At 71.8% G+C, this 226,028-nt stretch carries 208 protein-coding genes, 3 tRNA genes, 1 pseudogene and 2 riboswitches; of the genes and pseudogenes, 158 read left to right on the forward strand and 54 right to left on the reverse strand.

Annotated features, from left to right (window positions below; genetic code table 11):
* Nucleotides 1–485 precede the first annotated feature (485 nt).
* Genes IEZ20_RS13660 through nuoN form a run of 14 tightly spaced genes read left to right on the forward strand, consistent with a single transcriptional unit; the run spans nt 486 to nt 16,577 of the window.
* Nucleotides 486–845: an NADH-quinone oxidoreductase subunit A gene (locus IEZ20_RS13660; protein ID WP_003967084.1), complete on the forward strand. Its 360-nt coding sequence runs from the start codon at nt 486–488 to the stop codon at nt 843–845.
* A gap of 15 nt (nt 846–860) precedes the next feature.
* Complete coding sequence (locus IEZ20_RS13665) at nt 861–1,415, forward strand: NuoB/complex I 20 kDa subunit family protein (protein ID WP_007383964.1); 555 nt, start codon at nt 861–863, stop codon at nt 1,413–1,415.
* Nucleotides 1,412–2,224 (forward strand): NADH-quinone oxidoreductase subunit C, encoded by an 813-nt coding sequence (locus IEZ20_RS13670; protein WP_373303928.1) that lies wholly within the window; start codon nt 1,412–1,414, stop codon nt 2,222–2,224. Before IEZ20_RS13665 ends, IEZ20_RS13670 begins: the two co-directional genes overlap by 4 nt.
* Nucleotides 2,221–3,543: an NADH-quinone oxidoreductase subunit D gene (locus IEZ20_RS13675; protein WP_189298029.1), complete on the forward strand. Its 1,323-nt coding sequence runs from the start codon at nt 2,221–2,223 to the stop codon at nt 3,541–3,543. The genes IEZ20_RS13670 and IEZ20_RS13675 overlap by 4 nt, the downstream gene beginning before the upstream one ends.
* Nucleotides 3,540–4,406, forward strand: a complete 867-nt coding sequence (nuoE, locus tag IEZ20_RS13680) for an NADH-quinone oxidoreductase subunit NuoE (protein WP_189298031.1) — start codon at nt 3,540–3,542, stop codon at nt 4,404–4,406. The genes IEZ20_RS13675 and nuoE overlap by 4 nt, the downstream gene beginning before the upstream one ends.
* Entirely contained in the window at nt 4,403–5,752 is a 1,350-nt protein-coding gene (nuoF, locus tag IEZ20_RS13685) for an NADH-quinone oxidoreductase subunit NuoF (protein WP_189298033.1), read from the forward strand. Before nuoE ends, nuoF begins: the two co-directional genes overlap by 4 nt.
* Nucleotides 5,749–8,253, forward strand: coding sequence for an NADH-quinone oxidoreductase subunit G (locus tag IEZ20_RS13690; protein ID WP_189298035.1), 2,505 nt, complete (start codon nt 5,749–5,751; stop codon nt 8,251–8,253). The genes nuoF and IEZ20_RS13690 overlap by 4 nt, the downstream gene beginning before the upstream one ends.
* The gene (nuoH, locus tag IEZ20_RS13695) at nt 8,250–9,611 is read left to right on the forward strand and encodes an NADH-quinone oxidoreductase subunit NuoH (protein ID WP_189298037.1); all 1,362 of its coding nucleotides are present in this window, start codon (nt 8,250–8,252) and stop codon (nt 9,609–9,611) included. Before IEZ20_RS13690 ends, nuoH begins: the two co-directional genes overlap by 4 nt.
* Nucleotides 9,604–10,254 (forward strand): NADH-quinone oxidoreductase subunit NuoI, encoded by a 651-nt coding sequence (gene nuoI, locus IEZ20_RS13700; protein WP_189298039.1) that lies wholly within the window; start codon nt 9,604–9,606, stop codon nt 10,252–10,254. The genes nuoH and nuoI overlap by 8 nt, the downstream gene beginning before the upstream one ends.
* A complete protein-coding gene (locus IEZ20_RS13705) occupies nt 10,251–11,096 on the forward strand; it encodes an NADH-quinone oxidoreductase subunit J (RefSeq protein WP_189298041.1) in 846 nt (281 codons plus the stop codon). Before nuoI ends, IEZ20_RS13705 begins: the two co-directional genes overlap by 4 nt.
* The gene (gene nuoK / locus IEZ20_RS13710; RefSeq protein WP_023547474.1) at nt 11,093–11,392 is read left to right on the forward strand and encodes an NADH-quinone oxidoreductase subunit NuoK; all 300 of its coding nucleotides are present in this window, start codon (nt 11,093–11,095) and stop codon (nt 11,390–11,392) included. Before IEZ20_RS13705 ends, nuoK (IEZ20_RS13710) begins: the two co-directional genes overlap by 4 nt.
* Nucleotides 11,393–11,407: 15 nt before the next feature.
* Entirely contained in the window at nt 11,408–13,354 is a 1,947-nt protein-coding gene (gene nuoL, locus IEZ20_RS13715) for an NADH-quinone oxidoreductase subunit L (RefSeq protein WP_189298043.1), read from the forward strand.
* 5 nt (nt 13,355–13,359) lie between these two features.
* Nucleotides 13,360–14,931 carry an NADH-quinone oxidoreductase subunit M gene (locus IEZ20_RS13720; RefSeq protein ID WP_189298045.1) on the forward strand — a complete coding sequence of 524 codons (1,572 nt, stop codon included), beginning with the start codon at nt 13,360–13,362 and terminating at the stop codon, nt 14,929–14,931.
* Entirely contained in the window at nt 14,928–16,577 is a 1,650-nt protein-coding gene (nuoN, locus tag IEZ20_RS13725; RefSeq protein WP_189298047.1) for an NADH-quinone oxidoreductase subunit NuoN, read from the forward strand. Before IEZ20_RS13720 ends, nuoN begins: the two co-directional genes overlap by 4 nt.
* 75 nt (nt 16,578–16,652) lie before the next feature.
* On the opposite strand, the gene IEZ20_RS13730 is transcribed toward nuoN, so the two are convergent.
* Nucleotides 16,653–17,255 (reverse strand): Uma2 family endonuclease, encoded by a 603-nt coding sequence (locus tag IEZ20_RS13730; protein ID WP_189298527.1) that lies wholly within the window; start codon nt 17,253–17,255, stop codon nt 16,653–16,655.
* A gap of 213 nt (nt 17,256–17,468) precedes the next feature.
* Here IEZ20_RS13730 and recQ point away from each other — a divergent pair, with 213 nt between their 5' ends.
* Nucleotides 17,469–19,469 carry a DNA helicase RecQ gene (gene recQ / locus IEZ20_RS13735; RefSeq protein WP_189298049.1) on the forward strand — a complete coding sequence of 667 codons (2,001 nt, stop codon included), beginning with the start codon at nt 17,469–17,471 and terminating at the stop codon, nt 19,467–19,469.
* A gap of 28 nt (nt 19,470–19,497) precedes the next feature.
* Here the strand turns inward: recQ and IEZ20_RS13740 are convergent, their stop codons facing one another.
* The 8 genes from IEZ20_RS13740 to fahA form a co-directional block, all read right to left on the reverse strand.
* Complete coding sequence (locus IEZ20_RS13740) at nt 19,498–22,245, reverse strand: fumarate reductase/succinate dehydrogenase flavoprotein subunit (RefSeq protein WP_189298529.1); 2,748 nt, start codon at nt 22,243–22,245, stop codon at nt 19,498–19,500.
* A 35-nt stretch (nt 22,246–22,280) separates the two neighbouring features.
* The gene (locus IEZ20_RS13745; RefSeq protein WP_189298051.1) at nt 22,281–23,069 is read right to left on the reverse strand and encodes an ABC transporter ATP-binding protein; all 789 of its coding nucleotides are present in this window, start codon (nt 23,067–23,069) and stop codon (nt 22,281–22,283) included.
* Nucleotides 23,053–23,949, reverse strand: a complete 897-nt coding sequence (locus tag IEZ20_RS13750; RefSeq protein WP_229896073.1) for an ABC transporter permease — start codon at nt 23,947–23,949, stop codon at nt 23,053–23,055. The genes IEZ20_RS13745 and IEZ20_RS13750 overlap by 17 nt, the downstream gene beginning before the upstream one ends.
* An 11-nt stretch (nt 23,950–23,960) precedes the next feature.
* Nucleotides 23,961–25,304, reverse strand: a complete 1,344-nt coding sequence (locus IEZ20_RS13755) for an ABC transporter substrate-binding protein (protein WP_189298053.1) — start codon at nt 25,302–25,304, stop codon at nt 23,961–23,963.
* 14 nt (nt 25,305–25,318) lie between these two features.
* Nucleotides 25,319–25,546: a 4Fe-4S dicluster domain-containing protein gene (locus IEZ20_RS13760; RefSeq protein ID WP_030347217.1), complete on the reverse strand. Its 228-nt coding sequence runs from the start codon at nt 25,544–25,546 to the stop codon at nt 25,319–25,321.
* Nucleotides 25,547–25,578: 32 nt separating this feature from the next.
* Nucleotides 25,579–26,367, reverse strand: coding sequence for a GntR family transcriptional regulator (locus tag IEZ20_RS13765; protein WP_189298055.1), 789 nt, complete (start codon nt 26,365–26,367; stop codon nt 25,579–25,581).
* 133 nt (nt 26,368–26,500) lie between these two features.
* The gene (locus tag IEZ20_RS13770; protein WP_189298058.1) at nt 26,501–27,439 is read right to left on the reverse strand and encodes a M56 family metallopeptidase; all 939 of its coding nucleotides are present in this window, start codon (nt 27,437–27,439) and stop codon (nt 26,501–26,503) included.
* Between the two features lie 254 nt (nt 27,440–27,693).
* Entirely contained in the window at nt 27,694–28,911 is a 1,218-nt protein-coding gene (fahA, locus tag IEZ20_RS13775; protein ID WP_189298060.1) for a fumarylacetoacetase, read from the reverse strand.
* Between the two features lie 273 nt (nt 28,912–29,184).
* On the opposite strand from fahA, the gene IEZ20_RS13780 reads away from it, so the two are divergent.
* A complete protein-coding gene (locus IEZ20_RS13780; protein WP_189298061.1) occupies nt 29,185–30,003 on the forward strand; it encodes an HAD family hydrolase in 819 nt (272 codons plus the stop codon).
* 90 nt (nt 30,004–30,093) lie between these two features.
* Here the strand turns inward: IEZ20_RS13780 and IEZ20_RS13785 are convergent, their stop codons facing one another.
* Complete coding sequence (locus IEZ20_RS13785) at nt 30,094–30,579, reverse strand: transglycosylase SLT domain-containing protein (RefSeq protein WP_189298063.1); 486 nt, start codon at nt 30,577–30,579, stop codon at nt 30,094–30,096.
* A gap of 5 nt (nt 30,580–30,584) precedes the next feature.
* Nucleotides 30,585–30,765: riboswitch (cyclic di-AMP (ydaO/yuaA leader) on the reverse strand.
* 522 nt (nt 30,766–31,287) lie between these two features.
* Between IEZ20_RS13785 and IEZ20_RS13790 the strand changes: the two genes are divergently transcribed.
* The 4 genes from IEZ20_RS13790 (at nt 31,288) to IEZ20_RS13805 (ending at nt 35,688) form a co-directional block, all read left to right on the forward strand.
* The gene (locus IEZ20_RS13790; protein ID WP_189298065.1) at nt 31,288–32,298 is read left to right on the forward strand and encodes a polyprenyl synthetase family protein; all 1,011 of its coding nucleotides are present in this window, start codon (nt 31,288–31,290) and stop codon (nt 32,296–32,298) included.
* A 255-nt stretch (nt 32,299–32,553) separates the two neighbouring features.
* Nucleotides 32,554–33,801 carry a LolA family protein gene (locus IEZ20_RS13795; RefSeq protein WP_189298067.1) on the forward strand — a complete coding sequence of 416 codons (1,248 nt, stop codon included), beginning with the start codon at nt 32,554–32,556 and terminating at the stop codon, nt 33,799–33,801.
* Between the two features lie 41 nt (nt 33,802–33,842).
* Nucleotides 33,843–34,817 (forward strand): ABC transporter ATP-binding protein, encoded by a 975-nt coding sequence (locus IEZ20_RS13800; protein ID WP_189298069.1) that lies wholly within the window; start codon nt 33,843–33,845, stop codon nt 34,815–34,817.
* Entirely contained in the window at nt 34,804–35,688 is an 885-nt protein-coding gene (locus tag IEZ20_RS13805; RefSeq protein ID WP_189298071.1) for an ABC transporter permease, read from the forward strand. The genes IEZ20_RS13800 and IEZ20_RS13805 overlap by 14 nt, the downstream gene beginning before the upstream one ends.
* Here the strand turns inward: IEZ20_RS13805 and IEZ20_RS13810 are convergent.
* The gene (locus IEZ20_RS13810; RefSeq protein WP_189298073.1) at nt 35,685–36,302 is read right to left on the reverse strand and encodes a flavodoxin family protein; all 618 of its coding nucleotides are present in this window, start codon (nt 36,300–36,302) and stop codon (nt 35,685–35,687) included. The genes IEZ20_RS13805 and IEZ20_RS13810 overlap by 4 nt on opposite strands.
* 194 nt (nt 36,303–36,496) lie before the next feature.
* On the opposite strand from IEZ20_RS13810, the gene IEZ20_RS13815 reads away from it, so the two are divergent.
* Nucleotides 36,497–37,582, forward strand: a complete 1,086-nt coding sequence (locus IEZ20_RS13815; RefSeq protein WP_229896054.1) for a hypothetical protein — start codon at nt 36,497–36,499, stop codon at nt 37,580–37,582.
* 44 nt (nt 37,583–37,626) lie between these two features.
* Here IEZ20_RS13815 and IEZ20_RS13820 read toward each other — a convergent pair whose 3' ends face one another.
* From IEZ20_RS13820 to IEZ20_RS13830, 3 genes are all read right to left on the reverse strand, one after another.
* A complete protein-coding gene (locus IEZ20_RS13820; RefSeq protein WP_189298075.1) occupies nt 37,627–38,094 on the reverse strand; it encodes a VOC family protein in 468 nt (155 codons plus the stop codon).
* Nucleotides 38,095–38,164: 70 nt separating this feature from the next.
* On the reverse strand, nt 38,165–39,121 hold the full coding sequence (rarD, locus tag IEZ20_RS13825; protein WP_189298078.1) for an EamA family transporter RarD: 957 nt from the start codon (nt 39,119–39,121) through the stop codon (nt 38,165–38,167).
* A 121-nt stretch (nt 39,122–39,242) separates the two neighbouring features.
* On the reverse strand, nt 39,243–40,097 hold the full coding sequence (locus IEZ20_RS13830) for an SDR family oxidoreductase (protein WP_189298080.1): 855 nt from the start codon (nt 40,095–40,097) through the stop codon (nt 39,243–39,245).
* A 126-nt stretch (nt 40,098–40,223) separates the two neighbouring features.
* On the opposite strand from IEZ20_RS13830, the gene IEZ20_RS13835 reads away from it, so the two are divergent.
* On the forward strand, nt 40,224–40,577 hold the full coding sequence (locus tag IEZ20_RS13835; RefSeq protein WP_189298534.1) for a winged helix-turn-helix transcriptional regulator: 354 nt from the start codon (nt 40,224–40,226) through the stop codon (nt 40,575–40,577).
* A gap of 33 nt (nt 40,578–40,610) precedes the next feature.
* Here the strand turns inward: IEZ20_RS13835 and IEZ20_RS13840 are convergent, their stop codons facing one another.
* The 5 genes from IEZ20_RS13840 to IEZ20_RS13860 all read right to left on the reverse strand — a co-directional run bounded on the left by IEZ20_RS13840 (nt 40,611) and on the right by IEZ20_RS13860 (nt 48,028).
* A complete protein-coding gene (locus IEZ20_RS13840; protein WP_189298081.1) occupies nt 40,611–41,672 on the reverse strand; it encodes a 2-oxoacid:ferredoxin oxidoreductase subunit beta in 1,062 nt (353 codons plus the stop codon).
* Nucleotides 41,665–43,593, reverse strand: coding sequence for a 2-oxoacid:acceptor oxidoreductase subunit alpha (locus IEZ20_RS13845; protein ID WP_189298084.1), 1,929 nt, complete (start codon nt 43,591–43,593; stop codon nt 41,665–41,667). Before IEZ20_RS13845 ends, IEZ20_RS13840 begins: the two co-directional genes overlap by 8 nt.
* A gap of 389 nt (nt 43,594–43,982) precedes the next feature.
* Nucleotides 43,983–44,642, reverse strand: a complete 660-nt coding sequence (locus tag IEZ20_RS13850; protein WP_305809435.1) for a response regulator transcription factor — start codon at nt 44,640–44,642, stop codon at nt 43,983–43,985.
* A gap of 460 nt (nt 44,643–45,102) precedes the next feature.
* Nucleotides 45,103–46,437, reverse strand: coding sequence for a sensor histidine kinase (locus IEZ20_RS13855; protein WP_189298086.1), 1,335 nt, complete (start codon nt 46,435–46,437; stop codon nt 45,103–45,105).
* A gap of 292 nt (nt 46,438–46,729) precedes the next feature.
* Nucleotides 46,730–48,028, reverse strand: coding sequence for a sensor histidine kinase (locus IEZ20_RS13860; RefSeq protein ID WP_189298088.1), 1,299 nt, complete (start codon nt 48,026–48,028; stop codon nt 46,730–46,732).
* A 232-nt stretch (nt 48,029–48,260) separates the two neighbouring features.
* Between IEZ20_RS13860 and IEZ20_RS13865 the strand changes: the two genes are divergently transcribed.
* The 12 genes from IEZ20_RS13865 (at nt 48,261) to IEZ20_RS13920 (ending at nt 59,725) form a co-directional block, all read left to right on the forward strand.
* Nucleotides 48,261–48,680, forward strand: coding sequence for an NADH-quinone oxidoreductase subunit A (locus tag IEZ20_RS13865; RefSeq protein ID WP_189298090.1), 420 nt, complete (start codon nt 48,261–48,263; stop codon nt 48,678–48,680).
* Nucleotides 48,671–49,318: an NADH-quinone oxidoreductase subunit B gene (locus IEZ20_RS13870; protein ID WP_189298092.1), complete on the forward strand. Its 648-nt coding sequence runs from the start codon at nt 48,671–48,673 to the stop codon at nt 49,316–49,318. The genes IEZ20_RS13865 and IEZ20_RS13870 overlap by 10 nt, the downstream gene beginning before the upstream one ends.
* Nucleotides 49,315–50,685, forward strand: a complete 1,371-nt coding sequence (locus IEZ20_RS13875) for an NADH-quinone oxidoreductase subunit C (RefSeq protein ID WP_189298094.1) — start codon at nt 49,315–49,317, stop codon at nt 50,683–50,685. Before IEZ20_RS13870 ends, IEZ20_RS13875 begins: the two co-directional genes overlap by 4 nt.
* Nucleotides 50,682–51,650 (forward strand): complex I subunit 1/NuoH family protein, encoded by a 969-nt coding sequence (locus IEZ20_RS13880; protein ID WP_189298096.1) that lies wholly within the window; start codon nt 50,682–50,684, stop codon nt 51,648–51,650. Before IEZ20_RS13875 ends, IEZ20_RS13880 begins: the two co-directional genes overlap by 4 nt.
* A 2-nt stretch (nt 51,651–51,652) precedes the next feature.
* Complete coding sequence (locus IEZ20_RS13885; protein WP_189298098.1) at nt 51,653–52,228, forward strand: NuoI/complex I 23 kDa subunit family protein; 576 nt, start codon at nt 51,653–51,655, stop codon at nt 52,226–52,228.
* Nucleotides 52,225–52,809, forward strand: a complete 585-nt coding sequence (locus IEZ20_RS13890) for an NADH-quinone oxidoreductase subunit J family protein (protein WP_189298100.1) — start codon at nt 52,225–52,227, stop codon at nt 52,807–52,809. Before IEZ20_RS13885 ends, IEZ20_RS13890 begins: the two co-directional genes overlap by 4 nt.
* A complete protein-coding gene (nuoK, locus tag IEZ20_RS13895) occupies nt 52,809–53,198 on the forward strand; it encodes an NADH-quinone oxidoreductase subunit NuoK (RefSeq protein ID WP_189298102.1) in 390 nt (129 codons plus the stop codon). Before IEZ20_RS13890 ends, nuoK (IEZ20_RS13895) begins: the two co-directional genes overlap by 1 nt.
* A complete protein-coding gene (locus IEZ20_RS13900; RefSeq protein ID WP_189298104.1) occupies nt 53,195–55,189 on the forward strand; it encodes an NADH-quinone oxidoreductase subunit 5 family protein in 1,995 nt (664 codons plus the stop codon). The genes nuoK (IEZ20_RS13895) and IEZ20_RS13900 overlap by 4 nt, the downstream gene beginning before the upstream one ends.
* A 6-nt stretch (nt 55,190–55,195) precedes the next feature.
* Nucleotides 55,196–56,770, forward strand: a complete 1,575-nt coding sequence (locus tag IEZ20_RS13905) for a complex I subunit 4 family protein (RefSeq protein ID WP_189298106.1) — start codon at nt 55,196–55,198, stop codon at nt 56,768–56,770.
* Entirely contained in the window at nt 56,767–58,284 is a 1,518-nt protein-coding gene (locus IEZ20_RS13910) for an NADH-quinone oxidoreductase subunit N (RefSeq protein WP_189298108.1), read from the forward strand. Before IEZ20_RS13905 ends, IEZ20_RS13910 begins: the two co-directional genes overlap by 4 nt.
* Before the next feature lie 191 nt (nt 58,285–58,475).
* On the forward strand, nt 58,476–59,336 hold the full coding sequence (gene htpX / locus IEZ20_RS13915) for a zinc metalloprotease HtpX (RefSeq protein WP_189298110.1): 861 nt from the start codon (nt 58,476–58,478) through the stop codon (nt 59,334–59,336).
* Nucleotides 59,333–59,725, forward strand: a complete 393-nt coding sequence (locus IEZ20_RS13920; RefSeq protein ID WP_189298112.1) for a YccF domain-containing protein — start codon at nt 59,333–59,335, stop codon at nt 59,723–59,725. The genes htpX and IEZ20_RS13920 overlap by 4 nt, the downstream gene beginning before the upstream one ends.
* Nucleotides 59,726–59,766: 41 nt before the next feature.
* On the opposite strand, the gene IEZ20_RS13925 is transcribed toward IEZ20_RS13920, so the two are convergent.
* Nucleotides 59,767–61,020, reverse strand: coding sequence for an APC family permease (locus tag IEZ20_RS13925; RefSeq protein WP_189298114.1), 1,254 nt, complete (start codon nt 61,018–61,020; stop codon nt 59,767–59,769).
* 154 nt (nt 61,021–61,174) lie between these two features.
* Here IEZ20_RS13925 and IEZ20_RS13930 point away from each other — a divergent pair, with 154 nt between their 5' ends.
* Nucleotides 61,175–61,441: a GlsB/YeaQ/YmgE family stress response membrane protein gene (locus IEZ20_RS13930; RefSeq protein ID WP_189298116.1), complete on the forward strand. Its 267-nt coding sequence runs from the start codon at nt 61,175–61,177 to the stop codon at nt 61,439–61,441.
* Nucleotides 61,442–61,497: 56 nt separating this feature from the next.
* Here the strand turns inward: IEZ20_RS13930 and IEZ20_RS13935 are convergent, their stop codons facing one another.
* Entirely contained in the window at nt 61,498–61,986 is a 489-nt protein-coding gene (locus IEZ20_RS13935) for a YajQ family cyclic di-GMP-binding protein (protein WP_189298118.1), read from the reverse strand.
* A gap of 429 nt (nt 61,987–62,415) precedes the next feature.
* Here IEZ20_RS13935 and IEZ20_RS13940 point away from each other — a divergent pair, with 429 nt between their 5' ends.
* The 3 genes from IEZ20_RS13940 to IEZ20_RS39665 all read left to right on the forward strand — a co-directional run bounded on the left by IEZ20_RS13940 (nt 62,416) and on the right by IEZ20_RS39665 (nt 63,349).
* A complete protein-coding gene (locus tag IEZ20_RS13940) occupies nt 62,416–62,769 on the forward strand; it encodes a DUF6233 domain-containing protein (protein ID WP_189298120.1) in 354 nt (117 codons plus the stop codon).
* A 44-nt stretch (nt 62,770–62,813) separates the two neighbouring features.
* Nucleotides 62,814–63,038, forward strand: coding sequence for a hypothetical protein (locus tag IEZ20_RS13945; protein ID WP_189298122.1), 225 nt, complete (start codon nt 62,814–62,816; stop codon nt 63,036–63,038).
* A 98-nt stretch (nt 63,039–63,136) separates the two neighbouring features.
* Nucleotides 63,137–63,349 (forward strand): hypothetical protein, encoded by a 213-nt coding sequence (locus IEZ20_RS39665; protein ID WP_229896055.1) that lies wholly within the window; start codon nt 63,137–63,139, stop codon nt 63,347–63,349.
* A 126-nt stretch (nt 63,350–63,475) separates the two neighbouring features.
* Here IEZ20_RS39665 and IEZ20_RS13950 read toward each other — a convergent pair whose 3' ends face one another.
* A complete protein-coding gene (locus tag IEZ20_RS13950; protein WP_189298124.1) occupies nt 63,476–64,132 on the reverse strand; it encodes an SDR family oxidoreductase in 657 nt (218 codons plus the stop codon).
* Between the two features lie 77 nt (nt 64,133–64,209).
* Nucleotides 64,210–65,475 carry an amidohydrolase family protein gene (locus tag IEZ20_RS13955; RefSeq protein ID WP_189298126.1) on the reverse strand — a complete coding sequence of 422 codons (1,266 nt, stop codon included), beginning with the start codon at nt 65,473–65,475 and terminating at the stop codon, nt 64,210–64,212.
* A gap of 415 nt (nt 65,476–65,890) precedes the next feature.
* On the opposite strand from IEZ20_RS13955, the gene IEZ20_RS13960 reads away from it, so the two are divergent.
* From IEZ20_RS13960 to IEZ20_RS14000, 9 genes are all read left to right on the forward strand, one after another.
* Nucleotides 65,891–65,963 (forward strand) — tRNA-Thr (locus tag IEZ20_RS13960).
* A gap of 46 nt (nt 65,964–66,009) precedes the next feature.
* A tRNA-Met gene (locus tag IEZ20_RS13965) sits at nt 66,010–66,082 on the forward strand.
* Nucleotides 66,083–66,172: 90 nt separating this feature from the next.
* The gene (gene rpmG, locus IEZ20_RS13970; RefSeq protein ID WP_003948671.1) at nt 66,173–66,337 is read left to right on the forward strand and encodes a 50S ribosomal protein L33; all 165 of its coding nucleotides are present in this window, start codon (nt 66,173–66,175) and stop codon (nt 66,335–66,337) included.
* A 155-nt stretch (nt 66,338–66,492) separates the two neighbouring features.
* On the forward strand, nt 66,493–66,945 hold the full coding sequence (locus IEZ20_RS13975; RefSeq protein WP_189298128.1) for a MaoC family dehydratase N-terminal domain-containing protein: 453 nt from the start codon (nt 66,493–66,495) through the stop codon (nt 66,943–66,945).
* 7 nt (nt 66,946–66,952) lie between these two features.
* The gene (locus IEZ20_RS13980; protein WP_189298130.1) at nt 66,953–67,381 is read left to right on the forward strand and encodes a MaoC family dehydratase; all 429 of its coding nucleotides are present in this window, start codon (nt 66,953–66,955) and stop codon (nt 67,379–67,381) included.
* A 141-nt stretch (nt 67,382–67,522) separates the two neighbouring features.
* Complete coding sequence (locus tag IEZ20_RS13985; protein ID WP_189298132.1) at nt 67,523–68,092, forward strand: TetR/AcrR family transcriptional regulator; 570 nt, start codon at nt 67,523–67,525, stop codon at nt 68,090–68,092.
* 96 nt (nt 68,093–68,188) lie between these two features.
* The gene (locus tag IEZ20_RS13990; RefSeq protein ID WP_189298134.1) at nt 68,189–69,649 is read left to right on the forward strand and encodes an MFS transporter; all 1,461 of its coding nucleotides are present in this window, start codon (nt 68,189–68,191) and stop codon (nt 69,647–69,649) included.
* Between the two features lie 26 nt (nt 69,650–69,675).
* The gene (locus IEZ20_RS13995; RefSeq protein ID WP_229896056.1) at nt 69,676–70,005 is read left to right on the forward strand and encodes a DUF4188 domain-containing protein; all 330 of its coding nucleotides are present in this window, start codon (nt 69,676–69,678) and stop codon (nt 70,003–70,005) included.
* A 252-nt stretch (nt 70,006–70,257) separates the two neighbouring features.
* A complete protein-coding gene (locus IEZ20_RS14000; protein ID WP_189298136.1) occupies nt 70,258–71,313 on the forward strand; it encodes a UDP-N-acetylmuramate dehydrogenase in 1,056 nt (351 codons plus the stop codon).
* Nucleotides 71,314–71,374: 61 nt separating this feature from the next.
* On the opposite strand, the gene IEZ20_RS14005 is transcribed toward IEZ20_RS14000, so the two are convergent.
* Nucleotides 71,375–72,007: an NAD(P)-dependent oxidoreductase gene (locus IEZ20_RS14005; RefSeq protein WP_189298138.1), complete on the reverse strand. Its 633-nt coding sequence runs from the start codon at nt 72,005–72,007 to the stop codon at nt 71,375–71,377.
* A gap of 106 nt (nt 72,008–72,113) precedes the next feature.
* On the opposite strand from IEZ20_RS14005, the gene IEZ20_RS14010 reads away from it, so the two are divergent.
* Entirely contained in the window at nt 72,114–72,731 is a 618-nt protein-coding gene (locus tag IEZ20_RS14010; RefSeq protein ID WP_189298140.1) for a TetR/AcrR family transcriptional regulator, read from the forward strand.
* 24 nt (nt 72,732–72,755) lie between these two features.
* On the opposite strand, the gene IEZ20_RS14015 is transcribed toward IEZ20_RS14010, so the two are convergent.
* A complete protein-coding gene (locus IEZ20_RS14015) occupies nt 72,756–73,796 on the reverse strand; it encodes an adenosine deaminase (protein ID WP_189298142.1) in 1,041 nt (346 codons plus the stop codon).
* A 127-nt stretch (nt 73,797–73,923) separates the two neighbouring features.
* Nucleotides 73,924–75,150, reverse strand: a complete 1,227-nt coding sequence (locus IEZ20_RS14020) for a pyridoxal phosphate-dependent aminotransferase (protein WP_189298144.1) — start codon at nt 75,148–75,150, stop codon at nt 73,924–73,926.
* A 259-nt stretch (nt 75,151–75,409) separates the two neighbouring features.
* Between IEZ20_RS14020 and IEZ20_RS14025 the strand changes: the two genes are divergently transcribed.
* From IEZ20_RS14025 to IEZ20_RS14105, 17 genes are all read left to right on the forward strand, one after another.
* A tRNA-Trp gene (locus IEZ20_RS14025) sits at nt 75,410–75,482 on the forward strand.
* Between the two features lie 106 nt (nt 75,483–75,588).
* Nucleotides 75,589–75,876, forward strand: a complete 288-nt coding sequence (gene secE, locus IEZ20_RS14030; protein ID WP_189298146.1) for a preprotein translocase subunit SecE — start codon at nt 75,589–75,591, stop codon at nt 75,874–75,876.
* A gap of 80 nt (nt 75,877–75,956) precedes the next feature.
* On the forward strand, nt 75,957–76,832 hold the full coding sequence (gene nusG, locus IEZ20_RS14035) for a transcription termination/antitermination protein NusG (protein WP_189298148.1): 876 nt from the start codon (nt 75,957–75,959) through the stop codon (nt 76,830–76,832).
* Nucleotides 76,833–76,912: 80 nt separating this feature from the next.
* Nucleotides 76,913–77,320 carry a hypothetical protein gene (locus IEZ20_RS14040; protein ID WP_189298150.1) on the forward strand — a complete coding sequence of 136 codons (408 nt, stop codon included), beginning with the start codon at nt 76,913–76,915 and terminating at the stop codon, nt 77,318–77,320.
* A 133-nt stretch (nt 77,321–77,453) separates the two neighbouring features.
* Nucleotides 77,454–77,888, forward strand: a complete 435-nt coding sequence (rplK, locus tag IEZ20_RS14045; protein ID WP_030747472.1) for a 50S ribosomal protein L11 — start codon at nt 77,454–77,456, stop codon at nt 77,886–77,888.
* Between the two features lie 108 nt (nt 77,889–77,996).
* Entirely contained in the window at nt 77,997–78,722 is a 726-nt protein-coding gene (rplA, locus tag IEZ20_RS14050; RefSeq protein WP_189298151.1) for a 50S ribosomal protein L1, read from the forward strand.
* A 167-nt stretch (nt 78,723–78,889) separates the two neighbouring features.
* On the forward strand, nt 78,890–79,822 hold the full coding sequence (locus tag IEZ20_RS14055) for an SCO4651 family lipoprotein (RefSeq protein ID WP_189298153.1): 933 nt from the start codon (nt 78,890–78,892) through the stop codon (nt 79,820–79,822).
* A 534-nt stretch (nt 79,823–80,356) separates the two neighbouring features.
* Nucleotides 80,357–80,887, forward strand: a complete 531-nt coding sequence (gene rplJ / locus IEZ20_RS14060) for a 50S ribosomal protein L10 (RefSeq protein WP_086697258.1) — start codon at nt 80,357–80,359, stop codon at nt 80,885–80,887.
* 111 nt (nt 80,888–80,998) lie between these two features.
* Nucleotides 80,999–81,388, forward strand: coding sequence for a 50S ribosomal protein L7/L12 (gene rplL / locus IEZ20_RS14065; RefSeq protein WP_086697259.1), 390 nt, complete (start codon nt 80,999–81,001; stop codon nt 81,386–81,388).
* Between the two features lie 550 nt (nt 81,389–81,938).
* Nucleotides 81,939–85,424, forward strand: a complete 3,486-nt coding sequence (rpoB, locus tag IEZ20_RS14070) for a DNA-directed RNA polymerase subunit beta (protein WP_189298155.1) — start codon at nt 81,939–81,941, stop codon at nt 85,422–85,424.
* A 97-nt stretch (nt 85,425–85,521) separates the two neighbouring features.
* Nucleotides 85,522–89,421, forward strand: a complete 3,900-nt coding sequence (locus tag IEZ20_RS14075) for a DNA-directed RNA polymerase subunit beta' (RefSeq protein ID WP_189298158.1) — start codon at nt 85,522–85,524, stop codon at nt 89,419–89,421.
* Nucleotides 89,422–90,212: 791 nt separating this feature from the next.
* Nucleotides 90,213–90,584: a 30S ribosomal protein S12 gene (gene rpsL / locus IEZ20_RS14080; protein ID WP_003948652.1), complete on the forward strand. Its 372-nt coding sequence runs from the start codon at nt 90,213–90,215 to the stop codon at nt 90,582–90,584.
* A gap of 2 nt (nt 90,585–90,586) precedes the next feature.
* Nucleotides 90,587–91,057 carry a 30S ribosomal protein S7 gene (gene rpsG / locus IEZ20_RS14085; protein WP_003998848.1) on the forward strand — a complete coding sequence of 157 codons (471 nt, stop codon included), beginning with the start codon at nt 90,587–90,589 and terminating at the stop codon, nt 91,055–91,057.
* A 39-nt stretch (nt 91,058–91,096) separates the two neighbouring features.
* Entirely contained in the window at nt 91,097–93,223 is a 2,127-nt protein-coding gene (gene fusA, locus IEZ20_RS14090) for an elongation factor G (protein WP_189298160.1), read from the forward strand.
* A 156-nt stretch (nt 93,224–93,379) separates the two neighbouring features.
* The gene (gene tuf / locus IEZ20_RS14095) at nt 93,380–94,573 is read left to right on the forward strand and encodes an elongation factor Tu (RefSeq protein WP_014674366.1); all 1,194 of its coding nucleotides are present in this window, start codon (nt 93,380–93,382) and stop codon (nt 94,571–94,573) included.
* Nucleotides 94,574–94,709: 136 nt separating this feature from the next.
* Nucleotides 94,710–95,474 carry a hypothetical protein gene (locus IEZ20_RS14100; RefSeq protein ID WP_229896057.1) on the forward strand — a complete coding sequence of 255 codons (765 nt, stop codon included), beginning with the start codon at nt 94,710–94,712 and terminating at the stop codon, nt 95,472–95,474.
* 28 nt (nt 95,475–95,502) lie between these two features.
* Entirely contained in the window at nt 95,503–98,574 is a 3,072-nt protein-coding gene (locus tag IEZ20_RS14105; protein ID WP_229896058.1) for a glycosyl hydrolase 115 family protein, read from the forward strand.
* A gap of 66 nt (nt 98,575–98,640) precedes the next feature.
* On the opposite strand, the gene IEZ20_RS14110 is transcribed toward IEZ20_RS14105, so the two are convergent.
* From IEZ20_RS14110 to IEZ20_RS14125, 4 genes are read right to left on the reverse strand one after another with little or no spacing between them, the layout of a single operon-like run.
* Nucleotides 98,641–100,779 (reverse strand): serine/threonine-protein kinase, encoded by a 2,139-nt coding sequence (locus tag IEZ20_RS14110; RefSeq protein WP_189298162.1) that lies wholly within the window; start codon nt 100,777–100,779, stop codon nt 98,641–98,643.
* A gap of 18 nt (nt 100,780–100,797) precedes the next feature.
* Complete coding sequence (locus IEZ20_RS14115; protein WP_189298164.1) at nt 100,798–102,999, reverse strand: serine/threonine-protein kinase; 2,202 nt, start codon at nt 102,997–102,999, stop codon at nt 100,798–100,800.
* Nucleotides 102,999–103,919, reverse strand: coding sequence for a protein kinase family protein (locus IEZ20_RS14120; protein WP_189298165.1), 921 nt, complete (start codon nt 103,917–103,919; stop codon nt 102,999–103,001). Before IEZ20_RS14120 ends, IEZ20_RS14115 begins: the two co-directional genes overlap by 1 nt.
* Nucleotides 103,920–103,958: 39 nt before the next feature.
* The gene (locus IEZ20_RS14125) at nt 103,959–104,414 is read right to left on the reverse strand and encodes an ATP-binding protein (protein ID WP_189298168.1); all 456 of its coding nucleotides are present in this window, start codon (nt 104,412–104,414) and stop codon (nt 103,959–103,961) included.
* Between the two features lie 139 nt (nt 104,415–104,553).
* On the opposite strand from IEZ20_RS14125, the gene IEZ20_RS14130 reads away from it, so the two are divergent.
* The 34 genes from IEZ20_RS14130 (at nt 104,554) to truA (ending at nt 124,286) form a co-directional block, all read left to right on the forward strand.
* On the forward strand, nt 104,554–105,399 hold the full coding sequence (locus tag IEZ20_RS14130) for a helix-turn-helix domain-containing protein (RefSeq protein ID WP_189298170.1): 846 nt from the start codon (nt 104,554–104,556) through the stop codon (nt 105,397–105,399).
* Nucleotides 105,396–105,650, forward strand: coding sequence for a DUF397 domain-containing protein (locus IEZ20_RS14135; protein WP_189298172.1), 255 nt, complete (start codon nt 105,396–105,398; stop codon nt 105,648–105,650). Before IEZ20_RS14130 ends, IEZ20_RS14135 begins: the two co-directional genes overlap by 4 nt.
* A gap of 240 nt (nt 105,651–105,890) precedes the next feature.
* Complete coding sequence (locus IEZ20_RS14140; protein WP_189298173.1) at nt 105,891–106,454, forward strand: hypothetical protein; 564 nt, start codon at nt 105,891–105,893, stop codon at nt 106,452–106,454.
* 450 nt (nt 106,455–106,904) lie between these two features.
* A complete protein-coding gene (gene rpsJ / locus IEZ20_RS14145) occupies nt 106,905–107,213 on the forward strand; it encodes a 30S ribosomal protein S10 (RefSeq protein ID WP_003948644.1) in 309 nt (102 codons plus the stop codon).
* A 16-nt stretch (nt 107,214–107,229) separates the two neighbouring features.
* Nucleotides 107,230–107,874, forward strand: coding sequence for a 50S ribosomal protein L3 (rplC, locus tag IEZ20_RS14150; protein WP_059252066.1), 645 nt, complete (start codon nt 107,230–107,232; stop codon nt 107,872–107,874).
* 8 nt (nt 107,875–107,882) lie between these two features.
* Complete coding sequence (rplD, locus tag IEZ20_RS14155) at nt 107,883–108,536, forward strand: 50S ribosomal protein L4 (RefSeq protein WP_189298175.1); 654 nt, start codon at nt 107,883–107,885, stop codon at nt 108,534–108,536.
* Complete coding sequence (rplW, locus tag IEZ20_RS14160; RefSeq protein ID WP_189298177.1) at nt 108,536–108,955, forward strand: 50S ribosomal protein L23; 420 nt, start codon at nt 108,536–108,538, stop codon at nt 108,953–108,955. The genes rplD and rplW overlap by 1 nt, the downstream gene beginning before the upstream one ends.
* A 38-nt stretch (nt 108,956–108,993) precedes the next feature.
* Nucleotides 108,994–109,830, forward strand: a complete 837-nt coding sequence (rplB, locus tag IEZ20_RS14165; protein ID WP_030601203.1) for a 50S ribosomal protein L2 — start codon at nt 108,994–108,996, stop codon at nt 109,828–109,830.
* A 12-nt stretch (nt 109,831–109,842) separates the two neighbouring features.
* Entirely contained in the window at nt 109,843–110,124 is a 282-nt protein-coding gene (gene rpsS / locus IEZ20_RS14170) for a 30S ribosomal protein S19 (RefSeq protein WP_030641188.1), read from the forward strand.
* Between the two features lie 43 nt (nt 110,125–110,167).
* Complete coding sequence (gene rplV / locus IEZ20_RS14175; RefSeq protein WP_030778516.1) at nt 110,168–110,515, forward strand: 50S ribosomal protein L22; 348 nt, start codon at nt 110,168–110,170, stop codon at nt 110,513–110,515.
* Nucleotides 110,515–111,345, forward strand: a complete 831-nt coding sequence (rpsC, locus tag IEZ20_RS14180; RefSeq protein ID WP_189298179.1) for a 30S ribosomal protein S3 — start codon at nt 110,515–110,517, stop codon at nt 111,343–111,345. The genes rplV and rpsC overlap by 1 nt, the downstream gene beginning before the upstream one ends.
* A 5-nt stretch (nt 111,346–111,350) precedes the next feature.
* A complete protein-coding gene (gene rplP / locus IEZ20_RS14185; protein WP_009190136.1) occupies nt 111,351–111,770 on the forward strand; it encodes a 50S ribosomal protein L16 in 420 nt (139 codons plus the stop codon).
* Nucleotides 111,770–111,994, forward strand: a complete 225-nt coding sequence (gene rpmC, locus IEZ20_RS14190) for a 50S ribosomal protein L29 (RefSeq protein ID WP_003974259.1) — start codon at nt 111,770–111,772, stop codon at nt 111,992–111,994. The genes rplP and rpmC overlap by 1 nt, the downstream gene beginning before the upstream one ends.
* Nucleotides 111,994–112,278 carry a 30S ribosomal protein S17 gene (gene rpsQ, locus IEZ20_RS14195; RefSeq protein WP_014674375.1) on the forward strand — a complete coding sequence of 95 codons (285 nt, stop codon included), beginning with the start codon at nt 111,994–111,996 and terminating at the stop codon, nt 112,276–112,278. Before rpmC ends, rpsQ begins: the two co-directional genes overlap by 1 nt.
* 100 nt (nt 112,279–112,378) lie before the next feature.
* Nucleotides 112,379–112,747, forward strand: a complete 369-nt coding sequence (rplN, locus tag IEZ20_RS14200) for a 50S ribosomal protein L14 (protein ID WP_003998823.1) — start codon at nt 112,379–112,381, stop codon at nt 112,745–112,747.
* A gap of 2 nt (nt 112,748–112,749) precedes the next feature.
* A complete protein-coding gene (gene rplX / locus IEZ20_RS14205) occupies nt 112,750–113,073 on the forward strand; it encodes a 50S ribosomal protein L24 (protein ID WP_030345434.1) in 324 nt (107 codons plus the stop codon).
* Entirely contained in the window at nt 113,073–113,630 is a 558-nt protein-coding gene (gene rplE / locus IEZ20_RS14210) for a 50S ribosomal protein L5 (protein WP_014674377.1), read from the forward strand. Before rplX ends, rplE begins: the two co-directional genes overlap by 1 nt.
* 5 nt (nt 113,631–113,635) lie before the next feature.
* Nucleotides 113,636–113,821 (forward strand): type Z 30S ribosomal protein S14, encoded by a 186-nt coding sequence (locus tag IEZ20_RS14215; protein WP_003948630.1) that lies wholly within the window; start codon nt 113,636–113,638, stop codon nt 113,819–113,821.
* Between the two features lie 241 nt (nt 113,822–114,062).
* The gene (gene rpsH, locus IEZ20_RS14220; RefSeq protein WP_014674378.1) at nt 114,063–114,461 is read left to right on the forward strand and encodes a 30S ribosomal protein S8; all 399 of its coding nucleotides are present in this window, start codon (nt 114,063–114,065) and stop codon (nt 114,459–114,461) included.
* Between the two features lie 24 nt (nt 114,462–114,485).
* Nucleotides 114,486–115,025, forward strand: coding sequence for a 50S ribosomal protein L6 (gene rplF / locus IEZ20_RS14225; protein ID WP_189298181.1), 540 nt, complete (start codon nt 114,486–114,488; stop codon nt 115,023–115,025).
* 3 nt (nt 115,026–115,028) lie between these two features.
* Nucleotides 115,029–115,412 carry a 50S ribosomal protein L18 gene (gene rplR / locus IEZ20_RS14230; protein WP_189298183.1) on the forward strand — a complete coding sequence of 128 codons (384 nt, stop codon included), beginning with the start codon at nt 115,029–115,031 and terminating at the stop codon, nt 115,410–115,412.
* 36 nt (nt 115,413–115,448) lie between these two features.
* Entirely contained in the window at nt 115,449–116,054 is a 606-nt protein-coding gene (gene rpsE / locus IEZ20_RS14235) for a 30S ribosomal protein S5 (protein WP_019753099.1), read from the forward strand.
* Nucleotides 116,055–116,056: 2 nt separating this feature from the next.
* Nucleotides 116,057–116,239, forward strand: coding sequence for a 50S ribosomal protein L30 (gene rpmD / locus IEZ20_RS14240; protein WP_003998814.1), 183 nt, complete (start codon nt 116,057–116,059; stop codon nt 116,237–116,239).
* 2 nt (nt 116,240–116,241) lie between these two features.
* Nucleotides 116,242–116,697: a 50S ribosomal protein L15 gene (rplO, locus tag IEZ20_RS14245; protein WP_095748086.1), complete on the forward strand. Its 456-nt coding sequence runs from the start codon at nt 116,242–116,244 to the stop codon at nt 116,695–116,697.
* A 189-nt stretch (nt 116,698–116,886) separates the two neighbouring features.
* Complete coding sequence (gene secY / locus IEZ20_RS14250) at nt 116,887–118,200, forward strand: preprotein translocase subunit SecY (protein ID WP_189298185.1); 1,314 nt, start codon at nt 116,887–116,889, stop codon at nt 118,198–118,200.
* Entirely contained in the window at nt 118,200–118,862 is a 663-nt protein-coding gene (locus tag IEZ20_RS14255) for an adenylate kinase (RefSeq protein ID WP_189298187.1), read from the forward strand. Before secY ends, IEZ20_RS14255 begins: the two co-directional genes overlap by 1 nt.
* 99 nt (nt 118,863–118,961) lie before the next feature.
* Nucleotides 118,962–119,798 carry a type I methionyl aminopeptidase gene (gene map / locus IEZ20_RS14260; protein WP_189298189.1) on the forward strand — a complete coding sequence of 279 codons (837 nt, stop codon included), beginning with the start codon at nt 118,962–118,964 and terminating at the stop codon, nt 119,796–119,798.
* 259 nt (nt 119,799–120,057) lie between these two features.
* Nucleotides 120,058–120,279 (forward strand): translation initiation factor IF-1, encoded by a 222-nt coding sequence (infA, locus tag IEZ20_RS14265; RefSeq protein ID WP_003948620.1) that lies wholly within the window; start codon nt 120,058–120,060, stop codon nt 120,277–120,279.
* A gap of 60 nt (nt 120,280–120,339) precedes the next feature.
* Nucleotides 120,340–120,453, forward strand: a complete 114-nt coding sequence (gene rpmJ, locus IEZ20_RS14270) for a 50S ribosomal protein L36 (protein ID WP_003998809.1) — start codon at nt 120,340–120,342, stop codon at nt 120,451–120,453.
* A gap of 193 nt (nt 120,454–120,646) precedes the next feature.
* Nucleotides 120,647–121,027 carry a 30S ribosomal protein S13 gene (rpsM, locus tag IEZ20_RS14275; protein ID WP_030641206.1) on the forward strand — a complete coding sequence of 127 codons (381 nt, stop codon included), beginning with the start codon at nt 120,647–120,649 and terminating at the stop codon, nt 121,025–121,027.
* A gap of 65 nt (nt 121,028–121,092) precedes the next feature.
* Nucleotides 121,093–121,497 carry a 30S ribosomal protein S11 gene (gene rpsK, locus IEZ20_RS14280; protein WP_003956432.1) on the forward strand — a complete coding sequence of 135 codons (405 nt, stop codon included), beginning with the start codon at nt 121,093–121,095 and terminating at the stop codon, nt 121,495–121,497.
* 145 nt (nt 121,498–121,642) lie between these two features.
* Nucleotides 121,643–122,665: a DNA-directed RNA polymerase subunit alpha gene (locus IEZ20_RS14285; RefSeq protein WP_003966937.1), complete on the forward strand. Its 1,023-nt coding sequence runs from the start codon at nt 121,643–121,645 to the stop codon at nt 122,663–122,665.
* Between the two features lie 172 nt (nt 122,666–122,837).
* Nucleotides 122,838–123,332, forward strand: a complete 495-nt coding sequence (rplQ, locus tag IEZ20_RS14290; protein ID WP_189298190.1) for a 50S ribosomal protein L17 — start codon at nt 122,838–122,840, stop codon at nt 123,330–123,332.
* Nucleotides 123,333–123,422: 90 nt separating this feature from the next.
* Nucleotides 123,423–124,286: a tRNA pseudouridine(38-40) synthase TruA gene (truA, locus tag IEZ20_RS14295; protein WP_189298192.1), complete on the forward strand. Its 864-nt coding sequence runs from the start codon at nt 123,423–123,425 to the stop codon at nt 124,284–124,286.
* An 11-nt stretch (nt 124,287–124,297) separates the two neighbouring features.
* Here the strand turns inward: truA and IEZ20_RS14300 are convergent, their stop codons facing one another.
* On the reverse strand, nt 124,298–125,173 hold the full coding sequence (locus IEZ20_RS14300; RefSeq protein WP_189298195.1) for a hypothetical protein: 876 nt from the start codon (nt 125,171–125,173) through the stop codon (nt 124,298–124,300).
* Between the two features lie 268 nt (nt 125,174–125,441).
* On the opposite strand from IEZ20_RS14300, the gene rplM reads away from it, so the two are divergent.
* From rplM to glmM, 3 genes are all read left to right on the forward strand, one after another.
* Complete coding sequence (gene rplM, locus IEZ20_RS14305; RefSeq protein ID WP_030345455.1) at nt 125,442–125,885, forward strand: 50S ribosomal protein L13; 444 nt, start codon at nt 125,442–125,444, stop codon at nt 125,883–125,885.
* A gap of 42 nt (nt 125,886–125,927) precedes the next feature.
* The gene (rpsI, locus tag IEZ20_RS14310) at nt 125,928–126,440 is read left to right on the forward strand and encodes a 30S ribosomal protein S9 (protein ID WP_103812805.1); all 513 of its coding nucleotides are present in this window, start codon (nt 125,928–125,930) and stop codon (nt 126,438–126,440) included.
* 179 nt (nt 126,441–126,619) lie between these two features.
* A complete protein-coding gene (gene glmM, locus IEZ20_RS14315) occupies nt 126,620–127,978 on the forward strand; it encodes a phosphoglucosamine mutase (protein ID WP_189298197.1) in 1,359 nt (452 codons plus the stop codon).
* A gap of 55 nt (nt 127,979–128,033) precedes the next feature.
* On the opposite strand, the gene IEZ20_RS14320 is transcribed toward glmM, so the two are convergent.
* Both IEZ20_RS14320 and coaA read right to left on the reverse strand, forming a co-directional pair.
* Nucleotides 128,034–128,966: a DUF389 domain-containing protein gene (locus IEZ20_RS14320; protein ID WP_189298199.1), complete on the reverse strand. Its 933-nt coding sequence runs from the start codon at nt 128,964–128,966 to the stop codon at nt 128,034–128,036.
* Nucleotides 128,967–128,988: 22 nt separating this feature from the next.
* The gene (gene coaA / locus IEZ20_RS14325; protein WP_189298542.1) at nt 128,989–129,957 is read right to left on the reverse strand and encodes a type I pantothenate kinase; all 969 of its coding nucleotides are present in this window, start codon (nt 129,955–129,957) and stop codon (nt 128,989–128,991) included.
* Nucleotides 129,958–130,140: 183 nt separating this feature from the next.
* On the opposite strand from coaA, the gene glmS reads away from it, so the two are divergent.
* Nucleotides 130,141–131,988, forward strand: a complete 1,848-nt coding sequence (gene glmS, locus IEZ20_RS14330; RefSeq protein WP_189298201.1) for a glutamine--fructose-6-phosphate transaminase (isomerizing) — start codon at nt 130,141–130,143, stop codon at nt 131,986–131,988.
* A gap of 15 nt (nt 131,989–132,003) precedes the next feature.
* Here glmS and IEZ20_RS14335 read toward each other — a convergent pair whose 3' ends face one another.
* On the reverse strand, nt 132,004–132,786 hold the full coding sequence (locus IEZ20_RS14335) for an SDR family NAD(P)-dependent oxidoreductase (protein WP_189298203.1): 783 nt from the start codon (nt 132,784–132,786) through the stop codon (nt 132,004–132,006).
* Between the two features lie 73 nt (nt 132,787–132,859).
* Between IEZ20_RS14335 and IEZ20_RS14340 the strand changes: the two genes are divergently transcribed.
* From IEZ20_RS14340 to tsaE, 5 genes are all read left to right on the forward strand, one after another.
* Entirely contained in the window at nt 132,860–133,231 is a 372-nt protein-coding gene (locus IEZ20_RS14340; protein WP_189298205.1) for a holo-ACP synthase, read from the forward strand.
* 54 nt (nt 133,232–133,285) lie between these two features.
* Complete coding sequence (locus IEZ20_RS14345; RefSeq protein WP_189298207.1) at nt 133,286–134,728, forward strand: NAD(P)H-hydrate dehydratase; 1,443 nt, start codon at nt 133,286–133,288, stop codon at nt 134,726–134,728.
* 295 nt (nt 134,729–135,023) lie between these two features.
* Nucleotides 135,024–136,193 (forward strand): alanine racemase, encoded by a 1,170-nt coding sequence (gene alr / locus IEZ20_RS14350; protein ID WP_189298209.1) that lies wholly within the window; start codon nt 135,024–135,026, stop codon nt 136,191–136,193.
* Nucleotides 136,194–136,328: 135 nt separating this feature from the next.
* Nucleotides 136,329–137,588, forward strand: coding sequence for an alpha/beta fold hydrolase (locus IEZ20_RS14355; protein WP_189298211.1), 1,260 nt, complete (start codon nt 136,329–136,331; stop codon nt 137,586–137,588).
* Nucleotides 137,554–138,066 carry a tRNA (adenosine(37)-N6)-threonylcarbamoyltransferase complex ATPase subunit type 1 TsaE gene (tsaE, locus tag IEZ20_RS14360; RefSeq protein WP_189298219.1) on the forward strand — a complete coding sequence of 171 codons (513 nt, stop codon included), beginning with the start codon at nt 137,554–137,556 and terminating at the stop codon, nt 138,064–138,066. Before IEZ20_RS14355 ends, tsaE begins: the two co-directional genes overlap by 35 nt.
* Nucleotides 138,067–138,478: 412 nt before the next feature.
* Here tsaE and IEZ20_RS14365 read toward each other — a convergent pair whose 3' ends face one another.
* Complete coding sequence (locus IEZ20_RS14365; RefSeq protein ID WP_189298221.1) at nt 138,479–139,033, reverse strand: hypothetical protein; 555 nt, start codon at nt 139,031–139,033, stop codon at nt 138,479–138,481.
* Between the two features lie 112 nt (nt 139,034–139,145).
* Here IEZ20_RS14365 and tsaB point away from each other — a divergent pair, with 112 nt between their 5' ends.
* The 9 genes from tsaB (at nt 139,146) to IEZ20_RS14410 (ending at nt 147,446) form a co-directional block, all read left to right on the forward strand.
* Nucleotides 139,146–139,802: a tRNA (adenosine(37)-N6)-threonylcarbamoyltransferase complex dimerization subunit type 1 TsaB gene (tsaB, locus tag IEZ20_RS14370; RefSeq protein WP_189298223.1), complete on the forward strand. Its 657-nt coding sequence runs from the start codon at nt 139,146–139,148 to the stop codon at nt 139,800–139,802.
* Nucleotides 139,803–139,831: 29 nt separating this feature from the next.
* Nucleotides 139,832–140,332: a ribosomal protein S18-alanine N-acetyltransferase gene (gene rimI / locus IEZ20_RS14375; RefSeq protein WP_189298544.1), complete on the forward strand. Its 501-nt coding sequence runs from the start codon at nt 139,832–139,834 to the stop codon at nt 140,330–140,332.
* A complete protein-coding gene (gene tsaD / locus IEZ20_RS14380) occupies nt 140,325–141,410 on the forward strand; it encodes a tRNA (adenosine(37)-N6)-threonylcarbamoyltransferase complex transferase subunit TsaD (RefSeq protein WP_189298224.1) in 1,086 nt (361 codons plus the stop codon). Before rimI ends, tsaD begins: the two co-directional genes overlap by 8 nt.
* On the forward strand, nt 141,407–141,664 hold the full coding sequence (locus IEZ20_RS14385; RefSeq protein ID WP_189298226.1) for a hypothetical protein: 258 nt from the start codon (nt 141,407–141,409) through the stop codon (nt 141,662–141,664). Before tsaD ends, IEZ20_RS14385 begins: the two co-directional genes overlap by 4 nt.
* Before the next feature lie 337 nt (nt 141,665–142,001).
* Nucleotides 142,002–143,039, forward strand: a complete 1,038-nt coding sequence (locus IEZ20_RS14390; protein ID WP_189298228.1) for a LacI family DNA-binding transcriptional regulator — start codon at nt 142,002–142,004, stop codon at nt 143,037–143,039.
* 179 nt (nt 143,040–143,218) lie between these two features.
* Nucleotides 143,219–144,262, forward strand: coding sequence for an LCP family protein (locus tag IEZ20_RS14395; RefSeq protein ID WP_189298230.1), 1,044 nt, complete (start codon nt 143,219–143,221; stop codon nt 144,260–144,262).
* Between the two features lie 72 nt (nt 144,263–144,334).
* Nucleotides 144,335–145,687: an FG-GAP-like repeat-containing protein gene (locus IEZ20_RS14400; protein ID WP_189298232.1), complete on the forward strand. Its 1,353-nt coding sequence runs from the start codon at nt 144,335–144,337 to the stop codon at nt 145,685–145,687.
* A gap of 109 nt (nt 145,688–145,796) precedes the next feature.
* Nucleotides 145,797–146,153: a YciI family protein gene (locus IEZ20_RS14405; RefSeq protein ID WP_189298234.1), complete on the forward strand. Its 357-nt coding sequence runs from the start codon at nt 145,797–145,799 to the stop codon at nt 146,151–146,153.
* 42 nt (nt 146,154–146,195) lie between these two features.
* The gene (locus IEZ20_RS14410; RefSeq protein ID WP_229896060.1) at nt 146,196–147,446 is read left to right on the forward strand and encodes an RNA polymerase sigma factor; all 1,251 of its coding nucleotides are present in this window, start codon (nt 146,196–146,198) and stop codon (nt 147,444–147,446) included.
* A 44-nt stretch (nt 147,447–147,490) separates the two neighbouring features.
* Here IEZ20_RS14410 and IEZ20_RS14415 read toward each other — a convergent pair whose 3' ends face one another.
* Nucleotides 147,491–148,657: a class I SAM-dependent methyltransferase gene (locus tag IEZ20_RS14415; protein WP_189298238.1), complete on the reverse strand. Its 1,167-nt coding sequence runs from the start codon at nt 148,655–148,657 to the stop codon at nt 147,491–147,493.
* 90 nt (nt 148,658–148,747) lie between these two features.
* On the opposite strand from IEZ20_RS14415, the gene IEZ20_RS14420 reads away from it, so the two are divergent.
* From IEZ20_RS14420 to groL, 4 genes are all read left to right on the forward strand, one after another.
* A complete protein-coding gene (locus IEZ20_RS14420) occupies nt 148,748–149,659 on the forward strand; it encodes a polysaccharide deacetylase family protein (protein ID WP_189298241.1) in 912 nt (303 codons plus the stop codon).
* A complete protein-coding gene (locus IEZ20_RS14425; RefSeq protein WP_189298243.1) occupies nt 149,656–150,471 on the forward strand; it encodes a polysaccharide deacetylase family protein in 816 nt (271 codons plus the stop codon). Before IEZ20_RS14420 ends, IEZ20_RS14425 begins: the two co-directional genes overlap by 4 nt.
* Before the next feature lie 354 nt (nt 150,472–150,825).
* Nucleotides 150,826–151,134 carry a co-chaperone GroES gene (gene groES, locus IEZ20_RS14430; RefSeq protein WP_004955293.1) on the forward strand — a complete coding sequence of 103 codons (309 nt, stop codon included), beginning with the start codon at nt 150,826–150,828 and terminating at the stop codon, nt 151,132–151,134.
* 118 nt (nt 151,135–151,252) lie between these two features.
* Nucleotides 151,253–152,878 (forward strand): chaperonin GroEL, encoded by a 1,626-nt coding sequence (gene groL / locus IEZ20_RS14435; RefSeq protein WP_189298245.1) that lies wholly within the window; start codon nt 151,253–151,255, stop codon nt 152,876–152,878.
* 61 nt (nt 152,879–152,939) lie between these two features.
* Here groL and IEZ20_RS14440 read toward each other — a convergent pair whose 3' ends face one another.
* The 3 genes from IEZ20_RS14440 to IEZ20_RS14450 all read right to left on the reverse strand — a co-directional run bounded on the left by IEZ20_RS14440 (nt 152,940) and on the right by IEZ20_RS14450 (nt 155,241).
* Entirely contained in the window at nt 152,940–153,647 is a 708-nt protein-coding gene (locus tag IEZ20_RS14440; protein ID WP_189298247.1) for an ester cyclase, read from the reverse strand.
* 75 nt (nt 153,648–153,722) lie between these two features.
* Complete coding sequence (locus IEZ20_RS14445) at nt 153,723–154,496, reverse strand: SDR family NAD(P)-dependent oxidoreductase (protein WP_189298249.1); 774 nt, start codon at nt 154,494–154,496, stop codon at nt 153,723–153,725.
* A gap of 76 nt (nt 154,497–154,572) precedes the next feature.
* Complete coding sequence (locus IEZ20_RS14450; RefSeq protein ID WP_189298251.1) at nt 154,573–155,241, reverse strand: MOSC domain-containing protein; 669 nt, start codon at nt 155,239–155,241, stop codon at nt 154,573–154,575.
* Nucleotides 155,242–155,321: 80 nt separating this feature from the next.
* Here IEZ20_RS14450 and IEZ20_RS14455 point away from each other — a divergent pair, with 80 nt between their 5' ends.
* Nucleotides 155,322–156,230 (forward strand): LysR family transcriptional regulator, encoded by a 909-nt coding sequence (locus tag IEZ20_RS14455; protein WP_189298253.1) that lies wholly within the window; start codon nt 155,322–155,324, stop codon nt 156,228–156,230.
* A 118-nt stretch (nt 156,231–156,348) separates the two neighbouring features.
* On the opposite strand, the gene IEZ20_RS14460 is transcribed toward IEZ20_RS14455, so the two are convergent.
* A complete protein-coding gene (locus tag IEZ20_RS14460) occupies nt 156,349–156,678 on the reverse strand; it encodes a WhiB family transcriptional regulator (protein WP_189298255.1) in 330 nt (109 codons plus the stop codon).
* 381 nt (nt 156,679–157,059) lie between these two features.
* Here IEZ20_RS14460 and IEZ20_RS14465 point away from each other — a divergent pair, with 381 nt between their 5' ends.
* The 4 genes from IEZ20_RS14465 to IEZ20_RS14480 all read left to right on the forward strand — a co-directional run bounded on the left by IEZ20_RS14465 (nt 157,060) and on the right by IEZ20_RS14480 (nt 162,189).
* The gene (locus tag IEZ20_RS14465) at nt 157,060–157,671 is read left to right on the forward strand and encodes a response regulator transcription factor (RefSeq protein WP_003948568.1); all 612 of its coding nucleotides are present in this window, start codon (nt 157,060–157,062) and stop codon (nt 157,669–157,671) included.
* Between the two features lie 997 nt (nt 157,672–158,668).
* Nucleotides 158,669–159,256, forward strand: a complete 588-nt coding sequence (locus tag IEZ20_RS14470) for a sigma-70 family RNA polymerase sigma factor (protein ID WP_189298257.1) — start codon at nt 158,669–158,671, stop codon at nt 159,254–159,256.
* Between the two features lie 163 nt (nt 159,257–159,419).
* A complete protein-coding gene (gene guaB, locus IEZ20_RS14475) occupies nt 159,420–160,928 on the forward strand; it encodes an IMP dehydrogenase (protein WP_189298259.1) in 1,509 nt (502 codons plus the stop codon).
* Nucleotides 160,929–161,064: 136 nt separating this feature from the next.
* Entirely contained in the window at nt 161,065–162,189 is a 1,125-nt protein-coding gene (locus IEZ20_RS14480) for a GuaB3 family IMP dehydrogenase-related protein (protein ID WP_189298261.1), read from the forward strand.
* 282 nt (nt 162,190–162,471) lie between these two features.
* On the opposite strand, the gene IEZ20_RS14485 is transcribed toward IEZ20_RS14480, so the two are convergent.
* On the reverse strand, nt 162,472–163,680 hold the full coding sequence (locus IEZ20_RS14485; RefSeq protein ID WP_189298271.1) for a nucleotide sugar dehydrogenase: 1,209 nt from the start codon (nt 163,678–163,680) through the stop codon (nt 162,472–162,474).
* A 281-nt stretch (nt 163,681–163,961) separates the two neighbouring features.
* On the opposite strand from IEZ20_RS14485, the gene IEZ20_RS14490 reads away from it, so the two are divergent.
* The 8 genes from IEZ20_RS14490 (at nt 163,962) to IEZ20_RS14525 (ending at nt 179,937) form a co-directional block, all read left to right on the forward strand.
* Nucleotides 163,962–165,668, forward strand: coding sequence for a glycerol-3-phosphate dehydrogenase/oxidase (locus IEZ20_RS14490; protein ID WP_189298273.1), 1,707 nt, complete (start codon nt 163,962–163,964; stop codon nt 165,666–165,668).
* 403 nt (nt 165,669–166,071) lie between these two features.
* Nucleotides 166,072–168,150: a serine/threonine-protein kinase gene (locus tag IEZ20_RS14495; protein WP_189298275.1), complete on the forward strand. Its 2,079-nt coding sequence runs from the start codon at nt 166,072–166,074 to the stop codon at nt 168,148–168,150.
* 163 nt (nt 168,151–168,313) lie between these two features.
* Nucleotides 168,314–171,052 carry a serine/threonine kinase C-terminal domain-containing protein gene (locus IEZ20_RS14500; RefSeq protein WP_189298277.1) on the forward strand — a complete coding sequence of 913 codons (2,739 nt, stop codon included), beginning with the start codon at nt 168,314–168,316 and terminating at the stop codon, nt 171,050–171,052.
* A 162-nt stretch (nt 171,053–171,214) separates the two neighbouring features.
* The gene (locus IEZ20_RS14505; RefSeq protein ID WP_189298546.1) at nt 171,215–173,125 is read left to right on the forward strand and encodes a serine/threonine-protein kinase; all 1,911 of its coding nucleotides are present in this window, start codon (nt 171,215–171,217) and stop codon (nt 173,123–173,125) included.
* A 116-nt stretch (nt 173,126–173,241) separates the two neighbouring features.
* Nucleotides 173,242–174,993, forward strand: a complete 1,752-nt coding sequence (locus IEZ20_RS14510) for a serine/threonine-protein kinase (RefSeq protein WP_189298279.1) — start codon at nt 173,242–173,244, stop codon at nt 174,991–174,993.
* A 311-nt stretch (nt 174,994–175,304) separates the two neighbouring features.
* The gene (locus IEZ20_RS14515; protein ID WP_189298281.1) at nt 175,305–176,327 is read left to right on the forward strand and encodes a serine/threonine-protein kinase; all 1,023 of its coding nucleotides are present in this window, start codon (nt 175,305–175,307) and stop codon (nt 176,325–176,327) included.
* Between the two features lie 148 nt (nt 176,328–176,475).
* The gene (locus IEZ20_RS14520; protein ID WP_189298283.1) at nt 176,476–178,089 is read left to right on the forward strand and encodes a succinic semialdehyde dehydrogenase; all 1,614 of its coding nucleotides are present in this window, start codon (nt 176,476–176,478) and stop codon (nt 178,087–178,089) included.
* Between the two features lie 42 nt (nt 178,090–178,131).
* Entirely contained in the window at nt 178,132–179,937 is a 1,806-nt protein-coding gene (locus IEZ20_RS14525) for a GMC oxidoreductase (RefSeq protein ID WP_189298285.1), read from the forward strand.
* 623 nt (nt 179,938–180,560) lie between these two features.
* On the opposite strand, the gene IEZ20_RS14530 is transcribed toward IEZ20_RS14525, so the two are convergent.
* Nucleotides 180,561–180,890 carry a chorismate mutase gene (locus IEZ20_RS14530; RefSeq protein WP_189298287.1) on the reverse strand — a complete coding sequence of 110 codons (330 nt, stop codon included), beginning with the start codon at nt 180,888–180,890 and terminating at the stop codon, nt 180,561–180,563.
* A 278-nt stretch (nt 180,891–181,168) separates the two neighbouring features.
* Between IEZ20_RS14530 and guaA the strand changes: the two genes are divergently transcribed.
* The gene (gene guaA / locus IEZ20_RS14535; protein ID WP_189298289.1) at nt 181,169–182,749 is read left to right on the forward strand and encodes a glutamine-hydrolyzing GMP synthase; all 1,581 of its coding nucleotides are present in this window, start codon (nt 181,169–181,171) and stop codon (nt 182,747–182,749) included.
* Nucleotides 182,750–182,768: 19 nt separating this feature from the next.
* Here the strand turns inward: guaA and IEZ20_RS14540 are convergent, their stop codons facing one another.
* Nucleotides 182,769–183,245, reverse strand: a complete 477-nt coding sequence (locus IEZ20_RS14540) for a pyridoxamine 5'-phosphate oxidase family protein (RefSeq protein ID WP_189298548.1) — start codon at nt 183,243–183,245, stop codon at nt 182,769–182,771.
* Between the two features lie 160 nt (nt 183,246–183,405).
* On the opposite strand from IEZ20_RS14540, the gene IEZ20_RS14545 reads away from it, so the two are divergent.
* The 3 genes from IEZ20_RS14545 (at nt 183,406) to IEZ20_RS14555 (ending at nt 186,539) form a co-directional block, all read left to right on the forward strand.
* Nucleotides 183,406–184,200 carry a class II aldolase/adducin family protein gene (locus tag IEZ20_RS14545; protein WP_189298291.1) on the forward strand — a complete coding sequence of 265 codons (795 nt, stop codon included), beginning with the start codon at nt 183,406–183,408 and terminating at the stop codon, nt 184,198–184,200.
* Between the two features lie 274 nt (nt 184,201–184,474).
* Complete coding sequence (locus IEZ20_RS14550; protein WP_189298293.1) at nt 184,475–185,755, forward strand: hypothetical protein; 1,281 nt, start codon at nt 184,475–184,477, stop codon at nt 185,753–185,755.
* 256 nt (nt 185,756–186,011) lie between these two features.
* Nucleotides 186,012–186,539, forward strand: a complete 528-nt coding sequence (locus IEZ20_RS14555; RefSeq protein ID WP_189298295.1) for a DoxX family membrane protein — start codon at nt 186,012–186,014, stop codon at nt 186,537–186,539.
* On the opposite strand, the gene IEZ20_RS14560 is transcribed toward IEZ20_RS14555, so the two are convergent.
* Both IEZ20_RS14560 and IEZ20_RS14565 read right to left on the reverse strand, forming a co-directional pair.
* On the reverse strand, nt 186,530–186,745 hold the full coding sequence (locus IEZ20_RS14560) for a hypothetical protein (RefSeq protein ID WP_189298297.1): 216 nt from the start codon (nt 186,743–186,745) through the stop codon (nt 186,530–186,532). The two genes, IEZ20_RS14555 and IEZ20_RS14560, sit on opposite strands and share 10 nt — an antisense overlap.
* Nucleotides 186,732–188,174, reverse strand: coding sequence for a PspC domain-containing protein (locus IEZ20_RS14565; protein ID WP_189298299.1), 1,443 nt, complete (start codon nt 188,172–188,174; stop codon nt 186,732–186,734). Before IEZ20_RS14565 ends, IEZ20_RS14560 begins: the two co-directional genes overlap by 14 nt.
* A gap of 221 nt (nt 188,175–188,395) precedes the next feature.
* On the opposite strand from IEZ20_RS14565, the gene IEZ20_RS14570 reads away from it, so the two are divergent.
* Together IEZ20_RS14570 and IEZ20_RS14575 are read left to right on the forward strand one after the other, a co-directional pair.
* Nucleotides 188,396–189,685, forward strand: coding sequence for an ATP-binding protein (locus IEZ20_RS14570; RefSeq protein WP_189298301.1), 1,290 nt, complete (start codon nt 188,396–188,398; stop codon nt 189,683–189,685).
* The gene (locus tag IEZ20_RS14575; RefSeq protein ID WP_189298303.1) at nt 189,682–190,425 is read left to right on the forward strand and encodes a LuxR C-terminal-related transcriptional regulator; all 744 of its coding nucleotides are present in this window, start codon (nt 189,682–189,684) and stop codon (nt 190,423–190,425) included. Before IEZ20_RS14570 ends, IEZ20_RS14575 begins: the two co-directional genes overlap by 4 nt.
* Before the next feature lie 39 nt (nt 190,426–190,464).
* Here IEZ20_RS14575 and IEZ20_RS14580 read toward each other — a convergent pair whose 3' ends face one another.
* Entirely contained in the window at nt 190,465–191,529 is a 1,065-nt protein-coding gene (locus IEZ20_RS14580; RefSeq protein ID WP_189298305.1) for a C40 family peptidase, read from the reverse strand.
* Between the two features lie 400 nt (nt 191,530–191,929).
* On the opposite strand from IEZ20_RS14580, the gene IEZ20_RS14585 reads away from it, so the two are divergent.
* Complete coding sequence (locus IEZ20_RS14585; RefSeq protein WP_189298307.1) at nt 191,930–192,283, forward strand: hypothetical protein; 354 nt, start codon at nt 191,930–191,932, stop codon at nt 192,281–192,283.
* 19 nt (nt 192,284–192,302) lie between these two features.
* Here the strand turns inward: IEZ20_RS14585 and IEZ20_RS14590 are convergent, their stop codons facing one another.
* Nucleotides 192,303–193,643: a C40 family peptidase gene (locus IEZ20_RS14590; protein WP_229896061.1), complete on the reverse strand. Its 1,341-nt coding sequence runs from the start codon at nt 193,641–193,643 to the stop codon at nt 192,303–192,305.
* 10 nt (nt 193,644–193,653) lie between these two features.
* Nucleotides 193,654–193,823, reverse strand: a riboswitch (cyclic di-AMP (ydaO/yuaA leader).
* Between the two features lie 262 nt (nt 193,824–194,085).
* Between IEZ20_RS14590 and pcrA the strand changes: the two genes are divergently transcribed.
* Complete coding sequence (gene pcrA / locus IEZ20_RS14600) at nt 194,086–196,575, forward strand: DNA helicase PcrA (RefSeq protein WP_189298309.1); 2,490 nt, start codon at nt 194,086–194,088, stop codon at nt 196,573–196,575.
* Nucleotides 196,576–196,615: 40 nt separating this feature from the next.
* Here pcrA and IEZ20_RS14605 read toward each other — a convergent pair whose 3' ends face one another.
* Nucleotides 196,616–198,112, reverse strand: a complete 1,497-nt coding sequence (locus IEZ20_RS14605) for a M23 family metallopeptidase (protein ID WP_229896062.1) — start codon at nt 198,110–198,112, stop codon at nt 196,616–196,618.
* 245 nt (nt 198,113–198,357) lie between these two features.
* A complete protein-coding gene (locus IEZ20_RS14610; RefSeq protein WP_189298313.1) occupies nt 198,358–199,209 on the reverse strand; it encodes an esterase/lipase family protein in 852 nt (283 codons plus the stop codon).
* Between the two features lie 223 nt (nt 199,210–199,432).
* Between IEZ20_RS14610 and icmB the strand changes: the two genes are divergently transcribed.
* A complete protein-coding gene (gene icmB, locus IEZ20_RS14615; RefSeq protein WP_189298315.1) occupies nt 199,433–199,855 on the forward strand; it encodes a coenzyme B12-dependent isobutyryl CoA mutase small subunit in 423 nt (140 codons plus the stop codon).
* On the opposite strand, the gene IEZ20_RS14620 is transcribed toward icmB, so the two are convergent.
* Both IEZ20_RS14620 and IEZ20_RS14625 read right to left on the reverse strand, forming a co-directional pair.
* Nucleotides 199,831–201,510 (reverse strand): DUF5691 domain-containing protein, encoded by a 1,680-nt coding sequence (locus IEZ20_RS14620; RefSeq protein WP_189298317.1) that lies wholly within the window; start codon nt 201,508–201,510, stop codon nt 199,831–199,833. The two genes, icmB and IEZ20_RS14620, sit on opposite strands and share 25 nt — an antisense overlap.
* A gap of 44 nt (nt 201,511–201,554) precedes the next feature.
* A complete protein-coding gene (locus IEZ20_RS14625; protein WP_189298319.1) occupies nt 201,555–202,910 on the reverse strand; it encodes an SWIM zinc finger family protein in 1,356 nt (451 codons plus the stop codon).
* Nucleotides 202,911–203,042: 132 nt separating this feature from the next.
* On the opposite strand from IEZ20_RS14625, the gene IEZ20_RS14630 reads away from it, so the two are divergent.
* The 5 genes from IEZ20_RS14630 (at nt 203,043) to sucD (ending at nt 210,651) form a co-directional block, all read left to right on the forward strand.
* Nucleotides 203,043–204,173 carry an ATP-binding protein gene (locus IEZ20_RS14630; RefSeq protein WP_189298321.1) on the forward strand — a complete coding sequence of 377 codons (1,131 nt, stop codon included), beginning with the start codon at nt 203,043–203,045 and terminating at the stop codon, nt 204,171–204,173.
* Nucleotides 204,170–206,875, forward strand: a complete 2,706-nt coding sequence (locus IEZ20_RS14635) for a DUF5682 family protein (protein WP_189298323.1) — start codon at nt 204,170–204,172, stop codon at nt 206,873–206,875. Before IEZ20_RS14630 ends, IEZ20_RS14635 begins: the two co-directional genes overlap by 4 nt.
* Nucleotides 206,872–208,077 carry a VWA domain-containing protein gene (locus IEZ20_RS14640; protein WP_189298325.1) on the forward strand — a complete coding sequence of 402 codons (1,206 nt, stop codon included), beginning with the start codon at nt 206,872–206,874 and terminating at the stop codon, nt 208,075–208,077. The genes IEZ20_RS14635 and IEZ20_RS14640 overlap by 4 nt, the downstream gene beginning before the upstream one ends.
* 480 nt (nt 208,078–208,557) lie before the next feature.
* Entirely contained in the window at nt 208,558–209,739 is a 1,182-nt protein-coding gene (gene sucC / locus IEZ20_RS14645; protein ID WP_189298326.1) for an ADP-forming succinate--CoA ligase subunit beta, read from the forward strand.
* A 27-nt stretch (nt 209,740–209,766) separates the two neighbouring features.
* On the forward strand, nt 209,767–210,651 hold the full coding sequence (gene sucD / locus IEZ20_RS14650) for a succinate--CoA ligase subunit alpha (protein WP_189298329.1): 885 nt from the start codon (nt 209,767–209,769) through the stop codon (nt 210,649–210,651).
* A 287-nt stretch (nt 210,652–210,938) separates the two neighbouring features.
* Here the strand turns inward: sucD and IEZ20_RS14655 are convergent, their stop codons facing one another.
* Nucleotides 210,939–211,796: a SigE family RNA polymerase sigma factor gene (locus IEZ20_RS14655; protein ID WP_229896063.1), complete on the reverse strand. Its 858-nt coding sequence runs from the start codon at nt 211,794–211,796 to the stop codon at nt 210,939–210,941.
* Nucleotides 211,797–211,889: 93 nt separating this feature from the next.
* Between IEZ20_RS14655 and IEZ20_RS40705 the strand changes: the two genes are divergently transcribed.
* Complete coding sequence (locus tag IEZ20_RS40705; RefSeq protein WP_373303929.1) at nt 211,890–214,064, forward strand: cell division protein PerM; 2,175 nt, start codon at nt 211,890–211,892, stop codon at nt 214,062–214,064.
* Between the two features lie 6 nt (nt 214,065–214,070).
* Here the strand turns inward: IEZ20_RS40705 and IEZ20_RS39680 are convergent.
* Nucleotides 214,071–214,604, reverse strand: a pseudogene (locus IEZ20_RS39680) (hypothetical protein); the annotation flags it as partial.
* Between the two features lie 919 nt (nt 214,605–215,523).
* Between IEZ20_RS39680 and purN the strand changes: the two are divergent.
* The 4 genes from purN (at nt 215,524) to IEZ20_RS14685 (ending at nt 219,852) form a co-directional block, all read left to right on the forward strand.
* A complete protein-coding gene (purN, locus tag IEZ20_RS14670) occupies nt 215,524–216,162 on the forward strand; it encodes a phosphoribosylglycinamide formyltransferase (RefSeq protein WP_189298332.1) in 639 nt (212 codons plus the stop codon).
* Nucleotides 216,159–217,721 (forward strand): bifunctional phosphoribosylaminoimidazolecarboxamide formyltransferase/IMP cyclohydrolase, encoded by a 1,563-nt coding sequence (gene purH, locus IEZ20_RS14675; RefSeq protein ID WP_189298333.1) that lies wholly within the window; start codon nt 216,159–216,161, stop codon nt 217,719–217,721. Before purN ends, purH begins: the two co-directional genes overlap by 4 nt.
* 191 nt (nt 217,722–217,912) lie before the next feature.
* A complete protein-coding gene (locus IEZ20_RS14680; protein WP_189298334.1) occupies nt 217,913–219,235 on the forward strand; it encodes a sensor histidine kinase in 1,323 nt (440 codons plus the stop codon).
* Entirely contained in the window at nt 219,199–219,852 is a 654-nt protein-coding gene (locus tag IEZ20_RS14685) for a LuxR C-terminal-related transcriptional regulator (RefSeq protein WP_189298335.1), read from the forward strand. The genes IEZ20_RS14680 and IEZ20_RS14685 overlap by 37 nt, the downstream gene beginning before the upstream one ends.
* 133 nt (nt 219,853–219,985) lie before the next feature.
* Here the strand turns inward: IEZ20_RS14685 and IEZ20_RS14690 are convergent, their stop codons facing one another.
* Nucleotides 219,986–220,591: a hypothetical protein gene (locus IEZ20_RS14690; protein WP_189298336.1), complete on the reverse strand. Its 606-nt coding sequence runs from the start codon at nt 220,589–220,591 to the stop codon at nt 219,986–219,988.
* A gap of 271 nt (nt 220,592–220,862) precedes the next feature.
* Here IEZ20_RS14690 and IEZ20_RS14695 point away from each other — a divergent pair, with 271 nt between their 5' ends.
* The 5 genes from IEZ20_RS14695 (at nt 220,863) to IEZ20_RS14715 (ending at nt 225,714) form a co-directional block, all read left to right on the forward strand.
* Nucleotides 220,863–221,717 (forward strand): bifunctional methylenetetrahydrofolate dehydrogenase/methenyltetrahydrofolate cyclohydrolase, encoded by an 855-nt coding sequence (locus IEZ20_RS14695; RefSeq protein WP_189298337.1) that lies wholly within the window; start codon nt 220,863–220,865, stop codon nt 221,715–221,717.
* Nucleotides 221,707–222,180 carry a DUF3017 domain-containing protein gene (locus IEZ20_RS14700; protein WP_189298338.1) on the forward strand — a complete coding sequence of 158 codons (474 nt, stop codon included), beginning with the start codon at nt 221,707–221,709 and terminating at the stop codon, nt 222,178–222,180. The genes IEZ20_RS14695 and IEZ20_RS14700 overlap by 11 nt, the downstream gene beginning before the upstream one ends.
* Before the next feature lie 213 nt (nt 222,181–222,393).
* Nucleotides 222,394–223,563 (forward strand): sensor histidine kinase, encoded by a 1,170-nt coding sequence (locus IEZ20_RS14705; RefSeq protein WP_189298339.1) that lies wholly within the window; start codon nt 222,394–222,396, stop codon nt 223,561–223,563.
* 36 nt (nt 223,564–223,599) lie between these two features.
* A complete protein-coding gene (locus IEZ20_RS14710; protein ID WP_189298340.1) occupies nt 223,600–224,265 on the forward strand; it encodes a response regulator in 666 nt (221 codons plus the stop codon).
* Nucleotides 224,266–224,367: 102 nt separating this feature from the next.
* Nucleotides 224,368–225,714: a helix-turn-helix domain-containing protein gene (locus tag IEZ20_RS14715; protein WP_189298341.1), complete on the forward strand. Its 1,347-nt coding sequence runs from the start codon at nt 224,368–224,370 to the stop codon at nt 225,712–225,714.
* Nucleotides 225,715–226,028 lie beyond the last annotated feature (314 nt).

Genomic DNA, 226,028 nt, shown 5'->3' on the forward strand with positions numbered 1-226,028 from the left:
GGCCGCCGTGACTGCGGCGTCCCGCGCGTGCGGCGGCTCGTGAACGCGTGCACGTGCCCGCACCCCGTCCACACCCCGCCCCGCCCTCCCTCTGATGTGTGAACGCGTCCCACTACCAGGCCTCGTAGTCCAGCGCCAATTTGCACGCAACGGAAGTCTCTTGATATTGAGACGCCCGCTCCGGCCTGCGATGACGTGCAGGATTGTCACTTATGGTGATCAACTGAACGCTTCGCGTATGAAGATCACTCATCATCCGACTTCATGATCCTTCGTCAGGTGGTGGAGATCACAAAGCTTGTGCAATACCCCGTGTCGCAGATCACAGAGCGGCGGGCATAAGATGCGAGGCAGTTGGGCTTGTGACCTGCTTCACATGTTCTCGATCTTCGCCCGGGACGAGCGGGGTGCGAGGGGCCGGTGAGGCAGGAGTGAGCCCAGTGCAACCGCCAGCAGTCAGCGCCGACTGAGAGGAGCGAGGAGCGGTGAACGCGTATGCGCCCATCCTCGTACTGGGAGCCCTCGGGGCAGGCTTTGCGATCTTCTCCGTGGTCATGGCCACGCTGATCGGTCCGAAGCGGTACAACCGCGCCAAGCTCGAAGCCTACGAGTGCGGCATCGAGCCGACACCCACGCCGGCGGGCGGCGGGCGCTTCCCCATCAAGTACTACCTGACGGCGATGCTCTTCATCGTCTTCGACATCGAGATCGTCTTCCTCTACCCCTGGGCCGTCAGCTTCGACGCCCTGGGGATTTTCGGGCTCGTGGAGATGCTGCTCTTCGTGCTCACCGTCTTCGTCGCGTACGCGTACGTATGGCGGCGCGGCGGCCTGGAATGGGACTGAGGGGCCTTTAACGACATGGGACTCGAAGAAAAGCTGCCGAGCGGCTTCCTGCTCACCACCGTCGAGCAGGCCGCGGGCTGGGTGCGCAAGGCGTCCGTCTTCCCGGCCACCTTCGGCCTCGCCTGCTGCGCCATCGAGATGATGACCACCGGCGCCGGGCGCTACGACCTCGCCCGCTTCGGCATGGAGGTCTTCCGCGGCTCGCCGCGCCAGGCGGACCTGATGATCGTCGCCGGCCGGGTCAGCCAGAAGATGGCGCCCGTCCTGAGGCAGGTCTACGACCAGATGCCCAACCCCAAGTGGGTGATCTCCATGGGCGTCTGCGCCTCCTCCGGCGGCATGTTCAACAACTACGCGATCGTCCAGGGCGTCGACCACATCGTGCCGGTCGACATCTACCTGCCCGGCTGCCCGCCGCGCCCCGAGATGCTGATGGACGCGATCCTCAAGCTCCACCAGAAGATCCAGTCCTCCAAGCTCGGCGTGAACGCCGAGGAAGCGGCCCGCGAGGCGGAGGAGGCGGCGCTCAAGGCCCTGCCCACGATCGAGATGAAGGGGCTGCTGAGGTGAGCGACGCGAACGGCACCGGCGCGGGCGGAGTCAACGGCTCCGCGAAGGGGGCGAACGGGACCCCGGACGGAGCGAACGGGTCCGCGAACGGGGTGAACCCCGAGAAGGACCTCTCCGCCTCCAACCTCCCCGGCCAGCGCGGCCAGGGCGGCGAGGAGATCCGCGTCCAGCGCGGCATGTTCGGCGCCAACAACGGAGGGGACACCTCCGGCTACGGCGGCCTGGTCCGCTCGGTCCGACTCCCGGGACCGGCGGTCCGCCCTTACGGCGGCTGGTTCGACGAGGTCGCCGACGAACTGGAGGGCGCCCTGGAGGAACAGGGCCTCCTGCCCGAGAACGCCATCGAGAAGACGGTCGTCGACCGCGGCGAGCTGACCTTCCACATCGAACGCGAGCACCTGCTCCACGTCGCCCGCACCCTGCGCGACGACCCGGCCCTGCGCTTCGAGCTGTGCACCGGCGTCAGCGGCGTCCACTACCCGAACGACAAGGGCCGCGAGCTGCACGCCGTCTACCACCTGCGCTCGATCACCCACAACCGGCTGATCCGCCTCGAAGTCAGCGCCCCCGACAGCGACCCCCGCGTCCCGTCGCTGGTCTCCGTCTACCCGACCAACGACTGGCACGAGCGCGAGACCTACGACTTCTTCGGAATCGTCTTCGACGGTCACCCGGCCCTGACGCGGATCATGATGCCGGACGACTGGCAGGGCCACCCGCAGCGCAAGGACTACCCCCTCGGCGGCATCCCCGTCGAGTACAAGGGCGCCCAGATCCCGGCTCCGGACCAGCGGAGGTCGTACTCGTGAGCACTTCCCAGGCATCCCCTCGCGAGACCACCGAGGGCACCGTATATACGGTCACCGGCGGCGACTGGGACGAGGTCGTCCAGTCCGCGGCCCGCGCCGACGACGAACGCATCGTCGTCAACATGGGTCCCCAGCACCCGTCCACCCACGGAGTGCTCCGCCTGATCCTGGAGATCGAGGGCGAGACGGTCACCGAGGCCCGCTGCGGCATCGGCTACCTCCACACCGGCATCGAGAAGAACCTCGAATTCCGCACGTGGACGCAGGGCACCACCTTCGTCACGCGCATGGACTACCTGACGTCCTTCTTCAACGAGACCGCCTACTGCCTCGCCGTCGAGAAGCTCCTCGGCATCGAGGACCAGATCACCGAGCGCGCCAAGATCATCCGGGTGCTCCTGATGGAGCTGAACCGGATGTCCTCCCACCTGGTGTGCATCGCCACCGGCGGCATGGAGCTGGGCGCCACCACGATCATGATCTACGGATTCCGTGATCGTGAAATGATTCTCGACCTCTACGAGCTGATCACGGGCCTGCGCATGAACCACGCGTACATCCGGCCCGGCGGACTCGCCCAGGACCTGCCGCCCGGCGCGGTGGACCAGATCCGCGAGTTCGTGAAGAAGATGAAGAAGAACCTCCCGGAGTACGACAAGCTCGCCACCGGGAACCCCATCTTCAAGGCCCGCATGCAGAACATCGGCTACCTGGACCTGGCCGGCTGCATGGCGCTCGGCGCGACCGGCCCGATCCTGCGCTCCACGGGCCTGCCGCACGACCTGCGCAAGGCCCAGCCGTACTGCGACTACGAGACGTACGACTTCGACGTCCCGACCGCCGACACCTGCGACGCCTACGGCCGCTTCCTCGTCCGCCTGGAGGAGATGCGCCAGTCGCTCCGGATCATCGAGCAGTGCCTGGACCGGCTCCAGCCCGGCCCGGTCATGGTCGCCGACAAGAAGATCGCCTGGCCCGCCCAGCTCGCCCTGGGACCGGACGGACTCGGCAACTCCCTCGACCACATCAAGAAGATCATGGGCACCTCCATGGAGGCCCTGATCCACCACTTCAAGCTGGTCACCGAGGGCTTCCGCGTCCCGCCGGGACAGGCGTACGCGGCCGTCGAATCACCCAAGGGCGAACTCGGGGTGCACGCCGTCTCCGACGGCGGCACCCGTCCCTACCGGGTCCACTTCCGCGACCCGTCCTTCACCAACCTGCAGGCCATGGCGGCGATGTGCGAGGGCGGCCAGGTCGCCGACGTCATCGTCGCCGTCGCGTCCATCGACCCCGTGATGGGAGGCGTCGACCGGTGACCACCTCTTCTTCCGAGCGGGGCGTCAGCCTGGGCATGCCCGAACTGCCCGCACCCGCCTACCCGGACGAGGTCCGGGCCCGGCTGGAGGCGGACGCGCGCGAAGTGATCGCGCGCTACCCCGACTCCCGGTCCGCCCTGCTGCCGCTGCTCCACCTCGTGCAGTCCGAGGAGGGCCATGTCACGCGCACCGGGATGCGGTTCTGCGCGGACATGCTGGGCCTGACCACGGCCGAGGTCACCGCCGTCGCCACCTTCTACACCATGTACCGGCGCCGGCCCTCCGGCGACTACCAGGTGGGCGTGTGCACCAACACGCTGTGCGCGGTGATGGGCGGCGACGCGATCTTCGAGACCCTCCAGGAACACCTGGGCGTCGGCAACGGCGAGACCACCGACGACGGCAAGGTCACCCTGGAGCACATCGAGTGCAACGCGGCCTGCGACTACGCGCCGGTCGTGATGGTCAACTGGGAGTTCTTCGACAACCAGACCCCGGCGACCGCCAAGCGCCTGGTCGACGACCTGCGCGCCGGACGGCCCGTCCAGCCCACGCGCGGGGCGCGGCTGTGCACCTTCAAGGAGACCGCGCGGATTCTGGCCGGCTTCCCCGACGAGCGGCCCGGGGCCGTCGAGGAGGGCGGCAGTGCGGGACCCGCGTCGCTGGTGGGCCTTCGCCTGGCAAGGGGAGAGACCGCACCCGCGCGCGTGGTCCATCCGCGCGGAGGTCCGCACGAGGAGCCGCAGGACAGGGTGCACGAGCCGTCACCGGCCGAGCACCTCAGCTCCCACGACGCGCCGCTGGACACATCGGCCTCCGATCCCTCGCACCCCGCGGGGCCTACCGCAGAGGAGGGGGAGTGATGACCGTGGCAGCCGAACTCAAGGACTCAAGCCCGGAGAAGCTGCTCGCACCCGTGCTGTCGGCCTTCTGGGACGAGGACCGGTCCTGGACACTGGACGTCTACCGGAGGCACGAAGGGTACGAGGGGCTCCGCAAGGCCCTCGCCATGTCGCCGGACGACCTGATCGCGTACGTCAAGGACTCCGGGCTGCGAGGCCGCGGCGGCGCGGGATTCCCGACCGGAATGAAGTGGCAGTTCATTCCTCAGGGTGATGGAAAACCGCACTATCTAGTTGTCAACGCCGACGAATCGGAGCCGGGCACCTGCAAGGACATCCCGCTCCTCTTCGCGAACCCGCACAGCCTCATCGAGGGCATCGTGATCGCGTGCTATGCCATCAGGTCGTCGCATGCCTTCATCTATCTGCGTGGTGAAGTCGTCCCCGTTCTGCGGCGGTTGCACGAGGCCGTGCGCGAGGCCTACGCGGCGGGCTACCTCGGCGAGAACATCCTGGGCAGCGGACTCGACCTCCAGCTCACCGTGCACGCGGGCGCCGGCGCGTACATCTGCGGTGAGGAGACCGCACTGCTCGACTCGCTCGAAGGCCGCCGTGGCCAACCGCGGCTCCGTCCCCCCTTCCCTGCGGTGGAAGGCCTCTACGCCTGTCCGACTGTGGTGAACAACGTCGAGTCGATCGCGTCGGTTCCCGCCATCCTGAAAAACGGCAAAGACTGGTTCAGGTCGATGGGCAGCGAGAAGTCCCCGGGCTTCACGCTCTACTCGCTCAGCGGCCACGTCGCGAGCCCCGGCCAGTACGAGGCCCCGCTCGGCATCACCCTGCGCCAGCTCCTCGACATGAGCGGCGGCATGCGGCCGGGCCACCGCCTGAAGTTCTGGACCCCGGGCGGCTCCTCGACGCCGATGTTCACCGACGAGCACCTCGACGTCCCGCTCGACTACGAGGGCGTCGGCGCCGCCGGCTCCATGCTCGGCACCAAGGCCCTGCAGTGCTTCGACGAGACGACCTGCGTGGTGCGGGCCGTGACCCGCTGGACCGAGTTCTACGCCCACGAGTCCTGCGGCAAGTGCACGCCCTGCCGCGAAGGGACGTACTGGCTGGTGCAGTTGCTGCGGGACATCGAGGCCGGCAAGGGCGTCATGTCCGACCTCGACAAGCTGAACGACATCGCCGACAACATCAACGGCAAGTCCTTCTGCGCCCTCGGCGACGGCGCCGCATCCCCGATCTTCTCCTCGCTGAAGTACTTCCGTGAGGAGTACGAGCAGCACATCACGGGCCGGGGCTGCCCCTTCGACCCGGCCAAGTCGACGGCCTGGGCGGACCGCCCGGAGGTGAACGCATGACCGTGACCACGAGCGCCCCCACGGGAGGGGGCCAGGCGGCGGTCCCGCCGGAGGACCTCGTCACGCTGACGATCGACGGCATCGAGATCAGCGTGCCCAAGGGCACCCTGGTGATCCGGGCCGCCGAGCAGCTCGGCATCGAGATCCCGCGGTTCTGCGACCACCCCCTCCTGGACCCGGCCGGTGCCTGCCGCCAGTGCATCGTCGAGGTCGAGGGCCAGCGCAAGCCGATGGCGTCCTGCACCATCACCTGCACCGACGGGATGGTGGTGAAGACCCACCTCACCTCCCCGGTCGCGGAGAAGGCCCAGCACGGTGTGATGGAGCTGCTGCTCATCAACCACCCGCTGGACTGCCCCGTCTGCGACAAGGGCGGCGAGTGCCCGCTGCAGAACCAGGCGATGTCGCACGGCAACGCCGAGTCCCGCTTCGACGGCAAGAAGCGGACCTACGAGAAGCCCGTACCGATCTCCACCCAGGTACTGCTCGACCGCGAGCGGTGCGTGCTGTGCGCCCGCTGCACCCGCTTCTCCAACCAGATCGCCGGCGACCCCATGATCGAGCTGGTCGAGCGGGGCGCGCTCCAGCAGGTCGGCACCGGTGAGGGCGACCCGTTCGAGTCGTACTTCTCCGGCAACACCATTCAGATCTGCCCGGTCGGCGCGCTCACCTCGGCCGCCTACCGGTTCCGCTCCCGCCCCTTCGACCTCGTCTCCTCGCCGTCGGTGTGCGAGCACTGCTCCGGCGGCTGCGCCACCCGCACCGACCACCGGCGCGGCAAGGTCATGCGGCGGCTCGCCGCCTACGACCCCGAGGTCAACGAGGAGTGGATCTGCGACAAGGGGCGCTTCGCGTTCCGGTACGCGCAGGGGAAGGACCGTCTCGACACGCCGCTGGTGCGCAACGCCGACGGTGTCCTGGAGCCCGCGTCCTGGCCGGAGGCACTGGAAGCCGCGGCGCGGGGCCTGACCGCGGCCCGCTCCCGGGCCGGCGTCCTCATCGGCGGCCGGCTGACCGTCGAGGACGCCTACGCGTACAGCAAGTTCGCGCGCGTGGCACTCGACACCAACGACATCGACTTCCGCGCGCGCGTGCACAGCGGCGAGGAGGCCGACTTCCTGGCCGCGCGGATCGCCGGCCGCGGCCGCGACCTCGACGGTACGGGTGTCACGTACACCTCCCTGGAGAAGGCGCCCGCGGTCCTGCTGGTCGGCTTCGAGTCCGAGGAGGAGGCACCGGGCGTCTTCCTGCGGCTGCGCAAGGCCTGGCGCAAGCGCAAGCAGCAGGTGTTCGCGCTGGCCACGCACGCCACGCGGGGCCTGGAGAAGGCGGGCGGCACCCTGCTGCCGGCCGCTCCCGGCACCGAGACGGAGTGGCTGGACGCGCTCGCGAGCGGCGTCGGCCTGGAGGAGCCCGGCACGCGTGCCGCCGAGGCCCTGCGCACCGAGGGCGCCGTCATCGTCGTAGGGGAGCGGCTGGCCGGTGTCGCGGGTGGTCTCACCGCCGCGCTGCGCGCCGCGACCGCGACCGGCGCCGAGCTGGTGTGGATCCCGCGCCGGGCCGGTGAGCGCGGCGCGGTCGAGGCGGGCGCGCTGCCCTCGCTGCTGCCGGGCGGCCGCCCCGCGACCGACCCGCGCGCGCGGGAGGAGGTCGCCGCCGCCTGGGGCCTGGCCGAACTCCCGCTGCGCTACGGCCGCGACACCCACCAGATCATCGAGGACGCCGCCTCCGGTGAACTGTCCGCGCTGGTGGTCGCCGGCGTGGAGGTCGCCGACCTGCCCGACCCGGCACGCGCGCGTGAGGCGTTCGACGAGGTCGGCTTCCTGGTGTCGCTGGAGCTGCGGCCCAGCGAGGTCACCGAGCGCGCCGACGTCGTCCTGCCGGTCGCCGCGGTCGCCGAGAAGGCGGGCAGCTTCCTCAACTGGGAGGGCCGGGTGCGCTCCTTCGAGGCCGCGCTCAAACCCGACCAGATGACCCGCCGGCTCGCGCCGACCGACGCGCGCGTGCTGCACATGCTCGCCGACGCGATGGACGTCCATGTGGGCCTGCCGGATCTGCGGACCACACGTGCGGAGATCGACCGGCTCGGCTCCTGGGACGGCCCCCGCGCCTCCGGGCCCGTGGAGTCCGCGGGCCCGCTGCCCCGTCCGGCCGCCGGCGAGGCCGTACTCGCCGGCCACCGGCTGCTGCTCGACCAGGGCGTCCTGCAGGAGGGCGACGAGGCGCTCGCCGGCACCCGGCACGCCGCACGCGCGCGCGTGTCCGCCGCGACGGCCGCCGAGGCGGGCGTCGGGGACGGCGGCACCCTGGCCGTCACCGGCCCGGCGGGCACGGTCGAACTCCCCCTCCAGGTCACCGAGATGCCCGACCGGGTGGTCTGGCTCCCGCTGAACTCCGTCGGCACCGGCGTCGCCTCCGACACCGGGGCACGGCCCGGCTCCCTCGTCCGCATCGGTCCGGCGGCTCTCGCCGGCGAGGCCCCCAAGGAGGTGGAGGCATGAGCCCGTACCTCGCCGCTGAAGACCTCTCGATGTTCGGCCGCGACCCCTGGTGGCTGGTCGTCGTCAAGGCGGTGTTCTGCTTCGCCTTCCTGATGGTGACGGTGCTGTTCTCCATCGTCTGGGAGCGCAAGGTCGTCGCCTGGATGCAGCTGCGCATCGGCCCCAACCGGCACGGCCCCTGGGGCATGCTCCAGTCGCTCGCCGACGGCGTGAAGCTGATGCTCAAGGAAGACATCATCGTCAAGCGCGCGGACAAGGTGGTCTACGTCCTCGCGCCGATCGTGGCGGCCATCCCGGCCTTCATGGCGATCGCGGTGATCCCCTTCGGGCCGGCCGGCAACGAGATCTCGATCTTCGGCCACCGCACCACGATGCAGCTCACCGACCTGCCGATCGCGATGCTCTACATCCTCGCGGTCGCCTCGGTCGGCATCTACGGCATCGTGCTCGCGGGCTGGAGCTCCGGATCCACCTACCCGCTCCTCGGCGGCCTGCGCTCCTGCGCGCAGATGATCTCGTACGAGATCGCCATGGGCGCCGCGTTCGCCTCCGTGTTCCTGTACTCGGGCTCGATGTCGACGTCCACGATCGTCGAGCAGCAGCACGACCGCTGGTACATCCTGCTGCTGCCGGTCTCCTTCATCCTGTACATCGTCACGATGGTCGGCGAGACCAACCGCGCCCCCTTCGACATGCCGGAGTCCGAGGGCGACCTGGTCGGCGGCTTCAACACCGAGTACTCCTCGATCAAGTTCGCGATGTTCATGCTCGCCGAGTACGTGAACATGGTGACGGTCTCGGCCGTCTCGACCACCCTGTTCCTCGGCGGCTGGCGCGCCCCCTGGCCGGTCAGCGGCTTCTGGGAGGGCGCGAACCACGGCTGGTGGCCGCTGCTGTGGTTCGTCATCAAGGTCCAGCTGCTGCTGTTCTTCTTCATCTGGCTGCGCGGCACGCTCCCGCGCGTCCGCTACGACCAGCTGATGAAGCTCGGCTGGAAGGTCCTCATCCCGGTCTCCGTGACCTGGCTGATGCTGGTCGCGACCGTCCGCGCCCTGCGCAACGAGAACTACGACTTCGCCGACATCGCCCTCTACGTCGGCGGCGGTGTCCTCGCGCTGCTGCTGATCTCCTTCGTCGCCGACATGTTCCGCGAGAAGGCGAAGCCGGTCGAGCAGCCCGCCGAGCAGCCGGCCTTCGACCCGATGGCGGGCGGGTTCCCCGTCCCGCCGCTGCCCGGACAGGAGCTGCCGCCGGTGCCCCGGCGCAGGTCACGCCGGGAGCGGGAGCTGATTGTCAGTGGCGGGACGGACACTGTCAGTGACGGATCTTCGGATGGAAAGGAGGCGTCCGATGGCTGAGGAGCCTCAGGAGACCGGGCGGACCGAGCCCGGCTTCCAGAACCCGGTGGCCGGCTTCGGCGTGACCTTCAAGGCCATGTTCAAGAAGCGGCTGACCGAGCAGTACCCGGAGCAGAAGAAGACCACGGCTCCGCGGTTCCACGGACGGCACCAGCTCAACCGCCATCCGGACGGCCTGGAGAAGTGCGTCGGCTGCGAGCTGTGCGCCTGGGCCTGCCCCGCCGACGCCATCTACGTGGAAGGCGCCGACAACACCGACGAGGAGCGCTACTCGCCGGGCGAACGGTACGGCCGCGTCTACCAGATCAACTACGCCCGCTGCATCCTGTGCGGGCTGTGCATCGAGGCGTGCCCCACGCGCGCGCTCACGATGACGAACGAGTTCGAGCTGGCCGACTCCAGCCGCGCCAACCTCATCTACACCAAGGAGCAGCTGCTCGCCGGCCTCGAAGAGGGCATGGTCGACACGCCGCACGCGATCTTCCCGGGGACGGACGAGCAGGACTACTACCGCGGCCTGGTGACGCAGGCCGCGCCGGGCACCGTCCGCCAGGCCGCCGTCTCCAAGGGCGAGGAGCCGCAGGAGGCCGCGTCCACCTTCGGCGAGGACGAGCCGGCCTCGGAAAAGGTGGTCGGCCGATGAGCGCGCAGCACCTCGCCGCCTACACCACCTCCACCGGTGAGGCGTTCCAGTTCTGGGTCCTCGGCACGATCGCGGTGATCGGCGCCCTGTGCACCGTCTTCATGAAGAAGGCCGTGCACAGCGCGCTCAGCCTCGCCGGCACCATGATCGTCCTGGCGGTGTTCTACCTCGCCAACGGCGCCTACTTCCTGGGGATCGTGCAGATCGTCGTCTACACCGGCGCGATCATGATGCTGTTCCTGTTCGTGGTGATGCTCGTCGGTGTCACGGCCGCGGACTCCCTGAAGGAGACCATCAAGGGCCAGCGCTGGCTGGCCCTCGTGTGCGGCGTCGGCTTCGGCGTCCTGCTGTTCGCGGGCATCGGCAACGCCTCCCTGAAGGAGTTCAACGGCACCGGCCAGGCGAACGCGAACGGCAACGTGGAGGGCCTCGCGTCCCTCATCTTCACCAAGTACGTCTTCGCCTTCGAGATCACCGGCGCCCTGCTGATCACGGCCGCGGTCGGCGCCATGGTGCTCACCCACCGCGAGCGCACCGAGCGCGCCAGGACCCAGCGCGAGCTGTCCGAACAGCGCATCCGCGAGGGCGCCCACATCCCGCCGCTGCCCGCCCCCGGTGTCTACGCCCGGCACAACGCCGTGGACATCGCGGGCCTGCTGCCCGACGGCACCCCGTCCGAGCTGACCGTCAACAAGACGCTGCGCGAACGCGGCCAGATCCGTGACGTGTCCGCGGAGGCGCTCAACGACCTGCGGGCACTGGAGCAGCGCGCGGAGGAACGCCTGGCGCGCCGGGCGATCGAGCCGGAGACGTTCAAGCGGCCCGAGGAGGCGTCGAAGTGAACCCGGTCAACTACCTCTACCTCGCCGCCCTGTTGTTCACGATCGGCGCGACGGGCGTGCTGATCCGGCGCAACGCCATCGTGGTCTTCATGTGCATCGAGCTGATGCTGAACGCCTGCAACCTCGCGTTCGTCACCTTCTCCCGGATGCACGGCAACCTCGACGGCCAGATCATCGCCTTCTTCACGATGGTCGTCGCCGCCGCGGAGGTCGTGGTGGGCCTCGCGATCATCGTGTCGCTGTTCCGTACCCGCCACTCGGCCTCGGTCGACGACGCCAGCCTGATGAAGCTGTAAGGGGTCGGAAGAATCGTGGAGAACCTGATCGCGCTGCTCATCGCGGCGCCCCTGCTCGGAGCGGCCGTCCTCCTGGTCGGCGGCCGGCGGCTCGACGCCGTCGGCCACTGGATCGGCACCCTGCTGTCGTTCGTCTCCTTCGCCCTCGGTGTCGCGCTCTTCGCCGACCTGCTGGGCAGGGGAGCCGAGGACCGGACCCTGATGCAGCACCTGTTCAGCTGGATCCCGGTGGCCGGCTTCCAGGCGGACGTCACCTTCCGCCTGGACCAGCTGTCCATGACGTTCGTACTGCTGATCACGGGCGTCGGCTCGCTGATCCACCTGTACTCGGTCGGGTACATGGAGCACGACGAGCGGCGCCGCCGCTTCTTCGGCTACCTGAACCTGTTCCTCGCGGCGATGCTGCTGCTCGTCCTCGCCGACAACTACCTGCTGCTGTACGTCGGCTGGGAGGGCGTCGGCCTCGCCTCGTACCTGCTGATCGGCTTCTGGCAGCACAAGCCCAGCGCCGCCACGGCCGCGAAGAAGGCGTTCCTGGTCAACCGCGTCGGCGACATGGGCCTGTCGATCGCGATCATGCTGATGTTCACCACCTTCGGCAGCTTCGCGTTCGGCCCGGTCCTCGGCCACACCGGTGACACCTCCGAGGGCAAGCTCACCGCGATCGGCCTGATGCTGCTGCTCGCCGCGTGCGGCAAGTCCGCCCAGGTGCCGCTCCAGTCCTGGCTCGGGGACGCCATGGAGGGCCCGACCCCGGTCTCCGCCCTCATCCACGCGGCGACGATGGTGACCGCGGGCGTCTATCTGATCGTCCGCTCCGGCGCGATCTTCAACGCCGCCCCCGACGCCCAGCTGGCCGTCACCGTCGTCGGTGCGGTCACGCTCCTGTTCGGTGCGATCGTCGGTTGCGCCAAGGACGACATCAAGAAGGCGCTGGCCGGCTCGACCATGTCGCAGATCGGCTACATGGTGCTGGCCGCCGGCCTCGGCCCCATCGGCTACGTCTTCGCGATCATGCACCTGGTGACGCACGGCTTCTTCAAGGCCGGTCTGTTCCTCGGCGCCGGTTCCGTGATGCACGGCATGAACGACGAGGTCGACATGCGCCGCTACGGCGGCCTGCGGAAGTACATGCCGGTCACGTTCATCACCTTCGGCCTCGGTTACCTCGCCATCATCGGCTTCCCGGGCCTGTCCGGCTTCTTCTCCAAGGACAAGATCATCGAGGCGGCGTTCGCCAAGGGCGGCACCGAGGGCTGGATCCTCGGCGGCGCGGCCCTGCTCGGTGCGGCCATCACCGCCTTCTACATGACGCGCGTGATGCTGATGACGTTCTTCGGAGAGGAACGGTGGCGCCACGCCCCGACCCCGTCCCCGGCCGAGCCCAGCGTGGAGCCCGCCGCCGAGACCCGCGGCGAGTACGCCGAACCGCACCCGCACGAGTCCCCGAAGGTCATGACGATCCCGATGATCGTCCTGGCCGTCGGATCCGTCTTCGGCGGCGGCTTCTTCAGCATCGGCGACCGCTTCCTCGACTGGCTGGAGCCCGTCACGGGCCACCGCGAGGGCGACTCCCCGCTCAGCGCGGCCACGGTCACCGGCGCCACCATGGTCTGCCTGGTCATCGGCGTCGCCATCGCCTGGGCCCAGTACGGCCGCAGGCCCGTCCCGGCCATCGCCCCGCGCGGCTCCCTGCTCACCCGCGCCGCCCGCCGCGACCTGCTCCAGGACGACTTCAACCACGTGGTCCTGGTACGCGGCGGCGAGCACCTCACGCGCTCCCTGGTGTACGTCGACCACACCCTGGTCGACGGCGTCGTCAACGGCACGGCGGCCGGCTTCGGCGGCCTGTCCGGACGGCTGCGCCGGCTCCAGAACGGCTTCGCCCGCTCCTACGCGGTCTCGATGTTCGGCGGCGCGGCACTCCTGGTCGCCGCGACCCTGCTGATGAGGGCGGTCTGATACCGATGTCCTTTCCTCTGCTGACAGCGACGGCGGCGCTCCCGGCCCTCGGGGCCGTCGCCACGGCCGCCGTACCGGCCGCCCGGCGCACCGCCGCCAAATGGCTGGCGCTGGTCGTCTCCCTCGCCACGCTCGCCCTGGCGGTCACCGTCCTGGTCCGCTTCGACCCGGACGGCGCCCGCTACCAGCTCACCGAGTCCCACGCCTGGATCAAGGACTTCGGCGTCAGGTACGAGCTGGGCGTCGACGGCATCGCGGTGGCGCTGATCGCGCTGACCGCCGTACTGATCCCGTTCATCATCCTCGCCGGCTGGCACGACGCCGACCCGCTGGAGACCGGAAGCCGCCGCTGGCGGCCCACCCAGGGCTTCTTCGCGCTGATCCTGGCGGTCGAGGCGATGGTGGTCATCTCCTTCGAGGCCACCGACGTCTTCGTCTTCTACATCTTCTTCGAAGCCATGCTCATCCCGATGTACTTCCTCATCGGCGGCTTCGGGGACCGGGCCCACGAGCACGGCGAGGAGACGGCGGCCACCCAGCGGTCGTACGCGGCGGTGAAGTTCCTGCTGTACAACCTGGTCGGCGGCCTGATCATGCTGGCAGCGGTGATCGGCCTCTACGTCGTCGCCGGGAACTTCTCGCTCACCGAGATCGCCGAGGCCCGCGCCAACGGCTCGCTGCACATGGCGACCAGCACCGAACGCTGGCTGTTCCTCGGCTTCTTCTTCGCCTTCGCGGTGAAGGCGCCGCTGTGGCCGCTGCACACCTGGCTGCCCAACGCCATGCAGGAGTCCACCGCCCCGGTCGCCGTGCTCATCACAGCGGTGGTCGACAAGGTGGGCACCTTCGCGATGCTCCGCTTCTGCCTCCAGCTGTTCCCGGAGGCGTCGAAGTGGGCGACGCCCGTCATCCTCGTCCTGGCACTGATCAGCATCGTCTACGGCGCGCTGCTCGCCGTCGGCCAGCGGGACATCAAGCGCCTGGTGGCGTACGCGTCGATCTCGCACTTCGGCTTCATCATCATGGGCATCTTCGCGATGACCAGCCAGGGTCAGTCCGGCGCCACGCTCTACATGGTCAACCACGGCATCTCGACCGCCGCGCTGATGCTGGTCGCCGGCTTCCTGATCTCCCGGCGCGGCTCGCGGCTCATCGCCGACTACGGCGGTGTGCAGAAGGTCGCCCCGGTGCTCGCCGGCACCTTCCTGATCGGCGGCCTCGCCACCCTCTCGCTGCCCGGACTGGCGCCGTTCGTCAGTGAGTTCCTGGTCCTGGTCGGCACGTTCACGCGCTACCCGGTGATCGGCATCATCGCCACCTTCGGCATCGTGCTCGCCGCGCTGTACACCCTCGTGCTGTACCAGCGGACGATGACCGGCCCGGTGAAGCCGGAGGTCTCGGCGATGCCCGATCTCCGGGTGCGCGAGCTGGTCGTCGTCGCCCCGCTGATCGTGCTGCTGATCTTCCTGGGCGTCTATCCGAAGCCCGTGACGGACATCGTCAACCCGGCGGTCAAGCAGACCATGTCCGACGTCCAGAAGAAGGACCCCAAGCCCGAGGTGGAGGCGGCCAAGTGAGCGCACCAGCCGTCCACAGCCTGTGGACAACAGCGGCCGACCCGATCTCGAAGATCGACGCGCCGAAAATCGAATACGGACAATTGTCGCCGACGCTGATCGTCATCGGTGCGGCGCTGGTCGGGGTGCTCATCGAGGCGTTCGTGCCGCGCCGGTCCCGCTACTGGGCGCAGGTGTTCGTGTCCGTCGTGGCCCTGTGCGCCGCGTTCGCCGCGGTCGTCGCCCTCGCGGCCGACGGGTACGGCACCACCAAGGCGCACATCGCGGCCATGGGCGCGATCGCGGTCGACGGCCCGGCCCTCTTCCTGCAGGGCACGATCCTGCTGGCCGGCCTGGTCGGCCTGTTCACCTTCGCCGAGCGGCGTCTGGACCCGGCCGCACACGGCAAGCGGGTCGACTCCTTCGCCGCGCAGGCCGCCTCCGTACCCGGAAGCGACAGCGAGAAGGCCGCGGTGAGAGCGGGCTTCACCACCACGGAGGTCTTCCCGCTCCTCCTCTTCGCGATCGGCGGCATGCTCGTCTTCCCGTCGGCCAACGACCTGCTGACCCTGTTCGTGGCCCTGGAGGTCTTCTCCCTCCCGCTGTACCTGCTGTGCGCGCTGGCCCGCCGCAAGCGGCTGATGTCGCAGGAGGCCGCGGTCAAGTACTTCCTGCTGGGCGCGTTCGCGTCCGCGTTCACCCTGTTCGGCATCGCGCTGCTGTACGGCTACGCGGGCTCCGTCTCGTACGCCCGCATCGCGCAGGTCGTCGACGGCACGGCCACCGACGTGGACCCGGCACTCGCGAACACCATGGGCAACGACGCGCTGCTGCTGATCGGCGGCGCCATGCTCGTGATGGGCCTGCTGTTCAAGGTCGGCGCCGTGCCGTTCCACATGTGGACGCCCGACGTCTACCAGGGCGCGCCCACCCCGGTGACCGGCTTCATGGCGGCGGCGACCAAGGTGGCCGCGTTCGGCGCGCTGCTGCGCCTGCTGTACGTCGTCCTGCCCGGGCTGCGCTGGGACTGGCGGCCGGTCATGTGGGCCGTGGCGATCATCACCATGCTGGGCGGTGCGATCGTCGCCATCACCCAGACCGACATCAAGCGGCTGCTGGCGTACTCGTCCATCGCGCACGCCGGCTTCATCCTCGCGGGTGTCATCGCCACCTCGAAGGACGGCGTGTCGTCCGTCCTCTTCTACCTGGCGGGCTACTCCTTCGTCACGATCGGTGCCTTCGCCGTGGTCACGCTGGTCCGCGACGCGGGCGGCGAGGCGACGCACCTGTCCAAGTGGGCAGGGCTGGGCCGCCGCTCCCCGCTGGTGGCGGCGGTCTTCGCGGTGTTCCTGCTGGCCTTCGCCGGCATTCCGCTGACCTCCGGTTTCGCCGGGAAGTTCGCCGTGTTCAAGGCGGCGGCGGACGGTGGTGCGGCGCCGCTGGTCGTGGTCGGTGTGATCTCCTCGGCGATCGCCGCGTTCTTCTACGTCCGGGTGATCGTGCTGATGTTCTTCAGCGAGCCGAGGCCGGAGGGCCCGACCGTCGCCGTCCCGTCCCCGCTGACCATGGTCGCGATCGGCCTGGGCGTGGCGGTGACGTTGGTCCTCGGTGTGGCCCCGCAGTACTTCCTGGACCTGGCGAGCCAGGCGGGAGTGTTCGTGCGCTGACGTTCCTCGCGTAGATGCCGCTGCCCGGCGCCCCCGCTCAGGGTGCCGGGCAGCTGTGTTGTCGTCTGCCGCCTGTTACCGGTCCTTTGCGGGCCGCGCTTTGATCATGGTGAGGTCCAGGGCGATCGGGAACGGGACGTCCACCTTCATTTCCTCACGGAAGATCCCCACGCTGGTGTATGCACCGGTGGCAGGTTCCAGCTCGAAGACATGTACGGCAGCACGGCCTTTTTCGTCCTCGACCCTCCAGTAGTGGGGGATCCCTGCCCGGGCGTACTTCAACGGCTTGGTCTCGCGGTCGCGCGAAACGGAATCCTCGGAGACGACCTCGACGGCCAGCACGATGGCGTCTGCGGGAAAACGGGTCTGATCAGAGGCCGTCCACGCGTCCGCTCGCAGCACGATCACATCCGGTTCAGGCCGGTTCTGCCGATCGATATCGATGGTGAACTCGCGGAACACCTCCAGGTCCGATGGGGCCAGGGACTGCAGCTGCCACTTGAAGAAGTCAACCACTCGCTCGTGAAAGGCGGTCTGCGGACTCACGAAGACCAGGCTCCCGTCGATCAATTCCGTGTGCGGAGGAAGATTCGGGAGGCGGTCCAGGTCGTCGGCGGTCCATCCGCCCTTCGGCGGGGTCGGCCAGCTGGGCGTGGACGCCTTCGGTGCGACGTTCATCAGTGCTCCCATACGACGGAGTCTCGCCAGTGCGTTCAGGCTATCGGGCGGAAAGGGGGCAAGTCTCCCGCGAACGTGTGAACGACGACCGTGTCCTTGACGGCCAGTGCCACCGGTGAACCTGTGGATAACTCCGAGGCTGTCGGTGCGGACCCCTATCGTGGATGCAGCGGTCGAGAGACGACACACGGGGGACCGGCGGGGGACAGGACGATGGGCGTGACGGGCGGTATCAGCGAGATGACACAGGTGACCGAGGGACCGGGTGCGGTCGACAGCGAGGCGCTGGCCACGCTGCACCGGGTCTTCGGATACGACGCCTTCCGGGGCGAGCAGCAGGCGGTCATCGAGCATGTCGTGGCGGGCGGCGACGCCCTCGTCCTCATGCCGACCGGCGGCGGAAAGTCGCTCTGCTACCAGATCCCGGCCCTGGTCAGGCCCGGTACCGGCGTGGTGGTCTCCCCACTGATCGCCCTCATGCAGGACCAGGTGGACGCCCTGCGGGCCCTCGGTGTCCGCGCCGGCTTCATGAACTCCACGCAGGACTTCGACGAGCGGCGCGTGGTCGAGGCCCAGTTCCTCGCCGGCGAGCTGGACCTGCTGTACCTGGCGCCGGAGCGGCTGCGCCTGGACACCACGCTGGACCTGCTCTCCCGCGGCAAGATCTCCGTCTTCGCCATCGACGAGGCCCACTGCGTCTCCCAGTGGGGCCACGACTTCCGCCCCGACTACCTCTCCCTGTCCCTGCTCGGCGAGCGCTGGCCGGACGTCCCGCGGATCGCCCTCACCGCGACGGCCACCCGCGCCACCCACGAGGAGATCACCCAGCGGCTGAACCTGCCGGCGGCCCGGCATTTCGTCGCGAGCTTCGACCGGCCCAACATCCAGTACCGGATCGTCCCGAAGGCCGACCCCAGGAAGCAGCTGCTCGCCTTCCTCCGGGAGGAGCACGCCGGCGACGCCGGCATCGTGTACTGCCTCTCGCGGAACTCCGTGGAGCGCACGGCGGAGTTCCTGACCGCCAACGGCATCGCGGCGGTGCCGTACCACGCGGGCCTGGACGCGGCCACGCGCGCGGCGCACCAGTCCCGGTTCCTGCGCGAGGACGGCCTGGTCGTGGTGGCGACCATCGCCTTCGGCATGGGCATCGACAAGCCGGACGTACGCTTCGTCGCCCACCTGGACCTGCCCAAGTCGATCGAGGGGTACTACCAGGAGACCGGCCGTGCGGGCCGCGACGGCCTGCCGTCCACGGCCTGGATGACATACGGCCTCAACGACGTCGTACAGCAGCGCAAGCTCATCCAGTCCGGTGAGGGCGACGAGGCGTTCCGCCGCCGGGCCGCCGCCCACCTCGACGCCATGCTCGCGCTGTGCGAGACCGCCCAGTGCCGCCGCGGCCAGCTGCTCGCCTACTTCGGCCAGGACGCCGACACCGAGGGCTGCGGCAACTGCGACACGTGCCTCACCCCGCCCGAGACCTGGGACGGCACGATCGCCGCGCAGAAGGTGCTGTCCACGGTGGTGCGGCTGCAGCGGGAGCGCGGGCAGAAGTTCGGCGCGCTGCAGATCGTCGACATCCTGCTCGGCAAGCGCACCGGCAAGGTGATCCAGTTCGACCACGACCAGCTGTCCGTCTTCGGCATCGGCCAGGACCTCACCGAGGGCGAGTGGCGGGGTGTCATCCGGCAGCTGCTGGCCCAGGGGCTCCTCGCGGTCGAGGGGGAGTACGGCACGCTGGTCCTCACCGAGGCGAGCGGCTCGGTGCTGCGGCGGGAGCGTGAGGTGCCGCTGCGCAAGGAGCCGAAGAAACCGGCCACCTCCCGGTCGAGGTCCGCCGGCTCCGCCGGAGGCGCCGGCAAGGCGAAAGCCGCCGCGGCCGAACTGCCCGACGAGCTGCTCCCCGCCTTCGAGGCCCTGCGGGCCTGGCGCGCCGAGCAGGCCCGGGAACAGGGTGTCCCGGCCTACGTCATCTTCCACGACGCCACCCTGCGGGAGATCGTGACCCGGCGGCCCGGTTCGGTGCAGGAACTGGGCACGGTGGGCGGCGTCGGCGAGAAGAAGCTGGCGACGTACGGCGAAGGGGTGCTCGAGGTGCTGGCCTCCCTGAACGGGCCGGCCGGCACCGCCGGCGACGTACCGGCCGCCGGCGACGGACCGGACCACGACTGGCCCGAGCCGGCGGACGAGCCCGAGCCGGACGACTGGATATAGCCCGCTGCGCCCGCGCGTGGCACGGGACTCACAACCCCCGCGCCGCGTAGGCCCGGACGTCCGCGTCCGAGTCGGCCGTGGCCGTGGCGAGGGCCGCGCGGGCCTCCGCCGAGGCCCGGTGCCGGCCCAGAGCCAGGACCGCCGCCTTGCGGACGTCGGCGTTCGGGTCGGCGAGAGCCTTGGCGAGGGCGGGGACGGCCGGTTCGGCGGGCGCGGCCGACAGCGCGGTCGCGGCGCCGGAGCGCACCTGCCAGGCCGGGTCCGACAGGGCGGCCACCGCACGTGCGGCCAGCGGCGGCGGGCAGCCGGTGGCGGCCAGCGCACCGAGCGCGGCACCGCGCACCAGCGGGTCGCCGTCCTCGGTGAGCCGCTCCAGAGCCGCGGTCAACAGCTCCCGGTCGGCCGCAGCGAGGGCAGCCGAGCCGACGGTACCCAGGGCCTTCGCCACGGTGACCCGGACCTCCCGGGAAGGATCGTCCGCCGCGTCGGCCAGCGGTCCGACCGCGTCCACCGAGACGAGGGCCCGTACGGCCTCCGTCCGGACGCCGATGTCGGGGTCGTCCAGCGACGCCGCGAACAACCCGGCCTCGCCGAGCCGCAGCGCACGCAGCACATCGAGGGCAGCGGCCCGGACCACGGGGTCGGCCTGGGCGAGCGCACCGGCGAGGGCGGCACCCAGGGCGGGTTCGGGCGGCAGCGTCTCGACGAGCTCCCGCAGCGAGGCCGCGGCGGCCGCACGGACCTCGGCATCGGGGTCGGCGAGCGCACCGGCTAGGGCCTGACCGGTGCCGGACGGCACGGTCTCCGTGAGCACCGCGACGGCCGTACGGCGCACAGCGGGATCCGGGTCGGTCAGGTACGGCTCGACAGCGCCGAGTTCGGGCTCGGCCTCGGCCAGACCCAGCAGCTCCAGCAGCCGGGGTGAGGCGGCGTCCCGCGCGTCCGCCCGGTCCACGGAACCGGCACCGGCGGCCGGCGCGGAAGCGGGCCGCGCGGCCACCGGCGCCAGCTCGCGGGGCCCGGCCGTGGCCACGTGCTCGGGACGGACCTCGCCCAGAGGCCGGGAAGGACCGCCGACAGGCGTGAACTCCTCCACCGGCACCAGATACGGAGCCACGGGACGGGCCGTGAACTCCATCGCACCAGAGGGGGACTTGTGCAGATCGAGATGGTGGAACCAGGAGACGTCGTCACGCCCGGGATGATCGAGACGATCATGGTAGAGACCCCAGCGGGACTCGGTACGGGCCAGAGAGGCGCGGGCGGCCATCTCCGCGCAGTCGCGTATGAAGGTGACCTCGGCACAGCGCATCAGCTCGTGCGGGGTGCGGGCACCCATCGAGGCGATGTCGGCACGCATCCGCTCGAACGCCTCCAGCGCGAGGGAGAGCCGTGCACCCGACTTCGGCGGTGCCACGTAGTCGTTCACGAAACGGCGCAGCTTGTACTCGACCTGGGGCTGCGGCGGGCCGTCCGGGTTGCGCAGCGGGCGGTAGATCAACTCGTGGGCCTCGCGCACCTGGTCCGCGGGAAGCTCACCGTCGTACGCCCTGTACCGGGCGGCGTCCGCGCCCGCGAGGTCGCCGAAGACGAAGGCACCGATCATGTAGTTGTGCGGGACGCAGGCGAGGTCGCCGGCGGCGTACAGCCGGGGAACGGTCGTACGCGCGTGGTCGTCCACGCGGACACCCGAAGCGGAGTGACCGCCGCACAGGCCGATCTCGGAGATGTGCATCTCGACGTCGTGGGTGCGGTAGTCGTGCCCGCGGCCGGCGTGGAAGGTGCCGCGGGTGGGCCGCTCGGTGGAGTGCAGGATCGACTCCAGGGCGGAGATCGACTCCTCGGGCAGGTGGCTGAGCTTGAGGTAGACCGGGCCCCGGTCCCCGGCGACCTCGGCGGCGAACTCGGCCATCATCTGCCCCGACCAGTAGTCGGAGTCGACGAAGCGCTCGCCGTGCCGGTTCACCTGGTAGCCACCGAACGGGTTGGCGACGTAGGCGCAGGCCGGGCCGTTGTAGTCCTTGATCAACGGGTTGATCTGGAAGCACTCGATACCGGTCAGCTCGGCACCCGCGTGGTAGGCCATGGCGTACCCGTCACCGGCGTTGGTGGGGTTCTCGTACGTGCCGTAGAGGTATCCGGAGGCGGGCAGGCCGAGACGGCCGCAGGCACCGGTCGCGAGGATCACCGCACCCGCGCGGATGGTGACGAACGCGCCGGTGCGGGTGTGGAACCCGACGGCCCCCACGGCCCGCCCGTCGGCGGTGAGGACCCGGACCGGCATCACCCGGTTCTCGATCCGGATCCGCTCCCGCATCTCGCGCCGCCGCAACTGCCGGTACAGGACCTTTTTGACGTCCTTGCCCTCTGGCATCGGCAGTACGTACGAGCCGGAGCGATGGACCTGGCGGACCGCGTACTCACCGTGCTCGTCCTTCTCGAACTTGACCCCGTACGACTCCAGCCGCTGCACCATCGCGAAACCGCGCGTGGCGGTCTGGCGGACGGTGGACTGGTCGACGATGCCGTCGTTGGCGCGGGTGATCTCGGCGACGTAGTCGTCGGGTTCGGCACGGCCGGGGATGACCGCGTTGTTGACACCGTCCATGCCCATGGCGAGCGCGCCGGAGTGCCGGACGTGGGCCTTCTCCAGCAGCAGGACGTTCGCGCCGCGCTCGGCGGCGGTCAGGGCGGCCATGGTGCCGGCGGTGCCGCCGCCGACGACGAGGACATCACAGGTCAGCTCCTCGGCATCGGTGACGGCGGGAATCTTCATGGGCGCGGGTGCGAGAGTGGTCACCGGGATGCCTTTCAGGAGCCGAGCGAGCTGAGGACGGCGCGGCGCAGCGCCACACGGGCCGGATCGTCGAAGGCCGCACGGTCACGGGGGCGCGGCACCTCGCGCACGGCGGACACCCGCCCCGAACCGAGCAGGGCCACACGGTCACCGAGGAAGAGGGCCTCGTCCACGTCGTGCGTGACGAACACGACGGTCGCGCCCGTGCCCCGCAACACCTCCACCAGCAGGTCCTGCATGCCGGACCGGGTCTGCGCGTCGAGGGCGCCGAAGGGCTCGTCCATGAGGACCGCGCGCGGGCTGTCCGCCAACGCCCGGGCCAACTGGGCGCGCTGGCGCTGCCCGCCGGACACCCGGTGCGGCAACTGCCCGGCCTGCTCGCTCAGCCCGACCCGCGCGAGCCACGACTCGGCCCGGGAACGCCGCTCCGCGCGCGACACACCCCTGATGGCGAGGGGGAGTTCGACGTTTCCGCGCAAGCTGCGCCAGGGCAGCAGCGCGTCCTCCTGGAAGACGAGGGCGCGGTCCGCCGACGGCCCGGTCAGCGGGCTGTCGTCCACCTCGGCCGTGCCGCCCAGCGGCGGCAGCAGCCCGGCGAGCGTCCGCAGCAGTGTGGACTTGCCGCAGCCGGAGGGGCCGACGACGGTGAGGATCTCGCCGGGGGCGACCTCCAGGTCGACGCCTGAGAGGACCGGCGCGTCGGGGCGGCCGAGGACGGCGGAGCGGAACGCGAGCCGGGTCCCGCGCACGCCTTCCGGTGCCGGCGCGGCGGGCGCGGTGACGGTCTCAGACGAGGTGCTCATCACGGGCCTCCTCGGTGTGGTCCTGGCCCTGCTGCTCGGACTGGGCCTGCTGCTCGGGCTCGCCGTCGGGACGGGCGCCGGCGAGCGGCCGGGGCGTGCGGGGACGCCCTGCGGGGATGTACGAGGTGCGGGGCAGCCAGCGGGTCAGCCGGCGGCCGGCGAGTTCCACCGCCGTGGAGGTGATCCAGCCGAGCACGCCGATCGTGACCATGCCGACGAACACCCCGGGGTAGTTCACCACCGTGTAGTCCTGCCAGGTGCGGTAGCCGACCCCGTACTGGCCCGAGATCATCTCGGCAGAGATCACGCAGATCCACGACACGCCGATGCCCACCGACAGCCCGCCGAAGATGCCGGGCAGGGCTCCCGGCAGCACGACCGAGCGAAGGATCCGGAGCCGGCCGCCGCCCATGGTGCGCACCGCCTCCTCCCAGACCGGGGTCAGCGCGCGGACCGCGTGCCGGGTGGAGACCAGCACCGGGAAGAAGGCGGCGGTGCAGGTGATGAAGACGATGCCCTGCTCGTTCGAGGGGAACAGCAGGATCGCGACCGGGACGAGGGCGATCGCCGGGATCGGCCGGACGACCTCCAGCACCGGGCCGAGCAGGTCCTCGGCCAGGCGGGAGCGGGCCACGAGCACGCCGGTCGCCACGCCGAGTACGGCCGCCAGCGCGAAGCCGGTCAGGATGCGGGTGAGGCTGTCGGTGAGGTCGGTCCAGTAGTCGTCGCCGGAGAGCCGGTCACCGAAGGCGCGGGCCACGTCGGTGACCGTCGGGAACTGCGAGAACCGCAGCCACAGGTCCACCTTCAGACTGGTCAGCAGCTGCCACACGCCCAGGGCGGCGGCCAGGGACGCCGCCCGCAGCGCATACCGGATCAGGGGCCGGCGGGTCACGAGGCCCGCTCCAGGGCCTCGCGGTACGACACCGTGCGGGCGCCGCCGTGGGCGGCGAGGTAGTCCTGCGCGGTGGCCGGGGTGACGAAGGGCAGCAGCCGGTCGCCGTCGGCCACCCAGACCGCCTTGTCGGCGAACCAGAGGGTGCCTGTGGTGGCATCGGGCACGTAGGCGGCGCGGATTCCGTCCTGGTGTGCGGCCAGGTAGGCCAGCAGTTGCTTCGGTGACGTGTAGGAGAGGGTCTTCTCGCCGCCCTTGGGCCACACCTCGCTCGCGGCCGGCGGGGGCGGCGCGGTGAGCCGCTTGGTGTACGACGTGCCGAGTGCCTTCTTCAGGTACTGGTCGTCGACGAAGGAGTCCACGTCGATGTCGCCGGTCAGCTTGGCGGACTTCAGCACGGACACGTCCTGTTCGAGGGCGGCCACGAGCTGAGGACTGAGCGCCGGGTTGAACGTGGAGATGCCGTGGGCGCCGTTGTAGAGGTAGACGACCTCGGCGGGCAGGCCGGTGGCTTCGGCGACCTTCTCGGCCGCGGTGACGGGATGGCCGTTGAGGTAGTCCGTCGCCTGGGCCTGCGCCTTGAGGAAGGCTTCCAGGACGGCCGGGTGCCGGTCGGCGAAGTCCTCGCGGGCGGTCACGCCGTGGAAGGTGGGCAGGTTCAGCCGGGCGCCGTCGTACAGGGCCTTCGCCTTGCCCTGGAAGGCGAGGAGGCCGGGCCAGGCGACGAACTGGGACAGCGCGTCCACACTGCCGGCCGACAGCGCCGAAGCGCCCACCGCGGGTTGCTGGTTGAGCTTGGAGATCCCCTTGTCCGGGTCGATGCCGGCTCGCTGCAGTGCCCGTACGAGGGTGCCGTCGGCGGCCGAGCCGACGCTCGTGGAGACCTTCTTGCCCTTCAGGTCCTTCAGGGACGTGAGCGTGGAGTCCGGTGCGGTGACGATGGTGTTGAGGCCGCCGCGCAGGTTGTAGCCGGTGGTGGAGACCAGGTGGGTCGGCCGGCCCAGCTGCTTGCCGCGGGCCGCGTTGAGCAGCAGCGGGAAGTCGCCCATCGAGCCGATGTCGATCTTCCCGGCGGTCATCTGGGCGGTGATCGGGGCGCCGGTGGCGTAGTCCTGCCAGTCGACCTTGTAGGTGTGGCCGTCGTGCAGGGAGTGGAGCTGCTTCTCGAAGTATCCGAGAGAGCGCAGCAGGGTGCCGGCGGTGACGGTGTTGATGGTCTTGGACTGGTAGCCGACGGTCACGGTGACCGTGGAGCCGCTGCCCGCCTCGGCGCTGCCGCCGCAGGCGGAAAGGGGCAGCAGGAGTGCGGCGGCGGACAGGGCGACTGCCGTGCGTTTCATGATGGGTGTACCTCTCACCGCAGCAGGTAGGGCATGTTGACCGTGACGGCTCCGGTGGGGCAGCGGGCCGCGCAGGGACCGCAGTACCAGCACTCGTCGACGTGCATGTACGCCTTGCCGCTGCTCTCGTCGATGGCGAGGGAGTCCAGCGGGCACATGTCCACGCAGAGGGTGCAGCCGTCGATGCACTTCGACTCGTCGATGGTCACGGGCACGTCGGCCCGCTGGGGCGCCAAGGGCATGGCTGTCTCCAGGAAAGGTGCAGGCGGGGCGGTTACGACCGGTGCAGCAGGCCGCTCATCGTGATGCGGTCGCCGCGGAAGCGGATGAACTCCAGATCGACGGGCCGGCCGTCGGCGAGGTGCGTGAGGCGCTCCAGCATCATGACGGCGGCGCCGCGCGGGGCCTGGAGTACCGCTGCGGAGTGGGCGTCCGCGTTCACCGCCTCCAGGGTGATCTCGGCGTGGCCGAGAGGCCGGCCGGTGATGGCTTCCAGGAGGCGGAAGACATCGGTGTTCTCCAGGTCGGCGCCGAGCAGGGCGGTACCGATGTCGAGCGGGATGTAGGTGAGGTCGAGGGAGAGCGGGAGGCCGTTCAGGCGGCGCAGACGTTCGATGTAGAGGACGTCGGAGCCGGCCGGGACGCGGAGGCGTTCGGCCACGGGGGCGGGTGCGGGGGCGGGGCCCATGGTGCGGACCTCGTTGGTGACGCGGCCGTGTTCGCGGAGGGTTTCCGCGAGGCCCATCAGACGGTCGAGCCCGTGCGGGTATTTCCGGGCGACGACGACGGTGCCGACTCCGGGCAGCCGGTCCACCAGGCCCTCGGCCCGGAGCAGGTCCAGGGCCTGGCGGACGGTGTTGCGGGAGGCGCGGTAGTCGGTGGCGAGGGTGGACTCGTGGGGGAGGGTGCCGTCCTGGAAAGTGCCGGTGAGGATCTGGCGGCGCAGCAGGTCGGCGAGCTGCCGGGCCCGGTCCGCACGCAGCCGGTGCCGTGCGCGGTGGGCGGCGACGGTGCTCGCGGCGCCCTGCCCGGCATGGTCTCGGGGGCGGTCGGTGGGTGGCATGGCTGGAACCATACCTACGCGGTAGGAAATGGCGTGTTGCTGGAGTGTTGCGCCAGGTGCGGGCACCAGGAGCGAGCCGTTGAGCTGGTCTTTTCCGCTCGGCGGGGCAAGATCTGCCACCCCGCGGGGACGGTCAGGACAGCGCCGTCAGCCCTGGGGCGAACGTGATCAGCAACGGCAGCAGCGGTACCAGCGCGGCCACCGTCGTGGTCAGGGCCCGGTGCCGGCGCAGCAGCCGCGGCGGCGGCTCCAGCAGGCGGTCGACCCGCTCGCCCAGCAGGCGGCGGCTGGAGTCGCAGGACAGGACACCTCGGTGCTGGTTCAGCTCGATCAGGGCGAGGGCCGTGGTGAGGTGCCCGCAGCGGCGGGACGCCGTGTCGTCGGCGGCCAGCTCGACCAGGCGGTGGGTCTGGTCGCAGAAGTGGGCGAACAGCGGCACCTGCGGGAAGCCCGTGGCGAGGGCGGTGGACAGGTGCAGCAGCCAGTCGTGGTGGGCGCGGGCGTGCCCGCGCTCGTGGGTGAGGACGGCGTCCAGCTGGAGGTCGGTGAGGCGCTGCAGCGCCCCCGTGGTGACGACCAGTTGCGGCGGGTGCCCCGGCATCCACCAGGCGTCCGGGTACTCGTCCTCCAGCACCAGCATCGGCCCGCGCCCCGCGGGCAGCCCGGCCGGCAGCTCGGGGGCGCGCTCGCGCAGCTGCGCCCGGGCCTGGCCCCGGCTGCGGCGGGCCTCGACGAGTTCCCGGGCGAGCATCGCCGTCGTCCAGGCCGCTCCGCAGGCCAGCAGCACGGTGAGCGCCGCGGCCCACACCGGCGCGGTGGACAGGTCGTAGGCCGCGGTGACCGCGGGCGGTGCGGGGGCGAACACGTGGTCGCGGACGGTGTGGAAGACGGCCGCCGCGCCCAGGACCAGCGCGGTCAGGCAGCACAGCAGCACGGTCGCGACCAGGCACTGCCACACCCACAGCGCGACCACGGGTTCACGCTCGGGCCAGGCGGCACGGGTCAGCGCGCGCGGTGCCGGTACGGCGGCCGTGAGGGCGACGACGCTCAGCAGGAGCAGGCAGACGGTCATGCCGGGGCTCCGGTTCCTGGTCGGAGAGGTGTGCGGATGTCGGTGGTTCCGGGCACGCTGCACGCGACGGCGGCTCGCGCGCGGTGCGTGTCCCCGTCAGTATGACGAAGACGGGCGGTGCGAGTCAGGTGTCGGCGGCGATCCGGTCGGCGCGGCGACCTCGACCGTGGCACACGCGCGTGGGCGGTTCTCGTACCGCCACGCGCGCGTGCCCGTGCCGCGCCCGGCGCCGGCCCGGTGGCCCCGGTCGCGGGTCAGCCCGTCACGACCCGCCCGCTGACCTCGCCCAGCCCGACCCGGCGCCCGTCCGCGCCGGGAGCCCAGGCCGACAGGGTCACCACGTCCCCGTCCTCCAGGAAGGTCCGCTTGCCGTCGGGGAGTTCGAGGGGGTCGCGGCCGTTCCAGGTCAGCTCCAGCAGGGAGCCGCGCTGGTTCTCGTCCGGGCCGCTGACCGTGCCCGAGCCGTACAGGTCGCCGGTGCGCAGCGAGGCACCGTTGACCGTCATGTGGGCGAGCTGCTGGGCGGCGGTCCAGTACATGGTGGAGAACGGGGGCTCGGAGACCACATGGCCGTTGATCGCGACGGAGATGCGGAGGTCGTAGCCGCCGGGCTCGGTGCCGGGCGCCGAGTCGTCCAGATAGGGCAGCAGCGGGTGCGTGCGCTCCGGGGGTGTCACGCGCGCGTGCTCCAGCGCTTCGAGCGGGGTGATCCACGCCGACACCGAGGTGGCGAAGGACTTGCCGAGGAACGGGCCGAGGGGGACGTACTCCCAGGCCTGGATGTCCCGCGCGGACCAGTCGTTCAGCAGGCACAGCCCGAACACGTGCTCCCTGAAGTCGCCGAGTGCGACCGGACCGCCCAGCCGGGACGGCACGCCCACGACGAAGCCGACCTCGGCCTCGATGTCCAGCCGGATCGACGGGCCGAAGACGGGAGAGGGGTCGCCGGGGCCCTTGCGCTGCCCGGACGGCCGTACGACGTCGGTGCCCGAGACGACGACCGTGCCGGAGCGGCCGTGGTAGCCGATCGGCAGGTGCTTCCAGTTGGGGGTGAGGGAGTCCTCGGCGTCCGGGCGGAAGATCTGGCCGACGTTGCGGGCGTGGTTCTCCGAGGCGTAGAAGTCGACGTAGTCCGCGACCTCGAAGGGCAGGTGCAGGGTCACCTCGGACAGGGGGTGGAACAGCGGCTCGACGGTCTCGCGGTGTGCCGGGTCCGTGATCCACGAGGTGAGGGCGCGCCGTACGTCCGACCAGGTGGTGCGGCCGGCGGCGAGCAGCGGGTTCAGGGTGGGCCGGGCGAGCAGCGCCTGGTGGGGCGAGCCGAGCGCCGCGGCCGTGGCGCCCGCGTCGAGGACGTGGTTCCCGAGCCGGACGCCGATCCTCCGCTCCGTGCTGCCGGAGGGCGAGAACACGCCATAGGGGAGGTTGTGCGGACCGAAGGGGTCGCCCTCGGGGACGTCGAAGGGGGGCATGGGGTGCTGCCTCACTCTCATCCGGGCCATGCACGGCGTTCCATGTGATCGGGCCACACGTTACGGCCGACTCGTGTGTCTTGGGCAGTGCCGCACTCCGGAGAGCTGCTGAGCGCGCGTGCGGTCGTCGCCGGCGCCGGCCTGTCCCGGCCGGACCACTTGCCGGTGGCACACTCATCCGGGCGTCTGCAGAAGCCACTTGGGGTCGTGAACCGTGCAAGTGCGTGGAAAGACAGGTGAGTCGGCGGGGCGCCGCGTCCGTATTCTCTGATCATGGCACCCTCCCTGGCATATGCACTGATCGCCACTGACCTGGACGGAACGCTGCTGCGCGGTGACGACACCGTCTCCGACCGGTCGCTCGCCGCGCTCGCGCGGGTGGTGCGGGCCGGTGCCCGGCACCTGGTGGTGACAGGCCGCCCGGCGCCGCGGGTACGGCCGCTGCTGGCGGACCTCGGCTGCACGGGGCTCGCGGTGTGCGGCCAGGGGGCACAGGTCTACGACGCCGGGTCCCACCGTCTGCTGTGGTCGGTCCGGCTGGACCGGGAGCTGGCCGAGACGGCGCTCGGCAAGATCGAGGCGGAGGTGGGGCAGGTCTACGCGGCGGTCGACCAGGACGGCGTGGACGGGCTCACGCTCATCGAGCCCGGCTACCGGATGCCCCACCCGACGCTGCCTGCGGTGCGCGTCGGCCGGCGGGAGGAGCTGTGGCGCGAGCCCATCAGCAAGGTGCTGCTGCGGCACGCCTCCCTGTCCGACGACGAGCTGGCGACGGTGGCGCGCTCGGCGGTGGGTTCGCTGGCGACGGTCACCATGTCGGGGCCGGGGACCGTGGAGCTGCAGCCGAGGGGGGTGACGAAGGCGACCGGGCTGGCGCTGGCCGCCGAGCGGCTCGGGGTGGAGGCCGACCGGGCCCTCGCCTTCGGCGACATGCCCAACGACATCCCCATGTTCGAGTGGGCCGGACGCGGTGTCGCGATGGCCAACGCGCACCCCGAACTGAAGGCGGTGGCCGACGAGGTCACCTTGTCGAACGAGGACGACGGCATCGCCGTCGTCCTCGAAGGACTCTTCCCGACCGGCCGGCCGTGATGACCGGCCGGCCGTGATGACCCGCCGGCCGTGATGGCCGGCCTGACCGGGACCTCAGGAAAGAAGGGTGCGGCGGCCGGCCGGCGCCGGTCAGTACGCGCCGAACACGTTGTCGATCGACCCGTACCGCGCGGCCGCGTAGTTGCAGGCGGCGGTGATGTTCGCGACCGGGTCGTAGATGTTGAACGAGGTTCCGGCGACGTGGTACGCGTTGAAGGTGGGGTCGATGACCTGGAGCAGTCCCTTGGACGGGATGCCCTTGGCGGCGTTGGAGTCCCAGAGGTTGATGGCCGTCGGGTTGCCCGAGGACTCGCGGATGATGTTGCGGTAGATGCCGTTGTAGGTGCCCGGGATGTGCTTCTCGGCCATGATCGCGAGCGACTCGCGGATCCAGCCGTCCAGGTTGTTCGGGTATCCGGCGGTGGTGGTGGCCGGCGTGGAGGTGCCGGTGGCCGCGGAGGCGCCGGTCGCGCCGATGAGCGGCAGGGCGAGGACGGCGACGCCGGTGCCGGCGGCGGCGAGGGCGCGGACGAGGCGGCTGTTCCGGGTGCGGCGGTGCTGAACGGCAGCGGGCATGGGGGTGTTCCTCTCCGGCGCCTGCGAGGTGAGCTGTCGGGTTCGGGCGGGGAGGTGCCCGGCCGCGCCCTTGAGGAGGCACGGCTTCACCCCTAGCCGTGTCGGTGCGGCGTGTGCCGACCGGCCCGGCGACTTACCTGGGATCCCCCGCTCCTGCCGTACGAATGAGTTCGTCGATGGGTTATGCGGGCGGCGGCAGGATTCGGCGTCCGCCCGACGGCCCGGAACGTATGCGAGAGCACATGTCGGGAACAAGTACCGGATTCATACAACAGGCGATTTGACCTTGATCGACGCTGTATGGGGTGCTTGATCCTTTGCGATTGCCAAGCCTCAACTCGCTTGCGCGGCAAGGGGTCGCGGGGGTTGGGGGGTGTGGGGCGGGTATACGGGGCGCGTGACCCAATTCACGAAATGGCAAATCGCTCGAAATCGGGCATGGGGGAATAAGGGGATTCACCCCTAAGGTGGCGGAGGGGGCGTCTGGAGAGGTTGCGAAACGGTGCCTGTATTGCTGTTAAGTCAATAAATGTCCGTTCTTACTATGTGATCAAGACCATGCCGGTCGTGGTCCCATGCCGCCCGGGCTGGACCGGTGGGCGCTATCGGTGATCGAAACAGGACCGGATACGCTGACTTGAGTGATGGCAGCGACCTATCGACAAACCGTGTAATCGCCAGCAGACACCAGCAGACAGGAGACCCCTCGTGACCGTCGTCGGGCCGTTCGGGCTGAGCGTGCGGGACCAGGCTCTGGAAGCCGATGTCCAGGCCGGATTGGCGGCTGTCGAGGAAGGCTTGCTCGAAGCCACCAAGAGCGAGGTCCCGTTCATCACGGAGGCCGCGCAGCACCTCGTGCGGGCCGGAGGGAAGCGTTTCCGGCCACTCCTCGCGATGCTCGCCGCCCAGTTCGGCGACCCCTACGCGCCGGGCGTCGTGCCGTCGGCCGTGGTCGTGGAGCTGACCCACCTGGCCACGCTGTACCACGACGACGTCATGGACGAGGCGGCCGTACGGCGCGGCGTGGACAGCGCCAACGCCCGCTGGGGCAACTCCGTCGCGGTCCTCACCGGCGACTTCCTCTTCGCCCGCGCCTCCCAGATCCTCGCCGACCTCGGCCCCGAGGCGGTCCGGGTGCAGGCCCTGGCGTTCGAACGGCTGGTCACCGGTCAGATCCTGGAGACCGCGGGTCCCTCGGACGGCCGCGACCCGGTCGAGCACTACCTGGACGTGCTCGGCGGCAAGACGGGCTCCCTGGTGGCGGTCTCGTGCCGGTTCGGCGCGATGATGTCCGGCGCCGGCGAGCGGGTCGTCGACGTGCTCACCCAGTACGGCGAACGGCTCGGGGTCGCCTTCCAGCTCGCCGACGACGTCCTGGACATCGCCTCCGACTCCCACGAGTCCGGCAAGACCCCGGGCACCGACCTGCGCGAGGGCATCGCGACCCTGCCCGTGCTCCGGCTGCGCGAGCGGGCCGCCCGGCTGGGCCTGCCCGAGGACATCGCGCTGTGCGAGCTGCTCGACTCCGACCTCAGCGACGACGCCCGGCACGCCGAGGCGCTGGCCGCGCTGCGCGCGCACCCCGCGCTGGAGCAGGCCCGCCGGGACACCGTCCGGTACGCGGAGGAGGCGCGGGCCGCGCTGGCCCCGCTGCCCGAGTGCGACTCCAAGGCGGCCCTGACGGAGCTGTGCGACGCGGTCGTGCACCGCGCCGGCTGACCGGCCGGCCACTCGTACGGGCGACGGCGTCCCGCGCGACCCCTACGGGTCGGGTGGAGACTCCGGCGCCGTGTGTCATACCGCAGGTGGACCCGGAGTTGGCTCCGTGGGCTGACGCTTCCTCACGGCCGATTTGGTCAGATGGACACCACGGAAATCACCACTCCTCACCGATTCGGGTGAGAATGGCGGCTCAGGGTGGACCAGCGGACCAGCGTGAGGACAGCCGCCGCCGACGACGGAGGTAAGGCACACATGGCACCGTACGAATCCGACGACGCAGTGGACGCCGCGCAGGACGAGACCCCGCGCTCCGGCCGGCGCAAGGCCGCCCGGTACGCCGTTCCGGTGGCCGTGGTGGGGGTGGCGGCGGCCACGATCGGGCTGGTCCCGGCGCTCGCCGACTCCGGGGACCCCGACCTGCCGAAGATCAGCGCGCAGCAGCTCATCGAGAAGATCGCCAAGTCGGACGTGCAGCAGCTGTCCGGCACCGTGAAGGTCAGCACCGACCTCGGCCTGCCCGACCTCGGCGGCCTGGAGGACGGCCTGCTCTCCGGCGCGGGCGGGGGCGGCTCCGGCGACGGCTCCTCGGCCGACCCGCAGGCCAAGCTCACCGAGCTGGTCTCCGGCACGCACACCCTGCGCGTCGCCGCCGACGGCCCGGACCGGCAGAAGCTCTCCCTGCTGGAGCGCGGCGCCGAGTACAGCCTGATCCACGACGGCAAGGACGTCTGGGGCTACGACAGCAAGAGCAACGAGGCCTACCACTCCACCGCGGCCGGCTCCGGCAAGGACCACCGGTCCGAGCCGCCGGCCACGCCCAAGGACTTCGCCGACGAGGCCCTGAAGGCGGTGGACGACACCACGTCCGTCACCGTCGACGGCACCGCGCAGGTCGCCGGGCGTGACGCCTACAAGCTGCTGATCCAGCCCCGGCAGTCCGGCACCACCGTCGGCGCGATCAGCATCGCCGTGGACGCGAAGACGGGCATGCCGCTGAAGTTCACGCTGACCCCGAAGAGCGGCGGCGCCGCCGTGCTCGACGCGGGCTTCACCCAGGTCTCCTTCGCCAGGCCGGCCGCCTCCACCTTCGACTTCACCCCGCCCAAGGGCGCGAAGGTCACCGAGGAGAAGGACGAGGCCGAGGCGCGCGGGCACGCTCCGAAGCACGGCGACGCCCCGACGCACGGCCGAGCCCCGAAGCACGGCGAGGACTTCGCCGAGGGCCTGAAGGGCACGGGCGGCCCGACGGTCATAGGCAAGGGCTGGACCTCGGTGGTGACCGTCGACACCGGCGCCAAGGGCGGCCTGCCGACCGGTTCCCAGGGCGGTGACCTCGGCGGCTTCCTCGGTTCGCTCGGCGAGCAGGTCGACGGGAAGTTCGGCAAGGGCACGGTGTTCTCCACCCGCCTGGTCAACGCCCTGATCACCGACGACGGCAAGGTCTACGCCGGCGCGGTCACCAAGGACGCCCTGGTGAAGGCGGCCGACGCGGCGAAGTGACCCGTCGGGCACGAGGCATCGGACACATCGAGGGGGAGCCGATGGACGCACCGTCCGCCGCGCGGCCGGGCCAGGGGGACGTGCCGGCGAGCGTGATCGCCACGCGCGGCCTCACCAAGCGCTACCGCGGTGGGCAGCTCGCCGTGGACGGTCTCGACCTGACCGTCCCGGCGGGCAGCGTCTTCGGCTTCCTCGGCCCCAACGGCTCGGGCAAGACCACCACCATCCGGATGCTGATGGGCCTGATCGAGCCGACCGCGGGCACCGCCCGCGTGCTGGGCCGGCCCATGCCCCGCTCGGCGCGCACGGTCCTCCCGCAGGTCGGGGCCCTCATCGAGGGCCCCGCCCTGTACGGCTTCCTGTCCGGCCGGGACAACCTGTTGCGCTACGACGCCGCCGACCCGACCGCCGACCCCCGCACCCGGCGCGCCCGCGTCGCCGCGGCACTGGACCGGGTCGGCCTCGCGGCCGCCGCGGGCAAGAAGGCGAAGGCGTACTCGCTGGGCATGAAGCAGCGCCTGGGGCTGGCCGCAGCACTGCTCCAGCCACGCAGACTGCTCGTCCTGGACGAACCCACCAACGGCCTCGACCCGCAGGGCATGCGCGAGATACGCACCCTGATCAGGGAACTGGCCGCCGACGGCACGACCGTGTTCCTCTCCTCCCACCTCCTGGACGAGATCGAGCAGGTGTGCACCCACGCGGCGGTCATGGCCCAGGGCCGGCTCGTCACCCAGGGCGCGGTGGCGGACCTCGCGGCCGGGGCGCGCGGCCGGCTGGTCGTGAGCACCCCGGACGGGGCGGAGACGGCCCGCGTACTGAAGGAACTGGGCGTCGGGGACGTGAGCGCCGACGGCGACCGGGTCACCGGCGAACCGCCCGAGCGGGACCTCGCCGAGGTGACCGCGGCCCTGGTCACCGCGGGTGTCCGGGTCCGGGGACTGACGGTCGAACGCGCCTCGTTGGAGGACGCGTTCGTGGCACTGACGGGGGAGGGCTTCGATGTCGCGGGCTGACGTGCTGGAGGCGGACACCGGGCGCCGGACGAACCCCCTGTGGTCCCTGGGACTGCTGCGCAGCGAGTTGGTCACCACCGTCCGCCGCTGGCGGACCCTTGCCCTGCTCGGGGTGCTGGCCGCGGTGCCGGTCCTGGTCGGGATCGCGGTCCGGATCGAGACACGGGGCGGCGGATCGGCCGGCGGCGGGAGCGGCGAGGGCCCGGCGTTCATCACGCAGATCACCAACAACGGGCTGTTCCTGGTGTTCACCGCGCTCGCCGCGACCCTGCCGTTCTTCCTGCCGATGGCCGTCGGCGTCGTCGCGGGCGACGCGATCGCCGGGGAGGCGGGCGCGGGCACCCTGCGCTATCTGCTGGTCGCCCCGGCCGGCCGCACCCGGCTGCTGCTCACCAAGTACGCGACCGTGCTGGCCTTCTGCCTGCTGGCCACGCTCGTCGTCGCCGTCTCCGCGCTGATCGTCGGGGCGCTGCTCTTCCCGATGGGGGAGCTGACGACGATCTCCGGCACCCGGATCAGCTTCGCCGAGGGACTCGGCCGGGCCCTGCTGATCGCGCTGGTCGTCGCCGCCTCACTGGTCGGCGTGGCGGCCCTCGGCCTGTTCGTGTCGACCCTCACCAACAGCGGCATAGCCGCGATGGCGACCACCGTCGGTCTGGTCATCACCGTGCAGATCGTCGACCAGATACCCCAGCTGCACGCGTTGCAGCCCTACCTCTTCTCGCACTACTGGCTGTCCTTCGCCGACCTGATGCGCGACCCCGTCTACTGGGACGACCTGGTGCGCAACCTCGGCCTCCAGGGGCTGTACGCGGTGGTGTTCGGCTCGGCCGCCTGGGCGCGGTTCACGGCGAAGGACATCAGCGCCTAGACCTGGACGCCGACAGCGTCCCGGACGCCGTCGGTCTCGTGGGGAAAGCGCGCGAGAGGCGTCTCCTGTGCGAAGAACGTCTTCGCGCGCGCCAGCGCCGCCGTGTCCTTGCGTACGTCACCGGGCGCGCTGCCGTTGCCGAGCAGGACCCCGCCGAAGCGCATCCCCAGGTAGGCGGCCGAGTTGTTGAGCGTGCCGACGTACGGGTCCGCGACCGACGGCTCGTGGTCGGCCAGTGCGGCGACGCCCCAGAGGGTGCGGCCGGCCATCGTCGCCTTGAAGTCGACGCCCGGGGTGCGCAGCCAGGCCGACCAGTAGTCCAGGTAGCGCTTGGTGAGGCTGGACACCGAGTACCAGTACAGCGGCGAGGCGATCACGATGTCGGTCGCGGCGAGGGTGGCGTCCAGCAGCAGGCCGACCGGGGTGCCCGCGGACGGCCGTACGTGGTCCTCGTCGTGGCGCAGGTCCGCGAAGTCGGGCAGCGGGTGTTCGGCGAGGCGGATCCAGCGCTGCTCGACGCCGGTGGGCAGCTGGGCGGCGGCCTCGCGGGCCAGCAGCTCGGTGTTGCCGTCCTGGCGGGCGCTGCCCAGGACGAAGAGGAAGCGGCGGCTCATGGGTCCCCCAGGTGCGTCGTGTCGTACCCCGAATAAAGGCATGTGCATTTTATGCATACGCAAGAAAATCTGGCCAGGGTGCGGCTGGTGCGAGGCTGTGACGTCGCGGTGACGCGGAAGCCGGGGGGAAGGCGACACACTGGTGGGCAGGACGCGTACGACCGGATCGCGACGCCGGAGGAGTGAGGACACCGATGGCCCGACTCAGCTTCGAGAAGAAGCGTGCGGAGCAGCCCGTGGAGTATCCGGCGACGGTGCCCGTCAGGGTCTTCGGCCCGGGATACGCGACGGTGGGCGGGACGTCGGTCGTGGCGGCGGCGGGTGAGGAGATCCAGCAGGCCGTGCTGAACCACCTCCAGCGCCTGGCGATCAGCCTCGGCGCCCCCATACTGGCCACGGTCCAGGACGACCAGGCGGGCTGTGTCGTGCCGCTGGAGGTCTCGACGGACGGCTCCAGCCGGATGACGGGCGAGCCGGAGCGGGTGCCCGCCGCGCCCGCCCCGGGGCCGGCGGCCGTGCCGCCGGGCACCGTGCAGGTGCCGACCGGCCGGTTCGGACCGGCGCCCGTGATGAGCGAGGCCGCGGTCGCCGCCGCACCGGCCGGGCCGGCCGTCCCCGTCGCCCCCGTCCAACCGGAGCCCCTCGTCGCCGTACAGCAGGAACCCCTCATCGCTGTACCGGCGGAGCCGCTCGTCGCCGTACTGGAGGAGCCCGCCGCACCGGTCACGACCGCCACCCCCACTCCGCCTCGCGGATTCGACGCGGTGGCCGAAGAGGTGCTCGGGGACGGGCCGCTGACCGAGACGGCCGAGGGCGCGGAACTGCTCACCGAGCCGATGAGCCGTATCAACGAGGCCGTACGGGCGGGCCGTATCGACGCGGCGGCGGAGCTGGCCGACCGGACCCTCACCGAGGCGTCCGCCGTGCTCGGCGAGTACCACGCCGAGGTGCTGCACCTGCGCGAACTGCGCGCCTACATCGCCTACCTGGCCGACGACCCGGTCCGCGCCTTCCGGCTGTCCCTGGACCTCGCCCGGCTGCGCCGCCAGGCACGGGACGGGGAGGCCGCCTACGGCAACGTGCAGAGCGCGGCCACCGCCTGGCGGGCGGTGCGCGACCCGGAGGAGGGCCTGCGGCTGGGCCGCGACCTGATCGACCTGTGGACCGACCTCACCGCCGAGCCGGGCCCCGCCGCGGACGACCCGCGCCCGCTGGAGTACGCCCGCGCCCGCATGGTCCGCCTCACCGACCGCGCGGCGAAGGCGGCGGCCCAGGCGTGACCGGCGCCGCCCGCGCCCGGGCCGCCTGACGCACGGACCGCCGGCTACTGCACGCAGAACTCGTTGCCCTCCGGATCCGCCATCAGGACCCACTGGCCCGCGGGTTCGCTCACCTCGCGCAGGACTCGGGCGCCCAGCGCCTGAAGGCGTGTCACCTCGTCCGCGCGCCGCTCCGGCCCGGTGTGGAGGTCGAGGTGGAGCCGGTTCTTCACCGTCTTCGGCTCCGGTACCCGCTGGAACAGCAGCCGCCGTCCGAGCCCGGTGCCGGTCTCGGGGTCGTACGGGTCGTCGGGGTGGCGTACGGCGACCAGGTCACGGAAGGCGGGCCGGCCGTGGTACTCGACGGTGGCCTCCCCGGACAGCGCGCCGAGGGACAGCAGTCGTTCGACGAGGGCGCTGTTGTCCTCGGCGGTGTAGTGCAGGGCCGCGGCCCAGAAGTCGGCCTGGGCGTGCGGGTCGGCCGCGTCGATGACGATCTTCCAGTGCAGCGGGGCGGGCGCCTGTGTGGTCATGGCTCCCACTTATAGCCGGGGCCCTCGGCGGAGGGGGCCCTTCCACGCGCCCAGGCGCGGTCGCGGGCCCTCAGGCGTCCGCCGGAGCCGATGCCGGGGAGTCGGCCGTGCGGGCCGCCGGTACGGAGAAACGCTCCGGCCGCCGTGCGAAGCGCAGTGCGTCGCCCGTGAGCAGGAGCAGTGCCAGCCAGACCAGGGCGAACCCGGCCCACCGCTCGGCGGGCATGGACTCGTGGAAGTAGAGGACACCGAGCAGGAACTGGAAGATCGGGGCCAGGTACTGGAGCAGGCCCAGCGTGGACAGCGGCACGCGGATCGCCGCCGCGCCGAAGCAGACCAGAGGCAGCGCGGTGACGACGCCGGTGGAGACGAGCAGGGCGGCGTGTCCGCTGCCGTGGCCCAGGAACGTGGCGTCGCCGTGGGCGGTCAGCCACAGCAGATAGCCGAGCGCCGGCAGGAACTGGATCGCGGTCTCGGCGGCCAGCGACTCGACACCGCCGAGGGCGACCTTCTTCTTCACCAGCCCGTAGGTGGCGAAGGAGAAGGCGAGGCACAGCGAGATCCACGGCGGGCGGCCGAAGCCGACGGTCAGCACGACGACGGCGGCGAAGCCGATCGCGACCGCCGCCCACTGCACGCGCCGCAGTCGCTCCTTCAGGAGCAGCACGCCCATCGCGATGGTGACCAGCGGGTTGATGAAGTAGCCGAGCGAGGCCTCGACCACGTGGCCGGAGTTCACGGCCCAGATGTAGATGCCCCAGTTCACGGTGATGACGCCGGCCGCCACGGCGACCAGACCGAGCCGCCGGGGCTGGCGCAGCAGCTCTCCGGCCCAGGCCCAGCGCCGTACGAAGAGCAGTGCGACGGCGACGACCACCAGGGACCACACCATCCGGTTGGCCAGGATCTCCACCGCGCCGGCGGGTTTGAGCAGCGGCCAGAACAGGGGGACCAGTCCCCACATCCCATAGGCGGCGAAGCCGTTCAGCAGGCCTATTCGGTGCTCAGCCTCGGACGTCCCGGCCACGGCCTCTCCTCCTTGCCCGCGCGTCCTCCCTGGACGTGCGAGAACGAAGGTAACGCCGGAGCTTCCCGGCTGTCATGCCCGTATCGCCACACGGTCATGACAGCCGGGCCGGACGCCGGTGTCAGCCCTTCAGCGCGGCCGTGACCGCCTCGGCCAGCGGCGTCGTCGGGCGGCCGATCAGCCGGGACAGATCGCCGGAGGAGACGACCAGCTCGCCCTTCTCGATCGAGGCGTCCACGCCGGCCAGCACCCCGGCCAGCGGTGCGGGCAGCCCCGCGCCGGTCAGGATGCCGGTGAGGGCCTCCACCGAGACCGGGTTGTAGACGATCTCCCTGCCGGTCTGCCGGCTCAGCTCGGCCGCGTACTCGGCGAAGCTCCACGCCTCGTCGCCGCCCAGCTCGTACGTCGTGTTCTCGTGCGCCTCGCCGGTCAGCACCGCGACCGCGGCGGCGGCGTAGTCGGCGCGGGAGGCCGAGGAGACCCGGCCGTCACCGGCGGCCTGGACGACGGCGCCGTGCTCCAGGACCGGCGCCAGGTTCTCCGTGTAGTTCTCGTGGTACCAGCCGTTGCGCAGCAGGCTGTACGGCAGGCCGGACGCGAGCAGCACCTGCTCGGTGGCCCGGTGGTCGTCCGCCAGCGCGGCCGTCAGACTGCCGGGTGCGCTGGTGTAGGCGAGCAGGGCCACACCGGCCGCCTTGGCCGCCTCGATGACGACCGTGTGCTGTCCGACCCGGCCCTTGTCGAACTCGTTGCCGGAGATCAGCAGGACCTTGTCGCCGGCGGCGAACAGGCCGTCGAAGGTCTCGGGCGCGTTGTAGTCGGCGACCGCCAGCCGCACTCCGCGGGCGGCGAGGTCGGCGGCCTTCGCCTCGTCGCGCACGACGGCGGTGATCCGGTCCGCGGGGACCTTCTCCAGCAGCTGCTCCACGACGAGGCGGCCGAGGTGTCCGGTGGCTCCGGTGACGACGATGCTCATGAGGGGGTCTCCTTCTCGGGTGCGTCTGCCACTGACCCTAGAAGGGGCGCTAACTAAACGAAAGTACCCACTTTGAAGTAAGGTACGGTCGTGAAGGTAAGTGAGGTAAAGGGCGACGGCGAGGCCATGTGCCCCCACCGCCTCGTTCTGGAACACGTCACCAGCCGCTGGGGTGTGCTGGTGCTCATCCAGCTCCTCGACCGTCCCCATCGGTTCGGCGAACTGCGCCGTGCCATCGGCAGGGTCAGCGAGAAGATGCTCACGCAGACCCTCCAGACCCTGGAGCGCGACGGTCTCGTCCACCGGGACGCCAAGCCGGTCATCCCGCCCCGCGTCGACTACTCCCTGACCGGGCTGGGCCGCGAGGCGGCGGAGCAGGTGCGGGCGCTGGCGCAGTGGACCCAGCAGCGCATGGACGACGTGCTCAGCGCCCGCCGGGCATACGACGAGGCCCGGGAAATCCAGTCCCGGGCCTCGTGATCAGAGCGATTTCATGAAAGACGGGCGAGCCGGCTAGCCGACGACCGTCCAGGTGTCCCCGCCGGCCAGCAGCGCGGCCAGGTCTCCCTTGCCGCGCTGTTCGATCGCGGTGTCGAGCTGCTCGGCCATCTGCGTGTCGTAGACCGGCCGTTCGACGGACCGGAACACTCCGATCGGGGTGTGGTGCAGGGTGTCCGGGTCGGCCAGCCGGGACAGGGCGAAGGCCGTGGTCGGGGACGCGGCGTGGGCGTCGTGGACCAGGACGTCGGCCTCGTTCTCCGGGGTCACGGTCACCACCCGCAGATCACCGGTCTGCCGGTCGCGGACAACCCCTCTCGCCCCGTCGGCACCGAAGCGGATCGGCTGCCCGTGCTCCAGCCGGATCAGCGCCTCCTCCGCCCGCTGCTTGTCCTTCAGGGCGTCGAAGGCACCGTCGTTGAAGATGTTGCAGTTCTGGTAGATCTCGATCAGCGCCGTGCCCGGGTGGTCGGCGGCGGCGCGCAGCACCTCGGTCAGGTGCTTGCGGTCGGAGTCGATCGTGCGGGCCACGAAGGACGCCTCCGCGCCGATCGCCAGCGACACCGGGTTGAACGGCGCGTCCAGCGAGCCCATCGGCGTCGACTTGGTGATCTTGCCGACCTCGGAGGTGGGCGAGTACTGGCCCTTGGTCAGGCCGTAGATCCGGTTGTTGAACAGCAGGATCTTCAGGTTGACGTTGCGGCGCAGGGCGTGGATCAGGTGGTTGCCGCCGATGGACAGCGCGTCGCCGTCACCGGTGACGACCCACACGCTCAGGTCCCGGCGGGAGGAGGCCAGGCCCGTCGCGATGGCGGGGGCGCGGCCGTGGATGGAGTGCATCCCGTAGGTGTTCATGTAGTACGGGAAGCGGGAGGAGCAGCCGATGCCGGAGACGAAGACGATGTTCTCCCGGGCGAGGCCCAGCTCCGGCATGAAGCCCTGGACGGCCGCGAGGATCGCGTAGTCACCGCAGCCCGGGCACCAGCGCACCTCCTGGTCCGACTTGAAGTCCTTCATCGACTGTCTGGCCTCGGCCTTGGGGACCAGCTGCAGCAGCGCGTTGCCGGCGTCAGTCATCGATGGCCTCCTTCAGCGCCGCGGCGAGCTGTTCCGCCTTGAACGGCATGCCGTTGACCTGGTTGTACGAGTGGGCGTCGACCAGGTACTTCGCTCGGACGAGGGTGGCGAGCTGTCCCAGGTTCATCTCGGGGATCACCACCTTGTCGTAGCCCTTCAGCACCGTGCCGAGGTTGCGCGGGAAGGGGTTGAGGTGGCGCAGGTGGGCCTGGGCGATCGACTCGCCGGCCGCGCGCAGCCGCCGTACCGCCGCCGTGATCGGCCCGTAGGTGGAACCCCAGCCGAGGACCAGGGTCGTCGCGCCGTGCGGGTCGTCGACCTCCACGTCGGGGACGTCGATGCCGTCGACCTTGGCCTGCCGGGTGCGGACCATGAAGTCGTGGTTGGCCGGGTCGTAGGAGATGTTGCCCGTGCCGTCCTGCTTCTCGATGCCGCCGATGCGGTGCTCCAGGCCCGGGGTGCCGGGGATCGCCCACGGGCGGGCCAGGGTCTGCGGGTCCCGCTTGTACGGCCAGAAGACCTCGGTGCCGTCCGCGAGCGTGTGGTTCGGTCCGGAGGCGAACCGCACCCGCAGGTCGGGCAGCTCCTCCAGGTCCGGGATGCGCCACGGCTCGGAGCCGTTGGCCAGATAGCCGTCGGACAGCAGCATCACCGGCGTGCGGTACGTCAGCGCGATCCGGGCCGCCTCCAGCGCGGCGTCGAAGCAGTCGGCCGGGGTCCTCGGCGCGATCACCGGGACCGGGGCCTCGCCGTTGCGGCCGTACATCGCCTGCAGCAGGTCGGCCTGCTCGGTCTTGGTCGGCAGACCCGTCGACGGGCCGCCGCGCTGGATGTCCACCACCAGCAGGGGCAGCTCCAGCGAGACCGCGAGGCCGATCGTCTCGCTCTTCAGGGCGACACCGGGGCCGCTCGTCGTGGTCACCGCGAGCGAGCCGCCGAACGCCGCGCCGAGGGCCGCGCCGATGCCCGCGATCTCGTCCTCGGCCTGGAAGGTGCGCACGCCGAAGTTCTTGTGCTTGCTCAGCTCGTGCAGGATGTCCGAGGCCGGAGTGATCGGGTACGACCCCAGGAACAGCGGCAGGTCCGCCTGGCGGGACGCGGTGATCAGGCCGTAGGCCAGGGCGAGGTTGCCGGAGATGTTGCGGTAGGTGCCGACCGGGAAGGCCTTGGCGGCCGGCGCGACCTCGTAGGAGACCGCGAAGTCCTCCGTCGTCTCGCCGAAGTTCCAGCCCGCGCGGAACGCGGCGATGTTGGCCTCGGCGATCTGCGGCTTCTTCGCGAACTTCGACTTCAGGAACTTCTCGGTGCCCTCGGTGGGCCGGTGGTACATCCAGCTCAGCAGGCCCAGCGCGAACATGTTCTTGCTGCGCTCGGCCTCCTTGCGGGACAGGTCGAACTTCTTCAGCGCCTCCACGGTGAGCGTGGTCAGCGGCACCGGATGGAGGCTGTAGCCGTCGAGCGAGCCGTCCTCCAGCGGAGAGGCGTCGTACCCGACCTTCTGCAGGGCGCGCTTGGTGAACTCGTCGGTGTTGACGATGATCTCGGCGCCGCGGGGCAGGTCGCCGATGTTGGCCTTCAGGGCGGCCGGGTTCATGGCGACGAGGACGTTCGGCGCGTCACCGGGGGTGAGGATGTCGTGGTCGGCGAAGTGCAGCTGGAAGGACGAGACACCCGGCAGGGTGCCGGCAGGGGCGCGGATCTCGGCGGGGAAGTTCGGCAGGGTGGAGAGGTCGTTGCCGAACGAGGCGGTCTCCGAGGTGAACCGGTCACCGGTGAGCTGCATGCCGTCACCCGAGTCCCCCGCGAACCGGATGATCACCCGGTCCAGGCGCCGCACGTCCTTCGCGCCGCCCGGTTTGCGCTGCTCTCCCACGACGGTTCCGTCGGTCTGCTCCGCTGGGCTGCTGACCTGGCTGGTCACTGAACTGGACCTCCTTCGAGGCGGCTGTCCGGGGCCTGGTCGTCCCACGGACCATCCCAGGATCAACCCTACGTCGGTTAGGGTCGCCTTCCCGAGGTCATCCGTGGATTGGACGAATTCGAGACGGCCTGTCGCGCTGACTTCACATCATGTCCCGCATCGCCGAGGCGCGGGTCAAGGCGCTCCCCGCGCGTTCCCAGGTTCTCTCGTCCGGCTGCCGTCCGGGCCCCAGGCCGCCCCCTACGGGGCTTTTCGCTCTCCCCTCCGGGTCTGTCCCGGTCTCCCGCCCGGGCCGGTTCCGGCCCCCGGTCGGGGTCCGCCCCGCCTCCCGCAGGGGGCCTTCCGGCCTGCCCTCCGGGTCCGTCCGGCTCCCCGCCCCGGCAGGCGTCTCAGGAGTTCAGGTAGGTGAGAACGGCCAGAACCCGACGGTGGTCGCCGTCGCTCGGCGTCAGCCCGAGCTTGAGGAAGATGTTGCTGACGTGCTTCTCCACGGCGCCGTCGCTGACCACCAGCTGCCGGGCGATCGCCGAGTTCGTCCGCCCCTCCGCCATCAGCCCGAGCACCTCGCGCTCCCGAGGCGTCAGCCCCGTCAGCACGTCCTGCTTGCGGCTGCGGCCGAGCAGCTGCGCGACCACCTCCGGGTCCAGCGCCGTACCGCCCTCGGCCACCCGCACCACCGCGTCCACGAACTCCCGTACGTCCGCGACCCGGTCCTTGAGCAGATAGCCGACGCCCCGGCTGGAACCCGCCAGCAGTTCGGTGGCGTAGCGCTCCTCCACGTACTGCGACAGCACCAGCACCCCGAGCCCGGGGTGCAGCCGGCGCAGCAGTACGGCGGCCCGGACGCCCTCGTCGGTGTGCGTCGGCGGCATCCGCACGTCCGCCACCACCACGTCCGGCAGCTCGCCCAGCTCGGCCAGGTCCGAGACGGTCTTCACCAGCGCGTCCGCGTCACCGACCCCGGCGACCACCTCGTGCCCCCGGTCGGTCAGCAGCCGGGTCAGGCCCTCCCGGAGCAGCACTGAATCCTCGGCGATGACCACCCGCACCCTGTCCTCCACGATCTTCTGGTCCCCCACAGCCGTTCCCCGCGACGGCGCCGGCCCACGCCGTTCCGACGCCGGTCCGCGCCGTTCCGACGCCGCCGGTCCACTCCGTTTCCCGGAGGGCCGGCATTCCAGGATCAGCATTCCAGGATTCACGCGGGACCGCCGCCGTACGGGGGGAGAGAGCGGGGCTGACGTGGTGCCGGGGGAGCGGCCGGGTGGGGAGAGCGGGGGGCCGCGACGGGCTGGGGGAGCGGCCGGGTGGGGAGAGCGGCGGGCCGCGTCGGCTGGGGGAGAGGTCGGCGGGGAGAGCGGCGGGCCGCGTCGGGCTGGGGGACAGGCGGGGCGGGGGGAGCGGCGGCCGTCGTCGTACCGGGGGCGGGAGGAGGACCGGGCGGGGGAGAGAGCGGGGCCGCCGGTGTTCTCAGCCACGCCAGGGCAGTGAGCGGGGCCGCCGGTGCTCTCAGCCGCGCCAGGGCAGTTCCGCGATCACCTGGGTGGGGCCGCCCGCCGGGGAGTCCACCACCAGGACGCCGTCCACCGCGTCCAGGCGCGCGGCGAGACCGGCCAGACCGGCCAGCCCGGAGCCGCGCGAGACGTCGGCGCCGCCCACCCCGTCGTCGGTCACCTGGATGAGCAGCCGGTCCCCCGAATGCCAGACGTCGACCGAAGCGGTCCGGGCCCGGCTGTGCTTGCCGATGTTCTGCAGCAGCTCGGAGACGGTGAAGTAGGCGATGCCCTCGATGGCCGGCGCCGGCCGGGACGGCAGGTCGACCTCCACCCGCACCGGCACCGTGCAGCGGGAGGCGACCGCCGACAGGGCCGCGTCCAGCCCCCGGTCCGTCAGTACGGCCGGGTGGATGCCGCGGGCCAGGTCGCGCAGCTCCTGGAGGGCCAGCTTCACCTCGCCGTGCGCCTCCTCCACCATCGCCGCCGCCGTGTCCGGGTCCTCCCGCAGCTTCTCCTTGGCCAGCCCCAGGTCTATCGCCAGACCGACCAGCCGGGCCTGCGCCCCGTCGTGCAGGTCCCGTTCGATGCGCCGCAGGTCGGCGGCGGCCGTGTCGACCACGGTGCCCCGGTCCGACTCCAGCTCCACCACCCGCGCCGACAGCGGCGACGGCCCGAGCAGCCCGCGCACCAGCAGCCCGTCCACGGTGGTCAGCGCCCGCACGAGCCACGGCGTGGCCAGCGTGAACAGCAGACCGATCAGCGCGGTCACGGTGATCTCGAAGGGGTTGTCGAGGTAGACGCTGTGGTGGGCGTCGCCGTACAGCTGGATGCCGCCCGTCCCGGCGTACGCCGGGAACACCCAGAACCACAGCGGATAGCTCAGCAGTGCCCAGCCGCACGTCCAGAAGCTCACCGCGACCGAGAACGAGAACACCGCCCACGGGAACTGCACCAGCGCGTACAGCGCGTGCCGCCAGGAGGCGCCGCTCTTGAGCATCGCGCCCATCCAGGCCGCCGCGCCCGGCTTACGCATCCGCAGCGGCTCCGGGTCGGCCACCTCCAGGCCGAGCAGTCCGCGCGCCCGCGCCCGCTCCAGCACCCCGAAGCCCCGGCAGCCGGCGAGGGCCGCCGCCAGCACCGGAATGCCGAGGAAGGTCACCAGCAGGCCCGCGCCGAGCGCGACCGTCGTCACCGTCCAGGCGAACAGCACGGTCGCGACCGGCAGGCCCAGCAGCACGTAGCCGAACTCGCGCCAGCTGCGCGCCTCGACGGGCGCCCGCAGCGCGGGGGGCAGCCGGTGGTGCCGCTCGCTCCGGTGGGCGTAGCCCTGTCCGTACTCCGTGACCATCGGTGGTGTTCCGTTCTGCTCGTCAGGGTGGCGGTTCGGCCGTACGGCGGTACGTCAGGACGTCCGTTCCGTCGGGCCGTACGTCTTCGGCCGGCCGTACGTCTTGGTCGGGCCGTACGTCTTGGTCGGGCCGTACGTCTTCGTCAGGCCGTACGTCCAGGGTGGTCCGCCGCGCGGTGGTGCGACATGGAGTCCGTCGGCGTCTTGAGCGGGGGGTTTTCCCCACCCCACCGCCACCACCCGCCACCTGTCCCCTCCCCCCCCGGGCGTGGGGCGGGGCGCCGCGGCGGGTTCAGGCCGTGCGGTCCCGCCACGGCAGCTCCGCGGTGACCACGGTCGGGCCGCCGGCCGGGGAGTCGACCGCGAACAGGCCGTCCACCGCGCCCAGCCGCTCCGCCAGGCCCCGCATACCGCCGCCCGCGTCCAGCCGGGCGCCGCCCCGGCCGTCGTCCCGGACCTGGATGAGCAGCCGGTCCTCGGCCCGCCACACGTCGACCGAGGCGGTCCGGGCCCCGCTGTGCTTGCTGATGTTCTGCAGCAGCTCGGAGACGGTGAAGTAGGCGATGCCCTCGATGGCCGCCGCGGGCCGGGCCGGCAGGTCCACGGTCACCGCCACCGGCACCGTGCAGCGGGAGGCGACCGAGGACAGGGCCGCGTCCAGCCCCCGGTCCGTCAGTACGGCCGGGTGGATGCCGCGGGCGAGGTCGCGCAGTTCCTGGAGGGCGAGCTTCACCTCGCCGTGTGCCTCGTCGACCATCGCCGCCGCGGTGTCGGGGTCCTCCAGCAGCTTCTCCTTGGCCAGACCGAGTCCCATGGCCAGGTTGACCAGCCGCGCCTGGGCGCCGTCGTGCAGATCGCGCTCGATCCGGCGCAGGTCCGCCGCCGCCGTGTCGACCACGATCCCGCGGTCGGACTCCAGTTCGGCGATCCGCCGCTCCAGCTCGTCCGAGGGCGACAGCAGCCCGCGCACCATCGCCCGGTCCGCGTTCGCCATGCCCCGCGCGAGGTACGGCAGCACCGGCCACAGCACGAACAGCGAGGTCAGCACCGTGCAGAAGGTCAGGACGCCCCAGGGAAGCCGGATCGCGTCGTACAGCAGGGTCCGCCAGCCCACCGGGTCCTTCAGCGCCATCCACAGCCGCTGCACCGGGCCCCCGCCCTTCGCGAGCGGCAGCGGTGACGGCTCCTCCACCCGCACCCCGAGCAGCCTGCGCGCCCGGGCCCGCTCCAGCTTGCCCAGCTGCCGGGCGCCCAGCAGGCAGAGCGCGAGCAGCGGGAGACCGATCGCGGTGAGGCTGAGGATGCCGCCGGCGACCAGCACGGTGAAGGCGTACACGAACCCGAACACCGCCACCGGCAGGTTCAGCAGGAGATGCGCGATCTCCTTCCAGGTGTGCGCGTCGAGGGCCGGGCGGGGCGGGGGCAGCCGGTGCAGGCTGGTGCGGCCGTCCTGGCCGGCGGTGCGGTCGGTGTCGTCGATGCGGTCGGGCCGGCCGGTGCCGGGGGGCCGGCCGGTGCGCGGGAGCCGGTCGGTGCGGCGGGCCCGGTCGGTGCCGTCCGGCCGGTCGGCGGCGGGGCTGGGAGCGGTCATGCTGATCAGCGTGCCGTGCGGGGGACGCTTCACGCCATGCGGTACGCCGCCCTCCGCCGCCGGGGGAAAACCCCACCGTCACCGGCACCGTCACCGGTACCGGCTGTCTCACGGCGTGACGGGCTGCTTACCGGTTCTTTATCAGGGCCTAGACTCCCGTGCGTACACATCCTCGAATCACGTCGCACACGGATTCACTAAGGTCACGAGGTCAGGGAGCGAGGGACGGACGGTGCGGGAGACGTTGGGGGACTCGTCGTTCGCCGCGGCGCACGTCGTCGCGGCCGGTTACTTCCGGTCCTACTCGGTGGTCGGACTGCTCGCCCTCGTCGGCGTGCTGTTCGTCGCGGTCGCCTTCGGCGCGGGCCGCCTGCTGCGCCCGGTGGTGCCGACACCGGAGAAACTCCTGACCTACGAGTGCGGTGTCGACCCCGTCGGCGAGGGCTGGGCCCACACCCAGGTCCGCTACTACGTCTACGCCTTCCTCTACGTGATCTTCGCGGTCGACTCGATCTTCCTGTTCCCCTGGGCGACGGTCTTCGCCGCCCCCGGCTACGGCGCGACGACCCTCGTGGAGATGTTCATCTTCCTCGGCTTCCTCGCCGTGGGCCTGCTCTACGCATACAAGAAGGGCGTCCTGGCATGGACGTGAACCCCTCGACCTCCGAGTCCTCCGACTCCTTCGGGTCCGCCGGATCCTCCGAGCCCGTGTACCTGCCGGAGCCGAAGAGGCTGGGCGCGCTCGCCCGCCTCGCCCCCGAGCCGATGAAGGTCGTCCTGAACTGGGGCCGCCGCTACTCGCTCTGGGTCTTCAACTTCGGCCTCGCCTGCTGCGCGATCGAGTTCATCGCCGCGTCGATGGCCCGGCACGACTTCATCCGGCTCGGCGTCATCCCCTTCGCGCCGGGCCCCCGCCAGGCCGACCTGATGGTGGTGTCGGGCACGGTCACGGACAAGATGGCCCCGGCCGTCAAGCGCCTGTACGAGCAGATGCCCGAGCCGAAGTACGTCATCTCCTTCGGCGCCTGCTCCAACTGCGGCGGCCCGTACTGGGACTCCTACTCCGTGACGAAGGGCGTCGACCAGATCATCCCGGTCGACGTCTACGTCCCCGGCTGCCCGCCCCGGCCCGAGGCGCTGCTCCAGGGCATCCTCAAGCTCCAGGAGAAGATCGCCCGCGAGTCGCTGGGGGAGCGGTACGGCAACGAGCCCGCCCGGCCGTCGGCGGCCGCGCTGCAGAGCGGCCTGGTGAAGCCTCCCGCCCCCGCCGGTGAGGGGGACGCACGATGAGCACGGCCGCCGGCTGGCTGCCCGCCCCCGCCGAGGAACTCTTCGGCGCGGACGCCACGGCCGAGGAGTCGTACGACCTCCTCACCGTGGACGTACCGCCGTCCTCCTGGCTCACCGCCCTGGAGACGGCCCGTACGACCCTGTCCTGCACCTACTTCGACTGGCTGAGCGCGGTCGACGAACCGGGCACCGGCTTCCGGGTCTCCGCGCACGTCGTCGCCCTGAACCCGGTCCGCCGTCTCCTCGTCCGTACGACGGTCCCGCACGACGCCCCCGCCCTGCCCTCCGCCGTCGGCGTCTACGCGGGCGCCGCCTGGCACGAGCGCGAGACCCACGAGATGTTCGGCGTCGTCTTCGAGGGCCACCCGGGCCTGGAGCACCTCCTCCTCCCCGAGACCTTCGAGGGGCACCCCCTCCGCAAGGACTTCGTGCTGGCCGCGCGCGTCGCCAAGGCCTGGCCCGGCGCCAAGGAACCCGGGGAGTCCGAGCACGGCGGCCCGAAGCGGCGCCAGATGCTGCCACCGGGCGTACCCGACCCTAACGAGTGGGGCCCTCTCAAGGGCCAGCTCCCCCCTGCCCCGGCCCGCCCGGCCAGGGCGGCGGCGGGCCGCGCGGCGGGCGAGCGTCCGGCCCGCGCGGCGGGTGACCGTCCGGTACGACGGACCCGCTCGGCCTCCGAGGGCTCGGCCAGCCAGGTCGCCCAGGCGGGCCAGGCCGGTCAGGCCGGCCAGGCGGAAGAGGCTGCCGGTACCAGTGCCGGTGCCGGTGCCGGTGCCGCTGCCCGGCCGCGGCGGACGCGGAGTGCGAGCGAGGGCTCGGTGAGCCAGCAGGCGGTGCGGGCCGGCGACGCCGGAGATGCCGGGGACGCCGGGGACGCCGTGGACGCGGCGACGCGCAAGCAGGCCGCGACCGAGGGAGACGCCACCCGGGCGGCTGCGGAGGGCCCGGCGCAGGGGCCGGCCGCCGAGGCCTCGGTGGCCCACGAGCCCGGCCCGGCGCCCGCGCCCGCCCGGCCCCGCCGCGCACGCAGCGCCTCGGAGGGCTCGGCCTCACAGCGGACCCCGTCGGCGGAACAGGCCCCGGCCGCCCCCGCCCGCCGGAGCACGCCCCCGCGCAGCTCGGACGCCCCCTGGCACCACGCCCGCCCGGCCTTCGAGGAGCAGGAGGCTCCCGAACCGGAGCCGCGGAAGCCCGCCGCCGAGACCGGGCAGACCCCCGAACCGAAGCCGGACGGCACCCCCGAGGTCACCGGCGCTCCCGATCCCGCGGACGCCCCCGAGCGCCCTGAGGCCCCCGACGGCCCCGAGGCCACCGGCACCCCCGAGACCCCCATCACCCCCGACGACCCCTCAGGAGGCCCGCAGTGAACGGCGCGCTGGACGTCGCCCTGCGACTCCTCGTCGTCTTCGTCGTCTTCCTCACCTTCCCGCTGATCGTGGGCCAGACCGAGCACAAGGTGATGGCCCACATGCAGGGCCGCCTCGGTCCGATGTACGCGGGCGGCTTCCACGGCTGGGCACAGCTCATCGCGGACGGTGTGAAGTTCGCGCAGAAGGAGGACGTGGTCCCGGCGGGCGCCGACCGCCGTGTCTTCCAGCTCGCCCCGGCGGTGGCCCTGCTGCCGTACCTCCTCGTCCTGCTCGCCATCCCCATCGGCCCGAGCGAGGGCGCCGTCGGCCAGGTCCTGGACGCCGGTGTGTTCTTCGTGCTCGCGGTGATGGGCGTCGGCGTCCTCGGCTCGCTGATGGCCGGCTGGGCCAGCGCCAACAAGTTCTCCCTGCTCGGCGGTCTGCGCACGGCCGCCCAGCTGCTCGCCTACGAGCTGCCGATGCTGCTGGCCGCGGCCAGCGTCGCGATGGCCGCGGGCACGGTGTCCCTGCCCGGCATCCTGCACTCCTTCCACTGGTGGTGGGTGCCCTGGCAGATCGTCGGCGCGGTCGTCTTCTTCGTCGCCGGACTCGCCGAGCTGCAGCGCCCGCCGTTCGACATGCCGGTCGCCGACTCGGAGATCATCTTCGGCGCGTACACCGAGTACACCGGCCTGCGCTTCGCCCTGTTCCTGCTCGCCGAGTACGCCGGCATCGTGGTCCTGTGCGGTCTGACCACCGTCCTCTTCCTGGGCGGCTGGCACGGGCCCTGGGGCGCCGACGGCCTCGGCTGGGTGTGGACCCTGCTGAAGGCCGCGGTCCTCGCCTTCCTGGTCATCTGGCTCCGCGTGACCTACCCGCGGCTGCGCGAGGACCAGCTCCAGAAGCTCTCCTGGACCCTCCTCGTCCCCCTCTCCCTCGCCCAGATCGCCCTCACCGGCATCGTCAAGGTGGTGATCAGCTAGCCATGGCTGTGCCGTCCCCGCCCTCCCGTCCCCGCATTCCCGGCAGCGGCCTCGCCAAGGGCCTGGCCGTCACCCTGCGCACGATGACGAGGAAACACGTCACCGAGCAGTACCCGGACGCCCTCCCCGAGCTGCCGCCCCGCACCCGCGGCGTCATCGGTCTGTTCGAGGAGAACTGCACGGTCTGCATGCTGTGCGCCCGCGAGTGCCCGGACTGGTGCATCTACATCGACTCCCACAAGGAGACGGTGCCGCCCGCCGCCCCCGGCGGCCGGGAGCGCAGCCGCAACGTCCTCGACCGGTTCGCGATCGACTTCTCGCTGTGCATGTACTGCGGTATCTGCATCGAGGTCTGTCCTTTCGACGCCCTCTTCTGGTCCCCGGAGTTCGAGTACGCCGAGACCGACATCCGCGACCTCACCCACGAGCGGGACAAGCTCCGCGAGTGGATGTGGACCGTGCCGGCCCCGCCCGCCCTGGACCCCGGCGCGGAGGAGCCCAAGGAGATCGCCGCCGCCCGCAAGACCGCCGAGAAGCTGGCCGCCGCGCAGGCGGAGCCGGGGGAGGAGACGTCATGACGTTCGCCCAGGCCCAGCACGGCTTCCTGTCCCCGACCGGCGTCGAGATCGCCTTCCTCCTCGTCGGCCTGGTCACCCTCGGCGCCGCGCTGATCACCGTCACCACCCGGCAGCTGGTGCACGCCGCCCTCTGGCTGGTGGTCGCGCTCGGCGGCCTCGCCGTGGAGTACCTGCTGCTCACGGCCGAGTTCATCGCCTGGGTCCAGGTCCTGATCTACGTCGGTTCCGTCGTCGTCCTCCTCCTGTTCGGTCTGATGCTCACCAAGGCGCCCATCGGCCACTCCCCGGACGCCGACTCCGGCAACCGCTGGGCCGCCCTGACCGTCGCGGTCGCCGCGGCGGTGGCCCTGGTGTGGGTCGTCACCGACGCCTTCCGGACCACCTGGCTCGACCTGGACGGCCCGGCCGCCGGCACCACCGCGGTCACCGGCGCGAGCCTGTTCCGGCACTGGGTCCTGCCGTTCGAGGCCCTGTCCGTACTGCTGCTCGCGGCGCTGGTCGGCGCGATCGTGCTGTCCCGCAAGGCCAGGGCGGACGAGGCCGCCGCACCCGCGGCCCCCGCGAAGGAAGGCGTCCGCTGATGCACCTCGCCTACCCTGCCGTACTCTCCGCCCTCCTCTTCTGCACCGGCCTGTACGGCGTCCTCGCCCGCCGCAACGCGATCCTGGTCCTGATGTCGGTCGAGCTGATGCTCAACGCCGTCAACCTCAACCTGGTCGCCTTCGACGTCTGGCTCAGCCGGACCGCGAAGGACACCCTGCACTCGGGCCAGGCCCTGACCCTGTTCACCATCGCCATCGCCGCCGCGGAGATCGGCATCGGCCTCGCGATCGTGCTCGCCGTCTACCGCAACCGCGGCACCTCCGACATCGACAAGCTCCGCGACACCGCCGAGGGCCCCGAGACCGCGGACCCGGACACCGAGGGCCCCGGCACCTCCGCGGCCGAGAAGGCTGAGGCCCCCGCGTGACCACGACCACCCTCGCCGTCCTCGTCCCCCTCCTGCCGTTCCTGGGTGCCGCGGCCGGCCTGCTGCTCGGCCGCACCGTGCCCGGGTTCGTCCGCCCCCTCGCCGTGCTGCCGCCGCTGGCCTCGCTGGTCCTGGCCGCGCTGGTCGCCGCACGGCAGGGCGGTGACGCGGCCGTCGACGCCCACACCGAGCTGACGCCCACCGGGTCCGTCCCCGTGGAGCTGGCCCTGCACATCGACGGCTTCGCCGCGCTCGTCGCCGTCCTGGTCGCCTTCGTCGCGACCTGCGTGCAGATCTACTCCACCGGCTACCTGCGTGACGACCCGCGCTACCCCTCGTACGCCGCTCTCGTCTCCCTGTTCACCTCCGCGATGCTCCTGGTCGTCTACTCCGGCGACCTGATCGTGCTGCTGGTCGGCTGGGAGGTCATGGGTATCTGCTCCTACTTCCTGGTCGGCCACTACTGGGAGACCCCCGAGGCCCGCGCCGCCTCCCTGAAGGCCTTCCTGGTCACCAAGCTCGGCGACGTGCCCTTCCTCATCGGCCTGTTCGCGCTGGCCGACGGCGCCGGGTCGTTCCGGATCACCCGCGTCCTCGGCGCCGTGGCGACCGGCGGCATCGGCCACCCGACCCTCGTCGCGCTGCTGCTGCTCGCCGGTGTCGCGGGCAAGTCGGCGCAGTTCCCGCTGCACACCTGGCTCCCGGACGCGATGGCGGGCCCGACGCCCGTCTCGGCGCTGATCCACGCCGCGACGATGGTCGCCGCCGGTGTCTACTTCGTCGCCCGTCTCCTCCCGCTCTTCGAGGCCTCCCAGGCCGCGATGGTGGTCCTCGCCGTCATGGCCGCCGTCACGATGGCCGGCTCCGGTCTCGCCGCGCTCGCCCAGGACGACATCAAGCGCGTCCTCGCCTACTCGACGATCGGCCAGCTCGGCTACATGACCGGCGCGCTCGCCGTCGGCGACCGTGGTGCCGCCGTCTTCCACCTCCTCTCGCACGGCGCCTTCAAGGCGCTGCTGTTCCTCGCGGCCGGCGTGATCATCCACGCCGCCGGCACCAACTCGCTGGCCGCCATGTCCCGCATGCACGGCCTGCGCGACCGGGTCCCGGACGCCTACTGGACGATGACCGTGGCACTGCTCGCGCTCGCCGCGATCCCGCCCTTCAGCGGCTTCTTCTCCAAGGAGTCCGTCCTCGGCGCCGCCGAGCACGTGATCACCGGCCACACCGAGCACGCCCCCGGCGCCGCCGGCTGGATCGTCCTCGTCGCCGGCCTGCTCACCGCCCTGCTGACCGCCGCGTACGCCACCCGGCTGTGGCTGCTGGCCTTCCGCGGCCGTGGTGACGAGGCCCCCGATCACGGCCGGCAGCCGCTGACGATGACCGTGGTGCTGTGGGTCCTGGCCGTCCCCTCCCTTGCCTTCGGCGCGCTCACCTACCGCGCGCTGCCCGACTGGTTCGACGGCCGCGCCCTCACCCCGACCCTGCTCACCTCCATCCTCGGCACGGGCCTCGCCCTGGTCGGCGGGCTGATCACCTACGGCGCCTGGCAGCGGACCACCGCGCTGGCCGCCCGGGTCCCGATGGGCGCGGTCGCCGCCCACCCGGAGGAGGACGCCGGCCTGGTCGAGGCCGAGACCATCGCCACCCACGAGCCGGCCTACGGCGACATCGCCTACGCCGCCGACCCGGCGGACCCGTCACGGCTGCTGCTCGGCCCGCTGCGCCGGCCCGCGGCCGCCGGCTTCCACCTGGACGCCGTGTACGCGGCGCTGTTCGTCCGTCCGGTGCAGGCCGGAGCGCGTCTCGTCCGGTTCCTCGACCGCGAGGTCGTCGACACCTACGTACACGCCGCCGCCGCCCTGCCCCGGCTGCTCGGGGCCGCAGTACGGCGCGCCCAGACCGGCAATGTGCAGACCTATGTGAGCGCGCTGCTCGCCGGCACCGTCGTCCTGGCGGTCGCCGTCCTCCTCGTCGCCACGGGAGCGTGAGCAGGCGTGATCGATATCAACGAGTCCGTGATGCAGTTCCTTCTGGCATTCGTCGTCGCCGGCCCGCTCCTCGGCGCCGCCGCCGCTCTCCTCCCGGCCCCGCCCGGACTGAAGGGGAAGTCCCCCGAGCAGGCCGTGCTGCGGCACGGTGTGACCGTGACCGGCGCGGTCCTCATCGCCGCGATCGTCCTCGCGCTCGGCTTCGACCACGACCATCCGTCGAAGATGCAGGCCACGACCGACATCAGCTGGATCCCCGCACTCGACGTGCGGATCCACCTCGGCATCGACGGCATCTCCCTCCCCCTTCTGGTCCTGACCGCGCTGCTGACCTTCCTCTGCGCGCTCTACTCCTACTTCAAGCCGCCGTCGGGCCCGTCCCCGAAGGCGTTCGTCGCCCTGCTGCTCCTGCTGGAGTCCGGCACCCTCGCGACCTTCGCCGTCCTCGACCTGCTGCTGTTCTTCCTCGCGTTCGAGATGGTGCTCATCCCGATGTACTTCCTCATCGCCCGCTGGGGCGGCGAGGGCCGGACCCGGGCCGCGTGGAAGTTCATCCTGTTCACGCTGCTCGGTTCCGTGGTCATGCTGCTCGGCCTGCTCCTGATCGGAATCAAGGCGGGCACGTTCGACATGGTGGCACTCGCCACTGACAACGGCCGGTCCCTGACCATGTCCGTGCAGGTCATCGCCGTTCTGGCGATCGGGATCGGGCTCGCCGTGAAGACGCCGATGTGGCCGCTGCACAGCTGGCTGCCCGACGCTCACACCGCCGCGCCGACCGTCGGTTCGGTGCTGCTGGCCGGTGTGCTGCTGAAGATGGGTACGTACGGGTTCGTCCGGATCCTGCTGCCGATCGCGCCGGACGGCTTCCACACCTTCGCGCCGTACCTCGCCGCGTTCGCCGTCGTCGGGATCATCTACGGATCCCTGGCCTGCCTGGCCCTGGCCAAGCAGGGCGCGAAGGGCGACCTCAAGCGGCTGATCGCCTACTCCTCCGTCGGCCACATGGGCTTCGTCCTGCTCGGCATCGCCAGCACGACCCCGACCGGCGTGAACGGCGCCCTGTTCGCCAACATCGCCCACGGTCTCATCACCGGCCTGCTGTTCTTCCTGGTCGGCGCCCTGAAGGACCGCACCGGCACCACCGACCTGGACACCCTTGCCGAGAAGAGCGGCGCCGCGCTGTACGGCCGGGCCCCGCGCCTCGGCGGGCTGCTCGCCTTCGGTGCCGTCGCCTCCCTCGGCCTTCCCGGACTCGCCGGATTCTGGGGCGAGATGCTGGCCCTGTTCGGCTCCTTCCGGCCCGCCGCCGGCCTCAGCCGCCCCGCCTTCCTCACCTTCATGGCGATCGGTGCGTTCGGCACCCTGCTCACGGCCGCGTACATGCTGATCGTGGTCCGCCGCGTCTGCATGGGCGGCGCCGAACGCGAGGTGCCGGAACTCGCCGACGTCCACGGCTACGAGTTCGCCGCCTGGACCCCGCTCGTCACCCTCACCGTCCTCGCCGGGCTGTGGCCGAAGGCCCTGCTCGGCCTGACCGACCCGGCCGTGCAGCAGCTCCTCGCAGGAGGCACCCGATGAGCGCCCAGCCGCTTGCCGAGTCGCTGGTCCAGTCCGTCGACTGGCTGGCGATCGCCCCGCCCACCCTCGCGGCCGTCGTGGCGCTCGCCGTCCTCGTCGCCGACCTGTTCGTGCCGGAGCCCCGCAAGGCCCTGCTCGGCTGGGTCTCCGTCGCTGGACTCGCCGCCTCCACCCTGCTGCTCCTGCCCCTCCTGGACGGCGACCGCAGCACCTTCTGCCTGACCGGCGGCACGCGCGCGTGCAGCTACACCGCCGACCACTTCACCCTGGCCATCCAGTTCCTGGTCCTCGGCGGCGCCCTGCTCGCGGCCCTGCTGTCCGTCACCCACCTGGACGACGAGCGGCGACGCGTCCCGGCGGGCGAGTTCTGGTTCCTGCTGCTGTCCTCGGCGGCCGGTGCCGCCCTGCTGCCCGCCTCCCGCGACCTGGCCACCCTGATCGTCGCCCTGGAGGTCGCCTCCCTGCCCGCGTTCGCCCTCGTCGGCATCCGGCACGGCGACAAGCGGTCCTCCGAGGCGGCCCTGAAGTTCTTCCTGTCCTCGGTCACCGCCACCGCGGTCAGCCTGATGGGCATCAGCTTCGTCTACGCCTCCACCGGCACCCTCCACCTCACCCAGGTCGCCCAGCGCCTGCCGCACGTCGACGGCCAGCTGCACACCCTCGCCCAGGCCGGCGTCGTCCTGACCCTCGTCGGTTTCGCCTTCAAGACGGCCGCCGTGCCATTCCACTTCTGGGTGCCGGACACCTACGTGGGCGCGCCCCTGCCGGTCGCCGCCTACCTGTCCGTCGTCGGCAAGGCGGTCGGCTTCTCCGGCCTCATCCTCGTCACCGTCGTCGCGTTCCCGTCGTACGCCGACGTGTGGGGGCCCGCGCTCGCCGCCCTGGCCGCGCTCACCATGACCGTCGGCAACGTCGCCGCCCTGCGCCAGCAGGCCACGCGCGCGTACAGCGCCGTACGGCTGCTCGCCTGGTCCTCCGTCGGCCAGGCCGGGTACCTGCTGGTGCCGATCGCCGCCGCCGGGTACACCAAGGACGCCCAGAAGGCGATCGGCTCCACCGTCGCGTACGCCCTGATGTACGCCGCCGTGAACCTCGGCGCCTTCGCCGTGGCCGCCCTGGTGGGCCGCGGCCGTGCCCTGAACCGGATCAGCGACTACCGGGGCCTGTACGCCACCAACCCGCTCAGCGCGCTCCTCCTGGCCTTCTTCCTGCTCTGCCTGGCCGGGCTGCCGCCGGGCGTCATCGGGTTGTTCGCCAAGGTCACCGTGTTCTCGGCGGCCGTCGACGCGGGCCTCGGCTGGCTCGCCGTCGTCATGGCCCTCAACGTCGTGATCGCCTTGTTCTACTACCTGCAGTGGACGGCCCTGCTGTTCCGGGCTCCCGAGGGCGAGCCCGTCCGGCACCACGTCCCCGCGCCGGTCACGGCCGCCCTGGCCGTCACCGGCGTCCTGGGCGTCGTCCTGTCCGGGGCACCGCAGCTGGTCCTCCGCTTCGCGGCCACCGGACTGTTCTGACGAGTCGCCACGCGCGTGTGGGGCACTCGTGCCGCCACGCGCGCGTGAGGCCGAACCCGCACGTCACCCGTACGGCCGATCCGTGCCGCCGCGCACACCGGGGAACTCGGGACCGCCGCCTGGCGTTGTCAGAAGCGGGAGGGTCCACTGGATCAGAGTGTTCCCCAGCCGTACGACTTGGAGGGCGCACCGTGCACCGCCGGCACAACGGGCTCAGGACCGCCGTACTCCTCGGGGGGCTGTCCGCACTCATCATCGTCATCGGCAGCTTCTTCGGCCGCACGGGACTGGTCGTCGCCGTCCTGGTCGCCCTGGGCACGAACGCGTACGCGTACTGGAACAGCGACAAGCTGGCGCTGCGCGCGATGCGCGCCCGCCCGGTCAGCGAGTTCGAGGCCCCGGCGCTGTACCGGATGGTGCGGGAGCTGTCCACGCAGGCCCGTCAGCCCATGCCGCGGCTGTACATCTCGCCGACGGAGGCCCCCAACGCCTTCGCCACGGGCCGCAACCCGCGCAACGCGGCCGTGTGCTGCACCGAGGGCATCCTGCGCCTGCTGGACGAGCGTGAGCTGCGCGGCGTCATCGGCCACGAACTGAGCCATGTCTACAACCGGGACATCCTGATCTCCTCGGTCGCCGGCGCGCTCGCCTCCGTGATCATGTTCCTGGTGAACTTCGCCTGGCTGATCCCGGTCGGCCGCTCGGACGACGACGACGGCCCCGGCCTGCTCGGCATGCTGCTGATCATGATCCTCGGCCCGCTCGCCGCCTCCCTGATCCAGCTGGCCATCAGCCGGTCCCGGGAGTACGAGGCGGACGCCTCCGGCGCCCAGCTCACCGGCGACCCGCTCGCCCTCGCCAGTGCCCTGCGCAAGCTGGAGACGGGCACGAAGCAGCTTCCGCTGCCGCCCGAGCCCCGGATCGAGACGGCGAGCCACATGATGATCGCCAACCCCTTCCGGGCGGGCCAGGGACTGTCCAAGATGTTCTCCACCCACCCGCCGATGGCGGAGCGCATCGCCCGCCTGGAGAAGATGGCAGGACGCCCGTGAAGACCATCCTGAACGTCATCTGGCTCGTCCTGAGCGGCCTGTGGCTGTTCCTCGGCTATCTGCTGGCCGGTGTGCTGCTGTGCGTCACGGTCATCGGCATCCCCTTCGGGATCGCCGCCTTCCGCATCGGCCTCTACGCCCTGTGGCCCTTCGGCTACACCACCGTCGAGCGGCGCGACGCGGGCGCGCCCTCCTGCGTGGGAAACGTCCTGTGGCTGCTCCTGGCCGGCTGGTGGCTGGCGCTCGCGCACATCGCCACCGGCATCGCCCTGTGCGTCACGGTCATCGGTATCCCGTTCGGCATCGCCAACTTCAAGCTGATCCCGGTCTCCCTGTTTCCGCTGGGCCGCGAGATCGTCCCCACCGACCAGCCCTTCGCGACCCGCTGAGCACACCGGCGTACGCCGAGCCGCCCCCCCCCGCCGGAGCCTCACGCCCCGCGCCGCGCCGCCCACCACCGCCGTACGCCGTACGCCGCCACGCCCGCCGCGAGCACCCCGGCGCCCACGGCCACCGAGGCGGCGGGCAGCGCGAACGCCAGGGTGGCGCAGCCCAGCAGGCCCACCGCCGGCACCACACGCGCGCGCGTGGCGGGGCTGAGGGTCCAGGCCGAGGCGTTGGCGACGGCGTAGTAGGCGAGCACACCGAAGGACGAGAAACCGATCGCGCCGCGCACGTCCACCGTGGCGGCCAGCACGGCGACCACCGCGCCCACGGCCAGTTCCGCCCGGTGCGGCACCCCGAACCGCGGGTGCACGGCCGCAAGCGCGCCCGGCAGATGCCCGTCCCGGGCCATGGCGAGCGTCGTACGGGACACCCCGAGGACCAGCGCGAGCAGCGAGCCCAGCGCGGCCACCGCGGCCCCCGCCCGCACCACGGGTACGAGCCCCGGCGCCCCGGCCGCCCGGACCGCGTCGGCCAGCGGCGCCGCCGTGCGCCCCAGCGGTCCCGCGCCCAGCACGGCGAGCACCGCGACGGCCACGCACGCGTACACCACCAGGGCGATCCCCAGGGCCAGCGGGACCGCCCGCGGAATCGTGCGCGCCGGATCGCGCACCTCCTCACCGAGGGTGGCGATCCGCGCGTACCCGGCGAACGCGAAGAACAGCAGTCCGGCCGCCTGGAGCACGCCGCCGGCCCCCGACGACAGTCCGATGTCCAGCCGCCCGGCGGAGGCCCGCCCGGAGGTCAGGCACACCACGACCACGGCCGCGAGGACGGCCAGGACGACCGCCACGATGGCCCGCGTCAGCCAGGCCGACTTCTGGATCCCGCCGTAGTTCACCGCGGTCAGTGCCACCACGGCCACGACCGCCACCGCGTGCGCCTGCCCGGGCCACACGTACGCGCCCACGGTGAGCGCCATGGCCGCGCAGGAGGCCGTCTTGCCGACCACGAACGCCCAGCCGGCCAGATACCCCCAGAAGGCGCCCAGCCGCTCCCTGCCGTACACGTACGTGCCGCCGGAGGCCGGGTAGCGGGCGGCGAGCCGCGCCGAGGAGACGGCGTTGCAGTAGGCCACGACGGCGGCGACGGCGAGCCCCGGCAGCAGCCCGGAACCGGCCGCCCGCGCGGCCGGCCCCAGCGCGGAGAAGACGCCCGCGCCGACCATCGAGCCCAGGCCGACGACCACGGCGTCCCGCACGCCCAGAGTGCGACGCAGACTGTCATCGGTCCGTGTCATGCACCGCACCTTACTGACCGCGGCAACCGGCGGGCGGCCCCGTGACGTCTTCTTCGGCGACACGGCACGCACACGCGCGTGACGCCGGCGGATCCGCATCGCACACCCATGGATCCGACAGTGCGGACACAGCGCGGAAGGGCAGGTTCACGGCATGAGCATCATCGGTTGGATCATCCTGGGGCTGCTGGCCGGAGCCATCGCCAAGGTCCTGCTGCCGGGACGCGACCCCGGCGGCTTCGTCGGTACGACCCTCATCGGCATCGCGGGCGCGTTCATCGGGGGCTGGATATCGGCCCGCTGGCTGGACCACCCGATCAGCAAGAACTTCTACGACGGCGCCACCTGGGCCGCTGCGGTCGGCGGCTCCCTGGTGCTGCTGATCGTCTACCGGATCCTGTTCGGCAACTCACGCGACTGAGCGCGGGCACGGCAGCACGAAGGGCGGGCACCACCGGGTGCCCGCCCTTCACACGATCACCTGTAGTTCACGAACTGCAGCGCGAAGTCGAAGTCCTTGCCCTTCAGGAGGGCGATCACGGTCTGCAGGTCGTCGCGGCTCTTGGAGCTGACGCGCAGTTCGTCACCCTGGACCTGGGCCTTCACGCCCTTCGGGCCCTCATCGCGGATGATCTTCGCCACCTTCTTCGCGTTCTCCTGGGAGATGCCCTCCTGGATCGACGCGAAGATCTTGTACTCCTTGCCGGAGAGCTGCGGCTCGTCGGCGTCCAGCGCCTTCAGCGAGATGCCGCGCTTGATGAGCTTGGACTGGAAGACGTCGAGGACGGCCTTCACCCGGTCCTCGGAGTTCGCCTCCATGAGGATCTTCTCACCGGACCACGAGATCGAGGCCCCCACGCCCTTGAAGTCGTAGCGCTGCGAGATCTCCTTGGCGGCCTGGTTGAGGGCGTTGTCGACCTCCTGCCGCTCGACCTTCGAGACGATGTCGAAACTGGAGTCGGCCATGTCCTGTGGCTCCTTGTATCGGGTGTTGTCGGGGTGCGTGTCGGGTGCGTGCGGCGTGCGCGGCGGCGACCGCCGGGCCCGGTGCAGCACCGGGCCGCATCCGCACCAGCCTAGCCACCCTCCGCGTCCGGGGGCGGAGATCAACCGGGTGGCGAAGCACCCCTGTGGATCGGGTATTGTTTACGTCGTTGCCGGGGAACACCGCCGAAAGCGGGGTTCGAAACGGCAGCCCTACCCGGCGGTGTGGCTCAGCCTTCCCAGGTTCGAATCCTGGCGCCGCCACACGGGATCAAAGGCCCCGTGATCTGCGAGAGCAGATCACGGGGCCTTTGTCGTTGTGCTCCTGCCGAATGTCGTCGTGTCCCGGCCCGACCCGGCCCGGGTGCCACTGGTCGCGCTCACGCCTCCGACCTCACTAGAATCGAACGTGTGAACGAGGACCGTCCGTTGACGCGTCTCGACATGCTGCGTTTCGCGCGCCGCGTCGTCGAACGCCAGGCCGCCAGACAGCTCGCGCTGATGGACCGGTGGATCGCCGACGAGGAACGCCGGGAAGCCGAGCGGCAGCGCCGCCTCGCCGCCCGGCGCAACGCTCCGGAGTGGGCCGTCGAGCACGGCCTGAACGGCCGGAGCGCGGTGTACGTCCACGTCGGCGGCTGTACGGCCGCCGGCGGACGCGCGAAGGGCGTCGGCCGGGAGCAGGCGGTACGGGCCCTCACCGAGGGAGGTGTCCCCGCATGCCCGCTGTGCCGGCCGGACACCGCGCTGGGAATTGTCGAATGATTGGCCCGGGTGCGGTCCCGGGCGGTCCGGATGATGCTGGAGCCATGGCCGGGAAACGTCCCATCATCGTGCACCTGCCGTCCCCGACCGGCGGTCGCCGGGTGCGGGTGGACGGCGAGATCCTCGGCCTCGCGCACAACGTGGGGGACCTGGTGGAGTTCCTGCGCCGGGCGGGGCTGGAGATGGAACCGGAGGAGGTGGCCGACTCGCCGCTGATCGACTGGCGCGGAGTCGGACCCGACCGGTGGGAGGCGGAGACCCGGACCTGACTCCTCCAGCGCTTCCCTCGGCATCCACCGTCCCGCGCGTCCACCGCTTCCCCGCGCGCGGAGGCGCACGGACGGCGCGTTCCGGGCACACTGACGGCATGTCCTCCCGACGCAGAACCTGTCCCGTGTGCCGCCGCGAAATCGCCGTCGTGGCGGGCCGCTTCGCGCGGCACGATCCGCCCGGGGCGAGGGGGAGCGGGGAACTCGTCTCGTGCGCCGGGTCGCGTCGGCCCGCGCAAATCGGGGCGGTCCAGCCGTCGTTGGACGGGTACGCCGTGCCGGACTTCCCCGGGCAGCTGCCGCTGTTCTGATTCCTGACGGGTTGTTCGGTTCCGGGGTCTGGCGGGGTTGCCGGGGGTCCCGGGGGTCTCACGGTTGTCCCGGCCGGCGGCCGACCTCGGTTCCCGGCGACCGGCCTCGGTTCCCGCGGACCGGCCTCAGTTCCCGGCGACCGACTTCACCGCGACCGATATGGGTGTCGAGCCGCTGATCAGCTCCAGGGTGAGACCGGCCGTCGCCGGCGTGTCCACCAGCTCCGCGAGGACGGTCGCCACGTCGTCCCGGGGAACCGAGCCGCGGCCCGTGTGCGCCTCCAGCCGGACCAGACCGGTGCCCGCCTCGTCCGTCAGCGAGCCCGGCCGCACGATCGTCCAGTCCAGCGTCTCCTGCCGGGCGATGTACGCGTCGGCCTCGCCCTTGGCGCGCAGGTACACGTCGAAGACGTCGTCCCCCTGGTGCGCGGGATCCGCGCCCATCGAGGACACCACCAGGAAACGCCGCACACGCGCGCGTACGGCCGCGTCCGCGAACAGCACCGCCGCGCCCCTGTCCACCGTGTCTTTGCGGGCCACGCCGCTGCCCGGGCCCGCACCGGCCGCGAAGACCGCCGCGTCCGCGCCCTGCAGGTGCGCCGCGACCTCCTCCACCGAGGCGGACTCCAGGTCGAGCAGGACCGGTTCCGCGCCCGCCGCCCGCAGATCGTCGCCCTGTCCGAGCGTGCGGATGATCCCCGCGACCTCGTCCCCGCGCGCGGAGAGCAGCCGCTCCAACCGCAGCGCGATCTGACCATGACCACCAGCGATGACAATGCGCATGAAACCGACCGTACGCCCGAAGAGCCGCATCCGCCGCACGAGTTGCCGGCGGCACCACCGGACACCCGCGCCTTCGCTCAGGACAGCTCCCCACGCCCCTGCCGCGGCAGCCCCAGCTCCGCCGCCGCCGCCGAGTTGCAGTACTCGCGTACGGCGCTGGTACGGGCCACCACCCGGCCCCGGTGCACCACGATCCGGCTGTAGGCCAGGGAGAGCGCGCCGGCCAGATGGTCGCCGCGCACGGCCAGCAGCTCCGCGGGGAAGCCCGCCTCCACGCGGACCTCCGGCAGGCCCAGGACCGCGCGGGCCGAGGCGCACACGGCGTCGTAGGCGTCCTGCGGGCGCAGGCCGTGGGCGGAGGCGAGGAGGTAGGCGGCCTCCAGCGGGTCGCCACGGCCGACGGGGTTCGAGACGTCGCGCAGGGCCCCGCTGCCGGCCGCCACCCGCACCCCGGCCGCGCGCAGCAGCCGTACCGGCGCCGTGCCCCGCCGGTCGGCGCCGCCGCAGCCGCCCTGGGGCAGGCACACCACCGTCACACCGGCCGCCGCGAGCTGGTCGGCGACGCGCGTGGCGGCCTCGGCGGGCAGGCGTGCGAGGCCCGCGCACGGTCCGATCGCCACGCCGGGGCGCAGGCCGCCCGCCATGGCCGCGAGCCGGGACAGCCGGGCCGGGTCGGCGGCGTCCGTGTGCAGGTCCACCGGGCAGCCGTGCTCGGAGGCCACCTCCAGGACCGCCTCGACGTAGCCGGTGGGGTCCGGGTCCAGGTCGGGGCAGCCGCCCACCACGGAGGCGCCCATCTTCACCGCGTCGCGCAGCATCGCGAGCCCGTCGGCGCCGGCCGCCCCGGTCAGCAGCCGCGGCATCGCCACCGTCGTCAGCTCCGCCAGCCCCCGCAGCGACCGCCGTGCCTGCAGGACCGCTCCCAGCGCGCCGAGACCCTGGACGTCGCCCACGCGCACGTGTGCGCGCAGCGCCGTCGCCCCGTGTCCGAGTTGCAGCAGGGCCGCCTCGGTCGCCCGGCGCTGGACGTCCTCGGGGGCGTACGACACCGGTCCGGGGCGTTCGGCGGACAGGGCGGTGTCGCCGTGGGCGTGCGGCTCGGCCGGGGCCGGCAGCAGCAGGTAGCCGCTCAGGTCGACGCGTGCGGCGCCCTGCCGGGCCGCCCCCGGGGCGAGACTTCCGGTCGTGCCGACCGCCTCGATGCGCCCGCCGCCCAGCCGTACGTCCACGGTCCGGCCGTCGGTGAGCCGCGCCCCGCAGAGCAGGAGGGCGGCCGGGTCGGACGGTCCGGAGGACCTCGACGGGTTCGACGGCGGTGGCGGCTGCGGCTGGCTGTCGGGCATCGCGCTCCAGGGTGGGGCCGGGGAGGGCTCGGGCGGGACGGCGTGAGCGGTCCGGGGCCGCGAGTGGCCCCAAGATCACTCAGAGTGAGTCGAGCCTAAGGTGGCGAGCCGTGCGGGTCCCGCAGGAGCGCAATAGTCGTACCGGCGTGGTCCGCCCCAGGCGGTCCATGTGTCGCCCGAGCGTGTGGCGGACGCCGCGTCCGGCGACGCCCACGCGCGCGTGCAGCCGGACGGCCACCGAAGAGCGTTCACGCGTGCCGCCGGACGGCCCCCGCATGGGCTTCCCGCCTGTCGCCGGACGGGACCCCGCCGGGGGTGCGGGGGGCCGCCGGGAGCCCTGGGGCAGGGGTGGTCGCGGGCACCCGGATACGGATTTGGGTGAACGGCGGCAGACCGTGTAATGTCTTCATCGCTCGCCCCAATAGCTCAGTCGGCAGAGCGTCTCCATGGTAAGGAGAAGGTCAACGGTTCGATTCCGTTTTGGGGCTCTGGTGTGAGAGGTTCCCGTCGCAAGGCGGGAGCTGATCTCATCAAAGCGGTGTAGCTCAGTCGGTAGAGCAAGCGGCTCATAATCGCTGTGTCACCGGTTCAAGTCCGGTCACCGCTACTGACAGTAGCCGATTGTGGGGTCGGTCCTTCGATCGGCTACTCTTTCTTGCGTTGAATCAGTCCATCCGTTCGTCTTAGGAGCACTCACGTGGCTGCCACCGACGTCCGCCCGAAGATCACGCTGGCCTGCGTGGAGTGCAAGGAGCGGAACTACATCACCAAGAAGAACCGGCGTAACAACCCGGACCGTCTTGAGATGAAGAAGCACTGCCCGCGTTGCAACGCGCACACCGCGCACCGCGAAACGCGATAAATCAGGCTCGTCCGTGAGGCCGTCCCCTTCCGAGGGGGCGGCCTCACGGCGTTTCCGTGGCCCGGCACACACCGGGCCTCGGCCCCGCCCGCATTCCGCGACCGGTTTCCGGCTAATTTGGGGCCATCACAGCAGACGTCAGGAGGTGCCGGGCCATGGCGCTCGACCAGTCCTTCGTGGGACGGACCTACCCGCCCACCGCGCCCTATGAGGTGGGCCGGGAGAAGATCCGTGAGTTCGCCGAGGCGGTGGGTGAGACCAACCCGGTGTACACGGACCCCGAGGCCGCCAAGGCGCTCGGCCATTCCGATGTGATCGCCCCGCCGACCTTCGTGTTCTCCATCACCTTCCGGGCCGCCGGGCAGGTCATCCAGGACCCGCAGCTGGGCCTGGACTACAGCCGCGTGGTCCACGGCGACCAGAAGTTCGCCTACGCCCGCCCGGTGCGCGCCGGCGACCGGCTCACGGTCACCTCCACGATCGAGGGGATCAAGTCGCTCGCGGGCAACGACATCCTGGACATCCGCGGTGAGGTGCACGACGAGGCCGGCGAGCACGTCGTGACCGCCTGGACCAAGCTCGTGGCCCGTGCGGCCGAGGAGGCGTGAGCACCCGATGACGGCGAAGATCGCGTACGACGATGTGGAGGTCGGCACCGAGCTGCCGGCCCAGAGCTTCCCCGTGACCCGCGACACCCTGGTGCGCTACGCGGGCGCCTCCGGCGACTTCAACCCGATCCACTGGAACGAGAAGTTCGCCAAGGAGGTGGGCCTGCCGGACGTCATCGCGCACGGCATGTTCACCATGGCCGAGGCGATCCGCGTGGTCACCGACTGGCTCGGGGACCCGGGCGCGGTCGTGGAGTACGGCGTCCGCTTCACCAAGCCCGTCGTCGTCCCGAACGACGACCAGGGGGCCCTGATCGAGGTCAGCGGCAAGGTCGCCGCCAAGCTGGACGACAACACCGTCCGCGTGGACCTGACGGCGACGAGCGCCGGCCAGAAGGTGCTCGGCATGTCCCGGGCGGTCGTACGACTGGCCTGACCGGCGCGTGACCGGCGTGCGGCCGGCCCGTGAGACCAAAGTAAGGGGCGCCTTTCAGGTGGGCGCCCCTTACGCGTAGGGGGCGTACTCCAGGAGCGGCGTCCCCTTGCCAAGTTAGTGATTGAGTACTAACTTAGCGGCATGCCCAGGATGAGCGCAGAGGAGCGGCGCGAGAGCGTCATCCGTGCCGCGACCGCCGAGTTCGCGCGCGGCGGATACCACGGCACCTCCACGGAGGCGATCGCCAGGCGGGTCGGCGTCTCGCAGCCGTACCTCTTCCGGCTCTTCCCGGGCAAGAAGGCGATCTTCCTGGCAGCGGCCGAACGCTGCGTGGAGGACACCATCCGGACCTTCGCGGAGGCCTCCGAGGGGCTGCGGGGTGAAGAGGCCCTGCACGCCATGGCGAACGCGTACACCAAGGTCATCGCGGAGCGGCCCGAGCGGCTGCTGATGCAGATGCAGATGTACGTCGCCGTGGCGGCGGCCGAGGAGGAGGGCGACCGCGAGTTCGGCGAGAGCGTGCGGGCCGGCTGGATGCGGCTGTGGGACACGGTCCACCTGCCGCTCGGCGCGGACGTCGACGAGACCACCACCTTCATGGCGCACGGAATGCTCATCAACTGCCTGGTCGCCATGGGGTTTCCGCCCGGCCACCGGGTGTGGGAGGGGCTGTACCGGTCGGCCCGGCTGAAGGGGTGCTTGGAGCACTGACCCCACCGGGGGCCGGGGGGCCTTTTCATGGCCGTAAAAGTTAGTCATCAATAACTAACTAGCGATCACCGCCGGTGATCACTTTCTGGGGGAGCGATGTCGCAGCAGACAGCAACACCGGGTACCACCTCCACACGTGCGCGTGCCGTGTGGGCCCTCGTCATCACCAGCGTCGCCGGGTTCATGGCGGCCCTGGACAACCTCGTGGTCACCACCGCGCTGCCCTCCATCCGCGAGGACCTCGGCGGCGCGCTCGACGACCTCGAGTGGACCGTGAGCGCCTACACACTCACCTTCGCCGTCCTGCTGATGTTCGGCGCCGCGCTCGGCGACCGCTTCGGACGCCGCCGGCTCTTCATCGCCGGACTCGCCGTGTTCACCGGCGCGTCCGCCGCCGCGGCCCTGGCACCCGGCATCGGCTCCCTGATCGCCGCCCGCGCGGTGCAGGGCGTCGGCGCGGCCGTGATGATGCCGCTCACGCTCACCCTGCTGACCGCGGCCGTACCCGCGGCCAGGCGCGGAATGGTCTACGGCATCTGGGGCGCCGTCAACGGGCTCGCCGTCGCCTCCGGGCCGCTCATCGGCGGCAGCCTCACCGAGCACGTCTCCTGGCACTGGATCTTCTGGCTGAACGTTCCGCTCGGCCTGGTCGCCCTGCCGCTGGCCCGGCTGCGCCTCGCCGAGTCCCACGGCACCGGCGCCCGGCTCGACGTCCCCGGCACGCTGCTGGCCAGCGGCGGGCTCTTCGGGATCGTGTACGGCCTGGTCCGCGGGCCCGCCGACGGCTGGACCGATCCCGTGGTGCTGACCGCGCTCGGCGGCGGCGGGGCCCTGCTGCTGGGCTTCGTCGGCTACAGCTCCCGCGCGGCGCACCCGATGCTCCCGATGCGGCTGTTCCGCTCCCGGGCCTTCTCCGGCATCAACGCGGCCAGCCTGCTGATGTTCGTCGGGATGTTCGGCTCGATCTTCCTGCTCAGCCAGTACATGCAGGGCGTCCTCGGCTACTCGCCCACCGAGGCGGGGCTGCGGATGCTGCCGTGGACCGGTATGCCGATGCTGGTCGCGCCCGTCGCCGGGATCCTCTCCGACCGGATCGGCGGCCGTCCGGTCGTCGCCGCGGGCCTGTTCCTGCAGGCCGCCGGCCTCGGCTACATGGCCTGGGTGGCCACCGCGGACGCCTCCTACGCCGTCCAGCTCCCCGCCCTGGTCATCAGCGGCGTCGGTATGGCGCTGTACTTCGCGCCGGCCGCCAACCTGGTCATGTCCAGCGTCCGCCCGCAGGAGCAGGGCATCGCCTCCGGCGCGAACAACGCGCTGCGCGAGGTGGGCGGCGCACTCGGCATCGCGGTCATGTCCTCGATCTTCTCCGCGCAGGGCGGCTACGAGTCCGCGCAGAGCTTCGTGGACGGTCTGCGGCCGGCCCTCGTCACCGGCTCGGCGGTGGTCGCCCTCGCCGCCGTCGCCGCCCTGCTGATCCCCGCCCGCCGAAGCGCCGGGCGGACCGCCACCACGGAGGGGCAGGCGCCCGCACCGGTCCTCGAAACCGCCTCCCGCTGACCCTGCCGCCCCCTGACGGCACCGAGGTGCACGTCTTCGCCTCCCGCTTCCGGACCCGCACCCTGTGGGGAGCCCTCCGCTTCCTCGCCCGCACCCCGGCGGTGTGGCGCCAGGTCGGCCGCGCGCCCGGCGCCTACGGGGCCACCCTCAGGGCGCGGCCCCTGCGGCGCACCTTCTGGACGCTGTCCGCCTGGGAGTCGGCCGACGCGCTGCACGCCTTCGCCCGCTCCGGCGCCCACCGGCCGACCTCCCGGGCCCTGGCGGCCGAGATGCGCGACGTCGCGTTCACCACCTGGAGCACCTCCGCCGACGGACTGCCGGTGCGCTGGGAGGAGGCGGTACGGCAGCTGACGTAGCCGGCCGGACGGCAGCACCCGGCACGCGCGCGTGGACCTCCGGCAGGGTCGGGGCCCACGCGCGCGTGCGTGCTTTCGCGCGGGCGCACGTCCGGCCGGTCCGGCGCCGGAGGCGTGCCCTGACGGAAGGGGTCAAGTGCGTCGGATGCAGGCCCTGACGGAAGGGTCACGTGCGTCGGACGCGGGCCGTGGCGGAAGGCGTCACGTGCGCGGGGCGCGGGGCTGTCCGAGGGGTCTCGTAGTCTTGGGCGCGTGCAGGTACTCCACGACGCCCCCCTTGCCCCGCTGACCACCTTCCGGCTGGGTGGTCCCGCGACGCGGCTGGTGACCGCCGCGACCGACGCCGAGGTGATCGCCGCCGTCCGTGAGGCCGACGACAGCGGCACGCCGCTGCTGGTCATCGGCGGTGGATCGAACCTGGTCATCGGTGACAAGGGCTTCGACGGCACCGCCCTGCGCATCGCCACGCGCGGGGTCGAGCTGCGCGGCACGACACTGGAGCTGGCGGCCGGCGAGGTGTGGACCGACGCCGTCGCCCGCACCGTCGAGGCCGGGCTCGCCGGAGTCGAGTGCCTGGCCGGCATCCCGGGATCCGCCGGTGCCACGCCCATCCAGAACGTGGGCGCCTACGGCCAGGAGGTCTCCTCGACGATCACCGAGGTGATCGCGTACGACCGGCGGTCCGGGGAGACCGTCACGCTGACGAACGAGGAGTGCGTCTTCTCGTACCGCCACAGCCGCTTCAAGGCCGACCCCGAGCGCTACGTCGTCCTCCGGGTCCGCTTCGGGCTGGAGGACGCGGGCGGCCTGTCCGCGCCCGTCCGGTACGCCGAGGCGGCCCGCGCGCTGGGTGTGGAGCCCGGTGACCGGGTGCCGCTGGCCGACGCCCGCGAGACCGTGCTGAAGTTGCGCGCGGGGAAGGGCATGGTGCTCGACCCCGAGGACCACGACACCTGGTCGGCCGGATCCTTCTTCACCAACCCGATCCTCACCGACGAGCAGTTCGCCGCGTTCCACGCGCGCGTGCGCGAACGGCTGGGCGACGGCGTCGAGCCGCCCGCCTACCCGGCGGGCCAGGGCCGCACGAAGACCTCCGCGGCCTGGCTGATCGACAAGGCGGGCTTCACCAAGGGCTACGGCACCGGCCCCGCCCGCATCTCCACCAAGCACACCCTCGCCCTCACCAACCGGGGCGCCGCCACCACGGAGGACCTGCTGGCCCTGGCCCGCGAGGTGGTCGCCGGGGTGCGCGAGGCCTTCGGGATCACGCTGGTCAACGAGCCGGTGACCGTCGGCGTCAGCCTCTAGCGACCGGCGTCAGCCTCTGGCGGCCGGCGTCAGCCTCTGGCGGCGCCGGAGCGGCGCCGGCTCAGTACGCCACCCCGACCCCCTGCTTCAGGGTCTCCTCGGCGTCGATCATCGACAGCATCGCGTGCGCGACGTCCGCGCGCGCGATGAAGCGTCCCCTGGGCGGGAAGCCGCCGACGACGGTGCGGTAGCGGCCGGTGAGCGGCTTGTCCTGCAGGCGCGGCGGGCGCACGGACGTCCAGTCCGTGCCGCTGCGGGCCAGCTCGGCCTCCATCTCGCGCAGGTCGGCGTAGACGTCCTTCAGGATCGCCGACACCAGGCCCCGCACCGCGCGGTCCAGCGGGCCGTCGCCCACCGGAGCCGGGCCCACCGGTCCGGCGCTGACCACCAGCAGCCGGCGTACGCCCTCGGCCTCCATCGCGGCGAGGACGGTACGGGTCAGCCGGGTCGCCACCCCGGCGTCCTTGCGGCTGCGCGCGCCCAGGCCGGACAGCACGGCGTGCCGGCCCCGGACGGCACCGCGCAGCTCCTCAGGATCGGTCAGGCCGCTGCGGACGACCTCCAGGCGGCCGCCGGTGACACCGAGCCGGGCCGGGTCGCGTACGACCGCCGTGACCTCGTGACCGGCGTCCAGGGCCTGACGGACCAGCTCCCGGCCGATCCCTCCCGTGGCGCCGAAAACAGTGAGCTTCATGCCGATCCGACCTTCCCCCTGCGTGGGTGGGTGAGTACTTACTCACCACGCTCCCCACTAGAGTGGGTAAACACTCACCCACCCGTCAAGGCCCGAACGGAGCCCCATGGAGACGAAGCCGGCGCGTGTCCGCATCCTCGACGCCGCCCACGAGCTGATGCTCACCGTCGGACTCGCCCGCGCCACCACCAAGGAGATCGCCCGCGCGGCCGGCTGTTCCGAAGCCGCCCTCTACAAGCACTTCGACAGCAAGGAAGAGCTGTTCGTCCGGGTCCTCGCCGAACGCCTGCCCCGGCTCACCCCGCTGCTCGACAGCCTGGCCGCCCGGCCCGGCCGGGGCACGCTGGAGGCGAACCTCACCGAGATCGCCCGCCAGGCCGCCCTCTTCTACGAGCAGAGCTTCCCGATCGCCGCCTCCCTGTACGCCGAGACCCAGCTCAAACGGCGCCACGACGACGCCCTGCGCACCCTCGGCTCCGGCCCCCACCTGCCCATCCAGGGCCTGGACGCCTACCTCCGCGCCGAACAGGCCGCCGGCCGTGTCCGCGCCGACGCCGACACCTACGCCGCCGCGTCCCTGCTCATCGGCGCCTGCGCCCAGCGGGCGTTCGCCTACGACGCCACCGAGAGCGGCGAACGCCCGCCCGTGGACGACTTCGCCGCCCGGCTCGCGCGGACCCTGCTGGGTGGAGTCTCCGTCGCCCCACAGCCCGCGCAGTCGTGATCATGCTGTCCGCCGTACGCCCCCTCAGGCCGCCGGGCGTGCCAGCCAGTCGTCCACACCGGCCAGCAGCCGCTTCCTGACCTCCTCCGGGGCGGCCGAACCGCGCACCGACTGCCGGGCCAGCTCCGCGAGTTCCGCGTCCGTGAAGCCGTGGTGGTGGCGGGCGATCTCGTACTGGGCCGCCAGCCGGGAGCCGAACAGCAGCGGGTCGTCGGCGCCCAGCGCCATCGGGACGCCGGCCTCGAAGAACGTGCGCAGCGGGACGTCCTCCGGCTTCTCGTACACGCCGAGCGCCACGTTCGAGGCCGGGCACACCTCGCAGGTCACGCCCCGGTCGGCCAGCCGCTTCAGCAGCCGCGGGTCCTCCGCCGCCCGCACCCCGTGCCCGATCCGCCCGGCGTGCAGGTCGTCCAGGCAGTCCCGGACCGACGCCGGCCCGGCCAGCTCACCGCCGTGCGGCGCCGACAGCAGACCGCCCTCCCGCGCGATGTGGAAGGCCCGGTCGAAGTCCCGCGCCAGGCCCCGCCGCTCGTCGTTGGAGAGCCCGAAGCCGACCACGCCCCGGTCCGCGTACCGCACCGCCAGCCGGGCCAGTGTGCGCGCGTCCAGCGGGTGCTTCATCCGGTTCGCGGCCACCAGCACCCGCATGCCGAGCCCGGTCTCCCGGGACGTCGTCTCCACCGCGTCCAGGATGATCTCCAGGGCCGGGATCAGACCGCCCAGCCGGGGTGCGTACGACGTCGGGTCCACCTGGATCTCCAGCCAGCCCGAGCCGTCGCGCAGGTCCTCCTCGGCGGCCTCCCGGACCAGGCGCCGGATGTCCTCCGGCTCGCGCAGACAGGAACGCGCCGCGTCGTACAGCCGCTGGAAGCGGAACCAGCCCCGCTCGTCGGTGGCGCGCAGCTTCGGCGGTTCCCCGCTGGTCAGCGCGTCCGTCAGCGCGTCGGGCAGACGGACGCCGTACTTGTCGGCCAGTTCCAGGACCGTTCCCGGCCGCATCGAGCCGGTGAAGTGCAGGTGCAGATGGGCTTTCGGCAGCTCGGACAGATCACGTACACGCTCCATTCCCAGATCCTGCCGTACGTCCCTGCCGCCCCGGTAGCCGTTTCCCCGCACGAGGTCTTGCCCGCACACAGAAGCGGGCCGCTTCCCCGGAGGGAAACGGCCCGCACGCGCGCGTGGCGGCCGGGAACTAGTCCCGCGCCTCCGCCAGCAGCTTCTGGACGCGGCTCACGCCCTCGACGAGGTCCTCGTCGCCGAGCGCGTACGACAGCCGGAGGTAGCCCGGCGTGCCGAAGGCCTCGCCTGGGACGACCGCGACCTCGGCCTCCTCCAGGATCAGCGCGGCCAGCTCGACGGTGTCCTTCGGGCGCTTGCCGCGGATCTCCTTGCCGAGCAGCGCCTTGACCGAGGGGTAGGCGTAGAAGGCGCCCTCGGGCTCCGGGCAGACCACGCCGTCGATCTCGTTGAGCATCCGCACGATCGTCCTGCGGCGCCGGTCGAAGGCCTCGCGCATCTTCGCCACGGCCTCCAGGTCACCGGAGACGGCGGCCAGGGCGGCCACCTGGGCGACGTTGGAGACGTTCGAGGTGGCGTGCGACTGGAGGTTCGTCGCGGCCTTGACGACGTCCTTCGGGCCGATCACCCAGCCCACGCGCCAGCCGGTCATGGCGTACGTCTTCGCCACACCGTTGACGACGATGCACTTGTCGCGCAGCTCGGGGAAGAGCCCCGGCAGGGACACGGCGGCGGCGTCGCCGTAGACCAGGTGCTCGTAGATCTCGTCGGTGAGCACCCACAGGCCGTGCTCCAGGGCCCAGCGGCCGATCGCCTCGGTCTCGGCCTCGGAGTACACCGCGCCGGTCGGGTTGGACGGGGAGACGAAGAGCACGACCTTCGTCTTCTCCGTGCGCGCGGCCTCCAGCTGCTCCACCGACACCCGGTAGCCGGTCGTCTCGTCGGCGACGACCTCGACCGGGACACCGCCGGCCAGGCGGATCGACTCCGGGTACGTCGTCCAGTACGGCGCCGGGACGATGACCTCGTCGCCCGGGTCGAGGATCGCGGCGAACGCCTCGTAGATGGCCTGCTTGCCGCCGTTGGTGACCAGGATCTGCGAGACGTCGGGCTCCCAGCCGGAGTCGCGCAGCGTCTTCGCGGCGATCGCGGCCTTCAGCTCGGGCAGGCCGCCGGCCGGGGTGTAGCGGTGGTACTTCGGGTTCCTGCAGGCCTCGACGGCCGCCTCGACGATGTAGTCCGGGGTCGGGAAGTCGGGCTCACCGGCGCCGAAGCCGATCACCGGACGCCCGGCGGCCTTCAGGGCCTTGGCCTTGGCGTCCACGGCGAGGGTCGCGGACTCGGAGATCGCGCCGACTCGGGCGGAGACCCGGCGCTCGGTGGGTGGGGTTGCAGCGCTCATGCGGCCCATCGTTCCAGACACGAAATGCGCCCGGCACACGGGTTTCACAGACTGAACAGGAAGGGTCGAGGCGTGAACACGGATCCGAATCCGGCCCCCGGCCAGGACGATCTTTGGTCACGGCGCTCCCGACGGGCACTTTCTGTTCGACGCCGGGCCGCGGACCACGTACACTCTCACCTCGTTGGCCTTCAGCGGCCGCCGCACAGCCGGTGCACACCGAGCACCCGGTCGGATGCGGTACGTTGGGGACACACAAAGGGTCGTAGCTCAATTGGTAGAGCACCGGTCTCCAAAACCGGCGGTTGGGGGTTCAAGTCCCTCCGGCCCTGCTACACACACCGCCAGGATGTGTGCGCATGTACGTACAGCATTGCACCGCCGTGCGGCTCAGGAACCGGGCGCGGCACGGCCACGACCCGGGATCAGGTGAGGACAATGACGGACGCCGTGGGCTCCATCGACACGCCTGACGCCCAGGACGAGGTGCCCGAGTCCAAGAAGAGGGCCCGCAAGGGCGGGAAGCGCGCCAAGAAGGGCCCGCTGAAGCGCCTCGCCACCTTCTACCGCCAGGTCATCGCGGAACTCCGCAAGGTCGTCTGGCCGACGCGCAACCAGCTGACGTCGTACACCACCGTGGTGATCTTCTTCGTCGCCATCATGATCGCCCTGGTGACCGTGATTGACTATGGGCTCGACCACGCGGCCAAGTACGTTTTCGGCTGAGCCAAGAGCGAAGGGCGCCGTGGCACCGGCGCCCGTTTTCGCATGTTCCACCCCTATGTATCCAGGAAGAAGCAGCCATCGTGTCTGACCCGAACCTGAACGACGACGCCACCGAGCCCCGCGGGCTGGCTGCCGAGACGGTGGACGACGAGCTCGACATCGTCGAGGGCGCGGACGAGCAGGACGAGTTCGAGGCTGCCGAGGCCGAGGCGGGGGAGCCGGCCGAGGAGGCCGCCCTGCACGTCGAGGACGAGGGCGAAGAGGCCGAGGCCGACGAGGACGCCGAGGCCGAGGGGGAGGCCGCCGTCGAGGAGGCCGCCGAGGAGCCGGCCGCCCCGGTGGACCCGATCCAGGCCCTCCGCGAGGAACTGCGCACCCTGCCCGGCGAGTGGTACGTCATCCACACCTACGCCGGCTACGAGAACCGCGTGAAGACCAACCTGGAGCAGCGCGCCGTCTCGCTGAACGTCGAGGACTACATCTTCCAGGCCGAGGTGCCGCAGGAAGAGGTCGTCCAGATCAAGAACGGCGACCGCAAGACGATCAAGCAGAACAAGCTGCCGGGTTACGTCCTGGTCCGCATGGACCTGACCAACGAGTCCTGGGGCGTCGTCCGCAACACCCCGGGCGTCACCGGCTTCGTCGGCAACGCCTACGACCCGTACCCGCTGACCCTGGACGAGATCGTCAAGATGCTCGCCCCGGAGGCCGAGGAGAAGGCCGCCCGCGAGGCCGCCGAGGCCGAGGGCAAGCCCGCCCCGCAGCGCAAGGTCGAGGTCCAAGTCCTGGACTTCGAGGTCGGCGACTCGGTCACCGTCACCGACGGCCCGTTCGCCACGCTCCAGGCGACCATCAACGAGATCAACCCCGACTCGAAGAAGGTCAAGGGCCTGGTCGAGATCTTCGGCCGCGAGACGCCGGTCGAGCTGTCCTTCGACCAGATCCAGAAGAACTGAAGCCGTCCCCCGAGAGCGCCCCGCCGGTCAGCACCGGGCCGGGGCGCTCTCGCCGTGTCCGGCCCGCCGCCCTCGTCGCCGTGGCCGCCCTGGCGCTGCTCGCGACGGTGTACGCCGTCTTCCTCCCGGCGGCCTGGGCGCGGACCGAGCTGCGGGGCGCGGAGCCGGCCGAGGCGACCTTCCACGCGGGGACCTGCATCCTCGGCCGGTGCAGCGTCACCTTCCCGTTCCACGGGGAGGAGGTCACGGCCGGCCTCCCGCTCGGCACGCGCGCGCGTGGACACGCCGAGGGTGACACCGTGGAGGTACGGCACGCGCCGGGCGAGCCGGGGCGGGTCGCGCTCGCCGAGGACACCGGACGCGGGACCGTGGCCGCGCTGCTCGCCGTACCGGGCGGCGCGACCCTGGTCACCCTGTCGGCCGCGGCCGCGTACGTGCGGCGCGACCGGCGGACCGAAGACCCCGCCGACCCCGCGAACCCCGCCTGACCAGGGCGATTTCCTGTCTCGTGGTAAGAGCGGCTATCGTGGTGCGGTATGCCATCTGTGTGATCTTGCCCCCATGGGTGCAGGTCCTAGGCGCGGATGGCAGTCAACCTCTCAGTAAGGACCCGGAGAGAGCATGCCTCCCAAGAAGAAGAAGGTCACGGGGCTCATCAAGCTCCAGATCCAGGCCGGCGCCGCCAACCCGGCCCCGCCGGTCGGCCCGGCGCTGGGCCAGCACGGCGTCAACATCATGGAGTTCTGCAAGGCCTACAACGCCGCGACCGAGTCGCAGCGCGGTTGGGTCATCCCGGTGGAGATCACGGTCTACGAGGACCGTTCCTTCACCTTCGTCACCAAGACGCCGCCGGCCGCGAAGATGATCCTCAAGGCCGCGGGTGTCGAGAAGGGCTCCGGCGAGCCGCACAAGACCAAGGTCGCCAAGATCACCGAGGCGCAGGTCCGCGAGATCGCCCAGACCAAGATGCCCGACCTCAACGCGAACGACCTGGACGCCGCGGCGAAGATCATCGCCGGTACCGCGCGCTCCATGGGCGTCACGGTCGAGGGCTGACCCCGACCCACTCGTAGTCATGCGGCTGCCAGGGATGTGTAGCCGCACGTGGCAGGGCCTGCTCGGCCCAGGGACCACGACTCCTTTCAGAACACACAGGAGCAAGTTGTGAGCAAGCGCAGCAAGGCTCTCCGCGCTGCGGACGCCAAGGTCGACCGGGAGAAGCTCTACGCCCCGCTCGAAGCCGTCCGTCTCGCCAAGGAGACCTCCACGACCAAGTTCGACGCCACCGTCGAGGTCGCCTTCCGTCTGGGTGTCGACCCGCGCAAGGCCGACCAGATGGTCCGTGGCACCGTGAACCTTCCGCACGGCACCGGTAAGACCGCCCGGGTCCTGGTCTTCGCGACCGGCGACCGTGCCGAGGCCGCGCGTGCCGCGGGCGCCGACATCGTCGGTGCCGACGAGCTGATCGACGAGGTCTCGAAGGGCCGCCTGGACTTCGACGCCGTCGTCGCCACCCCGGACCTCATGGGCAAGGTCGGCCGCCTCGGCCGCGTCCTCGGCCCGCGTGGTCTGATGCCGAACCCGAAGACCGGCACCGTCACCCCCGACGTCGCCAAGGCCGTCACCGACATCAAGGGCGGCAAGATCGAGTTCCGCGTCGACAAGCACTCGAACCTGCACTTCATCATCGGCAAGGCGTCCTTCGACGACTCCAAGCTGGTGGAGAACTACGGCGCCGCGCTGGAGGAGATCCTCCGTCTGAAGCCGTCCGCCGCCAAGGGTCGCTACATCAAGAAGGCCGCCATCACCACCACGATGGGCCCCGGCATCCCGGTCGACCCGAACCGCACCCGCAACCTCCTGGTCGAGGAGGACCCGGCCGCCGTCTGAGCCTGAGGCTCGGTCCCGGTAGCCGCGTCAGCGACGCGTAAAGAACAGGGCGGGCCCTGGAACCTCCGAGGTTCCGGGCCCGTCCTTTCTTTGTGCGACCTTTCGTACGACTGTCAGTGGCCTGGGCTACGGTGCAGGCACAGGACACGCAATTGGGGTGGGAGCAGATGAACAGCACGACCGCGCGCCGGGCGGCCCTTTCCATCGCGGTGGTGGCCGCGCTGACCGGAGTGGCCGCCTGCGGCTCCTCCGACTCGGACAAGGGCGGTGACAAGGCGGCCGGCAAGACCGTGACCCACGTCAGCCCCATAGCCGCCCTGCGCTCCGCCGAGAAGTCCACCGACAAGGCCGACTCGGCCAAGGTGCGGTCCACGACCTCCGTCGGCGAGCTCATGGCGATGACCGCGGACGGCGCCCTCACCTGGGGTGACGGTCTCAAGGGCAACCTCACCATCACGTACACCGGCGGCAAGATGGCCGAGCTGATGAAGCAGGCCGGCACCTCCTCCATGGAGGCGCGGTACCTGCCGGACGCCTACTACGCGCACATGAGCGACGCGTACGCCCAGCAGGCGGGCGGCGGCAAGCACTGGATCAAGTACTCCTACGACGACCTCGCCAAGCTCGGCGGCGCCTCCGGGTCGTACATGAAGGACCAGCTCCAGAACTCCACCCCGAACCAGTCCGTGAAGCTGCTGCTGGCCTCCGGTGACGTCAAGAAGGTCGGCGAGGAGACGGTCTCCGGCGCCCACACCACGCACTACTCGGGCAAGGTCGACGTCGCCGACCTCGCCGAGAAGTCCAGCGACCTCAGCGCCGACCAGATGTCCGCCCTGAAGAAGCAGCTCACCCAGGCCGGCGTCACCACCGAGACCGTCGACGTCTGGATCAACGACCAGGACCTGCTGGTCAAGAAGACCGAGAAGGCCGACACGGCCAACGGCGCCATGACCAACACGACGCTCTACAGCGACTACGGCGTGAAGGTCACCGCCGAGGCGCCCCCGGCCAGCGACACCAAGGACTTCGCGGACATGATGAAGTCCGGCGGGCTGACGGGCGGCACCGGCACCGGAACCGGAACCGGCACCACCTCCTGACCCGCCGCCCGTCCTGACCGGCGACGGCTCTCCAGGCCCCCGGAGGCGCGCTCAGCGCCCTCCGGGGGCCTGTGGCCGCCCACCCCGGCCAGGTGGCCGGCGGCAGGCCTGCGCCACCCCGGCCGGAAGGCCCCCGCTGTCCCGTCGGCAAGGCCTGCGTCGCTCCGGCCGGGAGGCCTGCGCTGCGCCGCCTCAAGGATCGTGGCGCCTGGGTCGGCAGCCGTGCGTTGCCCCGGCCGGACCGGTCCCAAACGGTCGATTTGCTCGACCGAGCCTGCGTCCCGTACTCTCTTCGAGAAGCCAAAGACCGCTGGTCGTTGCCGTGCGCTCGAACGAGGGTGCGGTGGCCGAAGGATCCGCTGAAAAGTGGGCGACCCGCGCAGGTGATTGTGGAAGAACTCCCGGAGTGCGCGCGCAGAGCGCGTGTGCGGCCGGTCGAGTCCGCCCCGAGCGCCTGCGCCGGGGCGTTTCGTTTTCCCCAGTCCTCCTTCGGGTCCGCGCGGTCCGAATCACCCGGAAGGAGGCCGAGGCTCTATGGCGAGGCCCGACAAGGCTGCCGCGGTTGCGGAGCTGACGGACAAGTTCCGCAGCTCCAACGCCGCCGTGCTGACCGAGTACCGCGGTCTCACCGTGGCGCAGCTCAAGACGCTGCGCCGGTCGCTCGGTGAGAACGCCCAGTACGCCGTGGTGAAGAACACGCTGACCAAGATTGCGGCCAAGGAGGCCGGGATCACGCTGGAGGACCAGCTCTTCGCTGGCCCGACGGCCGTCGCCTTCGTCACCGGTGACCCGGTGGAGTCGGCGAAGGGTCTGCGTGACTTCGCCAAGGACAACCCCAATCTCGTCATCAAGGGCGGTGTCCTTGAGGGCAAGGCCCTCTCCGCCGACGAGATCAAGAAGCTTGCGGACCTCGAGTCCCGCGAGGTTCTGCTCAGCAAGCTGGCCGGTGCCTTCAAGGGGAAGCAGTCCCAGGCTGCCTCCGTCTTCCAGGCGCTGCCGTCGAAGCTCGTCCGCACCGTGGACGCGCTGCGCGCCAAGCAGGCCGAGCAGGGCGGTGCCGAGTAATTCGGCTCGCTTTCTGACCCGCACCACAGGCGCGGGTCGCAGCGGGCCGACGTACGCCCGCCTTATCCAGTACATCCGGCACCTGCCGATTTGAGTGGAAGGACCGCCATCATGGCGAAGCTGTCCCAGGACGAGCTGCTTGCCCAGTTCGAGGAGATGACCCTCATCGAGCTCTCCGAGTTCGTGAAGGCCTTCGAGGAGAAGTTCGACGTCACCGCCGCCGCTGCCGCGCCGGTCGTCGTCGCCGGTGGTGCCGCTGGTGGCGCCGCCGCCGAGGCCGAGGAGGAGAAGGACGAGTTCGACGTCATCCTCACCGGTGCCGGCGACAAGAAGATCCAGGTCATCAAGGTCGTGCGTGAGCTGACCTCCCTGGGTCTGAAGGAGGCCAAGGACCTCGTGGACGGCACCCCGAAGCCGGTCCTGGAGAAGGTCAACAAGGAGGCCGCGGACAAGGCCGCCGAGGCCCTCAAGGGCGCCGGCGCGTCCGTCGAGGTCAAGTAAGACCTTCGCGACCGCAGAAACGGCCCGCTAGGGCTGTAACGCGAACGCACCGAAGGGCGATCATCCATCCGGGTGGTCGCCCTTCGGCGTTCCCCGGAGCCCGGCGAGGGCTGCCTTGCACCTGTGTTCGTGCGGGGTAAGGTGATCTTCGTCGTGTCTCCCGATGACCCGGTTCCGGCAAGGAGCCCTTGACGAACCGCACGCAGCGCGCAATTCTCAGGACGCGTCGTCACAAGGATCCGAATCCGAGGCATGGATCGACGACGAAGAGGGCAGTATCAACGTGCGTTGAGGGCAGGCATGCCGAGGGCGTTGACGAGGGCGTTGAGGGCAACGAGGGTCTTCGAAAACCCGCACTGGACATCAGTGTGCCAAGTGGCTACACTGACCCTTTGCGCTGCCTGTTAGCTGTCCCCTGCCCGTCACCAGGGGTCTGCCCTCACTTGAGCACAGTCGACCGAAGCCCCCCTGACCTGGGGTTTCCGTCCCTGTGTGCGGGAGAGGGACCGGTACGCGCGTAGTGAGTCCGAGCCCTCGGAAGGACCCCCTCTTGGCCGCCTCGCGCACTGCCTCGACCGCGAATACGAACAACGGCGCCAGCACCGCCCCGCTGCGCATCTCCTTTGCAAAGATCAAGGAGCCCCTCGAGGTTCCGAACCTGCTCGCGCTGCAGACCGAGAGCTTTGACTGGCTGCTCGGCAACACCGCCTGGCAGACTCGGGTCGAGGAGGCTCTGGAGAACGGTCAGGACGTCCCCACCAAGTCCGGTCTGGAGGAGATCTTCGAGGAGATCTCCCCGATCGAGGACTTCTCCGGGTCGATGTCGCTGACGTTCCGGGACCACCGCTTCGAGCCGCCGAAGAACTCGATCGACGAGTGCAAGGAGCGCGACTTCACGTACGCCGCCCCGCTCTTCGTCACCGCCGAGTTCACCAACAACGAGACCGGTGAGATCAAGTCCCAGACCGTCTTCATGGGCGACTTCCCGCTCATGACGAACAAGGGCACTTTCGTCATCAACGGCACCGAGCGTGTCGTGGTGTCGCAGCTGGTCCGTTCCCCCGGTGTCTACTTCGACTCCTCCATCGACAAGACGTCCGACAAGGACATCTTCTCCGCCAAGATCATCCCGTCCCGGGGTGCCTGGCTGGAGATGGAGATCGACAAGCGCGACATGGTCGGTGTCCGTATCGACCGCAAGCGCAAGCAGTCGGTCACCGTGCTGCTGAAGGCGCTCGGCTGGACGACCGAGCAGATCCTCGAGGAGTTCGGCGACTACGAGTCGATGCGCGCCACCCTGGAGAAGGACCACACCCAGGGCCAGGACGACGCGCTGCTCGACATCTACCGCAAGCTGCGTCCGGGCGAGCCCCCCACGCGTGAGGCCGCGCAGACGCTGCTGGAGAACCTCTACTTCAACCCGAAGCGCTACGACCTCGCCAAGGTCGGCCGCTACAAGGTCAACAAGAAGCTGGGTACGGACACCCCGCTGGACGCGGGCATCCTGACCGTCGAGGACATCATCGCGACGATCAAGTACCTGGTGAAGCTGCACGCCGGCGAGACCGAGACCACCGGTGACAACGGCGAGACGGTCGTCGTCGAGACCGACGACATCGACCACTTCGGCAACCGGCGCCTGCGCAGCGTCGGCGAGCTGATCCAGAACCAGGTCCGTACGGGTCTGGCGCGTATGGAGCGTGTCGTCCGCGAGCGGATGACCACCCAGGACGTCGAGGCGATCACGCCGCAGACCCTGATCAACATCCGGCCGGTCGTCGCCTCCATCAAGGAGTTCTTCGGCACCAGCCAGCTGTCCCAGTTCATGGACCAGAACAACCCGCTGTCGGGTCTCACCCACAAGCGCCGCCTGTCGGCTCTTGGCCCGGGTGGTCTCTCCCGTGAGCGGGCCGGCTTCGAGGTCCGTGACGTGCACCCGTCGCACTACGGCCGCATGTGCCCGATCGAGACCCCTGAAGGCCCGAACATCGGTCTGATCGGCTCGCTCGCCTCCTACGGCCGGGTCAACGCGTTCGGTTTCGTCGAGACCCCGTACCGCAAGGTCATCGACGGCCAGGTCACCGACGAGGTCGACTACCTGACCGCCGACGAGGAGGACCGCTTCGTCATCGCGCAGGCCAACGCGCCGCTGACGGACGACCTCCGGTTCGAGGAGAGCCGCGTGCTCGTCCGCCGTCGTGGCGGCGAGGTCGACTACGTCGGCCCCGAGGACGTGGACTACATGGACGTCTCGCCGCGCCAGATGGTGTCGGTCGCGACCGCCATGATCCCCTTCCTCGAGCACGACGACGCCAACCGTGCCCTCATGGGCGCGAACATGATGCGCCAGGCCGTCCCGCTGATTAAGTCGGAGGCCCCGCTCGTCGGTACCGGCATGGAGTACCGCTCCGCCGTCGACGCCGGCGACGTCGTCAAGGCCGAGAAGGCGGGTGTGGTCCAGGAGGTCTCCGCGGACTACATCACCACGGCCAACGACGACGGCACGTACATCACGTACCGCCTGCACAAGTTCGCCCGGTCCAACCAGGGCACCTCGGTCAACCAGAAGGTCGTCGTCAACGAGGGCGACCGGATCATCGAGGGCCAGGTCCTCGCCGACGGTCCGGCCACCGAGAACGGTGAGATGGCCCTCGGCAAGAACCTGCTCGTGGCGTTCATGCCGTGGGAGGGTCACAACTACGAGGACGCGATCATCCTGTCGCAGCGCCTCGTGCAGGACGACGTCCTCTCCTCGATCCACATCGAGGAGCACGAGGTCGACGCCCGTGACACCAAGCTCGGCCCCGAGGAGATCACCCGGGACATCCCGAACGTCTCCGAGGAGGTCCTCGCCGACCTGGACGAGCGCGGCATCATCCGCATCGGTGCCGAGGTCATCGCCGGTGACATCCTCGTCGGCAAGGTCACCCCGAAGGGTGAGACCGAGCTGACCCCCGAGGAGCGCCTGCTGCGCGCGATCTTCGGTGAGAAGGCCCGTGAGGTCCGTGACACCTCGCTGAAGGTGCCGCACGGCGAGACCGGCAAGGTCATCGGCGTGCGCGTCTTCGACCGCGAGGAGGGCGACGAGCTGCCGCCGGGCGTGAACCAGCTGGTCCGCGTCTACGTCGCGCAGAAGCGCAAGATCACCGACGGTGACAAGCTCGCCGGCCGTCACGGCAACAAGGGTGTCATCTCGAAGATCCTGCCGATCGAGGACATGCCGTTCCTGGAGGACGGCACCCCGGTCGACATCATCCTCAACCCGCTGGGTGTGCCGTCCCGAATGAACCCGGGACAGGTCCTGGAGATCCACCTCGGCTGGCTCGCCAGCCGCGGCTGGGACGTCTCCGGCCTGGCGGACGAGTGGGCCCAGCGCCTGCAGGCCATCGGCGCCGACCAGGTCGCCCCCGGCACCAACGTCGCGACCCCGGTCTTCGACGGTGCCCGCGAGGACGAGCTGGCGGGTCTGCTGCAGCACACCATCCCGAACCGGGACGGCGAGCGCATGGTGCTCCCGACCGGTAAGGCGCGGCTGTTCGACGGCCGTAGCGGTGAGCCGTTCCCGGACCCGATCTCGGTCGGCTACATGTACATCCTGAAGCTGCACCACCTGGTCGACGACAAGCTGCACGCCCGTTCGACCGGTCCGTACTCGATGATCACCCAGCAGCCGCTGGGTGGTAAGGCCCAGTTCGGTGGCCAGCGGTTCGGTGAGATGGAGGTGTGGGCCCTCGAGGCCTACGGCGCCGCGTACGCCCTCCAGGAGCTGCTGACCATCAAGTCCGACGACGTCACCGGCCGCGTGAAGGTCTACGAGGCCATCGTCAAGGGCGAGAACATCCCTGAGCCCGGCATTCCCGAGTCCTTCAAGGTGCTCATCAAGGAAATGCAGTCCCTGTGCCTCAACGTGGAGGTGCTGTCCTCGGACGGCATGTCCATCGAGATGCGCGACACCGACGAGGACGTCTTCCGCGCTGCGGAGGAGCTCGGCATCGACCTGTCCCGGCGCGAGCCGAGCAGCGTCGAAGAGGTCTGACGGGAGTCCGGCGGGGCCCTCACCCACAGGGCCCCGCCGACCCCCAGGCCCCCGTATCAGACCAAAGACTTTCGACCCTGAGAGGGATTGACGCATAGTGCTCGACGTCAACTTCTTCGACGAGCTCCGGATCGGCCTGGCCACCGCTGACGACATCCGTCAGTGGAGCCACGGCGAGGTCAAGAAGCCCGAGACCATCAACTACCGCACCCTCAAGCCCGAAAAGGACGGACTCTTCTGCGAGAAGATCTTCGGTCCGACCCGGGACTGGGAGTGCTACTGCGGCAAGTACAAGCGCGTCCGCTTCAAGGGCATCATCTGCGAGCGCTGTGGCGTCGAGGTCACCCGCGCCAAGGTGCGCCGTGAGCGGATGGGCCACATCGAGCTGGCCGCGCCCGTCACCCACATCTGGTACTTCAAGGGTGTGCCGTCGCGCCTCGGCTACCTGCTGGACCTGGCGCCGAAGGACCTCGAGAAGGTCATCTACTTCGCCGCGTACATGATCACGTACGTGGACGAGGAGCGCCGTACCCGCGACCTGCCCTCCCTGGAGGCGCACGTCTCGGTCGAGCGGCAGCAGATCGAGAACCGCCGGGACGCCGACCTGGAGGCCCGCGCCAAGAAGCTCGAGTCCGACCTGGCCGAGCTGGAGGCCGAGGGCGCCAAGGCCGACGTGCGCCGCAAGGTGCGCGAGGGTGCCGAGCGCGAGATGAAGCAGCTGCGCGACCGTGCGCAGCGCGAGATCGACCGTCTCGACGAGGTGTGGAACCGGTTCAAGAACCTCAAGGTCCAGGACCTCGAGGGCGACGAGCTGCTCTACCGCGAGCTGCGTGACCGCTTCGGCACGTACTTCGACGGTTCGATGGGTGCCGCGGCGCTGCAGAAGCGCCTGGAGTCCTTCGACCTCGAGGAGGAGGCCGAGCGCCTCCGCGAGATCATCCGCACCGGCAAGGGCCAGAAGAAGACCCGTGCCCTGAAGCGGCTGAAGGTCGTCTCCGCGTTCCTGCAGACCTCCAACAGCCCCAAGGGCATGGTCCTGGACTGCGTCCCGGTCATCCCGCCGGACCTGCGTCCGATGGTGCAGCTGGACGGTGGCCGCTTCGCGACCTCCGACCTGAACGACCTGTACCGCCGTGTGATCAACCGCAACAACCGTCTGAAGCGGCTCCTGGACCTCGGTGCCCCGGAGATCATCGTCAACAACGAGAAGCGCATGCTTCAGGAGGCTGTTGACGCCCTCTTCGACAACGGCCGTCGCGGCCGGCCGGTGACCGGTCCCGGTAACCGTCCGCTGAAGTCCCTCAGCGACATGCTGAAGGGTAAGCAGGGTCGATTCCGTCAGAACCTGCTCGGTAAGCGTGTCGACTACTCGGCGCGTTCCGTCATCGTCGTCGGCCCGCAGCTGAAGCTGCACCAGTGCGGTCTGCCCAAGGCGATGGCCCTGGAGCTGTTCAAGCCGTTCGTGATGAAGCGCCTGGTCGACCTGAACCACGCGCAGAACATCAAGAGCGCCAAGCGCATGGTGGAGCGCGGCCGTACGGTCGTGTACGACGTCCTCGAAGAGGTCATCGCCGAGCACCCGGTGCTGCTGAACCGTGCTCCCACCCTGCACCGCCTCGGCATCCAGGCCTTCGAGCCGCAGCTGGTCGAGGGCAAGGCCATCCAGATCCACCCGCTCGTCTGCACCGCGTTCAACGCGGACTTCGACGGTGACCAGATGGCCGTGCACCTGCCGCTGTCCGCGGAGGCGCAGGCCGAGGCCCGCATCCTGATGCTGTCCTCGAACAACATCCTCAAGCCGGCCGACGGCCGTCCGGTGACGATGCCGACCCAGGACATGGTCCTCGGTCTGTTCTTCCTCACCACCGACGGCGAGATGCGCGACGTCAAGGGCGAGGGCCGTTCGTTCGCGTCCGTGGCCGAGGCGATCATGGCGTTCGACGCCGGCGAGCTGTCGCTGCAGTCGCGCGTGGACATCCGCTTCCCGGTGGGCACCATCCCGCCGCGCGGCTGGACCCCGCCGGCGCGCGAGGAGGGCGAGCCGGAGTGGCAGCAGGGTGACAGCTTCCGGCTGAACACCACGCTGGGCCGCGCGCTCTTCAACGAGCTGCTGCCCGAGGACTACCCGTTCGTCGACTACGAGGTCGGCAAGAAGCAGCTCTCCGAGATCGTCAACGACCTCGCCGAGCGCTACCCGAAGGTCATCGTGGCGGCGACGCTCGACAACCTGAAGGCGGCCGGCTTCTACTGGGCGACCCGTTCCGGTGTCACCGTGGCCATCTCCGACGTCGTCGTTCCCGAGGCGAAGAAGGAGATCGTCAAGGGCTACGAGGCGCAGGACGAGAAGGTCCAGAAGCAGTACGAGCGCGGTCTGATCACCAAGGACGAGCGCACGCAGGAGCTCATCGCGATCTGGACCAAGGCGACCAACGAGGTCGCCGAGGCGATGAACGACAACTTCCCGAAGACCAACCCGATCTTCATGATGGTGAACTCGGGTGCACGAGGCAACATGATGCAGATGCGTCAGATCGCCGGTATGCGTGGTCTGGTGTCGAACGCGAAGAACGAGACGATCCCGCGTCCGATCAAGGCGTCGTTCCGTGAGGGTCTGTCCGTGCTGGAGTACTTCATCTCCACGCACGGTGCCCGTAAGGGTCTGGCGGACACCGCTCTGCGTACCGCCGACTCGGGTTACCTCACCCGTCGTCTGGTCGACGTCTCCCAGGACGTCATCATCCGCGAGGAGGACTGCGGCACCGACCGTGGCCTCAAGCTGCGGATCGCCGAGCGCGGCGCCGACGGTGTGCTGCGCAAGGCGGACGACGTCGAGACGTCCGTGTACGCGCGCTGCCTCGCCGAGGACATCGTGGTCGACGGCCAGGTGCTGGCCCCGGCCGGCACCGACCTGGGCGACGTCCTCATCGAGGAGCTCGTCGGCCGTGGCGTCGAGGAGGTCAAGACCCGCTCGGTCCTGACCTGCGAGTCCGCCGTCGGTACCTGCGCGATGTGCTACGGCCGTTCGCTGGCCACCGGCAAGCTGGTCGACATCGGTGAGGCGGTCGGCATCATCGCCGCCCAGTCCATCGGTGAGCCCGGTACCCAGCTGACGATGCGTACCTTCCACACCGGTGGTGTGGCCGGTGACGACATCACCCAGGGTCTGCCCCGTGTCGTCGAGCTCTTCGAGGCCCGTACCCCGAAGGGTGTCGCCCCGATCTCCGAGGCCTCCGGTCGCGTGCGGATCGAGGAGACCGAGAAGACCAAGAAGATCGTCGTCACCCCGGACGACGGCAGCGACGAGACGGCGTACCCGATCTCGAAGCGTGCCAAGGTCCTGGTCCGTGAGGGCGACCACGTCGAGGTGGGCCAGCAGCTCACCGTGGGTGCCACCAACCCGCACGACGTGCTGCGCATCCTGGGTCAGCGTGCCGTCCAGGTCCACCTGGTCGGCGAGGTCCAGAAGGTCTACAACTCGCAGGGTGTGTCGATCCACGACAAGCACATCGAGATCATCATCCGGCAGATGCTGCGCCGCGTGACGATCATCGAGTCCGGCGACGCCGAGCTGCTGCCCGGCGAGCTGGTCGAGCGCTCCCGCTTCGAGCACGAGAACCGTCGTGTGGTCCAGGAGGGCGGTCACCCGGCCTCCGGTCGTCCGCAGCTGATGGGTATCACCAAGGCCTCGCTGGCGACGGAATCCTGGCTGTCGGCCGCCTCCTTCCAGGAGACGACCCGAGTCCTGACGGACGCGGCGATCAACGCCAAGTCCGACAGCCTCATCGGCCTGAAGGAGAACGTCATCATCGGTAAGCTCATCCCGGCCGGTACGGGTCTGTCCCGCTACCGCAACATCCGGGTCGAGCCGACCGAGGAGGCCAAGGCCGCGATGTACTCGGCCGTCGGCTACGACGACATCGACTACTCGCCGTTCGGCACCGGCTCCGGCCAGGCCGTTCCGCTGGAGGACTACGACTACGGTCCGTACAACCAGTAAGGCGTACGTCCACTGAAGGGCGGTCACCCCAGCGGGGGTGGCCGCCCTTCGGCGTTGGGCGGCTCACCGCGGTGCCGGCCCCGGAGGCCGGTGCGCCGGTGCAGCCGCAGAGGGGCGGCGCAGAGGGCCAGGGTGGCCCCCACGGCCACCGGCAGGGCCGGCATGGGGACGAGGGGCGGTCGCTCGGCTCCGGCCCGGCCAGGGCCCGTCCCGCGAGCCCGAAGAGCAGGAACACGACCAGTCGGCCGGCCGGCAGGGCGCAGAGGCTGCCGAACGAGTCCAGCAGGGCGAGGGCGATGGTCCCGGGCGCCGCGATGTACGCAGCCTTCTCCGCGAACGTCGACAGGGGAGAGCGCGGAGGCGGGGGCCCGGGGCGGGCGGGCGGCCGCTGCGGCGCGGACACGGCCGTCAGTCAGTCCGCGGGCCCCGGGGCCCGCACACGGGCCGCTCCGCCCCGCTGGCGCGGTGCGGCAGCACCCGCCGACGGCGCCCGTTCTTCCGAATCGAAGATCACCTAGGGTACGGCGACTTGACATGCTCCGCAGCCCGGGGCCTCCGGACCCCATTTGTTTTGACCACAGCGAATGAGGTAGGTACGCTCAGACCTTGTGCCTGGGGTGTGCCCTGGCCCTCGTGCGTGCCTACAAACCGCATTCGGGCCGAGAGCGGCCACCGTAATTCGCGCCCTTTCCGCCTTGCGGCGGGAGTCTGGCGGATTCGACACACCCGACCGCGTGGGTCGGCGACGTTCCAGGTTAGCTGTACATCGGCACACAGAAACCGGAGAAGTAGTGCCTACGATCCAGCAGCTGGTCCGGAAGGGCCGGCAGGACAAGGTCGAGAAGAACAAGACGCCCGCACTCGAGGGTTCCCCTCAGCGTCGCGGCGTCTGCACGCGTGTGTTCACGACCACCCCGAAGAAGCCGAACTCGGCCCTCCGCAAGGTCGCGCGTGTGCGTCTGACCAGCGGCATCGAGGTCACCGCTTACATTCCGGGTGAGGGACACAACCTGCAGGAGCACTCCATCGTGCTCGTGCGCGGCGGCCGTGTGAAGGACCTGCCGGGTGTTCGCTACAAGATCATCCGCGGTTCGCTCGACACCCAGGGTGTCAAGAACCGCAAGCAGGCTCGCAGCCGTTACGGCGCCAAGAAGGAGAAGTAAGAATGCCTCGTAAGGGCCCCGCCCCGAAGCGCCCGGTCATCATCGACCCGGTCTACGGTTCTCCTCTGGTGACCTCCCTGATCAACAAGGTGCTGCTGAACGGCAAGCGCTCCACCGCCGAGCGCATCGTCTACGGCGCCATGGAGGGCCTGCGCGAGAAGACCGGCAACGACCCGGTCATCACGCTGAAGCGCGCTCTTGAGAACATCAAGCCGACCCTCGAGGTCAAGTCCCGCCGTGTCGGTGGCGCCACCTACCAGGTGCCGGTCGAGGTCAAGCCCGGCCGCGCCAACACCCTGGCGCTGCGCTGGCTGGTCGGTTACTCCCGCGCCCGTCGCGAGAAGACCATGACCGAGCGTCTCCTCAACGAGCTTCTCGACGCCTCGAACGGCCTCGGTGCGGCCGTGAAGAAGCGCGAGGACACCCACAAGATGGCCGAGTCCAACAAGGCCTTCGCGCACTACCGCTGGTAGTCGCTACCCACATCGAGACCGAGAGAAGACTGAAGCCTTATGGCTACCACTTCACTTGACCTGGCCAAGGTGCGCAACATCGGCATCATGGCCCACATCGACGCGGGCAAGACGACCACCACCGAGCGGATCCTGTTCTACACCGGTGTGTCCTACAAGATCGGTGAGGTCCACGACGGCGCTGCCACCATGGACTGGATGGAGCAGGAGCAGGAGCGTGGCATCACGATCACCTCTGCTGCCACCACCTGTCACTGGCCGCTGGAGAACGTCGACCACACCATCAACATCATCGACACCCCGGGTCACGTCGACTTCACCGTCGAGGTGGAGCGCTCCCTGCGCGTGCTCGACGGTGCCGTGACGGTGTTCGACGGCGTCGCCGGCGTGGAGCCCCAGTCCGAGACGGTGTGGCGTCAGGCGGACCGCTACGGCGTTCCGCGTATCTGCTTCGTCAACAAGCTCGACCGCACGGGCGCCGAGTTCCACCGCTGCGTGGACATGATCTCGGACCGCCTGGGCGCGCAGCCGATCGTCATGCAGCTCCCGATCGGTGCCGAGGCCGACTTCAAGGGCGTCGTGGACCTGGTCCGCATGAAGGCGCTCGTGTGGTCCGCCGAGGCCACCAAGGGCGAGATGTACGACATCGTCGACATCCCGGACACCCACACCGAGGCTGCCGAGGAATGGCGCGGCAAGCTGCTCGAGGCCGTGGCCGAGAACGACGAAGAGATCATGGAGCTGTACCTGGAGGGCCAGGAGCCTTCCGAGGAGCAGCTGTACGCCGCGATCCGTCGTATCACCATCGCCTCCGGCAAGGGCACCGGCACCACCGTGACCCCGGTGTTCTGCGGTACCGCGTTCAAGAACAAGGGCGTCCAGCCCCTGCTCGACGCGGTCGTGCGCTACCTGCCCTCCCCCGTTGACATCGAGGCCATCGAGGGCCACGCGGTCAACGACCCGGAGGAGGTCATCCGCCGCAAGCCGTCCGACGACGAGCCGCTGTCCGCGCTGGCGTTCAAGATCATGAGCGACCCGCACCTCGGCAAGCTCACCTTCGTCCGGGTCTACTCGGGCCGCCTGGAGTCCGGCACCTCGGTGCTGAACTCCGTCAAGGGCAAGAAGGAGCGCATCGGCAAGATCTACCGCATGCACGCCAACAAGCGTGAGGAGATCGACTCGGTGGGCGCCGGTGACATCGTCGCCGTCATGGGCCTGAAGCAGACCACCACCGGTGAGACGCTGTCCGACGACAAGAACCCGGTCATCCTGGAGTCCATGGACTTCCCGGCGCCGGTCATCCAGGTCGCCATCGAGCCCAAGTCGAAGGGCGACCAGGAGAAGCTGGGCGTCGCGATCCAGCGCCTGGCCGAGGAGGACCCGTCCTTCCAGGTCCACTCGGACGAGGAGACCGGCCAGACCATCATCGGTGGTATGGGCGAGCTGCACCTCGAGGTGCTGGTCGACCGTATGCGCCGTGAGTTCAAGGTCGAGGCCAACGTCGGCAAGCCGCAGGTGGCCTACCGCGAGACGATCCGCAAGGCCGTCGAGCGCGTCGACTACACCCACAAGAAGCAGACCGGTGGTACCGGTCAGTTCGCGAAGGTGCAGATCGGCATCGAGCCGCTCGAGGGTGGCGACACCTCGTACGAGTTCGTGAACAAGGTGACCGGTGGCCGTATCCCGAAGGAGTACATCCCTTCGGTGGACGCCGGTGCGCAGGAGGCCATGCAGTTCGGCATCCTGGCCGGCTACGAGATGACCGGTGTCCGTGTCATCCTCCACGACGGCGCCTACCACGAGGTCGACTCCTCCGAGCTCGCCTTCAAGATCGCTGGTTCGCAGGCCTTCAAGGAGGCCGCGCGCAAGGCCAGCCCTGTGCTCCTTGAGCCGATGATGGCCGTCGAGGTCACCACGCCCGAGGACTACATGGGTGAGGTCATCGGCGACATCAACTCCCGCCGTGGCCAGATCCAGGCCATGGAGGAGCGGGCCGGTGCCCGCGTCGTGAAGGGCCTCGTGCCCCTGTCGGAGATGTTCGGCTACGTCGGCGACCTCCGCAGCAAGACGTCGGGTCGCGCAAGCTACTCGATGCAGTTCGACTCCTACGCCGAGGTTCCGCGGAACGTCGCCGAGGAGATCATCGCGAAGGCCAAGGGCGAGTAACGCACCGCGTTCACACGCCGTAGGCTTGACTCCGGAGCCTCCAGGGGTAAACGTCCGCAATCGTGAGCGTTTGCCCCGGGTTCCGGGCCTTTACAGCAAAGATCACCTGGCGCCGATGAAGTAAGGCGTACAGAACCACTCCACAGGAGGACCCCAGTGGCGAAGGCGAAGTTCGAGCGGACTAAGCCGCACGTCAACATCGGCACCATCGGTCACATCGACCACGGTAAGACGACCCTCACGGCCGCCATTACCAAGGTGCTGCACGACGCGTACCCGGACCTGAACGAGGCCACCCCGTTCGACAACATCGACAAGGCGCCCGAGGAGCGTCAGCGCGGTATCACCATCTCCATCGCGCACGTCGAGTACCAGACCGAGGCGCGTCACTACGCCCACGTCGACTGCCCGGGTCACGCGGACTACATCAAGAACATGATCACGGGTGCGGCGCAGATGGACGGCGCCATCCTCGTGGTCGCCGCCACCGACGGCCCGATGCCGCAGACCAAGGAGCACGTGCTCCTGGCCCGCCAGGTCGGCGTTCCGTACATCGTCGTCGCCCTGAACAAGGCCGACATGGTGGACGACGAGGAGATCCTGGAGCTCGTCGAGCTCGAGGTCCGTGAGCTCCTCTCCGAGTACGAGTTCCCCGGCGACGACGTTCCGGTCGTCAAGGTCTCCGCGCTCAAGGCCCTCGAGGGCGAGCAGGAGTGGGTGGACTCCGTCCTCAACCTGATGAAGGCCGTCGACGAGTCGATCCCGCAGCCGGAGCGCGACGTCGACAAGCCGTTCCTCATGCCGATCGAGGACGTCTTCACGATCACCGGTCGCGGTACGGTCGTCACCGGCCGTATCGAGCGTGGTGTCCTGAAGGTCAACGAGACCGTCGACATCATCGGCATCAAGACCGAGAAGACCACCACCACGGTCACCGGCATCGAGATGTTCCGCAAGCTGCTCGACGAGGGCCAGGCCGGTGAGAACGTCGGTCTGCTCCTCCGTGGCATCAAGCGCGAGGACGTCGAGCGCGGCCAGGTCATCATCAAGCCGGGCTCGGTCACCCCGCACACCGAGTTCGAGGCGCAGGCCTACATCCTGTCCAAGGACGAGGGTGGCCGCCACACGCCGTTCTTCAACAACTACCGTCCGCAGTTCTACTTCCGGACGACGGACGTGACCGGCGTGGTGACCCTCCCCGAGGGCACCGAGATGGTCATGCCGGGTGACAACACCGAGATGAAGGTGGAGCTCATCCAGCCCGTCGCCATGGAAGAGGGCCTGAAGTTCGCCATCCGTGAGGGTGGCCGCACCGTGGGCGCCGGCCAGGTCACCAAGATCGTCAAGTAAGTTCCGCTTGCTTGAGGGTCACTGCCTGACCTAGGGGAGGCCCGTACGACCTCGGTCGTACGGGCCTCTTCGCATGTCCGCGCCCTCCCGTACCCCCCGGCACCCTCCCGGCCGGGGTGCGCATACGGTTCTCCGGGTGAGCAGGAGTGCCTCGATACGCGCAGTGCTGCAGACGGCCGTCCCCTGGCTGGCGGCGGCGGCCGTGGTGGTCTACGGGGCCTGGCAGCAGGGTCTGTTGTCCTGGGGCGGCGCCGCGGAGTCGGGCCCGGCCAGGGCCGTCGCACTTCCGGGCGGTGGTGTCTCGGCGGGCCGTCACTGCGGAGCCGCGGGCTACCACTACTTCCCGTTGCCCGCCTCCGCCTCCCTGCCCCCGCCGGCCGAGCCGCCGCCCGGCCCGCAGCTGGTCCTCGGCTCCTACGGCTACGAGAGACTGTCCCGCCGCGCCCCCGGCCGCCTCACCGTGAGCCTGCTCCTGGCGCCGTCCCCCAAGGGATCCCCGCGGATGTCCCGGCTCCCTGCCGGCGAGGGCGTCGCGGTCGAGATCGAGGGCCCCGACGGGCTGGTCGGCGGCGCCCACGACCTGCCCGTCACCTGGACGTCCTCGGCCGGGTACGGCCGGGCCGAGCTGTCCCTGCCGCCGGAGGCCCTGTGCCCCGGCCAGGACGCGAGGACCGTGGCGAACAGGCTGTCGGCTCCGATCGACTCCTCGAACACCGTCACCGGCCAGCCGCCCTACACCCTGACCGTGTCGGTCCGCGACCGGGACCTCGGCCTGCTCAGCGCGAACAACCTCCTGCCGCTGGACGCCCCGGGCCGAGCGCCTCGAAACTATTCGGCGCCTCCGACCCGTTCCCCCCACGGCTCACGCGCCCCAGTATTTGTCATGCCGGTGAGCAAATAGCAGACAGGCAGGGAGTGGAGGGCGACGCATGTCCGTGGCGCGCAGAACCGTACTGGGGGCGGGGCTCACCGCCGTACCGGTGCTGACCTCGGCCGGTGGTGCCTGGGCCGGGGGAGAGGGCGGCCAGGACGGCCAGGGTGTCCGCCGCGGCCCGGACGGCCCGGTGGTGACGGACCCGGGGGCGTACATCTCGTTCACGGGCGGCGCCTTCTCGCTGGTCGGTGCTCCCGTGGTGGTCAGCCCGGAGGATCACCCCGGAGTCGTACGGGTCGCCGGCGACCTGAGGGACGACCTCGCGCGCGTGACCGGGGTCCGTCCGGGCAGCACGGTCGGCCGCTTCCCGGTGCTGCTCGGCACGATCGGCCGCAGCCCGCTGATCGACGGTCTGATCCGCTCCGGCAAGCTCGACGTCACGGGCGTGCGGGGCAGCTGGGAGACCTCGCTGCAGACCGTCGTGGACCACCCGATGCCGGGTGTGGAGCGGGCGTTCGTCATCGCGGGCAGCGATCCGCGGGGCACGATCTTCGGGGCGTACGACGTCTCGTACGGCATCGGAGTCTCGCCCTGGCACTGGTGGGACGACGTGCCGCCGGCCCGCCGCGACCGGGTGTGGGTGAAGCCGGGCCGCTTCACCCAGGGGACCCCGGCGGTGAAGTACCGGGGTGTCTTCGTCAACGACGAGAACCCGGCGCTCGGCACCTGGGCACCGGCGTACTTCGGTCCGGGCAAGGCGCCGGGCCACCCCGGAGGCTTCACCGCCGACTTCTACGCCAAGGTCTTCGAGGTGCTGCTGCGCCTGAAGGGCAACTACCTCTGGCCGGCGGTCTGGGGCCGGGCGTTCGCGGAGGACGACCCGGAGAACCACCGTCGGGCCGCCCAGTACGGCATTGTCATGGGCACGTCTCACGAGGCTCCGATGATGCGCGGCATCGAGGAGTGGAACCGGCACGCCGGCTCCGGTACCGACCCCTACGGGGGCACGGGCGAATGGTCGTACCGCCGCAACGCGGAGGCGATCCGCGCCTACTGGCGCGCCGGCATCCAGCGCATGGTCGACCAGAGCTTCGAGGGCGTCGTCACCCTCGGCATGCGCGGCAACGGCGACACCGGCCTGCCCGACGGCGACGGCATCGAGCTGATGCAGCAGATCATCTCCGACCAGCGCCGCATCATCGAGGAGGTCACCGGCAGACCCGCCTCGGAGACCCCCCAGGTCTGGACCCTGTACAAGGAGGTCCAGCGCTACTGGGACCGCGGGCTGCGCGCACCGGACGACGTCACCGTGGTCCTCACCGACGACAACTGGGGCAACATCCGCAAGCACCCGGACGGCCCGCGCCCCGGCGGCTACGGCCTCTACTACCACTTCGACTACGTCGGCGCCGGCCGCAACTACAAGTGGGTCGACACCGCCAACCTCAGAAACGTCTGGGACCAGCTCCACCAGGCGCACGCCTACGGCAACCACGGCCTGTGGGTGGCCAACGTCGGCGACCTGAAGGGCAACGAGCTGCCGACGGAGTTCTTCCTGACGTACGCCTGGGACCCGTCCCGCCTGCCGCTCGACCGTGTCGCGGACTGGGAGGAGCGCTACGCCCGCCAGAACTTCGGCGAGGCGCAGGCCCGGGAGATCGCCTCCCTGCTGGCCGAGTACGGCCGGCTCCAGGCCCGCCGCAAACCGGAGTTGCTGAACCGCCGGATCACCCTCTCCGGCGACCGGGTCGTGTACGACGACCAGCAGACCCCGTACTACTTCGCGCACCGGGAACTGGAACGGGTCACCGAGGAGTGGCGCGCCCTGGGCCGCCGCGCCGAACGCATCGAGCGCAGACTGCCGGAGCGGCTGCGGGACGCGTGGTTCGAACTGGCCGGTTACGCGGTCACCGCGACCGCGAACCTGTACGCGCTGCGGCACGCCGAGTTCACGAACCTGCTCTACGCCGCGCAGGGCCGGTCGGCGGCGAACGACCGCGCGGCCCGGGCCGAAGCGGCCCTCGCGGCGGACTTCGCCCTCGCCGACCGCTTCGACTCCCGGGTCGCGGACGGCAAATGGAAGGGCTTCCAGAGCCAGCCGCACATCGACTACGGCGACGTGGACCGCTACGGCCCCAACGCGCCGTGGCAGCAGCCCGAGAAGGACGACGTGGCCCTGCCGGACGTGCTGTTCCCCGCGGTGCGGCGCATCGAGGTGCCCTCCGGTGCGGAGCTGGGCGTGTCCGTGGACGGGGCGGAGGACGCGGGGGAGTGGTGGCCGGGGGGCTCCTCCTCGGTCGCGTCGCTGCCGCCGTTCAGCCCTTACCAGACCCGGCCCCGGCAGTACGTGGAGATCTTCAACCGGGGCCGTACGCCCTTCCCGTACGAGGTCTCGGCGTCGGCGCCCTGGCTGCGGGTGGACCGTCCCCGGGGCCGGGTGGACCAGCAGGTCCGCCTGGAGGTGGAGGTGGACTGGTCCCGGGCTCCGGCAGGGCGCGCGGAGGCGACCCTGACGGTCCACGGCGCGGGCGCGTCGGTCCCGGTCCGCTGCGTGGCGGAACGCCCCTCGGGCGTGCGGGTGCGGGGCTTCGTGGAGGCCGGCGGCTATGTGGCGATCGACGCCGGGCACTACGACCGCGCGGTCGGCCGGTGGCGCCGTATCGACGGCATCGGACGGACCGGGGCGGGCATGACGCCGTGGCCGGTGACGTCCCCGAGCCGCACCCCGGGCGGCGACTCGCCCCGCCTGGAATACGAGGTGACGCTGCTGTCCGCCGCCCCCGAGGTGACCGTGTGGGCCCACCTGTCCCCCCGCAACCCGGCCGTCCCCGGTGTCCCGGGCCTGCGCTACGGCGTCTCGCTGGACGACGGCCCGATCCGCACCGTGGACATCACGGCGGGCGCGGACGACGGTGCCCTGAACACCGTCTGGGCCCGCCACACCTCGGACAACGTCAACGCGACGGCCACCACGCACACGGTGGCGGAGCCGGGTACACACCGGCTGAAGTTCTGGATGGTGGATCCCACGGTGGTGGTGCAACGGCTGCTGATCGACACCGGTGGGCTGCCGCAGCTGTATCTGGGGCCGCTGGAGAGCCGGCGGGTGGGGGACGGCCACCCGTAGGGGTGGCAGGCCCTCCGTCGGGATCGCCGAAGCCGCCCGTGGCACCGGAGCGCGGGGTGCCGGGCGTCAGAAGACCGGCAGGGCCGTCAGCGCGTCACCGTCCGCGACGAAGACGCGGTTGCCGTCGGCCGTCATCCAGTAGTCCTTGGGGTTCTTGATGATGCGGAAGGCCCACGTGGTCCGGTACAGGGTGGAGTCGGGGTCGTTGTCACTGCCGTCGTTCGCGCCGTCGGCCACGTTGAGGGCGGCGACCACGCCTTCCTCCGCGTTGACCTCCACGGACCAGAAGCCGTGGCCCTGGACCGCCAGCGGGCCTTCCGGGTCGCGTTCGAGGAGGAGGTCGTAGGGCCAGCCGCTCTGCTTGCCGTCCTTGATGTCGAACCGGAGAGCCGCTCCGAGGGCGGCCACGAAGACGTAGGGTCCGTGGATCGCGGCGGGCCCCCAGAAGACCTTTGTGCCGTCCCGGCGCCTCAGGTCCGGGCGCCACAGCTGCTTGCCGTCAGCGATGCCACGGGCGGTGAAGTACGGGCTGCCGCTCACGAACAGGGTCCCGCCCGTCGCGGCGATTCCCGGCCTGACGTCGTCCTGGTCGCGCAGCACCCAGACCGTGCGGCCGGTGCGCGTGTCGACGCCGAGGACGTCCCCCGCGTCCGTCGCGACGGCCAGGACGCCCTGGGACACGACGCCCCGCGCCGTGGCCTTCGTGCCGAGACCGGCATCCGGCTTCACGGTCCAGCGGATCCCCGCGTCGGAGCGGCCCACGCTGCGCAGCCGGCCGTCGTCGGTGACGACGTACACCGCCTCGGCGTCGGCCGCGAGGACGCAGGAGGCCTCGGCGGGCGCCGTCCACCTGGGTTCGCCGGTGGACGCGACGAAGGTCAGCAGCCTGCCGTGGCCGTCGGCGGCGGCTATCAGCCGGTCGGAGAGCGAGACGAAACGGCGTCTCGCCACTGCCTCGGGCGCGGACCACCGCGGTTTCCCGTCGACGACGCCGTGTGCCGTGATACCGCCCTTGGTGTCCCCGACCACCAGGACGTCGCGTACCGGCAGCGGGGCGGGTGTGCGGGCGCCGAGGGCCGACGGCCGCCTCCAGAGCGGATCGGGCGTCTGCCCCAGGACGTAGTCCCCCTTGTCCGCCGACAGCAGCCTGGCCTTGGGGGTGCGTGCCGCGGGCGGTATGTCGAAGGGGCCGCTGTCGTTCTTCCGCCAGAACCACCAGCCGGCGCCGCCCGCACCGGCGAGGGCGACCGGGCCGCCGACCGCGAGGGCCGTCAGCACACGGCGCCGGGAGACACCGGCCGGGGCGGCACCGGTGCCGGGCAGCGTGGTCAGCTCGTGCAGGGCGCGTTCCCGGCGCCGCACCTCCTCGGCCAGCGGGCCGGAGCGCCACACGCGGTCGGCGCCGCGGGGCGGGGCGAAGGCCCGCGCGACGGCGTCCGGGGCGGGCCGGTGCGCGGGATCCTTGGCCAGGCACGGGCCGATGAGCTGCTGGAGGGCGGCCGGTACCCGGTCCATGCGCGGGGTGCCGTGGACCACCTCGTACTGGACGGCGGCGGCGTGCGAACCGCCGTAGGCGCGCTGCCCGCTCGCCGCGTACACCAGCAGGGCGCCCAGGGAGAAGACGTCGGCGGCCGGGCCCACACGCTGTCCGAGAGCCTGTTCCGGCGCCCCGTAGCCCGGGGTCACCGGAATCTGCCCGGTGGTGGTGAGAGTGAGTCCGTGCTCGGGGCGGGCGATGCCGAAGTCGATGACGCGCGGGCCCGCCGAGGTGAGCACCACGTTGGCGGGTTTCAGGTCGCGGTGCACCAGGCCGGCGGCGTGGATGTCCCGCAGCGCGTGCGCGAGCGCCGCCGCGAGCGCCCGCACCCCGTTCTCGTCGAGGGGGCCGTGCGCGCCGACCGCCTCCTCCAGGTTCGGGCCGCTGAGGAACTCGGTCGCGATCCACGGGCGCCCGCCCTCGGTCTGCGTGTCCAGCACCCTGGCCACGCCCGGGCTGCTGACCGCCTGCGCCATCCGGGCCTCGCGCACGAAGCGCTGACCGAGCTGGGGGTCGTCCGCGAGATGGCGGTGCAGCACCTTCACCGCGGCCGTCCGCCCGTCGCGGTCCTGCCCGACGTACACCTTGCCCATGCCGCCCTCGCCGAGCACGCCGAGGATGCGGTAGGGCCCCAGGCGGATCGGGTCTCCGGTGTCCAGTGGCTTCATGTCTGCTGACCTCGGATCTCAGAGGAGCGGATAACCGGCGGCGTAGCCGTCGCCCAGGGCGATCAGGCGCCGTGAGGCCGGGTGGGCGAAGTAGCGGGCCGCGGCGGTGGCCTTGACGGGGCGGGACGTGCCGCCGTCGGCCAGCGCGACGGCCGTCAGGTGCGACGACGCCCTGCGGTACACGTAGGCGGCACCGACGACGGGCGGCGCGCCGAGGTCGGCGGCGGTCGCGCCGCCGCCCTTCTCCGTCCAGCGCGGTGCGCCGCTGCCGGCGTCGACCGCGACGACCCCGCGTCCCGACTCCACCGCGTACACCACCCCGTCGCGGACGGCGGGCGGGCTGTAGACGGCTCCCGCGGAGCCCTTGCCGTAGCGCCAGGCGACCTCGCCGTCGTCCAGGGCGAGCGCGAGCAGCCCGCCCGCCGACGGGTAGACATGCCGGTCGTCGACGGCCAGGTGGGCCCGGCTGAAGGCGGGCTGTCCGCTGGCGAGCGGGCGGCTCCACAGCTGCCGTCCGGTGCCGGTGTCCCGCACGACGAGCCGGGTGGCGCCCTCGGCGGACTGCTGGACGAGGACGAGGCGCTCGCCCGACACCCGGGCCGACAGGAAGTGGAACCGCTCGTTGCCGTCAGGGCGTGCCGGGAGGGGGACGTCCCACAGCTTCTTGCGGGCGTTCAGGTCGAGGGCGAGCAGGTGCCAGCTCTGGCCCTTGCGGAAGGCGTTGCCGCGCGGCGGGGCGGAGGGCTGGGGGCCCCGGCCGCCGACCGCGTAGACGGCGGTGCCGGAGGCGCACAGCAGCTGGGTCCCGTACAGGCCGCCGTTGAAGTCCTCCAGTTCCAGGGAGGGGTCCTGGGGTCTGCCGTCGGCGAGGCCGACGGGGCGGACGGACAGCGGACCGGCCTCGTGCGCGGTGTAGTCGAGCGCGTGGATCCGCCGTCCGTCGGTGACGGTGAGGTGGGCGAACAACACGCCGGGATCGGCCCACAGCGACTTCCCCGACGCCGGCTCCAGCCCCTTGACGCCGACCGACTCCCCGACGACCACCAGCCGGTCGAGCAGCAGGGGGGCCGGCGGGACCGGCGGCTGGTCGGTGTACTCGGCCACCACCTGCCAGCGCAGGTCCCACGCGGGCCGCGCCGGGCCGGTCGGCGCCGGGCGCGCGGGAGTGCCGCCGCCCCTGCGGCCGAGCCAGGCCCAGGCACCCGCTCCGGCCGCGGCGACACCGAGGGCGGAACCCGCGCCGAGGGACAGCAGCCTGCGGCGGGACACGCCCGCCGGGGCGGCGTCGGCCCCGGTCCCGGGCAGGCCGTGCCCGGCCGGGGGCGGCAGCCGGTGCGGCTCGGCCCGCCAGACGCCGGCGGCCCGCCGGGCGATGTCCACGAGCACCGGCTCCGGCAGACAGTCCGCGAAGTCCTGTTCGGCGCCGCCCAGCCGGGCCCGCAGTTCGCCGGTCGTGGGTCGCTGCCGCGGGTCCTTGGCGAAGCACGGGCCCAGGACGGCGGCGAGGCCGGCCGGGACCCCGGTCAGGTCCGGTTCGGCGTACCGCACCCGGTACAGCAGGTCCGCCGCCTGTCCCAGGCCGAACGGCCCCCTGCCCGTCGCGGCGTGGACCAGCACCCCGGCCAGGGCGAACACGTCACCGGCCGGGGTGTGTTCCTCGCCCGCCGCCTGCTCGGGCGACATGAAGGCGGGCGTGCCCGCCGCGGCCCCGGTCCGGGTGAGGCGGTCGTCGCCGAGCGCCCGGGCGATGCCGAAGTCGATGACCTTGGGGCCGTCGGCCGTCAGCATGATGTTGGACGGCTTCAGGTCCCGGTGGACGACGTCCGAGTCGTGCAGCTGGGCCAGCGCGGCGCACAGGCGGGCGCCGACGGCCCGGACCGCCCGCTCCGGCAGCGGCCCGCTCAGCCGGACGGCGTCGTCCAGGGGCGGCCCGATCAGGTACTCCGTGGCCAGCCAGGGCGTCTCGTGGACGAGGTCGGCGTCGAAGACCCGTGCGCCGTGCTCGCCGCCGATGACCCGGGCGGCGTCCGTCTCCAGCCGGAACCGGGTCCGGAAGACGGGGTCCGCGGCGATGCGGGCGTGCATCGTCTTGAGGGCGGCGACGCGTCCGGTGTCCGAACGGCCGAGGTAGACCGTGCCCATGCCGCCGCTGCCGAGGCGGGCGATCAGGTGGTAGGGGCCGAGCCGCGCGGGGTCGTCGTGGGCGAGGGGCGAGAACATCAGGGCCGCGTCTCCTGGGCGTGCGCGGGAACCGGGGCCGCGAGGACGCCGGCCGACTGACGGGCGAGGGCGGCGACGATCCGGGCCGGGAGGGGGAACGGGGGGCCGTCGAGAACGGTGGGTACGGGTGCGAGGGGGTCCGGGAGTGCCTGCGGCCGCAGCGGGAGGGGCGCCGACAGGCCGGCCGCGAGATCGGCCGCCGACGGCCGCCGGGCCGGGTCACGGGCCAGGCATGCGGTGATCGGCTCACGCAGCGACGCGGGAAGCTCCTCGCGCTCCGGGACGGTGTACCCGGTGCTCGCGTACGACAGCACGGCACCGAGCGCGTACACGTCGCCGAGCGGCCGGGGTCGTCCGCCCTGCGCCTGCTCCGGCGCCAGGCACCCGGGATCCAGTCCGGGCTTCCCCAACCGCTGCTCGCTCTCCGGAGCTGCGGCGCGCACCGCGCCGAAGCAGGCCAGCACCGGTCCGTCCACGCCCAGCAGCACGGCCGCGGGGGAGACGCCGGCATGCGCCACGCCCCGCGCGTGGGCGGTGGCCAGCGTGCGGGCGAGGGCCGCGCCGAGGGCGCGTACCACGGCCTCCGGCAGCGGTCCGCCGTGCGCGGCGAGGGCGGCGGTCAGGGGCAGCACGGGGGTGTACGGCGCCGCGTGCCACACCGGTACGGCAGCCCCGTCCACCTCCGCGACGGGCGCGAGACCGGGTAGCGCCAGCCGCCGGGCCTCCTCGGCCTCGGCGGCCCAGCGGGCGGGGTCGGCTCCGGGGTGCGGCACCTGCACGAGGACCGTGCGCCGGCCGTCGGCACTCCGGGCGACATACCGGCGATCGGGTGTCCGGTGCCGCTCGGCCTCGTCGTCCACCCCGGCCAGGACCGCGTACGGCCCGACCCACAGCGGGTCGTCCTGGCGCAGCCGCCTCATGCGCGCGTTCCCCCCGGTCGTCGGCACAGGGGAGAGATCTTACCGGGGGGAGTCGGGGCCGCTCCGGGGTGTGGGAAGAGCGACCTCCGCCCAGACGGTCTTGCGCGGGTGCCGCCCCTCGGTGACGCCCCAGCGGTCGGCGAGCGCCGCCACGAGCATCAGACCGCGGCCCGATTCGCCGTCCTCGGCCGGAGTGGTGAGCCGGGGCAGCCGGTCACCGCGCGTGTCGGTGACCTCGATGCGGAGGACGCCGCCGACGACGTAGAGCAGCAGCTGGAAGTCGCGGCCGGGCACGCGGCCGTGGGTGGCGGCGTTGGCGGCGAGTTCGGCGACGATCTGCGTCGGCGCCTCCAACGGCAGCCCCCACGTGCGCAGTTGCTGCTCGGTGAGCAGCCGGGCGAGACGGGCGCCGCGTGGCGTGGGGGACAGGCGGACGCTGAAGTGGGGGATGGTGCCGCCGAGTTGGTTTTCCGGGGCAGCCATTTCTTGATTCATGTCACTGAGCGTGGCGGAATCTGCTTCCGTGAAGGGAGTGACTGCGCCTGTGCGTACGGTGACTGTCCCGGCTTTGTCTCGGCTGTCTCGGCTGTCCCGGGCGTTGTACGGGTACGGAGTGCGCGCCGGAGGAGGAGCGATGGGTGAGGGAGTGGACGAGGCCGGCTGGGACGTCGAGCCCGGCGACGAGATCGAGCCGGTGGTCCAGGCGGTGGGGCGCCTGCTCAAGGTCTGCCGGGAGGCGGCCGGGGTCTCGGTGCCCGAGCTGGGCGAGGCCATGGGCTACGGCGAGGACATGATCCGCAAGATCGAGCGCGGGGCGCGGATCCCCCGGCCGGAGCTGCTGGACAGGGCGGACACGTTCCTGAAGGCGCAGGGCCATCTGAGGGCCTTCACGGAGGACATGAAGAAGGCCCGCTATCCGAAGAAGGTGCGGGAGCTGGCGGAGATGGAGGGGCGGGCGGTGGAGATGCTGCTTTACAGCAACCACAACATCCACGGCCTGTTGCAGACGGAGGAGTACGCGCGAGCGCTGCTGCGCACCTGGCGTCCGGCCTACTCACCGGATCAGCTGGAGCGCATGCTGGCCGGGCGCATGGCACGGAAGTCCGTCTTCGACCGCTCGCCCGCACCGGAGTTCAGCTTCGTCCAGGAAGAGGTGACGCTGCGGCGCCCGGTCGGGGACACAATGGTGCTGCGCCGTCAGCTCGAACACATGCTGGAGGTGGCCCGGTTGCCGTTCGTGGAGCTTCAAGTCATGCCGACCACGCGCGCGAACCACCCTGGAACGGGTGGGCTGATCGAAGTGCTGAAATTCGTGGACGGGACGGGAGTTGGCCGTACCGACGGTGACTTCTCTGGTCGCCCGGTCTCGAACCCGAGGCAGCTCCGTGTTCTTGATCTGCGCTATGGCATCATCCGGGCTCAGGCGCTCACGCCAGAGGAGTCTCTGGTCTTCATCGAGCAAGCGCTGGGAGAACTATGAGCACCCCGGAACTCCACTGGTTCAAGAGCGGCCACAGCGACAGCAGCAACGGCAACGACTGCCTCGAAGTCGCGCTCCACTGGTTCAAGAGCAGCTACAGCAGCAGTAGCAACGGCAACGACTGCCTCGAAGTCGCCCCCACCCCCACCACCATCCACATCCGCGACTCCAAGAACACCGAGGGGCCCCGCCTCGCCGTCACTCCCGCCACCTGGGCCGCATTCCTCACGTACGCCTCACGGAACGCCTAGACGGCTCCGGGGCGTACGACTCCTGGCGCGACGCCCGCTCGCTGGACAAGGCCTGCGACGGCACGCTGGCGCAGGACGGGCTGGCCTCGGCGCTGGGCTCCTCGGACCTGAAGGCCGAGACGTCCCCCGGGTCCGGACGCGCCGTGCGGATCACCCTGCGCTGGAGCACCGACGCAGCCCCCTCGGGCAGCCTGGTCGCGCTGGTCCGGCGTCGTCCGCTACGACGGCACCTGGCAGATCATGGTCACGCTCCACTGCGCGAAGCCGAAGGGCAGGGAGCTGGTCGCCTACGGTGACCTCTACGGCGCCTCCGGCGGGACCGCGGTCACCGGGCTCGGCCGGGTGTCCACGGCCCGCCTCGGCAAGCCCGGCACGGCGAAGCCGCTCGCGCGGGCGCAGGGGTCCTGCGTGGCGCTGCGTGACATCTCCGTCGCGGGGAGCGGCACATCCGGGATCATGGAGTACCCGGCGGACCCGGACGCCCCGCAGACCAACTGCTACCTGGTGACCGGCGCGGGGAAGCCCGGCTACGGGCTGTACGCGTACTACGGCGTCGCCGCCAAGGACTTCGAGTCGACCGGCTTCGGCGGCCCCGACCACGACTCCGTGGTGGCGACCGCCCCCTGCCCCCGGGCCGGCCACGAAGCGGTCTTCGCGCTCTACCGTCTCTACGACCCCGACACCCGCAGCGAACCGGTGGCGCACTACTCCGCCGCGTTCGCCCGGTCCGCACTGAAGGCCTTCGCCGGGCACGAGGCGGAGCAGCGCGGCTGCGGCGACGTACGGATCATGGATCCGACGTGACCGCCGCGCCGGCCGTGACCGCCGCACCTGTTTGACCTACATCACCTTCGGGGTAATCTCTTCGGCTCGATTGGCGGATGGCCTGCCCCATATGGCAGACTGTCCGAGTTGCTCGGTCGAGTGTTGATGCTGCGCGCCTCCCGCCGGGAGGACCGGAAGCGAGTCCCACAGTACTCGTCGTCCTAACTGCCTTCGGGCAGCACTGGGGCGGACGTACGGGAATCTTCCGGGAAGCGTGGGCGCGGCACCGGCCAGGCACCCGGTGGGCCTTCCGCCTCCGGCCTGCGGTTCCGGAAGGGCCGTGTGCATTCCTGCAGGGATGTTCGAACAAGGGACATCCATGTCAGCGGGAGCGCGACACGCCCGACCGCGTGGGTCGGACGAACGAAGGCAGCAGACGGAATCCGCCGGGTTCCAGAGCGTAAGAAGAGACAGGACTACTGAGTAGCCATGGCGGGACAGAAGATCCGCATCCGGCTCAAGGCCTACGACCACGAGGTCATCGACTCCTCGGCGAAGAAGATCGTCGAGACGGTGACCCGCACTGGTGCGTCGGTCGCGGGCCCGGTGCCGCTGCCCACTGAGAAGAACGTGTACTGCGTCATCAAGTCGCCGCACAAGTACAAGGACTCGCGCGAGCACTTCGAGATGCGCACGCACAAGCGCCTGATCGACATCCTCGACCCGACCCCCAAGACCGTTGACTCTCTGATGCGACTCGACCTCCCGGCCGGTGTCGACATCGAGATCAAGCTCTGAGGCTGGTGGGCTGAGAATGGCTAAGCAGATCAAGGGCATCCTGGGCGAGAAGCTCGGCATGACGCAGGTGTGGGACGAGAACAACCGTGTTGTTCCGGTCACCGTCGTCAAGGCCGGCCCCAACGTCGTCACCCAGGTCCGTACCAACGACGTCGACGGCTACGAGTCCGTTCAGATCGCCTTCGGCGAGATCGACCCGCGCAAGGTGAACAAGCCCCTCAAGGGCCACTTCGCCAAGGCCGACGTCACCCCCCGTCGCCACCTCGTCGAGATCCGCACCGCGGACGCCTCCGAGTACACGCTCGGCCAGGAGATCACCGCTGCGGTGTTCGAGGCCGGCGTGAAGGTCGACGTGACCGGCAAGAGCAAGGGCAAGGGCTTCGCCGGTGTCATGAAGCGCCACAACTTCCGTGGCCTCGGCGCCGGACACGGCACCCAGCGCAAGCACCGCTCCCCCGGTTCCATCGGTGGCTGCGCCACCCCGGGCCGCGTGTTCAAGGGCCTCCGCATGGCGGGTCGCATGGGCAACGAGCGGGTCACCACCCAGAACCTGACCGTCCACGCCGTTGACGCGGAGAAGGGTCTGCTGCTCATCAAGGGCGCGGTTCCCGGTCCGAACGGCGGCCTCGTCCTGGTCCGCACCGCGGCCAAGGGGGCCTGAGGTAACCGATGAGCACTGTTGACATCCTTTCGCCGGCTGGCGAGAAGGCCGGTTCCGTCGAGCTCCCCGCGGAGATCTTCGACGCCAAGGTCAGCGTTCCGCTGATCCACCAGGTCGTCGTCGCGCAGCTGGCCGCTGCCCGTCAGGGCACGCACAAGACCAAGACCCGTGGCGAAGTCCGTGGTGGTGGCAAGAAGCCGTACCGCCAGAAGGGCACCGGTCGCGCCCGTCAGGGTTCGACCCGCGCGCCGCAGTTCGCCGGTGGTGGCGTCGTGCACGGTCCCGTGCCGCGTGACTACTCGCAGCGCACCCCGAAGAAGATGAAGGCCGCCGCCCTGCGCGGTGCCCTCACCGACCGGGCGCGTCACAACCGCATCCACGTCGTCTCCGGCGTGGTCGAGGGCGAGACCCCCAGCACCAAGGCCGCCAAGTCGCTGTTCGGCAAGATCTCGGAGCGCAAGAACCTGCTCCTGATCGTCGACCGCGCCGACGAGGCCGCGTGGCTGTCCGCCCGCAACCTGCCCCAGGTCCACATCCTGGAGCCGGGCCAGCTGAACACGTACGACGTTCTCGTCTCGGACGACGTGGTCTTCACCCAGGCCGCTTTCGAGTCCTTCGTCGCCGGCCCGAAGGCCAACGACACTGAAGGGAGCGAGGTCTGATGGCCATCCGTCACCCCGCTATCGCCTCGAAGGCCGCCAAGGCCGCCAAGGCCGCGCGCGTCGCCAAGGCGCGTCGCCACGCCGCCGAGGGCAAGAACACCGTCGAGACCCCGCTGAGCAAGTCGTACACGGACCCCCGTGACGTCCTGCTGAAGCCGGTCGTCTCCGAGAAGAGCTACGCGCTCCTCGACGAGAACAAGTACACGTTCATCGTCGACCCGAACGCCAACAAGACCCAGATCAAGCAGGCCGTCCAGGCGGTCTTCGACGTCAAGGTCACCGGGGTCAACACGATCAACCGCCAGGGCAAGCGCAAGCGGACCCGCACCGGCTTCGGCCAGCGCGCGGCGACCAAGCGCGCGATCGTGACCCTCGCCGAGGGCGACCGTATCGACATCTTCGGCGGTCCGACCGCGTAAGCGGGTCGGATCGTCCGATATCGGACGAGGACTGAGAAATGGGAATCCGCAAGTACAAGCCGACTACGCCGGGCCGTCGTGGCGCCAGCGTTGCCGACTTCGTCGAGGTCACGCGGTCCACGCCGGAGAAGTCGCTGGTCCGTCCCCTGCACAGCAAGGGCGGCCGTAACAACGCCGGTCGTGTGACCGTTCGCCACCAGGGTGGCGGACACAAGCGCGCCTACCGTGTGATCGACTTCCGTCGTCACGACAAGGACGGCGTGCCGGCGAAGGTCGCGCACATCGAGTACGACCCCAACCGCACCGCGCGCATCGCGCTGCTGCACTACGCCGACGGCGAGAAGCGCTACATCCTCGCCCCGCGCAACCTGCAGCAGGGCGACACCGTGGAGAACGGTCCCGGGGCCGACATCAAGCCGGGCAACAACCTGGCCCTCCGCAACATCCCGGTCGGTACCACGATCCACGCGATCGAGCTCCGTCCCGGTGGCGGTGCCAAGTTCGCCCGCTCCGCCGGTGCCTCCGTGCAGCTGCTCGCGAAGGAGGGCGCCTACGCCCACCTCCGTATGCCGTCCGGTGAGATCCGCCTGGTCGACGTGCGCTGCCGCGCCACCGTCGGCGAGGTCGGCAACGCCGAGCAGAGCAACATCAACTGGGGCAAGGCGGGCCGCAAGCGGTGGCTGGGCGTTCGCCCGACCGTCCGTGGTGTGGTCATGAACCCGGTTGACCACCCGCACGGTGGTGGTGAGGGCCGGACCTCCGGTGGTCGCCACCCTGTGTCCCCGTGGGGCAAGAAGGAAGGCCGTACTCGTTCGCCCAAGAAGGCGTCGAACAAGTACATCGTCCGCCGCCGCAAGACGAACAAGAAGCGCTAAGGACGGGTTGAGATGCCTCGTAGCTTGAAGAAGGGGCCCTTCGTCGACGACCACCTGATGAAGAAGGTGGACACGCAGAACGAAGCCGGCACCAAGAACGTCATCAAGACCTGGTCCCGTCGCTCGATGATCGTCCCGGCCATGCTCGGCCACACGATCGCGGTGCACAACGGCAAGACCCACATCCCGGTGTTCGTCACCGAGTCGATGGTCGGCCACAAGCTCGGCGAGTTCTCGCCGACGCGCACCTTCCGGGGTCACGTCAAGGAAGACCGGAAGTCGAAGCGCCGCTAGTAGCGGATCGCATTCAGACACGTAAGTAACTGAAGGGACAACCATGGAAGCCAGGGCCCAGGCGCGGTACATCCGCGTCACGCCCATGAAGGCCCGCCGCGTGGTGGACCTCATCCGTGGCATGGACGCCACGGAGGCCCAGGCCGTCCTGCGATTCGCTCCGCAGGCCGCCTCGGTGCCGGTGGGCAAGGTGCTGGACAGCGCCATCGCCAACGCCGCGCACAACTACGACCACACCGATGTCGACAGCCTCTTCGTTTCCGAGGCCTACGTCGACGAGGGCCCGACCCTGAAGCGGTTCCGTCCGCGTGCCCAGGGCCGTGCCTACCGGATCCGCAAGCGGACCAGCCACATCACCGTGGTCGTCAGCAGCAAGGAAGGAACCCGGTAATGGGCCAGAAGGTAAACCCGCACGGGTTCCGGCTCGGTGTCACGACCGACTTCAAGTCGCGTTGGTACGCCGACAAGCTGTACAAGGACTACGTCAAGGAAGACGTCGCCATCCGTCGGATGATGACGTCCGGCATGGAGCGCGCCGGCATCTCCAAGGTCGAGATCGAGCGCACCCGTGACCGTGTGCGTGTGGACATCCACACCGCGCGTCCGGGCATCGTGATCGGCCGCCGTGGCGCCGAGGCCGACCGCATCCGCGGTGACCTCGAGAAGCTCACGGGCAAGCAGGTCCAGCTGAACATCCTCGAGGTCAAGAACCCCGAGACGGACGCTCAGCTGGTTGCCCAGGCCGTCGCCGAGCAGCTCTCCTCCCGCGTCTCCTTCCGTCGCGCCATGCGTAAGAGCATGCAGTCGGCGATGAAGGCCGGGGCCAAGGGCATCAAGATCCAGTGCGGCGGCCGCCTCGGTGGCGCCGAGATGTCCCGCTCGGAGTTCTACCGCGAGGGCCGCGTGCCCCTGCACACGCTCCGCGCGAACGTGGACTACGGCTTCTTCGAGGCCAAGACGACCTTCGGCCGCATCGGTGTGAAGGTCTGGATCTACAAGGGCGACGTCAAGAACATCGCCGAGGTCCGCGCCGAGAACGCTGCGGCCCGTGCGGGTAACCGCCCGGCCCGTGGTGGCGTCGACCGCCCGGCCCGTGGTGGCCGTGGTGGCGAGCGCGGCGGGCGCGGTCGTAAGCCGCAGCAGGCTGCCGGCGCCGAGGCCCCCAAGGCCGAGGCCCCCGCCGCCGCCGCTCCGGCTGAGAGCACCGGAACGGAGGCCTGACCGAAATGCTGATCCCCCGTAGGGTCAAGCACCGCAAGCAGCACCACCCGAAGCGCAACGGTATGTCCAAGGGTGGGACGCAGGTTGCGTTCGGCGAGTACGGCATCCAGGCGCTGACCCCGGCCTACGTCACGAACCGCCAGATCGAGGCGGCCCGTATCGCGATGACCCGTCACATCAAGCGTGGCGGCAAGGTCTGGATCAACATCTACCCGGACCGTCCCCTCACCAAGAAGCCGGCCGAGACCCGCATGGGTTCCGGTAAGGGTTCTCCGGAGTGGTGGATCGCGAACGTCAAGCCCGGACGTGTGATGTTCGAGCTGTCGTACCCCAACGAGAAGATCGCCCGTGAGGCGCTGACTCGTGCGGCCCACAAGCTGCCGATGAAGTGCCGGATCGTCAAGCGCGAGGCAGGTGAAGCGTGATGTCGGCCGGTACCAAGGCGTCCGAGCTGCGCGAGCTGGGCAACGAGGAGCTTCTGGCGAAGCTCCGCGAGGCCAAGGAAGAGCTGTTCAACCTCCGCTTCCAGGCGGCGACGGGTCAGCTCGAGAACCACGGTCGGCTGAAGGCCGTCCGTAAGGACATCGCGCGGATCTACACCCTGATGCGTGAGCGCGAGCTGGGCATCGAGACGGTGGAGAGCGCCTGATGAGCGAGAGCAACGTGACTGAGAACACCGAGGCACGCGGATTCCGCAAGACCCGTGAGGGTCTGGTCGTCAGCGACAAGATGGACAAGACCGTCGTCGTCGCCGTCGAGGACCGTGTCAAGCACGCGCTGTACGGCAAGGTCATCCGCCGTACGAACAAGCTCAAGGCCCACGACGAGCAGAACGCTGCGGGCGTCGGCGACCGCGTCCTCCTCATGGAGACCCGGCCGCTGTCCGCGACGAAGCGCTGGCGCGTCGTCGAGATCCTCGAGAAGGCCAAGTAATTCTCCTGCGGGGCGCCCCTCGCAGGACAGTTCCGCCAGGCTCCGGGGGACCGCTCGCTGAGCGGCCCCCGGGGAACCGGCAGACATTCAGGAGATAGACGTGATCCAGCAGGAGTCGCGACTGCGTGTCGCCGACAACACTGGTGCGAAGGAGATCCTTTGCATCCGTGTGCTCGGTGGCTCCGGTCGCCGCTACGCGGGCATCGGTGACGTCATCGTCGCCACCGTCAAGGACGCGATCCCCGGTGGCAACGTGAAGAAGGGTGACGTCGTCAAGGCGGTCATCGTTCGCACCGTCAAGGAGCGCCGCCGTCCGGACGGCTCGTACATCCGCTTCGACGAGAACGCCGCCGTCATTCTGAAGAACGACGGCGACCCTCGCGGCACCCGCATCTTCGGCCCGGTCGGCCGTGAGCTGCGCGAGAAGAAGTTCATGAAGATCATCTCGCTCGCGCCGGAGGTGCTGTAAGCATGAAGATCAAGAAGGGCGACCTGGTCCAGGTCATCACCGGCAAGGACAAGGGCAAGCAGGGCAAGGTCATCGCGGCCTACCCCCGCGAGGACCGTGTCCTGGTCGAGGGTGTCAACCGGGTCAAGAAGCACACCAAGGCCGGCCCGACCGCCAGCGGTTCCCAGGCCGGCGGCATCGTGACCACCGAGGCCCCGATCCACGTGTCCAACGTCCAGCTGGTCGTGGAGAAGGACGGCCAGAAGGTCGTCACTCGCGTCGGTTACCGCTTCGACGAAGAGGGCAACAAGATCCGCGTTGCCAAGCGGACGGGTGAGGACATCTGATGGCTACCACCACCACTCCGCGTCTGAAGACGAAGTACCGCGAGGAGATCGCGGGCAAGCTGCGTGACGAGTTCAAGTACGAGAACGTCATGCAGGTTCCCGGCCTCGTCAAGATCGTGGTCAACATGGGTGTCGGCGACGCCGCCCGTGACTCGAAGCTGATCGAGGGCGCGATCCGCGACCTGACCACCATCACCGGTCAGAAGCCGGCCGTCACCAAGGCCCGCAAGTCCATCGCGCAGTTCAAGCTGCGTGAGGGCCAGCCGATCGGTGCCCACGTCACGCTCCGTGGCGACCGCATGTGGGAGTTCCTGGACCGCACCCTGTCGCTCGCGCTCCCGCGCATCCGCGACTTCCGTGGTCTGTCCCCCAAGCAGTTCGACGGCCGTGGCAACTACACCTTCGGTCTCACGGAGCAGGTCATGTTCCACGAGATCGACCAGGACAAGATCGACCGTGTCCGGGGTATGGACATCACCGTGGTCACCACGGCGACCAACGACGAAGAGGGCCGTGCCCTTCTCCGTCACCTCGGCTTCCCGTTCAAGGAGGCGTGAGCGAGATGGCGAAGAAGGCTCTCATCGCGAAGGCTGCTCGCAAGCCCAAGTTCGGTGTGCGTGGCTACACCCGCTGCCAGCGCTGCGGTCGTCCCCACTCCGTGTACCGCAAGTTCGGTCTCTGCCGCGTGTGCCTTCGTGAGATGGCTCACCGTGGCGAGCTGCCGGGCGTGACCAAGAGCTCCTGGTAATCCCGACTTTTAGGGATTCCTGGACCTCTCGGTAAGCAACCGGGTCGGCAGGGCCCGAGACCCTCATGCCGTAGGCTTGTGGGGTTGGGCTCTGCCGCCCTGAACGCCCGCGGACGACGTCCGCTGAATGATTGCTTACTACGCCGTAGGTCCCCGCACCGCACCCGTCCCGTCTGAACAAGTACGGGGAGAGGGATGGCGCATATAGGAAACCCCGGCGAGAAAGGCCACAGGCCAATTCATGACCATGACTGATCCGATCGCAGACATGCTGACGCGTCTGCGGAACGCGAACTCGGCGTACCACGACTCGGTGTCGATGCCGCACTCCAAGATCAAGTCGCACATCGCGGAGATCCTCCAGCAGGAGGGCTTCATCACGGGCTGGAAGGTCGAGGACGCCGAGGTCGGCAAGAACCTCGTCCTGGAGCTGAAGTTCGGCCCCAACCGTGAGCGCTCCATCGCGGGCATCAAGCGGATCTCCAAGCCCGGTCTCCGGGTGTACGCGAAGTCCACCAACCTGCCGAAGGTGCTCGGCGGCCTCGGCGTGGCGATCATCTCCACGTCGCACGGGCTCCTCACCGACAAGCAGGCCGGCAAGAAGGGCGTGGGTGGGGAAGTCCTCGCCTACGTCTGGTAGCAGAAGGGAACGGAGGAAACAGCTATGTCGCGCATCGGCAAGCTCCCCATCGCGGTTCCCGCCGGCGTGGACGTCACCATCGACGGCCGTACGGTGCAGGTCAAGGGCCCCAAGGGCGAACTGACCCACACCATTGCGGCTCCGATCGACATCGCTAAGGGCGAGGACGGCACCCTCCAGGTGCTGCGCCCGAACGACGAGCGTCAGAGCAAGGCCCTGCACGGCCTCTCCCGCACGCTGGTGGCGAACATGATCACCGGCGTGACCCAGGGTTACGTGAAGAAGCTCGAGATCAGCGGTGTCGGTTACCGAGTGACCGCCAAGGGTTCCAACCTGGAGTTCGCTCTCGGTTACAGCCACCCGATCCTGGTCGAGGCCCCCGAGGGCATCACCTTCAAGGTGGAGACCCCGACCCGTTTCTCGGTCGAGGGCATCGACAAGCAGAAGGTCGGCGAGGTTGCGGCCAACATCCGCAAGCTGCGCAAGCCTGACCCGTACAAGGCCAAGGGCGTCAAGTACGAGGGCGAAGTCATCCGCCGCAAGGTCGGAAAGGCGGGTAAGTAAGCCATGGCATACGGGCAGAAGATCCTCAAGGGCGACGCCTACAAGCGCGCCGCGATCAAGCGCCGTCACATCCGGATCCGCAAGCGGATCTCCGGTACGTCGGAGCGCCCCCGTCTGGTCGTGACCCGCTCCAACCGCCACATCGTGGCGCAGGTGATCGACGACCTGAAGGGCCACACCCTGGCGTCGGCGTCCACCCTGGACGCGTCGATCCGCGGTGGCGAGGGCGACAAGTCCGCGCAGGCCAAGCAGGTCGGCGCCCTGGTCGCCGAGCGTGCCAAGGCCGCCGGTGTCGAGGCCGTCGTGTTCGACCGTGGTGGCAACCAGTACGCCGGGCGCATCGCCGCCCTGGCGGACGCCGCCCGCGAAGCCGGGCTCAAGTTCTGAGCCGCTTGTAGCTAGCGGAAAGAGAGAGGTAATCCAATGGCTGGACCCCAGCGCCGCGGAAGCGGTGCCGGTGGCGGCGAGCGGCGGGACCGGAAGGGCCGTGACGGCGGCGCTGCTGCCGCCGAGAAGACCGCGTACGTTGAGCGCGTCGTCGCGATCAACCGCGTCGCCAAGGTTGTGAAGGGTGGTCGTCGCTTCAGCTTCACCGCGCTGGTCGTGGTGGGCGACGGTGACGGCACCGTGGGTGTCGGTTACGGCAAGGCCAAGGAGGTGCCGGCCGCCATCGCCAAGGGTGTTGAGGAGGCCAAGAAGCACTTCTTCAAGGTCCCCCGGATCCAGGGCACCATCCCCCACCCCATCCAGGGTGAGAAGGCCGCCGGCGTCGTGCTGCTCAAGCCCGCGTCCCCGGGTACCGGTGTTATCGCCGGTGGTCCGGTGCGTGCCGTGCTCGAGTGCGCCGGCATCCACGACGTGCTGTCGAAGTCGCTCGGCTCCGACAACGCGATCAACATCGTGCACGCGACCGTGGAGGCCCTGAAGGGCCTGCAGCGTCCCGAGGAGATCGCGGCCCGCCGTGGTCTGCCCCTCGAGGACGTCGCTCCCGCGGCTCTGCTGCGTGCGCGTGCCGGGGCGGGTGCGTAATCATGGCGCAGCTCAAGATCACGCAGGTCAAGTCCTACATCGGCAGCAAGCAGAACCACCGTGACACCCTGCGGTCGCTTGGTCTCAAGGGGATCAACACCGTGGTCGTCAAGGAGGACCGCCCCGAGTTCCGCGGAATGGTGCACACCGTCCGCCACCTCGTGACGGTCGAGGAGGTCGACTGATCATGGCGGAGCAGAACCCGCTCAAGATCCACAACCTCCGTCCCGCCCCGGGCGCCAAGACCGCCAAGACCCGTGTGGGTCGTGGTGAGGCGTCGAAGGGTAAGACGGCCGGTCGTGGTACCAAGGGCACCAAGGCCCGCTACCAGGTTCCGGAGCGCTTCGAGGGCGGCCAGATGCCGCTGCACATGCGCCTCCCGAAGCTGAAGGGCTTCAAGAACCCGTTCAAGACCGAGTACCAGGTCGTGAACCTCGACAAGCTGGCCGCGCTCTACCCGGAGGGTGGCGAGGTCACCGTCGAGTCGCTGGTGGCCAAGGGTGCCGTTCGCAAGAACAGCCTCGTCAAGGTCCTCGGCCAGGGCGAGATCTCCGTGGCGCTGCAGGTGACGGTCGACGCCGTCTCCGGCTCCGCCAAGGAGAAGATCACCGCCGCCGGCGGTACGGTCACCGAGCTCGTCTGAGTCCTTCAGGCGACGCGTCGATGACGTAAACGATCCCGACCGGGGATACCTCACAATGAGGTATCCCCGGTTGGTCGTTCCTAGGGGGGCAGTGTCGCCGGTAAGGTGGCCTGCACTGTTCTTTTTCGTATTCGTCGAACCTCAGACCGTCACCCTTGACGCAGTTGCGCGGGGGTCGCAGGAGGCACCGTGCTCACCGCGTTCGCCCGGGCGTTCAGGACGCCCGACCTGCGCAAGAAGCTGCTCTTCACGCTGGGCATCATCGTGGTCTACCGGGTCGGTACCCACATCCCGATCCCCGGCGTGAACTACAAGGCAGTCCAGACCTGTGTGAACGAGGCGGGGGCCAACCAGGGCCTGTTCGGCCTCGTGAACATGTTCAGCGGTGGTGCGCTGCTGCAGATCACGGTCTTCGCGCTCGGCATCATGCCGTACATCACGGCCAGCATCATCCTTCAGCTGCTGACCGTGGTCATCCCGCGCCTGGAAGCCCTGAAGAAGGAGGGCCAGGCCGGCACGGCGAAGATCACGCAGTACACCCGCTACCTCACCGTGGCGCTCGCCATCCTGCAGGGCACCGGCCTGGTCGCCACCGCCCGCAGCGGCGCCCTCTTCAACGGCTGCTCGGTCGCCACGAGCATCGTCCCGGACCAGGCGATCTTCACCACGATCACCATGGTCATCTGCATGACCGCCGGTACGGCCGTCGTCATGTGGCTCGGTGAGCTGGTCACCGACCGCGGCATCGGCAACGGCATGTCGATCCTGATGTTCATCTCGATCGCCGCGACCTTCCCGTCCGCGCTGTGGGCCATCAAGAAGCAGGGCACGCTGGCCGGCGGCTGGATCGAGTTCGGCACCGTCATCGCGGTGGGCCTGGTCATGGTCGCGCTCGTCGTCTTCGTCGAGCAGGCCCAGCGGCGCATCCCGGTGCAGTACGCGAAGCGCATGATCGGGCGCCGGTCCTACGGCGGTACGTCCACGTACATCCCGCTCAAGGTGAACCAGGCGGGTGTGATTCCCGTCATCTTCGCCTCCTCGCTGCTCTACATCCCGGCGCTGATCGCGCAGTTCGCGGGGGGCAAGTCGGGCTGGAAGACCTGGATCGAGCAGAACCTCACCAAGGGCGACCACCCGATTTACATCGTTTCGTACTTCTTGCTCATCGTGTTCTTCGCGTTCTTCTACGTAGCCATCTCCTTCAACCCCGAGGAAGTGGCCGACAACATGAAGAAGTATGGTGGCTTCATCCCGGGCATCCGGGCTGGCCGACCGACCGCTGAGTACCTGAGCTACGTGCTCAACCGGATCACCTGGCCGGGTTCGCTGTATCTGGGTCTGATCGCTCTCGTACCGACAATGGCGTTGGTGGGCTTTGGGGCAAGCCAGAACTTCCCCTTCGGCGGGACCAGCATCCTCATCATCGTGGGTGTCGGCCTTGAGACGGTGAAGCAGATCGAGAGCCAGCTCCAGCAGCGCAATTACGAAGGGTTCCTCCGCTGATGCGTATCGTCCTCGTCGGGCCGCCGGGTGCCGGTAAGGGAACGCAAGCCGTCCGGCTCGCAGAGAAGCTGGCCATTCCGCACATCTCCACGGGCGACCTGTTCCGGGCCAACATCAGCCAGCAGACCGAGCTGGGCAAGCTCGCGAAGTCCTACATGGACGCCGGCAACCTCGTCCCGGACGAGGTGACGATCGCGATGGCCAAGGACCGCATGGAGCAGCCCGACGCGGAGAACGGCTTCCTGCTGGACGGCTTCCCGCGGAACGTCTCCCAGGCCCAGGCGCTGGACCAGCTGCTGCAGGACGAGGGCATCGCGCTGGACGCCGTCCTGGACCTGGAGGTCCCGGAGGACGAGGTCGTCAAGCGGATCGCCGGCCGGCGCATCTGCCGCAACGACTCCTCCCACGTCTTCCACGTGTCGTACAACGCGCCGAAGCAGGAGGGCGTGTGCGACGTCTGCGGCGGCGAGCTGTACCAGCGCGACGACGACCGCGAGGAGACCGTCCGCACGCGGCTGGAGGTCTACCACACGCAGACCGAGCCGATCATCGACTACTACAAGGCGCAGGGCCTGGTCGTGACGATCTCCGCCCTGGGCCCGGTGGCCGAGATCACCGAGCGGGCGCTGGAGGCTCTCAAGCGCGAGAAGGCCGGGAAGTAGCTCCCAGGCCCTCCGGCCGCGGTGCCCTGCCGGGCGCCGCGGCCGTACTGTTGTACAGGTACACCCAGTCGACGTGAGTGACGGAGAGCGCAGGCCCCCATGGTGCAGATCAAGACCCCCGAGCAGATCGCGAAGATGCGGGCGGCGGGCCTGGTCGTAGCCGCCATCCACGCGGCGACGCGAGAGGCCGCGGTGCCGGGCGCCACCACGAAGGACCTGGACGAGGTGGCCCGCAAGGTCCTCGCCGAGCACGGTGCGAAGTCGAACTTCCTGGGCTACGGCGGCTTTCCGGCCACCATCTGCACCTCCGTGAACGACGTGGTCGTGCACGGCATCCCCTCCGACGACGTCGTCCTCAAGGACGGTGACGTCATCTCCATCGACTGCGGCGCGGTCGTCGACGGCTGGCACGGCGACGCCGCCTACACGGCCTTCGTCGGCTCCGGTCACTCCCCGGAGCTGATCGAGCTGTCCCGGGTGACGGAGGAGTCGATGTGGGCCGGCATCGCGGCCATGAGGCAGGGCAACCGCCTGGTCGACGTCTCCCGGGCGATCGAGACGTACATCCGCCGCCAGCCCAAGCCCGGCGGCGGTCGCTACGGCATCATCGAGGACTACGGCGGCCACGGCATCGGCACCGAGATGCACATGGACCCCCACCTGCTGAACTACGTCGACCGCCGCCGCGGCAAGGGCCCCAAGCTGGTCCCGGGCTTCTGCCTCGCGATCGAGCCGATGGTCTCCCTGGGCACGCCGAGGACCGAGGTCCTCTCCGACGACTGGACGGTCATCACGACCGACGGCACCTGGTCCTCCCACTGGGAGCACTCGGTGGCGCTGACCGAGCAGGGGCCCCTGGTGCTCACCGCTCCCGACGGCGGCAAGGCGAAGCTCGCCGAGTACGGCATCACGGCGGCGCCGGACCCGCTGGCCTGACCGCGTCCCCGCCTTCCGTGCGGGGATGATCACCGTGCGCGCGGCCGCGGACGCGGCTCGCCCTCCCCGCACGACTGCCCGCTGCCGCCGCCACCCCGGGGCGCATAAGGATCACCGGCGTAGGGCAGACTCTCTCGATTCGCCTTTCCGGGTGCGCCGACGTAGACTGACTCGTCGGCTCTTGTGCACCCGCATGCCTGCATGCTCACGAACGGTGCACGGCAGAGTCGATCAAGGTAGTCGATTCGAAGGGCGAAGCGTGGCCAAGAAGCAAGGTGCCATCGAGATCGAGGGCACTGTCGTCGAGTCTCTGCCGAACGCCATGTTCAAGGTCGAGCTCCAGAACGGCCACCAGGTCCTGGCACACATCAGCGGCAAGATGCGTATGCACTACATCCGCATCCTCCCTGACGACCGGGTCGTGGTGGAGCTGTCTCCTTACGACCTGACGCGTGGCCGGATCGTCTACCGGTACAAGTAGATCTTGCCCGCGCCCCGGGCCCGCCCGGTGCGATGGCACTGACCCGGAGAACCTCACCCCATGAAGGTCAAGCCGAGCGTCAAGAAGATCTGCGACAAGTGCAGGGTGATCCGCCGTCACGGCCGGGTCATGGTCATCTGCGAGAACCCGCGCCACAAGCAGCGCCAGGGCTGACGCACGACCATCACCCTCTGCATCTCTATCGCAGAGTTTTCGCGCGACGCGAGCTGAATATGTTCATACGCAGAGCCCGAGCCATCCAGCTCGACACCCCCGGTTCGGAGGCCGGGGACCCGGTTCGTACCTAGTACGGCGGCCGGGAGCCGGCTTTGTGGAAGACCTCCGAAGATTCACCAGGAGCCATTGAATGGCACGCGTTTCCGGTGTCGACATCCCGCGCGACAAGCGCGTGGAGATCGCCCTCACCTACGTGTTCGGCATCGGCCGGACCCTCTCGAAGGAGACGCTGGCTGCGACCGGCGTCGACCCGAACACCCGCGTCCGTGACCTGACCGAAGAGCAGCTGGTCGCGATCCGCGAGTACGTCGACAACAACATCAAGACCGAGGGTGACCTCCGTCGCGAGATCCAGGCCGACATCCGCCGCAAGGTCGAGATCGGTACCTACCAGGGTCTCCGTCACCGTCGCGGTCTGCCCGTCCGCGGTCAGCGCACCAGCACCAACGCCCGCACCCGCAAGGGCCCGCGTCGCGCCATCGCCGGCAAGAAGAAGCCGGGCAAGAAGTAGTCCGCAGCGGACACCCTGTCCACGGTCTTCGCTGTAGGACCGACCACCTCCATAGGAGTTAGTAGATGCCCCCCAAGGGTCGTCAGGGCGCTGCCAAGAAGGTGCGCCGCAAGGAAAAGAAGAACGTCGCTCACGGCCACGCGCACATCAAGAGCACGTTCAACAACACGATCGTCTCGATCACGGACCCGTCCGGCAACGTGATCTCCTGGGCCTCCGCCGGCCACGTCGGCTTCAAGGGCTCCCGGAAGTCCACGCCGTTCGCCGCGCAGATGGCCGCCGAGTCGGCTGCCCGCCGCGCCCAGGAGCACGGCATGCGCAAGGTCGACGTGTTCGTCAAGGGCCCGGGCTCCGGTCGTGAGACCGCGATCCGCTCCCTGCAGGCCACGGGCCTCGAGGTCGGCTCCATCCAGGACGTCACCCCGACCCCGCACAACGGCTGCCGCCCGCCGAAGCGTCGTCGCGTCTGACGCCTCCCAAGGTCGCTGGGTGCGGGCGGTACGGCTCTTTCGGGCCGTACCGCCCGTACCCTTGCAGTACCCGCGCTTTTCCCGGGCGCGGTTTCCGTCGGACGTCAAATAGCGGGCGTCCACGAAAGAAGGATCTGATCCACCCATGCTGATCGCTCAGCGTCCCTCGTTGACCGAAGAGGTCGTCGACGAGTTCCGCTCCCGGTTCGTGATCGAGCCGCTGGAGCCGGGCTTCGGCTACACCCTCGGCAACTCCCTCCGCCGTACCCTCCTCTCCTCGATCCCCGGCGCTGCTGTCACCAGCATCCGGATCGACGGCGTGCTGCACGAGTTCACCACCGTGCCGGGCGTCAAGGAGGACGTCACCGACCTGATCCTCAACATCAAGCAGCTGGTCGTCTCCTCGGAGCACGACGAGCCGGTCGTGATGTACCTGCGCAAGCAGGGCCCGGGTCTGGTCACCGCCGCCGACATCGCGCCCCCGGCCGGTGTCGAGGTGCACAACCCCGACCTCGTCCTCGCCACGCTCAACGGCAAGGGCAAGCTGGAGATGGAGCTGACCGTCGAGCGCGGTCGCGGTTACGTCTCCGCCGTGCAGAACAAGCAGGTGGGCCAGGAGATCGGGCGTATCCCGGTCGACTCGATCTACTCGCCGGTTCTGAAGGTCACGTACAAGGTCGAGGCCACGCGTGTCGAGCAGCGCACCGACTTCGACAAGCTGATCGTCGACGTCGAGACCAAGCAGGCGATGCGTCCGCGTGACGCCATGGCCTCCGCGGGCAAGACGCTGGTCGAGCTGTTCGGTCTCGCCCGCGAGCTGAACATCGACGCCGAGGGCATCGACATGGGCCCGTCCCCGACGGACGCCGCCCTGGCCGCCGACCTCGCGCTGCCGATCGAGGAGCTGGAACTCACCGTCCGCTCCTACAACTGCCTCAAGCGTGAGGGCATCCACTCCGTGGGTGAACTGGTCGCGCGCTCCGAGGCCGACCTGCTGGACATCCGCAACTTCGGTGCGAAGTCCATCGACGAGGTCAAGGCGAAGCTGGCCGGCATGGGCCTGGCCCTCAAGGACAGCCCGCCCGGATTCGACCCGACCGCCGCCGCGGACGCGTTCGGTGCCGATGACGATGCTGACGCCGGTTTCGTGGAGACCGAGCAGTACTGAGTGCTCCGCGGGGAGGCCGTACTGCGTCTGCGGACCGGTCGTGGCCGGTCGCGCAGTTCCCCGCGCCCCTTCCAGGCCCCTTCGGGGGCCTGGATCTCCGACGGGCAACCGCTCGCTCGGATACTGACTCCGGTACCTGATACGGCCGGGGCAGACACACAGGAGAAGAACCATGCCGAAGCCCACCAAGGGTGCCCGTCTGGGCGGCAGTGCCGCGCACGAGAAGCTGCTCCTCGCGAACCTGGCGAAGAGCCTCTTCGAGCACGGCCGCATCACCACCACCGAGGCGAAGGCCCGCCGCCTGCGCCCGTACGCCGAGCGTCTGATCACCAAGGCGAAGAAGGGCGACCTTCACAACCGCCGTCAGGTGCTCCAGGTCATCACGGACAAGAGCATCGTCCACACGCTCTTCACCGAGATCGGCCCGCGCTACGAGAACCGTCCCGGTGGCTACACCCGCATCACCAAGATCGGTAACCGCCGTGGCGACAACGCGCCCATGGCCGTCATCGAGCTGGTCGAGGCGCTGACGGTGCAGCAGAACGCCGTGGGTGAGGCCGAGGCCGCCACCAAGCGTGCGGTCAAGGAGGCCGACGAGGCCAAGGCTGCCGAGACCACCGAGGCCCCGGCCGAGGAGGCCGCTGCCGAGGAGTCGAAGGACGCCTGAGGCTCCGCCTGACGCGGGAAGCGGGTCCGCCCTTCGGGGCGGGCCCGCTTTCCCGTTTTTCACGGGGCGCGGCCCTGAGAGGATTCCCACGTGAGTGACGAAGTACAGCCCGGTCACGTCCGGCTCCGGCTCGACCTCTCCTATGACGGCACCGCCTTCCACGGCTGGGCCAAGCAGGCCGGCGGGAAGCGGACCGTGCAGGGGGAGATCGAGGACGCCCTGCGGACGGTGACGCGGTCGCGGGAGACGTACGAGCTGACGGTCGCCGGCCGCACCGACGCCGGGGTGCACGCCCGGGGGCAGGTGGCGCACGTCGACCTGCCGGAGAGCGTGTGGCGCGAGCACCACGAGAAGCTGCTCAAGCGGCTCGCCGGCCGGCTGCCGAGGGACGTCCGGGTGTGGGCGCTGCGGGAGGCGCCGAGCGGATTCAACGCCCGGTTCTCGGCGGTCTGGCGGCGGTACGCGTACCGGGTCACCGACAACCCGGGCGGGGTGGACCCGCTGCTGCGGGGTCACGTCCTGTGGCACGACTGGCCGCTCGACGTGGACGCGATGAACGAGGCCGCCCGGGCGCTGCTCGGCGAGCACGACTTCGCGGCCTACTGCAAGAAGCGGGAGGGGGCGACCACGATCCGCACCCTCCAGGAGCTGAGCCTGGTCCGCGGTGACGACGGGATCATCACCGCGACCGTGCGGGCCGACGCCTTCTGCCACAACATGGTGCGCTCGCTGATCGGCGCGCTGCTGTTCGTCGGCGACGGGCACCGCGGGCCGGACTGGCCCGGGAAGGTGCTGGCCGCGGGCGTGCGGGACTCCGCCGTGCATGTCGTACGACCGCACGGGCTGACCCTGGAGGAGGTCGGTTACCCGGCCGACGAACTGCTCGCGGCGCGGAACAAGGAGGCGCGCAACAAGCGCTCGCTTCCCCGCGCCGCCGGCTGCGCGACCTGTTAGCTACCGCTTGGCTACTGCTCCGCCGCGGCCGAGGCCTGGGCCTGGCCGCGGCGGTGGATCTGGTTCGCGGTGAACTGGGCCAGGTCGTTGCCGGTGCGGAAGACCTTGGTGTCCTTGTTGGTGACGTTCTTGCCGCTGGTGAAGCCGGAGATCGTGAAGTAGGCGTAGCGGCCGTAGGAGTTCCGCGTCGAGCGGCAGAAAGCGCCGTCGCAGAACGGCTTGACGCCCTTGCCGAACAGCGAGCGCACGATGCTGCGGTCGTCGGTCTGGGCCTTGGCCTTCGTGGCCTGCGCCGCGGTGTCGAAGACGGCGACACCGACGGTGGCCGCGACGTCGCCGTTGGTGTAGGTGACCCGCATCAGGCGGGTGCAGCCGTTGGCGGTGAGGATCTTCGGCAGGGTGCCGCCGGCGACGGTGGCGCAGCTCTCGGTGTCGGCCGTCGGGCCCTTCTCGTACACCGTGCCGTCCATGGTCAGCCGCGTGCCCGGGAACAGGGTGGCGGGGCTGAGCGGCGCGGTGTCCTTCTTGGCGCTGGAGATGAAGTCCTTCGGGTCCAGCGGCGGTGGTGCGCTGGTGGGCGCGAAGGACGGCGTGGCGGTGCCGGAGCCGGGGATGGAGGCGCTGGCGGGCAGATTGCTCGGGCCGGCCTCCGGATCGCCTCCGTTCGCGGAGACGACGGCCATGGCGACCGCCGTGCCTATCGCGACCGTGGCGAGGGCGCCGCCGGCTATGAACAGCAGCTTGCGGCGCTTGTTCCGTGTCTCGGAGGCCTCGGCGAGCGCGGCCCAGTCCGGGCTCCCGTCGTCGGCTCCGCTGTTCCACGGCTGCTGGGAATGCGGTTTCCAGGGATCCCACTGAGACTGGGGTCCCCCCTGCCCGTAACTCATGGGGCGCATCTTAGACGGGGGCCTGGTGATGCGGGGCCCGCCCGGCGGCCCGCCCCGTTTTGACCCACCCGGGGGCCGCCCGGTAACCTACTTCTTCGTTGTGTATTGGCTTGCTCATTCTCACGGGACGGGCCCTTACACCGGTCCACCGGGCCGATGACCAGCGACCCCACGCACGCGGTATGCGTCGCCGCCGTGGGTCAAGGCTGTCGTGATCGTTTCGGTGACCTTGTTTAGGACCATTCACTCGAAGCGAAGGCTACGAACCGTGCGTACGTACAGCCCCAAGCCCGGCGATGTGACGCGCCAGTGGCACGTCATCGACGCTCAGGACGTTGTCCTGGGCCGTCTCGCCACCACTGCTGCGACCCTCCTGCGGGGCAAGCACAAGCCGATCTACGCGCCGCACGTCGACGCTGGTGACTTCGTCATCATCATCAACGCCGACAAGGTGCACCTGTCCGGCAACAAGCGGACCCAGAAGATGGCGTACCGCCACTCCGGCTACCCGGGTGGTCTGCGCTCCGTCCGCTACGACGAGCTGCTCGACAAGAACCCCGAGAAGGCCATCGAGAAGGCCGTCAAGGGCATGCTCCCCAAGAACACGCTGGGCCGTCAGATGCTCTCGAAGCTGAAGGTCTACAAGGGTGACCAGCACCCGCACGCTGCCCAGCAGCCGGTGCCGTTCGAGATCACCCAGGTCGCGCAGTAAGTCCGGCCACCCCCTAAGACTGAACAGAATCTGAGGAGAATCGTGGCCGAGACCACTGCCGAGCAGCCGCTCGAAGAGCTTGACATCGACAGCTACACCACCGAGTCCGAGGTTCCGGTGGAGGGTGAGTACACCTCCGAGTCCCTCGCCTCGCGCTTCGGCGAGCCCCAGCCGGCCGCCGGCCTGGGCCGTCGCAAGAACGCCATCGCCCGCGTCCGGATCGTTCCGGGCACCGGCAAGTGGAAGATCAACGGTCGCACCCTTGAGGACTACTTCCCCAACAAGGTGCACCAGCAGGAAGTCAACGAGCCGTTCAAGGTCCTGGAGCTTGAGGGTCGTTACGACGTCATCGCCCGCATCGCGGGTGGTGGTGTCTCCGGTCAGGCCGGTGCCCTCCGTCTCGGTGTGGCCCGTGCGCTGAACGAGGCCGACGTCGACAACAACCGCGGCCCGCTGAAGAAGGCCGGCTTCCTCAAGCGCGACGACCGTGCGGTCGAGCGCAAGAAGGCCGGTCTGAAGAAGGCCCGCAAGGCCCCGCAGTACAGCAAGCGCTAACCAGCAGCTGCCTGCTCGTACTCCGAACGCCCCGGCGGCACGCCACATGTGCCGTCGGGGCGTTCGTTTATCCCCGCCAAGGGCGTATAACGACACAAGACGCTCAGAGGCTTGTGTGATCGGATCGCATGGCGTCTGCCATCATTCCCGGCAGCAAGGACGCTTCCTCAGGAGGACAAGTGGGACGACTCTTCGGCACGGACGGCGTGCGCGGTGTCGCCAACGCGGATCTCACGGCCGAGATGGCGCTCGGCCTCTCCGTCGCCGCGGCGCACGTGCTGGCCGAGGCGGGCACCTTCGAGGGGCACAAGCCGAAAGCGGTGGTCGGACGTGACCCGCGGGCGTCCGGGGAGTTCCTGGAGGCGGCGGTGGTCGCGGGCCTCGCGAGCGCGGGCGTGGACGTCCTGTGTGTCGGTGTGCTGCCGACGCCGGCGGTGGCACACCTGACCGGCGCGCTCGGCGCCGACCTCGGTGTGATGCTCTCCGCCAGCCACAACGCCATGCCGGACAACGGCATCAAGTTCTTCGCCCGCGGCGGCCACAAGCTCGCCGACGAGCTGGAGGACAGGATCGAGGCGGTCTACGACGCGCACCGGCACGGCGAGCCGTGGGAGCGGCCGACGGGCGCCGGGGTCGGACGTGTGCGGTCGTACGACGAGGGCTTCGAGACGTACGTCGCGCACCTCCTGTCGGTGCTGCCGAACCGGCTCGACGGGCTGAAGATCGTCCTGGACGAAGCGCACGGCGCGGCCTCGGGGGTCTCGCCGGAGGCGTTCGCCCGGGCCGGTGCCCAGGTCGTCACGATCGGCGCGGAGCCGGACGGCCTCAACATCAACGACGGCTGCGGCTCGACCCACCTGGACAAGCTGAAGGCCGCGGTCGTCGAGCACGGCGCGGACCTCGGCATCGCCCACGACGGCGACGCCGACCGCTGCCTGGCCGTGGACCACACCGGCGAGGAGGTCGACGGCGACCAGATCCTCTCCGTGCTCGCGCTGGCGATGCGGGAGCGTTCCGCACTGCGCTCCGACACCGTCGTCGCGACCGTGATGTCCAACCTCGGGTTCAAGCTGGCCATGGAGCGCGCGGGCATCCGGCTCGTGCAGACCGCCGTCGGCGACCGGTACGTGCTGGAGGAGATGAAGGAGCACGGCTACGCCCTCGGCGGCGAGCAGTCCGGGCACGTCATCATCCTCGACCACGCGACCACCGGTGACGGCACGCTGACCGGGCTGCTGCTGGCGGCGCGGGTCGCGGAGACCGGCCGTACGCTCCGGGAGCTGGCCTCGGTGATGGAGCGGCTGCCGCAGGTGCTGATCAACGTGCCGGACGTGGACAAGTCGCGGGTGAAGACGTCCGCCGACCTCGCCACCGCCGTCGCCGAGGCGGAGCGGGAGCTGGGGGCGACCGGGCGGGTGCTGCTGCGGCCCTCCGGGACCGAGCCGCTGGTCCGGGTCATGGTCGAGGCCGCGGACATCGACCAGGCCCGGTCGGTGGCGGGACGGCTCGCCGACGCGGTGAAGTCGGCCCTCGGCTGAGTAGGCCCTCGGCTGAGTCGGGCCGCGGCTGAGTGGGGCCGCGGCTGAGTCGGGCCTACGCGGGGCGTCCCGTGTGTTTGGCCCACAAGCGCTTCTGGGCCAGGAGCGTCAGCGTTCCCGCCAGGACGATCCCTCCCAGGTTCACCAGGAGCTGGACGGACGAGCCCAGGGTCTGGCCCGTGTCGCCATAGGCCAGAGCCGCCGCCGCGTTGGCGGCGGCCGGGACCGTGGTGACCGAGATCGCGACGCCCACCAGGGCACCCGACTTGGCGGAGGTCAGGGACAGGGTGCCGGCGACGCCGGCCAGGACGGCCACGATGAGCGAGAAGGCGTCGGGCGCGTACACGAAGGCCGTGTTGGGGCGTTCGCCCTCCAGGTCCGAGCGGTGGAACAGCCCGATGGTGTCCATGAACAGGGTGAAGCCGACCGTCACCGCCATCGCCACCGCGAAGCCCACCAGCAGGGCGATCAGTGAGCGCCAGGCCAGGCTCGGGCGGCGTCGGACCAGGGCCGTGCAGATACCGGCCAGGGGGCCGAACTCCGGGCCGACCGCCATCGCGCCCACGATCAGGACGGCGTTGTCGAGCACCACACCGCAGGCCGCGATCGTCGTGGCCAGGGTGATGAAGGCGACGTAGGTGACGGACAGCGTCGACTCCTCGTGGGTGGCCTCGGTCAGGCCCTCCCACAGGACCGCGTCCGCGCCCTCGCCCGGCGCCTCCGCCTCGGCCTCGTCGGCCCGCCGGGACAGCGAGAGGCCGATGTCGTCGACGGCGATCGCACCGGTCTCGTCCAGGCCCAGCCGGCGCAGACCGTTGATGAGTTCGTCGCCCGCCTCCCGGGCGACGTCGCACAGGACGAGGTCCCCGGCGGGATCGCGGGCGGCGCCGGGGAGGACGACGAGGTGGGCGGTACCGACCGTGTTCTCGATCAGCCGGACCACCTCGTCGGTCCGCTCGGCGGGACTGATCAGGCGCAGGTGCAGCATGGCGCCCATCTAACAGGGGCGGCTACAGCTTGCGCAGCCTGAGGCGCTGCACCTTGTGGTCCGGGCCCTTGCGCAGGACGAGGGTGGCCCGGCCGCGGGTCGGGGCGATGTTCTCCACCAGGTTGGGCTTGTTGATGGTCCGCCAGAGCGTGCGGGCGTAGTCCAGGGCCTCCTCCTCGGAGACCTGGGTGTACTTGCGGAAGTACGAGGACGGGTTCTGGAAGGCGGTCTGGCGCAGCTTCTTGAAGCGGTTGAGGTACCAGCTCTCGATGTCCTCGGCGCTGGCGTCGACGTAGACGCTGAAGTCGAAGTAGTCGGCGAGACCGACCCGGGTGCGGCCGTCCTTGCCGGGCAGCGCGGGCTGGAGGACGTTCAGGCCCTCCACGATCAGGATGTCCGGGCGGCGCACGGTGAGCCGCTGGTCCGGGACGATGTCGTAGATGAGGTGGGAGTAGACGGGGGCCGTCACCTCGTCCTTGCCCGCCTTGATGTCGGCGACGAAACGGGTGAGGGCCCGGCGGTCGTAGGACTCGGGGAAACCTTTCCGCGACATCAGGCCGCGCGCCTGCAGCTCCCGGGTGGGCAGCAGGAAGCCGTCCGTCGTGACCAGCTCCACGCGCGGGTGCTCGGGCCAGCGGGAGAGCAGGGCCTGCAGGAGACGGGAGACGGTGGACTTGCCGCAGGCCACCGAGCCGGCGACGCCTATCACGAACGGGGTGCCGGACTGGGAGCCCTGCTCCCCGAGGAAGGTGTTCAGCGCGCCTCTGAGGCCGTCGGTGGCGCCGACGTAGAGGTTGAGGAGCCGGGAGAGCGGGAGGTAGATGTCCCGCACCTCGTCCAGGTCGATGACGTCACCCAGACCGCGGAGCTTCTCCACCTCCTCGGCGGTGAGCGGCAGCGGTGTCTTGTCGCGCAGCGCGCTCCACTCGGCGCGGGTGAGATCGACGTAGGGAGTCGCCTCCGGCCTGTGCCGGTGGGCGCTCCGGGGCATCGAGGAGACCGGTGAGATCACAGTCCATTGTTAACGGAGTTTGAACGGCGCGGCGGGTGGGGTCCGTCACGCCGGACCGGCGCGGCCAATCGCGGCCGGAGGGCTGCGTACGACGGTGGGAATTTCCGAATTCGGGCAGGCGGAGGCCGTTTCCGATCACGATCGGCCCGTAGGCTGCCGCTCATGTGCGGAATCGTGGGATACGTGGGGTCACAGTCGGCGCTCGATGTCGTGATGGCCGGACTGAAACGGCTGGAGTACCGGGGGTACGACTCGGCGGGCGTCGCCGTGCCGGCGGACGGCGGGCTGGCCGCCGCGAAGCGAGCGGGGAAGCTGGTCAACCTGGAGAAGGAGCTGGTCGACCGGCCGCTGCCGACCGGCTCGACCGGCATTGGGCACACCCGCTGGGCCACCCACGGCGGCCCCACGGACGCCAACGCGCACCCGCACCTGGACAACGCGGGCCGGGTCGCGGTGGTCCACAACGGCATCATCGAGAACTTCGCGGTGCTGCGCGCGGAACTGGCCGAGCGCGGCCACGAGCTGAACTCCGAGACGGACACCGAGGTCGTCGCCCATCTGCTGGCCGAGGAGTACTCCTCCTGCGCCGACCTCGCGGCGGCCATGCGGCTGGTGTGCCGGCGGCTGGAGGGCGCCTTCACGCTGGTCGCGGTGCACGCCGACGAGCCGGACGTGGTGGTCGGCGCCCGCCGCAACTCGCCGCTGGTGGTGGGCGTCGGCGAGGGCGAGGCGTTCCTGGCCTCCGACGTCGCCGCGTTCATCGCCCACACCCGATCCGCGATCGAGCTGGGCCAGGACCAGGTGGTGGAGCTGCGCCGGGACGGCGTCACGGTGACGGGCTTCGACGGCCGCCCGGCCGAGGTCCGCTCCTACCACGTGGACTGGGACGCCTCCGCCGCCGAGAAGGGCGGCTACGACTACTTCATGCTCAAGGAGATCGCCGAACAGCCCAAGGCGGTCGCCGACACCCTGCTCGGCCGGATCGACCCGTCCGGCTCGCTCACCCTGGACGAGGTGCGGATCAGCCCCTCCGAGCTGCGCGAGATCGACAAGGTCGTCATCGTCGCCTGCGGTACGGCCTTCCACGCCGGCCTGATCGCCAAGTACGCCATCGAGCACTGGACACGGATCCCCTGCGAGGTGGAGCTGGCCAGCGAGTTCCGCTACCGGGACCCGATCCTGGACGGGCGGTCGCTGGTGATCGCCATCTCCCAGTCCGGCGAGACCATGGACACCCTGATGGCGCTCCGGCACGCCCGCGAGCAGGGCTCCAAGGTGCTGGCGATCTGCAACACCAACGGCTCGACGATCCCCCGCGAGTCGGACGCGGTGCTGTACACGCACGCCGGCCCGGAGGTCGCGGTCGCCTCCACCAAGGCGTTCCTCACCCAGCTGGTCGCCTGCTACCTGGTCGCGCTGTACCTGGGGCAGGTGCGCGGCACCAAGTGGGGCGACGAGATCCAGGCCGTGATCAAGGACCTGTCCCGGATCTCCGAGGAGGTCGAGCGGGTCCTTCAGACCATGGAGCCGGTACGGGCGCTGGCGCGCACCCTCGCCGCGAAGAACACGGTGCTGTTCCTCGGCCGGCACGTGGGCTACCCGGTGGCCCTGGAGGGCGCGCTCAAGCTGAAGGAACTGGCGTACATGCACGCCGAGGGCTTCGCCGCGGGCGAGCTGAAGCACGGCCCGATCGCGCTGATCGAGGAGGACGTGCCGGTGGTCGTGGTCGTACCGTCGCCGCGCGGCCGGTCGGTCATCCACGACAAGATCGTCTCCAACATCCAGGAGATCCGGGCGCGGGGCGCGCGCACCATCGTGATCGCGGAGGAGGGCGACGAGGCGGTGGTCCCGTACGCCGACCACCTGATCCGCATCCCGGCCACGCCGACCCTGCTCCAGCCGCTGGTGGCCACGGTGCCGTTGCAGGTCTTCGCGTGCGAGCTGGCCACCGCCAGGGGCAACGAGGTGGATCAGCCGCGCAACCTCGCCAAGTCGGTCACGGTGGAGTGAGGGGGCGGGGCTCGGTCAGTGCACCGAGAAGCCGCCGTCCACGAAGATCGACTGGCCCGTGACGTACGCGGAGGCGCGGCTCGCCAGGAAGACGGCCGCGCCCTCGAAGTCCTCGGCGAGGCCGTTGCGGCCGGTCATCGTGCGGGCGGCCAGGGCGGCCACCCTCTCCGGGTCGGAGGACAGCCGCTGGTTCAGCGGGGTCATCACGAAGCCCGGCACGAGGGTGTTGACGGTGACCCCGTACGGTGACCAGGCCTCGGCCTGGGAGCGGGCCAGGGACTCCAGCGCCCCCTTGGAGACGCCGTAGGCACCGCTCTGCACGAAGGCGCGGTGGGCCTGCTGGGAGGTGATGTGGATGATCCGCCCGAAGCCCCGCTCGGCCATGCCGGGGCCGAACCGACGGCCCAGCAGGAAGGGCGCCTCCAGGTTCACCGCCATGGTGGTGTCCCACACGTCCTCGTCCGTCTCGGCCATCGGCGGCCGGAGGTTGATCCCGGCGGAGTTGACGAGGATGTCGGGCTCGCCGAAGACGGCCGCGGCCTCCTCGGCCGCCGCGCGCACCCCGTCCCGCGACCCCAGGTCACCGCTGACCCAGGCCGCCCGGCAGCCGGCGCTCGTCAACTCCTCGACGGTGGCCGCCAGTTCCCGCTGCCGCCGGGCCACGACCACCACCCGTGCCCCGGCCCGCGCGAGCGCCCCCGTGACGGCCCGTCCGATACCGGAACTGCCGCCGGTCACCAGGGCGACCCGGCCGTCCAGGGAGAAGAGGCCGGAGAGATAGGCGTGTGACGAGTTCATGCTGGAAGCCTAGAACGCGCCCCCGCCGCCCGGTTCGGCCCGTGTCCGCGGTCGGGGTCGTAGGGTGCTCGGCATGAGCATCATCGGGGTGGGCATCGACGTCGCCGAGATCGACCGGTTCCGGGCGTCCCTGGAGCGGACACCGGGGCTGGCCGACCGGTTGTTCGTGGAGCGGGAGCTGCTGCTGCCCAGCGGCGAGCGACGCGGTATCGCCTCGCTCGCGGCCCGGTTCGCCGCCAAGGAGGCGCTGGCGAAGGCGCTGGGCGCGCCGCCGGGGCTGCAGTGGACCGATGCCGAGGTGTACGTGGAGGACAGCGGGCAGCCGCGGCTGCGGGTGAAGGGGACCGTGGCCGCGAAGGCCGCGGAGCTGGGCGTGCGGTCCTGGCACGTGTCGCTCAGTCACGACGCGGGCGTCGCCTCGGCCGTCGTGGTCGCCGAGGGCTGACCGGACCGGATCGGCGGGTGTGGACCGCGGGGGTTCCGGGGCAGACTCGACCGCATGCGTACTGCGTACAGCGTGGAGACGGTAAGGGCGGCCGAGCGGGCGTTGATGGCACGGCTGCCGGAGGGCGCGCTGATGCAGCGGGCCGCCGCCGGGCTGGCCGCCGCCTGCTCCGACCTGCTCGGGCGGGTGTACGGCAGCCGGGTGGTGCTGCTCGTCGGCAGCGGCGACAACGGCGGGGACGCCCTGTACGCGGGGGCCCGGCTGGCCCGCCGCGGCGCGGGTGTGACGGCGGTCCTGCTGACGCCGGGACGGGCCCACGGCGGGGGGCTCGCCGCCCTGCGCCGGGCGGGCGGTGCCGTCGTCCCGGCGGACGCCGCCGGCCCGGTCGGGGAACTGCTCCCGCGGGCCGACCTGGTCGTGGACGGCATCGTCGGGATCGGCGGCAAGGGCGGGCTGCGGCCGGACGCCGAGCGGCTCGCCGGGGTGGTGGCGCGGTCCCGGGCCGCCGTGGTGGCCGTGGACCTGCCCAGCGGCGTCGACGCGGACACCGGCGAGGTCCGCGGGGCCGCGCTCCGGGCCGACCTGACCGTCACCTTCGGCACGTACAAGCCGGGGCTGCTGGTGGATCCCGCGCGGGAGTACGCCGGGGTGGTGCGGCTCGTCGACATCGGTCTGGAACCGCCGCCCGCCGACGCCGTGCTGGAGGCCCTGCAACACGCCGACGTGGACCGGCTGTTGCCGGTGCCGACGGGGGAGAGCGACAAGTACCGGCGCGGGGTGGTCGGGATCGCCGCCGGGTCGGCGCGCTATCCCGGGGCGGCCGTGCTGGCGGTGTCGGGCGCGCTGCGGGGCGGGGCCGGGGCCGTACGGTACGTCGGGCCGGCCGGGGAGGCGGTCATCGCCCGCTTCCCGGAGACCCTCGTCTCCGACGCCGGGCCCGCCAGGGCCGGTCGGGTGCAGGCCTGGGTGGTCGGACCCGGCGCCGGGGACGACGCGGCGACCGTCGCCGAGGTGCTGGAGGCGGACGTGCCGGTGCTGCTGGACGCGGACGGGCTGCGGCTGGCCGAACGGGACGCGGTACGGCGGCGTACGGCGCCGACGCTGATGACCCCGCACGCCGGGGAGGCCGCCGCGCTGCTGGGCGTGCGGCGGGAGGAGGTCGAGGGGGCCCGGCTGGCCGCGGTGCGGGAGCTCGCGGCGGTGTACCGGGCGACGGTGCTGCTCAAGGGCTCGACCACGCTGGTCGCCGACTTCTCGGGCGGACCGGTACGGGCGAACGCCACGGGGACGCCCTGGCTGGCCACGGCCGGGAGCGGCGACGTGCTGTCCGGGCTCGCGGGGTCCTTGCTGGCGGCGGGGCTGGGCGCGGTGGACGCGGGGAGCGCGGCGGCGTACCTGCACGGGCTGGCGGGCCGGTTCGCGGCAGAGGGAGCACCGGCGGGGGCCCATGACGTGGCGTCACACATTCCGCAGGCGTGGAGAGACGTACGGGGCTGAGCGGTGCGGCGCGGTGTGGCCGGCGATGGTGCCACCCCCTGGGGGCGCGGGGAGCTGCGCGATCGGCTCCCGGGCGCCCGTGGCCCGGTGACGGCCGGAGGCCCCACCGCGGGATCGACCCGGTCCCCGCTCGGGGCGGTTTGGTGTGGTCGGCGGTGCTGTAACTCCCTGGGGGCGCGGGGAGCTGCGCGACCGGCCCCCACGCACCCGTGGCCCGGTGACGGCCGGAGGCCCCACCGCGGGATCGACCCGGCCCACGCCCCGCGCGCGGTGGCTCTGAGAGACTGGGGGCGCGATGAGTGAGACTGCTGCTGAGCCGACCGCCGCCCTGCGCGCCCGCGCCGAGATCGATCTGGGTGCCCTGCGCGCCAATGTGCGGGCCCTGCGCGCCCGGGCCGAGGGCGCCGCCGTGATGGCCGTCGTCAAGTCCGACGGATACGGCCACGGCGCGGTGCCGTGTGCCCGCGAGGCCCTCGCCGCGGGCGCGAGCTGGCTCGGCACGGCCACGGCCGAGGAGGCCCTGGCGCTGCGCGCGGCCGGGCTGCCCGGCCGGATGCTGTGCTGGCTCTGGGTGCCGGGCGGGCCCTGGCGGCAGGCGATCGAGGCGGACATCGACGTCTCGCTGAGCGGCATGTGGGCCCTGCGGGAGGTCGTGGCGGCCGCCCGTGCGGCGGGCCGCCCCGCGCGCGTGCAGCTCAAGGCCGACACCGGCCTCGGCCGCAACGGCTGCCAGCCCGGCGAGGACTGGGCCGAACTCGTCGCCGCGGCCCTGCGGGCCGAGGCCGAGGGGCTGGTCCGGGTCACCGGACTGTGGTCGCACTTCGCGTGTGCCGACGAGCCCGGGCACCCGTCCATCGCCGCCCAGCTCGCCCGCTTCCGGGAGATGACGGCGTACGCCGAGGAGCGGGGCGTACGGCCCGAGGTACGGCACATCGCCAACTCGCCGGCCACCCTCACCCTGCCCGAGACCCACTTCGACCTGGTCCGCACGGGCATCGCCATGTACGGCGTCTCGCCCAGCCCCGAGCTGGGCACCCCGGCGGACTTCGGGCTGCGCCCGGTGATGACGCTCAGCGCCTCGCTGGCCCTCGTCAAGCGCACCCCGGGCGGCCACGGCGTCAGTTACGGCCACCACTACGTCACCCCCGGCGAGACCACCCTCGGCCTGGTGCCGGTGGGTTACGCGGACGGCATCCCGCGGCACGCCTCCGGCACCGGCCCGGTGCTGGTCGACGGCAAGTGGCGGACGGTCGCCGGGCGGGTCGCCATGGACCAGTTCGTGGTGGACCTGGGCGGCGACGAACCCCCGGTGGGCAGCGAGGCCGTGCTGTTCGGACCCGGCGACCGGGGCGAGCCCACCGCGGAGGACTGGGCGCAGGCCTGCGGCACGATCGCGTACGAGATCGTCACACGCATCGGTACGCGCGTTCCCCGCGTCTATGTGAACGGGCAAGAACTCGGGTAACCCGTCGGGAGCGGCACCCCGCGTTCCCGGACGCACCGGTCACGTCCGCCGCACCCGGCACGGCGGAACCAGCACGGCGGCACGATCCGTATCACCCACCCAGGCGAACTGCAGTACGGCGAAGAGGAGCGGTACGTGAGCGAGAGCAGCGCGGAGGCCGTGGCGGACGTCGTCGCCTCGGCGGCCGCCGCCTCCGCCGCGGGAGCGGCCGGGAGCTGGCGCAGGGCGACCGGCATCGCCGGCGCCGCGATAGGCGTGCTCGCCGCCGGAGCGGCGGCCGGTGTCGCCGTCGAGCGGATGACGGTGGGCCGCGGGATGCGCCGCAAGGCCCGGCTGGCGCTGGACTCGGCGGGCCCGTACGGCACCCTGCGCGGCACCCCCGGCAAGGCGTACGCCGACGACGGCACCGAGCTGTACTACGAGGTCGACGAGGCCGAACCCGACCGCGGCCCGAACGTCTCCCCGCGCCGGCGCCGGCTCTTCGGCCGCAAGGCACCCGCCCCGGTCACCGTCGTCTTCTGCCACGGCTACTGCCTCAGCCAGGACTCCTGGCACTTCCAGCGGGCGGCCCTGCGCGGGGTGGTGCGGACCGTGCACTGGGACCAGCGCAGTCACGGGCGGTCCGGGCGGGGCGTGGCCCAGACCCGGGACCAGGTGCCCCTCACCATCGACCAGCTCGGCCGCGACCTGAAGGCCGTGCTCGACGCCGCCGTACCGGACGGGCCGGTGGTGCTGGTCGGTCACTCGATGGGCGGAATGACGGTGATGGCCCTCGCCGCGCAGTACCCCGAGCTGATCCGGGACCGGGTCGTCGCCACCGCCCTCGTGGGGACCTCCTCCGGGCGGCTCGGAGAGGTCAACTTCGGGCTCCCGGTGGCCGGCGTCAACGCGGTGCGCCGGATCCTCCCCGGTGTGCTGAAGGCGCTCGGGCAGCAGGCGGAGCTGGTGGAGAAGGGGCGCCGGGCCACCGCCGACCTGTTCGCCGGGATCATCAAGCGGTACTCGTTCGCGGGGCGGGACATCGACCCGGCCGTGGAACGCTTCGCCGAGCGGATGATCGAGTCGACGCCGATCGACGTGGTCGCCGAGTTCTACCCGGCCTTCACCGACCACGACAAGACCGAGGCGCTCGCCTGCTTCCGGGACATGCCGGTGCTCGTGCTGGCCGGCGTCCAGGACCTGGTCACGCCCAGCGAGCACAGTGAGGCCATCGCCGACCTGCTGCCCGACGCCGAGCTGGTGCTGGTGCCGGACGCCGGGCACCTGGTGATGCTGGAGCACCCGGAAGTGGTCACCGACCGCCTCGCCGACCTGCTCACCCGCGCGGGTGCGGTGCCCGCAGGAGCTACCGTAAGTGGCTATGGAAGCACCAGCAGCACCGCACAACCCCGCTGAGACCCAGCTGACCGTCACCTCCCCGGAACAGATGCGGGAGCTGGGCCGCCGCCTCGCCGAACTGCTGCGCGCGGGCGACCTCGTGATGCTCAGCGGAGAGCTGGGCGCGGGCAAGACCACGCTGACCCGCGGGCTCGGCGAGGGCCTCGGCGTGCGCGGCGCGGTCACCTCGCCGACCTTCGTGATCGCCCGGGTGCATCCGTCCCTCGGCGACGGCCCGCCCCTGGTGCACGTCGACGCCTACCGGCTCTCCGGCGGCCTGGACGAGATGGAGGACCTGGACCTCGACGTCTCGCTGCCCGACTCGGTGATCGTCGTGGAGTGGGGCGAGGGCAAGGTGGAGGAGCTGACCGAGGACCGCCTCCAGGTCGTCATCCACCGCGCGGTCGGCGACACCACGGACGAGGTGCGGCACGTGACGGTGACGGGACTGGGGGAGCGCTGGTCCGACGCGGGCCTGGAGACCCTGTCCGGCTGAAACGCGCCCCCGGAGGGACGCGGGGAAGGGCGCGACCAGCCACAACGGCCCCGGAGCCACGACGGCCCGGCGGCCACAACGGCCCGGAGCCACAGCGGCCCGGCAGCCCAGCGGACCGGCGGCCACAGGGGCCCGGAGCCACAGCGGCCCCGGAGGCACGACGGCCCGGCGGCCACAACGGCCCGGCGGCCACAACGGCCCGGCGGCCACAACGGACCCGGCAGCCCAGCGGACCGGCGGCCACAACGGACCGGAGCCACAGCGGACCGGCAGCCCAGCGGACCGGCGGCCACAACGGACCGGAGCCACAGCGGACCGGCAGCCCAACGCACCGGCAGTCGAACGCACCGGCAGTCGAACGCACCCGCAGTCGGACCGACCCGGCGGCCGGAGGACGGCGTGTCGTGTCCCCCTAGCGGATGACGATCACCCGCACCCCGATCGTCGCGAACCTCCACATCGCGTCCCCGTCGGCCCGGGTCTCGCGGATCCCCCCGGTCTTCACCCCCGTGTCGGCCACCATGCCCGTCGCCGCGCCGTCCACCACCGCGCTGAACCCGATGGTCACCCCGTCCACGCTGGTGAACCGCACGACGTGCTCGATGGGGACGCCGTCGGTGCCGGTGGCCGCGTTGGAGCGGGACGTCACCCAGTACGTGCCGGCCGGCGGGTCGACGGTGCCCGGCCGTACCCGGAAGGTGCGCTCCACCCGGTTGCCGGCTGCGACCAGCCAGACCCGGTCGTCGTCCACCGAGTACACGACCCGTTCACCCGTTCCGGAGCCGTTCGGCAGGGCGGTCGGGTTGTGCCGGTCCCGCGGCGCCTTCGAGGCGGCCGTCGCGTGCGCCGCCGGCCCCGCGCCCAGGTGCGCCGGCAGCGTCGCCTGGGCCCGGTAGGCGAGGAAACCGACCGTCCCCAGAGCCACCGCGGTGAGGCCGGCCACGATTCCCGAGCTGGTCCCTGCCACCTGCGCCACCTCTGCTTCGTGCGATATGTCGTACTTCGTACCGACCGTAGCAGTCGGTGACCGCCCGCCCCGGGCGGCGATGCGCGAGCCGCGGGCGCCGTAGGCTGTTCGCGTGCTCTTGCTCGCTCTGGATACCGCAACACCCGCCGTCACCGTCGCGCTGCACGACGGCACGGACGTCATCGCCTCGTCGAGTCAGGTGGACGCGCGCCGGCACGGAGAACTGCTGCTGCCGGCCGTCGACCGGGTCCTCACCGAGGCCGGCCTGACGCTGGAGGCCGTCACCGGGATCGTCGTCGGCACCGGCCCCGGCCCCTACACCGGCCTGCGCGTCGGCCTGATGACCGCCGACACCTTCGGCCTCGCCCTCGGTGTCCCGGTGCACGGCCTGTGCACGCTGGACGGCCTCGCCTACGCCGCCGACATCGAGAAGGGCCCCTTCGTCGTGGCGACCGACGCCCGCCGCAAGGAGGTCTACTGGGCGACGTACGCCGACTCCCGGACCCGGCTGACCGGCCCGGCCGTCGACCGCCCGGCCGACATCGCCGAGCAGGTCGCGGGTCTCCCGGCGGTCGGCGCCGGCGCGCTGCTCTACCCGGACACGTTCCCGAGCGCCCACGAGCCCGAGCACGTGTCCGCCGCCGCCCTCGCCCGTCTCGCCGCGGAGAAGCTCGCCGCCGGCGAGGAACTCCCCGCGCCCCGGCCGCTGTACCTGCGCCGGCCGGACGCCCAGGTCCCCAAGAACTACAAGGTGGTCACCCCCAAGTGACACAGCCGGAACCTCCCCGACTGCGCGAGATGCGCTGGTGGGACATCGACCCGGTCCTGGAGCTGGAGCGGGACCTGTTCCCCGAGGACGCCTGGTCCCGGGGCATGTTCTGGTCCGAGCTGGCCCACTCCCGGGGCACCGGGGCCACCCGGTGCTACCTCGTCGCCGAGTCCGCCGACGGCCGGATCGTCGGGTACGCGGGCCTGGCCGCCGCCGGTGAGCTGGCCGACGTCCAGACCATCGCGGTCGCCCGCGACCACCAGGGCACCGGCCTCGGCGCCCGGATGCTGACCGAGCTGCTGCGCGCGGCGACCGCGTTCGAGTGCCACGAGGTGATGCTCGAATGCCGGGTCGACAACCTGCCCGCCCAGAAGCTCTACGAGCGCTTCGGCTTCGTCCCCATCGGCTTCCGGCGCGGCTACTACCAGCCGGGCAACGTGGACGCCCTGGTGATGCGCCTGACCACGGAACCCGGCAGCGGCACCGCCGAGGGCTCCGCCCCAGTACAAGGAACCGATATCAATGACTGACGAACCTCTCGTCCTCGGCATCGAGACCTCCTGCGACGAGACCGGCGTCGGCATCGTCCGCGGCACCACCCTGCTGGCGGACGCCGTCGCCTCCAGCGTGGACGAGCACGCCCGCTTCGGCGGTGTCGTGCCGGAGGTGGCCTCCCGGGCGCACCTGGAGGCGATGGTCCCGACCATCGACCGCGCGCTGAAGGAGGCGGGGGTCAGCGCCAAGGACCTGGACGGCATCGCGGTCACCGCCGGTCCCGGCCTCGCCGGCGCCCTCCTCGTCGGCGTCTCCGCGGCCAAGGCGTACGCGTACGCCCTCGGCAAGCCCCTCTACGGCGTCAACCACCTCGCCTCCCACATCTGCGTGGACCAGCTGGAGCACGGCCCGCTGCCCGAGCCGACGATGGCGCTGCTGGTCTCCGGCGGCCACTCCTCGCTGCTGCTGTCGGCGGACATCACCTCCGACGTCCGCCCGATGGGCTCGACCATCGACGACGCGGCCGGCGAGGCCTTCGACAAGATCGCCCGCGTGCTGAACCTGGGCTTCCCCGGTGGCCCGGTCATCGACCGGTACGCGCGCGAGGGCGACCCGGAGGCCATCGCCTTCCCGCGCGGCCTGACCGGTCCGCGCGACCCGGCGTACGACTTCTCCTTCTCCGGTCTGAAGACCGCCGTGGCCCGCTGGATCGAGGCCAGGCGGGCGGCCGGCGAGGAGGTCCCGGTGCGCGATGTGGCCGCCTCCTTCCAGGAGGCCGTGGTCGACGTGCTGACCCGCAAGGCCGTGCGCGCCTGCAAGGACGAGGGCGTGGACCACCTGATGATCGGCGGCGGTGTGGCGGCCAACTCCCGGCTGCGCGCCCTGGCCCAGGAGCGCTGCGAGAGGGCCGGGATCCGCCTGCGCGTGCCGCGCCCCAAGCTGTGCACGGACAACGGCGCGATGGTGGCCGCGCTCGGCGCCGAGATGGTCGCCCGGGGCCGGGCCGCCTCCAGCTGGGACCTGTCGGCCGACTCCTCCCTGCCGGTGACCGACCCGCACGTCCCCGGCCACGACCACGTGCACGAGGTCAGCAAGGAGAACCTCTACTCATGACGGTCGCCCTGATGTGGGAGGCCCGGGCGGCCGAGGGGCGGGGCGCGGACCTGCTCGCCTGGGTGCGTGAACAGCCCCTCGCCGCGGAGCCGTTGCGGCGGGAGACCTTCCGCGCGCCGCAGGACCGGGTGCTGGTCATCACCTGGTGGGACGCGCCGTACGACGCCCCGCTGCCCGAACTCCCCGAGCCGGACGGGGCGTTGGTGACCCGGGCCGTGCACCGGTGGCGGTTCGAGGCGGTGGCGGACCACTGAGGTTGCGCGAGCCCCCCTCACCTGGGCTATGATCATCACACAGCGAACGGCCGGGAAACCGGCCCGGACGCAAGTGCGTTGGTGGTCCAAGGAAAGACGCCCCGCTTCCTGCGGGGAGATGCAGGTGCAAGGCCTGCCCGGCGCTCCACTCGACACCCCGCCCCCGGGATCTCCGGAGGCGGGGTGTTTTCGTGTGTCTCACTCCTGGAACCCCGGTCTGGACTCCGCTGGCACACGCGGCGCTTCGAATGTTTCGCTCAGTGCGTCGAATGTTACGAGAAAGCCGAGGCGTGCGCAGGGCTTCGTCAAGAGGTCCGGCGGGGATACGATCGCGGGCATGAAGCCTTCGAAGCCCGCAGAGACGCAGACGGCGACCCTCGCCGAAATCGCCCGTGAGGCCGGGGTCTCGGCTCCGACTGTTTCGAAGGTCCTCAACGGCCGTGCCGACGTCGCCCCCGCGACCCGCACCCGCGTCGAGGAGCTGCTGCGCGCCTACGGCTACCGGCGCCGACGCGCCGAGGCCTCCCGCTCGCCCCTGATCGACGTCGTCTTCCACGAGCTGGAGAGCGCCTGGGCGATGGAGGTCATCCGGGGCGTGGAGAACGTCGCCCGGGACGCCGGGCTGAGCGTGGTCCTGTCCGAGTCGGCCGGCCGGCTCACCCCCGGCCGCACCTGGGCCGACCAGGTCGCCGCCCGCCGTCCGCACGGGGTGGTGCTGGTGCTCTCCGAGCTCGACGAGTCCCAGCGGGCGCTGCTGACCAGCCGCTCCATCCCGTTCGTGGTGATGGACCCGGCCGGCGACCCGGGCCCGGACGTGCCGTCCATCGGCGCCACCAACTGGCAGGGCGGGCTCGCCGCCACCCGCCACCTCGTGGAGCTGGGGCACACCCGGATCGGCGCGATCAGCGGCCCGTCCCGGATGATGTGCAGCCGGGCCCGGGTCGACGGCTACCGGGCCGCCCTGGAGACGGCCGGGCTGCCCGCCGACGCCTCGCTCGTCGTGGCCGGCGACTTCCACCACGAGGCCGGCTACCGCCTGGGCCTCCAGCTGCTGCGCCGCCCGGACCGGCCCACCGCCGTCTTCGCGGGCAACGACCTCCAGGCGCTCGGCCTGTACGAGGCCGCCCGTGAACTGGGTCTGCGCATCCCGGAGGACCTCAGCGTGGTCGGCTTCGACGATCTGCCGGTGGCCCGCTGGGTGGGCCCGCCGCTGACGACCGTACGGCAGCCGCTCACCGAGATGGCCGAGGCCGCGGCCCGGCTCGTGCTGGAGCTGGGGCGCGCGCAGGAGGAGCGGGCGGCGACCCGGGTGGAGCTGGCGACGAGCCTGGTGGTGCGGTCGAGCACGGCGGCACCCGCCGTGGCCGGAAGTTGACGTTTTGACGGGTGCGGGGCGCACCCCGCACGCCTCCGAAGTCGATCGGGTGAGCTACCGAAATTTTCCGGTGCCCGTGGTGACGCCGGGCTGAACCGGAAGATGAGAGTTCCCCAAGAAAACCGACACAGACCGCTTCCGCTAACAGTCCCCTAATAATTCGGACTTACGTTCCTGTCGTGACGCGACACGAGGAGCAAGGCGACGCGGGCAGACGGGTGGGCCGGCGGCCCGGAGCGCTGAAGGCCGTCGGTCTCACCCTGGCGGGTGCCCTGGCGCTGGGCGCGGCGGCGGCGGGCTGGGCCTACTGGCACCTCGAGCGCAACATCACCGGCGTCGACATCAACAGCGCACTCGGCGACGACCGTCCGGCCAGGGCCGTCACCACCCCCTCCGCCGGCGCCTCCCCGCTGCCCACCGGCTCCCTGAACCTCCTGGTGCTCGGCTCGGACTCGCGCAGCGGCAAGGCCAACCGGGAACTCGGCGGCGGTGACAGCGGCGGGGCCCGGTCCGACACCGCGATGGTCGTGCACCTCGCCGGGGGCCGCACCAGGGCCACCGTCGTCAGCATCCCCCGCGACACCCTCGTCACCCGCCCCGCCTGCCCGCTCTCCTCCGGCGGCAGCACGGCACCGGCGTACGGAGTCATGTTCAACAGCGCCTACGCGGTGGGCGGACCGGTGTGCGCGGTGAAGACCGTCGAGTCGCTCACCGGCGTCCGCATGGACCACTACCTCGAAATCGACTTCTCCGGCTTCGCCGAGCTGGTCGACGCGCTCGGCGGGGTCGACGTCACCACCGGCCGGGACATCGACGACGACAAGAGTCATCTGCACCTCGAGGCCGGCACCCACCACCTCGACGGCACGCAGGCCCTGGCCCTCGCCCGCACCCGGCACGGCATAGGCGACGGCAGCGACCTGGGCCGCATAGGACTCCAGCAGACACTGGTCAAGGCCCTGCTGGGACAGCTCTCCGACGCCGGCCTGCTCACCGACCCGGCCAAGCTCTACAAGGTCGCGGACGCCGCCACCGCCGGCCTCACCACCGACACCGGCCTGGACTCCCTGAACGAGCTGACGAGCCTCGGCCGCAGCCTGAAGGACCTCGACCCCGGCCGGGTGCGGACGCTGACCATGCCGGTCGTCCCCGCACCCTCCGACCCCAACCGGGTCGTCGCCGACGAACCGGCGGCGGCCGAACTGTGGGCCTCCCTGCGCTGATCCGTACAACCTTCCGGGTGAGGCACGGGTCTGCTGCGATGACCGAACAGCTGTACACCAGGGGGTTTTCCGTTGTTCCGCTCGCGTTCGCACACCCGTTGGGCCCTGCCGCTGACCCTGGGCCTGACCACGCTCGGCCTCGCCGCCCCGGCCGTGTCCGCCGCCCCGCCGAAGAGCACCCCGGTCCATGACGACTTCAACGGCGACGGCTACGCCGACCTCGCGATCGGCGCCCCGAACGCCACGGTCGGCGGCCAGGCCCGGGCCGGCTACGTCGCCGTGCTCTACGGCGGCCCGCACGGCCTGTCCGCCGGGCACCGCGCGATCATCAGCCGGGCCACCGCCGGCGTCCCCGGCGACCCCGTCAAGGGGCAGGGCTTCGGCCTGCAGATCACCAAGGGCGACCTGGACGGCGACGGCTACGCCGACCTCGTCACCGCCGGGGTCGTCGTCTGGGGCGGCCCACGCGGACTGTCCGGGGGCACGGCGATCCCGGGCAACTCCCACCAGAGCGGGGACTTCGACGGCGACGGACGTCTCGACCTCGCCGTGATCCAGGGCGGCTCCGGCATGGGCGACGACCCGGCCGGCAGCACCGCCGAGATCTGGAAGGGCCCGATCAAGCGCACCGGCACCCCGGCCGCGCGCACCCCGCTCGACCCCGAGCACCTCCAGTACGTCGACATGCACAACGGCGACACCGGCGACATCAACGGCGACGGCCGCACCGACCTGGTGCTGACCGGCTACTGCGGCGACGGCAACAACTGCAGCCAGTTGTACCTGAGCGGTCCCGCCGGCCTCTCCCGCGTCACCCAGCCCTACCGCAGCGGCGACGGCGCGGCGGCCATCGGCGACCTCAACGGCGACGGCTACGGCGACCTCGTCACCGGGTTCCAGGACGACAACGCGATCTGGGTGATGTACGGCAGCGCGTCCGGGCTGCGCGGCGAGTCCACCTGGAAGCGGTTCACGCAGGACACGCCCGGCGTCCCCGGCAGCCGGGAGAGCAACGACAAGTTCGGCCAGGCGGTCGCCGTCGGGGACATCACCGGTGACGGCATCGACGACGTCGCGGTCGGCGTGCCCGACGAGAACGGCGAGGGCGTGGTCGACGTGCTGCGCGGCAGCCGCTCCGGGCTGACCGGCGCCGGCGCCCAGGCGTTCGGGCAGGACACCAAGGGGGTGCCCGGCACCGCCGAGCAGCACGACGCCTTCGGCTATGTCGTCCGGCTGCTCGACGTCAACGGCAACGGCCACGCCGACCTGGCCGCCGCCGCCCCCGGCGAGGACGGCGGCGACGGCGCGGTCTGGGTGCTGCGCGGACGCCCGTCCGGCCTGGTCACGGACGCGGCCGCGGTCTTCGGCGGGAAGACGGTGGGGGCGCCGTACCGGAAGGCGTCGTTCGGCTTCGGGCTGAAGTAGGAAGTCCCCGGAAAAAAAATCCGGCGAGCGTGTCGATGTGCGTCGCTCCCGTTCGACGCAAGGGGTGAGCGGCGGGGACAGGCCCCGCCGTCCGGCCGAAGGAGTCACCATGCCCCGCTACCTGTCCATCGTGCACGTCGACGAGTCCTCCGCCCCCGCCGGCGGCCCCAGCCAGGAGCTGATGGACCGGATGGGCGAACTGATCGAGGAAATCACCAAGGCCGGCGTCATGCTCGACACCGCCGGGCTGACGCCCTCCTCCCAGGGCACCACCGTGCGCTGGGAGGGCGGCAGGCTCTCCGTCACCGACGGGCCCTTCACCGAGGCCAAGGAGGTCATCGGCGGCTACGCGCTCATGCAGTGCAAGGACAAGGCCGAGGCACTGGAGTGGACCAAGCGGTTCCTCCAGGTCCACGAGCCGTACTGGACCGTCTCCTGCGAGGTGCGGGAGATCGCCGAGGGCTGATCCCGTTTGGCCTTCCCGCGCCCCGGGTGTTGCATGTGGGCTGTGGAAGCACAGCCCACTGCGGCACACGCGATCGAGACCGTCTTCCGCCTGGAGTCGCCCCGCGTGGTCGCCGGCGTCGCCCGGATCGTCCGGGACGTCGGCATCGCCGAGGAACTGGCGCAGGACGCCCTCGTCGCCGCCCTGGAGCGGTGGCCCCGCGAGGGGGTGCCGGACAACCCCGGCGCCTGGCTCATGGCCACCGCCCGGCACCGGGCCGTCGACCTGGTCCGGCGCCGTGAGACCTACGCCCGCAAACTCGCCGGGATCGGCCGGGACCTCCGGGCGGCCTCGCCGTCGTACGACGAACCGGCCGACCCGGACGACATCGACGACGACCTGCTGCGGCTGGTCTTCACGACCTGCCACCCGGTGCTGTCCCCGCAGGCCCGCACCGCGCTCACGCTGCGCCTGCTCGGCGGCCTCACCACCGCCGAGATCGCCCGCGCCTACCTGGTCCCGGAGCCGACCGTCGCCCAGCGCATCGTCCGCGCGAAACGCACCCTGGCCACGCAGAACGTCGCCTTCGAGGTGCCGTACGGACCGGACCGCGAGGCCCGTCTCGGCTCCGTCCTCGACGTCATCTACCTGATCTTCAACGAGGGGTACGCGGCCACCGCCGGCGACGACTGGCTGCGCCCCGGGCTGTGCGAGGACGCGCTGCGGCTGGCCCGGGTGCTGTCCGCGCTGATGCCCAAGGAGCCCGAGGTGCACGGTCTGACCGCGCTGCTGGAGTTCCAGGCGTCCCGCGCCGCCGCCCGCACCGGCCCCGACGGCACACCGGTGCTGCTGAAGGACCAGAACCGGCGCCGCTGGAACCGCATGCTCATCGCACGCGGGGTCCGCGCCCTCGACCGCGCCGGGGCCACCGCGAGCGGCCCCCCGGGCCCGTACGCCCTCCAGGCCGCCATCGCCGCCTGCCACGCGCGCGCGTACCGCTACGAGGACACCGACTGGCGCGCCATCGCCACCCTGTACGGCCTGCTGGCCGTCCGCGCGCCGTCCCCGGTGGTCGAACTGAACCGCGCGGTCGCCGTGTCGATGGCCGACGGCCCGGCGGAGGGCCTGAAGCTGGTGGACGCCCTGGCCGCCGCACCCGCCCTGCGCGGCTACCACCTGCTGCCCAGCGTCCGCGGCGACCTCCTGTCCCGCCTCGGCCGCACCGCCGAGGCCCGCGAGGAGTTCCTCCGGGCGGCCGCCCTGACCCACAACGGGAAGGAGCGCCACCTGCTGCTGCGCCGGGCGGGGGAGTGAGCGTCAGGGCAGCCGGCGCCGCCATGACTCCGTGTGCGCCGGCATCACCCCGACGGATGGCCGATCAGCATCGCCGGCGCCCCGGCCACCCGGGTCAGGAACACGGTGGCCGCGTTCGGGCCCTGCGGCCGTACCTTCCGGCGCAGTTCCTCCGGTTCGACCGCCGAGCCGCGCTTCTTCACGGTCAGCGTGCCGACCTCGCGCTCGCGCAGCAGGGCCTTCAGCTTCTTGACGTTGAAGGGGAGGTGGTCGGTGATCTCGTAGGCGGAGGCGTACGGCGTGGGCCGCGGCGCGTCGGCGGTGACGTAGGCGATGGTCGGGTCCAGCAGTCCGCCGCCGACCTCCTCGGCCACCTCGGCGACCAGGTGCGCGCGGATCACGGCACCGTCCGGCTCGTACAGGTAGCGCCCCACCGGCCGCACCCCGGGGTCGGGCAGCCCGCGGCCGACGAGGGTGCGCGGGCCGGGCAGCAGGGTGGCCCGTACGGTGCCCGGCGCGCCGGTCCCGAACCACAGCACCGCCTCCTTCACGTCCCCGCCGTCGGAGATCCACTCGGCCTCGGCCCGGTCCGGGACCACCTCGTGCGGGATGCCCGGAGCGACCTTCAGCGCGGCCCGGGGGGCCTTCAGGGCCGTCTCGACCGCCCAGGACAGCGGCGGCGAGTACGCCTCCGGGTCGAAGACGCGGCCCCGACCGCCCCGGCGCGCCGGGTCCACGAACACCGCGTCGTACCCGGCGGTGTCCACCTCGGTGACGTCGGCCTCGCGCACCTCGATCAGGGCGGCCAGCCCCAGCGCCTCGGCGTTGGCCCGGGCGACCGCCGCCGTCAGCGGGTCCCGGTCCACGGCCAGCACCCGGATCCCGGCCCGCGCCATCGCGACCGCGTCCCCGCCGATCCCGCAGCACAGGTCGGCGACGGAGGCCACGCCCAGCTCCCGCAGCCGCCGGGCCCGGTACGCCGCCACGCTCGCCCGCGTCGACTGCTCGACCCCGTTCGGCGTGAAGAACATCCGCCCGGCGTCCTCGGCGCCGAACTTCGCCACCGCCCGCTGCCGCAGCCGGGCCTGGCCGAGCGCGGCCGAGACCAGCTCGGCCGGATGCTCGCGGCGCAGCCGGGTGGCCACGGCCAGCTCCTGCGCGGGCTCGGTGTCGCGCACCTCGTCGAGGAGGGCGCGGCCTTCGGGGGTGAGGAGCAGTGCGAGGTCGTTCACCGGGTCATTGTGGGCCAGTCGGTGGATGGTGCGCCTCCGGCGGCGGTGTCGGCCGGGGTTGCGGGCCGGGGCCTGGGAGGATCCGGCACCATGCGAGCAGTAGTACAAAATGACAAAAGTCGGGCGCGGTTGCGGCGTCTGGCCCTCGGCGGGGGAGCCGCCGCATGCGCCACCGCCGCCCTGCTCTCCGGCTGCGCCGGACCCGAAGCCGTCCACACCGCACCCGGCCGGGGCGGCCCCGCCCAGCCCCAGGACCCGGCGGCCCGCCGGGCCGCCGAACACGCCCGGCTGGCCGCCGCCGCCCGGCGCTGGGGGCTGGACCAGGTCCCGCTGGCCCCTCCGCCCCCACCCGCGGTCAAGCCGCGGATCAGCGCCCGCGACGGTTTCGAGGTGGACCACCAGGAGGACTGGAACCTGCCACCCGTCTTCACCACCGTCCCCACCCGGCACAAGGTCGTCTTCCTGACGATCGACGACGGCGCGGAGAAGGACCCCCGGTTCCTCGCCATGATGCGGGAGCTGAAGATCCCGTACACCGCCTTCCTCAGCAACTACCTGGTGAAGGACGACTACGGCTACTTCCGCAGGATGCGCTCCTACGGCAACACCCTCAACAACCACACGCTCCACCACCCCTACCTGCCGGGCCTGACCTACGAGGAGCAGAAGGACGAGATCTGCGGCATGCAGGCCGTCATGAAGAAGGAGTTCGGCAAGGCGCCCACCGTCTTCCGGCCGCCGTACGGCAACTACAACCAGGACACCCTGGTCGCCGCCAAGGAGTGCGGCATCAGGTACGCGCCCATCTGGAACGAGGAGGTCTTCGTCGACCACTGGGAGTACCGCGAGGACGACCAGCGGCTGCGCCCCGGCGACATCGTCCTCACCCACTTCCGCGGCCGGGACGACTGGGACGGCACGATGGTGGACGACATGCGCCGCTTCCTGAACAAGGTCACGCGCGAGGGCTACGCCGTGGCCCGCCTGGAGGACTACCTGTGAGGCGCCTGCGGGGTCCTGCCGCGGTCCTCGCCACGGCCCTGCTCCTCACGGGCTGCGCCCAGTCCGTCGACCCCATCGAACGCCTCGGCAAGAAGGCCGCCGAAGGAGTACGTCCGCACACCACCGGCCCCGGCCGCGCCTACCGCGCCTGGGGCCTGACCCGCCCCCTCGCCCGCTCCCCGGTGCCCCCGGCCCGCCCGCTCGCCGACCGCCCCGCGGCCCACGGCCTGCCCCCGGTCCTCGACCACGTCACCACCCGCGACCCGGTCGTCTTCCTCACCTACGACGACGGCTCCGACCGCGACCCCCGCTTCGCCGACATGGTCCGCGACCTCCGCCTCCCGGTCACCCTGTTCCTCACCGACAGCGTCGCCGCCCCCGCGTACGGCCACTTCGCCCGGCTGCGCGCGCTCGGCGCCGGCATCGAGAACCACACCGTCGACCACCGGGCGCCGGCCGGACTGCCCTACGCCGGCCAGCGCGCCGGGATCTGCGGCCAGCAGGACCGCCTCCGCGCCCGCCTCGGCGTCCGCCCCCGCCTCTTCCGCCCGCCCTACGGCTCCTACGACCGCACCACCCTGCGCGCGGCGGCCGGCTGCGGCATCTCCGCGCTCGTCCTGTGGCGCGCCGCCCTCACCCCCGCGGGCCTCGCCTACACCCGCGGCCCCCACCACCTGCGCCCCGGCGACATCGTCCTGGTGGGCCCCGACGAGAACCCGGGCCCACCGCTGCGGGAACGCACGGTGCGGGTGCTGAGGGAGGTGCAGGAGGAGGGGATGACGGTGGCGCGGCTGGAGGACTACGTGGGCTGACCGGCGCGGCCGGGCGATTCCGGCCCGGCCGGGGTGCCCCCTTCGGGGGAGTGGCGAGGACGAGGGCCGCAAGGACGCAAGCGGGCCTTCGGGGGGCGGCAGCCGCCCGGGGACAGCGGGGCGGCACGGGCCGCCGGGACCCCCACGCGCGCCGGCCGCGGCCGACGCGACGCACGGCAATTGGCACTCCGCTTGACCGAGTGCTAATCGCGGTCATAGTCTCGGGTCTGGCACTCCCCCCTGGAGAGTGCCAACAAACGCGACGGGCAGGTCCGGCACCCGCGACGACGGATCCACCTGGTCGCCACCTCAGACAGTTAACCCCGTGAGATCTCCGAAGGGGGAGGTCGGATCGTGACGACCGCCAGCTCCAAGGTTGCCATCAAGCCGCTTGAGGACCGCATCGTGGTCCAGCCGCTGGACGCCGAGCAGACCACGGCCTCTGGCCTGGTCATTCCGGACACCGCGAAGGAGAAGCCCCAGGAGGGCGCCGTCCTCGCCGTGGGCCCGGGCCGGTTCGAGAACGGCGAGCGTCTGCCGCTCGACGTCAAGGTCGGCGACGTCGTCCTCTACAGCAAGTACGGCGGCACCGAGGTGAAGTACAACGGCGACGAGTACCTCGTCCTCTCGGCTCGCGACGTGCTCGCGATCATCGAGAAGTAATCACCTCAAGCGACTCTCTGCTTGAAGCTGCGCCCCTGGCCCCCGCGATCGATAAGAAGCCGGGCGCCCGGGGCGCGGCGTTTTTCACCCACAGATTTCCGAGAGGGCTCCCGCTGCCATGGCGAAGATCCTGAAGTTCGACGAGGACGCCCGTCGCGCCCTTGAGCGCGGCGTCAACAAGCTTGCCGACACGGTCAAGGTGACGATCGGCCCGCGCGGCCGCAACGTCGTCATCGACAAGAAGTTCGGCGCCCCGACCATCACCAACGACGGTGTCACGATCGCCCGCGAGGTCGAGATCGAGGACCCGTACGAGAACCTCGGCGCCCAGCTGGTGAAGGAGGTGGCGACCAAGACCAACGACATCGCTGGTGACGGCACCACCACCGCCACGGTCCTCGCCCAGGCGCTGGTCCGCGAGGGTCTGAAGAACGTCGCCGCCGGTGCCTCCCCGGCCGCCCTGAAGAAGGGCATCGACGCCGCGGTCAAGGCCGTCTCCGAGGATCTGCTGGCCTCCGCCCGCCCGATCGACGAGAAGTCCGACATCGCCGCCGTCGCCGCGCTGTCCGCCCAGGACCAGCAGGTCGGCGAGCTGATCGCCGAGGCGATGGACAAGGTCGGCAAGGACGGTGTCATCACCGTCGAGGAGTCCAACACCTTCGGTCTGGAGCTGGACTTCACCGAGGGCATGGCCTTCGACAAGGGCTACCTGTCGCCGTACTTCGTGACGGACCAGGAGCGCATGGAGGCCGTCCTCGACGAGCCGTACATCCTCATCACCCAGGGCAAGATCTCCGCCATCGCGGACCTGCTGCCGCTGCTGGAGAAGGTCATCCAGGCCGGCTCCTCCAAGCCGCTGCTGATCATCGCCGAGGACGTCGAGGGCGAGGCCCTGTCGACCCTGGTCGTCAACAAGATCCGCGGCACCTTCAACGCCGTCGCGGTGAAGGCCCCCGGCTTCGGCGACCGCCGCAAGGCGATGCTGCAGGACATGGCCGTCCTCACCGGCGCCACCGTCATCTCCGAGGAGGTCGGCCTCAAGCTCGACCAGGTCGGCCTGGACGTGCTGGGTTCCGCCCGCCGCGTCACCGTCACCAAGGACGACACCACGATCGTCGACGGCGCCGGCAAGTCCGAGGACGTGCAGGGTCGCGTCGCGCAGATCAAGGCCGAGATCGAGAACACCGACTCCGACTGGGACCGCGAGAAGCTCCAGGAGCGCCTCGCGAAGCTGGCCGGCGGCGTGTGCGTGATCAAGGTCGGCGCCGCCACCGAGGTGGAGCTGAAGGAGAAGAAGCACCGTCTGGAGGACGCCATCTCCGCGACCCGCGCCGCGGTCGAGGAGGGCATCGTCTCCGGTGGTGGCTCCGCCCTGGTCCACGCCTCCAAGGTCCTGGACGGCAACCTGGACAAGACCGGCGACGAGGCCACCGGTGTCGCCGTGGTCCGCAACGCCGTGGTCGAGCCGCTGCGCTGGATCGGCGAGAACGCCGGCCAGGAGGGCTACGTCATCGTCTCCAAGGTCAAGGACCTGGAGAAGGGGCAGGGCTACAACGCCGCCACCGGCGAGTACGGCGACCTGATCAAGGCCGGCGTCATCGACCCGGTCAAGGTCACCCGCTCCGCCCTGGAGAACGCCGCCTCCATCGCCTCCCTGCTGCTCACGACCGAGACCCTGGTCGTCGAGAAGAAGGAAGAGGAAGAGCCGGCCGCCGCGGGCCACGGCCACGGCCACGCCCACTGAGCGAACAGCTCCCGAGTGAAGGCCCGGTACCCCGGCGAAGGGGGCCGGGCCTTCGCCCTGTCTACTGCTCCAGCTCGTCCAGCGCCCCCAGTTGCTGCATCAGCCCCAGCTGGTCGTGCTGCCACCACAGCTCGGCGATCTTGCCGTTCCCGGCGAAGCGGCACAGTGTCATCCCGGTCATGGAGACCTGCCGGCCCGTGGGCGCGATCCCCAGGAAGTCGCCCCGGTGCGTGGCGTTCCAGGTCCACCGCGCGCACGCCCGGTCGCCCTGGGCGAGCACGTCCTCGACGGTGAACGCGAAGTCGAAGGCGCCGCGCCACATCCGGAACTCGGCGCGGACGTTGTCCAGCCCGATGGTGTCCTGCGGGTTCATCGGGTCGCGGCTGTGGATGTCCTCGTCCAGCAGGTCGTTGAGCGGCGGCAGCTCACCCGGCGTGCACAGCGCGTCGAAGAGCCCGCGCACGACCCCCTCGACCAGGCGCTCGTCCCGTACGACGTCCAGGTCGGTGAACCTCGGCTTCTCGTCGCACAGCGCCGCCATCTCGCGGAAGATCCGGTCGGTCTCCGGGAGGTTCGAGTTCCGCACCGCCTCCTCGTACGACGGGAACTCCACGACCTCCACCACGTGCGACGTGTCCGACCGGTCCGTGGCGACCAGCGCGTGCGTCGCCGTCCGCTTCCCCTTGGTCTGCCGGACCCAGTCGTCCATGAGCCGGTTCATCTCGTCCATCCGGCTCGTCCTGCACTCGATGAGCTGTACGAAGGTCATGACGCCGCCTCCGACCCCCCTGGGTCCGGTACCGTCCCGCCCATTTTCCCACCGGGACGGCGGCGTCACCCGTCGTTACTGCGGCCCGTACCTGCGCCCCGTCCGGGAGCTGATCCCGCCCAGCAGCCCGCGCGGGGCCACCTTCACCAGCCCCATCAGCGCCTTGTACCGGGGGTCCGGGATGGACAGCGTCCTGCCGCGCGCGAGGTCGGCCAGGGCCGCCGCGACCAGCTTGTCCGCGTCCAGCCACATCCAGCCCGGGATGTTGTCCGTGCCCATGCCGGCCCGCTGGTGGAACTCGGTCCGCACGAACCCCGGGCACAGTGCCATCAGCCGCACCCCGCTGCCCGCCAGGTCCTTCGCCGCGCCCTGGGTGAACTGCACGACCCACGCCTTGGACGCGCCGTACGTGCCGCGCGGGACGAAGGCGGCCACCGAGGCGACGTTCACCACCCCGCCCCGGCCGCGCTCACGCATCGCCTCGGCCGCCGCCGACGTCAGCCGGAGCACCGCCTCGCAGTGCACCTTGAGCATCCGCAGCTCGTCCGCCATCGGCACTTCCAGATAGCGGCCCTTGTTGCCGAAACCGGCGTTGTTGACCAGCAGGTCGACCGCGTTCTTCCGGTCGCCGAGCCGCTCGGCGACCGCCTCGATGCCCTTGTCCTCGGCCAGGTCGGCGGTCAGCACCTCCACCTCGATGCCGTGCCGGTCGTGCAGTTCCGTCGCCTGCTCGCGCAGCCGTCCGGTGTCCCGTGCCACCAGGACGAGGTCGTGCCCGTCAGCCGCCAGCCGCCGCGCGAACGCGGCACCGATCCCCGCGGTCGATCCCGTAATCAGAGACGTTGTCATGGCCCAAGGGTAGTGACCCGGACCGACAGCTTCCGCTGCCCGCGCGCCCTGTCACCGACGGCGTCCTGACGGGTGGTCAGGCCCCGTGCCGCGCCACGTACTCCCGGGCCTGCGCCAGCGTCTCCGAGTGCAGCGCCTCGCCCGCCGCGAGCAGCCGCGGCAGCAGCTCCCGCTCGGTGGTGACCGCGCGGAACTGCATCGCCGCCGTCACCCCGTGGTCCGGACGGTGCACGATCTCCACCGGGTCGCCCGCCTGGATCTCACCCGGCTCGATCACCCGGAGGTAGGCACCCGTTGCGCCCTTCTGTGTGAACCTCCTGACCCAGCCGCGCTCGCCCAGATGGCCCTGGAACGTGTTGCACGGGATGCGGCCCGAGGTCACCTCCAGCACCACCTCGGAACCGATCCGCCAGCGCTCGCCGATCAGCGCCCCCGAGACGTCCAGGCCGTCCGTCGTCAGGTTCTCGCCGAAGCAACCGTTGGCCAACGATCGGCCGAGTTCGCGCTCCCACGTGTCGAGGTCCTCGCGGGCGTACGCGTACACCGCCTGATCGTCCCCGCCGTGGTGGCGCAGGTGGCACACCGCGTCCCCGGCGAGTCCGCTCGCGCCGGTCCCCTTGGGCCCCGGCGCCGCCACCCGCACCGGCCCGTCGGCCGGGCGCTTGTCGATGCCGGTCAGGCCCTCCGGCTGGCTCGTGTACGGGACCTGCCGCGCGCTGCCCAGATTGACGGAAAGAAGCTTCATCCCCGCACGGTAAGCGATCCGGCCCCAAAGCGTCGACGCATTATCGGGCGCCCCACCCAAGGCTGCCTTATGCTCGACAGGTGATCGAGGCCCGTCATCTCCGCGTCCTGCGCGCCGTCGCCACCACCGGATCCTTCTCCGCGGCGGGGCGCCTGCTGGGCTGCACCCAGCCCGCCGTCAGCCAGCAGATGAAGGCCCTGGAGACCTCCGTCGGCACCCCGCTGCTGGTCCGCACCGGACGCGAGATGCGCCTCACCCAGGCCGGCGACGCCCTGGTCCGGCACGCCTCCGGCATCCTCGCCGGGCTCACCGCAGCCGAGGAGGAGGTCGCCGCCATCGCCGGCCTGCGCGCGGGCCGGGTCCGCCTGGTCTCCTTCCCCAGCGGCAGCTCCACCCTGGTCCCCACCGCCCTGGCCGCCCTGCGCGCCGCCCACCCCGGCACCCGCGTCTCCCTGGAGGAGGCCGAGCCCCCGAAGTCCGTCGAGCTGCTCCGGGAGGGCGACTGCGACCTGGCCCTGGCCTTCCGCTACGAGGGGGCGGCGGCCGCCGAGGAATGGGACGACCTCGTCGTACGGCCCCTGCTGAGGGACCGGCTGGTCGCCCTGGTCCCCGAGCGGCACCGGCTCGCACGCGCGGAGACCGTCGCCATCGGCGAACTGGCCGAGGAGCCCTGGATCGCGGGCTGCCCGCGCTGCCGCGGCCAGTTGATCGAGGTGTGCGAGGGGGCCGGGTTCACCCCGCGCATCGACTTCGCCACCGACGACTACCCGGCCGTGGTCGGGCTGGTCGGCGCGGGCCTCGGCGTCGCGGTGCTGCCCCAGCTGGCCGTGGAGTCGGTACGGCCGCGAGGCGTGCACACGGTCCGGCTGGAACCGGCGGTCCGGCGGGAGATCGTCGCCCTCACCCTGCCCGACCTGGCACAGGTGCCGGCCGTGTCGGCGACGCTGGAACAGCTGGCCCGGGCGGCACGGACGGCCGGGCGCGCGTAGGGGTACGGCGGGGGTGTGCGTAGTAGGGGTGCGGTGCGGGTGCGCGGCAGAGTCATGGGCACGCGCGTGCGTGCCCGGTAGGGAAGGAATGATCGCCCATGGGTGAAAAAACGTTCCTTCAGTGATCTGAGGCGGTGTCCCCGCTGGTGCTCGACGCCGCCACGAGGCGGTTGCGCGCCCGCCCCATCAATTCCTCACGCTCGTCCTCGGTCAGTCCGCCCCAGACCCCGTACGGCTCGCGCACCGCCAGAGCGTGCGCCGCGCACTCCGCACGGACCGGGCACCTCATGCAGACCTCCTTGGCCGAGTTCTCACGAGCGCTCCGAGCCGCCCCGCGCTCGCCCTCCGGGTGGAAGAAGAGCGAGCTGTCCACCCCGCGGCAGGCAGCCAGCAGCTGCCAGTCCCACAGGTCCGCGTTCGGTCCGGGAAGGCGGGAGAAATCTGCCATTACGTGACCCCTTGTCGCCGTTCTGGGCGGATACGGTGCCAACGACCGTACATCTCCGGTCTAAGGAGATGAAAATATGACTCATTGCGAATCTAGCTCCGGACACTGCGAAACGGGAAGAAAAGGGGCCGAATGGGGCATAGGTTGTGATGAAAAGTTGAGAGTCCGTCGGGCATGTCTGCACCGTGTCGGTGCCGTCACGTAGAGTGCCGAAGACGGCACGCGGAGCCGTAACTCTTTCGAGTGACCGTCGTTGAGAGTGCGGAGGCGGTTGAAGACACAAGCGCTCGGGCAGGCGTCCGAGACGGTCGACCGCACAGGTGACGATTCCGTACCAGCCTGGAGGCTCAAGGTGACGCGCATCAGCTGCGGAGGGCGGTCATGACATCCGTCCTCGTCTGCGACGACTCCCCGCTTGCCCGAGAAGCGCTGCGCCGCGCGGTCGCGACCGTGCCCGGTGTCGAGCGTGTGACGACGGCGGCCAACGGCGAGGAAGTCCTCCGCCGCTGGGGCGCCGACCGCTCCGACCTCATCCTGATGGACGTGCGCATGCCCGGTCTGGGCGGCGTCGAGACCGTGCGCCGGCTGCTGTCGGCCGACCCGGGCGCGCGGATCATCATGCTCACGGTCGCCGAGGACCTCGACGGCGTGGCCCTCGCGGTCGCCGCCGGAGCCCGTGGCTACCTGCACAAGGACGCCTCGCGCGCGGAGCTGCGGGCCACGGTGACACAGGCGCTCGCCGACCCGACCTGGCGGCTCGCCCCGCGCCGGCTGCGCTCGGCCGAGATGGGCGCCGCGCCCACGCTCACCGCGCGCGAGATCCAGGTCCTGGAGGGCATGAGCCACGGCCGCTCGAACGCCGAGATCGGCCGTGAGCTGTTCCTCTCCGAGGACACCGTCAAGACGCACGCGCGGCGCCTGTTCAAGAAGCTCGGCGCCTCCGACCGGGCCCACGCGGTGGCCCTCGGCTTCCGCTGGGGACTGGTCCGGTAACCGGTGCGAGGCCCTGCGGGCCGCCCGGCACCGACGGCCGCCACCCGGCGGACGCGGCGTGCGCCGCGGACCGGCGCCGTTACCGTCCGGCGGACGCGGTGCGCACCGTGGGCCGATGCCGTCGTCGTCCGGCGGGCGTGGCTCGCGCTGCGGGCTGTCGTCGTCGTCCGGCGGACGCGGTGTCCACTGCGGACCGACGCCGTCACCGCCCGGCCCCGCTCCCGCCCGGTGCTCCCGCCCGGGCGGCCTGCCGACCCACCGGTGGCCCGGCCCGCACCGGACGGCATGGCGCGGTCGCGGGCCGGCCGCGGTCCGGCGCGCCGGTACGGCACCGCTTGCCCGGGGCCCCGGAGCGCTCCGGCAGGTCGCGGAGAGCCGTGCGGACTCCGGTCCGGCGTGGCTCTTCGGTGTCCGTGTGCGCTCGGGTCCGGCGCGACGCGCGTGCCCTGGGCGCGCTCTGACCGGATCCTGCCTTGATAGGGGCCCGGCAGGCCGTGCCGACGACGCCGGGGCGCGTCCCTCGAACCGCCCGGAGGAGCGTGCCGGGCAGTGAACCCTCCTGGGGCACGTCATCGCCGTACGCGCGGACAGGCGGGCCCCGGTTCCGGTCGTGCGCGCGGACAGGTGGCCTTGGGATTCGGTGGTGCGCGCGGACCGGTGGCCCCGGGATTCGGTCGTACGTGCCGTGCGGCGGAGGCTCCGGCGCACGGCGGTGTCCATCGGCGCACGAAAGCGCCTCATCATGTGCGCCCGTGCGCCGGCGCGCGACCCCCGGGAGCCCCCTGGAGGGACGGGTGCAAGGCGGCCCGCCGGACGCGCGCTGCTCGTTTCGGCGCGGATGCCGCATCCTTGAGATGTGGAGTCTCTCGGGGACGAGTCGGTCGAGCGGAAGGGGAGGGCGCAGGGGATGAGTGCCGGCGCACCTGCTCATAACGCTTCGGTGCACAACCACGAACACGATGCGACGGACCGGACGGCCGCAGGGCACCATGGACCGATGCGCGACGACGAGGCGGGCACGGCCCAGGGGGCGTTCGGTGCGCTCGTGCATCGTGCCGTCGACGGGGACGAGCAGGCCACGCACGACCTGCTCGCGCACGTCCACCCGCTGGCGCTGCGCTACTGCCGCACCCGGCTGTCCCGGCTCCCCGGCGACGCGCGGCACTTCGTGGAGGACCTGGCCCAGGAGGTCTGCGTGGCGGTCCTCCTCGCCCTGCCCCGCTACCGCGACACCGGCCGCCCCTTCGAGGCGTTCGTCTTCGCCATCGCCTCGCACAAGGTCGCCGACCTCCAGCGCGCGGCGATGCGCCACCCCGGGTCGACCGCGGTGCCGTCCGACGAGATGCCCGAGCGGCCCGACGACTCCCTCGGCCCCGAGGAGCGCGCCCTGCTCAGCAGCGACGCCGAGTGGGCCAAGAAACTGCTGGCCAACCTGCCGGAGAACCAGCGCGAGCTGCTCCTGCTGCGCATCGCCGTGGGCTTGACCGCGGAGGAGACGGGGCAGATGTTGGGAATGTCACCCGGTGCGGTCCGCGTTGCCCAGCACCGGGCCCTGAGCCGCCTCAGGGCGCTCGCCGAACAGTAATCCCCGTGTGCGGAGCCGCCGTAGCTCCTCCGCTGAACAGGTGCGCCGCCGTTTCCGTACGAACATACGAAGTCGCAAGCGACCCCGTACCGTGGAATTTGCTAGCGACGCTTCCCGTTAGCATGGACATCCGCACCGATCAAGGCCATTTGGGGAAGGTGTCATGACTGCCAACGTCGACGGAGTGCCCGGAAAATTCGCGACACTCGGGCTGACCTACGACGACGTGCTGCTGCTGCCGGGCCCGTCGGACATGGCACCCGACGAGATCGACACCGCCTCGTACGTCTCCAAGAACGTGCGGGTCAACATCCCGCTGCTGTCCGCCGCCATGGACAAGGTGACCGAGTCCCGCATGGCGATCGCGATGGCCCGCCAGGGCGGCGTCGGCGTCCTGCACCGCAACCTCTCCATCGAGGACCAGGCCAACCAGGTCGACCTGGTGAAGCGCTCCGAGTCGGGCATGGTCACCGACCCGATCACCATCCACCCGGAGGCCACGCTCGCCGAGGCCGACGCGCTGTGCGGCAAGTTCCGCATCAGCGGCGTCCCGGTGACCGACGGCGACAAGAAGCTGCTCGGCATCGTCACCAACCGGGACATGGCCTTCGAGAGCGACCGCAGCCGCCGCGTGCACGAGGTCATGACCCCGATGCCGCTGGTCACCGGCAAGGTCGGCATCTCCGGCCCGGAGGCCATGGAGCTGCTGCGCAAGCACAAGATCGAGAAGCTGCCGCTGGTCGACGACGAGGGCGTCCTCAAGGGCCTGATCACGGTCAAGGACTTCGTCAAGGCGGAGAAGTACCCGAACGCCGCCAAGGACGCCGAGGGCCGTCTGCTGGTCGGCGCCGCGGTCGGTGTCGCCGGTGACGCCTTCGAGCGCGCCCAGGCCCTGATCGAGGCGGGCGTCGACTTCATCGTCGTGGACACCGCGCACGGCCACTCCCGCCTGGTCGGCGACATGATCGCCAAGATCAAGTCGAACTCCTCCGGCGTCGACGTCATCGGCGGCAACATCGCCACCCGCGACGGCGCGCAGGCGCTGGTCGACGCGGGCGCCGACGGCATCAAGGTCGGTGTCGGACCGGGCTCCATCTGTACGACCCGTGTGGTCGCCGGCGTCGGCGTCCCCCAGGTCACCGCGATCTACGAGGCCGCGCTCGCCGCGAAGGAGGCCGGTGTCCCGGTCATCGGCGACGGTGGCCTGCAGTACTCCGGCGACATCGCCAAGGCCCTGGTCGCGGGCGCCGACACGGTGATGCTCGGCTCGCTGCTCGCGGGCTGCGAGGAGTCCCCGGGCGAGCTGCTGTTCATCAACGGCAAGCAGTTCAAGTCGTACCGCGGCATGGGCTCGCTCGGCGCCATGCAGTCCCGCGGCGACCGCAGGTCGTTCTCCAAGGACCGCTACTTCCAGGAGGGCGTCGCCTCCGACGAGCAGCTGATCCCCGAGGGCATCGAGGGCCAGGTGCCCTACCGCGGCCCGCTGTCCTCCGTCGTCCACCAGCTGGTCGGCGGTCTGCGCCAGTCGATGTTCTACGTCGGCGGCAGGACGGTCCCCGAGCTCCAGGCCAACGGCCGGTTCGTGCGGATCACCTCGGCGGGCCTGAAGGAGAGCCACCCGCACGACATCCAGATGACGGTCGAGGCGCCGAACTACAGCAGCAAGCGGTAGCTCTCAGGCAGGACGTGCACGCGCCCACGCGTGTGTGCGGCTCGTACACGGCGGTCCCGGAGCATCCGGGGCCGCCGTTGTCGTGCCCGTCGGCGATACTGGAAGGCGCTGCAACGCATAGGGAAAGGCCACCAACGTGACTGAGATCGAGATCGGGCGCGGCAAGCGCGGCCGCCGGGCGTACGCCTTCGACGACATCGCCGTCGTCCCCAGCCGCCGTACGCGGGACCCGAAGGAGGTCTCGATCGCCTGGCAGATCGACGCCTACCGCTTCGAGCTGCCGTTCCTGGCCGCCCCCATGGACTCCGTGGTCTCCCCGGCCACCGCGATCCGCATCGGCGAGCTGGGCGGCCTCGGCGTGCTGAACCTCGAAGGCCTGTGGACGCGGTACGAGGACCCGCAGCCGCTGCTCGACGAGGTCTCCGAGCTGCCCGCCGAGCAGGCGACCCGCCGCCTCCAGGAGATCTACGCGGCGCCGATCAAGGAGGAGCTGATCGGCGCCCGCATCAAGGAGGTCCGCGACTCCGGCGTGGTCACCGCCGCCGCGCTGTCCCCGCAGCGCACCGCCCAGTTCTCCAAGGCGGTCGTGGACGCGGGCGTGGACATCTTCGTCATCCGGGGCACGACGGTCTCGGCCGAGCACGTCTCCTCCTCGCACGAGCCGCTGAACCTGAAGCAGTTCATCTACGAGCTGGACGTCCCGGTGATCGTCGGCGGCTGCGCCACCTACACGGCGGCCCTGCACCTGATGCGCACCGGCGCCGCGGGTGTGCTCGTGGGCTTCGGCGGCGGCGCCGCGCACACCACGCGCAACGTGCTCGGCATCCAGGTCCCGATGGCCACGGCCGTCGCCGACGTGGCGGCGGCCCGCCGTGACTACATGGACGAGTCCGGCGGCCGGTACGTGCACGTGATCGCGGACGGCGGCGTCGGCTGGTCCGGCGACCTGCCCAAGGCGATCGCCTGCGGCGCCGACGCGGTCATGATGGGCTCCCCGCTGGCCCGCGGCACGGACGCGCCCGGCAAGGGTCACCACTGGGGCATGGAGGCGGTCAACGAGGAGCTGCCCCGCGGCCAGAAGGTCGACCTCGGCACGGTCGGCACGATCGAGGAGATCCTCACCGGCCCGTCCCACACCCCGGACGGCTCGATGAACTTCTTCGGCGCCCTGCGCCGCGCCATGGCCACCACCGGCTACAGCGAGCTGAAGGAGTTCCAGCGGGTCGAGGTGACGGTGGCGGACAGCCAGCACCGGCGGTAGTCGCCGGGACGGTCGCCACGACGCCTGAAGGGCCGGTCGTCCGAGTGGACGACCGGCCCTTTCGCATGCCCGGGTGCGGCCGAGCGGGCCGTGCTGGGGGGTGCGTTGTGCGGAGGGGGTGCCCATGGGACGCCACCGCAAGCCCACCCACTGGGACCGCTCGCTTCCCCGGAGCCTGCCGCAGTGGCCTCTGCGGTGGGCGGCTCCACCTGTCCCCAAGGTGCCGGGGCCGATTCCCCCACGCCGCCAGCCCTCAGCCCCCACACCACCACGCGCCCCCCTTCACAACCGATGCGCCGCTCCCGTGGGCGTGGCCCCCCGGGTGTCCAGCAGCAGCTGGGCCTTCACCGAGAGTCCCTGCAGGTCGTACGTCCGGTGCTGCTGGAGCAGGATCGTGAGGTCGGCGTCGGCCGCCGCCTCGTAGAAGGAGTCCGCGCGGGGCACGGGCCGGTCCAGGACGCTCCACGCGGGCACGTAGGGGTCGTGGTAGCTGACGGCCGCGCCCAGGCCCATCAGCCGTGTGGCGATCTCCTGGGCGGGGGTGCCCTGGAGGTCGGCGAGGTCGGGCTTGTAGGTGACGCCGAGGAGCAGGACGCGGGCCCCGCGCGCGGACTTGCCGTGCTCGTTGAGGAGCGTGGCCGCGCGCTGGACGACGTACCGGGGCATCCGGCTGTTGACCTGCTGCGCCAGCTCGACCATGCGCAGGGTGCGGGTGGCGTGCCCGGTCAGGTCCTGCGGCACCCCGTGCCCGCCGACGCCCGGTCCCGGACGGAACGCCTGGAAGCCGAAGGGCTTGGTCTCCGCGCAGCGGATGACGTCCCACAGGTCGACGCCCAGCTCGTGGCAGAGGACGGCCATCTCGTTGACCAGCGCGATGTTGACGTGCCGGAAGTTGGTCTCCAGCAGCTGCACGGCCTCCGCCTCGCGCAGGCCACGCGCGCGTACCACCTTGTCGGTGAGCCGGCCGTAGAACGCGGCGGCCGACTCGGTGCAGGCGGGGGTGAGGCCGCCGATGACCTTCGGGGTGCCGGCCGGGGTGTGGTCGCGGCTGCCGGGGTCGACCCGGCTGGGGGCGTAGGCGAGGTGGAAGTCGCGGCCGGCGCGCAGCCCCGAGCCCTCCTCCAGCAGCGGGCGCAGGAACTCCTCCGTCGTTCCGGGGAGCACGGGCGACTCCAGGATGACCGTGGTGTGCGGGCGCAGGCGTGCGGCCAGGGTGCGGGCGGCCGACTCGACCTGGGTGAGGTCGAGGGCGCCGTCGGCGCCGCGCGGGGTGGGCGCGCAGATCACCGCGGTGCGCACCCTGCCGAGCTGGGCCGCGTCGGTGACGGGCCGGAATCCGGCGGAGTGCATCCGGCGCAGCTCCGCCGGGCTGAGCGAGCCGGCCTCGGGGCCGGTGGCATAGCCGACCGTGGCGATGCCGGCGGCGACGGCGGCCTGGGCGAGCGGCAAGCCGTAGGGACCGAGTCCGATGACGGCGAGGTCTGCGGGCATGGCGTGAGCCGTCCTTCCCAGTAGCCGAAGCGGGACAGGTGCGCAAGCGCTGTGGACAAGCAGAGCGGGCGCACTGTCAGACTAGGTACACATATGACCGCTATGTGTGATTGTGTTCGTGTGTCTTGCTGTGGTTGTGCGCAAGTTGTCCACAGGTTGGGAGCCCGTGGTGGCTGGAGCCGGGCAACGCGGTGAGAATTTGGGCATGAGGAGGGGATGAACCGGGCTTCGCCCACCGGGTGCGGCCGACGCGAGCGAGTCTGCGACAGCGGGAGGCAGCGGTGAGGACAGCGACTCTGGGGCCGGCGCAGCGGGCCGAGGCACTGGCGGCGATGGCGGAGCGCGAGCTGGACGTGCTGGTGGTCGGCGGCGGCGTGGTGGGCGCCGGCACCGCGCTCGACGCCGTCACCCGTGGCCTGTCCACCGGCCTGGTCGAGGCCCGCGACTGGGCGTCCGGCACCTCCAGCCGGTCCAGCAAGCTGATCCACGGCGGTCTGCGCTACCTGGAGATGCTCGACTTCGCCCTGGTCCGCGAGGCCCTCAAGGAACGCGGCCTGCTCCTGGAGCGCCTCGCCCCGCACCTGGTCAAACCGGTGCCGTTCCTCTACCCGCTCCAGCACAAGGGCTGGGAGCGGCTGTACGCGGGCTCGGGCGTCGCGCTGTACGACGCGATGTCGATGGCCCGCGGCCACGGCCGGGGCCTGCCGATACACCGGCACCTGACCCGTCGTCACGCCCTGCGCGTCGCCCCCTGTCTGCGCAAGGACGCCCTGGTCGGCGCCCTGCAGTACTACGACGCCCAGGTGGACGACGCCCGCTTCGTGGCCACCCTGGTGCGCACGGCGGCGTCCTACGGCGCGAAGGTGGCCAACCGCGCGCGCGTGACCGGGTTCCTGCGCGAGGGCGAGCGGGTCGTCGGCGCCCGGGTGCAGGACGTGGAGGCCGGCGGCGAGTACGAGATCCGCGCCCAGCAGATCGTCAACGCCACCGGCGTGTGGACCGACGACACGCAGGCCATGGTCGGCGAACGCGGGCAGTTCCACGTCCGTTCCTCCAAGGGCATCCACCTGGTCGTGCCCAAGGACCGCATCCACTCCACCACCGGCCTGATCCTGCGCACGGAGAAGTCCGTGCTGTTCGTCATCCCCTGGGGCCGGCACTGGATCGTCGGCACCACCGACACCGACTGGGACCTGGACAAGGCCCACCCGGCGGCCTCCAGCGCCGACATCGACTACCTGCTGGAGCGCGTCAACTCGGTGCTCGCCGTGCCGCTCGCCCGCGACGACGTGCAGGGCGTGTACGCCGGGCTGCGCCCGCTGCTGGCCGGCGAGTCGGACGCCACCAGCAAGCTGTCCCGCGAACACACGGTCGCCCACCCCGCGCCGGGGCTGGTGGTCGTGGCGGGCGGCAAGTACACGACCTACCGGGTGATGGCCAAGGACGCCGTCGACGAGGCGGTGCACGGCCTGGACATGCGCGTCGCCGACTGCGTGACCGAGGAGACCCCGCTGCTCGGCGCGGAGGGCTACTACGCCCTGTGGAACGCGCGGGCCCGGATCGCCGCCCGCACCGGACTGCACGTGGTCCGGGTGGAGCACCTGCTGAACCGGTACGGCTCCCTGGCCGAGGAGGTCCTGGACCTCATCGCCGCCGACCCCTCGCTCGGCGAACCGCTGCACGCCGCGGACGACTATCTGCGCGCCGAGGTGGTGTACGCCGCCTCGCACGAGGGTGCCCGGCACCTGGACGACGTCCTCACCCGCCGCACCCGCATCTCCATCGAGACCTTCGACCGGGGAACCCGCAGCGCCCGCGAGGCGGCCGAGCTGATGGCACCGGTCCTCGGCTGGGGCAAGGACCAGATCGAGCGCGAGGTCGAGCACTACGAGAAGCGGGTGGAGGCCGAGCGGGAGTCCCAGCTCCAGCCCGACGACCAGACGGCGGACGCCGCCAGGCTGGGCGCGCCGGACATCGTGCCGCTGTAGGCACCAGGCCGACGTTCACTCGAACGGGTGGCCGACTTCGGGATCTCCGCTCGAACCCCGGTCGTTCTCCAGGTGCGGGGGCAGAACCCGGCCGCGGGCAGGGCCGGTGTGAGGCGGGGATCTGCGACCGCGTCCGTGTCCGCCGTTCGCCGGTGGCTGCGCCGGGAGGCGGCCCGGGCCGGCGGCAGTGCCACAGACACCGGTATGGACAGGACTGTCCGAAGCGTCGGCATCCCGGTTCATCCCCTCTTACGACCCATCATCCCGGTAAGCGGAACGCCCTCTTCAGGGGGGCATCCCGGGCGTCGGGGGCGGGCTCCGGCCAGGGGCACCCTGGGCGTCGGGCACTTGTCGGGTGAGAGACAATGGAGGCTCTGTCAGGGCGGGTTGTATGAGGGGACGCATGTCGGAGGCGGAGCGGGCGGGTACATCTCGTCGGGAGACTCGTCAGGACAAGAGCGAGCGGCGTCTCCTCGCCGGGCGGTACCGGCTGGGAGACGTGCTGGGCCGAGGCGGTATGGGCACGGTCTGGCGGGCCGAGGACGAGACCCTGGGCCGGACGGTCGCCGTCAAGGAGCTGCGGTTCCCGTCGAACATCGACGAGGAGGAGAAGCGGCGCCTGATCACGCGCACCCTGCGCGAGGCCAAGGCGATCGCCCGGATCCGCAACAACAGCGCGGTGACGGTCTTCGACGTGGTCGACGAGGACGACCGGCCCTGGATCGTCATGGAGTTGGTCGAGGGCAAGTCCCTGGCCGAGGTCATCCGCGAGGACGGCCTGCTGGAGCCGAAGCGCGCCGCCGAGGTGGGGCTCGCCATCCTCGACGTGCTGCGCTCCGCGCACCGGGAGGGCATCCTGCACCGGGACGTGAAGCCGTCCAACGTGCTCATCGCCGAGGACGGCCGGGTCGTGCTCACCGACTTCGGTATCGCGCAGGTCGAGGGCGACCCGTCCATCACCTCCACCGGCATGCTCGTCGGCGCCCCCTCCTACATCTCCCCGGAGCGGGCCCGCGGCCACAAGCCGGGCCCGGCGGCCGACCTCTGGTCGCTCGGCGGTCTGCTGTACGCGGCGGTCGAGGGCACGCCGCCCTACGACAAGGGTTCGGCGATCGCCACGCTCACCGCGGTGATGACCGAGCCTCTGGAGGAGCCGAAGAACGCGGGACCGCTGCGGGACGTCATCTACGGCCTGCTGACGAAGGACCCGGCCAAGCGGCTCGACGACGCCGGGGCCCGGGCCATGCTCAACGCGGTGATCCGGGCGCCGGAGCCGAAGCCGCTGGACGCCACGCAGGTGGTTCCGCTGCCGACGCAGTCCGGTGGGCCGGAGGGCAGGCGGGGCGAGGAGGCCGGGGAGAAGCTGCGCGGCGCGCTGCGGTCGGTCCGCAAGGCGGCCGGGGCGGCCACCGGCGGGGCGACGGCCCGGGCGAAGAGCGGCAGCACGCCGGCCGCGCCGGGTGCGGGCGGTGCGCCGGCCGCCGGGAGCGCGGTGCCCGGCGGGGCGCGGTCCGGTGCTCTCGGTGCCTCCCGGGTTCCCGGGGTCCCCGCCGGGCCGGCGGCCGGGGGTGGCGTGCGGCCCGGAGGTCCGGGCGCGGGTGCCGCCGGGGCGCCGAACTCCAGCGCGAACAAGGCCGCTTCCGGCTGGCCCGTGGTGCCGCCGCCGGACCTGGACCTGCCGCCGCGGCCGGTGCCGCGGGCGCCGCTGACCGATGTGGTGCCGAGGCGCACGCTCGTGGTCATCGCCGTGCTCGTGGTGCTCGCGGTGCTCGGGACCGTGCTGGCCTTCGCCCTGAGCGGCGACGACAAGGACGGCGCGAGCGGGGCCAAGGCCGCCAGCAGCGCGGGAGCGTCCACCAAGCAGGACAAGAAGGACGCGGCGGGCGGCACGGACACCGGGAAGCGGACGGACGGCGCGACCGCGGCGTCCGTCGGCACCGGTTCGGGTTCGGACGGCACGGCGAGCGCCGAGCCGAGCCGCTCCGGTGACGACTCCGACGCCGACTCCGAGGCGTCCGGCTCCTCCGGTTCGAAGGACGGCGGGAGCGCTCCGGTGGTCTCGACCCGCAAGGGCGCCCAGGGCTACTCGATCGGGCTGCCCAAGGGGTGGAAGTACCGGTCCGCCGGGGCCGCCGGCGACCGCTACACCGGGCCGGGCGGACAGAAGCTGCTCGTCGCCTGGACCAGCACGCCCAAGGACGACCCGGTGGCGGACTGGAAGAACCAGGAGCGCTACATGGTGCGCTCCCAGTACCACAAGATCCGTATCGAGAAGGTGGACTACCGCGGCTGGAACACGGCCGACTGGGAGTTCACGTACACCGAGGGCGGTACCGGGTACCGCACGATCGACCGGGGCTTCGTGGTGAACGGCCACCTCGGTTACGCGCTGATGTACACCGCGCAGAGCGCCGACTGGCACGGCGATCTGCGCAAGGACACCTGGAAGACGTTGACGAAGTCCTTCGAGCCCAAGTCGTAGGCGCCCTGCGCCGGTTTGGTACGTGAGAATCCGTCATCCTCTCAATGCGGGTTGCCTCCGGCACGTATCGTGAAGGGTCGCGGACCGTACGCAGCCGCATGCGTGTGCGACACGGGCCGTGAGGCGATCGGGCAGGACCAACCGGGCGGCCGGGGGAGGCAAAGTGGACGACTACGCGGGTCGGGTGCTCGCCGACCGCTACCGCCTGCCGCTGCCGCCGTCCGACGAGTACGAACTCACCGAGACCCGCGCCTTCGACACCTACAGCGGTCAGGAAGTCCTCGTCCGGCAGGTGCCGTTGCCGGAGGTCGTCGAGGCCGAGGTGCTCGACGCGGACGGGCTGCCCGAGGGGTTCACCGCACGGCAGCGCGGGTCCCGCCGCGCGCCGGACGCCGGGACCGCCACCCGGCAGCCCGCGGATCCGGCGGTGCGGCGTGCCGTGGAGGCGGCGCAGGCCGCCGCCCGCATCCCGGACCATCCCCGGCTGGACCAGGTCTTCGACGTGTTCGCCGAGGGCGGTTCGCTGTGGATCGTCAGCGAACTGGTCGCCGCACGCCCGCTGGCCGCCCTCCTCGCCGAGCAGCCGTTGACGCCGTACCGGGCGGCCGAGGTCGCCTCCGACGTGCTCATGGCGCTCCGGGTGCTGCACGCCCACGGCTGGGTGCACCGCAACATCACCGTCCGCACCGTCCTGGTCTGCGACGACGGCCGCGTGATGCTGACCGGCCTGGCGGCCGGCGCGGCGGAGGAGGCGCTGAGCGGGTACGACCCGGTACCGGCGCCCGAGGAGACGGAGGGGCTGGAAGGCCTGGAAGGCCTCGGAGAAGGTCCGGAAGGCCTGGGAGGGCCGGAAGGGCCGGAAGCAGCGGCCGTTGCGCACGGACGGCCGGTGTCCGGCGGGGCCGGTGGAGCTGGTGGGGTAGGCGGCGTCGGTGAGCCCGACGCGGACGTCGATCCCGAGGCCGCGCGGCGGGCCGCGATCCAGGCGCGGGCGGCCGGAGGGCTTCCGGCGCCGGAGGCGAACGCGGCGTCCGGGGCGTCCGGTGCGGTCGGCCCGGCGGGGCAGCCGGCCCTGGACAGCGATGCCGACATCCGGGCCGCACGGGCCGGAGCCATCGCCGCGTACCGCGCGGGTGCCCGCGCCGCCGCCCGGGTGCACGAGGCCCAGCAGAACGGGCGCGCCGCCCTGCCCGGCGCCCGTCCGCCCGCCGAGGGCGACCCCGGCGGCGACCGGACCGAGGGCGCGGCACCGTCGTCGTATCCGCCGTACGGCGCGGAGGCCGGCGGCGCGCAGCCGCCCGGCCGGACAGCCGACCCCTACGGGGTGCGGGGCGCCCCGTGGCACGGCGCCGACCGGCGCGGCGCCACCGCCCCGCCCCTGGGCGGCGGTGCCCAGCGGCCGGGCCTGCCCGCGGCCGGTCCCGGTGCCGGGCACGCGTCCGTGCCGGGGCAGGGGTACGGCCCGGGGCGGACGCCGGACGGCGGGCCGGGCCGGTCCGACCGGCCGCTGTACTCCCGGACCGGGCGCCAGGAGACCGGACCGGCGCACGCCGAACTAGCCCCCGCACCCGCCGTCCCCGCACCCGCCGTCCCCGCCCCCGTGGTTCCCGCGCAGGCGGGCGGTCGGTGGGACGAGTCCGGTGCCGTGCGCCGCGGGCCCGGCACCGCGCTCGCCGCCGAGCGGGCGCGGCAGGTCCGGATGACCGTGGTGGGACCGGTGACCGAGCGCTGGGCGCCGGAGCAGGCCGGCCCCGTGCACGAGAACTGGCAGCTGGCGGCGCCGATCGGCCCGGCCACCGACCTGTGGGCGTTGGGCGCGCTGCTGTTCCGGGCCGTGCAGGGGCACGCGCCGTACCCGGAGGAGTCGACGGCCGAGCTGGTGCAGCTGGTGTGCGCCGAGCCGCCCGCCTTCGCCGAGGAGTGCGGCGCGCTGCGCCCGGTCGTGGAGTCGCTGCTGCGCCAGGACCCCACCGAGCGGCCGGACGTGGAGGAACTCGGCGGCTGGCTGCGGTCGCTGGTGCGGTCCGCGCCCGAACCGGACGCCGGCACCCACGTCGTCCCCGTCCCGCCCGCCGACCCGAGCCGCCTGCCGATCGTCCGGCGCCGCGGCGAGCTGGTGCGCCGGCGGCGCGCCGGGCTGCCCGCGGCCCATCCGCACGGCCGGCACAAGCGGGCCCGGGAGGGCGCCCGTTCACCGCGCAGCCTCGGCCGGACCCTGCTCCTGCTGATCCTGCTCCTGCTGGCCGGCGCGGTCGCCTACGCGATGCTCTTCATGCCCAAACAGGGCGAGAGCGGTGCCGCGGGCGGGGACCGCACCGGCAGTGCCGGGCAGGCCGACCCCGCGCCCTCGCACACCCGGCCGCCCTCCGGCGGACCGAGCGCACCGGAGGGCGGCGCCACCGCCTCCGCGCCCGCGACCGAGACCCAGACCGGCGGAGACCCCGCCGTCCCCGACGGGTTCACCCTGCGCAAGGACCCGGCCGGCTTCCGGCTCGCCGTCGCCGACGGCTGGGACCACACCCCGAAGAACGGCGACGGCCAGGTGGTCTACGCGCACGGGAACTTCGAGCTGATCGTCGTACCGGGGCGGGACGGCACGTCCGCCTACGGCAGCGACCCGATGGTCTACCAGCGGGACAAGGAACGCGAACTCCAGCCGTACCGCGACTCCACCTGGGCCACGGCCACCGGTCTGCGGACCATAGAGGTGGGCGGACGGACCATGGCCGAGGGGCAGTTCACCTGGACCGACGGACAGGGGCGGGACCTGTTCGTGCGCAACATGGCCCTGCTCCTGGACGGCCGCTACCACATCGTCCAGGTGCGCGGTCCGGAGGCCGAGCGGGACGAGGTCACCCGGCTGTACGAGCAGGCTGTGGCGACGTATCGCTACACCGGTTGAGCAGCGCGTATACGGGGCGGGAGACGACCGGTCCGGTTCCCCTTCTCGCGTGGAAATGACCATCGTCACAGTGCGGTTTCCTTGGGACCCCGCTGGTTCCCTGCGGGCAGGGCGGTCCTTAGTCTGACCCTGTCAAGAGCATTGCGGGGCAACGTGAATCAGATGCAGGGCCTGCTCATAGCGGGCCGCTACCGGCTCGCCGACTCCATCGGCAGCGGCGGCATGGGCCGGGTGTGGCGCGCCCACGACGAGGTGCTGCACCGGAAGGTCGCCATCAAGGAGTTGACCGCCGCGCTCTACGTCAACGACAGCGACCAGGCCGTCCTGCTCGCCCGCACCCGGGCCGAGGCGCGGGCCGCCGCGCGCATCAACCACTCCGCCGTCGTCACCGTGCACGACGTGCTGGACCACGACGGCCGCCCGTGGATCGTGATGGAGCTGGTCGAGGGCGCCTCGCTGGCCGACACGGTCAAGCAGCGGGGCCGCGTCGAGCCGAGGGAGGCCGCGCGGATCGGACTGTGGGTGCTGCGGGCGCTGCGCGCCGCGCACTCCGCCGGGGTGCTGCACCGGGACGTCAAACCCGGAAACGTCCTGCTCGGCGAGGACGGCCGGGTCCTGCTCACCGACTTCGGCATCGCCCAGATCGAGGGCGACACCACCATCACCCGCACCGGAGAGGTCGTCGGCTCGGTCGACTACCTCGCGCCCGAGCGGGTGCGCGGCCACGACCCCGGCCCGGCCTCCGACCTGTGGGCGCTCGGCGCCACGCTGTACACGGCGGTCGAGGGGCGCTCGCCGTTCCGGCGCACCTCGCCGCTGAGCACCATGCAGGCGGTCGTCGAGGAGCAGGCGGACGAGCCGCGCCACGCCGGTGCGCTCGCCCCGGTCATCGCCGCGCTGCTGCGCAAGGACCCGGCCCAGCGGCCGGGCGCCGAGGAGGCGGAGCAGATGCTCGCCGAGGCGGCGGAGGGCCGCCGGCCGCGCGCGGCCCAGGCGTTCGTCCCGACCCAGGGCTCGGGCGTTCCCACCGGCCCGGGGCGCGGCTCCACCGCGGGCACGCCCGGCCCCGGCGGGGCGGCTCCGGGCACCGGGTACGGCTCCGGTTCCGCGACACCGGTCGCCGGGTACGGCTCCGGTTCCGGGTCCGGGCCCGGTACGCCGGGCGGGGGTTACGGCTCCGGTTCCGGTTCCGGTGCGCCGGGCGGGGGTTACGGCTCCGGTTCCGGTTCCGGTGCGCCGGGCGGGGGTTACGGCGCCTACGGCTCCGGGTCCGCCCCCTCCGGCTCCGGATCCACCCACTCCGGCTACGGCCCCACCCCCTACGGCTCCCCGGCCGGTGCCGGTTCCGGTGCCGGCCATCCCGCGACCGGTCCCACAGCGGTGGCCCCGGCGGCCGGTGGCCCGGCGCCCGTCCGCCCCCGTCGCCGGTTGCGCACCCTCGTGCTGGTCGTCGCCGTGGCGGCGGTGCTCGGCGGTGCCGGTGCGGTGGCGATCCAGCAGTGGGGCGGACAGGACAGCGGGTCGGGAGGCGGTGCCGGCCCGGCTCCGGCACCCGCCGACACCGAGCCGGCCGGAGCCGAGGGCGTGATCCCGGCGGGGTGGAAGACGTACGAGGACCCGCTCGGCTTCAGCCTCTCCCTGCCCCGGGGCTGGAAGCGTTCGGTCTTCAGCGACCAGGGCGCCCTCAAGCAGATCGACTACTCGCCCGACAACGGCAAGCATTTCGTCCGCATCGCGGTCGACCGCTCGTCCGACTTCGTCGACGCCCTCTCCCACCAGGAGGACCTGGAGCAGCAGCTCCAGAACCACGGGCTGGTCGACTACCGGCGCGTCACGATGAAGGAGAACCTCTATCGCGACCGCAAGGGCGCGCGGTGGGAGTACACCTGGACCGCGCTGAGGAAGGATCCGCCCTACGTGCCCGGGCCGCGCCACGCGGCCGAGGAGACGTACTTCTCGCGTCGGGGCATCGAGTACGCCCTCTACATCTCCTCGCCGGCCGAGGACTGGGCGACGACCAGCAAGCAGTTCACCTGGGTGCTGCGGAGCTGGAAGCAGCCGGACGAGGGCTGAACCGGCGCGGACGGCGGGCGAGTCGGCCGAGTCGGCCGAAAATGGCTGGCTGCGCCGTGTGTCTTGGCCGAGCGGTGCCCCGGAGGGCGGGCACCCCGTGCGGCATGATGGGGCGCATGGGGACCGAGGGAGCCGGCTTCCGGCTGATCGCGGGCCGTTACCGCCTGGAGGAACGCGTCGGGCGCGGCGGCATGGGCGTCGTGTGGCGGGCCAGCGACCAGGTGCTGGGCCGTCAGGTGGCGGTCAAGGAACTCCTGTCGGACGACTCGCTCCCGGACGACGACGCGCGGCGCCGCCGCGACCGTACGTTCCGCGAGGCCCGCGCGGTGTGCCAGTTACGGCACCCGCACATCATCGTCGTGCACGACGTGGTGGAGCAGGACGAACGGCCGTACCTGGTCATGGAGCTGATCGACGGCTGCTCGCTCGCCGAACGCATCGACCGGCAGGGCCCGGCCGACGCCGCCGAGGCCGCACGGATCGGTATCGCCCTGCTCAGCGCGGTACGCACCGCGCACGAGGCGGGCGTGCTGCACCGGGACATCAAGCCCGCGAACGTGCTGATCGAGTCCGGTACCGACCGGGTCGTGCTCACCGACTTCGGTATCGCGCAGGTCGAGGGCGCCACCACGCTCACCGAGACCGGCTCCTTCGTCGGCTCGCCCGAATACACCGCGCCGGAGCGGATGTCCGGGCTGCGCACCGGGCCGGAGTCCGACCTGTGGTCGCTGGGCGCGCTGCTGTGCACGGTGCTCAGCGGCGAGTCGCCGTTCCGGCGCGACTCGCTCGGGGGCATCCTGCACGCCGTCGTCACCGACGAGATCCGCCCGCCGGCCGAGGCCGAGCCGCTGCTGCCCGTCGTACGGGGCCTGTTGGAGCGTGACCCGGACCGGCGGCTGGGCGCGGCGGACGCCGAGCGGATGCTGCGGACGTACCTGGCGACCGGCCGGACGCCGGACGCGCCGGGCGGCAACGGCACGGCGGGAGCGCACGGCGGCGGGCTCATCCACCGCATCGGCGCCGTCCGCACCCCGAAGGCCCCGACGCCGTACTCGCCGACCCAGCTGGACCTGCCGTACGGCGGACCGCCTCCGCCGCCGCCCGCCCCGGTCCGGACGCCGGCGGACCCGGCCCCGGCGCGGTCGTCCCCGCGCGGGCTGCTCGTGGCGGCCCTGCTCGTCGCCGCGCTGGCCGGGGCCGGCGTCTCGGCCGCGGCGCTGCTGCTGCACCGGGACGGGGACGGGGGCGGCGGAACCCCGGGAGGTACGGCGACGACCCCGGCCACCCGGACCGGTACGGGCGGTACGGCGCTGTCGCCCACCCCGACCGGCAAGGGAGGGACGGCCCTGTCACCCACCCCGACCGGCACCGGGCCGTCGCCGTCACCGACGCCCACCTCCGGTACGACCGGCGCGCACACCGCGCCCTCCGGTTACCGCACGGCCCGGGACCCGGCCGGCTTCTCCCTCGCCGTACCGGAGGGCTTCACCCGCAGTCCGCAGGGGCAGCGCGTCTTCTACCTCTCGCGGGGCGAGACCTTCCGCCTGGGCGTCCGGATCGGCGCGCCCCAGCCGGGCGGCCCCGAAGGAGTGATGAGCCGTTCGGCCGCCAGCGGGCCCTCCACCAACCCCGGTTACCACGACGGCCGGGTCATCCGGACCACCCACGACGGACACCCGGCCGCCCTCTGGGAGTTCACCTGGGACGGCTTCAGCGCGGCGGAGGGCCCCCGGCACACCTACGACCTGTGCTGGGAGGAGAACGGGCTGCTGTACGACGTGTGGGTGTCGGCGCCGGTCGGGCAGGTGCAGGAGGCGCGGGAGTACTTCGACGTGGCCGTCGACACGTTCTCCGTCACGGGTGTGTGACCGGTTCGCCCTCCCCGTGGCTGTGGGCGTGGCTGTGGGCGCCGGGGACGCCGGGGGCGCGGCGAAGACGACCGCATGAGCGGTGACGGGGGAGCCGGCCCCAGTGCCGAACCCGGCTCCGGGTGCCGGAACGAGCGGGCGAGGAGCGGGCGTTGGTGGTGTCGGCCCACTTCGGCGGGGCCGGTGCGGTGGAGGCGCGCCGGACACCACACGGTTCCGGCCCGCACCGGTGGGCCGCCTGACGACCCGTCGCCGCCCCCTTCCGGCCGCTCGCTTCGACAAGGGTGCGGTGCGCACGGTACTCATGGGACATGACCGAAGACGGCGAACACCCGCCCGACGCACGTCTGATCGGCGGCCGGTACCGGCTGGCCGGGCGTCTCGGGTCCGGGCCGGCGGGGACCGTGTGGCGTGCCCGGGACGAGCAGGGGGAGGGACTGGTCGCCGTCAAGGAGCCGCTGCTGCCCGGCGATCCGGCCGACGACGAGGAGAGCCGGCGTATCGCGCACCGGCTGCACCACGAGGCCCGGGCCGCGACCCGGGTGCGGCACCCCTCGGCGGTGACGGTGCACGACGTCGTCACCGAGGGCGGCCTCCCCTGGATCGTCATGGAGCTGGTGTCCGGCGAGTCCCTGCGCGAGGTGCTGGAGCGCGGCCCGCTCCCGGCCGCCGAGGCCGCGCGCATCGGGCTCGCGGTGCTGGGCGCGCTGCGCGCCGCGCACGCCGTCGGGATCGTGCACCGGGACGTCAAGCCGGCCAACGTCCTGCTGGAGTCCGGCACCGGGCGGGTCGTCCTCACGGACTTCGGCATCGGCGACGGGCACGCGCAGGACGCACCCGCCGGTTTCGTCGCGCCGGAGGTGGCGGCGGGGCCGGGCGCCGGACCGGCCTGCGACCTGTGGTCCCTGGGGGCGCTGCTGCGTGCCGCCGTGGGGGACGCCGACCCCGGCACGCCGGGGTCGCTGGGCCCGCTGCTGGACCGGCTCCAGGCCGACGATCCGGCGGCGCGGCCGGACGCGGCGGAGGTCGAGGCCGTACTCCGCGACCACCTGGGGCTCACCGCCGTACCGGAACCGGCGCGCGAGCCCGGCCGCCCGGCCACCGACCCGCTCTCCGAGCCTTCGCCCGCCGACCCGCTCCCCGCGACCTCGCCCGCCGACCCACTCCCCGCGACCTCGCCCGCCGACCCACTCCCCGAGCCCCCGGCCACCGATCCGCTTCCCGAGCCTTCGCCCGCCGACCCGTCCCCCGACTCCCCGCCCGCGCCGGCACCCCGCCGCACCCCTCTCGCCGCCCTCGGCCTGCTGCTCGCCAGAAAATCCGAGGCCGACTGATCCCGCCCCGCGCCGACGTCCCCTCGCCCCTCTCAACGCCCTGATCAGCGCATTTGCTGCCAGTGATCACTGGCAGTGTGTGAGTGGTCCGTGAATCCCCGTTACCGACGGGTACACAAAGGCTCCGCCGCGGCATACCCTGCGCCTCATGACGGACACGCAGGCCCCGGACATCGCCGGTACCAACCCGCTCGCGCCCGCACCCGAAGGCGCCCGCACCGCCGCCGACGTGGTCACGCCGGAGTTGGCGGCCCAGCTCACCAAGGGCATCGTCGGCTCCGGCCGCACCGCCAACCACACCCCGTTCACCGGCGAGAAACTGGCCGACCTGCCCGAGTCCACCCCGGAGGACGTCGGCAAGGCCTTCGAGGCGGCCCGCGCCGCCCAGGCTGTGTGGGCGAAGACCCCGGTCCGGCAGCGGGCCGCCGTCCTGCTCCGCTTCCACGACCTGGTGCTCCAGCGGCAGGCCGAGGTCCTCGACCTGATCCAGCTGGAGACCGGCAAGGCCCGCCTGCACGCGCACGAGGAGGTGCAGGCCGTCGCCGTCGCGGCCCGCCACTACGGCCACCGGGCCGCCGCCTACCTGAGGCCCAAGCGGCACACGGGCGCCATCCCCACCCTGACGAAGGTCACCGAGCTCCGCCACCCGCGCGGGGTCGTCGGCCAGATCGCCCCCTGGAACTACCCGCTGGAGCTGTCCGTCGGCGACGCCCTGCCCGCCTTCGTCGCCGGCAACGCCGTCGTGATGAAGCCGGACACGGAGACCTGCCTCACCGCCCTGTGGGCCCGCGACCTGCTCATCGAGGCCGGGCTGCCCGAGGGCGTCTTCCAGGTCGTGCTCGGCGAGGGCCCGGTCGTCGGCCCCGAGCTGGTCAGGCACGCCGACTACGTCTCCTTCACCGGCTCCACCCGCACCGGCCGCGAGGTCGCCGTCGGCGCCGCCTCCCGCCTGGTCGGCGTGTCCCTCGAGCTCGGCGGCAAGAACGCCATGCTGGTCCTCGACGACGCCGACATCGAGAAGGCCGCCGCCGGTGCCGTACGCGCCTGCTTCTCCTCCGCCGGCCAGCTCTGCATCTCCATCGAGCGGCTCTACGTCCACGAGTCCGTCGCCGACGCCTTTCTGGAGCGCTTCGCCGCCCGCACCCGGGCCATGCGCCTCGGCAACTCCCTCGCCTACGGCGCCGACATGGGATCGCTGGTCGGCGAACGCCAGCTGACGACCGTGCAGCGGCACGTCGAGGAGGCCGTCGCCAAGGGCGCGAAGGTGATCGCGGGCGGCGTCGCCCGGCCGGACATCGGCCCCTACTTCTTCGAGCCGACCATCCTGGACGGCGTCGAGCCCTCCATGTCCGTGTGCGAGGAGGAGACCTTCGGCCCGGTCGTCTCCGTCTACCGCTTCCGGAGCGACGACGAGGCGGTCGAGCGCGCCAACGCCACGCCGTACGGCCTGAACTCCTCGGTCTGGACGACGAACGCCCGCCGCGGCCGGGACGTCGCCGCCCGCCTGCGCACCGGCACCGTCAACGTCAACGAGGGCTACGCGCCCGCCTACGGCAGTGTCCAGTCCCCGATGGGCGGCATGAAGGACTCCGGCCTCGGCCGCCGGCACGGCTCCGAGGGCATCCTCAAGTACACCGAGGCCCAGACGGTGGCCCAGCAGCGGCTGCTGCCGATGGCGCCGTCGCTGGGCATGACGGACGAGAAGTACGCCCAGTTCATGAGCACGAGCCTGCGGCTCATGAAGGCCTTCCGGTTCCGCTAGGAACCCCTGTCCGGAAACACCCGTTCTCGACGAGGAGAGCACGTGTCGCAGGAGAAGTCTGTCCAGACCCGGGACGAGGACGGGTACGACTACGACGTCATCGTGGTCGGATCGGGGTTCGGCGGTTCGGTGTCCGCCCTGCGCCTGACCGAGAAGGGCTACCGGGTCGGGGTGCTCGAAGCCGGCCGCCGCTTCACCCGCTCGTCGCTGCCCAGGAACTCCTGGGACCTGAAGAACTACCTCTGGGCCCCGAAGCTCGGCATGTTCGGCATCCAGCGCATCCACCTGCTGGGCAACGTGATGGTGCTGGCCGGCGCCGGTGTCGGCGGCGGCTCGCTCAACTACGCCAACACCCTCTACGTGCCGCCGAAGCCCTTCTTCGAGGACCCCCAGTGGCGGCACATCACCGACTGGCAGGAGGAGTTGAAGCCGTACTACGACCAGGCCCAGCGCATGCTCGGCGTCCGGCTGAACCCCACCATGACCCCCTCCGACGTCCATCTGAAGGCGGCGGCCCAGCGGATGGGTGTCGGCGACACCTTCCACCTCGCCCCGGTGGGCGTCTTCTTCGGCGACGGCAAGGACGCCGACGGGAAGACGAAGGCACGGCCCGGCGAGCAGGTGAACGACCCGTACTTCGGCGGGGCCGGCCCCGACCGCAGGGCCTGCACCGAGTGCGGCGAGTGCATGACCGGCTGCCGGCACGGCGCGAAGAACACCCTCAACGAGAACTACCTGTACCTCGCCGAGAAGGCGGGCGCGGTCGTCCACCCGATGACGACCGTCGTGTCCGTCACCGACGACTCGCGGGGCGGCTACGCGGTGGCGACCCTGCCGACGGACCGGAGGAAGAAGGGCGAGGGCCGGCTCTTCACCGCCCGCAGGGTGGTCCTCGCCGCCGGCACCTACGGCACCCAGACCCTGCTGCACCGCATGAAGGCCGGCGGCCAGCTGCCGTACCTGTCCGCCCGGCTCGGCGACCTGACCCGCACCAACTCCGAGGCCCTGGTCGGCGCGCAGACCGACGACCGCCGCTACCGCAGGGCGACCGGCGCGCCGCGGGCCGACTTCACGCGGGGTGTCGCCATCACGTCCTCGATCCACCCCGACGAGAACACCCACATCGAGCCGGTCCGCTACGGCAAGGGCTCCAACTCGATGGGCGGCCTGTCCATCCTCCAGGTGCCCTACACCGAGGGCTCCTCCCGCGTCCTCGCCTGGCTGGCGAACGCGGCCCGGCACCCGCTGCTGGTCGCCCGCTCGCTGTCCAACCGGCGCTGGTCGGAGCGGACCATCATCGGCCTGGTCATGCAGTCTCTGGACAACTCGCTGACCACCTATCTGAAGCCCGGCGGCGTCGGCCGGGGCCTGCTGACCGCGCGGCAGGGGCACGGCGCGCCCAATCCCAAGCAGATCAAGGCCGCCACCGAGGCCGCCTCCGCGCTCGCCGCCGAGATCAACGGCTTCGCCGGCAGCAACGTCGGCGAGCTGATGGGCACCCCGCTCACCGCGCACTTCCTCGGCGGCTGCCCCATCGGCGACTCCCCGGAGACGGGCGTGATCGACCCGTACCACCGGCTCCACGGCCACCCCGGCATCTCGGTCGTGGACGGCGCCGCGGTCTCGGCGAACCTGGGGGTGAACCCGTCGCTGACGATCACCGCGCAGGCCGAGCGGGCGATGTCGTTCTGGCCGAACAAGGGCGAGGAGGACCCGCGGCCGGCGCCGGGAGCGGCGTACGAGCGGCTGAAGCCGGTGGAGCCGCGGACCCCGGCGGTCCCCGCGGAGGCGTTCGGCGCGCTGCGGCTGCCGTTCCTGGGGATGCCGGCGGTACCGCCGAAGAAGTGACCGTCGGACGATGCAGAGGGACCTGCATCCCCCTCCGAAGGCAGGTCCCTCTCACCGTTTCTTGATCCGGCAGGTTTGATCAGCGAAAAGCGTGAAGGGTTGCTCCGGACATCCGGGATTGTGATGTGAGGCGAGTCACATCGATGTCTCGTCGGGGCGAGTTCCGCCGGTGCGAGCCGCATCGACGGGGTGGGGGGAGGGGGTGCTGCGGGCCAGGGGGTGCTGCGGGCCGCGGGCAGGGCGAAGGGCCCCGCGGGACGGAGAGGCCGCGAGGCCCTTCTCTCGGTCAGCACCGGCGTCAGGGCAGCGCCGGTGCCCGGGGCGGCGCCGGGGGCTGCGCCGCTTGTTCGTGTGCCCTGTGGCCTGTCTGCAGTTTTCCGCCGGCCGGCCCCGGGCGTCCCCGGAGCCGGCCGTTCTCTTGGGTGACCGGGCCGCTGTCCCCTGCCGTCCGGTCACTTCCTGGAGCGAGGTCCCACGGCGTACGGCACGACCCGTACGCCTCATCGCTCCAGCGAGCCACGCGTGGTTCTCTCGGGCCCGCCCCTGGCTGGCACGGACACCCCCCTCAACGAAGCGGTGCGCGGGCCGGTCACGGCGCCGTACGGGTGAGAGTCGGGCCGAACTCAGATACGGCCCCGGCTCAGCTCCAGCAGGGTCATGGCGAGGGTGGTGCCGGGCTTGCCGAGGGCGTCCCGGTAGCGGGCGAGGATCTCCATCTCGCGGGAGAGGTGCACCCGGCGCCCGCCGGAGGCGATCCGGGTCTGCTGGACGACGGCGGAGACGGCCATCCGCTCCTGGATGAGGCCGATGATCCGGTCGTCGAGCGCGTCGATGCGCTCACGGGCGCCGGCGATGACCGCTTCCGGGGCGGTGCCGGGTGCGGTCTCCTGCGCGGTCCGCGGTGTGGTCCGCGGTGCGGTCTCCTGCGCGGTCTGCGGTGCGGTCGTGGTCATGCGGGGCTCCTCGGTGCGGTGGGTGCCCCGGAACGGCACGGCCCGGAAAACGACAGGCGCCCCGGGCCTTGTCGGCCCGGGGCGCCTGGGAAGTCGCTTGGCGGTTTGCTCAAGCAGCACGACCATGGCAGCCGGCGGGCCGGATGCCATAGGTAAAGACGAAGGTCGAGTGCTTGCGCATGCGGCCAGTATGCCACGGCGGTTTCCCTCGGAGGTGTCGCGTCCACCCCGTTAGAATCGGAAGCACAGGCCCCCGCCCGACCACCAGAAGGCACCCCGTGTCATCAGCGACCCAGTCTGCCGCCACCCCCGACACCGTCCTGGTCGTCGACTTCGGCGCGCAGTACGCCCAGCTCATCGCCCGTCGCGTCCGCGAGGCGCGGGTCTACAGCGAGATCGTGCCCAGCACCATGCCGGTCGCCGAGATGCTCGCCAAGAACCCCGCGGCGATCATCCTCTCCGGCGGCCCCTCGTCCGTGTACGAGGAGGGCGCTCCCACCCTCGACCGTCAGATCTTCGAGGCCGGCGTCCCCGTCTTCGGCATGTGCTACGGCTTCCAGCTCATGGCGCAGAGCCTCGGCGGCATCGTCGACAACACCGGCGCCCGCGAGTACGGCCGCACCGACCTGCACGTCTCCAGGAACTCCTCCACCCTGTTCGAGGGCACCCCGGACGAGCAGCACGTGTGGATGTCGCACGGCGACGCCTGCTCCGCCGCCCCCGAGGGCTTCACGGTGACCGCGTCCACGGACGTCGTCCCGGTCGCCGCGTTCGAGAACGACGACAAGAAGCTCTACGGCGTCCAGTACCACCCCGAGGTCATGCACTCCACGCACGGCCAGCAGGTGCTGGAGCACTTCCTCTACCGCGGTGCCGGGCTGAAGCCCGACTGGACCACCGGCAACGTGATCGAGGAGCAGGTCGAGGCCATCCGCGCGCTGGTCGGTGACAAGCGCGCGATCTGCGGCCTGTCCGGCGGTGTGGACTCCGCCGTCGCCGCCGCCCTCGTCCAGAAGGCCATCGGCTCCCAGCTGACCTGCGTCTACGTCGACCACGGCCTGATGCGCAAGGGCGAGACCGAGCAGGTCGAGAAGGACTTCGTCGCGGCCACCGGCGTCCAGCTGAAGGTCGTCGACGCCGAGGAGCGCTTCCTCAAGGCCCTGGCCGGGGTCACCGACCCCGAGGAGAAGCGCAAGATCATCGGCCGGGAGTTCATCCGCGTCTTCGAGCAGGCGCAGGCCGAGATCATCGCCGACGAGGGCCCGGCCGTGGAGTTCCTGGTCCAGGGCACCCTCTACCCGGACGTGGTCGAGTCCGGCGGCGGCACCGGCACCGCCAACATCAAGTCGCACCACAACGTCGGCGGGCTGCCCGAGGACCTCGAGTTCAAGCTGATCGAGCCGCTGCGCAAGCTGTTCAAGGACGAGGTCCGGATGGTCGGCCGGGAGCTGGGCCTTCCGGAGGAGATCGTCCAGCGCCAGCCCTTCCCCGGCCCCGGCCTGGGCATCCGCATCGTCGGCGAGGTCACCAAGGAGCGGCTGGACCTGCTCCGCGAGGCCGACGCCATCGCCCGCGAGGAGCTGACCGCGGCCGGCCTGGACCGCGACATCTGGCAGTGCCCGGTGGTCCTGCTCGCCGACGTCCGCAGCGTGGGCGTCCAGGGCGACGGCCGCACCTACGGCCACCCGGTCGTCCTGCGCCCGGTCTCCTCCGAGGACGCGATGACGGCCGACTGGTCGCGCCTGCCGTACGACGTCCTCGCCCGTATCTCCACGCGGATCACCAACGAGGTCCGCGACGTCAACCGGGTCGTGCTCGACGTGACGAGCAAGCCCCCGGGCACGATCGAGTGGGAGTAGTCCTCCCCGGGACCGCCGCTCAGGTCCGCCGGAGAGCACGCACCGGCTCTCCGGGCCTCCAGACCTGGGTGACCAGATACGTCTCGTCCTCGACGTAGGTCCGTACGACCTCCGTCAGCTCGGTGCGGAAGAGGTGGAACGGCTGCGGCGGTTCCACCTCTTTCACGTACGCGGCCCTGGCCGTGCCGCCCTCGACCTCGTACGCCCGCCCGCCGATCCGGACGTCGCCGCCGCCCAGGTCCGTTCCCCCGCCCGGGTTGGCCTGGAGGGTGAACCGCGGGTCGCGGCGCAGGTCGAGGGCCTTCAGGGAGCCCGGCATCATGCCGAGCCACAGCTCCCCGCCCAGGAAGCGGACCTCGATCCCGCAGGTGCGGGGCGAGCCGTCCTTGCGGAGGGTCGCGAGGACGTGGTGCCGGTAGGCGCCGAACCGCTCCTCCGCGGTCTTCGCCAGCCCGGGTGCGGCGATCCCGAAGGCCGCCCAGTTCACAGGGGTCATCGCCCGGTCCACAGGAGTCATACGGAGCACTCTCCCGCGCAATCCCGACATCTTCTGTCGGGTATGCGCAGTGCACGGCATCTTTACAGCACAGCTCTGCCCTTTTGCGCCTCCCGACGGTACCTTCCGGCCGTACCGCAATCCCCGTACGGGAGGATCTATGCACGGGCCCACGCCGCCCCTGCCGCTGCCCACCGACCGGCTGCAGTTCGCCATGCCGCCGATGCACGAGTCGGTGGAGGACGAACGCCGGCACCGCAAGGAGCGGCTCGCGGGCGCCCTGCGGATCTTCGGGCGGGCGGGCTTCGAGGACGGGGTGTCGGGACACATCACGGCCCGGGACCCCGAGTTCACCGACTGCTTCTGGGTCAACCCGTTCGGCATGCCGTTCAAGCACGTCACCGTCGGCGACCTCGTCCTCGCCAACCAGGACGGGCAGGTCGTCGAGGGCCGCTACCACGTCAACCAGGCCGCGTTCACCGTGCACGCCCAGGTGCACGCCGCCCGGCCCGACGTCGTCGCCGTCGCCCACTGCCACTCCGTGCACGGCCGCGCCCTCGCCGCCCTCGGCGACCTCATCGACCCCATCACCCAGGAGAGCTGCGCCTTCTACGAGGACCTCGCCCTCTACGACGCCTACACCGGCGTGACCGTGGACGCCGAGGAGGGCCGCCGGATCGCCGCCGCGCTGGGCTCCCGCAAGGCGCTCGTGCTGCGCAACCACGGGCTGCTCACGGTCGGCGACTCGGTGGACGCGGCGGCCTGGTGGTTCCTGTCCCTGGACCGGTCCTGCCAGGTGCAGCTGCTGGCGAAGGCCGCGGGCCGTCCGGTCCTCATCGACCACAAGCCCGCCGTCGCCACCCGCGAACAGCTCGGCGGCGACCTGGTCGCCTGGATCAACTACCAGCCGCTGTGGCAGGACATCAGCCGCAGCGAACCGGACCTGCTCAGCTGACGTACCGAAGCGGTGGGGCACGCGCGGCGCGGTGGGGCACGCGCGGTGCGGTGGGGCACGCGCGGTGCGGTGGGGCGCGGCGGCGAACCGGGCAGGGCCGCCGCCGCGTCAACACGGCGTTCCCCGCTTCACCCCCGGTGACCCCGTCCGGCCGCCCCGGAGGGCCCGGCGTAGGGCACAATTCGCTGGCAGCACAGGGGAGTTGCCCGGCCGTCCCGCGCACCGCGGTGCCGACGGCCGGATCGGCAGGTCGTGGGGAAGGCGGGCGTCGGGCGTGGCGGTGCAGGAGGCGAGAGACGGCACGGGTGCCGAGGACGTCCACGAGGGTGGCTGCACCTGCGGGGACTGCCCGCACGGCGCCCGGGAGGGACACCGGCGGGCCGTCGCCGCGTTCCTGCGCCGGCGCGACGAGTTCGCCGCCGGCCGGGGACTGCCGACGGCCGTGGCGCACTCCGCCTCGGCGTCCCGCCAGTGGGTCTCCGAGGAACTGACCCAGCGCGCCGAGGCCGTCGCCGAACAGGGCCGGGCCGAGGGCGCGGCCCGGCTCGCCCGGCTCTGGCTGCGGACGGTGTACGCCGTGTGGGGCGCGGTCGTCGCGTTGCTGCTCGCCGAGGCCCTCACCGCGATCGGCGCGGGCTGGACCGGCGCCCGGACCGCGGCCCTGCTCGCCGCGCTCACCGTCGCCGTCGCCCTCACCACCGCCTGCTCCTTCCATCGGGCGCGCGGCGGAGCGCTCGCACCGGTCATCGGTGAGGACAACCGCATGTCCACCTCCCGTACTGTCGCCGCCTGCTGGGTGCTGTTCGTCGGTTACGCCGTCCTGCTGCTGGCCGCCCGCCTCGCCGCCGCCTCCGGCCACGCCGAGCGCGACGCGCTGATCTCCGGCCTCGGTCTCGCCCGCGGCGCGGGCGTGGTCACCGTCCTCGCCGTCGTCTGCGGCATCGCCGTCCTGGTCCGCCGGGTGGTGGGCCTACGCATCACCGCCCAGCGGCTGCAGAAGGTCCCGGCCCACCGCCCGCGCGCCGCCGACCTGCTCACCGACGACTCCGGCCGGGGCGCCTTCGCCGACATCCAGTACGTCGCCATCAGCGCCGTCGCCCTGCTGTTCGCCGCCGTACGGCTGGCCCGCCGCCCCGACCAACTGCCCGACCTGCCCTGGGGCCTGGCCGCCGTCGTGCTGATCTCGGCCGCGACCTACCTGGCCGGCAAGTACGCCGAGGGCGGCCGGCCGGTGATCCTCTCGGTGGTCCGCGCCCGCGAACCCGGTGACCTCGACGGTCCGATCCGCACCGGCGACGACATCGAGATCCGCGGCAGCGGCTTCGTCCCGCCCGGCGCCCAGACCGCCGACCGGCTTTCCCGCACGGTCGTCCGCATCGGCGCGGTCGACGTCCACGTCCCCCTGGTCCCCGTCACCGGCGGCTTCCGCAACCCCACGGACAACGCCCTGACCGTCCCCGTACCGGCCGAGGTCGAACCGGGCGCGGTCGAGGTCCAGGTGGTGACCGCGGCCGGCGTGGCGACCAACCGGTGCATCGTCCAGGTGACCGAGTGAGGTGACCGGGGCGGGAGGCCGGGCAGGGCGGCCGGGAGGCGGCGGCCCTCACCGTGGACTGGTCCTCGCCGTGGGCCGATGCCCGCCGCAGGCGCGGGTCCGGTCCTCGCCCGGGTCCGACCCACACCCGTCTGCTGTCCACTGCTCGCGCCGAGCGCCGGAATCCGGAAAATCGTCCGGAGAGGATTGAACCTGTCCCCTTCGTCATCCGTATGGTCAATGGAGGGGGTACGGCGGGCGAGAGGCGGCTGCGGCGATGACTCACGGCATGCGGACGGAGACACACACCAGCGGGCTGAGCAGCTTCCGCACCTGGCGGGACACCGCCGCCCACTACGCCCTGCTGCCGCTGCGCCTCTTCCTGGGCGTCACCTTCGTCTACGCCGGCCTGAACAAGCTCACCGACAGCGCGTTCATGCAGTCCGGCGGCGTCGGCTCGATCGGTGAGACCATGCGCGCGGCCCGCGACTCCGCGGCCATCCCCGCCCTGGTCGACCTGGCCCTGAAGAGCCCGGTCGGCTTCGGCTACGGCATCGCCCTCGGCGAAGTGGCCGTCGGCCTCGGCACCCTGCTCGGGCTGCTCGGCCGGCTGGCCGCCCTCGGCGGTGCGCTGATCTCGCTCAGCCTCTGGCTGACGGTGAGCTGGGCGACCACCCCCTACTACTACGGCAACGACCTCGCCTACCTGATGGCCTGGCTCCCCCTGGTCCTCGCCGGCGCCCCCTACCTCTCCGTGGACGCGCTCTGGCGGACCCGGCGGCGACGGGCCGGCGGCTACCTCTGACCCTCCTCCGCACCACCCCGCCTGCGTATCCCCCTGGCCAGCACGGCCGTGGCCCCGGCCAGACAGAGCCCGGCCACGACCAGCGGCACCGCCACGAACCACGGGGTGTCCCACAGACCGCCCGCGTCCCCCGCGTAGACCGCACCGGTGGCGGCGAGGAAGAGTCCGGCGACCAGCTTCCCCGGCTGGAACTCATGACGCAGCACGGCTGACCTCCACCTGTCCCACTCCGACGCCGAGCGTGAGATCGAGCGTGCCGCCTCTCGTGGCACCCTCGGCCGGCGCCAGCGTCACCTCCTGGTGCCTGCCCGGCTGCACATCCACGTCCTTTCCGCTGTCCCCGGGCAACCGGATGTCACCCACCCCCACATCGATGCTCAGCCGCACCCGCGTGTCCGCCGGCACGATCACCTTCAGCTGTCCCGCGCCCACCCGGGCGTCCGTCGAGACCGTCTGCCCCTTCCCCGGGTGCACCCCGGTCAGATCGAGGGTGCCCCGCCCGGTGCCCAGGTCGTACGCGGACCGCACGCCGGCCGCCGCGGCCGGCTTCCAGGACGTCTCCCGCCAGTCGGTGGTGATGTCCCGGGGCAGGGCCGCCGACCCGGCCAGCAGCGCCGCCGTGAGCAGTGCCAGGAACACCGTCCCGGCCCCCGTCCGGCCCAGGAACGCGCTGAGCGCGATGCCCAGACCGAACACGGCCAGCGCGCACGCCAGACCGGTCTGCAGGCTGGTGCCCAGCGGCTGTGTGTGCCAGCCGATCCGGGTGCCCAGGCCGCCCGCCAGCAGGGCTATGAGGAACACCCAGCCGCCGATCCAGCGCGGGCCGCGCGGTCTCCGGGCCGCGGCGTGCGGCGGCTGCACCGTCCCGTGAGGCGCCCACGGGGTGGCGATGCCGACGTCCAGGACCGAGGTGAGGTCCCGGTCGCGGGCGTCGCCCGGTCCCCACAGATAGCCGGTGCCACCGACATGGGTGCCGTCCTTGACGATCGGGTCCCGCCACCACGAGGGGTAGGTGGTGACCACCGGCGGAGCCTGGGCCTCCGGCGGGGCGTCGGCGGCGGCCTGCGCGGCCAGCGGATCCGGGTCGGGGGCGCCACGGCGCCGCGACCAGTACCCCGCGCCCGCGAGCAGCAGCGAGAGCACCGTGGCGAACGCCAGCACCCCGCCGTTCTTCAGCATGGTCAGGAAGATCCCGCAGCCGACCAGCGCGAACAGCACGGCGGCCAGCGCCTGTCCGTCGACCCGGCCGGTGAAGAGCTTGCGCAGCTCGTTCTCCTCCTCGTCCTGGTACGGCACCAGGAGCCAGGCGAAGCCGTAGAAGATGAGCCCCAGGCCGCCGGTCGCGGACAGAACGGCCAGCGTGATCCGGAAGATCACCGGGTCCATGTCGGTCTGCCGGCCCAGTCCCGCGCACACGCCCGCGATCATCTTGTGTCCGCGGTCGCGCCGGAACCGGTCGGGAACCCCGGCGCCGTCCCGCTGTCCGGGCTCGCCGGTGGGGGAGTGCGTGCCGGTGCCGTCCGCTCCCGTCTCCTCCGTCGCGGCGGGCGCGGCATCCGTCGGCCCGGTGCCCGGGACCGGGCGCGGGCCGGGGCCGGGTCCCGGACCCGTCGCGGCGTGCTCGTGATCCGTCATGCGTCCATGGTGACGGCCCGGCCGCCGCCGCGGCAGTCGGGACGACCCTGGGCCAACCCTGAAATCGGCCCTGAGACGGGACGGGGAAGCGTTCGACCGGCACGGACCGCCGCGGAACACCGGCCGGCCCGCCCACCCGGAGCGGCCCCGGCGGAAGATCAGGGGCGTCTCCGGGACCGACCCTGATGCTCCGTCCCCCCGGCCGTGTGACCATCGTTGGCATGCCGGAAGCCGCAAGCCCGCCACTCGACGATCCGCGGCCGCCGCGCAAGCTCTACCGCAGCAGCGACGGACGCTGGCTCGGCGGAGTGGCGCGGGGGCTCGCCGGGCATCTCGGGCTGCCCGTCGTCTGGGTGCGGCTCGTCTTCGTCGGCCTGTTCCTGGCCGACGGACTCGGAGCGTTGCTGTACGCCGCGTTCTGGTTCTTCGTCCCGCTCGGCGTCGGCGGCGTCGGCGACCAGAAACCCTCGCTGGTGGGCACGGAGACCTCGCCGGACGGCCGCCGCAGACTGGTGGCCCGCAAGCCGGACCGCGGCCAGATCGTCGCCCTGCTCCTCATGGTCATCGTGTCCATGGTCTTCGTGGGCAGCGTCGACCTGGGCAGCGCCGCCAAGGCGTATCTGGTGCCCGCCGTGCTCGTCGCGGCCGGTGTCGCCCTCGTCTGGCGGCAGGCGGACAACGCCCGCCGGGCCCGCTGGGCCGAGGCCGGCCGCCGGCGCCGCACCCTCACCCTGCTCCGGGCGGCCGGCGGCGTCCTGCTCGTCACGGCCGGTGTCACCGCCATCTTCGTCCTGCAGGGCTCGGCCGCCCACCTCGGCGCGGTCCTGCAGGCCGCGCTCGCCGTCCTCGTCGGCATCACCCTGCTCGCCGGCCCCTATCTGGTCCGCATGACCCAGGACCTGTCCGAGGAGCGGCTGATGCGCATCCGCGCCCAGGAGCGCGCCGAGGTCGCCGCCCATGTCCACGACTCCGTGCTGCACACCCTCACCCTGATCCAGCGCAACGCCGACAACGCCGGAGAGGTGCGCCGCCTCGCCCGCGCCCAGGAGCGCGACCTGCGCACCTGGCTCTACAAGCCGGAGGGCACCGGCAAGGACGAGGCCGACGAGCCGGACACGGTCGCCGAGGCGGTCCGGCGCAACGCCGCGGAGGTGGAGGACAAGCACGGCGTGCCCATCGAGGTCGTGATCGTCGGCGACTGCCCGCTCGACGAGAGGACCGCCGCGCAGATGCAGGCCGCGCGCGAGGCGATGGTGAACGCCGCCAAGTACGGTGGCGACGGCGGTGCCGTACAGGTCTACGCCGAAGTCGAGGGGAGGACGGTCTTCGTGTCCGTGCGGGACCGCGGCCCCGGCTTCGACCTCGACGCGATACCCGCCGACCGCATGGGTGTCAGAGAATCGATCATCGGCCGCATGGAGCGCAACGGCGGCACGGCCCGGTTGCGGGCGGTGCCGGGCGGCGGCACCGAGGTCGAGCTGGAGATGGAGAGGGCGGAGAAGACGTCATGAGCGACGCGACCGAGGCGAACGGCACGGCGGGAGCGGCGGAGGCGGCCGAGTCCGGCCGGCCCGACGCCGGCGCGGGCGGGCGGCACGTACGCGTGGTGCTCGTGGACGACCACCGGATGTTCCGCACCGGCGTCCAGGCCGAGATCGGCCAGACCGCCGAGACCGGGGTCGAGGTGGTCGGGGAGGCCGCGGACGTCGACCAGGCGGTCACGGTCATCACCGCCACCCGGCCCGAGGTGGTCCTGCTCGACGTCCACCTGCCGGGCGGCGGCGGAGTCGAAGTGCTGCGCCGCTGCGCCGCCTTGATGACGGACTCCGAGCAACCGGTCCGTTTCCTCGCGCTGTCCGTGTCGGACGCGGCGGAGGACGTGATCGGGGTGATCCGCGGCGGCGCCCGGGGCTATGTCACCAAGACCATCACCGGCACCGACCTGATCGACTCGATCTTCCGTGTCCAGGAGGGCGACGCCGTCTTCTCCCCGCGGCTGGCCGGGTTCGTCCTGGACGCCTTCGCCTCCACCGACGCCCCGCCGGTGGACGAGGACCTGGACCGCCTCACCCAGCGGGAACGCGAGGTGCTGAGGCTGATCGCCCGTGGCTACGCCTACAAGGAGATCGCCAAGCAGCTGTACATCTCGGTGAAGACGGTCGAGTCCCACGTCTCGGCGGTCCTGCGCAAGCTCCAGCTGTCCAACCGGCACGAGCTGACCCGCTGGGCGACCGCGCGCCGACTGGTCTGACCCCTACGGGCCGGTCCGCGCCCCGCCCTCAGCGGACCCTCACGCCACCCTGGTCGCCCCCGCGAACGGCATCTGGTCGATCGGGGCGAGGCGCACCGGTGCCGAGGGGTTCGGGGCGTGGATCATCTGCCCGTTGCCCACGTAGATGCCGACGTGGCTGATCCCGGAGTAGAAGAACACCAGGTCCCCCGGCTGGAGTTCGGAGCGGGAGACCCGTCGGCCCGCGTTGATCTGGGCGTAGCTGGTGCGTGGCAGGGAGATGCCGGCGGAACGGTAGGCGGCCTGGACCAGGCCCGAGCAGTCGAAGGCGTTCGGGCCGGTCGCTCCCCACACATAAGGGCTGCCGAGCTTGCCGTAGGCGTAGGCGACGGCCGCCGCCGCGCGTGCCGTGGGGGCCGGTGCGGACCCGGCCCGCTCCAGCGGCTCCCTGGGATCCGCGGCCGACCGGGAGACGTGTGCTCCGCCCGTGCCGTCGGCGCCGGCCTCCGTCCGCTGCCGTGGGGTCAGCCGTGCCAGCAGCCGCCGGGCCTCGTCCAGCTTGCCGGTGACGGTCTTCTTCTGCCGGTTCAGCTCCGCCTGCCGGGACCGCAGCGACGTCACTTCGATGCGCGCGGCGCCGCGCAGCCGCTCGATCTCCCGCAGCTTCCGGCGCACCCGTGAGACCGCGGCGGCCTGCCGGTCACCGGCCCGCTCGGCGAACGCGGCGCCGTCCAGATAGCGGTCCGGGTCGCTGGAGAGGGCCAGTTGCCAGGCCGGGTCGATGCCGCCGTCCCGGTACTGCGCCGCCGCGAACGAACCCAGCGCCTCCCTGGCCGCGTTGAGCTCGGTCTGCTGGCGGGCGGTCTCGTCCTGGAGCGTGGTCAGCCGCCGCTGGGCCGTGTCCGCCTTCTCCTTCGTCCCGTTGTACTTCTCGGTGGCGGCCTCGGCCTCCCGGTACAGCGTGTCCACCTTGGCCTTCACCTGCGCCGGCGTCAGCCGGGGCTCGGCGTGCCCCGTCCCGTCGAAGGCCGTCGCGGTGGCCGCGCCCGCCAGGGCGAGCGTGGCGGCCGTCCGGGCCGTATGGCCGCTGAGCGGGCGTTGCGGGGGCTTGCGGTGGGATGCCACCTGGACCGTCACGTCCTTCCGTGCGACTCGTGCGACCGAGCGTCAGTACGCCCTGCGGCGGCCCGCACAGGGGGAGCGGGCCGCCGCCGGGCCTTTCTCGGCGGTGGTGGCCGACTGCCGCCCCCGGTCCGGGCGGCGGTGGGGAGCCGGTCACCTGGGGGAGGACGCTAGGCCGGAGAGTGACGACTTGGTAACGCAGTGTGCGGAACTGGTTCCGACAGACCGGGAAGTGACCGGATGTGTCCGCAGCGGCGGGCGGGAGCCGTCGCCTTTACGGAGCGTGATGACCGAAGCGCGAAAAGTGGGACTGTCGTGTGCGGTGGGGTGCTATGGGGCGGATATATGCAAGATTCCGGCCCGGTGGGAGAGGGGCGGTGGCACAGGGTTAGGCTCCGGCCCCATGGACGTACTCATCCATCTCTTCGTCGGCCTGCACATCATCGGTATCGCGGCGCTGCTCGGCGGTTTCCTCACCCAGGTGAAGGCGATGGGCCAGGGCACGGCCCGGTTCGTGCCCGGGATGCTGCACGGCGCGCTGACCATGCTGGTCACCGGCGTGGCCCTCGTCGGCCTCGACCAGGCCGACGACCACCACGTCAACAACATCAAGATCGGTGTGAAGCTGGCCCTGCTGATCGTGATCCTCGGCCTGGTCTACGTGAAGCGCGACGAGGAACGGATCGACAAGGGCCTGTTCGGGCTGGTCGGCCTGCTCACCACGGCCAACATCTTCATCGCCGTCCTCTGGACCTGATCCTCGACGCTTCCCCGCCTCAGCCCGGCCGCACCACGCTGTGGACGGCCGGCTCCCCGGGGCCCGACACCGGTTCCTCGCGGACGTACGCGCCCGGCCTCGGAGCGTGGATCATCATGCCGTCGCCCGTGCAGAGCCCGACATGGCCGGCGTCGTCGTGGAAGAAGACGAGGTCACCGGGGCGGGCGTCGGCCGGCGCGACCGGGGTACCGGCGTCGGCCTGCTCGCGGACGGTGCGCGGCAGGGTGACGCCGGCCGACTTCCAGGCGGCCTGCGTGAGGCCCGAGCAGTCGTAGGAGTCGGGGCCCGCCGCCCCCCACACGCACGGCTTGCCGAGCTGCGCACGGGCGAACGCGATGGCCTTCCTGGCCTTGGTCGCGTACGTGCCCGAGGGCGCGGCGGAGGCCTGGGCGATGCGCTCGGAGAGCAGCACGCGCGCGTGGGCGAGCTTCTTCTGCACGGCGGCCTTGGCCGCCTTGGGGCCGACGGCGGTGTCCTCGGAGGTCGCGGTGGCGGGGGCTGTCGCGGCGCGGGGGGACGGAGCGGCTTCGATGACTCCGGTTGCTCGGGTGGCCCCGGCGGCGGTTGTGGCTACGGCCCCTGCTGTGGCTCTGGTGGCGAGGGTGGCCTCGGTGCCGGATACGGCTGCGGCGGAGGTGTCGGTGGGGGCCGTGAGGCTGCCGGCTCCCATGGGCGCGATGGCGGCCGTGTCCGGAACGGGAGGGACGACGGCCCTGCCGCGGACAGGCGGCGTGAGAGCCGTACCCCCGGCGCCCCCGGCGAGCGTGGCACCCCTGGTGGCACCCCCGGAGGTCGTGGTGGGGCCCCCGGCCGTGGCGAGGCCGTCCCGGTGCTCGCCCGTGCCGCGCCGGCCCGTGCCGCGCTGGGCCGGGATCATGTCGCGCAGGCCGGGAAGGGCGCGGTGCTGGGCACGCCGGGCGACCTCGTCCCGGAGCCGCCGAAGGCTGTCCGCGTCGCGCCGCGGAACGTCGGTCCCGGCCGCCCCGGCGCTCTCCGCGACCCGCTCGCCCCGCCCGCTGGACCGTTCGGCCCGCTCACCCCGCCCGCCGGCGGCCCGCTCACCCCGCCCGCTGGACCGTTCGACGCGCCCGCCCCGTTCCCGGCCCGCGGCGGACGCCTCGGCCGCCGACTCCGCTCTGCGGTACAGGTCGTCGATCTTGCGCTCGACCTCCTCCAGGCTCGGCCTGCCGCCACCGGCCGCCGGCGCGGCTTCGGCGGTCTGGGACAGGACGGCCACGGAGGTGAGGGCGGCGGTGGCGAGGGCGGGGCCCGCGAGGGCGGGGGTGCCGATGCCCGCTCCCGGGGTTCCGCCGGGACGCGGCTTGCGGTGCGACGCCAAGGGAGGCGACTCCTTCCCGTGCTGCCGCCTACCGGGTTAGCTGTCGGGTTCGGGCGGGATGCTCGGAAGGGTTGCCCTACGGCGTCGTCCCGGGCGGGAGTCGGCCGATTCACCCCGGGATCGGTGGGTCCCCGGCTCCGGGCACCGTGCGGGGCGCGCCGGACTCGGCGGAGGCCGCGCGGCCCGGCGAGGTTCGCCGGAGGGGGGTCGTGCGGCCTGACGGCAACCTAGCCAACTCGTGTGTCTTCTGTGAAGGTTGGTGCGAGGTATGTCCGATACATTTCCGTGACCTTGGGGCGGTTTCACACCTGCGTGACCGGACGCCTCCCGTGGGTGAGCAGGGGAAAGGCGTCGTACGCGCCGAGACCGACGCTCCGGCGAAGGCGCCGGGTTCCGGGGACGGCGACCGGTTGTCGGTGGGGCGCCCTAGACTCGGAGAGCGATGAGCAGCCTCTTTGACGACAGCTTCCTGGCGGACCTCCAGGCCCCTCGCGGGCACGAGGAGGAGCCCCCGCCGCCGCCCGAGGACGATCACGCTCCGGAGCCGGTTCCGGACGATCTGTTCGGTGGGAAGTTCGACGTGCCACCGGACCGGGACGCCTACTACCGCGACGGCGCCCCCCGCCCCGTGCTCGACCCGGCGGCACTCCTGGAGGGGCTGAACGAGAACCAGCGCGCCGCGGTCGTGCACGCAGGCTCCCCGCTGCTCATCGTCGCCGGCGCCGGCTCCGGCAAGACCCGCGTGCTGACCCACCGCATCGCGTACCTGCTCGCGGAGCGGAACGTCCACCCGGGCCAGATCCTCGCGATCACCTTCACCAACAAGGCCGCGGGCGAGATGAAGGAGCGCGTCGAGCAGCTCGTCGGCCCGCGCGCGAACGCGATGTGGGTGATGACCTTCCACAGCGCGTGCGTGCGCATCCTGCGCCGGGAGTCCAAGAAGCTCGGCTTCACCTCGTCCTTCTCGATCTACGACGCCGCCGACAGCAAGCGCCTGATGGCCCTGGTCTGCCGCGACCTGGACCTCGACCCCAAGCGCTTCCCGCCCAAGTCCTTCAGCGCCAAGATCAGCAACCTGAAGAACGAGCTGATCGACGAGGAGGACTTCGCCGCCCAGGCCGCCGACGGCTTCGAGAAGACCCTCGCCCAGGCCTACGCCCTGTACCAGTCGCGGCTGCGCGAGGCGAACGCGCTGGACTTCGACGACCTGATCATGACGACGGTCAACCTGCTGCGCGCCTTCCCGGACGTCGCCGAGCACTACCGCCGCCGCTTCCGGCACGTCCTGGTGGACGAGTACCAGGACACGAACCACGCCCAGTACGCGCTCGTGCGGGAACTCGTCGGCACCGGCGAACGCTCCGCGGAAGACGCGGACACCCCGACCGGCGAGTACGACGTCCCGCCCGCCGAACTCTGCGTCGTGGGTGACGCGGACCAGTCGATCTACGCCTTCCGGGGCGCGACGATCCGCAACATCCTCCAGTTCGAGGAGGACTACCCGGACGCGACGACGATCCTGCTGGAGCAGAACTACCGCTCCACGCAGACCATCCTGTCCGCCGCCAACGCGGTCATCGAGCGCAACGAGTCCCGCCGCCCGAAGAACCTGTGGACCAACGCCGGCCAGGGCGCCCGCATCACCGGGTACGTCGCCGACACCGAGCACGACGAGGCCCAGTTCGTCGCCGACGAGATAGACCGCCTGGTCGACGCGGGCGACGCGCGCGCGGGGGACGTCGCCGTCTTCTACCGCACCAACGCCCAGTCCCGTGTCTTCGAAGAGGTCTTCATCCGCGTCGGCCTGCCCTACAAGGTCGTCGGCGGGGTCCGCTTCTACGAGCGCAAGGAGGTCCGGGACGTCCTGGCCTACCTGCGCGTCCTCGCCAACCCCGAGGACTCGGTGCCGCTGCGCCGCATCCTCAACGTGCCCAAGCGGGGCATCGGCGAGCGCGCGGAGGCGATGATCGACGCCCTCTCCCAGCGGGAGAAGATCAGCTTCCCGCAGGCCCTGAAGCGGGTGGACGAGGCGTACGGCATGGCCGCGCGCTCCACCAACGCGGTCAAGCGGTTCAACACGCTGATGGAGGACCTGCGCACCATCGTGGAGTCCGGTGCGGGCCCGGCCACCGTCCTGGAGGCGATCCTCGAACGGACCGGCTACCTGGCCGAGTTGCAGGCCTCCACCGACCCGCAGGACGAGACCCGGATCGAGAACCTCCAGGAACTCGCGGCCGTCGCCCTGGAGTTCGAGCAGGAGCGCGGCGAAGGCGAGGCCGGCACGCTCGCCGACTTCCTGGAGCAGGTCGCCCTGGTCGCCGACTCCGACCAGATCCCCGACGAGGAGGACGGCGACGGCGTCATCACCCTGATGACCCTGCACACCGCGAAGGGCCTGGAGTTCCCGGTCGTGTTCCTGACCGGCATGGAGGACGGCGTCTTCCCGCACATGCGCGCCCTCGGCCAGACCAAGGAGCTGGAGGAGGAGCGGCGCCTGGCCTACGTCGGCATCACGCGCGCGCGGGAGCGGCTGTACCTCACGCGGTCGGCGATGCGCAGCGCCTGGGGCCAGCCGTCGTACAACCCGCCCTCCCGCTTCCTGGAGGAGATCCCGCCCACCCACGTGGAGTGGAAGCGGACGGGGGCGGCGGCGCCGGTGTCCTCCGGGCCGGCGTCCGGGATCGCGGCCTCGCTGTCCTCGACGCGCTCGCGCTCCTCGGCGTCCGGCGCGTCCGGGTTCGCCACGCGGCGCACGGCGGAGAAGCCGGTGGTCGCGCTGGCCGTCGGTGACCGGGTCACCCACGACCAGTTCGGGCTCGGCACGGTCGTCGGGGTGAAGGGCACGGGCGCCAACGCGGAGGCCACGATCGACTTCGGCGACACCAAGCCGAAGCGGCTGCTGCTGCGGTACGCGCCGGTGGAGAAGCTGTAGCGGACCGAAAGGGCCCCGCTGGAAGAGCGGGGCCCGGGGGTCAGGTGGGATCCAGTCCGTGGCTCCGCAGCCACGGCAGCGGATCTATCGCCGAACCGCCCGCCGGCCGTACCTCGAAGTGCAGGTGCGGGCCGGTGGAGTTGCCGGAGTTGCCGGAGTAGGCGATCGGCTGGCCCGCCTTGACGGTCGTGCCGGAGGCGACGCGGTAGCTGGAGAGGTGGCAGTACCAGGTCTCCGTGCCGTCCTTCGCCGTCAGGATCAGCATGTTGCCGTAGGCGCTGTTCCACTTCGTGGTGACCGTGCCGTCGGTGGCGGCCATCACCGTGGTGCCGTAGGAGACCGGGAAGTCGATGCCGGTGTGCACCGACATCCAGTTGATGCCCGCCTGGCCGAAGTAGGCGCTGAGCCCGTGCTGCGCGACCGGCAGCGCGAACTTGGGGCGCAGCCTTTCCTTGAGCGCGGCCTCCGCGGCCGCCTTCTTCTTCTCCAGCTCCTGCTGCGCCTTGAGGTCGATCCGCTCCTGGGTGCGGCTCGCCCGGTCGGCGAAGTCGGTGGCGCCGGCGGAGAGCGTCTTGAGCTGGCTGTCCAGCTTGCTGTTGGCGACCGACGGCTGGACCGGCTGTGCGTCCGCCGCGCTGGTGGAGGTGTCCTTGGAGTCGTCGGTGAGCGCGCCGACCGAGGCGGCGGCGATCCCGGCGACCCCCATCACACAGGCCGACGGTACGGCGACGGTCAGCAGCGCGGAGCGTTTGGCGGGCGTACGGCGCCGGGAGCGCGCCCCGCTGCGCGAGCCCGCGCGGGTCGCCGGCGCCGGGCCGGTCTCCTCCTGGCCGTCCAGCAGGCCGGTCACGGCGGGCAGTTCGCCGGTGGAGTCCGGCTCGGCCCCGTCGGCGGAGTCGCCGCCGAAGTCGGCGTCCTCGTACGGCATCTGCTCGAAGGTGGCCGGCGCGTCGCCGACCGCCTCGAACGTCGCGGTGGGCAGCTGATCGAACGGTTCGCCGGTCTGCTCGGCCTGGGCCGGTACGGTCTGCCCGACGGAGTTCCACTGCGTGGCGTCGTACGCGCCCGTGTCGAAGGTCTGGGTGCCCCACTCCCACTGCTGGGTGGCGTCTGCGCCGCCGGACTGGTCGGGCTGGAGCCAGGAGTTGGCGTCCCACTGGCCGCTGACGTCGTTCCCGGTCGGCTGCGTGGGGAGGGTCCAGGCGGTGCTGTCGTAGACGCCGGAGTCGTAGGCGGCGTGGTGCTGGGCCGCGTACGGGTCGTAGGCCGGGGTCTGGACGGTCCCGGTGTGCCACTGCGTGGCGTCGTAGGCGCCGGTGGCCTGCTCGTCGCCCGGGAGGCTGCCGAAGAGCGGGTCGGTGTGGAAGGCCGTGGTGCCGGTGGAACCGCCGGCAAAACCAGTGGCGTCGTAACCGCCGTACGTGGTGAGGTCGTCGTAAGGGGCTTCCTGTGCCCCGTACGCCGCGTAGTGCGTGGTGGAGGCGTCGGAAGCCGGGGCCGGGGTGGTCATGCTCCCCGACGGGTGACGGTCGTTCACCAACTTCTCTTTCGCCTCGACAACAGGGGCTGCCAGAGCAGTGCGGCGACTGTACCCGGCGGTACCTGGGCGCGACAATCTTCGGCCGGTTTCGGGTGGGCCGGAAACGGGCATTCGGCCGTGTTTCGGCGGCCCCGGACCGTACCTTGGCCTTGCGTTCGAAGAATGTTCGATGTCCGGCGGCAATATGGCCGCTGTGTGACGACTGTGCCGGGGCTGTGCACTCCCTCCGGCGTGGTCCCTGCTCAGGCCACCGTCAGGCCGCCGGCGGACCGGTCCCCGGGCTGCGGGACGTCGAGGGCCTCGCGAATCCCTGCCGCCACGGCGGGGTGCACGGGGAGGGCGAGATGGCCGATGCCGGTCACACGGACGTTGCACGCGTCGAGGTCGGGGTGGTCCAGGCAGGCCGTCTCCAGCGGGTCCATCAGGGAGTCCAGGTCGCTCCAGAAGCTCACGAACCGCGTCCGGCAGCCCGGCGCGGGCCGGGACAGCTCCTCGATCACCGCCGATCCCGGCCGCATCTGCCGCACGATGGGATGCGCGTCCGCCAGGGGCGCCACCCGCGTGCCGGAGTGGGGGGTGCCGAGGGTGACCAGCGTGCGTACTCGCAGGTCACCCCCCAGGCACTGGGCGTAATAGCGCGCTATCAGACCGCCGAGGCTGTGCCCGACGATATCGACCCGGGCACAACCGGTGCGCTCGCAGATCTCCTCGATGTGCCGTCCGAGCAGCTCGGCCGCGGTGCGTATGTCGCAGGTCAGCGGGGAGTAGTTCAGCGACTCCACGCGGTGCCTGCCGTGCTGGGCGAGGGTGCGGCGGAGCAGGACGAACACCGAACGGTTGTCGATGAAACCGTGCAGCAGGACGACCGGCGGCGCCGGGCGGACCGGCAGCCGGGCCGCGCCGTCCCGGTCGGACCCGCCGTCGCAGCGGCGCTCCTGGATCAGGCCCGTCGGATACAGCAGGAGATGGCCGGCCAGGATCGCGGCCTCCAGGGCCGTCGCCCTGAGCAGCGTCATCGACAGTCCGGCCAGTCTGCCGGGCCACATGCGGCGGCAGAGCGGGAGAAAGAGCGGCAATACTCCGGTGACCTTCATGGCCGACCTCCCGTCGGCACGCGGGGGGCGGCTCGGTCCCCCGTGTGCCTTCATGTCCCACCATGTGATTTCCCCCTCGCCGCGTCCCGTAAAACTGCCGGTTGCGGGATGCTGGAGATAACGTTCGTTCACTTTCCGACGGTGGCGGAACGCGCCAAAAGTGCGGTACTTGTCGGTACGGACGGAAGCCGATCGCTTCCGTGGTCGCTTGATGGAGGCAGTGATGGGTGTGGCAGCCGGTCCGATCCGCGTGGTCGTCGCCAAGCCGGGGCTCGACGGCCACGATCGCGGGGCCAAGGTGATCGCGCGTGCCCTGCGCGACGCCGGTATGGAGGTCATCTACACCGGGCTCCACCAGACCCCGGAGCAGATCGTGGACACCGCCATCCAGGAGGACGCCGACGCGATCGGCCTGTCCATCCTCTCCGGCGCCCACAACACGCTGTTCGCCGCGGTCATCGACCTCCTCAAGGAGCGCGAGGCCGAGGACATCCTCGTCTTCGGCGGCGGCATCATCCCGGAGGAGGACATCCCGCCGCTGAAGGAGAAGGGCGTCGCGGAGATCTTCACCCCGGGGGCGACGACCGCGTCGATCGTGGACTGGGTCCGGGAGAACGTCCGTCAGCCGGCCGCGTCCGGCGGCTGAGCGGCTGCCTCCGCTTGCTCGGCGGGCGGTGCGGACGCGGCGAGTTCCCGTGTCATCGCCGCCCGCAGCCGCAGCGTCGTCACCAGCCGCTGGAACGCCTCCGCCCAGTAACCGCCGGCGCCCGGAGCGGCGTCCTCCCGCTCGTCGGGTATCGCCAGCAGCGCCTCCAGCCGTACGGCGTCCGCCGGGTCCAGGCAGCGCTCGGCCAGCCCCATCACCCCACTGAAGCTCCACGGGTAACTGCCGGCGTCCCGAGCGATGTTGAGCGCGTCCACGACCGCCTGGCCCAGCGACGGAGCCCACGGGACCGCGCACACGCCGAGCAGCTGGAACGCCTCCGACAGGCCGTGCGTCGCGATGAACCCGGCGACCCACGCGGCCCGTTCGGCCGGCTCCAGCGCGGCCAGCAGCTTCGCCCGCTCCGCCAGGGACACCGCACCCGGGCCGCCGGCCTCCGGCGCCGACGGCGAGCCGAGCAGCGCCCGCGACCACGCGGCGTCCCGCTGCCGTACCGCGGCCCGGCACCAGGCCGCGTGCAGTTCGCCCTGCCAGCCGTCCGCCACCGGCAGCGCCACGATCTCCTCGGCCGTCCGCCCGCCGAGCCGCCCCGGCCAGGTGCCGAGCGGGGCGGCCTCCACCAGCTGCCCCAGCCACCACGACCGTTCCCCGCGGCCCGTCGGCGGGGCGGCCACCACACCGTCCCGCTCCATGCCGCCGTCGCATTCGAGCGGCGCCTCCACCACGATCGCCGGCGCGTCCCCGGTGCGGTCCAGGGCCACGCACGCCGTGGCCCGTACGGCCATCCGCGCGGCGAGCGCCGAGCCCGGCAGCGCCGACAGCAGCTCCGCCGCCGTCGCCCGGACGTTGCGGCTGCGGTCGCCCAACGCCTGCTCCAGGAAGGGCTCGTCCGCCTGCGACAGCCCCGCCCGCAGCGAGTCGAGGAACATCAGCCGGTCCTCCGCCCGCTCCGTCGCCCAGGTCGACGCCAGCAGCTCGCGGCCCAGCGCGGGCGTCCGGGCGCGCAGCGCGCCCAGCAGCGCCGCCCGCTCGGCGAACAGCCCCTCCTGCCACAGCCGGTGCACCGCCTCGGTGTCCTCCGGACCGGGCAGCGTGGCACCGCCGCCGGGCGCCGCGCGCACGGCGAACCGCCAGTCCGGGTTCAGCCGGGCCAGCCACAGCGCGCGCGGGCCCCCGAACGCCAGCGCCGCGGGGCGCAGGTCCGTACGGCCCCGGGCCGCGTCCAGCAGCGCGGGCAGCGCCTGCGGGGGCGCCGCGTACCCCTGCGCGTTGGCCGCCGCGAGCCACTGCGGGAGCAGCTCCATCAGGTCGGGGGAGCTGCCCCGCCGGCCGCCGGACCCGCCCCCGGAGCGGTCGGCGAGCAGGGTGGAGAGCCGGTGCGCCGCCCGCGCGGGCAGGGGCGGGCGGGGGTCGGCGGGTGCCCGCTCGGGCCGCCGTGCCGCCCGCGCGGGCCGCAGCCCGGCCCGCCGCCGTACGGTCGCCACGGCTGCCGCGTCGAGCAGCGCCACCGGCGCCGCACGGCCGGGCGCGGCGCCGGCAGGGGGACGCCGGTCGGTGCCGAGGAGCGCGGTGGTGACCAGCTCCTCCCAGGAGCCTTCCGGCGCTGTGGTGTCCCCGCCGGTGGGTGCCCCGTTCATCCCTTCCCCTTTCCCTGGGTGCGCGTGATCGTCCGTACGGCCGGTCAGCACAGCGGCACCGCCTCTCCCGCCCCTTCCGGCCAGGCCGTGAGCGGGGTGAAACCGCGGTGGCCGCACTCGCCGAAGACGGTGACGGGGGCGCCGCCGGACAGGGCGACCAGCCGCCACAGGCCGGGCCGGGACCGGGCGGCCCGGCTCAGCGGCAGGGCCGTGTCCGTGTCCGCGTCGGCCAGCTGCCACCGGTCACCGTCCGGAACCGGTATCACCCGGTCCAGGGTGACGGGGACCGCGTCGAGCCACGGGTCCTCCCGCAGGGCTTCGCCGTACCGCTCCGCCGCCTGAGCGGTGTTCAGGCCCGGCGGGCGGAACCCGGCCGGGGCCGGCGGGGCGAACCGCTCGCCCAGGGCCGCCCGGGACCGGCCGGAGCCCGGATACGCCGTCAGCTCCGCGTCCAGGGCGAGGCCGACCGGCAGGGACAGCTCCGGCGCCCGGCCCGCCGCGCCGTAGGACAGCAGCAGCCGGGTACCGCCGGATTCGGCGCCGTGCAGCCATATCCGGCGCGTCGTCAGTTTCGGGTCCGCCGTGTCGTACTGGGCGAGGACCAGCCAGCGGTCGCGCACCGGCGGTCCGTCCGGGGTGACGGGCAGACCGAGCCGGGAGCGGACCGTGGCCGCGAGGCCCTCGGGCAGCCGGTCCCGGCGCAGCCAGCCCTGGTCGAGCAGGTGCAGCAGCGCGCACTCCTCCAGCAGCCGTGCCGGCCAGCCGGGGCCGGACGCCGGGATCGCCCCCAGTTCCCGCACCCGCGCGGCCAGTCCCGGTGCCTGGGCGTCGACCATGCGGGCCGCCGTCTCGTCCCACAGGCCGTAGCCGGCCTGCTCGGCCGTGGCCAGGCCGCCGCGCAGCAGGTCCGAAAGGCGCTGCTCCAGCTCGCTCGCGCCCGCCGTGACCCGCTCGGCCCGGCGCTCGGCCCGCCGCCGGGCCGCCTCCGGATCGGCGGGCGCGGCGGCCGGACCCCCCTCGGCCCGCGCCTTCTTCGCCTCGGCGCGTCCACGCCGGTCCGCGAGCCACCGCCCGGCCCAGTCCGGCGGCTGCGCGGCGGCCGGCACCGCGCCGTCGTCCCCCGCCCACAGCAGGAGCAGCCCGAGCGCGTGCTTGCACGGGAACTTACGGCTCGGACAACTGCACCGGTACGCCGGTCCGGCCGCGTCCGTCAGGTCCACCACCGTCTGGTACGGCCTGCTGCCACTGCCCTTGCACTGCCCCCACAGCGCCCCCTCTCCGCTCCCGGTCCCCGACCACGGCCCGGCCGCGCCGAGTTTGCTCCCCGCCTTGCGTGACGCGGCGTCAGGCGCCAGAGCCAGCACCTGGTCCGCGGTCCAGCGCACCCCCTGCTCAGTCATGCCACCGACGGTAGGTCCCGCCACTGACAATCGCCCCGGCCAGCGCGTTCGTGCAGGTCAGAGCGATTGTCAGTGGCGTGGTGCACGGTGGGTGCCAGATCCGAACCGGCCGAGCTGGAGGGGGCCTCAGCCATGTCTGTGTCCGTGGAACCGACGACCGCCGCACCCGACCGCGACGAGACCGCGCAGGCGCTGCGACCGCACGCCGAGCACGCCTTCGCGGACGAACTCGCCGCGCTCGCCGCCCAGGACGACCGCCCGCGCCCCGCCCGCTGGAAGCTGTCGCCGTGGGCGGTGGCGACGTACCTGCTCGGCGGCACCCTGCCGGACGGCACGGTGATCACACCCAAGTACGTGGGCCCGCGCCGCATCGTCGAGGTCGCCGTCACCACGCTCGCCACCGACCGCGCCCTGCTCCTGCTCGGCGTGCCCGGCACCGCCAAGACCTGGGTGTCGGAGCACCTGGCCGCCGCCGTCAGCGGCGACTCGACCCTGCTGGTGCAGGGCACGGCCGGCACCCCGGAGGAGGCGATCCGGTACGGCTGGAACTACGCGCGGCTGCTCGCGCACGGCCCGAGCCGCGACGCCCTCGTGCCCAGCCCCGTCATGCGGGCCATGGCCGAGGGCATGACGGCCCGGGTGGAGGAGCTGACCCGCATCCCGGCCGATGTGCAGGACACGCTGATCACCATCCTGTCCGAGAAGACCCTGCCCGTCCCCGAGCTGGGCGAGGAGGTCCAGGCGGTCCGCGGCTTCAACCTCATCGCCACCGCCAACGACCGCGACCGCGGGGTCAACGACCTCTCCAGCGCGCTGCGCCGCCGCTTCAACACGGTGGTGCTTCCCCTGCCGGAGAGCGCCGACGCCGAGGTCGACATCGTCACCCGCCGGGTCGAGCAGCTCGGCCGCTCCCTGGACCTGCCGGCCGCGCCCGACGGCATCGAGGAGATCCGGCGGGTCGTCACCGTCTTCCGCGAGCTGCGCGACGGTGTCACCGCCGACGGCCGTACGAAGGTGAAGTCGCCCAGCGGCACGCTGTCCACGGCGGAGGCGATCTCCGTCGTCACGGGCGGCCTCGCGCTCGCCGCCCACTTCGGCGACGGCGTGCTGCGGCCGGGGGACGTCGCCGCCGGCATCCTCGGCGCCGTCGTCCGGGACCCGGCGGCCGACCGGGTCGTCTGGCAGGAGTACCTGGAGACCGTCGTCCGCGAGCGCGAGGGCTGGACCGACTTCTACCGCGCCTGCCGCGAGGTGAGCGCATGACCGGCACCGAGGGGAGCACGGCGTACGCCTCCGGGCCGCTGCTGCTCGGGGTACGGCACCACGGGCCCGGCTCGGCGCGAGCCGTGCGGGCCGCGCTGGACGCCGCCCGTCCGGCGGCCGTGCTGATCGAGGGTCCGCCGGAGGCCGACGCGCTGATCCCGCTGGCCGCCGACCCGGGCCTGAAGCCCCCGGTCGCCCTGCTCGCCCACGCCGTGGACGAGCCCGGCCGCTCGGCCTTCTGGCCGTTCGCCGAGTTCAGCCCCGAGTGGGTGGCCGTCCGCTGGGCCGTGCAGCAGGGTGTCCCGGCCCGCTTCATCGACCTGCCGGCCACGCACACGCTCGCCTGGGAGCGGGACGCGCCCGTGCCGGGCGACGGGGACGGGGGCAGCGGGGGCGGGGACAGTGGGAAAGGGGACAGCGGGGGCGGGGGCGGAAGCAGCGGGGACGAGGAGAGGGGCGACGGGGACGAGGCGGTCCGTGTCGACCCGCTCGCCGTGCTCGCCGAGACCGCCGGGTACGACGACCCCGAGCGCTGGTGGGAGGACGTCGTCGAGCACCGGGGGCCGGGCGCCGACGGCCCCTGCGACCCCTTCGCGCCGTTCGCGGCGGTCGCGGACGCGATGGGCGCGCTGCGCGAGCGCCACGGCCCCGGCGGACGCGACCGGGACCTGGTCCGCGAGGCGCACATGCGGCTCCGGCTGCGCGAGGCCCGCAAGGAGTTCGGCGACGCCGTGGCCGTGGTGTGCGGCGCCTGGCACGTGCCGGCGCTGCGCGAGAAGACCAAGGTCACCGCCGACCGGGCACTGCTGCGCGGCCTGCCCAAGGTGAGGACCGACCTGACCTGGGTGCCCTGGACGCACCGCAGGCTGGCCCGGGCGGGCGGATACGGCGCGGGCATCGACTCCCCGGGCTGGTACGGGCACCTGTTCCGGGCCCCGGACCGGCCGGTCGAGCGCTGGCTGACCAAGGTGGCCGGACTGCTGCGCGAGGAGGACCGCGTCGTGTCCTCCGCGCACGTCATCGAGGCCGTCCGGCTCGCGGAGACCCTGGCGGCGCTGCGGGGGCGCCCGCTGCCCGGCCTCGGCGAGACCATGGACGCGGTGCGCGCGGTGCTGTGCGAGGGCTCGGACGTGCCGCTGGCGCTGGTGCACGACCGGCTGGTGGTCGGTGACGTCCTCGGCGAGGTCCCGGAGTCGGCGCCCGCGGTGCCCCTGCAACGCGACCTGGCCCGGCAGCAGCGCTCGCTCCGGCTCAAGCCCGAGGCACTGGAGCGCGAACTGGAGCTGGACCTGCGCGGGGACACCGACGCCGGCCGCAGCCGGCTGCTGCACCGGCTCAGGCTGCTCGGCGTCGGTTGGGGGGAGCCGGCCCGGTCGCGGGGGAGCACGGGCACCTTCCGGGAGACCTGGCGGCTGCGCTGGGAACCGGAGCTGTCCGTGCGGGTCGCCGAGGCGGGCGTGTGGGGGACGACCGTACAGGCGGCGGCGCAGGCCAAGGCGGAGGCCGACGCGGCGGCGGCGCGCGCCCTCGCCGACGTGACCGCGCTCGCCGAGCAGTGCCTGCTGGCCGGCCTGACGGACGCGCTGCCCGTGGTGATGCGGGTGCTCGCCGACCGGGCGGCCCTGGACACCGACGTCGGCCACCTCGCCCAGGCCCTGCCCGCCCTGGTCCGCTCCCTGCGCTACGGCGATGTGCGCGGCACCGACACCGGCGCGCTGGCCGAGGTCGCGGCGGGCCTCGCCGAACGGGTCTTCGTCGGCCTGCCGCCCGCCTGTGTCGCACTCGACGCGGACGCGGCGGAGGAGATGCGCGGTCACGTGGACGCCGTCCACCTGGCGGTGGGGCTGCTGGCGGAGAGCCTGGCGGCGTCGTCGGAGGGCGGCGGGAGGGCTGCTGCCGGCGCGTCGACGGGGGGCGACGGGCTTGCTGTCGGCGCGTCCGCAGCGGGGGCCGGGACGGGAGAGGGCGAGGCCCGTTCCTCCGTGGAGGGGACTGAGGGTGATGGCGGTGGCCCCGGGACGGGGACCGGCGCCGGGAGAGGCCCGGACGTCGGCGGGCCGGCCCCGCAGGGGCGCGGTCCGTACGTCGGGCGAGGTGGGCTGCGGGAGCGTTGGCGGGGTGTACTGCGGGCGTTGGCGGTGCGGGAGAACGCGGCCGGGGTGATCCGGGGGCGGGCCGTGCGCCTGCTGCTGGACGAGGGGGCGCTGCCGCCCCGGGAGGCGGCCCGGCTGATGGGGCTGGCGCTGTCGCCGGGTACGCCGCCCACCGCTGCCGCCGCCTGGGTCGAGGGCTTCGCCGGCGGAGGCGGACTACTGCTGGTGCACGACGAGCGGCTGCTCGGTCTGCTCGACACCTGGCTGACCGGGGTGCCGGCCGACGCCTTCACGGACGTACTGCCCCTGCTGCGGCGCACCTTCGCGGCGTACGAGCCGGGGGTGCGCAGAACCCTCGGCGAGCTGATCCGGCGCGGGCCGGGGGAGCGGCCCGGCGGGGCCGACGCCCAGGCGGCCTCCGTCCCAGGCTTCGCCGCCGAAGCGGACACCGGGCGCGCCGACGCCGTTCTGCCGGTGCTGCGGCTGCTGCTCGGCCTGGACGCGGGCGACGGCACGGCGCACGAGACGTCCGCGCACGAGAGGGCGGCGCACGAGCGGGCGGCGCACGAGACGAGAGACGGCGACTGCCTCGCGGGGGTGGGCACATGACACACGTACCGGACGCGACCGACATCACGGATGCCCTGGACACCAGGGACTCCACCGACCCCGCACGGGAGCGCCTGCGGCGGTGGCGGCTGGTGCTCGGCGGGGACCAGGCCGACGGTACCGGGTGCGCGCTGTCCGGCCGGGACGCGGCGATGGACGGCACGCTGGCCGCGCTCTACGGCAGGAGCGACAAACCGCAGCCGGGCCGGGACCGGTCCGCGGGGCTCGGTGCCTCGGCGCCGTCCGTGGCGCGCTGGCTCGGTGACATCCGCGCCTACTTCCCGTCCTCGGTCGTCCAGGTCATGCAGCGCGACGCCATCGACCGCCTGGGCCTCGCCTCGCTGCTGCTGGAGCCGGAGATGCTGGAGGCGGTGGAGGCCGACGTGCACCTGGTCGGCACGCTCCTCTCGCTGCACAAGGCGATGCCGGAGACGACGAAGGAGACGGCCCGCGCGGTCGTGCGCAAGGTGGTCGAGGACTTGGAGAAGCGGCTCGCCACCCGCACCCGGGCCACCCTCACCGGCGCCCTGGACCGCAGCGCCCGTGTCACCCGCCCGCGCCACCACGACATCGACTGGAACCGCACCATCGCGGCCAACCTCAAGCACTACCTCCCCGAGTACCGCACGGTCGTACCGGAACGGCTCGTCGGCTACGGGCGGGCCGCGCGGTCGGTGAAGAAGGAGGTCGTGCTCTGCATCGACCAGTCCGGGTCGATGGCGGCATCCGTGGTGTACGCGTCCGTGTTCGGCGCGGTCCTCGCCTCGATGCGGTCGATCAGCACCCGGCTGGTCGTCTTCGACACGGCGGTCGTCGAGCTCACCGACCAGCTGGACGACCCCGTCGACGTGCTCTTCGGCACCCAGCTCGGCGGCGGTACGGACATCAACCGGGCGCTCGCCTACTGCCAGGCGCAGATCACCCGGCCGGCCGAAACCGTCGTCGTGCTGATCAGCGACCTCTACGAGGGCGGCATCCGCAACGAGATGCTGAAGCGGGTCGCGGCGATGAAGGCGTCCGGGGTGCAGTTCGTGGCGCTGCTCGCGCTGTCGGACGAGGGGGCGCCCGCCTACGACCGCGACCACGCGGCGGCGCTGGCCGCGCTCGGCGCACCGGCCTTCGCCTGCACGCCCGACCTGTTCCCGGAGGTGATGGCCGCCGCGCTGGAGAAGCGGCCGCTGCCCGTACCCGACACGGCGTGAGTGGAACCGGCCCCGCGCGGGCACCCGGTGGACAGCCGGGCGCGGTGCCCGGAACAGCTCCGCGGGGTGACCGGTCCCGGGCGGTCGAAAGCCGTCGGCCCGTCCGGGCGGAGCCGCGCGGACGGGGTGGGTGGTCCCCATTGGGGTGGGGATCAAACGCCCCGGGGCCCCGTCGGGACGGGGCCGCCAGGGGGTCTCACCGGGTCCACCCCAGCCCGGTGAGGCCTCGCACATCACCCGTACCGGATTCCTGTGACGGCACTCTGTGCCAGGGAACCCGGCATCATGTGACAGGTATCACCGCTCAGGTGTGACCCGCGATTTAGAGGGCCCCCGCAAGCAGCGATAACCTGCGAGACGGACATGCCGCGCGCTCGGACACCGTGTGCGCTTCCCTAGTGACAGCGGACGTCACGTTGCCCTTCGCGGCACGCCCACGCATCCAACGAACCGCGAGATCACTGATAGGGACGGAAGCGCGTGGACCTGTTCGAGTACCAGGCGAGGGACCTCTTCGCCAAGCACGATGTACCGGTGCTGGCCGGTGAAGTCATCGACACGCCTGAGGCGGCGCGCGCGATCACGGAGCGTCTGGGCGGCAAGTCCGTCGTCAAGGCGCAGGTGAAGGTCGGTGGCCGCGGCAAGGCCGGCGGTGTCAAGCTGGCCGCCACCCCGGACGAGGCCGTCGCCCGCGCGACGGACATCCTCGGCATGGACATCAAGGGCCACACGGTCCACAAGGTCATGATCGCCGAGACCGCTCCGGAGATCATCGAGGAGTACTACGTCTCCTTCCTCCTCGACCGTGCCAACCGCACGTTCCTCTCCATCGCCTCCGTCGAGGGCGGCATGGAGATCGAGGAGGTGGCGGCCACCCGCCCGGACGCCGTCGCCAAGATCGCGATCGACCCGATCGACGGTGTGGACGAGGCCAAGGCCCGCGAGATCGTGGAGGCCGCCAAGTTCCCGGCCGAGGTCGCGGACAAGGTCGTCAACGTCCTGATCAAGCTGTGGGACACCTTCATCAAGTCGGACGCCCTCCTGGTCGAGGTCAACCCGCTCGCGAAGGTCGCCTCCGGTGAGGTCCTCGCGCTCGACGGCAAGGTGTCGCTGGACGACAACGCCGAGTTCCGTCACCCCGAGTACGAGGAGCTCCACGACAAGGCCGCCGCCAACCCGCTGGAGGCGGCTGCCAAGGAGAAGGGCCTCAACTACGTCAAGCTCGACGGTGAGGTCGGCATCATCGGCAACGGCGCCGGTCTCGTCATGAGCACCCTGGACGTCGTCGCGTACGCCGGTGAGCAGCACGGTGGCGTCAAGCCCGCCAACTTCCTGGACATCGGTGGCGGCGCCTCCGCCCAGGTGATGGCCAACGGCCTGGAGATCATCCTGGGCGACCCGGACGTCAAGTCCGTCTTCGTCAACGTCTTCGGCGGCATCACCGCCTGTGACGAGGTCGCCAACGGCATCGTCCAGGCCCTGAAGCTCCTGGAGGACCGCGGCGAGAAGGTCGAGAAGCCGCTCGTCGTCCGTCTCGACGGCAACAACGCCGAGCTGGGCCGGAAGATCCTCACCGACGCCAACCACCCGCTGGTGCAGCGCGTCGACACCATGGACGGCGCGGCCGACAAGGCCGCCGAGCTGGCCCACGCCGCCAAGTAAGCACTCAGGACGAGGACACAACACACCATGGCTATCTGGCTCAACAAGGACAGCAAGGTCATCGTCCAGGGCATGACCGGCGCCACCGGCATGAAGCACACGAAGCTCATGCTCGGTGACGGCACGAACGTCGTGGGCGGCGTGAACCCGCGCAAGGCGGGTCAGACCGTGGACTTCGACGGCACCGAGGTACCCGTCTTCGGGACCGTCAAGGAGGCCATCGAGAAGACCGGCGCCAACGTCTCCGTCATCTTCGTGCCGGAGAAGTTCACCAAGGACGCGGTCGTCGAGGCCATCGACGCCGAGATCCCGCTGGCCGTCGTGATCACCGAGGGCATCGCCGTGCACGACACGGCCGCCTTCTGGGCGTACGCCGGCAAGAAGGGCAACAAGACCCGGATCATCGGCCCGAACTGCCCCGGCATCATCACCCCGGGCCAGTCCAACGTCGGCATCATCCCGGGCGACATCACCAAGCCGGGCCGCATCGGCCTGGTCTCGAAGTCCGGCACGCTGACGTACCAGATGATGTACGAGCTGCGCGACATCGGCTTCTCCACCGCCGTCGGCATCGGTGGCGACCCGATCATCGGCACCACGCACATCGACGCCCTCGCCGCGTTCCAGGAGGACCCCGACACCGACCTGATCGTGATGATCGGTGAGATCGGTGGCGACGCCGAGGAGCGCGCGGCCGCGTTCATCAAGGAGAACGTGACCAAGCCGGTCGTCGGTTACGTCGCGGGCTTCACCGCGCCCGAGGGCAAGACCATGGGTCACGCCGGCGCCATCGTCTCCGGTTCCTCCGGCACCGCACAGGCCAAGAAGGAGGCCCTGGAGGCCGCGGGCGTCAAGGTCGGCAAGACCCCGACCGAGACGGCCAAGCTCGCCCGCGAGATCCTGAGCGCCTGAGCTTCAACGCGTGCGCGTGCGCGTGACGCGTGACGCCTGGCGCCTGGCGCCTGAGCTGCGCGGTTCCGACGCCCGAGCGTCGTAGCGTGCCGTCGGCAGGCCAGTCCTGCCACGGGTAGGCCCGTCCCCTTCGCAGGGACGGGCCTACCGGCGTTCCCGGGCCCGCGTGCTCACCCTCACCAGGCCCACGTGCTCACCGCGGCCACGTGCGCACCTCACCAGGTCCGCGTGCTCACCGCGCTCACGCGCTCACCCTCACCGGGCACGCGGTCACCCCGCCCGCGCCCTCACCGTGTCTGCGGGAACACCCGCTCCGGGCCGCTCGCCTCCGAGCGGTGCAGCTTGGCCCGCAGGGCCAGTTCCGCCCGGGACAGCGGTCCCAGGCCGGCCGGTGGCGGGACTCCCTGCACCGCCTGGGCCGGGGCCACCGGGGCCTCGTAGCGGGTCGGCGCCGTGCGCAGCGTGAGGGCCGTCGCGCCGATGATCGTGACCGTGAAGGCGATGGCGGCCCGGGTCCAGAAGACGTTCCGGCGCTCGCAGCCGGTCCGCACCAGCGTCGGCCCGGCCGCGCGCACGTGCTCCGCCGAGGCCAGTTCGCGCAGCCGGCGGTGCAGCTCGGCGGGGTCGGCCAGTTCCGGCAGCCGCGCGGCCACCGCCTCGCGGGCGTGGGTCAGCCGGTTCGCGGCGGCCGGGGTGCTCGCCTCCGTCTCCGCCGCCGTCTCCGGCAGGTCGAGCCCCACGCCGTCGTACAGGACGAGCGTGCGCCGGTACGGGGCCGGCAGTCCGAGCAGCGTGTGCAGCAGTTCCCGGTGGGCCGGGTCGGCCGGCGGGGGCTCCGGGGACCGGTAGCGGGGGCGGAAGCGGTGCCAGGGGGAGAGGGCGCAGTCGTACGCCACCGCCCGCACCCAGCCGGCCGGGTCCCGGTCCCGGGCCACCTCCGGCCAGCGCTGCCAGGCCAGCTGGAAGGCCTGCTCCACGGACTCGCGGGCCAGTTCCCGGCGCCCGGTGAGCAGATAGGTCTGCCGTACGAGGGCGGGGGCGCAGAACGCGTACAGCGCGTCGAAGGCCTGAGCGGGCGTCAGGCTCACCAGTTCCGAGCATTGCTGAGGGACCGTCGGCTCGGGGCTCTGTGTCGTCGTCACCATGCACCCTTCCGTACGAAAAAGAACATAAACGTATATTGAGCGACACAGCGGGGGTTCGCCTGTTACGACGGGAAAGCGCGTGTCGTTGGGAGCATGGCGTGCGTGATCCAGATGACCGCCCACCGCTCGCCCTCCCCGCCCCTGCTCTCCCGGATGCGCGACCGCTCGCCCGGTCTCGGCGCGAGCCTGCTGGGCGGTGCCGTCGCGGCCGGACTGGGCCTCGGTTCCTTCGCGGTGCTCGTGATGATGCTGTGGGTCAGCTCGCCCTACCCGGACAGCGGACCGGAGGGCGCGCTGCACATCGCCGCCGCCCTGTGGCTGCTGGCGCACGGCGTGGAACTGGTCCGCACGGACACGCTCTCCGGCGCGCCGATGCCTGTCGGCGTCACCCCGCTGCTGCTGCTCGCCGTGCCGCTGTGGCTGGTGTACCGGGCGGCGCGGGACGCCACCGAGGCGCCGGCCGAGCCGGACGGCCCCCCGCCGGTACGGGCGCGCACCGCGTGCACGGGTGTGGTCCTCGGCTATCTGGGTGTGGGCGCCGCCGCGACGCTGTACTGCTCCAGTGGCGAACTGCGCGCGCAGTGGGTCTGGGTGACGGTGTGTCTGCCGATCGTCGCGGCCAGCGCGGCCGGCGCCGGGGCCTGGTCGGCGTACGGCCGCCCGCACCAGCCCCTGCGCCGCGTGCTGGAGGCGCTGCCGGGTCCGGTGCGGCGGCTGGTGTTCGGAACGGACGCGCGGGCACGGCTGGGTGCGGCCGTACGCGCCGCCGGTGCGGCGACGACGGTGCTCTTCGGGGGCGGGGCGCTGCTGGTCGGGGTGTCCCTGGTGTGGCACGGCGAGCCGGCGCGGGCGTCCTTCCTGCAGCTGACCGAGGGCTGGACGGGACGGTTCGCGGTGCTGCTGCTCGGCATCGCCCTGGTCCCCAACGCCGCCGTCTGGGCCGCGTCGTACGCGCTCGGCCCCGGCTTCCTCCTCGGCACCGGCCACCTGGTCGCCCCGTTCGGCTCCGACCCCGCGCCGCTGCTGCCGCCGTTCCCGCTGCTGGCCGCGGTGCCGGACCCGGGCGCCGGTACGCCGCAGAACTGGGCGGCGGGCGTGGTCCCGGCGCTGGCCGGGATGACGGCGGGGTGGTTCGTGGCGCGGGCGGCCGTACGGCGGGGGGCCGGCGCGCCGGCGCGGGCCCGCTGGTCGGCCGGCCGGACCGCCGGGGTGGTGCTGCTGACGGCGCTGTTCTGCGCGGCGGCCCTCGCCCTGCTCGCCGACCTGGCGGGCGGCCCGCTGGGCGTGGCCGCGCTGGCCCGCCTCGGCCCGCTGTGGTGGCGGACCGGGGGTGCGGCCGGGGCCTGGACACTGGTCTTCGCGCTGCCGGTGGCACTGGGCGCACGGGCCTGGCGACTGCGCGGCCGACGCCGGCACCCCCACGGCATCCCGGCGCAGGGCACGGAGACGGCGGGCGGGACGGCGGGGGAGAAGACGGCTGAGACGGCGGGTACGGCGCCGAAGGCGAGGCGGGGCGGAAAGGCGGCGGTACGGCCGACGGCCGCGGCTGGGGCGACGGCGGCAGCCGTGACGGCAGAGGCCACGACAGAGGCCGCGACAGAGGCCGAAGAGGCTACGGCGGCCACGGGCACGGCAGCGGCTACGGCGGCCACGGCCACGCCCACGGGAGCGGCTACGGCGGCAGACGAATCGCCGGCTGCCGAGTCACCGGTGGGGGAGCCGCCGGCAGGGGAACCGTCGGCTGCCGAGTCGGCGGCCGGTGAGTCGGCCGGGGCGGGAGAAGCGCAACACGCCGGAGCGGCGGCGGCCTCGACGCCGGACGCGGACCCGGCCGACGGCGGGAGCGCGTCCAGGTTCCCGGCGGGGCGGCTTCGGGGACGGGACGCCCGGGCAGCAGGGCCGGCGGAACGAGCAGCATCAGCGGAACCGGCGAGGCGGGCGCTGTGGGGGAGGAGCGGGAGCACCGACACGGGGAACACGTCCGCCCGGACGGGGGCCGCGGGCGGTACGTCGGACGCGGCGGAGGAGGAGCCGTACGAGGCGCTCCCCGCCGAGGACGCGTTCCCGTCCTCGTTCCCGGCGCCCTTCCCGACCTCGTTCACGGAGCCGTTCCCCGCCGACTGGCACGACGACGTCGCCCGGGCCTCCCGCTGGGCGGCCCTGAAGGAGGCGGCGGCCACCGAGTCGCAGCCGGGCGCGGGTTCGGACCTCCACCCCGATCCGCACCCGGGCCCCCGCCGCGAGCCCCGACCGGATTCCGGTGAGTGAGAGGCCTCAGCCGTTCTCGACGCCCAGTACGCCGCGCAGTTCCCGGGGCAGCAGGGTCTCGCAGGACTGCTTGGCCTCATGGGTGAGGGCGTCGTCCACGCAGGTGTAGTAGTCGCGGTAGACGAGCTGGACGGTGAACGTCGAGGCCACCAGGACCAGGGCCAGGGACGCCGTCACCAGGCCGCTGACAGCCGCCGTCGTCTGCGGCTTGCCGGGCGGGGCCGCCGGGGCGTCCGGGGCCGGGCGGCCCGGCTTGGCACGCAGGGCGCTGCTGCCCCAGTACAGGGCCAGCGCGCCCAGCAGCAGCGCCACGTAGGGCCAGCTGAAGAGGGCGAAGAAGACCGCCCACATGCCGGACAGCAGGGCGTACCGGGCGCGGCGCTGGGCCGGGTCCGTCGGGTCCCAGCGCATGCCGGGGCCGGCCGGTCCGCCGGGCCCCTGCGGGCCACCGCCCGGCCGCTCACCGAAGCCGCCGGGGGAGCGCCCGGGCTGCTGGTCACTCCACTGGCCGCCCCAGGAAGAGCCGCCGCCTGGTCCCTGACCGCCGCCCTGCCCCTGACCGTTGCCGGGCCACTGACCGTTGCCGGGCCACTGACCGCCACCCGGTCCCTGACCGCCGCCCGGTCCCTGACCGTTCCCCGGCCACGGACCGCCACCGTGCCCCTGCCCGTCGCCCTGCCCCTGCCCGTGGCCCTGGTCCTGGCCGTGCCCCTGGCCCTGACCGTGCCCCTGACCTTGTCCTTGACCGTGCCACTGCCCCGCACCAGCGCCGTACCCCGGACCAGCGCCGTACCCGGGACCCGATCCGTACCCCGGACCCGATCCGTACCCCGGACCCCAGCCCGCGCCGTGCCCCCAGCCCGCACCCGGTCCCTGGCCCGCGCCGCCGGACGCACCCCCGGGATGGCGCGGCTGCCACGGGCGGTCCGGAGCATCCTCCGGCGGCGGCGCGAACGGATTGTCGTCCTGCCGCTGACCACCGCTCCCGGAGCCGCCCCGCCCAGCGTCACCCGAGCCGCCCGCCCCGGAACCCCCCGCGGAGCCGCCCCGGGGGGACTCCGTCGGCGGTGAGGCCGGTCCCTCCCGCAGCAGGGCTGCGCCACCCTCGCCCCCCTGGGCCGGGCGCGGCGGGAACGTGAGGAGTCGCAGGCTGCGATCGGGCATCAAAAGAGCGTCTTCCCCTAGGTGACTACGGCAGTCCGTCATGAGCTTCCACCCCGTGAACGCACCGCACGACCACCGCGTTCCCGAGGCTGCTCCTTCGTGACTCCTTGCGAACGCTACCGTCCGGCCGGACACCCGTCCCGAGGGCCCCTTCCCGAGTGCCGGTATCGTTGCTGGCGGTCGGCCGCTTCGTAGACTTCCCCGTATATCGGGGCGCGAAGCATTCGTACGACTGTACAAACCGCCCGGTCGGCGACGGCCGTGCACGGATCGCAACCCGAGAAAGGGCCCCATCGTGGCCGCCACCACCCCTGGCCCAGCGGTCAAACGCCTCGTCGTGCTGGTCTCCGGATCCGGTACCAACCTGCAGGCGCTCCTGGACGAGATCGCCGCCGTCGGCGCGGAGGCGTACGGCGCACGGGTCGTGGCCGTCGGCGCGGACCGCGACGGCATCGAGGGGCTGGCCCGCGCCGAGCGCGCCGGGATCACCACCTTCGTGCGGAAGGTGAAGGACTACGGCTCCCGCGAGGAGTGGGACGCCGCGCTCGCCGAGGCCGTGGCCTCCCACCAGCCCGACCTCGTCGTCTCCGCCGGCTTCATGAAGATCGTGGGCAAGGAGTTCCTGGCCCGCTTCGGCGGACGCTTCGTCAACACCCACCCCGCCCTGCTCCCCAGTTTTCCCGGTGCCCACGGCGTCCGTGACGCGCTCGCGTACGGCGCCAAGGTCACCGGCTGCACCGTCCACTTCGTTGACGACGGCGTCGACACCGGGCCGATCATCGCGCAGGGCGTGGTCGAGGTCCGGGACGAGGACGACGAGAGCGCGCTGCACGAGCGCATCAAGGAAGTCGAGCGAAGGCTGCTCGTAGAGGTCGTGGGGCGGCTCGCCCGCAACGGCTATCGCATTGAGGGACGAAAGGTAGTTATCCAGTGACCGCCGAGAGCAACAAGCGGGCCATCCGTCGCGCGCTCGTCAGCGTCTACGACAAGACCGGGCTCGAGGAGCTGGCCCGCGGGCTGCACGAGGCCGGTGTGGAGCTGGTCTCCACCGGGTCCACGGCCGGCCGGATCGCCGCCGCCGGCGTCCCCGTCACCAAGGTCGAGGAGCTGACCGGTTTCCCCGAGTGCCTGGACGGCCGGGTGAAGACCCTGCACCCGAAGGTGCACGCGGGCATCCTCGCCGACCTGCGCCTGGACAGCCACCGCGAGCAGCTCGCCGAGCTGGGCGTGGAGCCGTTCGACCTGGTGGTCGTCAACCTCTACCCGTTCCGGGAGACCGTCGCCTCCGGCGCCTCGCCCGACGAGTGCGTCGAGCAGATCGACATCGGCGGCCCCTCGATGGTCCGCGCCGCCGCCAAGAACCACCCGTCCGTCGCCGTGGTCACCAGCCCGCAGCGGTACGCCGACGTCCTCACCGCGGTGCAGGACGGTGGCTTCGACCTCGCCGCCCGCAAGCGCCTGGCCGCCGAGGCCTTCCGGCACACCGCCGAGTACGACATCGCCGTCGCCTCCTGGTTCGCCTCCGCGTACGCCCCCGCCGACGACTCCGCGTTCCCGGAGTTCATCGGCACCACCCTGGAGCGCGCGCACACCCTGCGCTACGGCGAGAACCCGCACCAGCCCGCCGCCCTCTACACCTCCGGCGAGGGCGGACTCGCGGCCGCCGAGCAGCTGCACGGCAAGGAGATGTCGTACAACAACTACACGGACACGGACGCCGCCCGCCGTGCCGCGTACGACCACGCCGAGCCCTGTGTCGCGATCATCAAGCACGCCAACCCCTGCGGCATCGCGGTCGGCGCCGACGTCGCCGAGGCGCACCGCAAGGCGCACGCCTGCGACCCGGTCTCCGCGTACGGCGGTGTGATCGCCGTCAACCGGCCGGTCAGCAAGGAGATGGCCGAGCAGGTCGCGGAGATCTTCACCGAGGTCATCGTGGCCCCGGACTACGAGGAGGGCGCGCTGGAGGCCCTCACCAAGAAGAAGAACATCCGCGTGCTGCGCTGCCCCGACGCCCCGGCCCACCCGGTCGAGGTCAAGCCGATCGACGGCGGCGCGCTGCTCCAGGCCGCCGACCGGCTCCAGGCCGCGGGCGACGACCCGGCCAACTGGACCCTGGCCTCGGGCGAGGCCCTGGACGCGGACGAGCTGGCCCAGCTCGCCTTCGCCTGGAAGGCCTGCCGCGCGGTGAAGTCCAACGCGATCCTGCTCGCCAAGGACGGCGCCTCGGTCGGCGTCGGCATGGGCCAGGTCAACCGCGTCGACTCCTGCAAGCTGGCCGTGGAGCGGGCCGGCGAGGAGCGGGCCCGGGGCGCCTACGCGGCCTCCGACGCCTTCTTCCCCTTCCCCGACGGCCCGGAGATCCTCATCGGCGCCGGTGTCCGGGCGATCGTCCAGCCGGGCGGCTCGATCCGGGACGAGCAGGTCGTGGAGGCCGCCAAGAAGGCGGGCGTGACCATGTACTTCACGGGCACGCGCCACTTCTTCCACTGAGCGGACCCGCCGCCTTCGCAGGGGCCCGCCCGTCGTCCGACGGGCGGGCCCCTGCCCGCGCGTACGGCGGTCCGTCCCCGCCCGGCCCGGAAAGGGGAGTTTTTCCCACCGACTTCTCCGCTCCCGCCCCGCCACAATGAGGGACCGAACGAGGGGTCGAGCAGGAGTACGAACAGGGGGGAGCGAGTCGTATGGACGACCGCACGGCACAGCTCGGCGGGTTCCGGCCGCCGGAGGCGATCAGGGGGTTCTCGGTGGCCGCCGGACTGACCGGCCTGCGCCGGGCGTCGGCGCTGCACGGGATGTCGGTCGCCGCCTTCGGCCGGTCGCTCGCCGTGTGCGGCGCGATCAGCCTGATGGGGCCGGGCCTCGGCCTGGTGCCGCGGGCCATGGAAGGGGTGCGCGGGCTCGCCGCGCGGCAGCGGGATCGGGCCCGGCGCTGGGCGGGCGTGGAGATCCCGGGCCCGCCCGGGCCGCTGCCGCCCGCGCCCGAGGGCGCCTCCGGGATCGTGGCCCGCTACCGCTGGATCATGAGCGACCCGCAGGTCCGGCGGGAGTACGTCTGGGTGCTCACGGACCCGGTCGCCGGCGGGCTGCTGGCCTTCCTCCCGCTCGCGCTGGTCCTCAGCGGCCTGTGGGGCGTCTTCCTCGCCTTCTTCGGGGTGCGGCTGTCCGCCGAGTGGGACGGCCTGTGGTACGCGTTCGTCCCGGTCGAGGGCCGGGCCACGGCGGTGCTCGCCGGCGTCCTGGGCCTGCTCCAGCTGCCGCTCGCCCTGTGGGCGGCCCCGCGTGTCGTGCGCCGGCACGCCCTGTACACCCGGGCGATGCTGGCGCCGGCGGAGAGCGAGCTGATGGCCGGCCGGATCCGGCACCTGGCCGCCACCCGCTCCGCCGCCGTGGACACGCAGATGGCGGAGATCCGCCGGATCGAGCGTGACCTGCACGACGGCGCCCAGGCCCGGCTCGTGGCCATGGGCATGACCCTGGACGCGGCCGAGCGGCTGCTGGAGACCGACCCCGGGGCCGTGCGCGGCCTGCTGGCCGAGGCCCGGCAGTCCTCCTCGGCGGCGCTGGAGGAACTGCGCGACCTGGTCCGCGGCATCCACCCGCCGGTCCTCGCCGACCGCGGACTGACCGACGCCGTACGGGCGTTGGCCATGGTCTGCCCGGTCCGCACCGAGGTCCGGGCAGACCTGCCGGGCCGGCCGGAGATGCCCGTGGAGTCCGCCGCCTACTTCGCCGTCTCCGAGATCCTCACCAACGTCGGCAAGCACGCGGGGGCCGGGCGGGCCTGGATCGAGCTGCGCCACGAGGACGGGGCGCTGCGCGTCACCGTGACCGACGACGGCCACGGCGGCGCCGACGCCGCCCGCGGCACCGGCCTGCGGGGCATCGAACGCCGGCTCGCCACCTTCGACGGCGTGCTGGCCGTGAGTAGCCCGGCGGGCGGACCGACGATCGTGACGATGGAGATCCCGTGCGTGTTGTCCTCGCCGAAGACCACTTCCTGCTGAGGGACGGGCTGATCCGGCTGCTCGGTGCCTACGGCCACGAGGTGGTGGCGGCCGTGGACACCGGCACCGGTCTGCTGGACGCGCTGGGCCGGGAACAGCCGGACGTCGCGGTCGTCGACGTCCGGCTCCCGCCCGACTTCACCGACGAGGGGCTGCGCGCCGTCCTCGCCGCCCGCGCGGAGAACCCGGAGCTGCCGGTGCTGCTGCTCTCCCAGTACGTCGAACCGCTCTACGCCCGTGAGTTGCTCGCCACCGGCGGCCGAGGCGTCGGCTACCTGCTCAAGGACCGGGTCACCCACGGCGCCCAGTTCCTCGACGCCATCGAGCGGGTGGCCGCGGGCGGCACCGCCATGGACCCCGAGGTCGTCTCCCGGCTGCTGGCCCGCACGGAGCGGGACGTGTCCGTCGGCAGCCTCTCGCCACGGGAACGCGAGGTCCTCGAACTCGTCGCCCAGGGCCGCTCCAACGCGGGTGTGGCGCAGGCCCTGTACGTCACCGAGAAGGCCGTCGCCAAGCACATCGGCAACATCTTCACCAAGCTCGGGCTGCTCCCCGCCGACACCGACAACCGCCGGGTGCTGGCCGTCCTCGCCCACCTCGCCCACCTCGACCAGTGAGCCCGGCGGCCGGTGAGCCCGGCCGCGACGCTCGGCCGCGACGCCCGGCTGCGGCGCCCCGGGAAACACACCGGGCCGCACCCCGTCCGGACGGACGGAACGCGGCCCTGGAGTGTTCAGGTGCCCCTGAGGCTCAGTACCGCGGGCGGTTGAACCAGGCGGAGGCCGAGCTGGTGACCATCGACGCGAGGATGATGCCGGCGATCGCCAGCGAGATCAGGCCGCCGAAGGTGGCGGAACCGTTGCCGCCGTTCACCATGTTGCTGATGCCGCCGAGGATCATCAGCGCCGCGTAGACGATCGTGGTGACGCGGATGCCGCTGCCGCCGTTCTTGAACTTCACGCCCAGGAAGATCGACAGCGCGCCCAGCGCCAGCAGCAGACCCGCGATGAGGAAGCCGAGACCGGCCAGACCGTCGGTGGAGTCACCGGAGCCGACGCCGTTCGACGCGTCCTGGAGGGCGCCGATCGCCACACCGGCGATCAGACCGAACAGGATCTGGAAGCCGGACAGGACGAACAGCAGCACCCGCGCCGTCTTCATCAGGCCGGGCATCTCCATCGGGACGCCGTAGCCGGGCTGCCCGAGCGGCGGGGCGGCGGGGTAGCCGTAACCGGCCTGGCCCTGCGGGGCGGCCGGGTAGCCGTAGCCGGGCTGGCCCTGCGGCGGCTGCGGGGGGTAGCCGGGCTGCTGACCCTGCGGCGGGCCGTACGGGTTGTTGGGGTCGCCAAAGCTCATGGCGGTCTTCCTCCGTTTGCTCGAGTGCGGGGACGACGCGCAGCACGGTTCGGAGGAAAGTTCTACAGATGCGGTCCGTCCCCCCGGCACTGCCCGCGGCACTGTGTGCTCATCGTTCTTTAACAGGCTCTTACTTGTCCAGCCGGATACGTCAGGTGTTGTGCAAGTGCAACATCGCTGATCATGCTGTGACATCAGCGGTGACGTCCGCCGTGGGCTCGGAGGGCACCCGGATTGGTACCGGGGCCGGGTCATCCGCGAGGATGGGACCATGACCGCCCAGATTCTCGATGGCAAGGCCACCGCAGCCGAGATCAAGTCCGATCTGACCGCCCGCGTGGCGGCGCTGAAGGAGAAGGGCGTCACGCCCGGCCTCGGCACGATCCTGGTCGGGGACGACCCCGGCAGCCAGAAGTACGTCGCCGGCAAGCACCGCGACTGCGCCCAGGTGGGCATCGCCTCCATCCAGCGCGAGCTGCCGGCCACCGCCACCCAGGAGGAGATCGAGGCGGTCGTCCGCGAGCTGAACGAGGACCCGGCCTGCACCGGCTACATCGTCCAGCTGCCGCTGCCCAAGGGCATCGACGAGAACCGCGTCCTGGAACTGATGGACCCGGCCAAGGACGCCGACGGCCTGCACCCGATGAACCTCGGCCGCCTGGTCCTGAACGAGCCGGCCCCGCTGCCCTGCACCCCCAACGGCATCCTCACCCTGCTCCGCCGCCACGGTGTGGAGATCAAGGGTGCCGAGGTCGTGGTCGTCGGCCGCGGTGTCACCATCGGCCGCCCGATGCCGCTGCTGCTCACCCGGCGCAGCGAGAACGCCACCGTCACCCAGTGCCACACCGGCACCCGTGACCTCTCCGCCCACCTGAAGCGGGCCGACATCGTCATCGCGGCGGCCGGTTCCCCGCACCTGATCCGCGCCGAGGACGTCAAGCCGGGCGCGGCCGTCCTGGACGTCGGCGTCTCCCGCAACGCCGAGGGCAAGATCGTCGGCGACGTCCACCCGGACGTCACCGAGGTGGCCGGCTGGATCTCCCCGAACCCCGGCGGCGTCGGCCCGATGACCCGGGCGCAGCTGCTGGTCAACGTGGTCGAGGCGGCGGAGCGCAGTGCCGGCTGAGGACACCCGCGGGCAGGCGGAGCCGACCGTGCGCGACGCGGTGAGCGCCCCGGACGCGCAGGGGCGCCCGCGCCGCGTCACCCGCCGCTTCCCGTTGTTCACGAGGGACACGGCGCGGCCGGAGGGCGGCGGCCGGGCCGCGGCCGTCGACGCCCCGGCGCCCGCCCGCCAGTGGCCGATGCTGGTGGTGCTGTCGACGGTCGCCCTCGGCCTGCTGCTGACCGCGCTCGACGTGCTCCGCTTCGGCACCCTCCTGATAGGCGCCGCCCTGCTGGCCGGCGCGGTGCTGCGCTGGATGCTGCCGAGCGTCGGCATGCTCGCCGTCCGCTCCCGCTTCACGGACATCGCCACCTACGGCGTCCTGGGCCTGGTGATCTCCCTGCTCGCGCTGATGATCCAGCCCGACCCGCTGCTGAAGATGCCGTTCCTGAAGGACATCCTGCACTTCACACTCGCCAAGTAGCGTCCGTGCACGGCCGGTGGCCCGCGCCTCCCCCGGGGACGCGGGCCACCGCCGTACCCCCTGTCCGACGCTACGGCCGTCCGCCGCGCACCGCCTCCGTCGCCGGGTTGAACCGCCGTACCACCGTGGGCGGTAGCCGGCCGGGCGCTGCAACTTCCGCGGTACCCCGCCGGGTTGACTCCGGGCTACGGCCGTGGGGGCTACCCTGCGGCGATGCGACTGAGGACCCCCCGCCCGCTGGTCGTGGACGCGCTGATCGCGGTGGCGATGACCGTGGTGGCCGTCCTGCTCGGACAGGAGTCCCGGCCCCAGGGATGGCCGGAACTCGACGCCCGCGCCTACGCCCTCGTCGCGCTGGCCCACCTCCCGGTCGCCCTGCGCGGCCGCAGCCCCCTGATCGTCTTCGCCGTCGTCGAGGCCGCCGCGGTCGCCTTCGTCACCCTCGGCTACTGGCCGGTGGTGTGCACCTTCGGCGCCATGCTCGCCCTGTACACGGTGGCCTCCGTCCGCCCGGCGCGCACCGCCCTGGCCTGCGCCGGATGCATGGCCGCGGTCTGGGTGTACGCCGGCGTGGTCAGCCACAGCCCCTCCATGGCCTCCGTGTTCGGGCAGGCCGTGCTGTACTGCTCGGTGCTCGTCTGGTTCGGGCACCTGGCCCGCCGTACCGCCGAACTCACCCGGCGGCTGCGCGCCGAACAGGCCGAGCGGGCCCGGCGCGCGGTCGCCGAGGAACGCGGCCGGATCGCCCGCGAACTGCACGACGTCGTCGCCCACCACATGTCGGTCATCTCCGTGCAGGCCGGCCTCGCCCGGTTCGTCTTCGAGTCCGACCCCGGCAAGGCGCGCGGTGCGCTCGGCACCATCGCGGACACGAGCGGCGAGGCCCTGGAGGAGCTGCGCCGCATGCTCCAGGTGCTGCGCGAGGAGGACCCCGAGGCCCCCCAGCGGGCCCCCATGCCCACCCTGGCCCGGCTCGGCGAACTCGTGGACCGGGTCCGGGCCGGCGGCCTGCCCGTGGACCTCATCGTCGAGGGCACCGCCCGCCCGCTGCCGCCCGGCGTCGAACTGTGCGCGTACCGCGTCGTCCAGGAGGCCCTCACCAACGCCCTCAAACACGCCGGCCCCGCACACGCGCGCGTGGAACTCCGGTACGGCGCCCACGAGCTGACCGTCCGGGTCGTCGACGACGGCGAGGGCGCGGATCCGGCCAGAGTGCCGGCGAGCAGTGGCCATGGCTTGATGGGCATGCGCGAGCGGGCCAAGCTCTACGGCGGGACGATCAGCGTCGGCCCACGCTCCGAGGGCGGCTACGAGGTCCGCCTGACCCTGCCGACCACGGCCGCCGAACGCGACCGCGGGGGCACGCCGGAGGCGGAGCGGTGACGGTCGGCGCACGGCCGAGGGGGACGACCGTACGCAATGACCAGAGTGCTCGTCGTGGACGACCAGTTCCTCATCCGCGCCGGACTCGTCGGCCTGCTGGACGCCGCGCCCGGCTTCGAGGTGGTGGGCGAGGCGGGGGACGGCGAGGAGGCGGTACGGCTCGCCGCCGCGACCCGCCCCGACGTGATCCTCATGGACATCCGGATGCCCGGCGTCAACGGCATCGAGGCCACCGAACGGATCCTCGCCCAGGCCGCCGACCGCCCGCCCCGGGTGCTGGTGCTGACCACCTTCGACCTGGACGAGTACGTGTACGGGGCGCTGCGCGCCGGCGCCTCCGGGTTCCTGCTGAAGGACTCCGGCCCCGAGCGGCTGCTGGCGGCGGTCACCGCGGTCGACGGCGGTGACGCGCTCTTCGCGCCCAGTGTCACCCGGCGCCTGGTGGAGGCCTTCGCCCGCCGGCAGGAGCCCGCCGACACCGTGCCCCCGCCCGACCTGGACGTGCTCACCTCCCGCGAGGTCGAGGTCCTCAAGCTCACCGCCCGCGGCCTGTCCAACCTGGAGATCGCCGACCGCCTCTACATCAGCGAGGCCACCGTCAAGACCCACCTGAACCGCATCATGACCAAGCTCGGCCTGGGCAGCCGGGCTCAGGCGGTGGTGCTGGCGTACGAGACGGGACTGGTCATCCCGGGCGGCTGACCACCCGCTCCGGTGCACCGCCCCCTGCGGAACTGGGATCCTTGGTCAGCGCGGAACGCGCGGCAAGGAACACGGGGGAAGAAGGGGAAGAGGGGGTAGGCGATGCCTCGCTGGAAAGCCCTGCCGGAGGATCTGGATCCGCAGATCAAGGAGTTCACCGGCCAGTTGCGGGAGTTGGTGGACCGCAGCGGCCTGAGCATCGCGGCACTGGCCGACCGCACGGGCTACGGCAGGACGTCCTGGGAACGGTACCTGGGCGGCCTGCTGCTCGCGCCGAAGGGCGCGGTCATCGCACTCGCCGAGGCCACCGGCAGCCACACCGGCCACCTGACCACCCTGTGGGAGCTGGCCGAACGCGCCTGGACCCGGGCGGAGCTGCGCCACGACCACACGATGGACGCCCTCCGCGTCGCGGAGGCCCGGGCGGCCCTGGGCGACCTGGCGGCAGTGGCGGGGGAGGGCGCGTCCGCGAGGGCGGGCGGTCGTGCCGGCGCGGGGGCGGGGACCGCCCGCCCCGCCGGTGTGCGGCCGGAGATCCCGGCGCAGCCTACGGGCTCGGACGCCGACGTCCGGGACAGCGTGCCGCGCGGCAAGGGCGGCGGTGGCGACTCCCGTAGCGGCTCCGAACCCGCCGACGCGCCTCCCAGGAACTCCTGGGGTCTGGCCGGCTACCGGGGCCCGTCCCAGGCGAGCGCCCGCCCGGCACCCCGCCCGCCGGCCGTCCGCGCCGACACCGGGCCGGGCCGCGTCGACACCCCTTCGGGCCGCACCGACACCCCTCCCGCCGGCGTCGGCACTCCGTCGGCCCTCGCCGACACCCCTTCCGGCCCCACCCGCACCCCGGGCGCGTCCGTCGGCACCCCGGGCACGCCCGTCGGCGCCTCCGACACGCCCGCGCCCCACGGCACCCGGCCCCCCGCCCGGCAGCCGGACCCGTCGGACCGGTGGCAGGTGGGGCGGCAGCAGGTGCTGATGTTCCTGGCGGGGCTCGTCGGCGTCGGGGCGCTCATCGCCGGGGTCTTCCTCTTCACCCACCGGGACGGCGACGGCCACGGGAGCGCGGGTGCCGCGAAGCCGGCCGCCCCGTCGGCGTCGGCCCGGACCAGCCCGCCCCCCGGCGTGAAGTGCACCGGCTCCGCCTGCACCGGCAAGGACGCGGAGGCCATGGGGTGCAGCGGCGAACTGGTGACCACCGCCAAGACCGCCACCGTCGGCACCACCACCCTGGAGGTCCGCTACAGCAAGGCGTGCGGCACGGCCTGGGGCCGGATCACCGGCGGCTCACCGGGCGACACCGTGCGGGTCACCGTGGGCAAGGCCCGGCAGACGGGTGACATCACGGCCGCCGGGGACACCATCGGCTACACCCCGATGGTCGCCGTGCGAAACCCCGCGCAGGCCCGGGCGTGCGCCACGCTCGCCACGGGGCAGACGGGCTGCACGGAATGAACGCATTGAAGGGCGGAACGAAAAGAGACGGGGGAGATTCCGCTCGCCGCGCATAGCGGCCGGAATCCTGGGCACGCGATCCGTACCCCCACGGGAGTCCGGTACACCGGTACCCCCCACCGGCGGCCGCCTCCGTCCCTCCTCTCCCGGACGGGCGGCCGCCTTTTCCGTGCCCTTCGCGTCGCGCCCCGGCGGCGATACGTCCCTGCTGATCCCCTTGTGGGGTGAGCCACACGGCCCCGCACGTCTCACCTGCCGGATGCGCGATAGCCTGACCGCTGATCTCTCTTGATGCCAAGAGATCGATCATCCGC

The sequence above is a fragment of the Streptomyces cinerochromogenes genome, from assembly GCF_014648635.1.
In the GTDB taxonomy this organism is placed as follows: domain Bacteria; phylum Actinomycetota; class Actinomycetes; order Streptomycetales; family Streptomycetaceae; genus Streptomyces; species Streptomyces cinerochromogenes.

What these genes read in the sequence shown, in the direction of transcription:
- IEZ20_RS13665 (WP_007383964.1), top strand. Translation starts at nt 861, where the DNA reads ATGGGACTCGAAGAAAAGCTGCCGAGCGGCTTCCTGCTCACCACCGTC.
- IEZ20_RS13690 (WP_189298035.1), top strand. Translation starts at nt 5,749, where the DNA reads ATGACCGTGACCACGAGCGCCCCCACGGGAGGGGGCCAGGCGGCGGTC.
- nuoH (WP_189298037.1), top strand. Translation starts at nt 8,250, where the DNA reads ATGAGCCCGTACCTCGCCGCTGAAGACCTCTCGATGTTCGGCCGCGAC.
- nuoI (WP_189298039.1), top strand. Translation starts at nt 9,604, where the DNA reads ATGGCTGAGGAGCCTCAGGAGACCGGGCGGACCGAGCCCGGCTTCCAG.
- IEZ20_RS13705 (WP_189298041.1), top strand. Translation starts at nt 10,251, where the DNA reads ATGAGCGCGCAGCACCTCGCCGCCTACACCACCTCCACCGGTGAGGCG.
- IEZ20_RS13720 (WP_189298045.1), top strand. Translation starts at nt 13,360, where the DNA reads ATGTCCTTTCCTCTGCTGACAGCGACGGCGGCGCTCCCGGCCCTCGGG.
- IEZ20_RS13730 (WP_189298527.1), bottom strand. Translation starts at nt 17,255, where the DNA reads ATGAACGTCGCACCGAAGGCGTCCACGCCCAGCTGGCCGACCCCGCCG.
- recQ (WP_189298049.1), top strand. Translation starts at nt 17,469, where the DNA reads ATGGGCGTGACGGGCGGTATCAGCGAGATGACACAGGTGACCGAGGGA.
- IEZ20_RS13740 (WP_189298529.1), bottom strand. Translation starts at nt 22,245, where the DNA reads ATGAAGATTCCCGCCGTCACCGATGCCGAGGAGCTGACCTGTGATGTC.
- IEZ20_RS13745 (WP_189298051.1), bottom strand. Translation starts at nt 23,069, where the DNA reads ATGAGCACCTCGTCTGAGACCGTCACCGCGCCCGCCGCGCCGGCACCG.
- IEZ20_RS13755 (WP_189298053.1), bottom strand. Translation starts at nt 25,304, where the DNA reads ATGAAACGCACGGCAGTCGCCCTGTCCGCCGCCGCACTCCTGCTGCCC.
- IEZ20_RS13760 (WP_030347217.1), bottom strand. Translation starts at nt 25,546, where the DNA reads ATGCCCTTGGCGCCCCAGCGGGCCGACGTGCCCGTGACCATCGACGAG.
- IEZ20_RS13765 (WP_189298055.1), bottom strand. Translation starts at nt 26,367, where the DNA reads ATGCCACCCACCGACCGCCCCCGAGACCATGCCGGGCAGGGCGCCGCG.
- IEZ20_RS13770 (WP_189298058.1), bottom strand. Translation starts at nt 27,439, where the DNA reads ATGACCGTCTGCCTGCTCCTGCTGAGCGTCGTCGCCCTCACGGCCGCC.
- fahA (WP_189298060.1), bottom strand. Translation starts at nt 28,911, where the DNA reads ATGCCCCCCTTCGACGTCCCCGAGGGCGACCCCTTCGGTCCGCACAAC.
- IEZ20_RS13780 (WP_189298061.1), top strand. Translation starts at nt 29,185, where the DNA reads ATGGCACCCTCCCTGGCATATGCACTGATCGCCACTGACCTGGACGGA.
- IEZ20_RS13785 (WP_189298063.1), bottom strand. Translation starts at nt 30,579, where the DNA reads ATGCCCGCTGCCGTTCAGCACCGCCGCACCCGGAACAGCCGCCTCGTC.
- IEZ20_RS13795 (WP_189298067.1), top strand. Translation starts at nt 32,554, where the DNA reads ATGGCACCGTACGAATCCGACGACGCAGTGGACGCCGCGCAGGACGAG.
- IEZ20_RS13800 (WP_189298069.1), top strand. Translation starts at nt 33,843, where the DNA reads ATGGACGCACCGTCCGCCGCGCGGCCGGGCCAGGGGGACGTGCCGGCG.
- IEZ20_RS13805 (WP_189298071.1), top strand. Translation starts at nt 34,804, where the DNA reads ATGTCGCGGGCTGACGTGCTGGAGGCGGACACCGGGCGCCGGACGAAC.
- IEZ20_RS13810 (WP_189298073.1), bottom strand. Translation starts at nt 36,302, where the DNA reads ATGAGCCGCCGCTTCCTCTTCGTCCTGGGCAGCGCCCGCCAGGACGGC.
- IEZ20_RS13815 (WP_229896054.1), top strand. Translation starts at nt 36,497, where the DNA reads ATGGCCCGACTCAGCTTCGAGAAGAAGCGTGCGGAGCAGCCCGTGGAG.
- IEZ20_RS13820 (WP_189298075.1), bottom strand. Translation starts at nt 38,094, where the DNA reads ATGACCACACAGGCGCCCGCCCCGCTGCACTGGAAGATCGTCATCGAC.
- IEZ20_RS13830 (WP_189298080.1), bottom strand. Translation starts at nt 40,097, where the DNA reads ATGAGCATCGTCGTCACCGGAGCCACCGGACACCTCGGCCGCCTCGTC.
- IEZ20_RS13835 (WP_189298534.1), top strand. Translation starts at nt 40,224, where the DNA reads ATGTGCCCCCACCGCCTCGTTCTGGAACACGTCACCAGCCGCTGGGGT.
- IEZ20_RS13840 (WP_189298081.1), bottom strand. Translation starts at nt 41,672, where the DNA reads ATGACTGACGCCGGCAACGCGCTGCTGCAGCTGGTCCCCAAGGCCGAG.
- IEZ20_RS13855 (WP_189298086.1), bottom strand. Translation starts at nt 46,437, where the DNA reads ATGGTCACGGAGTACGGACAGGGCTACGCCCACCGGAGCGAGCGGCAC.
- IEZ20_RS13860 (WP_189298088.1), bottom strand. Translation starts at nt 48,028, where the DNA reads ATGACCGCTCCCAGCCCCGCCGCCGACCGGCCGGACGGCACCGACCGG.
- IEZ20_RS13870 (WP_189298092.1), top strand. Translation starts at nt 48,671, where the DNA reads ATGGACGTGAACCCCTCGACCTCCGAGTCCTCCGACTCCTTCGGGTCC.
- IEZ20_RS13875 (WP_189298094.1), top strand. Translation starts at nt 49,315, where the DNA reads ATGAGCACGGCCGCCGGCTGGCTGCCCGCCCCCGCCGAGGAACTCTTC.
- IEZ20_RS13885 (WP_189298098.1), top strand. Translation starts at nt 51,653, where the DNA reads ATGGCTGTGCCGTCCCCGCCCTCCCGTCCCCGCATTCCCGGCAGCGGC.
- IEZ20_RS13890 (WP_189298100.1), top strand. Translation starts at nt 52,225, where the DNA reads ATGACGTTCGCCCAGGCCCAGCACGGCTTCCTGTCCCCGACCGGCGTC.
- nuoK (WP_189298102.1), top strand. Translation starts at nt 52,809, where the DNA reads ATGCACCTCGCCTACCCTGCCGTACTCTCCGCCCTCCTCTTCTGCACC.
- IEZ20_RS13910 (WP_189298108.1), top strand. Translation starts at nt 56,767, where the DNA reads ATGAGCGCCCAGCCGCTTGCCGAGTCGCTGGTCCAGTCCGTCGACTGG.
- IEZ20_RS13925 (WP_189298114.1), bottom strand. Translation starts at nt 61,020, where the DNA reads ATGACACGGACCGATGACAGTCTGCGTCGCACTCTGGGCGTGCGGGAC.
- IEZ20_RS13930 (WP_189298116.1), top strand. Translation starts at nt 61,175, where the DNA reads ATGAGCATCATCGGTTGGATCATCCTGGGGCTGCTGGCCGGAGCCATC.
- IEZ20_RS13935 (WP_189298118.1), bottom strand. Translation starts at nt 61,986, where the DNA reads ATGGCCGACTCCAGTTTCGACATCGTCTCGAAGGTCGAGCGGCAGGAG.
- IEZ20_RS13945 (WP_189298122.1), top strand. Translation starts at nt 62,814, where the DNA reads ATGGCCGGGAAACGTCCCATCATCGTGCACCTGCCGTCCCCGACCGGC.
- IEZ20_RS39665 (WP_229896055.1), top strand. Translation starts at nt 63,137, where the DNA reads ATGTCCTCCCGACGCAGAACCTGTCCCGTGTGCCGCCGCGAAATCGCC.
- IEZ20_RS13950 (WP_189298124.1), bottom strand. Translation starts at nt 64,132, where the DNA reads ATGCGCATTGTCATCGCTGGTGGTCATGGTCAGATCGCGCTGCGGTTG.
- IEZ20_RS13955 (WP_189298126.1), bottom strand. Translation starts at nt 65,475, where the DNA reads ATGCCCGACAGCCAGCCGCAGCCGCCACCGCCGTCGAACCCGTCGAGG.
- IEZ20_RS13975 (WP_189298128.1), top strand. Translation starts at nt 66,493, where the DNA reads ATGGCGCTCGACCAGTCCTTCGTGGGACGGACCTACCCGCCCACCGCG.
- IEZ20_RS13980 (WP_189298130.1), top strand. Translation starts at nt 66,953, where the DNA reads ATGACGGCGAAGATCGCGTACGACGATGTGGAGGTCGGCACCGAGCTG.
- IEZ20_RS13985 (WP_189298132.1), top strand. Translation starts at nt 67,523, where the DNA reads ATGCCCAGGATGAGCGCAGAGGAGCGGCGCGAGAGCGTCATCCGTGCC.
- IEZ20_RS13990 (WP_189298134.1), top strand. Translation starts at nt 68,189, where the DNA reads ATGTCGCAGCAGACAGCAACACCGGGTACCACCTCCACACGTGCGCGT.
- IEZ20_RS14005 (WP_189298138.1), bottom strand. Translation starts at nt 72,007, where the DNA reads ATGAAGCTCACTGTTTTCGGCGCCACGGGAGGGATCGGCCGGGAGCTG.
- IEZ20_RS14010 (WP_189298140.1), top strand. Translation starts at nt 72,114, where the DNA reads ATGGAGACGAAGCCGGCGCGTGTCCGCATCCTCGACGCCGCCCACGAG.
- IEZ20_RS14015 (WP_189298142.1), bottom strand. Translation starts at nt 73,796, where the DNA reads ATGGAGCGTGTACGTGATCTGTCCGAGCTGCCGAAAGCCCATCTGCAC.
- IEZ20_RS14020 (WP_189298144.1), bottom strand. Translation starts at nt 75,150, where the DNA reads ATGAGCGCTGCAACCCCACCCACCGAGCGCCGGGTCTCCGCCCGAGTC.
- secE (WP_189298146.1), top strand. Translation starts at nt 75,589, where the DNA reads ATGACGGACGCCGTGGGCTCCATCGACACGCCTGACGCCCAGGACGAG.
- rplK (WP_030747472.1), top strand. Translation starts at nt 77,454, where the DNA reads ATGCCTCCCAAGAAGAAGAAGGTCACGGGGCTCATCAAGCTCCAGATC.
- IEZ20_RS14055 (WP_189298153.1), top strand. Translation starts at nt 78,890, where the DNA reads ATGAACAGCACGACCGCGCGCCGGGCGGCCCTTTCCATCGCGGTGGTG.
- rplJ (WP_086697258.1), top strand. Translation starts at nt 80,357, where the DNA reads ATGGCGAGGCCCGACAAGGCTGCCGCGGTTGCGGAGCTGACGGACAAG.
- rplL (WP_086697259.1), top strand. Translation starts at nt 80,999, where the DNA reads ATGGCGAAGCTGTCCCAGGACGAGCTGCTTGCCCAGTTCGAGGAGATG.
- rpsG (WP_003998848.1), top strand. Translation starts at nt 90,587, where the DNA reads ATGCCTCGTAAGGGCCCCGCCCCGAAGCGCCCGGTCATCATCGACCCG.
- fusA (WP_189298160.1), top strand. Translation starts at nt 91,097, where the DNA reads ATGGCTACCACTTCACTTGACCTGGCCAAGGTGCGCAACATCGGCATC.
- IEZ20_RS14105 (WP_229896058.1), top strand. Translation starts at nt 95,503, where the DNA reads ATGTCCGTGGCGCGCAGAACCGTACTGGGGGCGGGGCTCACCGCCGTA.
- IEZ20_RS14110 (WP_189298162.1), bottom strand. Translation starts at nt 100,779, where the DNA reads ATGAAGCCACTGGACACCGGAGACCCGATCCGCCTGGGGCCCTACCGC.
- IEZ20_RS14115 (WP_189298164.1), bottom strand. Translation starts at nt 102,999, where the DNA reads ATGTTCTCGCCCCTCGCCCACGACGACCCCGCGCGGCTCGGCCCCTAC.
- IEZ20_RS14120 (WP_189298165.1), bottom strand. Translation starts at nt 103,919, where the DNA reads ATGAGGCGGCTGCGCCAGGACGACCCGCTGTGGGTCGGGCCGTACGCG.
- IEZ20_RS14125 (WP_189298168.1), bottom strand. Translation starts at nt 104,414, where the DNA reads ATGAATCAAGAAATGGCTGCCCCGGAAAACCAACTCGGCGGCACCATC.
- IEZ20_RS14130 (WP_189298170.1), top strand. Translation starts at nt 104,554, where the DNA reads ATGGGTGAGGGAGTGGACGAGGCCGGCTGGGACGTCGAGCCCGGCGAC.
- IEZ20_RS14135 (WP_189298172.1), top strand. Translation starts at nt 105,396, where the DNA reads ATGAGCACCCCGGAACTCCACTGGTTCAAGAGCGGCCACAGCGACAGC.
- IEZ20_RS14140 (WP_189298173.1), top strand. Translation starts at nt 105,891, where the DNA reads ATGGTCACGCTCCACTGCGCGAAGCCGAAGGGCAGGGAGCTGGTCGCC.
- rpsJ (WP_003948644.1), top strand. Translation starts at nt 106,905, where the DNA reads ATGGCGGGACAGAAGATCCGCATCCGGCTCAAGGCCTACGACCACGAG.
- rplC (WP_059252066.1), top strand. Translation starts at nt 107,230, where the DNA reads ATGGCTAAGCAGATCAAGGGCATCCTGGGCGAGAAGCTCGGCATGACG.
- rplD (WP_189298175.1), top strand. Translation starts at nt 107,883, where the DNA reads ATGAGCACTGTTGACATCCTTTCGCCGGCTGGCGAGAAGGCCGGTTCC.
- rplW (WP_189298177.1), top strand. Translation starts at nt 108,536, where the DNA reads ATGGCCATCCGTCACCCCGCTATCGCCTCGAAGGCCGCCAAGGCCGCC.
- rplB (WP_030601203.1), top strand. Translation starts at nt 108,994, where the DNA reads ATGGGAATCCGCAAGTACAAGCCGACTACGCCGGGCCGTCGTGGCGCC.
- rpsS (WP_030641188.1), top strand. Translation starts at nt 109,843, where the DNA reads ATGCCTCGTAGCTTGAAGAAGGGGCCCTTCGTCGACGACCACCTGATG.
- rplV (WP_030778516.1), top strand. Translation starts at nt 110,168, where the DNA reads ATGGAAGCCAGGGCCCAGGCGCGGTACATCCGCGTCACGCCCATGAAG.
- rpsC (WP_189298179.1), top strand. Translation starts at nt 110,515, where the DNA reads ATGGGCCAGAAGGTAAACCCGCACGGGTTCCGGCTCGGTGTCACGACC.
- rplP (WP_009190136.1), top strand. Translation starts at nt 111,351, where the DNA reads ATGCTGATCCCCCGTAGGGTCAAGCACCGCAAGCAGCACCACCCGAAG.
- rpmC (WP_003974259.1), top strand. Translation starts at nt 111,770, where the DNA reads ATGTCGGCCGGTACCAAGGCGTCCGAGCTGCGCGAGCTGGGCAACGAG.
- rpsQ (WP_014674375.1), top strand. Translation starts at nt 111,994, where the DNA reads ATGAGCGAGAGCAACGTGACTGAGAACACCGAGGCACGCGGATTCCGC.
- rplX (WP_030345434.1), top strand. Translation starts at nt 112,750, where the DNA reads ATGAAGATCAAGAAGGGCGACCTGGTCCAGGTCATCACCGGCAAGGAC.
- rplE (WP_014674377.1), top strand. Translation starts at nt 113,073, where the DNA reads ATGGCTACCACCACCACTCCGCGTCTGAAGACGAAGTACCGCGAGGAG.
- IEZ20_RS14215 (WP_003948630.1), top strand. Translation starts at nt 113,636, where the DNA reads ATGGCGAAGAAGGCTCTCATCGCGAAGGCTGCTCGCAAGCCCAAGTTC.
- rpsH (WP_014674378.1), top strand. Translation starts at nt 114,063, where the DNA reads ATGACCATGACTGATCCGATCGCAGACATGCTGACGCGTCTGCGGAAC.
- rplF (WP_189298181.1), top strand. Translation starts at nt 114,486, where the DNA reads ATGTCGCGCATCGGCAAGCTCCCCATCGCGGTTCCCGCCGGCGTGGAC.
- rplR (WP_189298183.1), top strand. Translation starts at nt 115,029, where the DNA reads ATGGCATACGGGCAGAAGATCCTCAAGGGCGACGCCTACAAGCGCGCC.
- rpsE (WP_019753099.1), top strand. Translation starts at nt 115,449, where the DNA reads ATGGCTGGACCCCAGCGCCGCGGAAGCGGTGCCGGTGGCGGCGAGCGG.
- rpmD (WP_003998814.1), top strand. Translation starts at nt 116,057, where the DNA reads ATGGCGCAGCTCAAGATCACGCAGGTCAAGTCCTACATCGGCAGCAAG.
- rplO (WP_095748086.1), top strand. Translation starts at nt 116,242, where the DNA reads ATGGCGGAGCAGAACCCGCTCAAGATCCACAACCTCCGTCCCGCCCCG.
- IEZ20_RS14255 (WP_189298187.1), top strand. Translation starts at nt 118,200, where the DNA reads ATGCGTATCGTCCTCGTCGGGCCGCCGGGTGCCGGTAAGGGAACGCAA.
- map (WP_189298189.1), top strand. Translation starts at nt 118,962, where the DNA reads ATGGTGCAGATCAAGACCCCCGAGCAGATCGCGAAGATGCGGGCGGCG.
- rpmJ (WP_003998809.1), top strand. Translation starts at nt 120,340, where the DNA reads ATGAAGGTCAAGCCGAGCGTCAAGAAGATCTGCGACAAGTGCAGGGTG.
- rpsM (WP_030641206.1), top strand. Translation starts at nt 120,647, where the DNA reads ATGGCACGCGTTTCCGGTGTCGACATCCCGCGCGACAAGCGCGTGGAG.
- rpsK (WP_003956432.1), top strand. Translation starts at nt 121,093, where the DNA reads ATGCCCCCCAAGGGTCGTCAGGGCGCTGCCAAGAAGGTGCGCCGCAAG.
- IEZ20_RS14285 (WP_003966937.1), top strand. Translation starts at nt 121,643, where the DNA reads ATGCTGATCGCTCAGCGTCCCTCGTTGACCGAAGAGGTCGTCGACGAG.
- rplQ (WP_189298190.1), top strand. Translation starts at nt 122,838, where the DNA reads ATGCCGAAGCCCACCAAGGGTGCCCGTCTGGGCGGCAGTGCCGCGCAC.
- IEZ20_RS14300 (WP_189298195.1), bottom strand. Translation starts at nt 125,173, where the DNA reads ATGAGTTACGGGCAGGGGGGACCCCAGTCTCAGTGGGATCCCTGGAAA.
- IEZ20_RS14320 (WP_189298199.1), bottom strand. Translation starts at nt 128,966, where the DNA reads ATGCTGCACCTGCGCCTGATCAGTCCCGCCGAGCGGACCGACGAGGTG.
- coaA (WP_189298542.1), bottom strand. Translation starts at nt 129,957, where the DNA reads ATGCCCCGGAGCGCCCACCGGCACAGGCCGGAGGCGACTCCCTACGTC.
- glmS (WP_189298201.1), top strand. Translation starts at nt 130,141, where the DNA reads ATGTGCGGAATCGTGGGATACGTGGGGTCACAGTCGGCGCTCGATGTC.
- IEZ20_RS14335 (WP_189298203.1), bottom strand. Translation starts at nt 132,786, where the DNA reads ATGAACTCGTCACACGCCTATCTCTCCGGCCTCTTCTCCCTGGACGGC.
- IEZ20_RS14340 (WP_189298205.1), top strand. Translation starts at nt 132,860, where the DNA reads ATGAGCATCATCGGGGTGGGCATCGACGTCGCCGAGATCGACCGGTTC.
- IEZ20_RS14345 (WP_189298207.1), top strand. Translation starts at nt 133,286, where the DNA reads ATGCGTACTGCGTACAGCGTGGAGACGGTAAGGGCGGCCGAGCGGGCG.
- alr (WP_189298209.1), top strand. Translation starts at nt 135,024, where the DNA reads ATGAGTGAGACTGCTGCTGAGCCGACCGCCGCCCTGCGCGCCCGCGCC.
- tsaE (WP_189298219.1), top strand. Translation starts at nt 137,554, where the DNA reads ATGGAAGCACCAGCAGCACCGCACAACCCCGCTGAGACCCAGCTGACC.
- rimI (WP_189298544.1), top strand. Translation starts at nt 139,832, where the DNA reads ATGCGCTGGTGGGACATCGACCCGGTCCTGGAGCTGGAGCGGGACCTG.
- tsaD (WP_189298224.1), top strand. Translation starts at nt 140,325, where the DNA reads ATGACTGACGAACCTCTCGTCCTCGGCATCGAGACCTCCTGCGACGAG.
- IEZ20_RS14385 (WP_189298226.1), top strand. Translation starts at nt 141,407, where the DNA reads ATGACGGTCGCCCTGATGTGGGAGGCCCGGGCGGCCGAGGGGCGGGGC.
- IEZ20_RS14390 (WP_189298228.1), top strand. Translation starts at nt 142,002, where the DNA reads ATGAAGCCTTCGAAGCCCGCAGAGACGCAGACGGCGACCCTCGCCGAA.
- IEZ20_RS14405 (WP_189298234.1), top strand. Translation starts at nt 145,797, where the DNA reads ATGCCCCGCTACCTGTCCATCGTGCACGTCGACGAGTCCTCCGCCCCC.
- IEZ20_RS14420 (WP_189298241.1), top strand. Translation starts at nt 148,748, where the DNA reads ATGCGAGCAGTAGTACAAAATGACAAAAGTCGGGCGCGGTTGCGGCGT.
- groL (WP_189298245.1), top strand. Translation starts at nt 151,253, where the DNA reads ATGGCGAAGATCCTGAAGTTCGACGAGGACGCCCGTCGCGCCCTTGAG.
- IEZ20_RS14440 (WP_189298247.1), bottom strand. Translation starts at nt 153,647, where the DNA reads ATGACCTTCGTACAGCTCATCGAGTGCAGGACGAGCCGGATGGACGAG.
- IEZ20_RS14445 (WP_189298249.1), bottom strand. Translation starts at nt 154,496, where the DNA reads ATGACAACGTCTCTGATTACGGGATCGACCGCGGGGATCGGTGCCGCG.
- IEZ20_RS14450 (WP_189298251.1), bottom strand. Translation starts at nt 155,241, where the DNA reads ATGAAGCTTCTTTCCGTCAATCTGGGCAGCGCGCGGCAGGTCCCGTAC.
- IEZ20_RS14460 (WP_189298255.1), bottom strand. Translation starts at nt 156,678, where the DNA reads ATGGCAGATTTCTCCCGCCTTCCCGGACCGAACGCGGACCTGTGGGAC.
- IEZ20_RS14465 (WP_003948568.1), top strand. Translation starts at nt 157,060, where the DNA reads ATGACATCCGTCCTCGTCTGCGACGACTCCCCGCTTGCCCGAGAAGCG.
- IEZ20_RS14470 (WP_189298257.1), top strand. Translation starts at nt 158,669, where the DNA reads ATGCGCGACGACGAGGCGGGCACGGCCCAGGGGGCGTTCGGTGCGCTC.
- guaB (WP_189298259.1), top strand. Translation starts at nt 159,420, where the DNA reads ATGACTGCCAACGTCGACGGAGTGCCCGGAAAATTCGCGACACTCGGG.
- IEZ20_RS14485 (WP_189298271.1), bottom strand. Translation starts at nt 163,680, where the DNA reads ATGCCCGCAGACCTCGCCGTCATCGGACTCGGTCCCTACGGCTTGCCG.
- IEZ20_RS14495 (WP_189298275.1), top strand. Translation starts at nt 166,072, where the DNA reads ATGTCGGAGGCGGAGCGGGCGGGTACATCTCGTCGGGAGACTCGTCAG.
- IEZ20_RS14505 (WP_189298546.1), top strand. Translation starts at nt 171,215, where the DNA reads ATGCAGGGCCTGCTCATAGCGGGCCGCTACCGGCTCGCCGACTCCATC.
- IEZ20_RS14510 (WP_189298279.1), top strand. Translation starts at nt 173,242, where the DNA reads ATGGGGACCGAGGGAGCCGGCTTCCGGCTGATCGCGGGCCGTTACCGC.
- IEZ20_RS14515 (WP_189298281.1), top strand. Translation starts at nt 175,305, where the DNA reads ATGACCGAAGACGGCGAACACCCGCCCGACGCACGTCTGATCGGCGGC.
- IEZ20_RS14520 (WP_189298283.1), top strand. Translation starts at nt 176,476, where the DNA reads ATGACGGACACGCAGGCCCCGGACATCGCCGGTACCAACCCGCTCGCG.
- IEZ20_RS14530 (WP_189298287.1), bottom strand. Translation starts at nt 180,890, where the DNA reads ATGACCACGACCGCACCGCAGACCGCGCAGGAGACCGCACCGCGGACC.
- IEZ20_RS14540 (WP_189298548.1), bottom strand. Translation starts at nt 183,245, where the DNA reads ATGACCCCTGTGAACTGGGCGGCCTTCGGGATCGCCGCACCCGGGCTG.
- IEZ20_RS14545 (WP_189298291.1), top strand. Translation starts at nt 183,406, where the DNA reads ATGCACGGGCCCACGCCGCCCCTGCCGCTGCCCACCGACCGGCTGCAG.
- IEZ20_RS14555 (WP_189298295.1), top strand. Translation starts at nt 186,012, where the DNA reads ATGACTCACGGCATGCGGACGGAGACACACACCAGCGGGCTGAGCAGC.
- IEZ20_RS14565 (WP_189298299.1), bottom strand. Translation starts at nt 188,174, where the DNA reads ATGACGGATCACGAGCACGCCGCGACGGGTCCGGGACCCGGCCCCGGC.
- IEZ20_RS14570 (WP_189298301.1), top strand. Translation starts at nt 188,396, where the DNA reads ATGCCGGAAGCCGCAAGCCCGCCACTCGACGATCCGCGGCCGCCGCGC.
- IEZ20_RS14575 (WP_189298303.1), top strand. Translation starts at nt 189,682, where the DNA reads ATGAGCGACGCGACCGAGGCGAACGGCACGGCGGGAGCGGCGGAGGCG.
- IEZ20_RS14585 (WP_189298307.1), top strand. Translation starts at nt 191,930, where the DNA reads ATGGACGTACTCATCCATCTCTTCGTCGGCCTGCACATCATCGGTATC.
- pcrA (WP_189298309.1), top strand. Translation starts at nt 194,086, where the DNA reads ATGAGCAGCCTCTTTGACGACAGCTTCCTGGCGGACCTCCAGGCCCCT.
- IEZ20_RS14610 (WP_189298313.1), bottom strand. Translation starts at nt 199,209, where the DNA reads ATGAAGGTCACCGGAGTATTGCCGCTCTTTCTCCCGCTCTGCCGCCGC.
- icmB (WP_189298315.1), top strand. Translation starts at nt 199,433, where the DNA reads ATGGGTGTGGCAGCCGGTCCGATCCGCGTGGTCGTCGCCAAGCCGGGG.
- IEZ20_RS14620 (WP_189298317.1), bottom strand. Translation starts at nt 201,510, where the DNA reads ATGAACGGGGCACCCACCGGCGGGGACACCACAGCGCCGGAAGGCTCC.
- IEZ20_RS14625 (WP_189298319.1), bottom strand. Translation starts at nt 202,910, where the DNA reads ATGACTGAGCAGGGGGTGCGCTGGACCGCGGACCAGGTGCTGGCTCTG.
- IEZ20_RS14630 (WP_189298321.1), top strand. Translation starts at nt 203,043, where the DNA reads ATGTCTGTGTCCGTGGAACCGACGACCGCCGCACCCGACCGCGACGAG.
- IEZ20_RS14635 (WP_189298323.1), top strand. Translation starts at nt 204,170, where the DNA reads ATGACCGGCACCGAGGGGAGCACGGCGTACGCCTCCGGGCCGCTGCTG.
- IEZ20_RS14640 (WP_189298325.1), top strand. Translation starts at nt 206,872, where the DNA reads ATGACACACGTACCGGACGCGACCGACATCACGGATGCCCTGGACACC.
- sucD (WP_189298329.1), top strand. Translation starts at nt 209,767, where the DNA reads ATGGCTATCTGGCTCAACAAGGACAGCAAGGTCATCGTCCAGGGCATG.
- IEZ20_RS14655 (WP_229896063.1), bottom strand. Translation starts at nt 211,796, where the DNA reads ATGGTGACGACGACACAGAGCCCCGAGCCGACGGTCCCTCAGCAATGC.
- IEZ20_RS40705 (WP_373303929.1), top strand. Translation starts at nt 211,890, where the DNA reads ATGGCGTGCGTGATCCAGATGACCGCCCACCGCTCGCCCTCCCCGCCC.
- IEZ20_RS14680 (WP_189298334.1), top strand. Translation starts at nt 217,913, where the DNA reads ATGGACGACCGCACGGCACAGCTCGGCGGGTTCCGGCCGCCGGAGGCG.
- IEZ20_RS14690 (WP_189298336.1), bottom strand. Translation starts at nt 220,591, where the DNA reads ATGAGCTTTGGCGACCCCAACAACCCGTACGGCCCGCCGCAGGGTCAG.
- IEZ20_RS14695 (WP_189298337.1), top strand. Translation starts at nt 220,863, where the DNA reads ATGACCGCCCAGATTCTCGATGGCAAGGCCACCGCAGCCGAGATCAAG.
- IEZ20_RS14705 (WP_189298339.1), top strand. Translation starts at nt 222,394, where the DNA reads ATGCGACTGAGGACCCCCCGCCCGCTGGTCGTGGACGCGCTGATCGCG.
- IEZ20_RS14710 (WP_189298340.1), top strand. Translation starts at nt 223,600, where the DNA reads ATGACCAGAGTGCTCGTCGTGGACGACCAGTTCCTCATCCGCGCCGGA.
- IEZ20_RS14715 (WP_189298341.1), top strand. Translation starts at nt 224,368, where the DNA reads ATGCCTCGCTGGAAAGCCCTGCCGGAGGATCTGGATCCGCAGATCAAG.